We start from the raw sequence: 225,916 nt of genomic DNA, 5'->3' as shown, positions 1-225,916 counted from the left end.
CCTTCCCCGGCGCCGAGCAGGCGGCACAGCGGGCCGGCGCGGGATCCGCGGCGGGCAAGGGAGACGGAGCATGACCACGCAGACGGTGCTCGCCGCGGCGGGCCAGGTGCCCGGGGGTGAGGAGGTCACCTTCTGGATCCTCGCCCCGCTGGCGCTGATCGGCGCGATCGGCATGGTCTGGGCCCGCAACGCCGTGCACTCGGCGCTCTGGCTGGTGCTGACCATGCTCTGCCTGGGCGTGTTCTACGTCCTCCAGGCCGGCCCGTTCATCGGCATGGTGCAGATCATCGTCTACACCGGCGCGATCATGATGCTCTTCCTCTTCGTACTGATGCTGGTCGGCCGGGACGCCTCGGACTCCCTGATCGAGACGCTGCGCGGCCAGCGGGTCGCCGCGGTCGTCCTCGGGCTCGGCTTCGCCGGCCTGGTCGCCACCGGCCTGCGCCGGGCGCTCGCCGGGACCACCACGGTCGGCCTGGAGCAGGCCAACGCCGAAGGGAACGTGCAGGGCATCGCCCGGCTGCTCTTCACCAAGTACGTCTTCGCCTTCGAGCTGACCTCCGCGCTGCTGATCACCGCAGCCGTCGGCGCGATGGTGCTGGCGCACGTGGAGCGGCGCAAGGAGGACCGGATGGACCAGGTCGCCACCATGAAGGCCCGGTTCCGCCCCGGCAACTACCCCGGCCCGAAGCCCGGCCCGGGTGTCTTCGCCACCTCCTCCTCGGTCGCCACCCCGGCCCGCCTGCCCGACGGCCGGCTGACCGACCGCAGCACCCCGGCGATCCTTCCGCAGCGGGAGCTGACCACCGAGGAGACCACGTTGAAGGGGACGGACCGGTGAGCGCGAGGAGTGCAGCGAAGCGGAGCCCCGCAGTCGCGAACGAAAGGCTGGCTCCGGTGAGCGCGAGGAGTGCAGCGAAGCGGAGCCCCGCAGTCGCGAACGAAAGGCTGGCTCAGGCATGACGCCCGACTACTACCTGATCCTCGCCGCGGTGCTCTTCACCATCGGTGCGGTCGGCGTGCTCGTGCGGCGCAACGCGATCGTGCTGTTCATGTGCGTCGAGCTGATGCTCAACGCGGCCAACCTGACGCTGGTCACCTTCAGCCGGATCAACGGTGACCTCAACGGCCAGATCATGGCGTTCTTCGTGATGGTGGTGGCCGCGGCCGAGGTCGTGGTCGGGCTCGCGATCATCATGTCGATCTTCCGGACCCGGCGCTCCGCGAGCGTCGACGACGCCAACCTGCTGAAGTACTGAGGGGTCCTGCGGTGGGAGAGATTCTGACGAACGCCCCGGCTGAGCCGGTGGGAACCGTCGCCTACGCGACGGCGGGTGGGCTGCTGAGCGCCGTCTGGCTGCTGGTGGCGATCCCGCTGGTCAGTGCGGCGGTCCTGCTGCTGCTCGGCCGGCGGGCCGACCGCTGGGGGCACTGGCTGGGCGTGGCCGCCATCGGTGCCGCGTTCGTGCTCGGCCTCGGCTCCTTCTTCCAGCTCCGCGGCTTGGAGAACAAGTCCGTCGAGCTGAGTCTCTGGGACTTCATCGCGGTCGGCGGCCTGAGGGTGGACTTCGGTCTGCTCTTCGACCCGCTGGCCGCGGTCTTCGTCCTGCTGATCACCGGGGTGGGCTTCCTGATCCACCTCTACGCGGTCGAGTACATGGCGCACGACGAGGGCCGGCGACGGTTCTTCGCGTACTTCAACCTCTTCGTCGCCGCGATGCTGCTGCTGGTGCTCGGCAACAACTACGTGATGCTCTACTTCGGCTGGGAGGGCGTCGGTCTGGCGTCGTACCTGCTGATCTCCTTCTGGTACGGGCGGCCGAGCGCGGCCACCGCCGGCAAGAAGGCGTTCCTGATGAACCGGGTCGGCGACGCCGGCCTGGCGATCGGCATCTTCATCATGTTCGCCACCCTCGGCACCACCCAGTACGACGAGGTCTTCAACGGCGTCGGCGCGCTCCAGGCCGGCACCGTGCTGGTGCTGGGCCTGCTGCTGCTGCTCGGCGCGGCCGGCAAGTCCGGCCAGTTCCCGCTCCAGGCCTGGCTGCCGGACGCGATGGAGGGCCCGACCCCGGTGTCGGCGCTCATCCACGCCGCGACCATGGTCACCGCGGGCGTCTACCTGATCGCCCGGTCCAACCCGATCTTCTCGGCCAACGCGACGCTCCAGCTCGTCGTGGTGAGCGTCGGCGCGCTGACCCTGCTGATGGGCTGCGTCATCGGCGCCGCCAAGGACGACATCAAGCGGGTGCTGGCCTGGTCGACGGTGAGCCAGATCGGCTACATGTTCCTCGGCGTCGGCCTGGGCGGCGCGGCGTACGCGCTGGCCATCGTGCACCTGCTGGCGCACGGGTTCTTCAAGGCCAACATGTTCCTCGGCGCCGGCTCGGTCATGCACGGGATGAACGACCAGGTCGACATCCGCCGCTTCGGCGGGCTGTCGAAGTACATGAAGGTCACCTGGATCACCTTCATGATGGGTTGGCTCGCCATCATCGGCATGTTCCCGTTCTCCGGCTTCTTCTCCAAGGAGCCGATCATCGTGGCCGCCTTCGAGCGGGAGGGCTGGACGGCCTGGCTCTTCGGGGGTGCCGCGCTGCTCGGCGCCGGGCTCACCGCCTTCTACATGACCCGGCTCTTCGTGCTCACCTTCCACGGCCCGAAGCGGTGGACCGACGAGATCGAGCACCCGCACGAGTCGCCGAAGCTGATGACCATCCCGCTGATCCTGCTGGCGATCGGCTCGGTCGGGGCCGGCTTCCTGCTCGCCACCTCGGTCCCGGACTGGCTGACCGCCACCGCCGGCCTGGGCGTCGAGGAGGCGGCGCACGCGTCGGTCCTCCCGCACTGGCTGCTCACCGTGCTGTCGCTGGTGGTCACCGTGCTCGGCGCCGGGCTCGCCTGGGCGCTGTTCCGCAACGGCACGGCCACCGCGCCGCAGCCGGCCGGGGTGCTGGTGACCGCCGCCCGGCGCAACCTCTACACCGACGCCTTCAACGAGGCGGTCTTCGAGAAGCCGGGCATCTTCCTCACCCGGGCGCTCGTCTTCCTCGACAACCGGGGCGTCGACGGGCTGGTCAACGGCCTCGCCGCGGCGGTCGGCGGTGGCTCCGGCCGGCTCCGGCGGCTGCAGACCGGCTTCGTCCGGTCGTACGCGACCTCCATCCTCACCGGCGCGGTGCTCGTGGTGGCGGCGTTCCTGGCAGTGCAGGCGGGGTGGCTGGCGTGATCGACCTCAACACGCCCGCCCCCGCCGGCGGACCACGCAGTGACGACGGAGGTAAGGCCGAATAATGTCCAACTTCCCGTTCCTCTCGGTGCTGACCGTGGCGCCGCTGGTCGGCGCCCTGGTGGTGGCCCTCCTGCCGCGTCGCCGGCCCGAGCTGGCCAAGCAGTTCGCCTTCGGCTGGTCACTGCTGGTGCTGGTGCTCTCCGTCGTCATGTGGATGTCGTTCTCCGCGGGCGGCCACCGGCTCCAGTTCCATGAGTCGTACCCGTGGATCCCCACCTGGGGGGTCAACTTCACCTTCGCGGCCGACGGCATCGCGCTGGTCATGCTGATGCTGATCGCGGTGCTGGTGCCGCTGGTGATCCTGGCGTCCTGGCACGACGCCGAGTCGTCGAAGCGCTCGGTGCCGGTCTACTTCGCCCTGCTGCTCGTCCTCGAGAGCACGATGATCGGCGTCTTCGCCGCCGCCGACGTCTTCCTGTTCTACGTGTTCTTCGAGGTCATGCTGGTGCCGATGTACTTCCTGATCGGCAGCTACGGCGGCCACCAGCGGCAGTACGCGGCGGTGAAGTTCTTCCTCTACTCGCTCGTCGGCGGGCTCTTCATGCTCGCCGCGGTGATCGGCCTCTGGGTCGTCGGCGGCAAGACCTTCGACTGGCAGGCGCTGACCGAGGTGGACATCTCCAACGGGACCGAGCGCTGGCTCTTCCTCGGCTTCTTCCTCGCCTTCGCGATCAAGGCGCCGTTCTTCCCGTTCCACACCTGGCTGCCGGACGCCGGTGGGGCCGCCCCGGCCGGCGCGGCCGCCCTGCTGGTCGGCGTGCTGGACAAGGTCGGCACCTTCGGCATCCTGCGCTACTGCCTGCCGCTCTTCCCCGAGGCGTCGAGGTGGTTCGCCCCCTGGGCGCTGGCGCTCGGCCTGATCGGCATCATCTACGCGGCGCTGCTGGCGGTCGGCCAGTCCGATCTGAAGCGCCTGGTGTCGTACACCTCGATCGCCCACTTCGGGTTCATCGGGGTCGGCATCTTCGCGTTCACCACCCAGGCCGGCACCGGCGCGGTGCTCTACATGCTCAACCACGGCCTCGCCACCGGCCTGCTCTTCCTGGTGGTGGGCATGCTGATCGCCCGCCGCGGCTCCGCCCTGATCAAGGACTACGGCGGCGCCGGCAAGCTGGTGCCGCTCCTGGCCGGCGTGCTCTTCTTCGCCGGCCTGGCGTCGCTGGCGCTGCCCGGCACCGCGCCGTTCGTCTCGGAGTTCCTGGTGCTGATCGGCACCTTCACGGTGAACAAGCCGGTCGCGGTGATCGCCACCCTGGGCATCATCCTGGCCGCCGCGTACGTGCTCTGGATGGTGCAGCGCACCACGCAGGGCACCCTCAACCCGGAGCTGACCGAGGTGGAGGGCATGCGCCGCGACCTCAGCCTGCGCGAGAAGGTCGTGGTCGCCCCGCTGATCGCCCTGATCGTGCTGCTCGGCTTCTATCCCAAGCCGGTCACCGACGTCATCAACCCCGCCGTCCAGGCGACCATGAACGACGTCGGCCGGACCGATCCCGCCCCGACGGTCGGCAGCGTCCAGGAGGCTCAGCAGTGAGCGCGAGGAATGAACGAGCGCAGCGAGTGAGTCCCGCAGTCGCGAACGAAAGGCGGCATCTGCAATGACCGAGCTGAAGTTGCCGTCGATCGACTACGCGGCGCTCGCTCCGATCCTGATCATGCTCGGCGCCGCCCTGGTCGGCGTGCTGGTCGAGGCCTTCGTGCCGCGCCGGCGCCGTCACCTGGTGCAGCTGTCGATCGCGCTGCTGGCGGTGCTCGCCGCGCTGGTGATGGTGGTGCTGAACGCCGGCGACCGGCTGATCACCGTCGGTGGGGCGATCGCGGTGGACGGGCCGACGCTCTTCCTCCAGGGCGCGATCCTGGTGCTCGCCGCGATGGCGCTGCTGCTCATCGGTGAGCGTTCGGTGGAGCGTGGCGGCGCGTTCGTCGCCCAGGCCGCGGTCACCGCCGAGTCGGCCGACGACCGGCGACAGGCCGAGGGGAACAACGGCGCGACCGAGGTCTACCCGCTGACCACCTTCGCCATCGGCGGCATGCTGATCTTCGTGGCGGCGAACGACCTGCTGACCATGTTCATTGCGCTCGAGGTCTTCTCGCTGCCGCTGTACCTGCTCTGCGCGCTGGCCCGTCGCCGGCGGCTGCTCAGCCAGGAAGCGGCGATGAAGTACTTCCTGCTCGGGGCGTACGCGTCGGCGTTCTTCCTGTTCGGTGTGGCGCTGGTGTACGGCTTCACCGCCGGCATCCCGGGCCGGTCCGCCGGCGTCGACTTCGCCACCGTGCACGCGGCGGTCGGCGAGTCGCCCGCCAGCGAGGTGCTGCTCTTCGCCGGCATGGCGATGCTCGCCATCGGACTGCTCTTCAAGGCCGCCGCCGCGCCGTTCCACGTCTGGACGCCGGACGTCTACCAGGGCGCCCCGACGCCGGTCACCGGCTTCATGGCGGCCTGCACCAAGGTCGCCGCGTTCGGCGCCCTGCTGCGGGTGTTCCACGTGGCGTTCGCCGACGCGGCCTGGGACTTCACCCCGGTCCTCGGCGTGGTGGCGGTGCTGACCATGCTGGTCGGCGCCGTGCTCGCGGTCACCCAGACCGACATCAAGCGGCTGCTGGCCTACTCGTCCATCGCCAACGCCGGTTACCTGCTCGTCGGGGTGCTCGCCCCGAGCAGCGCGGGCATCTCCGGCACGATGTTCTACCTGGCCGCGTACGGCTTCACGGTGCTCGCCGCGTTCGCCGTGGTGACGCTGGTCCGGGACGCCGACGGGGAGGCCACCCACCTGTCCCGTTGGGCCGGGCTGGGCCGCCGCTCGCCGTTCTACGCGGCGGTCTTCACCTTCATCCTGCTGGCCTTCGCCGGTATCCCGCTGACCAGCGGCTTCACCAGCAAGTTCGCCGTCTTCGGGCCGGCGCTCGAGAGCGGGCACGCCTGGCTGGTGGTGGCCGGCGTGCTGACCAGCATGGTGCTGGCCTTCCCGTACCTGCGGGTCGTGGTGATGATGTGGCTCTCCGAGCCGGGCGAGGCCACCCCGACCGTCACGGTGCCGGGCGGGCTGACCGCGACGGCGCTCACGATCGGCGTGGCGGCCACCCTGGTGCTGGGTGTGGCGCCGGCGCCGCTGCTCGACCTGGCGAACGAGGCCGCCGCGTTCGTCCGATGATCCACTTGAGGTGGGCTGCGGGGCCGGTGCGCGGACGCGCGCCGGCCCCGCAGCCGTATCCCCGGCCCCGAGCAGGTCGAACGGGTGTGGCATGGTTGATGGCGTGGTGATTCCGGCGGACGAGCGTTCAGGTGCCGTCGGCTCCGGTGGTCGTCGGAGCCGGGCGGGCACGAGTCAGGTCGGCGCGCTCGGCGTCTACCTCGCCGACCCTCGGGTCGAGGCCTCCGTGCTGGGTCTGCTCGACACCGTCGAGGTCGAGTTGCGGGGCAGCGTGGCCAGCGCCGACCCGTTCGTGACCGAGGCGGCCCGGCACCTCGTCGAGGCCGGCGGCAAGCGGTTCCGGCCGCTGCTGGTGGCGCTCGGCGCCCAGTTCGGTGACCCGGCCGCCGCGCAGGTCGTCCCGGCGGCGGTGGTGATGGAGCTCACCCACTTGGCGACGCTGTACCACGACGACGTGATGGACGAGGCCGCCGTGCGGCGGGGCGCCCCCAGCGCCAACTCCCGCTGGACGAACTCGGTGGCGATCCTGGTCGGCGACTATCTCTTCGCCCGCGCCGCGGACATCGCCGCCGACCTGGGCACCGAGGCCGTACGGCTGCAGGCGCGCACCTTCGCCCGGCTGGTGCACGGCCAGATCGCGGAGACCGTCGGTCCCCGCGACGGCGAGGACCCGGTCGCCCACTACCTGCACGTGATCGCGGAGAAGACCGGCTCGCTGATCGCCACCTCGGCCCGCTTCGGCGGCATGTTCTCCGGCGCGTCCGCCGAGCACATCGAGGCCCTCGCCGGGTACGGCGAGACCATCGGCGTGGCGTTCCAGCTCTCCGACGATCTGCTCGACATCGCCAGCGAGTCGGTGCAGTCGGGCAAGACGCCCGGCACCGACCTGCGGGAGGGCGTGCCCACCCTGCCGGTGCTCTACGCCCAGGCCGCGGACGACTCCGACGCCGCCTCGGTGCGGTTGCGGGAGATCCTGGCCACCGGCCCGCTGGTGGACGACGCGCTGCACGCCGAGGCGCTCGGTCTGCTCCGCGAGTCCCCCGCGCTCAAGCGCGCCCGGGAGACCGTCCGCAGCCACGCCGAGGAGGCCCGGGCCCAGCTCGCCCCGCTCCCGCAGAGCCCGGCCCGCCGCGCCCTCGAATCCCTCTGCGACCACATCGCCGACCGCACCAGCTGACCCACGCCGCTGACGGCGTCCGGCGCGACCGGCCTCACCGGCGACCCGACGGTCAGCCGGCCGGAGCCCGGGTGAGCATGCGGCTGCCGGTGAGCATGAGGGCGGCGGCGGCCAGCATCGCCAGCGCGGCCGTCAGCCACATCGTCGGGTAGCCGACCGCGGCGGCGGTGGTGCCGAGACCGAGCGGGCCGAGACAGCCGCCGGCGTACACCCCGGTCTGCGTGATCGACGTGGCGGCGGCCGGGGCCTGCGGGTGCAGCCGGACCACCGCGAAGTTCATCAGCCCCGGCCAGGCCCAGCCCAGGCCGAAGCCGAGCACCACGCCCACGACCAGCGGCGCGGTCCCGGCGACGGCGAGCAGCGCCAGCCCGGCCGCGCCGACCACCAGCATCGCGGCGATCACCGCGACGTGCCCGTCGGCCCGCCGGTCGGCGAGCCAGCCCGCGCCGATCCGCGCGGTCACGCAGACCGCGCTGCCCAGGGTCAGGAACAACCCGGCCGGCCCCGGCGCGAGGCCGCGCGCCACCGACGAGTCGACCACGAAGGTGCCCAGGGCGTTCGCCGCCGCCGCGGCCAGGGTCGCCGCGACGCCGATCACCACCAGGGCCGCCGTGGCCCGCTCGCCGCGCGCCGCCGCGGCCCGACCGGCCGGTCCGGCCTGCCCCGGGGGTACGGCGGCCAGCGCGGCCAGCGCGGCCACCGCCGCGGCGACGAACGCCCACCGCCAGCCCACGGTCAGCGCGATCGCCGGCACGGCCGCGCCGGCCAGCAGCGTGGAGACCGGGATGGCCGCCTGCTTCACCCCGAAGGAGAGCCCCTGCCGGCGGGCCGGGACGTGCCGGGCCAGCGCCGCGTTGCTGGCGAGCTGGCCGAGCGCGTTGGCCGCGGCGCTCAACCCGAGCAGGACCACCAGCACCGGGTACGACCGGGCGAACGCCGCGATGGCGAGGAGGCAACCGGCGGCGAGCAGGATGCCGGCACGGGCCACCACCGCCGGGCCGTAGCGCTCCACCAGCCGGCCGGAGGGCACCGAGGCCAGTGCGCTGACGCCGAAGTAGACCGACACCGCCAGGCCCAGCCCGGCGGGGGAGAAGTCGAGGTCCTGGCCCATCTGCACGGCGAGCCCGCCGACCAGGAACACGGGCAGCACGCTGGCGATGGTGGTCACGATGGCGCCGACGCCGGCCCGCACCGGGGGGACGGGCGGCTGGCGGGGCGGGGAGGTGAGCGCGGTGTCGGTCATCGTCCGGCCAACCTACGTGAGTCCTCTTGCCGACACCGCGGCGTGTCTCACGGCGACCTGCCTGAACGGGGCTGATCTGGCATTCTCGACCCGAACGGGCGTTCCGCGTCCGGGTGGTTTTTCATATGGTGTAAGTCCCCCGGCGGCGGAGGTGGTTGTGCGCGACCCTCTGGCGGAGCCTTCGGATCTCATCCGGAGCGTTTCCCGCGCGCTACGCGTGCTCGAGTCGGTCGGTCGTGCCCCCAAGGGGCTGACCGTCAAGCAGATCGCCCGCCGGTGCGAGTTGACCGTGGCGACCACCTACCACCTGGTCCGCACCCTGGCCTACGAGGGCTACGTGATCCGTCGGGAGGACGGCACGTACATCGTCGGGCTGGAGGTCGCCGACCGGTACCGGGAACTGGTAACCGCCTTCCGGGGGCCGCCCGCGGTCGGTGAGACGCTGCGCCGGGCCGCCGCGGACACCGGCTGGAGCCACTACCTCGGCCGGTTCGTGGGCGGCCAGGTGGCGATCACCGCGGTCGCCGAGGGCCCCCGCTCGCCGTACCTGGAGGACCTGGTCCCCGGCTTCGACGAGGGGGCGCACGCGACCGCGCTCGGCAAGAGCCTGCTGGCGACCCTCACCGCCGAGCAGCGCTTCCGCTACCTGCGCGAGTACGGCATGCGCCCGTTCACCACCGCCACCCTGACCAGCGTTGAGGCGTTCGAGGCCGACCTGGCCGCCGGGGACCGGCGGGGCATGCAGTTGGAGCTGGGGCAGTTCCGCCAGGGCGTCGCCTGCGCGGCCGTGCTGGTCTCACCGGACAAGGACATGGAGCGCCGGGTGGTGCTGGCCTGCGCGCTGCCCGCGAGCGAGATGATGACCTCCGCCCGGGTGGTCCGGGCCAAGCTGCTCACCGCCGCCCGCGCGGTCGCCGACGGCATCGCCGCCGACGCCTGACCCCTCCGGCGGGCTCCGGCCGTGCCCGATCCGGTCCGGCCCACGCCCTGCCCCGGCCCTGCCTGGCCCCGGAAGCGGCTTGGGGCCTCGGCTTGGCACTCATGCGGCTCGGCACCCGTGCGCCTTCTGCGGAACGCGATGGTCCCGGGTGGCGGTGTCGAAGCGTGACCGTCGTCCGGGGTCGTTTCCTGATGAGCGTGATGCCTCTCAGGTATCAATATGCCTCTCAGGTATCACGCTCGAACACAACATGATCCCGAGCGGCCCGGGCGGCCCGAGCGGCCCGGGCGGCCCGAGCGGCCCGGGCGGCCCGGGCGGCCCGGGCGGCCCGGGCGGCCCGAGCGGCACGCCACGCCGAAGGGCCCCCTCCCTGGCCGGGAGCGGGGCCCTTCGGGGCGGTCCAGCGCCGGACCGCACGGGGTGACGTCAGCTGCCGATCGGGCCGCCGTCCAGTCGCCAGGTGACCACCACGCCCGGCTTGGCGTAGTCGCCGTCCGGCCAGGTCGACGCCGGCTTCTCCACGGTGGCGCCGGTGATCTCTCCCGGGTGCTGCACGGCGACGAAGACCGAGCGGTTGTCACCGGTGATGAACGGACCGCAGGCCTCCGCGCCGAGCGGCACGGTCAGGAACTGCTTCAGGTGCCCCCGCTCCGGCCCCTCGACGGCGGTGGCGAAGAGGCCGTCGTTGCTGCCGAGCGCGTTGCCGTCGGTGGAGATCCAGAGGTTGCCGGTGGCGTCGAAGGCGACGTTGTCCGGGCAGGAGACCGGCGAGACCTTGGTCTTGTCGTACCCGGCGAAGTAGGTCGACGGGTCGGCCGGGTCACCGGCGACGATCGGCAGCGACCAGGCGAAGGTCTCGGCGGTGTGGTCGCCCCGCTCCTCGACCAGCTCCAGGATCTGGCCGTGCTTGTTGAGGTTGCGCGGGTTGGCCTCGTCGGCCGGGGCCTTGCCGGGCTTGCCCCGGTCGGTGTTGTTGGTCAGCGCCACGTACACCTTGCCGGTGTGCAGGCTCGGCTCGACGTCCTCCGGGCGGTCCATCTTGGTCGCGCCGACCTGGTCCCCGGCGAGCCGGGTGAAGGTGAGCACGTCCGCGGCGGTCATCCCGTCGACGTACGAGCGGTTGCCGCTGACCAGTCTGATCCACCGGCCGGCGCCGTTGAACGCGCCGTCAACGGGGAGCTTGCCGGAGCCGTCGATCTCGGCGGCGCTGGTCTGCCCGAACTGGGCGACGTAGAGGGTGCCCGACTCCAGCAGGGTCAGGTTGTGCCGGCGGGCCACCCACGAGTCGCCCGGCATGAACTTCCGGTCCGAGACGAACTTGTAGAGGTAGTCGAAGCGCTCGTCGTCGCCCATGTACGCGACCACGTGCCCGCTGCGGGCCACGATGACGTTGGCGCCCTCGTGCTTGAACCGGCCCAGCGCGGTGTGCTTGCGCGGCCGGCTCTCCGGATCGAACGGGTCGATCTCCACGATCCACCCGAACCGGTGTGCCTCGTTCGGGTGCTTCGCCAGGTCGAAGCGCTCGTCGGCCCGCTCCCACTTCCGGCTTCCGCTCGGGTACCGGGCGGTGGTGGTGATGCCGTACCGGGCCAGCTTCGGCTTCAGCTCCTCCGGGGCGGCGTCGCCGCCGACGAAGTACTGGTTGAAGTTCTCCTCGCCGGAGAGGACCGTGCCCCAGGGGGTCACCCCGCCGGCGCAGTTGTTCAGCGTGCCGACCACCGTACGGCCCTTCGGGTCGGCGGCGGTGCGCAGCCAGGCCGAGCCGGCGGCGGGGCCGGTCAGCTCGAACTTCGTGCCCAGCGCGGTCACCCGCCGGTTGTACGGCCGGCGGCCGTGGCCGACCGGACGCCACCGCCCGGTGCCGTCGACGCGCTCCAGCTCCACCACCGACATGCCGTGCGCGGCCATCGCCGTGCGCACCTGCTCGACGGTCAGCGCGTCCAGCCCGGTGAAGCCCGGGAACATGAGGTCCTCGTTGGTGTACTCGTGGTTGACCACGAGCAGCGCCCGCCGGCCGCGCCGGTCCAGCGGCAGCACCCCGACGAAGTCGTTGTTGTAGCCGAACTGCTTCGACTGGGCGGCGGCGTTCTGCCCGTGCAGGTCGAACTCCGGCGCCCCCGGCACGACCGGGTCGCCCCAGCGGATGACCACCGCGTGGTCGTACCCGTTGGGGACGACCAGGGTGTCGAGCTGGTTCGGCGGGATCGGCCGGAAGGTCAGCGCGCCGGAACCGGCCGAGGGCCGCGGCCGGGCGGGGCCGGTCACCTCGGGTACGACCGGCGCGGCGGCGGCCGGGCCGGCGCCGGCCAGGGCGCCGGCGGCCGCCCCGCCGAAGCCGAGCACGAGCGCGCCGACCGCGCCGGCCCGGACCACCCCGCGTCGCGACACCTCGGTCTGCACCAGGTCGCCGAAGTACGTGTTGTCGGAGGTGTTGGGAACGGGGTGGTCACAGGCGTTGCCGCACCGGTACAGACAGGTCATCGCATCACGGCTGCCGTGCCGGGTGGCACCGAGCAGCGGGAGCAGCCGGGGACGGTCGCTCATGGAAGGAGCCTCCTGGAAAGCAGGTGGGGAGCACACCGGCACCGCCGACGTGCGTACCGGCCGGACGCTGCCAGGGCGGGGTGAGCGCCCGCCGGACGGGGCGTTACGTGAATGTGAACAGCTGCGGCCGCGGCGTCCGGCCCGACCACCGGTGAACCGAACCGGGTCACCGCGCGTATCCACGGGCGAACGCACTTCGCCGGACTCGCCCCGGAGAGCGAGGGGATCGCCATCAGCGACCACGACGCCCAACTGCTGCGCGCGCTGCACGACGAGCACGCGGAGGCGCTGTACGCGCACGCCCTCCGGCTGGTCAACGGTGACCGCACCCGGGCCGAGGACCTGGTGCAGGAGACCCTGCTGCGGGCCTGGCGGCACCCGGAGTCGCTGGACCCCCGGCGCGGCTCGGTCCGTGCCTGGCTCTTCACCACCGCGCGGAACCTGGCGATCGACGCCTGGCGACGCCGGTCGACCCGGGTCGGTGAGGTGTTCACCGACGAGCTGCCCGAGCCGCCGGAGGCGGTCGACGAAGCGGAGCGCGCGGTGGAGGCGTGGACCGTCGCGGAGGCGTTGAACCGGCTCACCCCGACCCACCGGGAGGTGCTGGTCGAGTGCTTCTACCAGGGCCGTTCGGTGGCCGAGGCCGCCGCGAGACTGGGCGTGCCGCCGGGCACCGTCAAGTCCCGCACCCACTACGCGTTGCGCTCACTACGTTTGGTCCTGGCCGAGATGGGGGTGACCGGATGACCCGCTGCGAGTTCGCGCACGACGACGGCGCGTACGTCCTGGGTGCCCTCGCCCCCGCCGACCGCGCCGCCTACGAGCGGCACCTGGCCGGCTGCGCCGGCTGCCGCGAGGCGGTTGCCGAGGTCGCCGTGCTGCCCGGGCTGCTCGGCCGGCTCGACCCGGCCGCCCTGGACGAGTTCCTTCCGCCGCCGCCCCAGCACAGCCCGGTGCCCGCGCTGCTCGACGCCGCCCGGCGGCGCCGCCGCCGCGAGCGGTCCGCCACCCGCGGGCGGTACGCCCTGACCGCGCTGGTCGCCGCCGCGTTCGCCCTGGTGGTGGGGGCCGGTGGGGCGTCCCTGCTGCGCCCCGCTGCGCCGCCGCCCGCGCCGACCGCGCAGGCGGTCCGCATGGTGGCCATGCAGCCGGTGGCGGCGAAGGTGCCGGTGCACGCCGACATCGGGCTGACCGGCACCGACTGGGGCACCGAGGTCACCATGCGCTGCGGGTACGACGCGACCGCCGGCTACGGCAAGGCGTACACGTTCCGGCTGGTGGCGCACGGGCCGGACGGGGCGACGGAGCAGATCGGCTCGTGGCTGGCGGCCCCCGGTGACGACGTACGGCTCAGTGGAGCGACCCGCTTCACCGACGCGGAGCTGGTCCGCCTGGAGCTGGTCCGCGCCGACGGCACCGCGCTGCTCGGCTACGACGTCCGCTGACCCCGGTCACCGAGGTGCGACGGTGACCGGGGCGGCGGCACGAGCGGCGACGCGGGTCCGCCGGCCGTGCCGCAGCGCGTCGGCGGTGAAGACCATCAGCGCCACCCAGACCAGGGCGAAGCCGGCCAGCCGGGCCGGCGGCATCGGTTCGTGGAAGATCAGCACGCCGCAGCCCAGCTGGAGGATCGGGGCGAGGTACTGGAGCATGCCGAGACTGGACAGGGGCAGCCGGTTGGCCGCTCCGGCGAAGAGCAGCAACGGGATCGCGGTGGCCGCTCCGGCCAGTACCAGCAGCGCGGTGTGTCCGGCCGAGACGTGCCCGAAGGTGGCCCGTCCCTGCCCCGCCAGCCACCCCAGGTACACCAGCGCGGGCAGCGCCAGCACCGCCGACTCGACGAAGAGCCCCTCCGCCGCGGGCAGCCCGAGGCGCTTCTTGACCAGCCCGTACCCGGCGAAGCTGAACGCCAGGGTGAGCGCGAGGTACGGCGGGCGGCCGTAGTCGACGGTGAGCACGGCGACGGCCGCCGCGCCGACGCCGAGCGCGGCCCACTGCGCCGGGCGGAGCCGCTCGCGCAGTACGAAGACGCCGAGCAGCACGACGACGAGGGGGTTGATGAAGTAGCCCAGGGCGGTCTCCACCACCCGGTCGGAGTTCACCCCGTGGATGTAGGTGCCCCAGTTGACGGCGATCAGCGCGGCGGCGGCGACGATCCCGGCCAGGGTGCGGGGCCGGCGGGCCAGCGCGTACAGAAAGCCGATGTTGCGTAGCGCGGCCAGCAGCAGGGCGACGAAGAGCACCGACCAGACGATCCGGTGGGCGAGGATCTCCACCGGCCCGGCCGGGCGCAGCAGCTTGAGGTAGATCGGGAAGAAGCCCCAGAGCAGGTAGGCGCCGAGGCCGTACAGGTAGCCGAGCCGGACCGGATTCACCCCTCCACCGTAAGGGGCGATTCCGGGCTCTGTTCCTTTCCGGTGAGCGGGCTCACCGGCGCCTGCCGCCGGTCCAGCTCCATCCAGAGCTCCGGCTTCACGGGGCCGAAGCCCAGCTTCGCGTACACGCCGTGCGCGTCGACGGTGGCCAGCAGGATCCGGTGTACGCCCAGCTCGGCCAGGTGGTCGCGGGCCGAAGCGGCGAGCCAGCTCCCCAGGCCCCGTCCCCGCTTCTGGTGGTGCTGAGCCGGTAGCCGTCGGCGCGGGTCACGGTGGACATCCCGCGACGCTAGCCCGACCGTCCCGCCGCCGCGCCAGCCAATTCCCGTCCGCCGGCCGGCGCGGGTGTTCGGATCCCGCCCGGCCGCCCGGCCCCCGGACCGGTGCCTTGCGGTCCGGGCGGCCGGGCAGCGGTCAGTCGCGGTCGAGTACGGCGCCGAGGATCCAGGTGACGATGCCGACGAAGAGCGCCCCGAGCACCGCCTCAGGCCAGAAGCTGTCGACGTGGAAGGGCAGCCCGGCCTGGTCCGCGATCCAGCTGGTGAGCAGGAAGAGCAGGCCGTTGACGACCAGGGCGATCAGCCCGAGGGTGAGCAGGTAGAAGCCGCACCCGACGCTCTTGATGATCGGCTGGAGCACCGCGTTGACCACTCCGAAGATCACCGCCACCAGGAGCAGCGTGGTGACCGTCTCGACGGCCGAGTCGGAGTCGAGCGTGATGCCCGGAATGAGCAGCGTCGCCAGCCAGAAGGCCACCGCCGTGGAGCCCAACCGGATCAGAAGGCCCTTCAGAAAACCCATGGCGGGGATCGTGCCACGGGAGATCCACCCGGGGAACCCTCCGCATGACCGGTTCAGCGCCGAGCGGGCCGACCGATCAGCTGCGACTCGATCGGGGTCGGGGAGAGCAGCGCCCAGCGCAGCGCCCGCCGGTTGACCACCGCCACCATGTCGTCGCGGATCCGGGTCAGCCACTCCGCCGAGCCGCCCAGCCCCAGGGTCGCCCCCGCCAGCGCGGCCTCCCGCGGGTCCAGCGGTTGCAGCACCGCCAGGTCGGCCCGGCCCAGGGTGTCCGCGTCGGCCGGGGTGAGCTCGTCGCGTACCACCAGGGTGGCCTGCCAGGCCGGCCCCGCCGTCGGCTCGGCGTCCCCCGCGCCCGCGTCGACGACCAGCAGCAGCGGGCACAGCGGCGAAGCCGGTGCCCCGCCCACCGGCCGCCCGGGCGGGATCACCGCGATGCCGCCCCCGACGCCGCCGATCCCGCGGACGAACGGTTCCCAGCCGCGCGGCCGGCCGGTCCGCACCACCACCCGGGCGCCCAGCGCCATCGCCCGCAGCACCAGCAACTGGGCCGCGCGCACCCCGCCGACCAGCACCAGCCGGGTGCCCTCGGCGCGGAACAGCCGGACGGTCACCGCGCCCCCGTGCCGGTTCGCGCCGACCATCAGCCCGGCGTCGCCCAGGCTCAGCTCCAGCGGCTCCGCGTCCCCCGCCGCCGGCGGGACGCCGGCCACCGCGAGCGGCAGCGTCTCGGCCAGCGCGTCCAACTGCTCTCCGTCGAGCCGGCGCAGCTCGGCGCCGGCGTCGGCCACCAGCCGGTACAGCGCCTGCGTCGCGGTGTCCAGCTCGGCCGGGGTGCGGGCGGTCAGTCGTACCGTCAGCTCGACCGGGACGGGCGCGGAGTCGGCGCCGGCTCGCGGCCCGGCGCCCAGTGCCACGCTGGTCGCGGTGGCGGGCAGGGCCAGCAGGCGGGGCACCAGGCGACGGCCCAGGTCGGTGCGCGGGTCCGGCCAGCGCCGCAACCGGAAGCCGACCTGGCGCAGGTCGCCGGAGCTGACCGACTGCCAGGTCTCCCGGGTCGGCCGCCCGCCGTCGTGGTGGGCCAGCTCCCCCAGTACGCGCAGCGCCGCGTGCTCGCCGAGCGGTCGGGCGGTGACCGGCCCGAGCCGGCGGACGATCCGCCGGACCGTGCCGGAGAGGGCCCGGCGCAGCTCCTCGTCGGACCAGCCGTCCACCCGCAGCACCCGGACCGCGAGCAGCGCCCGTTCCTGCCCGGGCAGCCGTCCCTCGGTCAGCTGCCGGTACGAGGTGCCCGCGGTGCCGCCCGCCGTGTCGGGGGCCGGCGCGGGCGCGGAGTGCAGCAGCAGCTGAAGCCGGACGGGAGGGTGCTCCGGCGCGCCGGCCGGCAGCAGCGCGGCGGGGGTCGGCAGCGGGCGCGGCCCGTCACCGAGCAGGTCACCCGGGTCGCCCAGTTCGAGCAGGGCGGTCAGCCCGTGGGCGTCGTCGATGACCCCGGCCGGGCCGCCGGCCAGCTCCACCGGGCGGATCGCGGCCCCGGGCAGCACCAGCGCGAGCAGCTCCGCCGGACCGGCCCCGGCGTCGAGGCCGTGCCGCCGGGTGGTGTACCCCGCGGCGGTGGCCAGCCACTCGAAGAGCCACCGGCCCCGCCAACGGCACCCGGCGGTGACGAGCAGCAGTGCGCTGCCGAGGAGGGCGAGCAGCATCGGCCCGGCGCCCCGGCCCAGCGCGGTGGCGGGCAGGGCGAGCGCGACCTGCGCCGCCACTACCTGACCGGCCCGGACGGCCCCCGACGGGCGGGCGGCGGCCGGCATCCACTGTGGCGGCAAAGGCTGGCGCGGGGCCGGCCGCTGCGCGCGCCCGGTCGTCATGACCGTCACCGGTTCTCCTCAGCTCGACACCTCGGGCCGCCCCGGCTGCCCGGCCACCCGCGACACGGACCGCTCCGCGACGGCGGCGTGACCCATCGTAGGGGTGCGGGCGGACGTCACGGATCCCACGGTTGTCCACAGGGGAGGCCGACGGGGTAGCAGAACCGCGATCGGGTCGCTACCGTCAGCGACGAGTTCCGCTGACCGTCGCCGTCGTGGGCCACCGACCCCGGCGACCGGCACGAGCGACGTCCACCCTGGGCGTCCCGACGGCCAGCCCGACCGAGGAGACGAGGTGACGTCCGGGTGTCCCAGACCCAGGCAGAAGCCGCGGTGATGCAGCAGACCGCCGCGAAGTTCGAGCAGGTGGACCAGTCGTTGCAGAGCATGCTCAGCGGCCTGATGGCCGAGCTGGAGGTGTTGCAGCAGGCCTGGCGCGGCGCCGGCGGGCGGTCGTTCGAGCAGGTCAAGCAGCAGTGGTCGCAGGATCAGGCCGCGTTGCAGCGAGCCCTGCGGGAGACCGCGTCGGCGATCCGCACCGCCGGCCAGCAGTACGACGTCTCGGACTCCGAGGCCGCCGGCCGGGTCGCCGGCACCAACCGCGGCATCCAGCTGCCGCTGTAACCAGAACCCGGGAGAGGGAGCATCCGATGGACCACGGTGTGCTGGTCGTCAATTTCGCCGCGCTGCAGCAGGCCGGCGCGGACATCCAGAAGGCGCTGAACACGCTCGACTCGCAGCTCGGCCAGTTGGAGCGGGACGCGGCTCCGCTGGTGGCCGGCTGGGCCGGTGACGCCCAGCAGGCGTACGAGCAGCGGCAGGCCCGGTGGCGGTCCGCCTCGCAGGACCTCCAGGCGATGCTGCGCGACATCAAGCTCGCGGTGGACGACTCCGCGTCCGACTACCTCAACACGGAGAAGCGGAACGTCGGCCTGTTCCAGTGAGCCTGCCCGGTGGCGGCGCCCGACGACCTCGTCGGCGCCGCCACCGTCGTTCCCGCCGCAGCGGCGGAGCCCCGGCTACGGGCGGCGGAATCCCGGTGTCGGGCGGGTCAGGCCGGCCCGGCGGGACGCCAGCCGCGGCGGGTGCCGCGGGGCAGCACCACGGCCAGCAGCACCGCCACCACCACCGCGGCTCCGGCGACCGTGGCCACCAGCACGGCGCGATCCCGCGCGGCCGCCCGGCGCGCCCGCTGGGCCAGCACCGCCGGGTCGGGCCGGTCCGCCGGCAGCGTCGCCGCGACGGACCGCCCCGCCGGGCCCGAGCCGGCGTCGGTGACCGCGCGGTACGGGTTCAGGACCCCGGCGCCGTATCCACCCCGGTCGTCGCCCGGCGCCGGGTCGGCGGTGCCCACGATCCGCTGCGCCACCTGGGCCGCGGTCAGGCTCGGCCGGTACTGGCGGACCAGCGCCGCGGTCGCCGCCACGAAGGGCGTGGCGTAGCTGGTGCCCTCGGCGCGCAGGTGCCCCTGCACCGGGGCGGCCATCAGCACGTCCCCACCCGGCGCCACGAGGTCGACGTACGGGCCGGTCTGGGAGAAGCCCGCCCGGGAACCGTCGGGGGCGATCGCCCCCACCCCGAGCACCCCGTCGTACGCGGCCGGGTAGGGGCGTGGGTCGCCGTTGTCGTGCAGGTTGCCGGCGGCGGCCACCACGACCACGTCCCGGCGTACCGCGTAGGCGACCGCCGCCCGGACGGCCGGGTCGTCGGCGTACAGCACGACGGAGAGGTTGAGCACGTCGGCGTCGTGGTCCACCGCCCACCGGATCGCCCGGGCGAAGTCGGCCGCGCTGACCGTACGTCCCGACTCGCGCCCCTCGACCACCTGCTGCTCGCTCACCCGTACCGGCAGGATGCGGGCGCGGGGGGCGAGCCCGTGGAAGGCGACCCCGGCGCCCGGGGCGGCGGCGATGATGCTGGCCACCCCGGTGCCGTGACCGGCGCAGTCCCGGGTGCCGTCCCCGCCCGGGTCGAGGAAGTCGGCGCCGTCGAGCACCCGGCCCCGCAGCTGCGGATGCCGGCTGTCGACGCCGGAGTCGACGACCGCGACGGTGATCCCCGCGCCGGTGGCCAGGGGGGCGAGCCGCTCCGGGGCGTACCGCTGCTGGGGCCAGGGGGCGGCGGCGACCGGCCGGACGGGGGCGAGTGGGGTGGCGCAGGCCGGCGCGGCGGCCCGCGCCGGGGTGGCCGACGACACGGCGAGGGCGGGCAGGGCGGCGAGCAGGACCGTCGCCACGCTCGTGAGGGCCGATCGCGCGCCGGGTCGGGACATCGACCGCCTCCGTATCGTGTCGACTCCGGAACCGGATGTTAGCGCCTCACGGGTATGGCCGGCGGGCCGCCGCCGTCCAGCCATTGTGATCGCGTTCCCACCTTGTAGGTTGTACGCGATGCCTATGGCCTGTTCGCGGGAGGAGAGGTGGCCGTGACCGACTGGGAGCCGGCTACCGAGGCCGAGGTGGCGCTGCGGGACGCGCTGCGGGCCAACGACCAGGAACTCTACTTCCGCGTCCTGGCCCGGACCGAGCTGTTCCTCCCGGTCTCCGCGCAGGCCCTCGCCGGCGAAGTGCCGATGGGCTGGGGCACCTGGACCACCGGCGGCCGGACCCACGTGCTGGCCTTCACCTCCCTGGCCGCGCTGCACGCCTGCCTGGGCGCCACCGCCGGCCCGAGCCGGCGCAGCCCCTTCGCCGACCTCGCCGCCGCCTGGCCCAACCACGAGTGGTGGCTGGCCGTCAACCCGGGCCTGCCGGTCGAGGGTTACCTACCGGCCTGGTTCGTCTCCCAGCTCTCCCGCGGGGACGTCCGCCTGCCCGGCCGCACCCTGGGTGCGCGAGCCCGGCTGGAGCGGGCGGAGTCGCTGGCCCGGGCCCGGGCCGACGGCGGGTCCGGTCGCGAGCCCACGGCGGGCCGGTCCGACACCGCCGACCGGACGGCGTCCGGCGGGGTACCTCGGACCGCCGCGCCATCGACCGCCGTCGGCGACCCGCCCGGCGGGTCCGCGCCGCCCACCGCGCCGCCGCGCGTACCGGTGGCGCCGCACCCGACCGACGTGCCGGCCCCCCGCTCGTCCGACGTGGACGCGGGCCGCCCGGCCGGCGCCGGCGGCCCGACGGGCGGCGATCCCGTCGACGCCGGCCAGCCGGCCGGCACCGACGTCGTCGTCGACGGTCGGCCGCCCCGCGACGGGGTCCCGGCGAGCGGCCGTCCCGCCGCCGCCCCGACCGAGCCGGCCTGGCTGGGCGCTTCCCGGCGGCGTCACCTCGGCGGCCTCGGCCAGCCCGCCTCCACGGGGGCCGACGCGACCGGGACCAACGGTCGTACCTCCTTCTTCGAGCCCGCCTCCACGCGTGCCGCGGCGGCCCGGGCAGTGCGGGACAACCCGCTGCGCTCCGGGGACCGGGCCGTCCCGCCCCGGCCCGGGCTCGGTGGGCAGCCCTTCCCGAGGCGCCGGCCCGCCACCGCCCCGGGCGACGAGGCGACCCGCGCGTTCCGGGTCGACACGGCGGACGAGCAGGCCACCCAGCCGATTCCGGCACCGGAACCACCGGTCGCGGCCCGCCGGCCCGACCCTCTGGCGGAGGAACCGACCCGGGCGTTCCGGGTTGCCCCGCCCGGCGTCGAGGCGACCCAGGCGCTACCGCGACGGCAGCCGACGCCGGCCGAGGAACCGACCCAGCCGCTCCCCGACCCGGCCGGGTGGTCCGCGCCGCCGCCCGGGCCGGACGTCACCGAGGAGCTTCCCCCGTCCATCGCCGAGCCGGTCTCCGGGCCCCCGGCGCCGCGCCGCGGCTTCACGCCCATCGTCATCGAGGGCACCGTCATCGAGTCCCGGGACCTCCCGGCGTCGTCGGCGGCCACCGTCGGGGACGGACCCGTACCGGGCGGCGGCACGGCGACCCGGAACGGACCGGCCGGCGGTGGGATCTTCGCCGAGTCCCCGCCGATCGCCCCGGCCTCCCCGGCTCCCACCTCCTCCGCCCCGGTCTCGCCAGCTCCTGCTCCCTCGGCCCCGGCGTCACCGGCCCCGGCCCCGGTCTTCCCGGCTCCGGTCTCGCCCGCCTTCGTGTCGCCGGCTCCGGTCTCCCCGGCTCCGGAGGCCGAGCCGGCCGCCCCCGCCGAGGCCGAGCCGTCGGCCGCTCCCACCTCCCAGGGCGTTGCGGGAACGCCGACCGGACCGACCGGTACGGCCGCCGAGCTGCTCGCGTTCCAGCCGGCCAACGACGTGGAGGAGAACCTGCTGAACGCCGCCGGTGCGGGCAGCACCGACACCTTCCTCTCCACCCTGCTGCTGGCCCGGGTGCTGCTCCCGGTCGCGCCCGACTCGGCGCCGGGCAGCCGCCCGGGCGATCCCGGCTTCGTGTGGCGCACCGACCAGCTGGACGGCGAGAAGTACGTGGTGGTGCACACCTCGCCGGAGCGGCTCGCCGACCACGGCGGTGAGCCGGTGGAGACGGTCGAGGTCCGCTTCGTGCAGCTGATCCGGCGCTGGCCGGACCCGGCCTGGTCGTTCGCGGTCAACCCGGGCAGCCCGATCGGGGCCAAGCTGCCCGGCGAGCAGATCGTCGGGCTGGCCAACTGGGCCGCCGAGGTGGGGCTGGGCGACGACGCCGACGTCGAGCCGGAGGCGACCGCCGCCGAGCAGCCGGTCGAGCGCCCCCGCTACGCCCCGCCGGTCACCGACCCGACCCGGCCGGTGGCGATGCAGAAGGCGGTGGCGCCGAGCCAGCTCGCCTACTACCTGGAGCGCGGGTACGACCGGGTCTCCGGCTTCGTGCACCGGGCCAACGAGCTGGCGCACCTGAACACCCCGGCCCAGCTGCACGACGCGCTCGGCCTGGGCTACCCGGGCTCCCCCTTCGCCCGCGACGCCGACCGGATCTACGTGCTGCGCTGGCCGGCGTACCGGCCGAGCCTCTACCGCATCCCGTACGGCGGGCAGAACGAGGCCGCCATGCGGGCGATGGAGGGCTGGGTCATCGAGCGGGCGCCGTTCCGGGGCAACGGCTTCGCCCCGGGCGAGAGCAGCGACGTGGTGGCCGAGTTCAAGGTGGACAGCGCCCGGCTGCCGCACGGCGCGCAGCTGTGGCGCATCGGCGCGGACGGCACCGAGCGGGTGATCGCCATCCTCGACACCGACGCGCTGCTCTGGCGACAGGTGGGTGAGCCCTGATGCGCGACGGTTACGTGGTCCGCTGGCGCGGCCGGGAATACCAGGCCAGTCCGGACGGCGACGACGTCCGGATCTACCAGTCGGAGCCCGCCGAGGGCTTCGAGGAGGTACGCCCCGGCCGGCACGTCCGGGTCCTGCCGGCCGCCGAGGTCGAGGGGTTGGCGTACGTGCGGACCACCTGCACCTGGCAGGGGCAGCCGTTCATCGTGCTCGGCGAGCACGACGGCTGGTTGCGGGTCGAGTACACCGGTGGCCGGTGGCCGGTGGCCCAGGCGATGGGCCTGGAGGTCTTCGACTTCGGCGTCTACCAGGGCTGGGCGCCGGCTGCCGAGGTCGCCGACCTGCGCGAGCAGCGGGTCTGAGCGGTCAGGACTTCGTCCAGCGCAGGATCTCGCCGAGCACCACGTCCCGCGCCTCCACGTGCGGGAAGTGCCCGACCCCGTCGAGCAGCCGCCACTCGTACGGGGCGACGACGTACCGGCCGGAGCCCTGGGCGGTGCGGGGCAGCGCGGCGACGTCGAGCGCGCCGTGCAGTTGCAGGGTCGGGGTGACCAGGGGTTTCTGCATCAGCCGGACGAACCGGTAGCCGTGCAGGCGCAGCACCGACCGGAACGCCCACCGGTAGCCCTCCATCGCGCAGAAGGCCGCCTGCGGGATCTGCATGGCCTCCCGGCAGTGGTCCGCGTACGCGCGGAACTCCGGCCCGGCCACCCAGTCCGGCCCGCCCCAGCGGCGCAGCATTTCCTCGACGCTGGCCGCGCCGTTGCGGGTGAGCACGTGCTCGTACCGGGGCAGCTGGAACTTCAGCGCCGGTGTGGAGGCGGCGAACTGCCCGCGCGGGTCGGCGAAGAGGGCGGCCCGCAGGCGCAGCGGGTGCGGCGCGCCGAGCACCACCAGTCGCCGTACCAGGGTCGGGTGGAACGAGGCGGCCGTCCAGGCGACCATGCCGCCCGCGCCCGCGCCGACCAGGGTGGCGGAGCGTTCGCCGAGGGCCCGGATCAGGCCGGCCACGTCGGCGGCGAGGGTGTAGCCGTCGTACCCCCGGGGTGGCTTGTCGCTGGCGCCGTAGCCGCGCAGGTCGACGGCGACCGCCCGGAATCCGGCGTCGGCGACCGCCGGGAGCATCTCGTGCCAGGCCCACCAGTACTCGGGGAAGCCGTGCAGGAAGAGCACCATCGGGCCGGTGCCCGCCTCGACCACGTGGAACCGGGTGCCGTTGGCTCCGACGAAGCGGTGTGTCCACGGCCCCTCGGTGAGGACACAGGACTCGTCGACGGGTCCGCCACGCTGCTCGGTCATGGGGCACAGCCTAGGACCCCGGCGCAGACTGACCGTCTCGGCGACCCGGTGGGTGGTCGCGGCGCCGGGTCGGGTCAGCCGACCCGGCTGATTTTGACGATGCTCGCGCGGGTGCCCGGCCCGCAGTCGTGGGCCGGGTCGGGGGGCGCGATGGTGACCAGCACCGTGGTGCCGGTGCCGAGGGTGCCCATCCCGCTGCCGTGCAGGGCGTACTCCCGGCCGTCGTCGGTGACCAGGCCGTAGCAGGGGCCGGAGCCGCCGCGGGTGATCCGGCCGGCGAGCACGTCGGTCACCCGGCTGTCGGTGGGCTTCTTCGGCGGCCCGGGGGGTCGCGGCAGGGTCGGCGGCTCGGTGGCGGAGAGCGGGGTGGGCCGGCCCGCGGACGGGACCGGGGAGCCGGCCGGTGGGCCGGACTGCGCGGTCGCGGGCGGGGACGGTGGGGGGGACGACGCGCCGGTCGAGGCGGGCGGGCGGGGCGGCGTCGGGTCGTCGGACACGGGGTCTCCGTTCCCGGCGCAGCTCGCCAGGGGTACGAGCAGCGCCAGCGCGAGAGCGGCCGGCAGGGCGGCGGTTCGTGGTGTCACCCGGATGGGACTCGCCGGGAGCCTGCGCGGTTCCGTCCCGCGTGCCGGTGGTCGGAAAGGGCGATGCCCGGGCAGGTGACCTGCCCGGGCATCGGTGGAACGCTGATCAGCGGATCAGGAGAAACGGACCTTCATCGAGGTGCCGTCCTGCTTCAGGACCCGGATCTTGGTGCCGGTGGCGGGGAGCTTGACACCGTGGTTCGGCAGCTCCTCGTACCAGTACTTCTGGGTGTCGTCGAACAGCGGCTGCGCGGCCTGGCCCCGGATGTAGGAGGGCTGGCTGTTGATGTGCAGCGTGAACGAGTCCGCCTTCTTGAGGCTGAACGGCGCGTCGTAGACCTGGACGCGGGCCCGCCAGGGGTTGCCGGTCAGGTTGTAGATCGGCCGCGGGTGCGCGTCGATGATCATGTTCCGACCCTCGCCCGGGTGGACGAAGGTGTCGTTGTCGGCCCACCGGAGGTTCCAGTAGGAGATCAGCAGACCCTCCTGGTACGCGTAGTGGTCCACGTAGTCCGGGCGGGTGTTCGCGTAGCCGAAGAAGTACGGGCCGGTCTTCAGGTACTGGTCGTACGAGACGTACGACCGGTTGCCGGCGATGTAGTAGTTGTCGAACTTGCGCTTGTAGGTCTCCTCAACGCTGGTCCAGCCATTGAAGGTCCAGCCGTTGGCGCCGGCCTCGGCACCGTCGCTGAGCACGGTCTGCCCGTCGGCGGTGATGGTGATCGCGTCACCGTAGAAGCCGCCCGAGGAGACACCACCGTCGGTCTGGTAGCGCAGCCGGAACTGCACGACCTTGCCGGCCGCGGCGTCCATCGGGATGTTGACGTCGACCCACTTGTCGCCGCTGGAGCCGTCCAGGGCGAAGCGCCCGGCCGAGATCTCCTTGAGCGCCTTGCCGTTGGCCGTACCCGGCAGCGTGGTCCAGCTCTGGCCACCGTCGGTCGAGGCCTCGAAGAAGAGGTAGTCGTAGTCCTCTTCGATGTTGTAGCGACCCTTCATCGTCAGCGCGGCGCTGGTCTTCCCGGTGAGGTCGATCGTCCGCGTCATCGTGGTGTTCAGGTCGTCGTCGTTGCCGGAGAAGTACTGCTTGGTCCCCTCGAACGGCTTGCCGTTCTGGAAGGTGTACTCCCGCTGCGGCAGCACCACCACGGCGGCCTGCGCCTTGGCGGAGTTGTACTCCTGCGGACCGAGATCCAGGGTGCGCTGCTGGCCGGCCTTGATGACCTCGTAGTCGAGCCAGCCGAGCTGGAGCTTGTTCCAGGCGCCGAGGTCGCCGCCGCGCTCGCCGATGCCACCGTCGTTCTTGGCGCCGAGCCGGCTCTGGGCCATCAGGGTCCAGTGCTCGTTGTTGTTGTCCCCACCACTGGTGACGTTGTAGTCGTCCGGCAGACCGAGGTCGTGGCCGTACTCGTGGTAGAAGACGCTCCGGCCGCCGTTCTCCGGCTGGATGGTGTAGTCACCGATCCAGACGCCGGTGGTGCCGATCTGGGTGCCGCCGGCCGGGAAGTTCTCCGGACCGGTGCTGCCCTGGTCGGAGGCGAAGGCGTACCAGCGGTGGCTCCAGATGGCGTCCTCACCCTGGTACGGGTCACCGTCGGCCTGGTCGCCGCCGGAGTGGACGATCTGGAAGTGGTCGATGTAGCCGTCCGACTCGTTGAAGTTGCCGTCGGCGTCGAAGTCGTAGCGGTCCCACTCGTCCATCGCCTTGACGTCGGCGGCGATCTGGGCGTCGGTGCGACCCTGAGCCTTCTGGTCCGCGACCCACTTGTTGGCGGCGTCGCGAACCAGCGCCCAGGTGTTGGTGCAGACGTTCGAGGCGCAGGGGTAGCCGTCGGATCGGCCGTACCGGGCCTCGTTGTACTGGACCTTGACCCAGTCGGTGACGGTGCCGTTGACGCTGTAGCGACCCGAGGACTGGGCCTCGTAGTACTGCTTCAGCGACTCGTCGCCCTGACCGGTTCCGAAGTAGAGCTTGCGGAAGTAGTCAGCGCTGTAGTCGGCCTGCCAGACGGTGGAGTTGTCCACCGCGCGGTTGGGAGCCGGGATCTCGTTGTGCAGCGGCCCGTCGAACCGGGTCGGGCCCGGGGTGTCCGGGTCGGTGTCCTGGTCCGGGTAGTTCGGGTGCCGCTCGTTACCGAACTCCGCGAGGATCACGAAGATCTTGTCGGTCCGCTTGCGGGCGAGCTCGACGTACTGGTCCTCCGTCTGGCCGGCGGCCGACGCCACCCGGGCGTTCGGGCCGTCAGCCTGGGTCTTGCCCACCTTGACGACCGTGCTGCCGTTGATCTTCTGCGCCTTCGCCTTGCCGGAGAGAACCTCGCTGAGGCCCTCCTGGCGCAGCGCCCGCCGCTTGTCCTCGAGCGGGTTGGGCAGATCGTGGTCCGTGTGGGCGGGTTCGGCGACCGACGGGGCGGCCGCCGGCAACTTCGGCGTCGGCGCGGCGCTGGCGGACGTGCCCGTCACCAGACCTGTCGCCGTCAGCGAAAGCCCGAGCAGACCCACTGCGACTTTGCGCACGTGGTACCTCCGGTGTGAGGGAACCGGCCCAACGGGGGTACAGGCCGGTGGATACGCCCCACCGGCGACACCGGTGGGACCAATGGTGAACATAGACACTGCCGGGACCACTGGGAAGACGTGCGCGTCGATTTGTTGCAAGATTTTGTTGGGGACGCTTTTCACCGTCACAATCGGACTTCCCATCCACGGCCATGAGCGGCGGGGATCTCGACGGCGGCAATTGCAGTGACAGTTTTCGATCAGTTTGCGGTGGCCTGCAAAGCAGGCGGGGCCGGTGGCATTCGCCACCGGCCCCGCCGTCCAACCGTTGATCAGTCAATCAGTTGGTGACCTTCACGACCATGTCGTCGGTCGGGTTGGTGCCCTGCTTCAGGATCTCGATCCGGGTGCCGGTGCCGGCCACCTTCACCGAGTTCCACGGGTTGCTGTTGTTCCAGTACTTGTTCGCCCCGCTGTCGGTGAAGACCGGGTTCGCCTCGAGCGCCGGGACCGTGACCGGAACACCGTTGCGGTGGAAGGTCTGGGCCGGCTTGGCGTACCGACTGAAGGTCGCGTCGTAGCCGTTACGGCGGTTGCTGATGGTGCCCACGCCGTCGACCTTGATCTGACCCGGGCGGACGTCCACCGGGAGGTTCAGGCCGTAGCCCGGGTGCTCCGAGGTGTTGTTGTCGCCGTAGGCGTAGTTCACGTACCAGACGAGCATGCCCTGGTGGTTGGAGAAGCGCTCCACCCAGTTCGGGCGGGTGGTGGCGAAGCCGTAGTTGTACCCACCGGTCCGCAGGGTGTCGTCGTACCCGAGGTAGGTCCGGTTCTCCGCGATGTAGAAGCGGGGGTACGTGGCGGTCACCGAGCCGGTCATCCGGGTGAAGCCCTTGGCCGTCCACGCCGCGTCCAGCGTCTCCGCGCCGTCGGTCCAGACGGCGGCGCCGTTCCTGACCAGCGACACGTTGTCCAGGAACGCGCCGGCGAGGTGCACGCCGCCGTCGGTCTGGTAGCGGTAGCGGAACTGCACGGTCTGCCCGGCGTACGCCGACAGGTCGTAGTTCAGGTCGACCCAGTTGCCGCTGGTGGAGCCGTCGACCCCGGTCTCACCGGAGTCGATGAGCGAGTTGCTGAGCGGAGCCCAGGTGGCGCCACCGTTGGTGGACACCTCGGCGTAGAGGTAGTCGTAGTCCTCTTCGATGTCGTACCAGGCCTTCGCGGTGATCGACGCGGAGGTCGCCCCGGTCAGGTCCAGCTGGCGGGTCAGGGTGGTGTTCAGGTCGTCCGCGCTGCCGCCCCACCACTCGTTCGCCCCGGCGAACGGGGTGTTGTAGGAGGTGGTCTGGGACTGCGCCGGCAGGTTGACCACGACCGCCTGGGCCTTCGGCCCGTCGCTGTCACCGGCCGGGCCGAGGGTCACCTGGGTGCTGCCCTTGCCGTACGCCACGGTCGAGTGGTTCAGCCAACCGAGGTACAGCTTCGACCACGGGTCCATGTAGCCCGGGGTCGACCCGATGTCGTCCTTGCCGCGGCTGAGCCACGAACCCGAGGCCATCAGGCTCCAGAAACCGACCCCGTTGTCGCCACCGGCGGTGTCGTACAGGTCCGGCAGGCCGAGGTCGTGGCCGTACTCGTGGGCGAAGACGCCCAGGCCGCCGTTCTCCGGCTCGGTGGTGTAGTCCCGGATCCACATGCCGGTGTCACCGATCTGGACACCACCGGCGAGGTTGCCCGCCGGACCCGCGGAGCCCGCGAGGTTCGGGAAGGCGGCCCACCGGTGCGACCAGATGGCGTCCTCGCCCTCGGCGCCGCCGCCGGCCTCCTCGCCCTCGCCGGCGTGCACCGCCTGGAAGTGGTCGATGTAGCCGTCGGCCTCGTTGAAGTCGCCGTCGCCGTCGAAGTCGTACCGGTCCCAGATGTCGAACTGGGCCAGGTACTCCTTGATCTGGGCCGGGGTCTTCCCCGCCGCGATCTGGGCGTCGTACCAGGAGGTGGCGCTGTCCTTGACGAAGTTCCAGTACCCGTCGGCCTCGGAGATGGCGTTGCTGCCGTACCGCGCCTCGTTGAAGGGAACCTTGACCCAGTCGCTCACGTCGCCGTTGACGGTGTAGCGCCCGCCGGACTGCTTGGCGTAGAAGTCCCGCATCGACTCGCCGGGACCGAACATCATGTCCTGGTAGTGGGCCCGGTTGAAGTCGGCCCGCCAGAGCGTGCTGTTGTCGTCGGTGGCGCCGCCGTCCCAGTCGCGGTCCGGCTCGGGGATCTCGTTGCGGACCGGGCCGGCAGCTCCACCGGTCCGGGCGTCGATCCGGTCACCGAACTCGACCAGCATCGTGAAGATCGGATCGGTCTTCGGCGGCTGCTGGTACTCGACGAACAGGTCGTCCTTGACCTGGATGACCTTGGAGCCGTTGCGCGTCTGGAGCTTGGCCTTGCCCTGGAGCAGGTCGGCGATGGCCTGCTTGCGCACCTCCCGCTGCTGATCCGCCTTCGGATCGGGGAGGTTGTCCCTGCCGTGCTTCGCCCGGTCGGCGCCGGGGGCGGGCTCCGCCGCCGGAGCGGCGGAGGCCGGGGCCGTGACGACGCCGGCCGCCAGCAGCGCGGCCGCAGCCGAAGCCAGGCCCGCCGTGACTCGTCTCCTCAAAGGTCCTCCTCCTTTGTGGAACTGTTACATGACGGTGCCTGCCGAAGCGGGTGGTGTCATGTGATGCGTCACTCACCATGGCAGAGGTTGCGACTCTTGTCACGGGTCAATTACTGCGGTAACCGGCCATCATTACCGGTCAAAACATCGCTAAACGCCGCGTGAATGCGCCGCATCTTCACGTCACGTTTCGGCCACGATCGCGGAGCGTGACGGTGATTATGGGGTCCCCATAAGGGAGCGCTGCGGCTTGCAGGCGTGTCACACCGAGCGGCTGGAAGCGCGGGCGAACGTAAGAGGGCGGGCTCGTTCGGAGCAGCGTGCCCCGGACGGGCCCCGCCCGGTGTGCCCGGTGGACTCTGGTCAGCCGGGCGACTCGGAGCGGGGGCTGTCGCTCAACCAGGGGTGGTGAAGGAGCGACCCTCGGTGTCGACGACAGCCACGGACCAACGGACCGAAGAGCCATGCGGCCGAATCGGCACCACGTCGCTCTTGGCGCGCGTGAAGACGTGCCACCGGTGGGTGAGGCCGTCGCATCGCACTGCCTTCGAGTCATCACCGCGGAGCGTGATCGTGCCACCGCCGGTGCACACCGAATAGATGGTGTACTCCATATCAGGGATTGTGAATCGCGGTGTGTCAGCGGCCCTGGTGCCCTGCATGAGGGAAACCAGGACACGAGCAGTCGCCGGCACGTCCAACTCGGGAAAATCGGAAGGGAGCGCCGCCCGGGGTGCGTCGGTGATGCGTGGCCCGGTCGGCTCGCCGGCCGCCGTGGGGGAGGGCGCGGGTCCGCCCCTCTCACGGCTCTCGGAGTCGCATGCTGCCCCGGCGAACATGACCGCCGCCCCGGCCAGCAATGAAGAGACGACGCGCGTGGCATGGCGGCTCATCCGAAGTCCCTTCCTCTGCGGGCGGCGGGCACCAATACCGCAACCTCGGTGGTGGTGCGACGATCATCGATGGTAATTACGTGATGCAACCAAGCCATTCCCGAAGCGTCCCGGTCGATCTCGTTCTGCTCCAGTGCCCAGCCGGGACCGGCACGCGGACGGGCGGGTGGCCTCGAACACGGACGGCCCGCCCGGAGCGGAGTGCTCCGGACGGGCCGCCGAACGTACGTCGGTGCGGGTGTGCTGCTCGGATCAGCTCGCCGGGGTCACGTGGACCGTGGCGTACGAGTTGTCCTTCGCCGTCTTCGTGATGGTGATGGTGACGCCGTAGGCGGCACCCTGGTCACCCGGGTTGCCGGAGCCCAGCACGGTGAACCCGAGGTTCGTGCCGTACAGGCCGGTGGCCGGGCTGCCGTCCGGGTTGGTGACCCGGGTGGTGTACGGCACGTTGCCCTTCGACGGGATCACCACGGACGCGTCGTTGTCCCGGGCGAAGAGCGAGCCACCGCGCACCTCGATGCCCGGGTACCAGCCCTTGGCGTCGGTGAAGCCCGGCACCGCCGGCTGCGCGCCGAAGGTGGTGCAGTACTCGCTGTACGGCTCGTTCGCCGCCTCCAGGCACTCCTTGAAGCCGTACGTGGGCTTGAGCGAGAAGGCCGCGTTGGCGGACTGCGGACGGCTGGGCAGGTTGTCCAGCGTCGACGGGTCCTTCACGGCCGCCTCACCCTGGCGGCGGTACGGGTCGAAGTGCGAGTCGACGATCAGCAGCCCACCCTTGGCGCCGTAGCTGGGCAGCGCGGTCATCTGCGCGGTGACGTGGTTGACGTCGCCCAGCGCGGTGTCCCGGTACCAGACCAGCATGCCCGGCGCGTTGTAGGAGAGCTTGTCGACCTTCCACGCGTCCCGCGAGTACACGGTGTCGTACGCGTACTTGAGGCCGTTGTCGAAGCCGTCGAAGTTGCGCCACTCGGCCAGGTAGTAGTGCGCCTGGTTGGTGGTGCCGCCGTCGATCCGCCAGCCCGGGCCGGTGGTGTCGACGAAGGTGCCGCCGGTCTGGGTCCAGCCGTTGGCCCCACCCTCGACGTTGTCACTCCAGGTGGTGGCGCCACCGGCGGTCACCGAGAAGTCGTCGACGAACCAGCCGCGCTCCACGAACGCCTCGTCGGTCGCCTGGCGCAGGCGCAGCTGCACCGTCTTCCCGGCGTACGCCGACAGGTCGACGTAGTCGTGCCGCCAGCCGTGGCTGTCCCCGGTCAGGCCGTACTTCTTGTTGCCGAAGTCCACCATCCGGCCGTTCGGGTCGGCGTAGCCGTCGTTGGTGCTGACCAGCTTGCCGGTCGAGTCGTAGACCTTCTGCTCGGCCCAGGTCGTGCCACCGTCGGTGGAGACCTCGACGAAGCCGTAGTCCCAGTCCTCCTCGATGACGTAGTTGTTCCACATCCAGAACTTCGCGTCGGCCGCCGCCGGCACCGCCACCGAACGGGTCAGCTTGATGTCGGCCCAGTCCTGGTCGGCGCCGGTGTACCACATGTTCGCGCCGCTGTGCGGCGTGGCCAGCGTGATCACCTTGTTCGGCAGGTTGACCTTGATGCCGTCCTTGGTGCCGACCGGGGTCCGCGAGGTCTGGCCCAGCTGCACGTCACGCGGGTCGGCACCCGGGTTGACGTTCAGCGGGTCCGCCCAGCCGAGCACCCACTTGTCCCAGAGGCCCATGTGCGTCGGCAGCGCCTGGAAGATCTCACCGGAGTGCGAGCCGGAGGCCATCAGGTCCCAGAAGTCGACGTCCGAGTCGGCGTTGCCGGAGGTGTCGTAGAGGTCCGGCAGGCCCAGGTCGTGACCGAACTCGTGGGCGAAGACGCCGACCCCGGCGTCCTCGGGCTGCACGATGTAGTTCGAGACCTGCAGGTCGGTGCCCGGAATTCGGTAGCCGCCCGGAACCGACGAGGAGTGCGCCCACACCGCGTACACGCCCTCGGCGCCGCCGCCGCGGGACTTGCCCTGGCCGGCGTGCACCAGCACCAGGTGGTCGATCACGCCGTCCGGCTCGTAGACGTTGCCGTCACCGTCGCGGTCGCCCTGGTCCTCGATGTCGTAGTCGGCCCACGGGAAGTTCGGGTCCATCTTCGCGAGCGTCGCGACCGCGTCGGTGGCGAGGCGGCCCGCGCCCTGCGGGTTGTCCGGGTGGCCGTTCATCGCCTGCTGGCGCCCGGCGACCCAGTTGCCGCTGGAGTCCTGGAAGCAGCGGGAGGCCGCGTACCAGCCCTCGGAGTGCGGCACGGTGATCCACGGGCTGGCCTGCCCGTCCACCGTGTACGCGCCCTTGGACATCTCCAGGTACATGTTGTGCATGGTGCGGCCGGCGAGGTCGACGCCCGGCTTGCCGTCCGGCCCGGTCAGGTCCTTGCGGACCCGCTCGGTGATCCCCTCCTTGGTGTAGAGCATCTTGTTGAAGTGCTCCGGGGAGAAGTCCGGCACCCACATCGAGTTGTTGTCCTCGTGCGGCAGGGAGCCCGGGTCCGGGATGTTGTTGTGCTTCGGCCCGTTCTGCACGGTGCCGAGGACACAGCTCCGGTCCTCGAAGACCGTCTTGGGGACCATGACGTCGGTGAAGTCGTCGTTGGCCTGGTCGTTGAACTCCACCAGCAGGGTCAGCAGCTTGGCGGTCTGGGTGCCCTTGGCCTGCTTGATCTGCCGCGGGTTCTTACCCGTCTTGATCGCCTCGGCCTCGGTCTTCGCCAGCTGCTTCGCCGTGACCGGGTTACCGCGGGCGAACTTGCGGTCGTACGTCCGCGCCTGCTCGACCGCCGGGGCGTGGATGCCACCCTTGCCCTTGACCTCGCGGCCGTCACTGTCCGGCTGGACGGCCGGCTCGGAGTAGTTGATGTAGAACTCGTCCGCCCCGATGGTGGCCCGGGCGGGGCCGGGCGTCTGGGCGGCCGCGCTGCCGGTCACGGTCAGTGACGTGGCGGCGAGGGCGATGGCGGGCAGCGCGACGAGTAGGCGTCTGCGTGACCCGGATTGCGGGAATGTGTTCATGCCGCTCCGTTTCTCGGGCATGGGGGAGGGGAGTCGGGCCGGCGCCTGTCATCGATGTGACCTCCATCGAACCGGTCCGACCTGCGTGAACATAAATCAGAAAGAAGATGAACGACAGGGCTGGGCGTCTCCTGTGACCGATCAGCTTCTCCCGGCTCCCCCGACCGACCGATGTGACGGCGCTCGCTCGCCCCGGTCAGCACCCGTCAGAAACGACGGTGGGTGACGGTCCACGCGGACCGTCACCCACCTCGATGTACGCCCTGGCGTCAGTCCTCGTCGGACTTCCCGCCACCCATCCCCGAGGAGATCATCTCCATCACCGAGGAGTCCTGGAGGGTGGTGACGTCGCCCAGCGAGCGGTTCTCCGCCACGTCCCGCAGCAGGCGGCGCATGATCTTGCCGGAGCGGGTCTTCGGCAGCTCCGGCACCAGCATGATCTGCCGGGGCTTGGCGATCGGGCCGAGCGTCTTCGCGACATGGTCGCGCAGCTCGGTGATGAGCTTCTCGCCCGCCTCACCCGCGGTGTCGGTGGTGCCGCGCGGGATGGCGAAGGCGACGATCGCCTGGCCGGTGGTGGGGTCGGTGGCGCCGACCACCGCCGCCTCAGCCACCGACGGGTGCGACACCAGCGCCGACTCCACCTCCGTGGTGGAGATGTTGTGCCCGGACACCAGCATCACGTCGTCCACCCGGCCCAGCAGCCAGATGTGCCCGTCGTCGTCCTTCTTCGCCCCGTCGCCGGCGAAGTACATTCCCGGGAACCGGGACCAGTACGTCTCGATGAACCGGTCGTCGTCACCCCAGATGGTGCGCAGCATCGACGGCCACGGCTCACGCAGCACCAGGTAGCCACCGCCGCCGTTCGGCACCGAGTTGCCCTGGTCGTCCACCACGTCGGCGCTGATGCCCGGCAGCGGGGTCATCGCGGAACCCGGCTTCGCCTCGGTCACGCCGGGCAGCGGCGAGATCATCATGGCGCCGGTCTCGGTCTGCCACCAGGTGTCCACGATCGGCAGCTCGCCCCCGCCGACGTGCTGCCTGTACCACATCCAGGCCTCCGGGTTGATCGGCTCACCGACGCTGCCCAGCAGCCGCAGCGAGGCCAGGTCGTACCCGGCGGGGATGTCATCGCCCCACTTCATCATGGTGCGGATCAGGGTGGGGGCGGTGTACAGGATGGTCACCCCGTACCGGTCGACGATCTCCCAGAACCGGCCCTTGTGCGGGGTGTCCGGGGTGCCCTCGTACATGACCTGGGTGGCGCCGTTGGCCAGCGGGCCGTACACGATGTAGGAGTGCCCGGTGACCCAGCCGATGTCGGCGGTGCACCAGTAGACGTCCGACTCCGGCTTGAGGTCGAACACGGCGTGCGTCGTCCACGCCGCCTGGGTCAGGTAACCGCCGGTGGTGTGCAGGATGCCCTTCGGCCGGGCCGTGGTGCCGCTGGTGTAGAGGATGAAGAGCGGGTGCTCGGCGTCGAACGGCTGCGCGGCGTGCTCGACCGCCGCGGTCTCCACCGTCTCGTGCCACCAGTGGTCCTTCGCCGACCAGGCGACGTCCTCACCGGTGCGGCGGACCACCAGCACGTGCTCGACGGACGGGCAGTTCGCCACCGCCTCGTCCACCGTCGGCTTCAGCGCCGACGGCTTGCCCCGCCGGTAGCCACCGTCGGCGGTGATCACCAACTTGGCGCTGGCGTCCTGGATCCGGTTGGTCAGCGCGTCGGCGGAGAAGCCGCCGAAGACCACGCTGTGGGTGGCGCCGATCCGGGCGCAGGCCAGCATCGCGACCGCGGCCTCCGGAATCATCGGCATATAGATCGCCACCCGGTCACCGGCGGTCACGCCCAGCTCGGTCAGCGCGTTCGCCGCCTGACAGGTCAGCCGGTGCAGGTCGGCGTAGGTGAGCGTGCGGGTGTCGCCCGGCTCGCCCTCCCAGTGGATCGCCACCTTGTCACCGCGGCCGGCCTCCACGTGCCGGTCCAGGCAGTTGTACGCCACGTTGAGCTGCCCGCCGACGAACCACTTCGCGAACGGCGGGTTCGACCAGTCGAGCACCTGGTCCCACTGCTTCGCCCAGGCCAACCGCCCGGCCTGCCGCTCCCAGAAGGCCAGCCGGTCCTCGGCGGCCTCGGCGTACGCGTCGGCGGTGACGTTGGCCTCCGCGGCGAGTGCGGCCGGGGGCGGGAACTGGCGCGTCTCGTTCAGCAGATTGGCCAATGCCTCGCTCATGCGGTGACTCCTTCTCGCGTGGCCTGCGTCTCCTACCGGGCTGAGGTTAGTCCCGGCTCCCGGCGCCCGCGAGAGCCCCCGCAGCCGGCGCGCGCCCAGCGGCCCACGCCACGCGCCCGACGGCTCCGCGCGCCCCGGAGTCGGTGGTCCGGGTCGCCTCGGGGGCGGGTGCGGGTCGGCGGGGACACCCGGGTCGCTAGCGTGACGGGGTGACCACCGATCCGCTCGCGCCGCTGCTCGCGCTCGCCGACATCGCCCCCGCCGTCGAACGGGCCCGCGAGCGGGTCGACGAGGCCATGCGGCACCGCGCGTTGCGCCGGCACGGCGGCCAGGTCGCGGCCGAGGTCAGCCTCCGCTCCGCGGTGGCCAGCGCCGCCCTCGAGGGGTACGACCACGAGCGCGAGGCGGTCCGCGCCGGCACGGTCACCGAACCCGTGGTGCAGGGGGCGCTGCGGGTCGCCGGGGCGCTGCCCGGCCTCACCGAGCTCTGGCCGAAGGCGCCCCGCCAGGCCCTCGCGAAGCTGCACGTGCTCGCCGCCCGCGACGCCGTGCCCGAGTCCGAGCTGGGCCGGCCGGTGACCGACCCGGTCGTCGCCGCCCGGCTGGACGGGCTGGCCGGGCTGGTCGCCGGCGGCACGAACGTCCCCCCGCTGGTGCTGGCCGCCGTCGTCCACGGGGAGCTGCTGAACCTGCGCCCGTTCGCCGGGCCGTCGGGCGTGGTGGCCCGGGCCGCCGCCCGGCTGGTGCTGATGTCGCGCGGCTTCGACCCGCGTGGCCTGGTCGCCGTCGACGTCGCCCACCGTGAGCGGGAACCGGAGTACGTCGGCTCGGCCGGCGCCTTCGCCACCGGCACCCCGGACGGGCTGCGCTCCTGGCTGCGGCACTACATGACGGCCGTCGAGGTCGGCGCCGACCAGCTCACCGTGATCGGCGACGAGGTGCTCGCCAGCTCCTGACGACGGTCCTGCCCCTCGGCGCGGCGGCGCGTCGGGGACGGGAGAGGGCGGGTCGGCCCGGCCCGCTCAGACCACCGGGGCGATCTTGGTGCGGCGGTGCCGGCCGTACCAGGCGATGCCGATGGCGACACCGACGCCGACGCCCAGCGCCGCCGCGGCGACCGGCACGGCCGGACGTTCGCGCAGCCGTCGGCCCAGCGGGATCGGGTGCCGGAACTCCAGCACCGGCCAGGCGTTCTCCGCCGCGAGCCTGCGCAGCGCCCGGTCCGGGTTGACCACGGTGGGATGCCCGACGCACTCCAGCAGCGGGCGGTCGCTGTACGAGTCGGAGTAGGCGTACGAGTCGGCGAGGTCGTACCCCCGGGCGGTGGCCAGCTCGCTCACCGCCTCCACCTTGCTCGAGCCGGCGGCGTAGAACTCCACCGCGCCGCTGTAGCGGCCGTCCTCCACCGCCATCCGGGTGGCGATCACGTCGGTCACGCCCAGCAGTTCGCCGATCGGGCGGACCATCTCCTCGCCGGAGGCGGAGACCAGCACGACGTCCCGCCCGGCCGCCTGGTGCTCCTCGATCAGGGCGGCGGCTTCGGCGTACACGTAGGGGTTGATCAGCTCGTGCAGGGTCTCCGCGACGATCTGGCGGACCTGTTCCACCTGCCAGCCCTTGCAGAGCGTGGCCAGGTAGTCCCGGGTCCGGGCCATGGTCTGCTCGTCGGTGCCGCCCAGCCGGAACATCAGCTGCGCGTACGCCGACTTGACGACGTCACGCCGTGTGATCAGCCCGTCCCGGTAGAACGGCCGACCGAACGCCAGGGCGCTCGACTTGGCGATGACGGTCTTGTCCAGATCGAAGAAAGCGGCACTTCGGCCCACGGCGCGAAAGTCTAGCCCGATGGTCTATCGTCGGCGGGTGCCCGGGGTCACCACCACCTCCGATCGGTCTCCCGGGCCAACGACACCCCTGAGCAACGTGACGGCCGTCACACGCTGCAATCACAAATTCGCGGTGAGTGGGCTCGGCACCACTCGACGTGAACACTCCGCTCGGGCATGCTTGTCCTTACGACGCGTGTTCATGTCTCGGACCGCTGACAGACCCTCGACGGTCGCACCCCCCGTGACCGCCGAGTTGGTTCGGCTCAACCCCCCCGGAGCCGAACCTCCCGACGACCCCCGTCTCCCCCCGACGGGGGTCGTCCCTTTGGGGCTGAGCGCTTCGACGCGGGTCTTGGCCTTGCCCTGCCGCGACGAATCCACAGAGCGCCAACGCCGTGACGCTGACCAGCTCAAGCACCGTTCCGACCAGCATCGGCGACATGGCCGCGACACGAACTGCCAAGGCGCCGCCAACCGGGAGCGTCCACAGGGCTCGCGCCCGGCTTCGAGCGACCAACGTCATTCAACCGGCGTAGCCGCCGCCGCGCACATCGAGTCTTGACCTATGCGTCGATCATCTGCTTATGTCGACGACATGACCAAGCCCTTCGCGTCGATGCGCGAACCCACCTACTTCATCTTGGCCGCGTTGCAGGACGAACCCTTGCACGGCTACGCGATCGTCAAGCGGGCGCAGGAGTTGTCCGACGGGCGGGTGCGCCTCACGACGGGCACCCTCTACGCCGCTCTGGACCGGCTCACCGGTGAAGAGATGGTGCGGGTGGCCGAGGAGGCGGTGGTCAACGGCCGTGCCCGCCGCACCTACGAGCTGACCCAGCGAGGTATGTCGGCGCTGCGTGCGGAAGCCGAGCGGATGGCTGCGGCGGCGAGCGTCGTTCGTGACCGTTCCGTCCGCTCGACGGCTGCGGCGGGTTGGGTGGTGCCGGCATGACCGAGCTGGAGCGCCGTTACCGGTGGCTACTGCGGGCCTACCCCCGCGCCTACCGGCAGTATCGCGCCGACGAGATGCTCGAAACCCTGCTCGCCACGGCTGACCAGCGGCGGCGGCCGGACCTTCGAGAAGCGGCGGCGCTCGTGGTCGGAGGGCTACGCGCCCGCACCGGTGTTGACCGTCTCGGCTCGCGATCGGCGCTGGGACACTCCGCGCTGCGACTGTCCGCGCTGTCCCTGCTCGTGTACGGCATGACGCTCTGGGCCGGAGGTCCGATCTCCTTCCTGGTGACCATGCTGTCGGAGGGCCCGTACAAGCCCGACACATGGTGGTTCATCGTCATTCCGGCGCTGCTGACCATCGCGCTTTTCGCTGCGGCGTGGGGCAGCTACCGGCTGGCATCCGCTGCGGCGATCTTGACCCTGGTCGCGCAACATTGGTCGGCAAATTGGTGGGACCAAACGTCCTGGTTCTGGTCGATTCATAGCCTCCAGCACGCGATTGTTCCCAAGTCCTGGCCGGCGCTGCTGGCTTCGCTGGCCTTGCTGCGACTGCTCCGCGCACCCCGAACGCGCGTGACCAAACCGTGGGCCTGGCCCGTCCTCGGGGCACTGGCAGTCGTCGCTCTGACGCCGAGCCCGATCAACGGCTGGTCGGACGCACCACTGATGTCCCTGTACGCGTTCGCCGCACTGGCCGTCATCACCGCGCCCATCGATGCACGGATGCCCATCGTCGCCACGGTGCTTCTCCTGGTGCCAGCTTTGGCGCAAGCCACCTACCAGCTCTACTTCAAACAAGCAGGGTGGGAACTAGGAACCTCCATCACCACGATCCTCATCCTCGCGGCGGTCATGGTGATCACGCTTGCAGCCGGCACAATCGCAGGCCGCCGCCAAGCCCGCATGTAGACATGGGAGCGCCCCGCCACCACTTCTCGCAGAGAACGGCGGGGCGCACCTGTCGCGCCGATAACTCGGATCGCCCCTCCTGCCACCTGCAGATTCATTGGTTCGTCGGAGATAGGGCCCGACGGCTATTGTCTTCCGCCTGGTCGCCACAAAACGAGCCGCCGTCAGGTCGGACCCAAAGATCGGACACCCCGATCTTGTCGTCCTGCCGACTGTTCGGAACTACCGCGACTTCTCGGCGACGCCAACCACAGGCCACCAGCCGCAGCCGTCAGCAACATCACGACCACGGCGGGTGCCAAGGAGCGCCAGACGGAGAACGCTGTACAGCTCGAATCGCCTCACCGTCCCACTTCCAATGCAGCGAGACTTCAACCAGCAACAGCTTCGAACCCTGGCGGTCTGCCAGCGGAGCCGGTCACCGTCAGGAAGCGAGGCAGCAAGAAGGCAGCGCGAACCTCGATGCAGGTCGGCCTCGGATGCCAATCGACGAGGTCCGGCGCCTGCTCGTCGGCGCGGGCCGTCGCCAGTTGGCAGCAGTCGACAACTAAGACCGCATCCCCCGGTGGGCCGTCCCCTTGTGGGTTGAGCGTTCCGACGCAGGTCACTGCCACTCTGCAGAGTGTGCGTACAGCGATTGAGCTTCCCACTCGGTGCGCCGGCCGCTGCCGCCACGACTGACGCCCGGCGGCTGGCGCGGGAAGCGGAAGCCCGAAGGGCCGTCGCAGAACAGCCGGACGTTGATCGGTTTTGTGGGCCGGCAGTCCGCCGCGGCGCGCGGCCAGAAGCCACGCGGCGCAGGGGAGGGACACACCGGCCGCGTCGGTGAGCTGCCGGCGGTCGCGGGGTTGCGGTTGGTGGGCCTTGGGGCGCTCCGGCCCCCAGGAGGGCCGGGGCTCCGTCGGCGGGTCACGGCCCGTGAGTGGTTGCGATAGGCCATCCCGCTGCCATCGATCCGGGGGAGCCGAGCACGCCACCGCCCGGCCCGCCGGCGTCCGAACCTGTATCAGGTCCGCTGACGTGGCGGGCCGGGCTGCGGCCTGCTCCCCAAGAGGGTGGGTTGACGGCGGCATCGGGATGGCAGGTTGCCGTTGCGTGGTGCTCACGGCAGTTCAACAGCCTTCGCCTTGCGCCGCTCGCTCCCCAGTCGCGCTCCCTTGGGGCCTCCGATCAGGACTGGTGTGCGCGACGACGCCGGGAGAGGAAGAACATGAGCCCGCCGAGGGCGACCATGACGCTTCCCGTCCCCGTCATCGCCGGGACCAGGCCGCTACCGGTCACCGGCAGGATTCCGGGTTTGTCGTCGGGACTTCCTGGGGCACCGGGCGCGCCGGGGCCGCCTGGGGCGCCGGGACTGCCGGGGGCTCCGGGGGCGCCGGGACTGCCTGGGGCCCCGGGAGCGCCTGGAGCGCCGGGACTGCCTGGGGCGCCGGGGCTGCCGGGGGCGCCGGGGCTGCCGGGGGCGCCGGGGCTGCCTGGGGCCCCGGGACTGCCGGGGGCGCCTGGGGCACCGGGACTGCCTGGAGCGCCGGGGGCACCGGGACTGCCTGGAGCGCCTGGAGCGCCGGGACTGCCTGGGGCGCCGGGACTGCCTGGGGCGCCGGGGCTGCCGGGGGCGCCGGGACTACCAGGGGGGCCAGTCGGCCCAGGGGGGCCGGTCGGGCCGGGCGGGCCGGTCGGCCCAGGGGGGCCGGTCGGGCCAGGCGGACCAGTCGGGCCGGCGCACACAGGTGCGGTGATGACGTTGGTGTCGAGGGTGACGGCGGCGGTTCGAGCCAGCGCACGGCCCTGGAGAGTCGCGCCCGTGGCCATCGTGATCGACGCCTGAGCCATGATGGTGCCCACGAAGGTGGTGTCAGTGCCGATCGTCGCCGAGCTGCCGATCTTCCAGAACACGTTGCAGGGCGAAGCGCCGTTGATGAGGACGACGCTGCTGTTCGACGCCGTGGTCAGCGCGGAGTCGACCTGGAAGATGAACACGGCCTGCGGATTGCCCTGGGCGTTGAGCGTCAACGGCCCGGTCAGCTGTGCTGCCCCGATCCGATAGACCCCGGGGTTGAGGGTGTTGCCGCCGAGTTCCGCGGGAAGAATGGTGAAAGGGGTCCGACCGGCGGCGTCGTTGAAGGCCGTGGTCAGGTCGCTCTGGGCCTGTAGAGCCACCGCGTCGCCCAGGTGGACCTCGCCGCCTATGGTTGCCGTTTCGAAGCCGGAAGCAGTGTTCCCCGGGTACCGCCCGAGGCTCTGGGCCAAGAAGCTTGGGCCGGTGTTGGTGGGCTCGGCCCCGGCGAGGACGGAGAAGTTACCGGCCGTTCCCAGGCCCACCGGGGCTTCCTGGGCATTGGCGGCCGTCGCGTTGAGGACCAGCAAGGTGGCGGCCACGGCGGCAGCCGCGGAAGCCGCGAGCGCCGGCAGGGCGGCCCGCCGAAGGCGATGAACGGATTTAACTTTCACAAAACACCCTCCGTGGGAACTGCTCGCAGGAGGCGTCGCACGTCGCGCCCTGCCCGAAGCGGTCTAAATGGCGCACATTGGCGCGGTGACCACAACACCACCTTTTGTTCGCCGAAGTACCACAAACGGGACAATTTGCAGGGCAAGGACCCCGCCTGTCGCCGTCAAGTGCCGCCGAACGCGAACCTCGCGCGGATCAAGGCGGCGTTGCTCCGTGATCAGCCGGGGGGGGGCACTTCGGAAGCGCTTGCGTAACTGGCAGCTGGCGGGCCGCTTGATGGCCGCGGCATGTCACACACACCGATCTGCCGCGCAAGAGGGCATGCCGCAATTTCGGACACGTCCATAGCAGATCAATCGTCTCCACGAGGGTTTTCCACAGCCGTGCCCGTTGTCCACAGGTACGGCGGTGGGGGCGGCGGACGGTTCCGTCTCCGGCGCAGGGTTTCGGTCAGCACCCCCGAGCCCGACTGCTGGAGGCCGTGATGCCACCCCGTACCACCCTCCCACCGCACCGGCGTCTGCCGTTGGTGGTGACCTCGGACGGTGACCTGCTCGATGAGCTGCTGCGACTGGCCGCAGCGGGCGGCACCGAGGTCGAGCTCGCGGCCGATCCCGTCGCCGCGCGGGCCCGCTGGCTACCCGCACCCCTGGTGCTGGTCGGTTGCGACCAGGCCGAGGCGTGCCTGCGGGCCCGGCTGCCCCGGCGACCGCGGATGGTGCTGGTGGGCCGCTCCGGCCAGCTGGACCCGCGTTGGGAGGTCGCCGAGCTGATCGGCGCCGAGCATGTCGCCACCCTGCCCGCCGCCGAGCCGTGGCTCGTCGACCGGTTCACCGAGTGCGGCCAGCCCGGCCCGCACGCCGGGCCGGGCCGGACCGTCGCGGTGCTCGGCGGCCGGGGCGGTGCCGGTGCCAGCGTCCTCGCCGGCGGGCTCGCGGTCACCGCCGCCCGGGCGCGGCTGCGCACCCTCCTGGTCGACGCCGACCCGCTCGGCGGCGGGCTCGACCTGGTGCTCGGCTGGGAGGAACTGGACGGACTCCGCTGGCCGGCGCTCACCGCCGCGGACGGGCGGGTGGACGCTCCGGCGCTGGTGCGCGCCCTGCCCAGCCGGGGTGACCTGGTGGTGCTCTCCTGGGACCGGGGCGACCTGCTGCCGCTGCCGGCCCAGGCGATGGCCGCCACGGTGGACGCCGCCCGCCGGGGCCGGGACTTCGTGGTGATCGACGTGCCCCGGCAGCTCGACGAGGCCGCCGTGGTCGCGTTGCAGGCCGCCGACCAGGCGTACGTCGTCGTGCCGGCCGAACTGCGGGCCACCGCGGCCGCGGCCCGGGTGGTTGCCGCCGCCGCGCCGCACTGCGCGGCGATGCAAGTGATCGTGCGCGGTCCCGCCCCCGGCCGGTTGAAGGCGACCGAGGTCGCCCGGGCCCTCGGGCTCCCGCTGGCCGGCACGCTGCGACCCGAGCCCGCGCTCTGCCGCGGGCTGGAGCGGGGCGAAGCGCCGGCGGGGGCGGGGCGGGGACCACTCGCCGCGCTGTGCCGGCGGATCGTCACCGAGCTGACCGGCCTGCCCCTGCCGGGTGCGGCGTGACCGCCCGCCCCGACCCGGAGGAGTTCTCCGCCCGGGTCCGGCAACGGATGGCCGGTGCCGACACGCCGGTCACCCCGGCGTCGATCGTCTCCGCGGTACGCGCCGAGCCCGCCGCCGCCGTCCTCGGCGACACCGCCCTGCTGCGGATCGCCGACCGGGTCCGCGACGACCTGGTCGGCGCCGGGCCGCTCGCCCCGCTGCTGGCCGACCCGCGCGTCACCGACGTGCTCGTCAACGGCACCCGGGTCTGGGTCGACCGGGGAGAGGGCCTGCGTCAGGTGGCGGTGCCCCTGGGCACCGTCGACGACGTCCGGCGATTGGCGCAGCGGCTCGCCGCCGGGGCGGGCCGCCGGCTCGACGACGGCTCCCCGTACGCCGACGCGCGGCTGCCGGACGGCACCCGCCTGCACGCCGTGCTGCCGCCGGTGGCGACCGACGGCCCGTACCTCTCCCTGCGCACCTTCCGGCAGCGCCCGTTCACCCTCGACGAGCTGGTACGCCACGGCACCGTCCCGCGTCCCGTGGCCCCGGTGCTGGCCGCGGTGGTGGCGGCCCGGTTGGCGTACCTGGTCACCGGGGGCACCGGGTCGGGCAAGACCACACTGCTCAACACCCTGCTCGGGCTGGTGCCGCCGACCGAGCGGATCGTGCTGGTGGAAGACGCCGCCGAGCTGCACCCGGTGCACCCGCACGTGGTGGGGTTGCAGGCCCGAACCGCCAACGTGGAGGGGGCGGGCGCGGTGGGGCTCAGCGAGCTGGTCCGCCAGGCGTTGCGGATGCGACCGGACCGGCTGGTGGTGGGGGAGTGCCGGGGCGGCGAGGTCGTCGACCTGCTGGCCGCGCTGAACACCGGCCACGACGGTGGCGCCGGCACGCTGCACGCCAACACGCCAGCGGATGTACCGGCCCGGCTGGAGGCGCTCGGCCTGCTCGGCGGGCTTCCCCGGGCCGCGCTGCACGCCCAGGTGACCGCGGCGCTCCAGGTGCTCCTCCAGGTACGCCGCGCACCGCGTGGCCGGGTCCTGGAGTCGATCTGCCTGCTGCTGCCCGAGGGTTCGGAACGGTTGGTCACCGTGGTGCCGGCGTGGATCCGGGGACGGGGCCTGGGACTGGCCGGGCGGGCGCTGGCCACCCTGCTGCGGGACCGTGGCGTGACGGTACCCCCGATTCTCTGTGAGCCCTGGCCCGGCTCGGCGGGGCCGGCATGACGCCCGCGCTGTGGTTCGTGGCGGCGCTCCTGGTCACCGCCGCTACCGTGGTGGCCTGGCCGGTCCGCGACATCCGACGCCGACGCCGCGCCCTCTTCGGAGCCCGCACCGCGGGTGTGCCGGCGCCTCGGACGGCCGACCGGTCCGGGCGGGACGCCACGGCGCCGGACCGGCCGTCCCGCGCCGGACACCGGCCCGGCTCCGGTCCACCGCTGGCCGGCCAACCGGCCCCACCGGCCGGGCACGCTCCGCCGATTCCGGCGACGGCCCGGGAAGGAGCGCGTTCCGCGAGCCGGCGGACGCCTCCCGGCCAGGTGGCAGGTGTCCCGGTGGGCGGCCGGGTCACCGGTCCGGCACCGGGTCGGGAACGGCCCTGCTCGCCTCGGCCGCCCGGCCGGCGGGACTCGCGCCGCCCGGTCGCAACCCTTGATCCGTTGGCCGGCGCCGTCCCGCTCGAGCTCTGGTCGTCCGACCGGCCCGGCGCTGTCCCGATCGAGGTCTCGTCGTCCGGCCGGGCCGACGTGCACCTGCTCGGCGCGCTCGGGCGTCGGCTACCGGCCGCCCTCCGGGCGTGGACGTCGTATTCGGCATTCGGGGCGGTGATGGCCGCACACCGGGTTCGCGCCCTGGTCCTCGTCGGGGTGGTCGCTGGGCTGCTCGGCGCCACCACCGCCGGGCCGGTCGGTGGGGCCGTGCTCGCCGGGTACGGCGTCCTCGGGGCGCGGGCCGCGCTCGGCCGGCGGGCCGGACGGCTCGCGCTGCGGGAGCGACGCCGTCGCCTGGACCAGCTCAGCGCGCTCGCCGCCGACCTGCGAGCCGGCCGGCCCATCCCGACGCTGTCGACCGGCGACGTCGGCGACGGGGACCGGTTCATCCGGTTGACCCGGGCCGCCGTGCGGCTCGCCGACCGGACCGGTGCGCCGCTGGCCGAGCTCCTGGAGCGGATCGAGGCCGATGCCCGATCGCTGGACCGCGGGCTCGCCGCCGCGTCCGCTCAAGCGGCCGGGGCACGAGCCACCGCGCTGCTGCTCGCCGCGTTGCCGCTGGGCGGGATCGGCCTGGGCTACGGCATCGGCGCGGACCCGCTCTCCGTACTGCTGCACACCCCGCTGGGGGCCGCCTGCGCCGTGACGGCGGTGGGGCTGCAGGTCGTCGGGCTGCTCTGGGCCGAGCGACTCGGCCGCCCACCGGTGGGTGGCGGCTGATGTCCCGGCAGGCACTGGCCGTCGGCTGCCTGGTCGCCGCGGCGTTACTGGTGATCCTGTTCCGTGGTTCGGGGAGCCGTCCGGTCGAGCGGTTGCGCGGGCTGGGCACCGGGCAGGTCGGCGTGCCGGTGGCCGGGCGTGCCCACCCACCCTGGTGGCCGGACCGGACCCGCCTCGGTGCGGGCCTGGCCGGGCTGGCGGTCGCGGTGCTGCTCGGCGGTGCGTCCGGATGCCTCGCCGGAGCGGTCACCGCCCTGGTCGCGGATCCGCTGCTCCGGCGGATCGAACCGAGGGCCGCCCGGGACCGCCGGCTCCGGGAGGCCGCCGACCTTCCGCTCGCCGCCGACCTGTTGGCGGCGGCACTACGCGCCGGTGCGCCGGTGGACCGCGCGGTGCTCGCGGTGACCGACGCGCTCGACGGGCCACTCGCCGAACGACTCGGGCGGATCGGTCGCACCCTGCTGCTCGGCGGAGGCCCGGAGGAGGCGTGGGCCCATCTCGGGTCGGTGCCCGGCGCGGACCGCATGATCACCGCCGCCGTGCGCTCCGCGAACAGTGGTGCCGCCCTCGCCGGGGCGCTGACCAGGGTCGCCGACGATCTGCGGGCCGACCGCTCCACCGCCGCCGAGGCGGCGGCCCGCCGGGCGGGGGTGCTCATCGTGCTGCCGCTGGGGCTCTGCTTCCTCCCGGCCTTCATTCTCGCCGGTCTCGTGCCGGTGATCGTCGCCGTCCTCGGCGGCGTGCTCTGACAACCAACCAGAAAGGAACGGCAATGCGCAGACTCATCGCCCGGCTCCGCGGGGACGCCGGGATGAACACCGCCGAGTACGCCGTCGGCACCCTCGCCGCGGTCGCCTTCGCGGGCATCCTGCTGAAGGTGCTCACCTCCGGCAACGTGCAGTCCGCGTTGACCGCGGTCATCGACCGGGCGCTGAAGTGACATCGCGCCGGCCGGCTGGCCGCGACCGGGGCTCCTTCACCGCCGAGCTGGCGGCCGGCCTGCCGGCGCTGCTCCTGCTCCTGCTCACCGGCCTCACCGCCGTTGACGCGGTCACCACGAAGGCGGCGTGCCTGGACGCCTCCCGGGAGGCGGCGCTCGCCGCCTCCCGGGGCGACAGTGGGACGGCCGCCGGGTCGCGGACCGCACCCACGGGGGCGACCGTCTCGGTCTCGGTGCACGGGGACCGGGTCACCGCGTCGGTGCGAGCACCCGTCCGGGCGCTCGGCGCCCGGCTGCCCCGGATCACGGTTGCGGCCACCGCGGTGGCCGCCGTCGAACCCGGTACGCCGGTGGCGCGGCCGTGACGGACCTGGAGGAGACGCGGGACGCCGGGCGGGCGCGACGGTCGTCCGGTCGCGACCGGGGTGGAGCCACCCTCTGCCTGCTGGCCGCCGGTCTGGTCCTCGTGACGGCCGGTGTCTCCGGCGCGGCGGTCGGCGCCGCCCGGGTCGCGCGGCAGCAGGCTCGGGTCGGCGCCGACTTCGGCGCGCTCGCCGGAGCGGGTCAGGCGTTGCGCGGCGACAGGGTGGCCTGCGCTGCGGCGGGGGCGTTGGCGCGGGCGAACGGCGCCCGCATGACCCGCTGCCGGTTGGACGGCCTCGACGTGCTCGTCACCGTGGAGGTGGCGGTCACCCCTCTGCCGGGACTCCGGCGGGTGGCCACCGCCACCGCCCGCGCCGGCCCCGTCCGCGGGTGAGGGACGTGGACGCCCGTCGTCCATGCGGCCCAGGTGGTGCGCCTCTTGTCTTGTCGCGCCCCCGCGGACGTGTCGGCCCCTGCGGCTGTGCCGCGCCCGGGGGGACGGGTTCGCCCCGTGCCCCCTGAGCGCGGCCCCACCCGGGTCGGCGGTGTGTCGACCCGGGTGCCACCTGTGGCGGCCGGCTGGAATCAGCGGGACTGGAGCGCGTCCAGGCCGATCGCCATGGCGATCACCAGGCGGCGGTCGATCTGAGGGTTCTGCACCTCGACGACGTACCGGTCGCGCAGGCCCCACTTCTTGACCACGGAGAAGAACGGCTGGCCGCCGCCGACGAAGTCGAAGTGGTACGGCAACCAGGACAGCGAGTCGACGAACCGGCGCAGCAGCGCCACCGGCAAGCTCCGCTCCTGCCCGGTGACCTGCGGCAGGCCGGGCTGCTCGACGTGCCAGGTGGAGCGCAGCAGCGACTGGGCGAAGTCCTTGCGGAACGACCCCAGCGAGTTGCCGGCGTGGTCGGTCACGTCGTACGTGGCGCCGAGGTCGAGCCGCTGCCGGGCCTTGAAGCCGAGCAGGGGCTGCTGCTTCGAGTCGTCTGTGTAGAGGGTGACCTGCTCCTTGAAGGCGAGCCGCTTCTGCTGCGCGAACGCGAGCAGCTCGCCTTCGGTGCCGTCCGGCGCCACGGCCCGGACCTCGTACTGGTTGACCATCATCCGGAGCCGCTGCCGGATGTGGAACTGGTGCTGGCTCTGCAAATTGTCGAGCTGCATGGGGATCTCCTCCGAAGGGTGCGCCGGAGTCTCGCACAACCGGCCGTTCAGCGCCCGCCCTCGATTGTCGCCTTGAGCGCCCATGCCTGGAGCACCTGATGGATTCCACGCAGCCGTTCGTTGATCTGCTCGAGGCGTTCGGCCTGGGCCAGGCCGGCCAACGCCGAAGCGAGCGCGATCTGCTGGTCGGGGGTGAGCTTCTCCTGGTCGATCGTGTAGAGCAGGTCGACGGTCTCGGCGATGGTGTCGGCCACGGCTTCCTCCTCCGGCAGGAAGAACGGCAGGGGTCGTTCCGGCGCCCCGGTATGGAAGCGCTCCCATGCATCAATGCCCACCAGCCGCGCCGGTCATGCACACATCCCGCAGAGCGACACCCCGGGAGAGCGACACCCCGGCGCGCGGCGCCGCCGGAGCGCGGCCTGGTCAACTCCGGTTGCGGCAAACGGCGGTGTCCGAGGCGCGGGGATACCGCGACTCCACGCGAACGGTGTGGATCATGAGGGCGTTGCGGGGGTCAGCCGGCGTCGGCGGCCGGGTGCGCCGTGGACCGGGCCGCCGTCCGGTCGTCCTGGCGCGGTAGCGCCGGCTCCGGCCCGCCGGACGCGTCGTCCGGTGTCAGCCCCGCCTCGGCCGGCTGCTCCGCGCGGGTGGACGCCGGCTCGTCCGTGGGCGTGGAGGAGGGCCCCGCCCGGACCACGCCGGACGGGGCGTCGGCGTCGGTTGCGGGCGGGAGGTTGGCCAGGACCACGTCGAGGACCCGGACCGCGTCCGGCTTCGACAGCGGGTTGTTGCCGTTGCCGCACTTGGGGGACTGGACGCAGGAGGGACAGCCCGACTCGCAGCCGCACTCGGCGATCGCGTCGCGGGTGGCGCGCAGCCAGGACGCCGCCGCTCCGTACGCCCGCTCGGCGAAGCCCGCCCCGCCGGGATGGCCGTCGTAGACGAAGACGGTGGGCGCCTCGGTGTCCGGGTGGAGGGCGGTCGACAGCCCACCGATGTCCCAGCGGTCGCAGGTGGCCATCAGGGGCAGCAGCCCGATCGCGGCGTGCTCGGCGGCGTGCAGCGCGCCGGGAATGTCGGCGGCTTCGACGCCGGCCAGCGCCAGTGACTGCGGAGACACGGTGAACCAGACCGCCACGGTGCGCAGCTCCCGCGCCGGCAGGTCCAGCGGCCGGGTGTCGATCACCTCGCCGGAGGCGATCCGCCGCCGCTGGTACGACACCACCTGGCTGGTCACGTCCACCTCGCCGAGGAACATGCCGACCGGCCCGGCGTCCACGTACGAGCGCACCGACACCACCGACAGCGAGGTGACGTCGCGGGCGTGGGTGGACCAGTCCGGCTCCTCGGCGTGCACCAGCGCGCACCCGTCGTCGAGGTCCAGCGAGTCGACCACGTACGAGACGCCCTGGTGCAGGTAGACCGCGCCGGCGTGGATGAGGAAGTGGGACGAGCCGCCGTCGACGGTGCCGAGCAGCCGCCCGGTGGACGCCTCGACCACGGCGACCGGCGCCCCGCCCTCGCCGCGCAGGTCCACCTCGGGCCGTTCCCGGTGCCGCCAGTACCAGCCGGTCGGCCGCTGCCGCAGCGCGCCCGCCTCGACCAGCGAGTCCACCGCCTCCTTCGCGCCCTCGCCGAACAGTTCCAGGTCGGCGGGGGTGAGCGGGGCCTCGGCGGCGGCGCACGCCAGCTGCGGGGCGAGCACGTACGGGTTGGCGGGGTCGAGCACGGTCGCCTCGACCGGCCGCCCGAACAGCGCCTCCGGGTGGTGCACCAGGTAGGTGTCGAGCGGGTCGTCCCGGGCCACCAGCACGGCCAGGGCCTCGTCGCCGGAGCGTCCGGCCCGCCCGGCCTGCTGCCAGAGCGACGCCCGGGTCCCCGGCCAGCCGCACATCAGCACCGCGTCCAGCCCGACCAGGTCGACGCCGAGCTCGAGGGCGTTGGTGGAGGCGAGCCCGAGCAGGTCGCCGTGGAGCAGCGCGCGTTCCAGCTCGCGCCGCTCCTCGCGCAGGTAGCCGGCGCGGTAGGCGGCGACCCGGTCGCCGAGCCCGGGCACCGCCTCGTCGAGGGACCGGCGGGCGTTCGCCGCGACCACCTCGGCGCCCTTGCGGGAGCGGACGAAGGCGAGCGTGCGTACCCCCTCGGCGACGGTGTCGGCGAGCAGGTCGGCGGTCTCGCGCAGCGCCGACCGGCGGACCTGGACGAGGTCGGCCTCGCCGGTGGCGGCGTCGGACGGGAGCAGCGGCGGCTCCCAGAGGGCGAAGGTCACCCCGCCGCGCGGGGAGGTGTCCTCGGTGACGGCCGCCACCGGCAGGCCGGTGAGCCGGCCGGCCGCCGTCGCCGGGTCACCCGACGTCGCCGAGGCCAGGACGAAGACCGGGGCCTTGCGCGAGCTCGCGAGCGCTGGGGAGGAGGGACGGCCCGGACTTCCGCTCAGTCTCCGGAGCCGGCGCAGCACGTGGGCGACGTGGGAGCCGAAGACGCCCCGGTAGGTGTGGCACTCGTCGATCACCACGTAGGTGAGCCGGCGCAGGAAGCCGGACCAGTTGGCGTGCCCGGGGAGGATGCCGTGGTGCAGCATGTCCGGGTTGGTCAGCACGAACCGGGAGTGCTTCCTGATCCACTCCCGTTCGGCGCGCGGGGTGTCCCCGTCGTAGCAGGCGGGGCGTACCCCGTCGAGTTCCAGCCCGGCGACGGCGCGGAGCTGGTCGGCGGCGAGCGCCTTGGTCGGGGCCAGGTAGAGCACGGTGGCCCGGGGGTCGGCGAGCAGGGTGGCCAGCGCGGGCAGCTGGTACGCCAGCGACTTGCCGGAGGCGGTGCCGGTGGCCACCACGACGTGCCTGCCCGCGTACGCCAGCTCGGCGGCCTCGGCCTGGTGCCGCCAGGGGGCGACGACCCCGCGCCCGGCGAGCGCCGCCCGCAGCTCCTGCGGCGCCCAGGTCGGCCAGGGCGCCGGCTCACCGGCGCGGGCCGGGACGCGCTCGACGTGGGTGACCGGGTCGGCGTCGTGGTGCCGTGCGCGCAGCCGGCCCAGCAGCTCGGCGGGCGACCGCCCGGAGCCGGGGCCTGCGGATACCGTGGCTGCGCGCTTCACGTCCTGCACTCTCGCACTGGTGTTCGGGTGGTGGAGAAACCGGGCCGGGGGGTAAGGGGAAGCCGCCGCCGGTGACCTGACGGGACGCTTCGGCGGGGATGGTTAGATGCCCAGGAGAGTTTACGGCTCTCGGAGGAGGGACTGATGGAGCTGTCGCTGGCGACCCGCACGGTGGGGGAGCACACGGTGCTCGAGGTCGGCGGTGAGGTGGACGTCTACACCGCGCCCCGGCTCCGCGAACGGCTCCTGGAGCTGATCGACGGTGGGGCCCGGCGGGTGATCGTCGATCTCGGTCGGGTGGACTTCCTCGACTCGACGGGCCTCGGCGTGCTGGTGGGCGCCCTGAAGCGGCTCCGCGCGGCCGGCGGCTCGTTCGCCCTGGCCTGCGACAAGGAGCCGCTGCTCAAGATCTTCCGGATCACCGCCCTGGACCAGGTGTTCCCGCTGCACCCGACGGTCGAGGCGGCGGTCGCCGCGGATCCCACCGGCTCCGACGCGTGATGGCGACGGTCCGGCTCTCCTTCTCGCCGGCTCCGGTGCACGTGCGTACCGCCCGCCTGGTCGGTGTCGCGGTGGCTCGCCGGGCCGGGGTCCGTGAGGACCTGCTCGACGAGGTGCGGCTGGCCATCGGTGAGGCGTGCACCCGGGCGGTCGCCCTGCACCGGCAGTACGGGGTGCCGGACCCGGTGCTGGTGGAGATGTCCGACTCGGGGTCGTACCAGGTGCGGGTGGTGGACCGGGCGCCGATCGAGGCGGGCATCGGTCTGGCCGCGCTGAACGCCGACGAGTTGGCCAACGAGTCGCTCACCGACGAGGCGCTGACCACCGGGGTCGGCTTCGCCCTGCTCGCCGGTTTCGTGGAGGACCTCCAGGTCCGCCCGGTCTCCGAGGGCGTCGGGACCGAGGTTCGGATGGTGTGGCCCGTCGGCCGCTGAGCCGCCCTGTTCGTACGTCGAGGCCGTGACCCCCGCCGGGGTCACGGCCTCGACGTGTTGATCATCGCCTATATCAGATTTTTCCTCATAACACAGTTATGAAGATCATCCGAACACGGTGTCCCCCGGGTGTGACCTCTGACACTCGGCGGGGCTACAGTACCGGGGTTGTCAGCAAGTGATCCTTCCCGCCACCAGCGGGTATTTGCGTTCATGCTGGTCTGCGTGGGGTGGGTTGGTGCGCTTGCGCAACCGCATCCAGGCGTCGGGTCAGTACGTCCGCTGGCCGGCGCGACAGTGTTCGGTACAGGAGGACATAGATGTCCGGGACCTTGGCCGCCGAAGGCGGCGCGCTGTCCCTCACCGGAGAGAACCTGACGTACGTCGTCATCGCCGCGGTCATCGCGATGGTGGCGCTCGTCTTCGCCGCCGCCTTGACCAAGGCCGTGCTGGCAGCCGGTAAGGGCACCACCAACATGCAGGAGATCTCCGGGGCGGTGCAGGAGGGCGCCTCCGCGTACCTGCTCCGCCAGTTCAGGACGTTGGCGATCTTCGTCGTCGTCGCTGTCGTACTGCTCTTCCTGCTGCCGGTGCACGACACCGACGGCAACGAGCTGGCGGTGAAGATCGGCCGATCCGCCTTCTTCGTGGTGGGGGCACTGTTCAGCGCGTTCATCGGTGGCGCCGGCATGTGGCTCGCCACCCGCGCCAACCTGCGGGTCGCCGCCGCCGCCCGGGAGCGCCAGGGCGGCCGCGAGGCCGCCATGAAGATCGCCTTCCGGACCGGCGGCGTGGTCGGCTTCCTCACCGTCGGGCTCGGCCTCTTCGGCGCCGCGCTGGTCGTCATCCTCTTCCGGGGGGACGCGCCCACCGTGCTGGAGGGCTTCGGCTTCGGCGCCGCGCTGCTGGCCATGTTCATGCGGGTCGGCGGCGGCATCTTCACCAAGGCCGCCGACGTCGGCGCCGACCTGGTCGGCAAGGTCGAGCAGGGCATTCCCGAGGACGACCCGCGCAACGCGGCGACCATCGCGGACAACGTGGGCGACAACGTCGGTGACTGCGCCGGCATGGCCGCCGACCTCTTCGAGTCGTACGCGGTGACCCTGGTCGCCGCCCTGATCCTCGGCCGGGCCGCGTTCGGCGAGGACGGCCTGGTCTTCCCGCTGATCATCTCCACCATCGGGGTGCTCGTCGCGATCATCGGCGTCTTCATCACCCGGCTGCGTGCCGCGGACCGCAACGCGCTGACCGCGATCAACCGGGCCTTCTACCTCTCCGCGGTCCTCTCCGCGGTGCTGGTGGCGATCGCCGCCTACGCCTACCTGCCGGCCACCTTCGCCGGCCTGGAGGGCGGGTTGACCGGCGTCGACCAGAACCCGCGGTTGGTGGCCATCGGCGCGGTCGTCATCGGCATCGTGCTGGCCGCGGCGATCCAGGCGCTCACCGGCTACTTCACCGAGACCAACCGGCGCCCGGTGCAGGACATCGGCAAGAGCTCGCAGACCGGCGCGGCCACCGTCATCCTCGCCGGCATCAGCGTCGGCCTGGAGTCGGCGGTCTACTCGGCGCTGCTGATCGGCGCCGGCGTCTTCGGCGCGTTCCTGCTCGGCGGCAGCTCCATCACGCTCTCGCTCTTCGCGGTGGCGCTGGCCGGCACCGGCCTGCTCACCACCGTCGGCGTGATCGTCGCGATGGACACCTTCGGCCCGATCTCCGACAACGCGCAGGGCATCGCGGAGATGTCCGGCGACATCGACGAGCACGGCGCCCGGACGCTCACCGAGCTGGACGCGGTCGGCAACACCACCAAGGCGATCACCAAGGGCATCGCGATCGCCACGGCCGTGCTCGCCGCCACCGCGCTCTTCGGCTCGTACACCGACAGCCTGCGCAGCGCCTACGCCACGGCGGGGGTGGGCAACGTCGGCGACGAGATCCTCAACGCGCTGAACGTGGCCAACCCGCGCAACCTGGTCGGCCTCATCATCGGCGCGTCGGTGGTCTTCCTCTTCTCCGGGCTGGCGATCAACGCGGTGTCCCGCTCGGCGGGCGCCGTGGTGATGGAGGTCCGCCGGCAGTTCCGGGAACTCCCCGGGATCATGGACCGCACCCAGCGGCCCGAGTACGGTAAGGTCGTCGACATCTGCACCCGGGACGCCCAGCGCGAGCTGATGACCCCCGGCCTGCTCGCCATCCTCGCGCCGATCGCGGTCGGCTTCGGCCTCGGGCCCGGCGCGCTGGCGTCGTACCTGGCCGGGGCGATCGGGGCCGGCACGCTGATGGCCGTCTTCCTGGCCAACTCCGGTGGCGCCTGGGACAACGCCAAGAAGCTGGTCGAGGACGGCGCCCACGGCGGCAAGGGCTCCGAGGCGCACGCCGCGACCGTGATCGGTGACACCGTCGGTGACCCGTTCAAGGACACCGCCGGGCCGGCGATCAACCCGCTGATCAAGGTGATGAACCTGGTTTCGCTGCTGATCGCGCCCGCCGTGGTGGCGTACAGCGTCGGCGACGACCGGAACGTCGCGCTGCGGGTGGGCATCGCCGTGCTGGCGACGGCGATCATCGTCGCGTCGGTGGTGTTCAGCAAGCGCAAGGGCATCGCGATGGACGATTCCGGTGGCGACGGCGGCACCGGCGCGGGCAGGCACGAGCGCGCGGAGCCGGTCAACGTCTGAGTGAGGGCACAGCGGGCCCCCGGTCGGCGCCACGCCGGCCGGGGGCCCGCCGGCCCTGCCGGGGGCGGACAAACCGCCCGGTGGCGCATTCATCCGAAGGCCGTACGCTGCTTCGCATGCGTACGTGCCGGGCGACTGCCGCCGGAAAGCTCACGGTGGTCCTGGCCACGTTCGTCCTCGTCGTCGCCGGCTGTGGGAGCGGGCCCACCCCCCGGGCCTGGGCGGCCTCAGTCTGTGAGGCGCTCACCCCCTGGCGTGCCGAGATCAACAAGCTGACCAGCAGCACCCACCAGCAGATGACCGCGCAGACCACCCCGGCGCAGGCGAAGGAGAACCTGGTCCGGCTCTTCGCCGGGGCGGAACAGGCCAGCGAGACCGCGCGACGCCGGGTCGCCGACGCCGGCGTGCCCGAGACCGACCGCGGCGACGAGATCTCCGAGGGCTTCCGGACCTCGCTGGAGAAGATCCGGGATGCCTACGGCCGGGCCGGGGACGCCATCGACGAGCTGAGCATCGACCGCCCCTCCGATTTCTACGACGGCGTCCAGGCCGTGGTGGACACCCTCAACCAGGAGTACGACTCGAGCGCGCTGGACACCAGCAAGCTCAACTCGAAAGAGCTCAAACAGGCCTTCGACGAGGTTCCGGAGTGTCGCTGACCCCTCCCGACTCACCCCCCGAACCGGTGCGCCAGCTGTCGCTGTTCGGCACCGAGGCGGCGGATCCGTCCGTCGCCGACCTGTCCGGTCTGCTCGCCGGTCCGGGCGAGGTGGTCCGGATGGGTCGCACCGCCCGGTTGTCGATCGCGGTCGACGCCGCCTGGCGGGTGCACGTGCTCGTCGCCGAGCTGAGCCGGCGCGGGCTGGCCGCCAGCTGGGAGGCGACCGAGGACCGGCGGTACACCGTGCGCACCTCGTACGCGAGCACCCTGGCCCCGCTGGCCACGGCCTGGCTGGCCGGCGGCCGGCGCAAGCGCCCACCCGCCGGCTTCCACCTCGACGGCCGGCGGCTGCGGCTCTGGCTGGCCGCCGCGGGCGGCGCCGACCCGGCGGGCTTCCTGCTGCGGCTCGGCCCCGACGACCGGGAGTGGTGGCCGACCGTCCGCGCGGCCCTCGCCGTGGTGGGCCTGCCGGCGGCCGTGCTGGAACCGGACGCGGGCGGCCCGGCGTTCCGGATCGCCGGCCGGCGCCGTCTGGCCCGGCTGGCCGAGCTGGTCGGCGACCGGCCGGCGACCGCACCCCCGCCCGACTGGCCGGCGTCCCCGGCCTGACCGCCCGGCGTCCCCTGACCCGTGGCCGGCGGCTGCCGCGGCCGGCCTGACCGGCGCTGCCCGAGGGTGTCCGATCGGGGACAGTCGGGGTGGCGGTTCGCCCGGGTGAACGGTCGGCTGCCGGTCGGCCGAGGGTCCGCCATCGTCACAGTGTCCCGCTCCGGGGCCTACTCACGGTGTACGGTGGCGCCGTCCGGCCCGTGAAGACCGCGCGATGCCGGGGGCACGCCGCGCGGCGGCTCTTTGCCGCCCGCGAAACCCGAAAGCCGGGCGGCGCGTTACGTTGGACATCCGGACCGCCGGAGGTCCACGGGGGCAAGCCGGCCCGAATCGGGCATGGAAGCAGGAGTGAGGTCGGGGAGAGACGTGCCGAGAAACGCTGGAACCACCCGTCTGGTCATCGTCGAGTCACCGGCGAAGGCCAAGACGATCTCGGGCTATCTCGGCCCGGGATACGTCGTGGAGGCCAGCTTCGGTCATGTCCGCGACCTGCCGCGCAACGCCGCCGACGTGCCGGCCAAGTACAAGGGCGAGCCCTGGGCCCGGCTCGGGGTGGACGTCGACAACGGCTTCCACGCCCTCTACGTGGTCTCCGCCGACCGCAAGCAGCAGATCAGCAAGCTGGTGAAGCTCGCCAAGGAGGTCGACGAGATCTTCCTGGCGACGGACGAGGACCGCGAGGGCGAGGCGATCGCCTGGCACCTGGTGGAGACCCTCAAGCCCAAGGTGCCGGTCAAGCGGATGGTCTTCCACGAGATCACCAAGCCGGCCATCCAGGCCGCGGTGGCCAACCCGCGCGAGATCGACCGGGACCTGGTCGACGCGCAGGAGGCCCGGCGCATCCTCGACCGCCTCTACGGCTACGAGGTCTCGCCGGTGCTGTGGAAGAAGGTCATGCCGAAGCTCTCGGCGGGCCGGGTGCAGTCCGTGGCGACCCGGATCGTGGTCGAGCGGGAGCGGCAGCGGATGGCCTTCCGCACCGCCGAGTACTGGGACATCCTCGCCACCCTGGCCGTGGCGAACGCCGGCGAGGGGCCGCGCAGCTTCAACGCCACCCTGGTCGCGTTGAACGGCGACCGGATCGCCACCGGCAAGGACTTCGAACCCACCACCGGTCGGGTCCGGGCCGGGGCCGGGGTCGTCCACCTCGACGAAAGTGGAGCGCGTGGGCTCGCCGCCCGGCTTCAGGGGCGGCCGTTCACGGTCACCCGGGTCGAGGAGAAGCCCTACCGCCGTCGCCCGTACGCGCCGTTCATCACCTCGACCCTCCAGCAGGAGGCGGCCCGCAAGCTGCGGTTCTCGTCGCAGCAGACGATGCGCACCGCGCAGCGCCTCTACGAGAACGGCTACATCACCTACATGCGTACCGACTCGGTCAACCTGTCGGAGACCGCCATCTCGGCGGCCCGCCGGCAGATCGTCGAGCTGTACGGCGAGCGCAGCGTGCCGCCGGAGCCGCGCCGCTACACCGGCAAGGTGAAGAACGCGCAGGAGGCGCACGAGGCGATCCGCCCGGCGGGGGACAACTTCCGCACCCCGGGCGAGGTGGCCAAGGAGCTGTCGGCCGAGGAGTTCAAGCTCTACGAGCTGATCTGGCGGCGCACCATCGCCTCCCAGATGACCGACGCGGTCGGCTCCAGCGTCTCGGTGCGCATCCGCGCGGTCTCCTCCGCCCAGGAGGAGGCCGACTTCGGCGCGACCGGCAAGACCATCACCGACCCGGGTTTCCTGCGGGCGTACGTCGAGTCGAGCGACGACGAGAACGCCGAGGCCGAGGACGCCGAGCGCCGGCTGCCCACCCTGGTCAAGGACCAGCCGCTGACCGCCGACGAGCTGGCCGCGCAGGGCCACCACACCCAGCCGCCGTCGCGCTACACCGAGGCCTCGCTGGTCAAGGCCCTGGAGGAGCTGGGCATCGGCCGCCCGTCGACCTATGCGTCGATCATGCAGACGATCCAGGACCGGGGGTACGTCTTCAAGCGCGGCCAGGCGATGATCCCCTCGTTCCTGGCGTTCGCGGTGATCGGGCTGCTGGAGCGGCACTACCCGCGCCTGATCGACTACGACTTCACCGCCACCATGGAGAACGAGCTGGACGAGATCGCCGGCGGCGACCACGCCTCCGTCGACTTCCTCACCTCCTTCTACTTCGGCAGCGCCAACGGCACCGGCGACCAGGCGATCGCCCACGCCGGTGGCCTGAAGAAGCTGGTCACCGAGAACATCACCGACATCGACGCGCGCAGCGTCAACTCGATCCCGCTGCACGTCGACGACGAGGGCCGCGAGGTCGTCGTCCGGGTGGGTCGGTTCGGGCCGTACCTGCAGCGGGCGCTCCCCGGCGAGCAGCCGGCGCCGAAGGTGGAGGGCGAGGAGGGCGGCACCCAGGGCGACCGGGCGCCGATCCCCGAGGGGCTGGCACCGGACGAGCTGACCCCGGAGAAGGTGCGCGAGCTGTTCCTGGGCGGCGGGGGCGAGCGCAAGCTCGGCGACGACCCGGCCACCGGCGAGCCGATCCTGCTCAAGTCCGGCCGGTTCGGCCCGTACGTGGCCAGCGGCGAGCGGAAGTCCTCGCTGCTGCGTTCGCAGTCGCCGGACTCGCTCACCCTCGACGAGGCGCTCAAGCTGCTCAGCCTGCCCCGGCTGGTCGGGGTCGCCCCGGACGGCGTCGAGGTCTTCGCCAACAACGGACGTTTCGGCCCGTACGTCAAGCAGGGTGACGAGTTCCGCTCGCTGGACTCCGAGGACAAGATGTTCACCGTCACGCTGGACGAGGCGCTGGCGCTGCTGGCCGCCCCGAAGACCCGCCAGCGTCGGGCCGCCGCGCCGCCGCTGCGGGAGATGGGTGTCGACCCGCTGACCGAGAAGCCGCTGGTGATCAAGGATGGCCGGTTCGGGCCGTACGTCACCGACGGCGAGTTCAACGCGTCGCTGCGCCGGGGTCAGACCCCGGAGGAGCTGACCATCGAGCAGGCGTCGGAGATGCTGGCCGAGAAGCGGGCGAAGGGTCCGGCCCCGAAGAAGGCGGCCAAGAAGGCCCCGGCGAAGAAGGCCGCCCCGGCCAAGAAGACGGCGGCGAAGAAGACCGCCGCCGCCAAGTCCACGGCCAAGAAGACGACCACCGCCAAGGCCACCCCGGCCAAGAAGGCCGCCCCGAAGAAGGCCACCAGCACCCCCGAGTGACCCCGCCCGGACCACAAGATCACGCTCGAACCTGGAAGTAGTGGCCTCCGCCTCGCCGCGAGGCCACTACTTCCACAATCGAGCACGATCTCTGGGTCGCCGCCGGCTCACGGGCCCAGGAGGCGGGCCAGGTGGGGGTTGGTGAGGACGCGGTCCGGGTCCAGGCGGGCGCGGAGCGCCAGGAAGTCGGCGAACCTCGGGTAGGCGGGGGCGAGCGACGCCGCGTCGCGGTAGTGCAGTTTGCCCCAGTGCGGACGGCCACCCAGTTCGGTGGCGACCTCCTCGAAGGCCCGCAGGTACGGCTCGTACGGCATGCCGACGTACTGGTGGATGGCGAGGTACGCGGAGTCCCGGCCGTACCCGTGCGACAGCCAGATGTCGTCGGCGGCGGTGAACCGCACCTCGACCGGGAAGAGCACCTTGAACGGCAGCCGGTCCACGATCCGCCGTAGCGCGTCGAGCGCCGTGGGCAGGGCGTCGCGCGGCAGCGCGTACTCCATCTCCACGAAGCGGACCCGGCGCGGGGTGCAGAAGACCCGGTCGGAGCGGCCGGTGTAGCGGCGTTCGGTGAGGGCCCGGGCGGAGACCGCGCTGATACCGGGGGCCAGCGCCGGCACGGCGCGGCCGAGTCGGCAGGCCCCGGCGAAGACGGTGTTGGACAGGAAGTTGTCGTCCAGCCAGCCGCGGAGCCGGGACAGCGGCCGGTCGTCGGCGGGTACCCGGTCGTTGGTCTTGACCTGCACCCGGTCGGTGTACGGGAACCAGTAGAACTCGACGTGGTCGTGCGCGTCGACCAGCGCGGGCAGGTCGTCGAGGACGGCGGGCAGCCGCGCCGGCCGTTCGTGGGCGAGCAGCACGAAGGCGTCGACGCAGCGCAGCGTCACCTCGACCAGCACACCGAGCGCCCCGAGGCCGACCCGGGCGGCGGCGAAGACGTCCGGGTGCTCCTCGGCCGAGCAGCGCAGCACCTCGCCGGCGCCGGTGACCAGGGTGAGCGCCTCCACGAAGGTCGACAGGCAGCCGTACGCGGCGCCGGTGCCGTGGGTGCCGGTGGAGATCGCGCCGGCGACGGTCTGCGCGTCGATGTCGCCGAGGTTGGGCAGGGCCAGTCCGTGCGCGGCGAGCAGGTCGTTGAGCGCGCGCAGCGTCATTCCGGCCGGTACGGTGACCAGTCGGCGCTCGGTGTCGACGTTGGTGCCGCCGTCCAGTTCGGTCAGTTCTATCCGCTGACCGTCGGTGACGGCGATGCCGGTGAAGGAGTGGCCGCTGCCGACCACCCGGATCCGGTCGCCGGTCGTCGCGGCGGCCCGGATCGCCTCGGCGACCTCGGCGACGGAGGTGGGACGCAGAACGGCGGTGGCGGTGCCGTGCTGATTGCCGGCCCAGTTGGACCAGACGGCGGTGGGCGGTGCGGTGCCGGCCATGCACGCTCCTCGAAGTGAATATGAACTGACTTCATATCAGGAACGTTGTACCTGGTAAATACCGCAATTGAGGTCTGCTCGTTGTACCGGTAGTCACGGTCTCGTGACGTGCAGATATGTTCATTTTTCGAAGGGGGGTGGCGTCGAGTGTCCACACCAGCCGCCACGACCGGGCCGCTGCGCCGGGTGCCGGTGCAGGGCCGAAGTGTCGCTCGGGTTCAACGGATGTTGGACGCCTGCGCTGAACTCGTCGACGAGGTGGGTTACGAGGGGTTGACCACGACGCTGCTCGCCGAGCGGGCCGAGGTGGCGATCGGGTCGGTCTACCAGTTCTTTCCGGACAAGCGGGCGATCGTGCAGGCGTTGACCCTGCGGACGATGGAGTCCTACCTCCAGCGACTCGACGAGCGGTTCGCCTCGGACGACATGACCCACTGGTGGGACGGGGTCGACGCGGGGATCGACGAGTACATCACGATGCACCGCACCGTTCCGGGGTTCCGGACCCTGCACTTCGGCGACGTCGTCGACCTGCACCTGCTCGACGAGCAGCGGGACAACAACGGCGTGATCGCGGACCAGCTGGCCCGGGTGCTCACCGAGCGTTTCGGCCTGACCGACGTGCCCGAACTCCGCTTCCACCTGGAGATCGCCGTGGAGGCGGCCGACGCGCTGATAAAGCTGGCGTTCCGTCGGCAGTCCGACGGCGACGAGCGGGTGCTGGTCGAGGCCAAGGCGCTGATCCGGGAGTACCTGCACCGGCAGGTCGACGCCCCGGCGGAGGCCACCCAGCCGGGCTGAGCGGGGCGTCGCCCGGCCGGGCGACGGCACGAGGAGCGGGAGCGCGAGCGAGGCCCGGGGGGGCGACCGGACGGCGGGGCAGCGCGGAGCCCGGAGGTGTGACCGGGCGGCACGACGGCACAGACCCTGGGTGCGACCGGGGGGAGCACGACGAAGACGTGAGCCCGGGGTGCGACCGGGGTGGCAGGAAGAGCGACGGGCCGAACGGGTGCGACCGGGCGGCCCGGTGCGAGACGGCCGAGGCGGGCCGGGCGTGCGTTCAGAGGAACGCCCGGCCCTCACCCCGGTACGTCGGCACGGTGGCGACGACCGTGTCGCCCTCCACCAGGTGCAGTTCGTTGACGTGTTCGGCGAGCTCTCCGGCCTTGGCGTGCCGGAACCAGACCCGGTCGCCGACCCGGAGCGTGGCGGCCGCCGCGCCGGCCAGCGGGGTCTGCACCTCGCCGGCCCCCTCGGTGCCGATCAGCCTCAGGCCGGTGGGCAGCCACGGTCGCGGCAGTCGGGTCGACTCGGCCGGGCCGGAGGCGATCCAGCCGCCGCCGAGCACGGTGGCCAACCCGGGTCCCGGTCGGCGGACCACCGCGCAGGCGAAGAACGCCGCCGGGGTCGGGCGCCAGGCGCGGTAGGCGTCGAAGAGCGTCGGCCCGTACAGGCCCGATCCCGCGGTGACCTCGGTGACCGCGGGATCGGCGCTGGTCGCGGCGATGCTGCCGGTGCCGCCGCCGTTGACGAACTCCAGGTCGGCGTGCTCGCGTACCGCGGCCACCGCCGCGCTCCGGCGGGCCAGCAGTTCCCGGTACGAGCCACGCTGGGCGATCCGGATCGCCGTGCCCAGTACGGCCCGGCCGGGTGGCGCGTCCCCGAGGCCGGCGATCTGCGCCTCGTACGACATCAGCCCGACCAGCCGGAAGCCCGGCCGTCGGGTGACGGCGGCGGCGAGTGCGCCGGCGGCCCGGGCGCTGTGCACCGGTGAGCGGCGCACCCCGACGTGCACCCGCCCGCGCAGGGGTCGCCAGGAGGCGTCCAGGTCGAGGCAGACCCGCAGCTCGGGGCGCGCCCCCGGGGGGGACACGGCGTCGATCAGGTCGAGCTGTTCGGCGCTGTCGACCATCAGGGTGACCGCGGCGGCGAGCGCCGGGTCGGCGGCCAGTTCGGCGAGCGCCCCGCGGTCGGCGGTGGGGTAGGCGACCAGCGCGTCGTCGGTGACACCGGCGCGGACCAGCCAGATCGCCTCGGGCAGGGTGAACGCCATCACCCCGGACCAGCCCGGCCGGCGCAGCGCGCGGGTGGTCAGCTCGCGGCAGCGGATCGACTTGCTGGCCGCCCGGACGGGCTTGCCACCGGAGCGGGTGGCCAGCTCGGCGGCGTTGGCGTCGAAGGCCGTGAGGTCCAGCACGGCGTACGGCGGGTCGAGGTGAGCGGTCGCCCGGTCGAGGCGCTCGCGCAGGATGTCGCTGTCGGTGGCCACGGGTGCACGCTAACTGTCCGGAGAGCAATACGAAACACCCTCACGTCCGCCGGGCTGCGGCCGTTGGTACCGGCGGCCTAGGCTCGGCGAGCAGGAGAATGTCGCGGCGGGGCTGCTCCCCACCGGGACTAGAGTGTTCCACCGGGACTGCCCAGCGTTGGGCCGGCACGTGGAGGTACGGCCATCGAAAGCCACAAGAACGGCGAGTCGTCCGGCGTGTCGTCGTCTGGTCAGTCCGGCGCCCAGGCCGACCCGTCCGGCTACGCCGCGATCCGGTCGGTGTTGCGCATCCGACCGTTCCGGCGGCTCTGGATCGTGCTCGGCGCGGCCTCCTTCGGCGACTGGTTCGGCCTGCTGGCCACCTCCGTCTTCGCCGCCTCCCAGGTAGAGGGGAGCACCGCCAAGGGCGCCGCCTTCGGCGTGGTGATCGCGATCCGGTTGCTGCCCGCGCTGGTGCTCGGCCCGGTGGCCGGCGTGCTCGCCGACCGCTTCGACCGGCGCTGGACGATGGTCATCTGCGACCTGCTGCGCTTCCTGCTCTTCGCCTCCATCCCGCTGGTCGCGCTCCTCGGCGCCAGCGGCGGGGTGGTGGTCGGCTGGGCGACGGTCGCCACCTTCCTGATCGAGTCGATCACCCTGCTCTGGATCCCGGCCAAGGAGGCCGCGGTTCCGAACCTGATCCCGCGGGCCCGGCTGGAGGCGGCCAACCAGCTCACGCTGATCACCACGTACGGCCTCACCCCGATCCTCGCGGCGCTCGTCGCCGCGGTGCTCGACCGCAGCGTCCGGGCGATCGTCGGCGGCGACATGCCCGGCTGGGCGGAGCCGGCCCAGCTCGCGCTCTGGGTCAACGCCTTCTCCCGACTCGCCACCGCCCTGGTGGTGGCGTTCGGCATCAAGGAGATCAGCCGGGCGCAGACCGGCGAGCGGGAGCGCACCGAGCAGAGCATGCGGCGGCAGTTCACCGAGGGCTGGCAGTACATCGGCCAGACCCCGCTGGTCCGTGGCCTGGTGCTCGGCATCTTCGGCGCGTTCGCCGGCGGTGGCATCGTGATCGGCACGGCCAAGTTCTTCGCCGCCTCGCTGGGCGCCGGTGACGCCGCGTTCTACCTGCTCTTCGGCGCGATCTTCATCGGTCTGGCGATCGGCATCGGGCTCGGCCCGATGATCGTTCGGGACATGTCCCGGCGCCGCTGGTTCGGCATGAGCATCGTGCTGGCCAGCGCCGCGGTGATGACCCTCGCCTTCGCCATCCACCTGTCGATGGCGATGCTCGGCGCGATCCTGGTCGGCGCCGGCGCCGGCATGGCCTTCCTCGCCGGGACCACGCTGCTCGGCGGCGAGGTCGCCGACGAGGTGCGCGGCCGGGTCTTCGCGGTGGTGCAGATCGGCACCCGGCTGGTGCTGATCCTCGCCATCGGGCTGAGCAGCCTCCTGGTCGGCGTCGGCGGCTCGCGCAAGCTGACCATCGCCGACCTCGGCATCTCGGTCTCCTCGACCCGCCTGCTGCTGCTCGCCGCGGGCGCCGCCGGCATCTTCGCCGGGATCAGCGCCTTCGGCCAGATGGACGACAAGAAGGGCGTGCCCGTCCTCGCCGACCTGTGGGGCTCGATCCGGGGCCGCCCGCTGATGCCGGCGGAGCCGTTCGTCTCCACCGGCCTCTTCGTGGTCTTCGAGGGCGGCGAGGGGGCCGGCAAGTCCACCCAGCTGGAGGCGCTCGCCGTCCGGCTGCGCGGGCACGGTCGTGACGTGGTGGTCACCCGCGAGCCGGGCGCCACCGCGGTGGGCGCACGGATCCGCTCCCTGCTGCTCGACCCGTCCCTCACGGAGGCGCTGTCCCCGCGCGCCGAGGCGCTGCTCTACGCCGCCGACCGGGCGCACCACGTCGCCTCCGTGGTCCGGCCGGCGCTGGCCCGGGGCGCGGTGGTGGTCAGCGACCGGTACGTCGACTCCTCGCTGGCCTACCAGGGCGCCGGCCGTACCCTGCCGGTGGAGGAGGTCTCCTGGCTCTCCTCCTGGGCCACCGGTGGGCTCAAGCCCGACCTGGTGGTGCTCCTCGACGTCGACCCGCACACCGGCCTGTCCCGGGTGGCCGCCCGCAGCCAGGGCGCCGACCGCCTGGAGGCCGAGTCCGTCGCCTTCCACGAGCGGGTCCGGTACGCCTTCCTGGACCTCGCCGCCAACGACCCGAAGCGCTACCTGGTGCTCGACGCCGCCCGCCCGGCGGAGGAGATCTCCGAGCTGGTCGCCGGCCGGGTGCAGGAACTCCTGACCGATCCGGCGGGCATCGTGCACCCGCGCCCCGCGCACGGCCCGGACACCTCGGTGCAGCCCGAGTTATCCGACGCGGAGCTCGTGACGATGGAGCACCGGACCTGATGCCGGACGTCTTCGCCGACCTGGTCGGTCAGGACGAGGCGGTGGCGACGCTGCGCCACGCCGCCGCGGCCGCCGCCGCCGTACTGCGCCGCACCGCGCGGGAGGACGAACCGGGCGACGGTGTCGACCCGTCGGCGGGCATGACGCACGCCTGGATCTTCACCGGACCGCCCGGTTCCGGCCGCTCGGTGGCCGCCCGCGCCTTCGCCGCCGCGCTGCAGTGCGTGCACGGCACCGGCTGCGGCGACTGCCCCGGCTGCCACACCACGCTGACCGGCACCCACGCCGACGTGCGGCTGGTGGTGCCCGAGGGGCTCTCCATCGGCGTGGGCGAGATGCGCGCCCTGGTGCTCCGGGCGGCCAGCACCCCGTCCGGTGGCCGGTGGCAGGTGGTGATCATCGAGGACGCCGACCGGCTCACCGAGGCGGCCGGCAACGCGCTGCTCAAGGCCATCGAGGAACCGCCGCCGCGAACCGTCTTCCTGCTCTGCGCCCCGTCCACCCACCCGGACGACATCTCGGTGACCATCCGGTCGCGCTGCCGGCTCGTACCGTTGCGGCAGCCGCCGGCCGCCGCGGTGGCCGAGGTGCTGGTGGATCGGGACGGCATCGCGCCCGACGTGGCGCAGTGGGCGGCGGCGGCCGCGCAGGGGCACGTGGGTCGGGCCCGGCGGCTGGCCCGCGACCCGGAGGCGCGCAAACGCCGGGACGCGGTGCTCGCGGTGCCCCGCCGGCTGACCGGGGTCGGCACCGCGTTGGACGCCGCGTCGGCCCTGATCGAGGCCGCCGAGGCGGAGGCCGAGGCGGCCGTGGCGGAGGCGGACGCGGCCGAGCGGGCCGCGTTGCAGACCGCGCTCGGCGCGGGCGGCACCGGCCGGGGCGCGGCCGGCGCCATGCGCGGCGCCGCCGGGCAGCTCAAGGACCTGGAGAAGCGGCAGAAGTCGCGGGCCACCCGGGCCCAGCGGGACGCGCTGGACCGGGCCCTGGTGGACCTGGCCGGCTTCTACCGGGACGCGCTCACCATGGCGCTGGGCGCGCCGGTCGAGCCGGTGCACACCGACACCGCCGCCGTGGCCCGGGCCGGCGCGCAGAAGTGGGACGCCGAGGGGGCGCTGCGGCGGCTGGAGGCCGTGCTGGCGTGCCGGGCGGCGATCGAGGCGAACGTCAAGCCGCGGATCGCGGTGGAGGCGATGATGCTCACCCTCTGGCGCGGCTGACCGTCGTCCACCGGGCATCGACACGTGTTGTTTGCGTGCGGTACGGTCCGGTGTGCCGCGGTGACCGTGGCGACACGCTGGGTGAAGCTGGCCGGGGGGGAGAACCGATGCCGCGCGGAGAGATCGACGAGGCGTGGATCGAGGAGGCGGTGCGGCGCTACCGCCGCATCGAATCTCTCCAGGCCGAGTTCGACCAGGCGGTGGCCACCGTCGAGGTCACCGTCCGCTCACCGGACGGGCTGGTCGAGGTCGTGGTGACCGCCGGGGGAAGGATCACCGACGTCCGGTTCCTCGGGCCGCTGCACACCCGGCCCGCCCGGGAGGTCGCCGGCTCGGTGCAGGCCGCCGTCACCGCCGCGGCGGACGCCGCGCAGTGGGCCCGGGAGAAGCTGCACAACGAGACCTTCGCGGCGTACCGGCCGTTGGCGGGGGCCTGAGATGGACGCGCTGCACACCCTCGCCGCCCGACTGGACGAGGCGAGCGACACCCTGGCCGTGCTCGCCCGCCGGGTGACCGCCGGCGACCCGGCCCACCCGGTGTTCGGAGCGCACGCCGCCGGCCGGCCCGGCGAGATCGGCCGCGCCCTGCACCGGCAGTGGACCACCGCCACCGGGGACCGGGCCCGCGAGGCCGCCGCGGCCGCCGCCCGGCTCGCCGCCACGGCCGCCGCCGTGCGCAGCGCCGCCGACCGCTACGCCGGCGCCGACGACGCCGCCCGCCGACGGCTGGCCGGGGAGGCGTGATGGACGCCCTGGACCGGCTCGCCGAACCCGGCCTCGACCTGCTCGGCCGGGTCGACATCCGGCTCGCCGCCGGCGCCCCCGACGGCCATCCCGTCTGGCCGCTGCTGCGCCGCATGCAGGTGCTGCCGGGCGAGGCGCTGCGCGGTTTCCTCGACCTCAGTCCCGCGCCGCTGGCGACCGCCGGGCACGCCGTGCGCCGGCTCGTCGGGGGGTACGACGACGCCTGCGCCGCCCTGACCGACCCGGGTGGCTGGACCGGGCCGGCCGCGTCGGCGTACGACGAGACCCGGGTGGCCCTGCTGCGCCACCTGGACGAGGGGCCGGAGAGCCTGGTCGGTCGCCTGGAGGCGACCGCCGGGTACGCCGACGCGCTCGCCCACTGGGTGGAGGGCAGCCGGCTAGCGGTGGCCCGGGTGCTCGCCGAGGTGCTCGGCTCGGCCGAGGCGGTGCGGGTGCTCGCGGCGACCAGCTCGGCCGCCGACGCCCTCGCGGCGGCCGAGATCGCCACCCGGGTGCTCTCGGTGCTCGGCGTCGCCTACGACGGCGCCGAGACGCTGCTGCGCCAGTGGTCGCCGAGCCTGGCCGAGTCGACGTGGCGGGGGCAGGTGGGCGGCGGCGTGTTCCGCCACGACGGCGTTGCCCGGGTGATCCGCTGACTGCGGGTGACCGTCCCGCGACGGGCGGACGGGCCGACACCGGCGGTCCGTCGTAGGGTGGAGGGCATGGGCATGCTCTGCGCGGTCAGCTTCAACCGGTACGGGCGGCTCTACTACCTGGACCCGGGGGAGCTGCGCCCGCAGGTCGGCGACCGGGTGCTGGTCCCCACCGACGACGGGCCCGAGGTGGCCGAGTGCGTCTGGGCCGCGCAGTGGGTCACCGAGGAGACCGACGGCTTCCCGAAGCTGGCCGGGCTGGCGCAGGAGGAGGACCTGCGCCGCGACGAGCTGCTGCGCCGGCGCAAGGCCGAGGCGAAGGTGGCCGCCAAGCGGCTGATCCGGGAGCACGGTCTGCCGATGAAGGTGGTCGCCGTCGACCACGTCTTCGCGACCGCCGACGGCGGCGGTGACCGGACCACGGTCTACTTCACCGCCCCGCACCGGGTGGACTTCCGCTCCCTGGTTCGCGACCTGGGCGCGACCCTGCACTGCCGGGTGGAGCTGCGACAGCTCTCCGCCCGCGACTCGGCCAAGGTGCAGGGCGGCATCGGCTCCTGCGGCCGCGACCTGTGCTGCGCGACCTTCCTCAACGACTTCGAGCCGGTGACCATCCGGATGGCGAAGGACCAGGACCTGCCGCTGAACCCGCTGCGCATCTCCGGCGCCTGCGGCCGGTTGATGTGTTGCCTGAAGTACGAGCATCCGCTCTACCAGCGCTTCCAGGAGTCCGCCCCGGCGATCGGCAGCCGGGTGACCACCCCCGAGGGCGACGGCAAGGTGGTCGGGCACAGCGTCCCCAGGGACGCCGTCACCGTACGCCTGGACGCCGACGGCTCCCGCTGCTCGTGCAGCCGCGCCTCCGTCTGCGCCCCGCGTCAGGCCCACGACCAGCACTACACTCCCTGAACCCGTTCCCTCCCGTGCGGTCGGCGCGTCACCTGAGGGTGATCGGAGGTTCGGCCAGGCGGGGGGTCAGCGGGCTCCTCGGGGTCAGCCAGGAGGCGGTGGGGGACTGGTCGGGGTTGAGCTGCCAGCTGCGGGGCACGCGGTCCACCGCGATCGGGTAGATCGTCAACGTGCCGTCGGGGTCGATGCGCATCCGGAGGAACGACTTCGCGTCCTCGATGCCCTGTCCGGCGAAGAGTTCGTTGAGGTTCACCCCGAACGCCCCGGCGACCAGCAGGTACGCCGCCACCAACTGGCTGGACAGCAGACCCGTCACCGGGCCGTAGACGACCGCGGCGGCGACCGCCGGCAGCGGCCACGGCCAGTCGTAGAAGGGCAGCGCCAACCAGGCCCAGGTGCCGGCGGCGGCCAGCCCGACGTGCCCGACCCCGTGGCCGACCCCGAGGATCCAGTGCCGGGCGTGCCGCTTGCCACCCGCGCTCGGCGGCTTGGCGAAGAAGGCCGCCGCGAGCAGCGTCACCGCCAGCATGACCGCCAGCGGCACGCTGAACAGCCGCTGCTCGGTGGTCCCCGGCCGGTTCGCCGCGACACCCGCCATGGCCAGCATCAGCAGTGTGTGCAGCGTCCCGAGCAGCGTGGTGAAGCCCGGGTTGCGCAACGGCAGCCGGGGGAAGATGCCCCAGCCGTACCGGCGGGAGCGGGCCGCGTCCGGGTAGCGGCCGACCAGGTCGTACGGGCGGGTGGCGCTGGCCCGGCGGGCCAGCGTGTCCTTCGGCGGCACCTCGATCCGCTCCGGGAGCTTGTGCGTCGGATAGAGGTACGCCCCGCCGCCCCCCGAGGTGATCAGCTGACGCTCCGGCCCGGCGTACCGGGCGTAGTGGTGCAGGTCGCCGGAGACCAGCAGCCGCACGTGCGCGCCCGTGGGCTTGATGATCGTACGGATGAAGTAGTCGATCGAGTCGAACGCGGTGGGATGGTCGACGGACTTCACCCACGTCGGGGCCGGCACCGCCAGGATGACCCGGGACTGCGGCCCCAGCCGGCGGGCCACCTCGTCGAAGTAGGCGAGCTGCGGGTCGTCGAGGTACGACCCCGACTGGTCGTCGATGCCGAGCAGCCACCAGTCGGCCGGCAACTCCACGGCGAAGTACGAGCGGGACTGGCCGGTGGCCCAGCCGCCGAAGTTCCGGTCCCGGGACCGGACGAAGAGCCGCAGGAAGGCGGTCAGGCCGTCGTACCAGTCGTGGTTGCCGGGGACGGCGAAGAGCGTCGGCCGCTCCGGCGGCGCCACCGGCAGCGCGGCCTGGTACGGCCCCTTGCACCGGTCCTCGTACGCCTCGTAGGCCGCCGACGGGTAGACCTGGTCGCCCCCCATCACCAGGGTCCGCGCCCGCGGCAGCCGGTGCCCGTCCACCTCCAGCTCCGGCTGGGCGAGCAGGTACGCCACCGAGTAGGTGGCGTTGAAGCCGTCGCCCAGGTCGGCCACGTAGTCCAACCAGAGCCCGCCGTCCGGCCCGACCTGCTTGGCGATCTTCGCGTCCAGGGCGTTCTGCAGCTCCCGCTTGTCCAGGTACGCCCCGAACAGCATCGCCAGCAGCGTACGGATGCCGGTGCTGACCAGCAGGAACGGCGCCAGCCAGGGCACCGGCTTGCGCGGCGTGAAACCCAGCTCGATCGGGTCGGTGCTCCGCGGCCGGCGAGCGGCCCGCTCGCCCGGCGCGTACTCGGCGTGATCGTCGCTCACCCGCCGCAGCGTAGTACCGACCCGCAGCGACCGCTCTCCCGCGAACGTGCCGATCGCGTCCGATGTCCGGATCCGGTCGGCGGGGAACCCCCTGGGGCGGTCGGCGGGACGTGGCGTACACTTGACGATCGTTGCCGCCTTAGCTCAGTCGGCTAGAGCGACGCACTCGTAATGCGTAGGTCGACGGTTCGATTCCGTCAGGCGGCTCCACAGAAAGGCCCAGGTCACCGGCTAGATCGCCGATCATGACCTGGGCCTTTTGCTTGCCGTCGAGTGGCCGAACAGCCAAGCGAGCAGCCAAACCTCACTCACCCGACCACAGCGCCCCCTCAAGAGGCGACGCGGCTTCACGCCGGATCTCAGGCGCGACATGGGCGTAGATGTTTAGGGTCACGCTGATCTGCGAATGGCCGAGGATCTCCATGACCACGCGCGCGGGCACGCCCTGGGCGAGGAGGACGCTGGCCGCTGTGTGCCGGAGGTCGTGCAGCCGCACATGCCGCAGGCAGCCTGCCGGATGATCGATCGGAACGAGCGGTAGTCGTTGCGTGGATGGATTGGGGTGCCGATACTCGCCGCGAAGACGGGCGGCCAACGCACGGATCTGCGATGAGCGGGGTACCTCGGGGCTGGTACGGAGTGCGGTGATCCGCCCGTGAGCAGCACCGTGGCCTTCGTCTGCGCGGCTCGATCAGCCGGGCTGAGTTGGTGTAGCCGTGGCCTCCCAGGTGGTCAGGCAGAACGGGTGGCCAGCCGGGTCGGCGTAGACGTAACACTGTTCGCTGTTGGGCTGGAAGTCGTACCTTGTTGCTCCGGCAGCGAGCACGCGGGCCTCGGCGGCGTCTCGGTCCACGACCATGAAGTCGAGATGCATCATGATCGACGAGGTGGGGTCGGGCCAGGCGGGTGGCGTGTATCCGGGCACAGTCTGGAAGTTGATCCGCCCGGCCGGGCTCAGCACGCATGCCCAGCCGTCCCCGGCGTGTGTCAGGGTTCCGCCGGTGATGCTGGCGTAGAACTCCGCCAAGCCGACGGCGTCCGGGCAGTCCAGGGTGACCGCGCTGAGCCTGATCTCGTCGGACATGTCGCCTCCTGTGGCCCGGGCCGGCCGGGTGCTAGGCGCCCGCACCGATACGACGACCAGCACGACGGCGCGCTCGACAAACTGATCGACGTAACCTAACGCACACGTCGGTCGAGCACGCTGATCTAGCCGCGACCCGCACTCTCGGCTGTCGCAGATCACCTGGCGGACGACTGTCGCACCTCACCCGACGGAGGACAGCCGGCTGCCGCCGAAGTTGGTTCAAACTTTCTGTACGTCTTCAAGGCGGCCCGCAACGGCCGCACGCGCCGCCGCCTGGGCGCGCGCCGGCCGCTGCCGCTATCGCTCTGCGGCCGTCACGCCTGGCGCCCGGCGGCTGGCGCGGACAGCGGGAAGCCCGGGGGCCGCCGCAGAACGACAGATCGTTGACGAGTGAGGGGTGGGCCGGCAGCCGGCCGGGCCGCGCGGCCACGTGCCCGCGCGGCGTAAGGGAGCGCACGCCGGCCGCGTCGGCGAGCTGGCGGCGGTCGCGGGGTTGCGGCTAGGGCGCCTCCGGCGGGGGCGTTCCGGCTCCAGGATGGCCGGGGCTCCGTCGGCGGGTCGCGGTCCGTGGGTGGTTGCGGTAGCGCCATCCCACCGCCGAAGAACCGAGGCGAGCCGAGCAGACCGCCGCCGGGACCGCCAGCGTCCGTCCGTGCGTCAAGGCCGTCTTGACGTGGCGGCCCCGACGGCGGCCCGCTCCCACAAGGGCGGGTCGACGGCGACGGGATGGCGAGGTTCCGCTGGCTGGGTCAATGCCTCACCGACACGCATGCGACACGGGGCGGGTCGAGCATCCACCCGGCCCCCCAGCTATTGATGGGGTCGCCAGATCTTGTCGGCGGCTGCGGGGTGGCGGCTGCGTCGATCGTTTTGAGCGAGGGCCGTCAGAGTGGGTCGAGGCGGCGCTTGAGCAGGCAGAACTCGTTGCCTTCTGGATCGGCGAGGACGTGCCAGGACGCATCCTCAGGCTGACCGATGTCGACGAGTTTGGCCCCGGCGGCCAGGAGGCGCTCGAGCTCGGCGTCCTGATCGCGGTCGGTGGGGTTGACGTCGATATGCAGCCGGGCATGCCCGTTCTTCGGCTCGTCGTTGCGGATGAGGAAGATCGTCGGCTGCGGGCCGCCGAACCCTTCGCGCGGGCCTACTTCGATGTAGACCCCCTCTTCGCGATCGAGCTCTATGAAGTCCAGGACCTCGCACCAGAACCGCGCCAGCACCTCGGGGTCGCGGCACTTGAGCACGAGCTCACTGATACGGCATGCCATTGACGAGCCCTACTCTCAGCATGGGAACTGCCGGGGCGGCCGCACGCGGATCTCATGGGCTCCCTGCAGTGCGAACAAGCTCGCGATCGTACCGGGCGAGGCGAGCGGGGCTGGACGAGGGCGCCCGTCGGGCTGAGCCCTGACGGTCGTCAGTCAGCAGGAAGTCAGCGAGACGCGCGACAACAGCCGTCAACCGTTGGTACGGGACAGCAGGCTCAGGAAGCTGGGTGGTCGGGGCTGCCGACCCGTCCCCGCCAGCCGGCGAGGTTGTTACGGGTGACGAGTGTGTGAGGGTGGTAGGTCCGAGCACCCGTACATAGTCGGCGAGGAGCTGCTCGTGCTCGGTGACGGCATTGGCGGGGTCGCCGGCTGCGCCTCGCCAGAGCGCGAGGTTGTGGCGAGTTGCAAGTGTGTGGGGATGGTCAGTTCCGAGCACTGGCCGCGACGATCCGCGCCAAGCACAGCGCCGATCGCGCCCAGCCCGACGAAGCGTCGAGCCGGGCGCGTCGAGCGGGCTATGCCACGAAGCGGGAACGGCGTCGGCGTCCGATCAGGTAGCCAGCGCCGCCGAGGAGCAGAAGAGCACCGCCGATGCCGGCCACGGTAGCGGTTTCGTCACCGGTGACGGGCAGCCCACCGCCCTCGCCGCCGCCGGGGGCGCCCAGGCTGGCGGAGGGAGCAGGAGTCGGTGCAATGGTCGTCGTGGGGCTGGGCGTGGTGCTCGGTGTAGGCGTGGGCTGAGACGTTGCTGTCGGTGCGGGCTGAGACGCGCAGTCGAGCGCACGTGCGGCGTACAGGCCGTTGTTCAGGTAAGCCAGGTAGGCATCGACGGTCCCCTCATCAAGCGCCTTCTGCGCGGCCGCCTTCACGTTGGCACCAGCGCCCGTCAACGTCCGGACCACCGTGACCCGTAGAGCCGTTGACCAAGCGTTCTGCACGTCCGCCTTGAGGAATGCGCGCAGATCATCCGCGGTGCCGTCCAGGCGCTCCTGAATGGCGTTAGGCAGAACGGGCAACGAGTCGGCGTTCGCCGCGGCCAGGATCTGGCTGGCCAACACGCGCACCTCTACATTGGTGGCGGTATCCAGGTCGATGGTGACAAGCTCGCGGATATCCTTGTACACCTTGCGCTCGACCGTTTGGCAGGCCTCGTTCAGCACGGGCGGTTCGGTTTGAGCCATCGCCGGCGCCGCCGGAACCAGGAAGGCCAGCGCCATTAGGACGCCGGCCGGTAGCTTCCATCGCATGTAGATTTTCCTCCCCGCTGCAGGCCAAACGTGGAGATATTAGCCGTCGCTCACCCCAAGTCGTTGCCCCATCCGTGACCGGCCTCGCGTCGAGGCTACGGATCAGGGGGGTCAGCGGTCCGCATCCAGTCCGCAAGAGGCCGGCGGACAGTGAGGGAGTGGTGTGACGTGTCGAGAGGCGTTTCCGCTGCTAGGCCCCCGATTGCCCAGGTCGTCGGAGCGGCAATTTGATCTCGTAATGCGTAGGTCGACGGTTCGCTTCCGTCCGGCGGCTCGGTACCGAAGCCCAGGTCATCGGCCTGAACTTCTGCTGTTTTCCGAGGTTGACAACGCCCGGGGCCCGACGAGGAGATCCGCTTTCGGGCGGTCAAGAGAGCGGTCGCGCAGTGGTTGATCGAGGAACACGGCGATGACAGCAACGGGTGACAGCAACGGCGCTGGACGGACTGACGCGGCGGCGGACGAGTAGAGAGCTGCGACCAGTAGTTGCCGACCCTTCTGCATCGAGCCGGACAGTACGGCCGAGGCGACGGATCACGAGGGTGAGCGGTCCGCAGCCAGGGCGCGTCGCAAAGTCCCGGCTGGTGGCCATGGTGAGCGGCTGACGAGGGTTCGGGTCAGCCTGGGGTGAGGAGGCAGAACTCGTTGCCTTCCGGGTCTGCGAGGACCGTCCACGGGACGTCGTTCTGGCCCAGGTCGATGGCGGTGGCGCCGAGAGTCCGGGTCCAGCACGCAGAACTCGTTGCCCTCCGGGTCGGCCATGACCGTCCATGGGACGTCGCCCTGGCCCACGTCGACGGGTGTTGCGCCGAGGTCCTTCAGGCGCGTGACCACCTCCGCCTGATGGGCCGTCGAGTTGGTGGCGAGGTCGACGTGCACGCGGTTCTTCACCGTCTTGGGTTCCGGGGAGACGACGAGGTCGAGGCAGACAGCGATGGGGTCGGGGTAGACGAAGCCCTCGGGTTCGAGGTTGGTCACGCCGGGTTCCTCGCTGGAGACTCCCCAGCCGAGCGCCTCCGCCCAGAAACCGCCCAGCGCGGAGTCGTCCCGAGCCTTCATGTTGATTTGAACGAGCCGCGCTGCCATGCCGACGATGCTAGGGCCCGTCGAGCCGGCGGTGGTGCCCGAACTGGAGTGATCGTTCGGCGTATCGGAGATCCGCAGGTGGCAGCGCGTTGGAACCTGGAAGCAGCTGCTCACCGCGTTGCAGACCCTTGCCGACGGGGCAGGCAGGATCACCTGGGACGTGTCGGTGGATTCGGCCCAACGCCCGCGCCCATCAGCACGCGGCCGGGGCACAGCAGTGCATTCGGAGCCGGCGCGCCGGACCGAGATCAGGAGCCGGGAGTCACCGTCATCTTCTGGAGAGACTTCCTCTAGTCGGTTCTGTACAGCCACCCGTGCAGCCAGGACGGCCAGCCGCCGCCGGCATTGGTCGACACGGTCAGTTGCCGGACCTGGTGACCGGTGCGACGGTGCAGGTCAAGGCAGGTCGTGGCCCGCCGAATGTTGCCCAGCCTTCCTACGCTTACGTGCCATGGAGGTCATCCTCGTCATCATCGTTCTCGTCATCGTCTCGATCGTCTGGGGCCGGGTCCACGACAGCTGGTGGGCGCGGAAGATCGGCGAGGAGGTCGGCGGGCAGCGCTCGCACGATGACCAGGTTGTCCTGTTGGAGAAGCTGCACCAGCTCAAGGAGGCCGGCGCGCTGACCGAAGCCGAGTACGAAGCCCAGAAGGCCCGCATCCTCGACAATTAGTGCCTTGGGAGGTGAGTCACCGGGCGTGCCCGTTCCCAATGGGACAGCGGGGAATGCGACAGCATCTGGTTCGCAGGATGATGATCCCGGGCCGCGACCGCACACGAATCGAGCGCCAGCTGTGAAGGGCGCCTACCCCTTCAGTCGGGCCAACAATTCCTTGCGGAGGGGCCAGGACTCATCATTGATGCACTCCGCCAGGCAGGCCAGCCCAAGTGCCAGGGGCCAGGAGACGGCGTCTCGATGCTTCCGCGGCAGCATCTCGAGTGGTCGGCTGGCATCCCAGAGCCGCAGAGGCGCGAGGCCGACCGGCATGACTTCGTGAACGTACGACCGCTCTACCCGCCGGGGTGACCGGTCGAGCACCTGGTCACCTGTAAGGCTGAGGAGGGTTACCGCGCAGAACTCGGGCATGGCTCCCCGGCTGATCCACCGACCGTGGCCAACGACAGAGCTGTCTGCTATTTCGCTTGCCTTCAGGTGGCACTCTTCCCGCAGCTCGCGCTCAGCCCCGTTGACAAGGATCCTCTGGATGGTCCAGTCGGCCATGTCGCGAGGCACATCCCTGGGTTCGAGCGCGCCCGAGCCGGAAGGGGCGAGCAGGCCCGGACTGCCGATGTTGTCGGAGGTTTGCGCCACCAGGAGCAACTGCCCGTCGGTGGTGAAGGCCAGCGTCGATACGCCGATCAGGTTCGCCAACCGACTGCGCTTGAATGAGATCAGCCGGCCTTCGACGTCGAGTATGAGATCTCGCCCACGGAGGACTGGTCCCTTCCGCCCCGCCTCCCAGATGTCCAAGGGGGCGAGCAGATTGCTGCACATGAAGTCGAAGTAGCGACCGGCCCTCAGCTTGACGACGTCGTCGCCGAGCAGGTCCGACGCCAGACAGAGGCCCCGGTCGTTGTAAATCTTTCCTGTCTTGGCTCGGCGAGTCAGGTAGTCGAGGGACCAGGTTCTCAGGTCACGGGGAAGCCGGTAATCAGGGGTTTGGACAATAGCCCGAATGGGACGCTTGCGCAGTTCGGCGTTCTCGCGGTCCAGCATTACCCCTACGTCACGGGCGCTTTCCACGCTCGGCCCGAGAAACCCCGTATGGCTGATTACATCCCGGTAGGTGTCGCCTTCCCGTGGCTGGAACCGCAATTCGCCTGAACGGCGGCGATTGGCCCGGGTCTCCATGAAGGAGAGAGTAGCGCCAGCGAGGCCCGCAATCACACTGACCGGCCGAGGCGGATCTACCAGCGCCGTGGCCAACCCGAAGGAGGCTAGAACCAGGCCGACGGTGGTGAGCCGGTATCGCCATAGTCTGTAGCGCCAGATGGCCGTCTTCGTCCTCACCGCTCTCTTGGATCCAAGCATCCGCGCCCTCCGTCGGTGCGACCTGCCTCGGCGGCTGCATCGTAGCGGCGACCTGAAAGCTCCTCGCACGCTCGAAGAGTTTGGGACCCGTAGAGATCTAGGACAATCCTGAACACGACCGGCGGCCAAGGTGAGATCCGCCGTGTTGATGGGTCGGAATTCTGACTTGCCAAAGTTGATCGTGCCGACGAGCAACGCAAACGGCAGACGAGCATTGACGGCGCAGCCTGCGCTTACGTGGTGCTACCGGCACACTCGGCAGATCAGCGCCTGCGCGCCTGACATTGTTGATCCACAGCAAGGCACGCGAGGACTGAGGTCGCATCAGCCGACAGGAAGAGCTGGAAATGGTACGGGGGCTCGAGCTGCCTGACGCCCCCGAGCCGTACCGGCTGATCGCCAAGCGCGTCGAGCGTCTCGACCGCCACGGCGAAGCCGAGCGTCGGGATGCCCCGTCCTCTGGTGATCGCCTCCCGCCGCCGATACGCGGGCGCGAGGGTGCTGGCAGGGATCGATCCGTCCCAGATGTGGAAGGACGCGCCCTGTTCGAGGGCCGCCCGGCACGCCGCGTTGGCCGGAGCGTCGCTGCCAAGGAGAGACGTCAGCTCCTCGCGCTTCACCCAGCGACGGTACAGCCATCCATGAGACCAGCGCCCCTGCTCGAAGCCAGCGCCACGCACACGGAAACCCCACAGGGCGCGGCCCCATGATCTTGCTCGATCCAGGAAGTAGTGGCCTCGAACTTGCGGGGAAGCCACTACTTCCTGAATCCAGCGCGATCATGGGGGCGGCAACGGGGACCCACGCGCGGCGCCGAACCGCACGGTCACCCGTCGGTCCGCCGGGCCGGCCGCGTGGTGGGGTTCGGGCGGTACTGCTCGGTCCGTTGTCGGTTGAGCTCGTCGGCCTGGCGCTGGTGCCGGCCACGATGGCGCGTCCCGTCGGCAGCTCCAGCCCGAGAAGGTCGAGGATGCCGAGCGTGGTGTCGACCGAATCAGGCCATCCGGCGGGTGTGGCGGCGGCTGGTACTGCGCGCCGGCCGACCACCGGCCGATCGGCCCGCTCACCCTGTCCGGTGACGGGCAGGGTGAGCGGGCCGGATCCGGTTCAGGCGAAGTTGAACACGAGCGGGAAGGCGAGGACGACTGTCCAGGCCCAGACGGCGTACACGATCAGGTAACGGGTCTGCCAGCGTTCCAGGCGGGCGAAGGGCATCCGGCCACGTACGAAGCCGATGAACAGCCACGCCGACCACGCCAGGTTGGTGAGCAGGATGAGGTTTTCGCCCAGGGCGGCGCTCTTGTTGGGGCTGAAGCCGAATTCGGTGATCCGGCCGGTGATGGCCAGCAGCACCAGGACGTCGATGATCAAGGCGCTGACGACGAGCGCGAGCTGCAGGCGGTCGAAGAGACCGGGCCGGGCCGTGAGGTCACGGGCGGAGATGGCGTACAACAGCAGGCCCAGCACGATGACGAGCAGCAGGTTGAAGAGGATCAGCGCGTCGCGTTCGACGTCGATGCCGTTGTTGGTCCAGATGAAGGCGACCAGGAAGGCCAGCAGGGCGGCCGCGAAGAGCGGGGTGAATACGCGGGTCAGCACCGGCGCCATGTTCTCGATGACGCTCTGCTTCGCCTCCACCAGCCAGGCCGCCACGATGACCGCGGCCACGGCGCCGCACGGCAGCAGCCACGATTCGACGAATCCCTCGGCGTCGAGGCCGATGGCACCGAAGGTGCCGACCGTGAAGGCCGTGAGCACGCCGCCGCCCAGTCCGATGAGGGCGAAGTAGATCAGCCACTCCCCGGTGAACCGGATGAAGTCCATCCGCCGCCGGCCCGAACGCCAGTCACCGCCCGTGTAGGCGACGCCGACCACCAGCCACAGCGCGAGCGGCAGGTGGATCGTCGTGAGCACGAGGCTCTGCGAGTCACCGTCCAGCGGATAGGCGTTCGCGGCGACCGCGCCGAGTACGAACAGCGCGGCGAGCACGCCGATGGTGCGGAGACCGACCCGGCGTTGCCAGGCGAAGTACGCGGCCAGTGGCGCCAGCGCGAAGAGGCTGAAGTTTCGCGCGTAGAAGCCGGCGTCGTCCTCGGAGAAGTCCAGCCCGAACCAGCTCGGCACCTTGATCGCGAGCGCCGCGACGGCCGCGCAGAGCACCATGACGGGCAGCTCGCGGCGGGACCGGGCGGCGACGGCCGAGTCCGGCTCTCCGGGCAGCACCAGCTGCTTCCACAGCCGCTCGGAATGCTCCCGTGCGAACTCCCGCGACAGCTCGTCGAGGCTGCCCATGCGCTTGACGGCGATGAGGAACGCCTCGTCGGCTCGGAGGCCGGCCTCGGTCAGCTCGGTGATCCGGCTGCGGAGGTGATCTTCCAGCTCCTCGGCATCGGTGTGGTGCAGCTCCCGGCGGCGCTGGGTGTAGGCCCGCCACTCGGCGATCTGACCCTCCAGGTCGCTGTCGGCGATCATCGTCCCACCTCCCACGCCGGTGCCATGATCGGCTTGATCGACTGGGTCGTGTTCCAGACGTTCCGCAGGGCGTCGACGACGGCGGCCCACTGGCGGCGCTGCTCGGCGAGCTCCGCCCGGCCCTGGTCGGTGATGCGGTAGTACTTGCGGCGGCGTCCCCCCGGCGGGGTCTCCCAGGCCGACTCGACGTGGCCGAACCGCTCCAGGCGGTGCAGCAGCGGATAGAGCAGGCCGTCGGTCCACTCCAGCTGCCCGCCCGACAGTTCGTTGACCTGCTTGAGGATCGCGTAGCCGTAGCTCTCGCCCTCGGCGAGGATCCCCAGCACGAGCGGCGTCGCCGACGCCGCGACGAGATCCTTGGTGATGTGCACGTGCCCCCCCTGACCCTAGAACTGCAATGCATAGTAGTTCTAGGTATGGCGACCGCGCAATCATGGTCACCATCAGCACAGGCGCGCAACGCTGAGGCGCCACCTCGGTCCCCGACGTGGCAGTCCGCGTCAGGAGTGGGCCCACGCCCAGGCGTACAGCGCGGTTGCCGTCGCCGCCAGCAGCCCGCCGATCGCCACCGCCACCCGAGCCCGCCACGGCGCGCGTCGCGGATCCGCGGCCGCCGCGGTGAAGAGCACGAGCGCGGCCGGAAGGTGCAGGTAGTACCCGAACCAGAAGCCGGGGACCGCCAGGACGATCAACAGCACCGCACTCGCCAGGCAGGCGACCCAGAACGGCTCAGGGTGCACAACGGCCAGCGGGAAGGCCGCGAGCAGTACCGGAAGCCACACCACCACCCACCAGACCGGACCGTCGAACCGGGTCAGGGTCAGATGAGCAGCAGCCATGATCGACGGCAGCAGGCCCGCACCGGCCAGGGCGCGCGGCCATACGTGCATCCTCTCCACCGTCAGGCCCTGCCGGACCACTGCTCGGCGAGCAGTCCGTAGATCAGGGTGTCCGTCCACTCGCCCTTGGTCCAGTGGTCCCGGCGCAGGTGCGCCTCCCTCACCATGCCCACCCGTTCGCACAGCCGCGCCGACGCCTCGTTCCGGGCATCGACGTGAGCGAAGACGCGGTGCATGCCGCAGTGCGTGAACGCCACGTCGATGAAGGCGCGCACGGCCTCGGTGGCGAACCCGCGACCCGACACCGACGGGTGGAAGGCCCAGCCCATCTCGCCGCGCGACAGCGTGTCGTCGGCCGGCCACAGGATCACGTCGCCGACGACCTCGCCCTCGTGCTCCGCCACCAGCGCCAGCCGGGACTCCGGCCCGGTGATGGCCGAGTTGTTCAGCCGCCTGGTGACCACCGTCGTCGCGAACTCGCGCGTCCACGGCTCCCACGGGATGTAGCGGGCGACGAGCGGGTTGCTGTAGTACCCGAGCAGGGCATCCACGTCATCGGCCCGGTACCGGCGCAGGAGCAGTCGTTCGGTACGGATCGGCAGTGCCAGCTCGGACATGCCGCCCAGTATCGGCTGTCCCGATCGACGGCACGGTCCCGGGCGCGGCCGCCCGAGCGGCCGTCGCGCCACGTCGTGGCCGGGGTCGGCTGATCCGTCCACGACATCAGCTCGAAAGGGGCCGCACGAGACACGTACGGCAGGCGACGGCCCGGCAGCCGCCCCTACCCCCGGTACAACGTGTCGAGGTAGGCCGGGCCGTAGCGCCGTTCCAGGTCGGCGAGGGTCTCCGCCGGCGCCTCGACCTCCTTGATCAGGCGGGGGCGGGGCGGCATCACCTCCGGCTGCCAGGTCTCCGGCCGCCACAGCTCGGAGCGGAGGAACGCCTTGGCGCAGTGGTAGAAGATCTGCTCGACGGCGACCTCCACGGCGAGGATCGGCCGGTGCCCCTTGACCACCATGTCGTCGAAGTACGCCGCCTCGCGGACCAGCCGGGCCCGCCCGTTGATCCGCAGCGTGTCGGTCCGGCCCGGGATCATGAAGAGCAGCCCGACGTGCGGGTTGTCCAGGATGTTGCGGTAGCCGTCGGCGCGCCGGTTGCCGGGCCGCTCCGGGATCGCGATGGTCGCCTCGTCCAGCACCACGGCGAAGCCGGGCGGGTCGCCCTTGGGGGAGACGTCGCAGCTGCCGTCCGACCCGGCGGTGGCGATCAGGCAGAACGGCGACGCGGCCAGCCACTGCCGGTCCCGCTCGTGCAGGACGGTGCGTTCCTTGGTGATCGCCCGGGGCATCGGCGCCCCCAGCAGTTCGCGCAGTTCCTCGTGGGAGGTGATCTCCACCGTCACGTCCGACTCCCCCGTCCGTTGACCCGGGTGGCGGCGGCCCGGGCGGGCGCCGCCAGCCGTCAGCCTAGGCGGACGCGGCGAGCATGAGGTTTGCCCACCGGCGCGGGGGGTACCGCTTCATCCACGGCGCGCCCGGATGCGAGCAGTGGAGGCCCGACATGGAGAGCCGACTGAAGGTCCTGGGCCACCCCGTACACCCGATGCTGGTGATGTTCCCGGTGGCGCTGCTGGTGACCGGCGCGCTCTTCGACATCGTGGACACGGTCGGCGGGCCCGATTTCCTGGCCGAGGTGGCGTACTGGAACATCACCATCGGTCTCGTCGGTGGCGTGCTGGCGGCGGCGGCCGGGACGTTCGACCTGCTCGCCATCCCGACCGGCACCCGCGCCAAGCGGGTGGCGCTCACCCACGCCGCCGCGAACCTGGCGGTCATCCTGCTCTTCGCCGCCGTCTGGGCGGTCCGCCTCAACGCCGAGTCCCGGGCGGCCGGCGGCGCGCTGATCGCCATCGAGGTGGTCGGCCTCGGCATCCTCGGCATCAGCGCCTGGCTCGGCGGGGAACTGGTCGACCGGCTCGGCGTCGGGGTGGACCGGGACGCCGGCCTGGACGCTCCCAGCTCACTGCGGCCCCCGGCGGCCCCCGAACGGATCGGAGAGATGCGATGACCGAACAGTCCGGCGGTTTCGGGCGGGGATGGCGCGGACGGCAGCAGGGCTGGGACCCGATGGGTGAACTCCAGTCGCTGCGCTCCGAGCTGAGCCGCCTGGTGGGCGGGGCCCGGGGCGGCTCGCCCGACGTCGAGCTGACCGAGACCGCCGACGGCTGGCAGGTGATCGTCCGGCTGCCCGGTGTGGCGCCGGAGGAGGTCGCCGTCGAGCTGGACGACCGGGAGCTCTGCGTCCGGGCCCGCTCCGAGGCCGAGGTCAACGCCGACCACGGCATCCCCGGCGGTTTCGAGACCCGGGGCTTCGAGTACCGGGTGGACCTGCCGTCGCGGGTGGATCCGGACGCCATCGACGCGGTGATGGACCACGGCCTGCTCCGGGTCCACCTGCCCCGGGCGAAGCGGGCCGCGCCGCGCACCATCACCGTCGGACGCGCCGGTCGACGCGACACGGCGGCCGCCCTGCCGGCCGACCCGGCGGCGGACCGGGAGCTGCACCACCCGGACACCACCGCCGGCGAAGTCGACCGGCTGTAGGGGTCGGGTGGCCACCCCGGCCCTGCTCGGCCCGGTGGGCGAGCGGGTACCTGACGTCGAGCGGATCGCCGTGCTGCGCGCCAACGCGCTCGGCGACTTCATCTTCCTGCTGCCGGCGCTGGAGTCGCTGCGCGCCGCGTACCCGGGGGCGGAGATCGTGCTGCTCGGCGCGCCCTGGCACGCGAAGCTCTGGCGCGACCGGCCCGGCCCGGTGGACCGGGTCCTGGTGGTACCGCCGGCGCCCGGCATCCGCGAGCCCGGCCCGGACGAGACCCCGTCCCGCATCGACGACTTCCTGGAGCGGGCCGGCAAGGAACGCTTCGACCTGGCGTTGCAGCTGCACGGCGGCGGAGCGAACTCCAACCCGGTCGTCAGCCGGCTGGGCGCCCGGGTCACCGCCGGGCTGCGGGCTGAGGACGCGCCCCCGCTGGACCGCTGGATCCGGTACGTCTACTACCAGCACGAGGTGATCCGCTACCTGGAGGCGGTGGCCCTGGTCGGCGCGCCCGCCGTCACGATCATCCCGGCGCTGGCGGTCACCGATACCGACCGGGCGGAGGCCCGCGAGGTGCTCGGCGAGCCGGACCGGCCCCGGGTCGCGCTGCATCCGGGGGCCACCGACACCCGCCGGCGCTGGCCGGCGGAACGCTTCGCCGAGGTGGCCCGCGAGCTGCACGGCGACGGGTACGAGGTGCTGGTCACCGGCACTCCCGCCGAGCGGGAGCTGGTCGACGCGGTGGTCGCGGCGGCCGGCGTGCCGGTACGCCCGCAGGTCGGCACGCTCAGCCTGGGCGGTCTGGCCGCCGCCTACGCCGGCTGCGAGCTGGTCGTCTCCAACGACACCGGCCCGCTGCACCTGGCCGGCGCGGTCGGCACCGCGACGGTGGGCGTCTACTGGCTGGGCAACCTGATCAACGGGGCGACGCCGCTGCGCGCCCGGCACCGCCCGATCGCCTCCTGGACGACGCGCTGCCCGGTGTGCGGGGTGGACTGCACGCCCGGGATCTACCCCCACCGGCCGGGCGACGGCGACTGCCCGCACCGCGACTCGTTCGTCGCGGACGTCCCCACCGTGGAGGTGCTGGAGGCCGCCACCGAGCTGCTCGGGAGGTAGGGAACGCGCCGCGTCTCACGCCGGCTGCGGGGTGTCGGACTCGGCGAGCACGACCTCCCACGCCTCCACGTCCCGCTCGGTGACGGTGGTCGGCGACTCCAGGTGGTAGGCCCCGCTGGGCAGCACGCCGGCGCCGCCGTGGCGGGCCATCACCGCGAGCTGCGCGGCCACGTCCTCGCCCTGGTGCTTCTCCTGCACCCGGCGCCAGAAGTCGAACCCGCCCGAGTCGACCAGCGCCGCCCGGTCGTAGAGCACGCACCCGCCGACCCAGGAGACCTTGTACGCCCGCCACGCCCCCGGCGGCAGGTCGGCCTGCTGCGTGACGTGCAGCAGGTTCGCCGCCGAGTGGATGGCGGCCCGCTGCCACTGGGGGGTGCCCGGGCGGATCCGCTCGGGGGTGGGCGATGCGGTCCACTCCTCGTAGTGCCCGTGCGTCTCCGGGCGCACGTCGTCGGCGTACGACAACCCGTGCACCGCGTTGCCGACGAAGCCGCAGCCCAGCTCGCCGATCGCGGTGACCAGTCGGCGCAGGGTGGCAGGCTCCAACCAGACGTCGTCGTCGAGGCAGAGCACGTACCGGGCCACGGACCTCTCGAGCAGGTACGCCCGGTGCTCGGCGAGCCCCCGCCGCGGCAACCGGCGGGTCAGCAGCACCGGATGCCCCCGGTGGCGCAGCACCCGCACCATGGTGGCCGCCGCCGGGTGCGCGTACGCCGGGTCACCGTCGGACTGGTCGCTGACCACCACCCCGAACCCGGGCACGTCCTCCTGGGCGGCCAGCCCGGAGAGGGTGACGGCCAGCTCGGCGGGGCGGTTCCGGGTCGGGATCAGCACGTCCAGTTGCCGGGCCCGGCGGAACTCCGTGGGTGAGCCGAGGTCGAGGGGACGGTTCACGGCCGTCCGCCGGTGACCCGGTCACCCGGCGGCGAGGCGGCCGGGTGGCCGTCGGGCTGCGCGGCCCGGGTAGGGCCGTCGGGCTGCGGGGAGTGGGCCCGGATCCGCTCGATGATGGCCGAGGTGGACCGGTCCGGTACGTACCCGAGGGTGCGGACCTGACCGCCGAGCCGGCGTACCAGCGGCGCCTCGGGGACCATCTCCGGCGGGTAGTCGCCGCCCTTGACGTACACGTCGGGCCGGACGCTCTCGATCAGCGTGGCCGGGGAGTCCTCCTCGAAGACCACCACATGGTCCACACAGGAGAGCGCGGCGAGCAGGGTGACCCGGTCCTCGACCGGGTTGACCGGCCGGTCCGGGCCCTTCAGCCGGCGTACGCTGCCGTCGGAGTTGACCGCCACGACCAGCAGGTCGCCGAGCGCCCGGGCCTGTTCCAGGTAGCGGACGTGGCCGGGGTGCAGCACGTCGAAGCAGCCGTTGGTGAAGACGACCGAGCGGCCGGCGTGCCGGTGGGCCGCCACGAGCTCGTCCAGCTCGTCCTTGCCCACCAGCGTGGGATGGGCGGTGCCGTCGGAGCCCAGCGCGGCGAGCAGGTCGTCCCGGTGGCAGACGCAGGTGCCGGTGTCGGTGACGGTGACGGTGGCGGCGAGCTGGGCCAGTTGGGCCGCGGTCGGCAGCGGCGCGTCGGCCGCCAGCGCGAGGGTCATCGCCGCCAGGTACGCGTCCCCGGCGCCGACCGCGTGGCTGGCCGGTACCGGGGTGCTGTGGCTGCGCCGGGGCTCGCCGTCGGCGCCGCCGACGACCGCCCCCTCGGTGTCGAGGGTCACCGCGACCACGTCGGCGCCGGTGTGCTCCCGCAGCTCGGCCAGGCGCGACTCGGCCAGCTCGGCCCGGTCGACGCCCGCTCCGGCGGTGGCCTGCACGGTGACGCCGGTGCCGGTGACGCTCAGCCCGTCGCCGGTCATCGCCACCCGGTCCTCGCCGGGCGTCGGCTCCCCGGTCGGGCCGCAGGCCGCGGCGCCCGGCGTCCGGCCGTCCCGGTCGAGGCCGCCGGCCGCGCCGCGACCGGTGCCGGTGGGGCGCTCGCCGACGCCGCCGGGGGCCGCGCCGACGACGAGTTCGGACGGGCCGTCGGCCAGGTCGACCGGCGGGTGGTCCAGGTGCAGGCCGGCGCCGTTGTGCCCGGCGGGGCGCGGCGCGGCCCCGAAGCCGGCGGCGGCGCGGGCCAGCAACCGGGTCGCCTCGGCGAAGCTGGGGGTCACCACGGTCGGGTTGAGGCCCCGCCAGTCGGCCAGGTCGTGGGCGTCGAGCGCGAGGGTGGCGTACCGCTCGCGGTTGGCGGCCAGCCACGCGCGGACCGGCGCGGGCAGCGCGCCCAGGCCGTAGTCGCAGACCACCAGGGTGGGCGGGCCGCCGCCGGCGGCGGCCCGCAGCTCCTCGGTCGCGCACTCCAGCGCGGTGAGCAGCCCACCCACGCCGTCGTCGTCGAGCGGGTCGTCGGGGTCGCCGGAGTCCTCCCGGAGCAGGATCTGGTTGCCGGCCAGCATCCGCCGCTTCACCGGGGTGTGCCGGTGGGGCTGGCTGACCGTCCGGTCCCAGACGCCGGCCCGGTCCAGGCAGTCGTGCAGTTCGTCGCCGGCCACGTCGGCGCCGACCGGGGCGACCAGCACCGCCCGGCCGCCGAGGGTGGCGATGTTGACCGCCGTGTTGGCCGCGCCGCCGGCCGCGGAGATGCGCCGGCGCAGGGTGAGGACGGGGGCGGGCGCCTCGCGGCAGAGCCGGTCGGATTCGGCGAACCGCCACTCGTCGAGCATGGCGTCGCCGACGACCAGTACGGGACGCCCGAGCCAGCTCTCCACGACCGTGGCCAGCCGGCGCTGCTCCGCTGCTGCTGCTGCTGCTGCCATGCCTTGCGGGATCCCCCGAGTGCCCCGGGCGAAACCTGCGTGCCGGCCAGCATCGTTCCGGGGGTGGGCCACCCTCGCCGGGGAGCCGCCCCTCAGGCGCCGACCGCTTTCCGCCGTCGGCGACGCATGTTCGGCGCGGTGCGGGAATGAAGGCGGGATGACCACGGAAGCCCCGAGCGGGCCGGTGCTGAACCGCCGCCAGATCCGCCTGCTGATGTTCGGCCTGATGACCGGGATGCTGCTGGCCGCGCTGGATCAGACCATCGTCGGTACGGCGCTGCCCACCATCGTCGGCGAGCTGGGCGGGATCAACCACTACTCCTGGGTGGTGACGGCGTACCTGCTCGCCTCCACCGCCTCGACCCCGCTGTACGGCAAGATGGCCGACCTGTACGGGCGCCGTCCGGTCTTCCTCTTCTCGATCGGCACGTTCCTGCTGGGCTCGCTGCTGGCCGGCCTGTCGCAGGACATGACCCAGCTGATCGTCACCCGGGGCATCCAGGGTGTCGGCGCGGGTGGTCTGCTGACGCTGGCGTTCACCATCATCTCGGACGTGGTGTCACCCCGGGATCGAGGCCGCTACCAGGGGATATTCGGCGCGGTCTTCGGGGTGTCGTCGGTGGCCGGCCCGCTGGTCGGCGGCTACTTCGCCGAGACGAACTGGCGCTGGATCTTCTACATCAACGTGCCGCTGGCGATCCTGGCGATCGTGGTGTGCTACCACGTCCTGCGGCTGATCCCGTTCACCCGACGCGAACACGCGATCGACTGGCTGGGGGCGGCGCTGCTGGTGGCCGGGGTGAGCTGCCTGCTGCTGGCGCTGAGCTGGGGCGGCACCGAGTACGACTGGGGTTCCCCGGTGATCGTCGGGCTCTTCGTGGCCGGCGCGGTGCTCGGGGTGGCGTTCGTGCTCCAGGAGGCCCGGGTCGCCGAGCCCATCCTGCCGCTGCGGTTGTTCCGTAGCGCCACCTTCGCGCTGGCCAACTCGGCCGGCTTCGTGCTCGGTCTGGTGATGTTCGGGTCGATCATCTTCATCCCGCTCTACCTGCAGATCGTCAAGGGCGCCTCGCCGACCCGCAGCGGCCTGCTGATGCTGCCGATGATGGCCGGCATCATCGTCACCTCGGTCCTCACCGGCCGGGCGATGAGCCGGATCGGCCGGTACAAGTGGTTCCCGGTCGCCGGCTCGGTGGTGCTGCTCGTCGGGACGCTGCTCTTCACCCGCCTGGAGGTGGAGACCTCGCTCTGGGTGGCCTTCGGCTTCATGGTGGTGATCGGTGTCGGGCTGGGGCTCTGCATGCAGTCGCTCATCCTCGGCGTGCAGAACGCCGTGGACGTCCGGGACCTGGGCGCGGGGACCTCGTCGGCGACCTTCTTCCGGTCGTTGGGCGGGTCGTTCGGGGTGGCCATCCTCGGCGCGGTGCTCTCGTCCCGCCTGGCCGGCCAGCTCGCCGACCGGCTGCCCGCCGCCATCGCGCAGTTGCCGCCGCAGCAGCGCGCCGAGGTCGCCGCGAGCGGCGGGGCGGACATCTCGATCAACGACCCGGCGACCATCCTGGCCCTGCCCAGCCCGGTCCGCGCCGCTATCCAGGCCGCGTTCGTGGAATCGCTCCAGCTGGTCTTCCTGACCGCCGGGCTGATCGCCATCGTGGCCGTGCTGGTCACCCTGGCGCTCCCCGACGACCAGCTGCGCGGCGCCGGTCCGCAGGGCGCCACCGGCGGCGCCGACCCGCTCGGCGGGAAGGCCCCCGCCCCGGGCGGCAAGCCGCTGACGAAGGAGTCGAAGGAGGAGGCCGCCGCCGACATGGAGGCCAAGTCGCAGACCATGCTCTGACGCCGGCGGCTATGCGGGTACGGCCGCGAGCAGGTCGAGGACCAGGGCCAGCGGAGGCCAGGCGGCACGGCCCCGGCGGGTGACCGCGTACGACCGCAGCCGGGCCTCCGGGCCGGCGAGCGGGAGCAGTCGTACGCCGGGGAGGGTCGGTTGGTCGGCGGGGAGCAGCCCGACGCCGAGGCCGGCGACGATCAGGTCCTGGACGAGGTCCAGGCTGTCCGCCCGGTGCGCGATGCGGGGTTCGAACTCGGCCGTCGCCGCGATCGCCCGGACGACCACCTCGTCGGCGATGTTGCGGGAGTTCACGATCCAGTCGTGCGCCCGGAACCGGGTGAAGACCGCTGCGGCGGTGGCCGGCACCGGTTCCTCCCCGACGGCGTCGGCCGGTACGCCGAGGCTCCACGGCGCCGACCAGAGCGGCGTCGCCTCCAGCGTCCGGTCGATGGGCGCCGGCGCGAGGTTGTAGTCGTAGGTCAGGGCGAGGTCGACGTCGTCGGTCGCCAGCAGCGCGAACGCCTCGGCCGGTTCGTGCTCGTGGATGCGCAGCCGGACCTGCGGGTGGCGGGCGGCGAGGTGAGCGGTGATCGGCAGCAGCGACCGGCGGACGGCGGTGGCGAAGCCGGCGACCCGGACGGTGCCGACCGGCTCGGCGCGTGGGTCGAGGTCGAGCCGGGCCGCGTCGACGGCGGCGAGGATGGTCACCGCGTGCTCGGCCAGCCGCCGCCCGGCGGGAGTGAGCCGGACCCGGCGGCCCTGCGGCTCGATGAGCGTCGCGCCGGCCTCGCGGGAGAGCGCGGCGAGCTGCTGCGACACCGTGGACGTGGTGACGCCCAGCTCGTCGGCGACCTCGCGCATCGACCCGAGTCGGGCCAGCTCGCGCAGCAGTCGCAGCCGGCGCAGGTCCACGCTCCGATTGTTCAGCATCATCGAACGGCTCGTCCAGCAATGACACGTGGACATGAACGGTGGGTGGCGGCTCTACTGAGGGCATGGCTCCCACCCGTACCGGCGCGGCGATGGCGCTCGCGGCGATGTTGTTCGTGCAGCTCGGCCTGGCCGCCTCGGTCTCCCTCTTCGACGACGTGGGGCCCGAGGGTGCCGCCTGGCTGCGGCTGGCCTGGGCCGGCCTGCTGCTGGTGGTCCTGGTCCGCCCCCGCCCGTCGGGCTTCACCCGGCGTGCCCTGCTGGCCTGTGTCGCGCTCGGCGTGGTGACCGCCGGGGTCACCATCCTGTTCATGGCCGCGGTGGCCCGCCTGCCGCTGGGCACGGCGAGCGCGCTGGAGTTCCTGGGCCCGCTCGGGGTGGCGGTGGCCCGGGGTCGGGGTGGGACGAAGCTCTGGCCGGCGCTCGCCGCCGTGGGCGTGCTGCTGCTCACCGAGCCGTGGCGCGACGGTGTGGATCCGGTGGGCGTCGCTCTCGCCCTGGCCGCGGGTGCCTGCTGGGCGGCGTACATCCTGCTCACCCAGCGGGTCGGCGACGAGGTCTCCGGCATCCGGGGGCTGGCGGTGTCGATGCCGGTGGCCGCCGTGGTCGCCACCGTGGTGGTCGGGCCGGGCGTTCTCGGCGACCTCACCTGGCCGGTGCTGCTGGCCGGGCTGGGGCTGGCCGTGCTCCTGCCGGTGCTGCCGTTCGTACTGGAACTGCTCGCCCTGCGCCGGCTGACCACCGCCGCGTTCGGCACGCTGATGAGCCTGGAACCGGCGATCGCGCTGGTCATCGGCCTGGTGGCGCTGCACCAGGTGCCGGGAGTCGGGGCGGTGGTCGGGATCGCCTTCGTGGTGGCCGCCGGCATCGGCGCCGAACGCACCGGCGCGCGGGCCGAGGCGGTCGCGCCGACCCGACCCGAGCCGGCCGTGGCCGGGACTACTTGAGGATCAGGCGGTTGGTCTGCTCGAAGACGTCCAGGTCGGCGAGGGTCTCCGGCACCGAGGCCGACAGCGGCGAGGGGAACGCGTCGCGCGGGAAGAAGCCGGCGTCGGTGGTCTCGTCGGTCACCCGGGCCAGGTCGCCGTCCCAGTCCTCCACCCGGAACGCGGCGGTGAAGATCTGGTAGGTGTGGCCGTACATGTTGGTGTGGGTGCGGTCCGGGCCGGTGTAGAGGGCGAACGCGCTCACCCGCAGCGCCCGCAGGCCGGTCTCCTCCCGGACCTCGCGGACCGCGCAGTCGGCGATCGACTCGCCCAGCTCCATGGCGCCCGCCGGCAGCGCCCAGTGACCGTTGTCCGAGCGCTGGATCAGCAGCACCCGTCCGGCGTTGTCGCGCACCACGGCACGGGCGCCGACGAACATCAGCGTCCGGTCACCGGCCAGGGCGCGCAGCTGCCCCACGTACGATTCGGCCCAGGAGATGCTCACCCGGACGAATTTACGGGGGCCCGCCGAGGCCGACCCGGTTTCCGGGGTTCCCATGGTGTGACCGGCGACACTAGCTTGTTACCCATGCGTAGCACGATGATGGACGCCCCCCTTCAGGTATCCCGGATCCTCGAACACGGCTCCACCGTGCACAGCACGGCCGAGGTCGTCACCTGGACCGGGGCCGAGCCCCGCCGGATGTCGTACGCGGAGGTCGGCCGGGCCGCGGCGCGGCTCGCCCACGCCCTGCGCGACGAGTGCGGGGTGACCGGTGACGAGCGGGTCGCCACGTTCATGTGGAACAACAACGAGCACCTGGTGGCCTACTTCGCCGTGCCGAGCATGGGCGCGGTGCTGCACACGCTGAACATCCGGCTCTTTCCCGACCAGGTCGCCTACATCGCCAACCACGCCGAGGACCGGGTGGTGCTGGTCGACTCGACGCTGATCCCGCTGCTGGCCCGGGTGATCGGCGAGATGACCACGGTCCGGCACCTGGTGGTGGTCGGCGGGGGCGACCCGGCGCCGCTGGTCGCGGCGGCCGGCGACCGGCTCACCGTGCACCACTGGGACGAGCTGCTGGCCGGCCGCCCCGACAGCTACGACTGGCCGGAGGTGGACGAGCGGGACGCCGCCGCGCTCTGCTACACCTCCGGGACCACCGGCAACCCGAAGGGCGTGGCCTACTCGCACCGCTCGATCTACCTGCACTCGTTGCAGGTCTGCATGCCGGAGGGCTTCGGCCTCGGGCCGGTCGACCGGGAGCTGGCGATCGTGCCGATGTTCCACGCGATGTCGTGGGGGCTGCCGTACGCGGCGTTCCTCTCCGGCGCGTCGCTGATCATGCCGGACCGGTTCCTCCAGGCCGCGCCGATCGCCGAGATGATCGCCGCCGAGCGGCCCACCCTGGCCGGCGCGGTGCCGACCATCTGGAACGACCTGCTGACCTATCTGGACGGTCGCGACGTGGACACCTCCTCGCTCAAGGAGGTGATCGTCGGCGGTTCGGCCTGCCCGCCGGCGCTGATGCACGCGTTCGCCGAGCGACACGACATCGAGGTGATCCACGCCTGGGGGATGACCGAGATGTCCCCGCTCGGCTCGGTCTCCCGGCCGCCGGCCGGGGCGAGCGGGGACGAGGCCTGGCGCTACCGCTACACCCAGGGCCGGGTGCCGGCCGGCGTCGAGGCGCGGATCGTCGGCCCGCTGGGCGAGCCGCTGCCCGCCGACGGGACGTCCGTCGGCGAGCTGGAGGTCCGCGGGCCGTGGGTGACCGCCCGGTACGTCGGGGACGAGGCCCCGGACGAGGAGAAGTTCCGCGACGGCTGGCTGCGCACGGGGGATGTCGGCACGCTCTCGCCGGACGGCTACATCACGCTCACCGACCGGGCCAAGGACGTGATCAAGTCCGGCGGGGAGTGGATCTCCTCGGTGGAGCTGGAGAACGCCCTGATGGCCCACCCGGACGTGCAGGAGGCGTGCGTGGTGGGGGTGCCCGACCCGCGGTGGGACGAGCGTCCGCTGGCCACGGTGGTGATCCGCGAGGGCGCCTCGGTGACCGTGGAGGAGCTGCGGGCGTTCCTGGCGAAGTCGGTGGCGCACTGGCAGCTGCCGGAGCGGTGGGCCTTCATCGACGCGGTGCCGAAGACCAGCGTCGGCAAGTTCGACAAGAAGGTGGTCCGGTCGCGGTACGCCGAGGGCGGCCTCGAGGTGCGGGAGCTGAGCGGGCCGTAACGTTTTTCGGGGGCCCGTCGCCGTTGGGGATAGGGACGTACTCCTGAAGCATCCCTCCCCAGGGGCGGCCCCGGCGTTCGCACCGCGCCGGGGCCGCCCGCTCCTTTGCGGGGCGACCCGCGCATTCATTGTTGCGAAACATGTTCGCTTCTGTCCCGATGACGGGGAAATCCGGCCTGCTCAGCGGGCCCCCGCACCGTCACTGCTCGCCGGTGATGAGGAGCGCCTTGCCCACCAGGGAGTCCTCCACCGCCTGATGGGCCACGGCCGTCTCGGCCAGCGGATGGTGGTGCAGCGGCAGGCCGGCGTCCGCGCCCACCCGCACGGCACCCTGCGCCACCGCCGCCGACACGTCCCGGACCGCCCGCGCCTTCGCCACCGCCGGCTCGGTGTAGACGAGCACGAACTGCCAGCGGGCGTTCGGCACCATCAGCGGCCGGATCGGCAGGGTCACCTCGTCGCCGCCGTCGTCGGCGTACACGCAGACCGCACCGCCCGGCCGGAGCAGCTGCACGTCGATCGCGGCGTTGTGCGCCGGGGAGACCTCCACGATCGTGTGCACCCCGTCGGGGGCGATCTTGCGAACCTCCTCGACCACGTCCTGCTCGCGGTAGTCGACCACGAAGGACGCGCCGGCCGCCGCCGCGAGCTGCGCCTTCTGCGGGCTGCTCACCGTGGCGATCACGCGCGCGTCGGCCCAGCGGGCGAGCTGGATCGCCGCGTTGCCGACCGCGCCCGCCCCGCCCTGCACCAGCACCACGTGGTCGCTCAGCGCGCCCGCGTGCAGCTTCTCCGGCATGTACTCGCCGGCGGTGAGGCAGCGGTGCGCGGTGAGGAACGGGATGCCCAGGCAGGCGCCCAGGTCGAAGGGGGCGGCGCCGAGGCGTACCGCCTGCCGGACCGGGACCACCGTGTACTCGGCGGCGGTGCCCCAGGGCCGCTGCCAGGCGGCCTCCCAGACCCAGACCCGTTCGCCGATCAGGCCCTGGTCGACGCCCTCGCCGACGGCCTCGACCACGCCGGCGCCGTCCTGCCCGGGGGTCTGCCAGCCGGCCGGCAGCGGCCACTGCCGCCGCGCCTTGAAGTCGGTCGGGTTCACTCCGGCGACCGCCAGCCGAACCAGCACCTCGCCCGCCCCCGGCTCCGGCACCGGCCGGTCCACCAGCTTCAGCACCGAGGGGTCGCCGGTCTGCTCGTACACGATCGCCTTCATCCCCGTCTCCCTCCGAGAGTCGCGTTCCCCATCTTCGCCGATCCCGCCCGGGTCGGTGGGGCGTCGCCGGTCCCGGCGGTGATCACCTACTGTGGTGGCCAGCGCACCTTGGGTCGACCGTGCGGCCGACCCACCGCGATCGATGAGATGAACAGGACCGTGTTGGCCGGTCGCCCGCTACGGGCCGGTGCCGGGTCCGCTGGCGCCGACCGATCCCGCCGGGCCCGCCGTCCGTATCACCGGGTAGCCGGTCGAGGAGGGGTCATGCGGGACGTACCAGAGGTGGCGCCGACGTCGCTCGTGACGCTCCGTGCCGGTGCCGAGGTCGTGCCGCCGGCCCCGCCGGAGCCCGCCGGCGAGCCGGTCGAGGCCCCGGCCGCCGGTGAGCGCCCCGAGGTGCCGTTCCTGCCCGCGTCCAGCCGCAGCCGCCGGATCTGACGCCGCGGCTCAGCCGAGCCCGTCCACCACCTCCGGGGTCAGCTCCCGCACCGAGGTCAGCACCACGGCGGCGAGCGCCTGGGCGTCCGGGTCCAGCGGGTACGACCCGTGCGGGATCGCCACCACCGGCATGCCGGCGGCGGCCGCCGAGCGCACGCCGTTGGAGGAGTCCTCGATCGCGACGCAGCGGGCCGGATCCACGCCGAGCCGCTCGGCGACGGTCAGGTAGACGTCCGGCGCCGGCTTGCCCCGCGCGGTCTCCTCGGTGGAGAGGGTGACCCGGAAGGCGTCGGCGAGGTCGGTGGCGGCCAGCGCCGCGGCGATCAGCCGGGTCGGCGAGGAGCTGGCCAGCCCGAGCGGCCACCGCCCGGCGAGCCGGCGCACGACCCGGTCGGCGTCGTCGATCAGGGGTACGTGCCGCGCGTACCGGTCGGTCATCTCGTCGACCACCTCGGTGGCGACCTGCCCGGCGGCGCGGTCGACGCCCAGCTCGCCGCTGAGGTATTCGGCCCACTCGCCGGTGCTCATCCCCATCAGCCGGCGTTGGGTGTCCGACTGCCAGGTGCCGCCGTGTGCCGCCACGTACGCCCGCCGGACCTCCTCCCACACCGGCTCGGAGTCCACGATCACGCCGTCCAGGTCGAAAACCACCGCATCCACCGTCACCCGCCCATCCTGCCCGACCGGGCGGGCCGGCGCGGCCGTCCCGCTCAGCCCTGGAGGGCGGGCAGGCCGATCGGGCTGTTCTCCGGGATCACGGTGTGGCAGGCGCGGGCCATCGGTTCGAGCAGTTCCCGCAGCCGGTCGGTGCGGTCCGGGCCGAGTGTCAGCCAGGGGCGGGCGGCGGCGCGGTCGGTGGCGTCCTCGATCGCCTGGAAGCCGGCCCGGCCGACGTCGGTCGCGGTGCCGTCACCGGTGAGCCAGCCCCGCTCGGCCAGCCGGCCGCGGGCCCGCGCCCACTGCTCCTCCGACCAGCCGCGACCGAGCAGGTTCTGCGGGTGGGTGTCGACCGCGACCCGCCAGGCCAGCGTCTCGACCGGGTCGAGACCGGCGGCGACCAGGGCCGCGACGTGCCCGTCGCCGCGGTGCTCGCGCAGCGTGGTGGCGGCCTGCCAGAGCCGGGCCAGCGGGTACTCGCCGCGCGGCAGGGCGGCGTTGGCCGCGCCGAGCACCCGGCCCGCGGTGTCGGCCGCGGCGGCGGCGCTCTCCAGCAGGTCGGCCGCCTCGACCAGGTGCTCCTCGGGCAGCTCGTAGGTCAGCTCGGCGAGCGCCTGCACGGCACCGGTGAGCCGGGCCCGCAGCGACTCCTCCGGGGTGGCCAGCCGCCACACGGCCGGCAGCGCCCGGGACACCATCGGCGGGGCGAAGGTGAAGAACGCCGCGATCACCGGCGGGGCGTCGGTCGGGCCGAGCGGGGCGGCCCGACCGGCGAAGTAGCCGCGCCAGTAGCCGCGCAGCCCGACCGCCTCGTACGCGGCGCGGGCGCGGGGATGGAAGTAGGTGACGGCGTGCAGGGGTTCGACGTGCGTCCACATCAGTCGGGCGGTCCGCCCGGGATCGTCCAGCGCCGGCACGTGCACCTCCGCAGGGGTGAGGGGTCACCGTGGTGCGGCGGACCGCCCACGGTGACCTTGAACCTACTGCCGGTGTACAAGGTGCGGGAAGCCCCTTGTGGGCTACCGCACGGAGAGCACGTCGACGACGAAGCGCAGCGGGCCGGCCGGCGCGCCCGGGCGCTGCGGCTTCTCGCCGTACGCCAGGTCGGCCGCGATGTCGAGCTGCACCCGGCTGCCGACGGTCTGACCCTGCAGGCCCTGGTCCCAGCCCGGGATGACGTTGCCCTGGCCGAGCATGAACGAGAACGGCTCCGACCGCTTCCAGGAGGCGTCGAACTCCTCGCCGGTCCGGTACGACACGCCCACGTAGTTCACCGTGATCTCCTGGCCGGACTGGGCGGCCGGGCCGGTGCCCTTGATCAGCGGGGTGGCGTTCACGCCGCTCAGGTCCCCCTCGCCCTTGCCGACGGTCGGCTTGGTGCAGAGCGCCCGGTCGGCGCCCTCGGGCAGCGTCGGGAAGCCGCCCGAGCAGCCGGCGGGTGCGGCGGCCGGCTCCGGGTCGCCGCTGCGGGTCACCACGAACACGCCGACGATCACCGCGATGACCGCCAGGCCGGCGACCGCGCCCAGCCACGCCTGCCGGCGCTTCTTCGCCTCGGCGGCCTTCTGCGCGGCCAGTTGGGCGGCCAGCCGTCGCTGCGCCTTCGTCTCGCCCTGGCCCGCCGGCCGGTTCTCCGTACGCTCGCTCACGTCCTCGACTCCCTGCTGGTGTGGGTGACCGGCCCGACGACCCGCTGCCGTGGCCAGCGCACACGGTACCCGGATCGATGCCCGGGGTGTCCGCTCGCCCGCCCCCGGTGTCCCGTCGCCGCACGTTGCTCCCGTTCGTCCGAGTGCGGGCGGTCCGACAGCGGTAGGTTCCATTCATGGCGATCCTCACCGACGAAGACCTGGCCCTGCTCTCCGAACCGCAGCTGGCCCACGTGGCCACCGTCGAGGCCGACGGCACCCCGCACGTCACCCCGGTCTGGGTGGACACCGACGGCGAGCACATCGTGTTCAACACCGCGAAGGGGCGGCAGAAGTACCTCAACATCGAGCGGAACCCGGTGGTCGCGGTCTCCGTGGTCGACAAGGCGGACGACTTCCGCACCCTCTGGGTCAAGGGCACCGCCGAGCTGGTCACCGAGGGCGCGGACGAGCACATCGACCGGATGGCGAAGAAGTACCTCGGGCAGGACACCTACCCGTTCCGCCAGCCCGCCGAGCAGCGCGTCATCGTCCGCATCACCCCGACCCAGAAGCTCGGCCGCGGCTGAGGGAGTGCGGCGCGGCCAGCTCAGGCGGTCTTGCGGGGGGCCGCCTTCTTCGCTGCCTTCTTCGCGGGCGCCTTGGCGGCCTTCTTCTCCGCGGTCTTCTTGGCCGGCTCCGCCTTCTTCCCGGCGGCCTTCTTCTCCGCCTTCTTCGCCGGGGCCTTGGCGGCCTTCTTCTCCGCCGCCTTCTGCGCCGAGCGGGCCGAGGAGATCGGGGTCGGCTCGCCCGCGCCGCCGGCCGCCGCCGGCTGCTCGCCCCGGGCCACCCGGGCCCGCTCGACGGACGCCTTCAGCGCGGCCATCAGGTCGACCGCGGCGGCCGGCGCGGCCTCCTCCACCTCCGGCTGCACCACCTCACGCCCCTCGACCTTGGCGTCGATGACCTCCTGCAACGCCGCCCGGTAGTCGTCGGTGAAGGCGTCCGCCTGGAAGTCGCCGGCCATCGAGTCGATCAGCGAGCTGGCCATCGCCAGCTCCGGGGGACGGACCTTGAGGTCCTCGTCCAGGAAACCGAAGTCGGCGGTACGCACCTCGTCCGGCCAGAGCATCGTGTTGAGCAGCAGCACCCCCTCGCGGACCCGCAGGGTGGCCAACTGCTCGCGCTGCCGCAGCGCCACCTTGACGATCGCCACCCGCTCGGAGTCGGCGAGCGCGTCCCGCAGCAGCACGTACGGCTTGGCGGCGGTGCCCTCCGGCTCCAGGAAGTACGCCTTGTTGTAGAGGATCGGGTCGACCTGCTCGGCCGGGACGAACTCCAGCACGTCGATCGCGCGCGAGCTGGTCAGCGGCAGGTCCGCGAAGTCCTCGTCGGTGAGGATCACCATCTCCCCGCCGCCGATGTCGTACCCCTTGGCGATGTCGTCGTAGGTGACCTCCTCGCCGCAGACCTGGCAGGTGCGCTTGTAGCGGATCCGGCCGCCGTCGTCCCGGTGCACCTGGTGGAAGCGGATGTCCTTCTCCTCGGTGGCCGAGTAGAGCTTCACCCCGATCGACACCAGCCCGAACGACACGGCACCTTTCCAGATCGCCCGCATGCCGCGCTCCTCTCCCGGTTCTGCCCAGGATCGCAAATGATCGAAGGGGACGCACGCGCTTCCGTGCGCAACTACAGTCAGGAGGTGCCCGGCGCGCCGCTGAAGCCGATGCTCGCGATCACCGGGCAGCTCCCGGTGGGTGACGGCTGGGCGTACGAGTTCAAGTGGGACGGGGTCCGCGCGCTCGCCGACCTCACCGGCGGCCGCCAGCACCTGTACGCCCGCAGCGGCGTGCAGATCACCGCCGCGTACCCGGAGCTGATCACCCTGGCCGAGCAGGTCGACGACGCGCTGCTCGACGGCGAGGTGGTGCTCTTCAACGCCGCCGGCCAGCCCTCCTTCACCGCGCTGGCGGAGCGGATGCACGTGCGGGACCCGGCGAAGGCGGCCCGGCTGGCGGCGACCGTCCCGGTGACGTACATGATCTTCGACCTGCTGCGGCTGGGCGGCGAGGACCTGACCGGCTGGTCGTACACCCGGCGGCGGGCGGCGTTGGACGGCCTGGAGCTGGGCGCGGCCCGATGGGCGGTGCCGCCGACCTTCACCGACGGCCCGGCCACCTACGAGGCGGCCGGCGAGCACGGCTTGGAGGGGGTGATGGCCAAGCGGGTCGAGTCCGTCTACCGAGCCGGAGTGCGGTCACCCGACTGGGTCAAGGTCAAGCTGGAGGTGACCGGCGACTTCGTGGTCGGTGGCTGGCGGCCCGGCGCGCGCAAGATCGGCGGGCTGCTGGTGGGGGTGCCCCGACCGGACGGGCGGCTCACCTACCGGGGGCGGGTCGGCGGCGGGATCGGCGCGGCCCTGGAACGGGAACTGCTGCGCGAGCTGGAACCGCTGCGCTCCGGCGAGTCACCGTTCGCCGCCGACGTGCCGCGCGAGGATGCCCGGGGGGCGATCTGGGTAACACCGCAGGTCGTGGTGGAGGTCAAGTACGGCCAGCGCACCCCGGACGGGCGACTGCGGTTCCCCCGGGTGCTCCGGCTGCGGCCCGACAAGCCCGCCGAGGAGGTCGAGGATGCCGGCTGAGCGACTCAAGGTGGAGGTCGAGGGGCGGGCGCTGGAGTTGTCCAACCTGGACAAGGTGCTCTACCCGGACGCCGGGTTCACCAAGGGCGAGGTGATCGACTACTACACCCGGATCGCGCCGGTGCTGCTGCCGCACCTGACCGACCGGGCGCTGACCCGGATCCGCTTCCCCAACGGGGTCACCGGCGGCTCGTTCTTCGAGAAGAACGCCCCGGCCGCGACCCCCGCCTGGGTACGCACCGAGACGCTGCCCGCACCCGGGTCGAGCAAGGGGCGGGAGACCATCGACTATGTGGTCGCCGACGACCTGCCCACCCTGGTCTGGCTGGCCAACCTGGCCGCCCTGGAGCTGCACACGCCGCAGTGGAAGGTCGGCGAGCATCCGGACATGATGGTGGTCGACCTGGATCCGGGGGCGCCGGCGGCGCTGCGGCAGTGCTGCCAGGTGGCGCTGCTGATGCGGGACCGGCTGGCCGCCGACGGGATTTCCTCGTTCCCCAAGACCTCGGGGAAGAAGGGCATGCAGCTCTGCTGCCCGATCGCCGGAACGCAGTCCTCCGACGACGTCTCCGCCTACGCGAAGCGGATCGCCCAGGAGCTGGAGCGGGACCAGCCGAAGCTGATCGTGTCGAAGATGGCGAAGAACCTGCGGCCGGGGAAGATCTTCATCGACTGGAGCCAGAACAACGCGGCGAAGACCACGGTGGCGCCGTACTCGTTGCGCGCCCAGTCGGTGCCGTCGGCGTCGACGCCGCTGACCTGGGACGAGGTTTCCGCCGGGGCGGCGGGCAAGCGGCCGGCGACGAAGCCGTACACCGCGACGGAGGTGCTCAAGCGGGTGGAGAAGCACGGCGACCTGCTGGCCCCCCTGCTGGACGGCGGCCCGGAACTGCCGCTGCGCTGACCCTCCCCAAGATCACGCTGTCACCTGTTCAAGATCGCCCTGTTCCCTCCGCAAGATGGCGCTGCTTCCTGGAAGTAGTGGCCTCGCCGTCGAACAATGACCACTACTTCCGGGATCGAGCGCGATCGTGAAGCGCCGGACGGTCCAGGGCGGCCTCCGTCGCCTCGTCCGTCGGAGGCCGTCGGCGCAGCCGGTGGAAGGCGCCGACCGTCAGGGCGAGCGCCACCACGGTCACCACCACGTCGCCGACCAGCGCCTCCGTCGGGGACGCGGGGGCGTAGTTCGGCACGACGTACGTGAAGGCAGCGGCGAGGAGCAGGCCGGCGGCCCAGGCGGCGAGGACGTGCCGCTGGCCCCAGCCGGCACGCCGGGACCAGCGCACCACCAGCACCGCCACCGCGGCGGCGGCCAGCAGGTGCCAGCCCACCCGGACCCAGCCGCTCAGCGGCACGGTGCTCAGGTGGGCGCCGAGCACCACGAGGCCGACCCACCCGGGGTGCGGGGCGGGGACGGCCACCCGCCGGGGCGTACGCCGCCACCGGGGCAGCAGGGCCGCTCCGACGAGCAGGAGCACGGTCAGCACCGCGACGGTCGCCTGCACCGGGCTGAGGAGGAAATTCTTCCGGCCGGAGTCATCGCTGAAGATCGTCAGGCTGCCGAGGGCGAAGAGCACCGCGACCACCAGCAGTCCCCACCGGCCCAGCCACGGCCGGTGCCGCCGCCGCGGTCCGACGAAGGACTCCACCAGCGCGACCGGCGCGCAGATGCTCAGCGCGACGTGGTTGCCGACGAAGTCGACCGCCTGCTCGGCGCTGAACCCCAGCCCCGGCACCCGCGTCCCGGTGGCCTGCGCGCCGGCCTCGGCGAACTCGGTGTCGGCCAGGAACTCCGGGTTGAACAGCGACTGGTCGACCAGGCCGGCCTGGTACACGCCGAACGCCGCGGCGAGCAGGACGATCGCCGGCCAGCCACCGCCGGTCCGCCGGGCGGCCTCCCGGACCAGCACCGCCGCGCCCCCGTACAGCGGGGCCAGCACCACCACGACGGCGAGCGAGTCGACGGCGGTGAAACCACCCCACGAGCACTCGGCGGCCCAGGGGGCGAGCGCCAGCAGCGCCAGGACGGGCCCGAGCCGCCGCCAGCGGCCCGGCGCCGGCGGTGGATGGGCGGTGCCGACGTGCGGACCAGCGTTTGTGGACATCGGTGACCTCCCGCTGCGCGGTCGGGGGACCCCGCTCCACCCACTGTGTGACCTCCGCCGGTCCCGGCGATACGGCCGAGGGTCGATGCCGGGTCGACGAAGGTCGACGTCCCCGATGCCGCCAGGTGGCCGGTGGCAGCCTCCGGGCGTCCCGGCACGGCGGCGTCGCGCCGGGGCGGGCCGGTCGCCGGGGCGGTGGTTAGGGTGAGGCGACCCGACCGAAGGAGTGCCGTCGATGACCGGCCTGCCCGCCAGCACCACCGCGCCGGACTCACCGCTGCTCACCTGGTGCGACGACGCGACCGGCGACCGGGTCGACCTGACCGCGCAGCAGCTCGGCGCCTGGGCGGCGCGCAGTGCCGGCCTGCTGCGCGACGGCTGCGGCCTGGCCCCGGGCAGCCGCGTCGCGGTGCTGCTGCCACCGCACTGGCGTACCGCCGCGGTGCTGCTCGGCGCCTGGTCGGTCGGGATGGCGGTGTCGTTCCGGCCGCGCGCCACCGCCGGGTTGCCGGTGCTGGAGCCGGGCGGCGACCTGCCGTACGACGCGGTGTTCGTGACCCCGGAACGCCTCGACGACTGGCTGGAGGACGTACCCGAGGGGACGCACCGCTACCTCGTCGGCACCGGGCCGGGGCGGCTGGACGAGGTGCCCGGCGGCTGGCTGGACTGGTCGGCCGAGGTGCTCCGGCACACCGACACGCCACCCGACCACGCCTCGATCCGCCCGTCGGACCCGGCCAGCCCGGACGGCACCAGCTACGACGAGTGGGGGAGCATCGCCCGGGAGTTGGCGGGCCAGCTCGACCTGCGGGCCGGCGACCGGCTGCTGGTGGACGTGGCCGAACACGAGCAGCCGCTGAAGTGGCTGCTCGCCCCGCTGTCGGTCGGCGTCCCGGTGGTGCTCTGCGCCAACCTGGACCGGTCGCGCCTCGACGCCCGCCTCGCCGCCGAGGAGATCACCCGGGTCCTCTGACCTGCCCGCCGGAACCGGCCCGGGCCAGGGGCGCACACCCTAGGGGCTCCCCTGGGGACGGACGCCGGCCTCAGGGTCGTACGAACCGGGTTTTCTCCGGTGGTCGACGGTTCGGGGCGGTGAAAGCCTTGCCCCCATGGCCACCCGACCCGTACGCCGCTGGCGCCAGCTCGCGGTCTGGCTGCACGTCGTCACCTCGGTGGGCTGGATGGCGCAGGCCCTGGCGATCTTCGTGCTGCTGGTGACCAGTTTGACCACGGAGAGCCGGGCGGTGGCCGTGAGCGCCACCTCAATGGCCGAACTGCTCGACGGCAGGCTGCTCGCCCCGCTCGCCAACGCCTCGGCGTTCACCGGGATCATGCTCGCCGCGGCGACCCCGTGGGGGTTCGTCCGGCACTGGTGGGTGCTGGTGAAGTTCGCGATCACGCTGGTCCAGCTCCACCTCGGCATCTTCGTGCTCAGCGGAGCTCTCCAGGAGAGCGCCTCGGCGGCGGCCATGGGCGCTTCCGGACCGGCCGTCCCGCTGGCCGTCGGCTCGGCGCTGATGGCCGGGGCGATCGCCTTTCAGGCCTGGGTGTCGGTCGCCAAGCCCTGGTCCACGACCCGCTGGATGCCGGTGGACCGTCGACGGGTCTCCGGCGAGACGGTACCCCGCTGGGTGTTCGTGGCCACCGTCGTCGGCGTCGTGGCGGACCTCGCCGTCGCCGCGGTGCTCGGCAATCCGGCTCCGCTGGTCTCCCTGACGATCCTGGTGACCTGGCTGGTGCGCCGCCGCCGGGTGGCGGTGGCGGCTGCCGGCGCGACCGCCTGAGCCGCGACCGGTACGTCTCGCGACGCCTGTCCTCCTTCCGGGCCTGTCGTCGGCGCCCCTCGACGTGGTCTGATGCCGGAAGACGACGTCATCGACCCTGGTCATGGCAACCCCGCGTCGATTCCGCACCGCTTCCATCTCTGAAAGGTGCACCGATGCACAGGAGACCGATCTTCCGACTGGCAGTCCTCACCGCCACCGCCGCCACGTTCCTGGCGTCCGGTGGCGCCTACGGCGCGGTGGCAGCAGCGCCCGTTACCGGCTCCCCCGGCGTCGAGGCGTGTGAGCCGCACGCCGACGACCACAGCGTCGCCCGGGTCGCCGAGGGCGCCACCGCCAAGGAGCCGGAGCTCTACTCCAAGAACGAGGCGAACGCCTACGGCGTGATCAAGGATGCGCCGCGCCTGGCCAACGGCAGCGTCACCGTGCCGACGGTCTTCCACATGGTCTCCGATCACCCGCTCACCCCGGCCGAGACGACCAGGTGGAAGACGCTGATCGCGGCGCAGATGGAGGTGCTCAACGACTCGTTCGCCGGCCGCACCGCGGCGAACGCGTCCGACACGCCGTTCCGCTTCGACCTGGTCGACACCACGTGGACGGTGAACAGCGACTGGTACACGGTCGTGCCCGGCAAGAACGAGCGCGACATGAAGAAGGCGCTGTACACCGGCGACTCCCGCACGCTGAACGTGTACGCGGCGAACATCGGCGGCGGGCTGCTCGGCTGGGCGTACTTCCCGAAGGGTTACAACAACGGCCGGGACTACATCGACGGCGTGGTGCTGCTCGACGAGTCGATGCCGGGCGGCACGGCCGGCAAGTACGCCCTCGGTGACACGCTGACGCACGAGGTGGGGCACTGGCTGATGCTGGAGCACACCTTCGCGCACGGCTGCTCCGCCTCCGGCGACTTCGTCGCGGACACCCCGCGCGAGGCGCACCCGCAGTTCAACTGCCCGGTGGGCGCGGACACCTGTACCGCACCCGGGCTGGACCCGATCCACAACTTCATGGACTACACGCAGGACTCCTGCATGAACATGTTCACCGCCGGGCAGGCGGACCGGATGAGCGACGCCTGGGTGGCGTTCCGGGCCGGCGGCGCCGGCTGACGCAAGCCTCGCCGGGGGTCGGCGGGCCGCACTCAGCGGCCCGCCGACCCCGATGTCGAACGGGCAGCGTCCCAGGCGGGGCTGCTGCGGAAGTACGTGTCGTACAGCTCCTGCACCTCCAGCAGGCTCTGCGGCGGCACCTTGCCGTACGAGATCCGCTCCAGGTGCCGGAAGTACTCGAAGCGCTCAATGCCGGGTGTGATGACGATGAGGATGTCGGCGTCCTCGCCGGGGGCGGCGGCGAACGCGTGCGCGAGACCGGGCGGCACGATGACCAGATCGCCGCGTTCGGCGGTGACCACCTGGTCGCCGGAGAGCAGCTGCGCGGCACCGTCCAACAGGTAGAAGAGCTCGGCCGAGTTGGCGTGGTGGTGCGGCTGGGCGCCGTCGGCCCCGCCGGTGAGGGTGACCCGCTGGGTCGAAAGGGCGCCGCCGGTGGCGCTGCTGTCGGCGAGCAGCCGGATCGTGGTGGGTGCCCGGCCGACGACCTCCGCGTCGGCGGCACGGACGATGACGGACTCGGTGAAGTCGGGCGCGATCAGGGACATCGGATGCACCTCGGCGGGGGTCGGTCAGCGGGCGGAGAGCATGGCGGCGCGCTGCGACGCCACGTCCAGCCTCGCGGTCGACCTGCCCTTCGCCAGCCAGGACGCGCCGGTCGATCCGCCCGAGCCGTCGGCCGCGCCCGGCAGCCGGATCGGACATGGTCGCGGGCAGCACGTCGTGGCGGCTGGCGCAGGTCAACGGCCACCCGGCGCTGACCGTCCAACTCGACGGCGAGCTGGACACGGTCCCGGCGCTGTGGCTCGACGACGGCCTCATCACCGGGACCTACGCCGTGCGCAATCCCGAGAAGCTGTCGCACTTGGCAGAGGAGAACGTCCTGAGCCCCTGAGCGCCCCCTTCCCCGGCCTTGGGGGCGGTCGAGGTCCGCGGGCTGCCTCCATGTGCGCCCGCTTTAGAGCTGATGACGTAAACGACTCAGCGCCGCCTGAGCCACGGCGGACGCCGCGAACAGGCCGAGGTGTGATCCACCGGCAGCGCACACCGCCCGCCGCCGTCCGGCAGCGGCCGATCGCAGAAAACCCAGTGGCGTACGCCCTGCTGGTCCTCGGCCGAGACCGTCACCCCGCCCGGCTCGACGCGGGCGCTGAGCCGGGCCAGCACCCGGGCGGCGGTCCGGGCGAAGATCCGGGCCCGGAGCAGGTCGGGTGCGGTGACCGGCAGGTGGATCACCCAGCGGTCGGTCATCGGTAGCGGTGGTGCGCCGACTGGGCGCTCTGCCAGGCGCGCAGCGCGTTCTTGATCCGTACGTTCTCCTCCTGCACCGCGACCAGGGCGGTCTGCGCGGCGGTGAGTTCGTCGGCCACGCGGTGCAGGAAGGCGCGGATCTCGACGGGGTCCAAGCCGCGCCGGCGGACGTTGAAGCACCGCTCGCGGATCTGCCAGGGCCGCAGGGGCTGCTTGTGGTGGGCTTCCGCCATCGGTGGTCTTTCCTCGCGCCGGCTCACCAGCCGGCGGAACAGGGTGCGCACGGGGGGACCGCCCTTCGTCGGGTCGCGTCGAAGTGGAGGGGGCGGTCTCCGCCGGTTGCGGTCGGCGGAGACCGCCCCGCCTGCGGCCTTGTTCGGGCACAAGGCCGCAGGCCGCGCCGGGGGAGCGCGGAGGGTGGGGTCTCGGCGGCGATGCGAGACCGGTACGAGAGGCGCCAACCGACCGCAGCAGCACCGCATCACCGAGAGCGACGCTACCGATACCTCTCACCTCTGTCAACACTCTCTTATCTGTCGAATCTCGCTGTCGCTCCTGCCTGCTTCTCCTGCGTCAGTTATTGCCGCTCTTTCACCTGTTGCTCGATACTGGGAGCGCCAACCGACTGCAAGGGGCCTCCACGTGCCGATTCCGCCGACCATGGACGAGTTGATCAAGGATCTGCTGAGGCGGATCGAGGTGGGCGAGTTCCCGCCGGGGTCACAAATTCCATCCACCCAGGAGCTGTCCGACCACTACGACCTGTCGCTGTCGACGATCCACCGCGCAGTCGCCACGTTGCGAAAGCAGGGTGTGTTGGTCGGCCGCCCGGGCCGCGGTGTCTTTGTCGCGGACTCCACCCGCCGCTGACCTGTGCTGGCCCGCCGTCAGCTGGCCCCCAATCCAGTCGGCACCCAGCCGATTCTCCACATGGGCCTGCCGGGATTCATCGTCCGGAAAGCGGCGCCTACACCACGGCCCGGGTTGTTGTCGGCCCCGACCTCGCCGCCCAGACTCTTACCACCGCCGGCGAGAACCTCGACCGGCTTGGCTCCAAAGCAGCTCTGGCCCACCTCTGTCGCGCACCCTTCCCTCGAGCTTTGACCGGGTGCACCGCCACCGCCTCCACCGAGGGAGGCGACTGCGGCGCCAATCACCCCCTACACATCGTGCTCTGCCGCATGCGCTACGACCAGCGCACCCGAGCCTATGTCCACCGCCGTATCACCGAAGGCCCCCGCAAGCAGGAAATCTATCGCCGCCATCGCCCCCTGACCTCCATAAAAGCATCGGGATGGAGGTCGACGGGCGTTCGAGTTGTCACGCACAGCCCATGGCACCCGGCCCCACTTCTTGAGTACTGGCGGGAGGCGCTGCCTGACTGGGAATCTCGGGCGCTGAGGAATCACCAACCTCTTCGGTAACATCCGAATCGCTTCCCGGCACGTCAGGAAACCGGAACTTCTTCCGAATCTCCCCGAGCTGGTAGAGCGTCGTCAGCTCACTTGAGTCGACAATTGTGAAGTCATGCAAATTGCCTGGCGTGTCTGGCCGCGCGGCGAGTGAAAGGACATATTGAAATAATGTGCCGCTGAAGGGAACGGTTGCAGGGATCGAGCTACGCAGTTCAGTGTCCGCCAGTCGCAACAAGCTCTGAATCGCCTTGGCTCGTTGCTTCGGACGCTGCTCAAAGCTGTTTACCAGGCTGAAGACGTTATCCGCAAACCTGCGCCAACTGGAAGGGCGCAGCGTTTCAGGTAAATGGCCATCATTCATTAAACCTGAAAAAGTTGCGATGATGTCTTGCTTGATTTTTGTCTCGGGCCAGGGGGATTCGAGAACGGCCGAGGAGGTGACCTCGAAGGCAGCAATAATCATCTCAATTTGTTCGACGGCTGCCTTCAGTTGCGCAGCAAGTCGCAACCGCTTCCAGTCGACGTCATCCGCCTTATAGACTAAATCGTGGGTTACGGCCGCCCAAGCTCGCTCGAACGAAGTCAAGACCTGGGCTTCGAATGTCACGTAACCCATTCCGGGTTGACGCTCTGAAGCCGCGTCATCCCTCATTCGTCCATACCAGCGTAGTCCGTCGAACCGGAAGACGTCGGGCGCTTTCATTGCCGCAGTCCTGTCTCGGACCTTCAGTCGGTAAAAGCTCTGATCAAGCTTTGACCGAACGGCTTCTTCGTGCTGGGGCGACGGCACAACGATGGTGAATGCGTAGAGGTCGTCGATGTCGTTCCAACTTGAGTACCGCCCGCCTTCGAGCTTCTCGCTAAGGGATTCGAGATCCTTGATGCGATCAAAGAACGTGTATCCCCTTGGTTCGCAGAAGGGGTGAAGCGTTGAGCGAACGTAGAGCCGAAGCTCTCGCAGCACTGGCTCGATTCGGGCGTATTGTCGACGCAGCGCCTCAGGGGCGGGCATCTTTAATCTCGCCTTCGAGAACGGCTCGAATAATGCTGATCCGGTCTCTTCGCTGAGCAAGGTCGTTCGACGCAGAACGGGCTGCTTCGTAGTATCGCTTAGCGTTTTCATCGGCGCTTCGGCGGGCGTCATCGGCTACAACAGACATGAAGGACGTGAGTCGCGAGACTGCCGTTTCGTTGTTAGGGAGACGTCGCTCCCTTAGCAGTTCCAGTGTCGCACCGAAGAGCGAATAGAAATCGGCCTGATTCCTCAGTCGCTTGGCCTCAGTGACGAGCAGCCCCTCAGACCAGGCCGACAAAGTGGTAGTCGTGACGAGAAACTCGGTCTCGACGCGGCTCTCGTTCTCCCATTCCTCGTCACGTTCTGCGTATACGGTATCGAAGTCAGTCTGAGACTGGGTTCCTACGCCGTTCTCAATCAACAGCATGAGCTGGACCGTGAATTCAACGTCTTTCATTTGTCGCTTCGAGGAGGCTGCGATACGGGGGAATCCGCTAGGCAGCAGCTCTTGCATCTGCTCCGCAAGCTTTTCTGCCGATGTGGCGAATACTCCGGAGTACTTCGCATGTCGCAGTTCCTGCGGTGTTAGCTTGGCGACATTCCTGTTGATTCGGTCGAAGATGTTATTGAGAGTACTCTCGTCCGTTGACGGCAAGAATTCTATTGAGAACTGATACGAGTAGACCGCCCGCTTGATTTCGGGGGGCAAGTCCGAGAAGTACTTGCCTTGTAAGCGGTTCATGGAGGCGCTATCGCTGACCGGAAACTCTCCCTTTAGAAAGTCCACAACCGCGGTAAGTCGTTGTTTTCCGTCAACTACCGCATACTTGCCGATGCCCTCCTCGCTAATATCCTCGAACAGGAAAATCGCCGGAACGGGATAATTCAGCAAAATTGTGTCGATAAAATAGTCTTTGTATTGCTGATTCCAGACGCTCCTGCGCTGATAGGGCGGATCTAGTTCAAGGAGTTCCCGGCGGTACAGGTCCCAGAACCACGCAATTGGTTGGGACGTCTGTCTCCGTTGCTGCGTCAACGCTGTCTCCGCTCGGTGATGTTTCTGCCCTAACGCGGGAGACTACCGTCCTCGAGGCTTGATAGGAAGATCAGCAGTTGGCGTTTCCGCACAAGCGCGTGGCTGCATGACAATGCGGGCGCGATCCCGAAAAGCCGGTCAGCAAGCCCCGGGTGGGGCTACATGGATCGACAGCGGGTGAGCAGTTGCGCCGCCGGGTATGCGCTTGGCCGGGGGCAGCGATGAGGCAGCAAGCCCTTTGATCCAGTGGGTACGAGGCAGCAAAGGACGCCTAGCGTCAGCTGGTCGAGCGCCCTGATCGGTGATGATCGGCACGAGCTGACAAGGTGGGCCCGGCTCCTCCCGGCGGGGTCGGGTCCGGCTCAAAGTTATTTGGGAGGTCGTTACACGTCAGTCGACGCGCGGGAGCTTCGGCCCCAGCACGTCATCTGCGTCCACGATCGTGTACGCGTACCCCTGCTCGGCCAGGAACCGCTGCCGGTGCGCCGCGTACTCGGTGTCGATGGTGTCCCGGGACACCACCGTGTAGAAGTGCGCCTGCCGACCATCAGCCTTCGGCCGCAGCACCCGCCCGAGCCGCTGCGCCTCTTCCTGCCGCGACCCGAACGTCCCCGACACCTGGATCGCCACCGCCGCCTCCGGCAGGTCGATCGAAAAGTTCCCCACCTTGGAGATGACCAGCGTGCGGATCTCGCCGGTGCGGAACGCGTCGAACAACCGCTCCCGCTCCTTGTTGGTGGTCGACCCCTGCACGATCGGCGCGTCCAGGTACTCCCCGAGCTGGTGGAGCTGGTCGATGTACCCGCCGATGACGAGCACCTGGTCGTTGGGGTGCCGGTCCACCAGGGCGCGGACCACCGGCAGCTTTGTCCGGGCGGTCGCCGCCATCCGGTAGCGCTCCTCGGCCTCCGCCGTCGCGTAGGACATCCGCTCGGCGTCGGTCAGGGTCACGCGTACCTCGGTGCACTCGGCCGGGGCGATCCAGCCCTGCTGCTCGATGTCCTTCCACGGCGCGTCGTACCGCTTGGGGCCGATCAGGCTGAACACGTCGCCTTCCCGGCCGTCCTCGCGGACCAGAGTCGCCGTGAGGCCGAGCCGGCGGCGGGCCTGGAGGTCCGCGGTGAACCGGAAGATCGGCGCGGGCAGCAGGTGCACCTCGTCGTAGACGACCAGGCCCCAGTCGCGGGCGCCGAACAGGTCCAGGTGGGTGAACGCGCCGCCGCGCCGCGAGGTGAGCACCTGGTACGTCGCGATGGTGACCGGGCGGATCTCCTTGCGCTCGCCGGAGTACTCGCCGATCTCCTCCTCGGTCAGCGAGGTGCGGGCGATCAGCTCCCGCTTCCACTGCCGGCCGGCGACGGTGTTCGTCACCAGGATCAGGGTGGTGGCCTTCGCCTCGGCCATCGCCGCCGCCCCGACCAGCGTCTTACCGGCACCGCAGGGGAGCACCACCACGCCGGAGCCGCCGGCCCAGAACGCCTCCACCGCCTCCCGCTGGTACGACCGCAGCGTCCACGGCTTGCGGCCCTCCTTGCCGGCCTCGGCCAGGTCGATCTGGTGCGCCTCGCCGTCGACGTACCCGGCCAGGTCCTCCGCCGGCCAGCCGAGCTTCAGCAGCGCCTGCTTGAGTCGGCCCCGCTCGGAGGGGTGTACCTGGATGGTGTCGTCGTCGATCTTGTTGCCGAGCATGCCGGCGAGCTTCTTGCTCTTGGCGACCTCGATCAGCACCAGCCGGTCCAGGGCGCGCAGCACCAGCCCGTGCGCGGGGTCGTTGGCGAGCTGGAGCCGGCCGTACCGGTCCATCGTCTCCGCCACGTCCACCAGCAGCCCGTGCGGCACCGGGTAGCGCGAGTACTTGATCAGCGCGTCCACCACGGCCTCGGCGTCGTGGCCGGCGGCCCGGGCGTTCCACAACCCCAGCGGCGTCAACCGGTAGGTGTGCACGTGCTCCGGGGAGCGCTCCAACTCGGCGAAGGGGGCGATCGCCATCCGGCAGGCCTGCGCGTCGGGGTGGTCGATCTCCAGCAGCAGGGTCTTGTCCGACTGCACGATCAGCGGTCCACCACTCACGCCAGCGTCCTCTCGTCGACCGGGATCGTCGGCAGCTCACAGGCGATTTCCGCCGCCCGGCCGACCCGTAAGTGTTGCACGCGCCCGGGTGAGGCCCGAAAAAATCGGACACGCGGTGCAACGTTTCGCGGAGGTGATACGTCTACAAAGAGGACGGCAGACTCGGGAGGACACACATGACGCAGGTTCGTACGCACCTCCGGGTCGCCGCCCTGGCCGTGGTCGCGCTGGTCGGTGTCGCCGGATGCGCGCTCGACCCGCAGGCCGACCCGGGTGGCGTTGGAGGAGGGCTCGCCCCGGTCGGCTCGGCGGGACAAGGATCGGGGGCGAGCGCCGTCGCCGCGCCCGACCAGCCGACCCGGTCGGAGCCCACCCCGATTCGGACGAAGGCGACCACCGCCCCGAAACCGGTGCGCGGCACCCCCGCGCCGCCGAACCCGGGCACCAGCCAACCCGGGCCGAAGAAGGCCCCGGCCGGCTGGTGCCCGCAGGGCGAACACCAGCGTGAGGTCGAGGGGTACCTGGCGAAGCTCGGTGGGTTCGGCGAGGTCACCGTCGACGGCCGGCAGTCGCCCGCCGACTGCAAAGCGATCAAGAAGTTCCAGAAGCGGTACGACATCCGGCCCGTCGCCGGCCGCGCCGGCCCCCTCACGTACGACGTGGCGAAGCGGCTCGCCACCACCGACGTCAAGCGGTGCAAGGCCGGCTCCGGCACCACCTTCTGCATCGACCTGACCCGGCAGACCACCTGGGTGATGCGCGGCGGGGAGGTCGTCGCCGGCCCGACCGTCACCCGCACCGGAATGGCCGGCTTCGCCACCCCCGCCGGCACCTACAAGATCTTCAATCGGGACCTGAAGGAATGGTCCGACCCGTACGAGGTCTGGCTGCCCTACTGGCAGCAGTTCAACGGCGGGATCGGCTTCCACGAGACGACCACCTGGCTGCACAACGGCGCGATCGGCTCACACGGCTGCATCAACCTGCTCCCCGCCGACGCGGTGCGCTGGTGGGAACTGGGCAAGGTCGGCCACCGGGTGTCGCTCGTCGGCCGCCGCCCCGGCACCTGACCGGCACCGGGGCGGGGCTCACTCCTCCCGCACCGCCGCGGTGATCCGGTGCAGGGCGAAGGTGTGCAGCATCTCCGTCCGGTCGTCCTCGGCGCGCAGGTAACCGGCGCCGATCGACACCGGGCGGAGCAGCCGCGACGCGGTCGCCCCGTGCGCGTCGACATATCCGACCCAGACCAGCGCCTTGTCCCGGACCGCCTGCTGGAGCACCGCCAGGGCGTCGCTGTGACTGTGCGCCGGCATCGGGCCCGCCGCAGTGCGCACCGCGCCGCCGCGCACCACCGCCGGCGCCCGCCGGGCCGCCCGCGCCGCCGCCTCACCCCGCCGGATCTGCTCCACCACGCCCAGCAGGCGAGGCGTCGACAGCTTCGGCGTGGCCAGCGGGTCGAGGCTCCGGGTGGTCACCGGGACCCGGGCGGGAGCCCGCCGGGTCTTCGGCCGGGACAGCACCGCCGCGCCGGACGCGTCCTCCGGCACCGGGGCGTACCCGGCGTCGCGGAGCGCCGTCAACATCCGCCCCACCTGGTACGGGGTGACCAGCACCGTCGGGGCGAGCCGGCGGAACGCCAACGACTCCAACCGCCGGTCGGCGAGCACCTCCGCCAGCAGCGCCTCGTCGTCGCTGCGCACGTACCCGCCGGCCGAGCCGACCCGCAGCCCGCCGTGCTTGCGCGCCACGTCGTCCACCATGTAGGTCAGCCCCTGCGGCACCGGGGTACGGGACCGGCGGCGGAAGAGCGCGTGCAGGTCCTCGGCGGTGTAGCCGGCGTCCAGGGCGCGGCGGACACTCGCCGTGGTGACCCGGTGCACGCTCGCCCCGCCCGCCGACTCGTGCTCGGCCACCACGTCCAGCTCGGCGGCGAGCGCCGGGTCGGGCGGGCCCGGCACCACCACGCTCAGGTCGGCCTGCACGAGGAAATGGTCGACCGGGGCGGGGAGCAGGGCGTCCAGCGCCCGCACCGTGCTCGACGGGTCGCCGCTCTCCACGTCCGCGTGCAGCCCCAGCGGGTCGGCGGCCCGCTCGTCGGCCTCGGTGACGTCGGCCAGCAGCAACCGCCCGTACGAGGTGAGCGCGCCGAGCCCGGTCACGCCGAGCTGGGCCGCCTCGGCGAGCACCTCCCGGTGCGCGGTCTCCCGCCCCCGGCTGCGCCGCGGCGCTCGCCAGTCGAGCAGCTCCAGCACCTCCTCCGGGGTCGGCGCGGTGGCCGGCTCCAGGTCGGCCAGCACCCCGAGCACCGCCCGGCGGGCGGCCGGCGCGCCGGCCCGTTCCGCCTCGGCGGAGAGCACGCTGATCGGCCGGTCCCGCTCGTCGCGCTGCCCGACCAGGCCGGCCTGCCGGCTCATCGTCAGCCACGCCCGGGCGAGCTGCTCCCAGCGGTGCGCCAGCGACACCGCCCGCCACACCTCGTACCCGCCGGTGGGCAGCACCTGCTGGTCGGCGCCGTGGCGGGTGGTGGTGGCACCGGGCAGGTCCAGCTCGCCGACCAGCCCGCCCGCGTACGCCACCTCGAAGAGCAGCGCGGTGGTGGACTCGTCCAGCCCGACGATTCGGGCCAGCCGGCGCAGGTCCCGCACCCCGACGCCACCGGAGCGCAGCACCGGCGCCGGCTCGGCGGCCAGCGCCTCCAGCAGCGCCTCGGTGTGGCGCACCACCTCCATGGCCTGCCCGGCGCCGGCCGAGTCGACGACCTTGGCCTCGCGGGGCGCGGCGGCCACCGGCGGGGGGCTGGTGCGCAGCGGGCCGAGCGGGCCGCTGTCCCGGCGCAGCAGCAGCCCCACCTCGCGGGGCAGCTCCACGGTGCCGGCGGAGACCGGCACCAGCAGCCCCGCGTCGACCAGCCAGCGCACCGGCGAGCCGGTCGGCGCGCCGCCGTTGGTGAGGTCCGGGGGCAGGTCGTCCTCGGCGCCGAGGGCCGGCGCGCGCAGCGCGCCCGGGGGCACGCTGCCCACCGGCGGGCCGGCGGCGAGCCGGTCCAGGATCGCCCGGGCCGACGGGGGAGCGGAGAGCAGCGTCCGCCGCAGCTTCGCCGGGTCCGCGCAGAGCGCCGCCGTCCGCGGGTCCAGCTCCGCCGCCGGCCGCCCCAGACCCGCCGGGTACGACGAGACCTCGTCCACGCTGGCGGCCACGCGGAGCGCGTGCTCCGGGCCGTACAGCAGGAAGAGCGCGCGCAGCTTGTCCACCGCGCGCCGGACGGCGGCCGGCGCGGGCGGGTGCGGCCCGGCGGTGGCCGTGGCGAGCACCGCCTCGGTGGAGGTGGTGGCGTCGGCCGGGTCGCGGGTCAGCCGGGCGGCGTCGAGGATCTGGAGGGTGAACTGGTCCAGCCCGTCCAGGGCGCGGGCCACGGAGACCCGCGACTCGGCCCGGGTGGCGAGGGCGGAGACGTCGGCCGGCACCGGCACGACGAGGTCGGGCCGCAGTTGGAGCAGGGCGGCGAGCGACTCGTCGGGCAGCGCGCGCAGGTGATCGGCGAGTGAGGTGGTCATCGTCGTTCCACGCTAGCCCGCCGGAGCGGCTTCCCGCCCCTCGGACGACCGGCTCGGCCGGCGCACCAGCGGTCGGGCCGGGCCGGTCCGCCCGGCGGTGCCGGTAGGTTCGTCGCATGCCCGCGCTGATGGTCGGATTCGACCTGGACATGACCCTCGTCGACTCCCGTCCCGGCATCGCCGCCTGCTACCGGGCGCTGACCGCCCGGACCGGGGTGCACGTGGACGCCGAACTGGCCGTGTCCCGGCTCGGCCCGCCGCTGCGCACCGAGATCGCGCACTGGTTCCCGCCGGAGCAGGTCGAGGAGGCGGTGACGATCTACCGCGAGCTCTACCCGGCGTACGCGATCACGCCGACGGTGCCGCTGCCCGGGGCGCGGGAGGCGGTGGACGCGGTGCACGCCCGCGGCGGGCGGGTGATGGTGGTGACCTCGAAGATCGGCCGGTTGGCGCGGCTGCACCTGGACCACCTCGGGCTGGACGTGGACGAGCTGGCCGGGGACCTCTTCGCCGAGGAGAAGGCGACCTCGCTGCGCGAGCACGGGGCCGGACTCTACGTGGGGGATCACGTCGCGGACATGGTCGCCGCGGCGGCGGCGGGCATCCCCGGACTCGGGGTGGCCACCGGCCCGTGCACCCCGGACGAGCTGCGGGCCGCCGGGGCGCACCTGGTGCTGGACGACCTCTGCGGATTCCCGGCGGCGCTGGACCGGATCATCGGGCTAGCCTTGGAGCAGCAGACGTCTCAAGTGAAGCAGGGGTTCTCAGGTGCCGACGGGTCGAGTGAAGTGGTATGACGCGGCCAAGGGATACGGGTTCGTCACCAGTGACGAGGGTGGCGACGTGTTCCTGCCCAAGGGCGCGCTACCGGCGGGTGTCACCGACCTCAAGGGCGGGCAGCGCGTCGACTTCAGCGTGGTGGACAGCCGCCGGGGCGCCCAGGCGATGGGGGTGAAGCTGCTGGAGGCTCCGCCGTCGATGGCGGAGCTGCGCCGGCGGCCCGCTGAGGAGCTGCACGGCCTGGTCGAAGACATGATCAAGGTGTTGGAGGCGAAGGTGCAGCCGGACCTGCGCCGGGGCCGCTTCCCCGACAAGAAGACCGCGCAGAAGATCGCTCAGCTGGTCCACGCGGTGGCGCGCGAGCTGGAGGTCTGAGGGACCAGCCCGGCGGCGGCGGCCCGGCCCAGCAGCGCCTCCACGGCGGCGAAACCCGCGTCCCCCAGGTCCGCGGTGAACTCGTTGACGTAGAGGCCGATGTGCCGGTCCACCACGTCGGGCTCCATCTCCTGCGCGTGGCGGAGCACGTAGTCACGGCTCACGGCCGGGTCCGCCCACGCCTGCCGGACCGATTCCCGGATCCAGCCGGCGGCCTCGACCGGGTCGACGGCGCCCTTGCGGGCCAGGATGGCGCCGAGCGGGATCGGGAGGCCGGTGTCGGCCTCCCACCACTCGCCCAGGTCGACCAGGGCGGTCAGCCCGTGCCGGTGGTAGGTGAAGCGGGCCTCGTGGATGACCAGGCCGGCGTCGTACCGGCCGGCGGCGACCGCGGGCATGATCTCGTGGAACGGCACCACCTCGATCCGGGCCGGCGGCCGCTCCGCCGCCCAGAGCCGGAAGAGCAGGTACGCCGTAGTCCGGTCGCCGGGCACCGCCACGGTGGCCCCGGACAGGTCGACCGGCTCCGCCCGCCGACCCGCCCCGGCCCCACCGGCGGGCGCACTGGCCCGACCGCCGCCGTCGTCGGTGCCGCCGTCGTCGGTGCCGCCGTCGTCGGTGGCGCCGGTGGCGCCGGTCTGATCGTCGCTGTCGCCGGTCTGGTCACCGGGGGTGCCGCGGGTCAGCACCAGCGGGCCGCAGCCCCGCCCGAGCGCTCCGCCGCAGGGCAGCAGGTGGTAGTCGTCCAGCAGCCACGGCAGCGCCGCGTAGCTCACCTTGACCAGGTCGAACGCGCCCCGCTCGGCGGCGGTGTTGGTGACGTCGACGTCGGCGTAGGTCACCTCGACCGGCGGCGCGCCGGGCACCCGCCCGTGCACCAGGGCGTCGAAGACGAACGTGTCGTTGGGGCAGGGCGAGATCGCCAGGGTGAGCGCCACGCCCCCACGGTAGCCCTGCCTCCGCCCCCGCCCGCCCACCGCGCCCCGCCCACTGTGATCTCCGCCGGTGCCGGTGCCGGTGCCGGTGCCGGATGGCTGGTGCCGCTGCCGGCGTCGCGCGCCCTCGCCCTCGCCCTCGCCCTCGCCGGAGGCTAGGACTTCGGTCGCGTGCTTTAGAGCTGATGACGCAAACGAGTCACCGCACTGCTACCACCGAACCGCCACAACCAAGCCACAGCCACGCCGCGACCGCCACCGCGACCGCCGCTGCCACCGCGACCGCTGCCACCGCGACCGCTGCCACCGCGACCTCCGCCGACCGCCGCCGCCGACCGCCGCCGCCGCCACCGCCGGCGCTGTGGCGGCCTCGCCGGGACGGTCTGGGAGTGCATGGTCGTGACGACCCTCCCGAGGCCACCGCCCGGAAGCAGCTTTACCCGAAGGCGCCCTTGCCAGTTCGCACCCTGCCAGGCGCGCCTGTTCGACATGAAGCTCCCGACGAGCCGGGGTCGAGCTTGACTCGTTTGCGACATCAGCTCTAAAGCATCGGTACCCACATCACTGTCCCCAGGCCGGCCACTTGTCCACAGCTTTGTCCACAGGTGGACGGAGGTGGTTGAAGAGGGTGGGCCGCTCGCCGGAGCATGGGTCCGTGACCGAGACAATGCCACCTCTGGTCGACCTCGCCGCCACGCTGCGGGCGCTGCGTCGCGCCGCCGACCTGAGTCAGCGGGAACTCGCCGAGCGGTCCGGGGTGCCGCAGGCCACCCTGGCGCGGATCGAGTCGGGGGCACGTGAGCCCAGGTTCGGCACCGTGGAGCGCCTGGTGCGGGCCGTCGGAGGGCGGATCGTGATCTCGGTGGCTCCGCCGGGCGTCGGCCTGGTCGCCGTGCCGCCGGTCTCCGGGCCGCTGGACGAGGACGACGGCACCGGTTCCGGGGAGGCCGAGGCGACGTGCTCCTTGCCGGCGGTGCCGCACGACGAGCTTCGGGATCGGGCCGGGCGACGCTACCCGGCCCACCTGGACGTGTGGCCGGTGCGGGAGCCCCGGGACTGGCCGGGGGCGTGGTGGGCGGACTGGTACAACCTGCCGCCCGAGCGACACCCGTTGCGCCTGCCGCCCGCCACCTACGAGCGGGACCGGGGGTACCGGGACCGGCGGCGTCGGGCCGAACAGGTCCGTCGGGAGTTCCGTGTGCGGTGGGTCACCGACGACGGCCGGCCCGACACGGCCTGGCGGTTCGTCGCGGAGTTGCCGGGCGGGGAGCTGATCGGTGAGCTACGGGCCCACGAGCGCAGCCCGCACCTGCTGTACGGGTTCGACGAGGAGAGGTGGCCCCGCGAGCTGGTGCTCGACGGTGTGCTGGTCGACGGTGAGCATCGGCGGCTCGGCGTGGGGCGGCGCCTGGTCGAGGCGCTCCTGGGGCGGATGGAGCAGGTCGACGTCGCCCGCGTCGCCGCGGTGGCAGACGGGGGTGGTGTCGCTTTCCTCGCCGCCTGTGGGTTCCGCGGGGAGGCGCGGCGGACCGTCGCGCTGGCCCTCGACCGTCCGGTCAGCGCAGCGTCCGGGCGGCCTCGGTCAGGGCGGTGAATGCCTCCCGCATCCGCCACGACCCCCGGTCGCGGGGCCCGATCGGGTTGGAGACGGTACGCAGCTCGACGAAGGGCACGGCCGCCTGCGCGGCGGCCACCGCCACTCCGTACCCCTCCATGGCCTCGGCCAGGGCGTCCGGGTGCCGGTCGGCCAGGGCCCGGGTGCTCGCCGCCGTGCCGGTCACGGTGCTGACCGTGAGGATCGCGCCGACGACCGCCCCGGGCAGCGCCGCCCGCAGGTTTGCCAGCAGCTCCGGGTCGGCGTCGACCGTGGGGCCGCCGCCGAGCAGCTCCGGTGGCATGCCCAGCTCGTCGACCGGGATGAACCCCTCCGGGGACTCGGCGCCCAGGTCGGCGGCGACACTGCGGGTACCCAGCACGGTCCCGCCGACCGGCACCCGACCGGCGAAGCCGCCGGCGATCCCGGCGCTGACCACCGCACGGTACGGACGACCCGCCGCCTCGGCCAACGCCAGCAGCCGGGCCGTCGCCGCGCCCGCCACGGCGGGCCCCACCCCGACCGGTCGTACCGTCACCGTCGGGTCGGTGAGGCCGGCTCGGACGGCCTCCGCCTCGGCCGGTACGGCCGTCAGCACCAGCAGCCCCGTCACGCCACCGGCCCCTGGGACTCCCGGCGCTGCTCGTCGTCCGCGCCTCCTCCTCCGCCGACGGCGGAGGAGGGCCGGTAGATGTGGTAGCCGGGTGGGGCGAGCCCGGCGTCGTCGGCCGGGCCGGGGGACGTTCCGGTGGGTGCCGGCGAGGTCGGCGCGGCCTCCGGGGCGGGCTCGACCCGGGCGGGCTGGTCCCGGGCGGGCTCGTCCGGCCCGGGGCTCCGGTCGGCCAGCTCCTCGTCGCCGAGGGGTCGGCCCGCCAGCCGCTCGGCGCGGAGCCGGCCCGCCACGATGACGCCCCGTACCGCGGCGAGGGTGCCCACCCCGGCGGCCACGGCGATGCCGACCCGCCCGTCGAACGGGACCAGGCCCAGCGCGCCGCCGGCCACGAACGCCAGCATCAGCGCCGTCTCCGAGTGGGCGAAGGAACTGGCCCGCAGCCGTTCCGGGATGCGTTCCTGGATCGAGGCGTCGACGGCCAGCTTGGCGATTCCGCTGGCCAGGGCGGCGACCAGACAGAGCGCCACCACCATCGGCAGGGAGAACTTGATCGTGGCCAGGACCGCCACCCCCGCCACGATGACCAGGCTGCTGGACTGGATCGCCGCGGGCCGGTGGATGCGCAGCCGGGTGCCCACCGCGGTGGCCAGGAAACCGCCCACCGCCAGCGCGCCGCCGACCAGACCCAGCGCGACCTCCGCGCTCAGGTCCCGGCCGAAGAACTCGGTGGTGAGGTCCCCCTTCTTCAACGCGAACGCGAGGAAGAGCAGCAGGAAGCCGTAGAGCGCGCGCGGCGCCGCCGCGCCGATCAGGGTGGCGATGACCAGCCGGCCCGCCGGCCGCCCCCGACCCAACGGCCGGTCGCCGTCGCGGCGCAGCGCCCGCAGCGGACGCGGCACCCGCTCGGGCGGCTCGGAGTCCGCCTTCGGCGGCAGGCGCAGGGCGATCACCATGCCGACCAGGAAGATCACCGAGGCGACCCGCAGCGGCCACTGCGGCCCGAACCAGAACGCGGCCAACCCGATCGGGGCCACCAACGCGCCGGCCACCGTGCCGTAGACGCTGGCCCGGGCACCCACCTGGGACAACCCCAGCCCCTCGGGCAGCAGCCGGGGCACGGCCGCCGAGCGGGCCACCCCGTACGCCCGGGAGAGCGCCAGCACGCCGAACGCCGCCGGGTACAGGCCGAAACCGTGGATGTAGTCCGAGATCAACCAGGCGAGGAAGGCCCGGCCGAGCATGGTCGTGGCGAGAGCGTACCGGCGGCCGTGCCGGAAGTGGTCGAGCAGCGGACCGACCACCGGGGCGAGCATCGCGAACGGCACCATCGTGACCAGGAGGTAGAGCGCCACCTTGCTGCGCGCCTCGCCCAGCGGAACGTCGAAGAAGATCGTCCCGGCCAGGCCGATGGCGATCAGCGTGTCGCCCGCGCAGGAGACCGCGTGCAGGTCGAAGAGGCGGACCATGCCGACCTCGCCGCCCGCGCCCTTCGCCCGCGCCGACCCGGCCCGCCGGGTCATCCAACGCCCGCCGCGGGCCGAACCACGGAGCAGCAGACGGGTGGCGCGGATGCCCGTGCCGACGGTCCTACCGAGTACGGACCGCCCGGAGCGGGAGAACAGCGGCATGTGCACCATCCTCACCCATCTGATCCACGCGCGTCGCGCCACCGGGACAAGACGCACATCGGGGAGTCGGTGTCAGGCGGCCACGCGCATGGGGAACAATGGACGGGTGACCAGGCCCGCCTCCACCCGTGCCGCCCGCCTCGACCAGGTCTGCGCCGCCGCCGTCGAGGTGGCCCGCGACGCGATCACCGAGGTGGAGCCCGCCGACGTCGGCGACCACCTGCGCGCCGTCGCCGAGGGCGACCGGGTCGTCACCCACTACTTCGAATGCAAGCTGGCCGGCTACCGGGGCTGGCGCTGGGCGGTCACCGTCACCCGGGTGCCGCGCAGCAAGCACGTCACGGTCTGCGAGACCGTGCTGCTGCCCGGCTCCGACGCCCTGCTCGCCCCGGGCTGGCTGCCGTGGCAGGAGCGGCTCAAGCCCGGCGACCTGGGCCCCGGTGACCTGCTCCCCACCGCGCCCGACGACGAGCGGCTCGCCCCCGGCTACCTGCTCTCCGACGACCCGGCGGTCGAGGAGGTCTCCTGGGAGCTCGGCCTCGGCCGGCCCCGGGTGCTGTCCCGGGAGGGGCGCACCGACACGGCCCAGCGCTGGTACGACGGGGACCACGGTCCGTCCGCGCCGATCTCGGTCGCCGCGCCGGCCTCCGCCCGCTGCGGCACCTGCGGCTTCTACCTGCCGCTGGCCGGTGCGCTGCGACAGTCCTTCGGCGCCTGCGGCAACTTCTACGCCCCCGACGACGGTCGGGTGGTCAGCGCCGACCACGGCTGCGGCGCCCACTCGGAGGCGCTGGTGGAGACCGGGGAGCCCGCGGTCGAGGAGCTGCCGACGATCTACGACGACAGCGCGGTCGAGGCGATGTCGGTCAGCCGGGCGCCCGGCTCGGTGGGGACGGCCGAGCCGGCGGAGCCGTACGGCCACTCCTGACGGTCAGCCCCGACGGGCCGACTCCCGACGGCGGCGCCGGTTGGCGTCGTGTCGCATCATCACGGCCAGACCGGGAAAGCCCCACAGGAAACCGGCCAGGCAGGTCCAGAGCCAGTCCTGGTGCCCGTGCTCGGTGAGCCAGCCGCGGAAGACCAGCAGCACGAGACCGGCCACGGCCCAGGCGACCAGCCCGGCCACCGCGAACGGGACCATCGGCGGGTCGAGCGGCTCGGGCCGCGGCGGCTGCTCCTGTGGCACGGGCAAAGCGTACGCGATCAACTTTTGCTGCCGGGTCCTGATCTGGGACGATGCGCGCGACAACGGAAGATCACCTGCGAGGACCTGATGGCCATTGCGCCGCCGCCGGACAACGGCACTCCACCTGATCCCGCCCACCCTCGGAACGGTTTCGACCGGTTCTTCGAGATCTCCGCCCGCGGCTCGACGATGAGCCGTGAGGTCCGGGGTGGACTCGCGACCTTCTTCACGATGGCGTACATCGTGGTGCTGAACCCCCTGATCCTGGGCGGGGCCGTCGACGGCGACGGCCAGAAGCTCGCCATCCCCGCGATCGCCGCCGCTACCGCGCTGGTGGCCGGCGTGATGACGATCCTGATGGGTGTCGTCGGGCGCTTCCCGATGGCCCTGGCCGCCGGCCTCGGCGTGAACGCGCTGGTGGCGTACGAGATCGCCCCGCAGATGACCTGGGCCGACGCGATGGGCCTGGTGGTGATCGAGGGTGTCATCATCGCGATCCTCGTGCTCACCGGCCTGCGCACCGCGGTGTTCCGCTCGGTGCCGACCCAGCTGAAGACGGCGATCGGCGTCGGCATCGGCCTCTTCCTGACGATCATCGGTCTGGTCGACGCCGGCTTCGTCCGGCGGGTGCCGGACGTCGCGAACACCACCGTGCCGGTCGGCCTCGGCATCGGCGGCAAGCTGATCAGCTGGCCGCTGCTGGTCTTCGTGGTGGGCCTGCTGATCACGCTGGTGCTCGTGGTACGCCGGGTGCGCGGCGCGATCCTGATCGGCATCCTGGCCTCCACCGTGCTCGCGATCATCGTGGAGGCGGTCGCCAACGTCGGCCCGTCCTTCGTCAACGGCAAGCCCAACCCCGAGGGCTGGGCGCTGAACGTGCCGGAGCTGCCCGGCACGGTCGTGGCCTTGCCGGACCTGTCGCTGCTGGGCAACTTCAACGTGCTGGACTCGTGGACCCGGGCCGGCTGGCTGGTGCCGCTGATGTTCGTCTTCACCCTGCTGATCACGGACTTCTTCGACACCATGGGGACCATGGTCGCGATCGGCCAGGAGGGGGACATGCTCGACGAGCGGGGCACCCCGCCGCGGGCGAAGGAGATCCTGCTGGTCGACTCGATCGCCGCGGCGGCGGGTGGCGCGGCGAGCGTCTCCAGCAACACGTCGTACATCGAGAGCGCCGCCGGTGTCGCGGAGGGTGCCCGGACCGGCGTGGCCAACCTGGTCACGGGTGGCCTGTTCCTGCTGGCGATGTTCCTCGCGCCGCTGGCGGTGGTGGTGCCGTTCGAGGCCGCGTCGACGGCGCTGGTGGTGGTCGGCTTCCTGATGATGACCGCGGTGCGGACCATCGACTGGACCGACTACGAGATCGCCATCCCGGCGTTCCTCACCATCACCCTGATGCCGTTCACCTACTCGATCTCCAACGGCATCGGCGCCGGCGTCATCACCTACGTGGTGCTCAAGCTGGCCAAGGGCAAGGCGCGGGAGGTCCACCCGCTGCTCTACGCGGTGGCCGTGCTCTTCGTGCTGTACTTCCTGCGCGGGCCGATCGAGTCCGTGGTGCTGTAGCTCCACCGCCGCTCCGGGCCGGGGCCGAAACCGGATACCCGGCCCGGAGCAGCACAAACGCCCCCGTGAGCCTGGTCATATCGCGTGTCGTTAGCCAGGCTCATTAGTTAGGCTAACGACTGTGACGGAGCGGACGGTGACGGCGAACCGCGTGCCACCGGCGCAGCTGGCCCCCCAGTTGCGTGATGCGATCACCCGACTCAACCGACGGGTCCGACAGGCCCGCCCGGTCGGCGACCTGACGGTCACCCAGCTCTCCGCGCTCACCAGCCTCAAGCTGGCGGGCGCGCTGACGCCCCGGGAACTGGCCGACGTCGAGCGGGTGCAACCGCCGACGATGACCAAGATCGTCGCGAAGTTGGAGGAGCGCGGCCTCGTGCGGCGCACCCCCCACCCGACCGACGGCCGGCAGGTCATCCTCTCGGCCACCGAGGGGGGACGGGCCGTGCTCGACCAGTTCGAGCGGGTTCGCGACGAGTGGCTGGCCGACCGGCTGGCCGCGCTCCCGGAGGACGACCGCGACACGCTACGGCGGGCCGCCGAGATTCTCCAGCAGCTCGCCCGCGCCTGACCGCGTCGCGCGGTCCGCTTCGTCCGTTGTGGATGAGGCGTACCTGACGCGAGGAGGCGCACCAAGAGTGCAGGCGAAGCTGAGCACGATGTTCCAGTCCCTACGAGTCCGTAACTACCGACTCTTCGCCACCGGGCAGCTGATCAAACTGATCGGCGTCTGGATGATGTTCATCGCCCAGGACTGGCTCGTCCTCGAGCTCTCCGGCAACTCCGCCACCGCGCTCGGCGTGGTCACCGCGCTCCAGTTCACCCCGGTGCTGCTGCTCACCCTGCTCTCCGGCCGCCTCGCCGACCGGTACGACAAGCGCCTCCTGCTCTTCGCCGCCAACGCGTTCTGGACCGTGCTGGCGCTGGTGATGGCGGTGCTGGTGCTCACCGGCCTGGTCCAGCTCTGGCACGTGTTCGCCTTCGCCGCCCTGCTCGGCGTCGCCAACGCGGTGGAGACCCCGGTCCGGCAGGCGTTCGTCTCCGAACTGGTCGGCATGTCGCTGCTGCCCAACGCCCTCTCGCTCAACGCGGCCGTGTTCAACTCCGCCCGGATCGTCGGCCCGGCCGTCGCCGGCCTCGCCATCGCCGCCTTCGACGTCGGCCCGGTCTTCCTCTTCAGCGCGCTCAGCTCCATCGCCCCGCTGGCCACCGTGGTCCGGATGCGCCCCGCCGAGCTGCACCGCAAGGATCTCCCGCCGGCCGGCGAACGCGACGCGGCGAAGGTGATCGACGGACTGCGGTACGTGTGGCGCCGCCCCGACCTGCTGCTGCCGATGGCGGTGATGTCGGTGATCGGGATGACGCTGTTCAACTTCCAGCTCACCCTCGCCGCGCTGGCCAAGACCGTCTTCCACACCGGCGCCGCCTCGTTCGGCCTGTTCAGCACCGCGCTGGCGATCGGCGCGCTGGCCGGGGCGCTCGCCGGCACCGGGCGGCGCAGCCGCCCCTCGGTCTGGGTGGTGCTCGGCGCGGCGGTCGGTTGCGCCAGCTTCGGCACCCTGGTCGGCTTCGCCCCGGCGTACTGGCTGGTGGTGACGCTGCTCCTGCCCACCGGCTTCTTCATGGTCTTCTTCGCCCAGGCCGCCAACCAGCGGGTGCAGCTCGGCACCGACGCCGCGTTCCGCGGCCGGGTGATGGCGCTGTGGGTGCTGGTCTTCCTCGGCACCAACCCGGTCGGCGCGCCGCTGATCGGCTGGGTCGCGGAGAGCTACGGCGCCGGGGCGAGCATCTGGATGGGCGGGCTCATCTCGCTGGCCACCGCCCTGCTCGCGCTCACCTGGCAGCTGCGCCGGGCCGGCGCCCGGCTCCGGTTCCGGGTGCTGCCCCTGCCCCGCTTCTACGTCGTCTCCTCGCCCGACTGCTGACCGGTCTGGCCGGTGCGGGCCCGGCACCGCCACGCCGGCGGGCCGCCCGCGTGGCGGCGTCAGCCCCCGACACCGGCCGGTCCGCGTGGCGGCCCTGTGCGGCACCGTCACGACGCCGCTTTGCGGCGTGTCGGGTCCTCACGTCGGTCGGACACACCGACACGCCGCAAACCGTCGCGGGGCCGTCCCGGACGAGGGACCGGATGCGCCCGGATACCGGCAATCCGGTGGCGGCCGGTGGGTCGGGGCCTTAGCGTCGATTCGTGGGTGGCGGCAGCGCACTGGCGCTCGTACTGGCGGTCCTCGCCGTGGCAGGCCTGCCGGCGGTCTTCGCCCTGCTCTTCTGCCTCGACGAGATCCTCGACCGGGTGGTCTGCGGCTGGAGCGAGTGGCGCGAGCGACGACGCGAGCGGCGCGCCATCGCCCGGCTGGACCGGGCGATCGAGGCGGACGCCCTCACCCGCGACGTCGACCTCACCCAGCTCGACCGGGCCGACCGGCAGCCGCTCGAACTCATCGCCGCCGACCTGCGCCGCCTCGGCGGGCACCGGCTCGCCGCCGGCGGCCGCTCGGTGGTGTGGCACGCCTCGGTCATCGAGGCGTACGACGACAAGCTCCGGGCCGCCTGCCGCGCGCTGGGCGCCACCGAGCACCTCGCCGAGCTGGAGGGCGTCGACCGGGAGATCGAACGGGTCCGGGTCGAGGGTGTGCTCGCCGCGGCGGGGCTCACCCTGCCGGCCGCCCGCGCCGGCGGTCGACCCCGTAACCGGCGGGCGTGAGACTCTTCGTCGCGGTCTACCCGCCGCCCGCCGCGGTCGTGGACCTCACCGACCGGATCGTCGGGCTGCGGGTCGGGGCCGCCGCCGCCGCAGGGATCAACGTACGCCTCGCCGACCCGGCGAACCTGCACGTCACGCTGGCCTTCCTCGGCGAGGTGGAGGCCCACCGGCTGGTCGACGTGGAGAGCACCCTGGGCCTCGCCGCGGAGACCGCCCGCGCCGGCCGGGGCAGCTCACCCCGGCTGCGGCTGGGCGGCGGCGGGCGGTTCGGCCGGGGCCGGTTCACCGTGCTCTGGGTGGACCTGCTCGGCGAGGTCGAGGCCCTGCACGTGCTGGGCCGGCTGATCCGCATCGGCCTGCGCCGCAACCACCTCCCGCACGACGACCGGCCGTTCCGCCCGCACCTGACCATCGCCCGCCCCGGCGACCGGATCGACCGCGCCGACGTGGAGGCGGACCGGGTCGCGCTGGCGGACTACGCCGGCCCGGAGTGGCCGGCCACGGAGATGGTGCTGGTCCGCAGCCACCCGGGCCCCCGGCCGACGTACGACCGCCTCGCCGCCTGGCCGCTCTAATCCCTCCGCCCCGGCACGACCCAGCCGCGTTTGCGGCGTGTCGCGGCCATCCCGAACGGGGACACCGCGACACGCCGCAAACCGGCCGGCCCAAGGGCGGCTACCAGGCCCAGGCCTCCGGGCCGGGGCCGCCGTTGCCGATCGGGGGGAAGAGTTCGTCGAGCCGCTGCTCCGTCGCCTCGTCGATCTCGACGGTCAGCGCGCCGAGGCTCCGGTCGAGCTGGTCGACGGTGCGCGGGCCGATGATCGGGGCGGTCACGCCGGGCCGGGAGAGCAGCCAGCCGAGCGCCACGTCCGCCGGGTCGTGCCCAAGATCCGCGCAGAGCTTCTCGTACGCCTCGATGGTGCTCCGGTGCTCGGCCAGCGCGTCGGCGGCCCGGCCGCTGGTGCCGCGCGCCGCCCCGCCCTCGGCGATCTTGCGCAGCACCCCGCTGAGCAGGCCGCCGTGCAGCGGCGACCAGGGGATGACACCCAGCCCGTAGTGCTGCGCGGCCGGGATCACCTCCAGCTCGACGTGCCGGGTGAGCAGGTTGTAGATGGACTGTTCGGCGACGAGCCCGAGGAAGTTGCGCCGGCCCGCCGCGGCCTGCGCCTGGGCGATGTGCCAGCCGGCGAAGTTGGACGATCCGACGTAGATGACCTTGCCCTGGGCGACCAGGGTCTCCATCGCCTGCCAGATCTCCTCCCACGGCGTGGAGCGGGAGACGTGGTGCATCTGGTAGAGGTCGATGACGTCGGTCTGGAGCCGGCGCAGCGAGCCCTCGCAGGCCCGGATGATGTGCCGGGCGCTCAGGCCCTGCTCGTTGGGCCAGTCGCCCATCTTGCCGTAGACCTTGGTGGCCAGCACGACCTTGTCCCGCCGCCCGCCGCCCTGGGCGAACCAGCGGCCGATGATCTGCTCGGTGATTCCCTCACCGGTCTGCCACCCGTAGACGTCGGCCGTGTCGAAGAAGTTGATGCCGTGGTCGAGCGCCCGGTCCATGATGGCGAAGCTGTCCGGCTCACTGGTCTGCGGCCCGAAGTTCATCGTGCCGAGGCAGAGCCGGCTCACCGAGAGACCGGTGCGTCCCAGATTCGTGTACTCCATGGAGCAACCCTGGCACGCGGGCACGTCGAGTGCCTCACGGCGCCAGGGTTGCCGCAGGTCCGATCAGGAGGATTCGCGCGCCGCCGGGCCGCTGCCGAAGAGCACGTCGTCCCAGCTCGGCAGGCGCTTGCGCGGCTTGCCCGAGGCGTCGGTGGACTCGCCCCCGGCGGCCGCCGCCGCGGCACCCGTACGGCGCGGCCGGAGCACGGCCAGCGACGGTACGGCGGGGACCTCCTTCGGCGCGTCCGAGTCGTCGTCGAAGGCCGAACCCTGGCCACCGCCGAGCAGCGCCGCCGCTCCGCCACCGACCGCCCGCTGTCTGGGCGCGTCGGAACCGGCCATCGCGGCCGGGGAGCGCGGGTCGAGCCCGCGCCCGGAGGTGCCGCCGAGCGGCCGGTCGAGGGAGGCGAGCAGGGCGTCCCGCCCGGCGCGGATCGGGTCCCGCCCGGCGCGGCTGTGCTCGCCGGCCGCCGGCAGGCCGTGCCCGCCCCGGCTCGGCTCGCCGCGGGACGGGCCGGGCAGCGCGTGCCCACGCTCCGGCGCCGGCTCCTGGCCGAGGATCGGCGTGGGGCGCTCGGCGCAGAGGTACTGCGCCATGTCGTCGTGCGGGGTGACGTTCTGCCGGAGCTTGTCGAGATCCCAGACCGCCTGCGCGGTGGCCTTGCCGGACGGCCAGGTGGCGACGATGCGCCAGGTGCCGTCGTCGCGCCGGTAGGCGTCCCACGAGATCTTCTCGGTGTCGATCCCGTGCTGGGCCAGCCGGCCGTTGACCACCTCGGCGAGCGGGGTGGGCTTCTCGGCGCCCTTGAGCCGGGTACGCCGGGCGTGCTGGGCGAGCATCGCCCGCTCCTGGAGCACCGGGCCGGCGTAGCGCAGGACCCGGTCGACCGGGACGCCGGCGATGCGGGCGACGTCCTCGGCGGACTCGCCGGAGCGGATCCGGGCCTGGATGTCGCGCGGGGAGAGCGACGGCGTCGGGTCGACTGTCGTCGACACCACCGCGAGCGGCGGTGCGCCGGGCTCGGCGTGCAGCGCCGAAGCGATGCGCTCGTCGATGGGGAGGGCGAGCAGGCGCCCGACCTCGTCGGCGAGCACCAGAGCCTGGCCGTCCTCGGAGAGGGCGACGAAGCGTACTGGGCGCATGGCGTAGCCTCCGTCCCGCTTCGCTGGCCGTCACGCCACGAGCCGGCCACCCGGGCGTCTCAACCACCGTACGCGCATCTACCCGAAGGTGGGGGATGCGACACCCGCATGTCGTGACTGAGCTGCGGCGATGATCACGGTGGGTGGCCGCCGGGAGCTCCGTGGCCACCCACCGTGACGACGTGTCAGAGTCGTTCCACCACGTAGTCGATGGCGGCGGTCAGCGCCTCCACGTCCGCCGGCTCGACCGCCGGGTAGAGCGCGACCCGCAGCTGGTTGCGGCCCAGCTTCCGGTACGGCTCGGTGTCCACGATGCCGTTGGCGCGCAACGCCTTCGCGATGGCGGTGGCGTCCACCCCGTCGGCGAAGTCGATGGTGGCGACCACGTTGGAGCGCAGCGCCGGGTCGGCCACGAACGGCGTGGCGAACTCGGACCGCTCGGCCCAGCCGTACACGATGCCCGCGCTCTCGGCGGTGCGCTTGGCCGCCCAGGCCAGCCCGCCCTGCGAGTTCATCCAGTCGGTCTGCTCGGCGGCGAGGAAGATGGTGGCCAGCGCCGGCGTGTTGTACGTCTGCTCCAGCCGCGAGTTGTCGATCGCGGTGACCAGGTCGAGGAAGGCCGGGATGTAGCGGCCCGACGCCTTGATCTCGGCAGCCCGCTCCAGCGCGGCCGGCGACATCAGGGCCAGCCAGAGGCCGCCGTCGGAGGCGAAGCACTTCTGCGGGGCGAAGTAGTAGACGTCGGTCTCGCCGACGTTGACGTCCAGGCCGCCCGCGCCGGAGGTGGCGTCGACCAGCAGCAGCGAACCCTCGTCGGCGCCCGCCACCCGGCTGATCGGCACCGCCACGCCGGTGGAGGTCTCGTTCTGCGGGGTCGCGTAGACGTCCACGCCGGCCTCGGCGACCAGCGTCGGCGCGCTGCCCGGCTCGGCCTTGCGGACCGTCGGCTCACCCAGGAACGGAGCGTCGGAGACCGCCTTGGCGAACTTGGCGCCGAACTCGCCGAAGCTGGCGAACTGGGCCCGGTCGCGGACCAGGCCGAAGGTGGCGACGTCCCAGAACGCGGTGGTCCCGCCGTTGCTCAGGATCACCTCGTAGCCCTCGGGGAGGGAGAAGAACTCGGCGATGCCCCGGCGCAGCCGGGCCACCTCGTCGCGGACCGTCTTCTGCCGGTGCGAGGTGCCCAGGTAGCTGCCGGCCGCCTCGGCGAGGGCGGAGACGGCCGCCGGACGGATCTTGGACGGCCCGCAGCCGAACCTTCCGTCGGCGGGCTTGATGTCGTCGGGAATCCGGATGGTCGGTGCGTCAGCCACGGTGGTCGAGATCCTTCCGCAAGGGCGAGGGCGGGCCCGTTCAGCGGGCACGGATCGACGGCGGACTTGTGCGCGGGCGCACGAGCGGCCGGGATCCGGGCCAGGTCCGGCGACACTGCCGGCCTTCATCCTCGCACCCGCCCCGGCCGTCGTACCGGTCAGTCCCGCCCTCGCCGGTGAGGCGTGCCCCACACCCGGCGCCGCGGCGTGCCGGCCCGGTGAAGCGGACCGGGGCCCGGCCCCGTCCGTGAGCGGACGGGACCGGGCCCCGGTCGACGTGGCGTGGCGCCGGCGGGTCAGACGCCGTGCGGGATGGCGTCCCAGCCCTCGACCTCGCTGGGCTTGCGGCTGCCCGGCCCGACGTAGCGGGCGGAGGGCCGGACCAGGCGCTGGAGCTTCTTCTGCTCCAGGATGTGCGCGCTCCAGCCGCCCATCCGGGCGCAGGTGAACATCGAGGTGAACATGTGCGCGGGCACCTCGGCGAAGTCCAGCACCACGGCCGACCAGAACTCGACGTTGGTGGCGAGCACCCGGTCCGGGCGACGGGCCTGGAGCTCGGCCAGCGCGGCCTTCTCCAGCGCCTCGGCGATCTCGAAGCGCGGCGCGCCCAGCTCCTTGGCGGTGCGGCGCAGCACGCGGGCGCGCGGGTCCTCGGCCCGGTAGACCCGGTGGCCGAAGCCCATCAGCCGCTCGCCGCGGTCGAGGACGCCCTTGACGTACCCCTCGGCGTCGCCGCTGCGCTCGACGGCCTCCAGCATGCTCAGCACCCGGCTGGGAGCGCCGCCGTGCAGCGGGCCGGAGAGCGCGCCGATGCCGGAGGAGATACAGGCCGCGGCGTCGGCGCCGGTGGAGGCGACGATCCGGGTGGTGAAGGTGGAGGCGTTCAGGCCGTGCTCGGCGGCCGAGATGAAGTACGCGTCGACGGCCTTGACGTGCCGCGGGTCCGGCTCGCCCCGCCAGCGCTTCATGAACCGCTCGACGATCGTCTCCGCCTTGTCGATCTCCTTCTGCGGCACCGCCGGCAGGCCCAGGCCACGGGCGGACTGGGCGACGAAGGAGAGCGCGGTGACCGACACCCGGGCGAGGTCCTCGCGGGCCTGCTCGTCGGAGATGTCCAGCAGCTGGTCCAGCCCCCAGTACGGGGCCAGCATGGCGACCGCGGACTGCACGTCGACGCGGATGTCGCCGGAGTGCACCGGCACCGGGAACGGCTCGGCCGGCGGCAGGCCGGGGCCGAACCGCCCGTCGACCAGCAGCGCCCAGACGTTGCCGAAGGAGACCTGACCGATCAGATCCTCGATGTCGACGCCGCGATAGCGCAGCGCGCCACCCTCGCGGTCCGGTTCGGCGATCTCGGTCTCGAAGGCTACGACGCCTTCCAGGCCCGGTTTGAAGTCGGACATGTCGTCTCCTGGATCAGGCTCGGTGCGCCTGCCGCGGGCTCGATCCGGGCCCAGACCTTAGGCGACCCTCAGGGATGTGTTCGGAACATCTTGCCTGCTGGGTAACCAAGTGCGCGACCCAGTGCGACTGTGCCGCACGCGACATCCCCGAAGGTGGACGGTGACCCGGCCTCGGCGAGACTGGGTGTCGGGGCCTGGCCAGCGTCGGGGGACGTGAGCGGTCCGACGAGGGGAAAGAGAAACGTGACGGGCGACACATCGGTGCCGGCGGCGATGCGTAACGAGTACGCCGCCGACCTGGGCCTTTCCGAGGCCGACCTGGCCGCCGACTGGTACACCCAGTTCGACCGCTGGTTCGCCGACGCGGTGGCCGCCGGCCTGCCCGAGCCGAACGCGATGATCGTCGGCACCGCCGACGCCGCCGGCCGCCCCAGCGGCCGCACCGTGCTGCTCAAGGGGTACGACCCGGAGGGCTTCGTCTTCTACACCAACCACGGCTCGCGCAAGGGCGCCGAGGCGCTGGCCAACCCGTACGCCAGCCTGGTCTTCCCCTGGTTTCCGATGCAGCGGCAGGTGGTGGTGGCGGGGCGGGTCGAGCAGGTCGACCGGGCCGAGACCGAGGCGTACTTCGCCAGCCGGCCGCGCGGCTCGCAGCTGGGCGCCTGGGCCAGCATCCAGTCCCGGGTGATCCCGGACCGGGCGGCGCTGGACGAGGCGTACCGCGCGGCGGCGGAGCGCTTCGCCGACGTCGCGCAGATCCCCGCGCCGCCGCACTGGGGCGGGTTCCGGGTCCGGCCGGAGTCGGTGGAGTTCTGGCAGGGCCGGGCCGGCCGGCTGCACGACCGGCTGCGGTTCCGGCGTACCGGCGCCGGGGAGTGGACCACCGAGCGGCTCGCCCCGTGACCGGTGTCCAGGAGGCCCGGGCGCGCGGGGCGCGCCGCTGGGCGATCGACCTGCGCCCGCTGCGGGTGCCCGCGTACCGGCGGATGTGGCTCGGCAACACGCTGGCCATGGTCGGCTTCCAGTTCACCGCCGTCGCCGTCCCGGTGGAGATGTACGCGCTGACCCGGGAGTCGTTCTGGGTGGGCCTGCTCGGCGTCGCCGGCTTCGTACCCCTGTTGATCTTTGGTCTCTGGGGTGGCGCGGTGGCCGACGCCGGCGACCGGCGGCGGGTCCTGCTCGCCGGTTCGGCGCTGCTCTGGGCCTCGATGCTCGGCCTGCTGGCGCACTCGCTGCTGGGGGGCAGCCCGGTGGTGCTGCTGGCCCTGGTGACCGTGCACTCGATCGCCTTCGCGATCAGCTCACCGGCCCGCACCGCGATCCTGCCCCGGTTGCTGCCGGCGGAGCTGGTGCCGGCCGGCAGCACGCTGAACTACACCACCTTCACCGCCGCGTCGGTCGTCGGGCCGCTCGCCGCCGGCCTGATCTTCGCGGCCTTCGGCACCGGACCGGGCCTGCCGATCGCCTACGCGCTCGACGTGGTGCTCTTCACCGGGCTGGTCGTGGCCACCCTGCGGCTGCCCGCGATGCCTCCGGAGCCGCCCGCCGAGGGCGAGGCGCGGCGCGGCGGGCTCGCCGGCATCCTCGACGGGTTCCGCTACCTCGCCACCACGCCGGTGCTGCTGTCGTCGTTCGCCATCGACCTGATCGCGATGATCCTCGCCATGCCCCGGGCCCTCTTCCCGGAGATCGCCGACAGCCGGTTCGGCGGTGGTGCGGCGGTGGGCTGGCTCTACAGCGCCATCGCGATCGGGGCCATGGTGGGCGGTCTCACCTCCGGTTGGATCGGCCGGATCCGCCGGCAGGGGCTCGCCCTCGTGGTGGCGGTGGTCGGCTGGGGGCTGGCGATCGCCGCAGCCGGGCTGGCCCGGCAGCTCTGGCTGATGGTGCTGCTGCTCGCCCTCGCCGGGGCCGCCGACCTGGTCAGCGCCGTGCTGCGGCAGTCGATGCTGCTGATCTACGCGCCGGACCGGATGCGGGGCCGGCTCCAGGGGGTGAACACGGTGGTGGTCGCCGGTGGACCCCGCCTCGGTGACCTGCGGGCCGGCGCGATGGCCGCCGGTTTCGGCACCGGCGTCGCCTGGGTGGGCGGCGGCCTGGTCTCCGCCGCCCTGGCGGTCGCCCTGGTGGCGGCCTTCCCGGCGCTGCTGCGCTACCGGGCCGGCGCGGCCCGTGACTGAGGGTCGCCGCGCGGGATCACATCCGCCACGGCCGGCGTCAACCGGTGCCCGCCCCGCACAGTAAGGTCGCCGGCATGGACAACGTCGGGCAGCGCCCACCTTCCAGGGCACAGTGGACAATTGCCGCAGACGGCCACGAAGCCGTCATCGTGGAGGTCGGCGGGGGCGTGCGGTCGTACCGGCACGACGGCGTCGACCTGCTCGACGGGTACGCCGAGGACGAGATCTGCCCCGGCTGCGCCGGTCAGGTGCTCGCCCCCTGGCCCAACCGGATCCGGGACGGGAAGTACACCTTCGGTGACCGGTCGTTGCAGCTCGCGCTCAGCGAGCCGGAGCGCGGGGTGGCCATCCACGGGCTGGTCAACTGGGTGTCGTGGTACCTGGTCGAGCGGTCGGACGACGCGGTGACGGTCGGCTACGACCTGCCGCCCACCCCCGGCTATCCGTGGCCGCTGCGGCTGCGCACCCGGTGGAGCGTGGGGGCGGGCGGGCTGCGCGCCGAGCACGAGGTGACCAACACCGGCGCCGAGCCGGCGCCGTTCGGCTTCGCCGTCCACCCGTACCTGCGCCTGGCCGGGGTGGCGGTGGACGACCTGGTGCTGCGGCTGCCGACCCGCGCCCGGGTCGAGGTCGACTCCCGGCTGCTGCCGATCGGGGTCACCCCGGTCGCCGGCACCGAGTACGACTGGACCAGCCCCCGCCGGATCGGCGACGCCCGGCTCGACACCTGCTTCGGCGACGTGGTCCGCGACGACGACGGCGGCACGTCGGTCAGTCTCACCGCCCCCGACGGCGACCGCGGCGTGCACATCTGGGCGGACCGGGAGTTCGGCTGGTGGCAGGTGTTCACCGGCGACGCGCTCACCGGCGAGCGGTACCGCCGCTCGGTGGCGATCGAGCCGATGACCTGCCCACCGGACGCGTTCCGCTCCGGCAAGGACCTGATCACCCTGAAGCCGGACGTGACCTGGCGGGGCGCCTGGGGCGTCCGACCCGGCGTCTGAGCCGGCGACCGGCATGGAGTTCAGCGAGGTCGTCCGGCGACGCCGGATGGTGCGCAACTACGACCCGGACCGTCCCGTCCCGCCCGACGTGGTGGACCGGCTGCTCGACCACGCCGTCCGGGCGCCGTCGGCCGGGTTCGCCCAGGGCTGGGGCTTCCTGGTGCTGGAGGCCCCGGACGACCGGGAGCGGTTCTGGACGGCGGCCACCCCCGGCGGGGGCGGGCGGGAGCGCTGGCTGGCCGGGATGCGCCGGGCGCCGCTGATCATCGTTCCGCACGCGAACCGCTCCGCCTACCTGGAGCGGTACGCCGAGTCCGACAAGGGGTGGGCGGACCGGTCGACCGACCGTTGGCCGGTGCCGTACTGGTACGTGGACACCGGCTTCGCCGCGCTGCTGATGCTGCTCACCGCCGTGGACGAGGGGCTGGGCGCCTGCTTCTTCGGCATCCCCCCGCAGCGCCTGGACGCCTACCGGGCGGCGTTCGACGTGCCCGGGGAGTACCAGCCGATCGGCGCGATCACGGTGGGTTACCGAGCACCCGACCACCGGTCACCGTCGCTGCGCCGGGGCCGGCGGCCGGTCGGCGAGGTGGTCCGGCGCGGCCGGTGGAGTTGAGCGTGGTTCGTACGGTCCGGGGTGGGTACCGGCGGTAGCGAAACCGACATGAGGGAGCAAAACGCGGTGTGGCGCGGACGGTTAGGCTGGCACGGTCATCGGCGCCGCACGGCGCGGCCCCACGGCGTGGCCCAACTCCACGCCCTGGATCGGCCCGGATGCGGGGAGGGGAGGGTGCCGTGATCTTCAGAGCGGTTCGGGACGGTCGTCCCTACCCGGAGCACAACTACACGCTCAAGCAGTGGGCGGAGATCCCGCCGCGTCCGCTGCGGCTGGACCAGCTCATCACCACCAAGCGGGAACTGGCGCTCGACAAGCTCCTCGCCGAGGACTCGACCTTCTACGGCGATCTCTTCCCGCACGTCGTGCAGTGGAACGGCGGCCTCTACCTCGAGGACGGCCTGCACCGCGCGCTGCGCGCGGCGTTGCAGCAGCGCAACCAGATCCACGCCCGGGTGCTGGTGCTGGGCGGTCAGCCCGAGTGACGCCCGCCTGACGAATCGTTAAGGTGGCCCCCATGAGCCCTCTGGACCTGCTCGACATCGACGCGTCGCTCAGCGAGGAGGAGCGGCAGATCCGCGCCGTCGTGCGCCAGGTCGTCGACGACCGGGTCCGCCCGCAGGTGGCCGGCTGGTACGAGGACGGTCAGGTCCCCGCCCGCGAGCTGGCCCGCGAGTTCGGCAAGCTCGGCCTGCTCGGCATGCACCTGACCGGGTACGGCTGCGCCGGCGCCTCCGCCGTCGCGTACGGGCTGGCCTGCCTGGAGCTGGAGGCCGGCGACTCCGGCGTCCGCTCCCTGGTCTCCGTGCAGGGCTCACTGGCCATGTACGCCATCTGGCGCTACGGCAGCGAGGAGCAGAAGCAGCGCTGGCTGCCGGACATGGCGGCCGGCGAGGCGATCGGCTGCTTCGGGCTGACCGAGCCCGACCACGGCTCCGACCCGGCGTCGATGGCCACCCGGGCCCGCCGCGACGGCGACGACTGGATCCTCAGCGGCGCCAAGATGTGGATCACCAACGCGCCGATCGCCGACGTCGCGGTGATCTGGGCGCGCACCGACGAAGGGGTACGGGGCTTCGCCGTACCCATGGACACGCCCGGGGTGACGGCGCGGGAGATCCGGCGCAAGATGTCGCTGCGGGCCTCGGTGACCGGCGAGATCGCCCTCGACGACGTCCGGCTCCCGGCCGACGCCCGGCTGCCCGGGGCGACCGGGCTGAAGGCCCCGCTGAGCTGCCTGACCGAGGCCCGGCACGGCATCGTCTGGGGCGCGCTCGGCGCGGCCCGCGACTGCCTGGAGACCGCCCTGGGGTACGCGACCACCCGCACCCAGTTCGGCCGGCCGCTGGCCGGCTTCCAGCTCACCCAGGCCAAGCTCGCCGACATGGCGGTCGAGTGGAACAAGGGCTACCTGCTGGCGCTGCAGCTGGGCCGGCTCGCCGAGGCCGGGAAGCTCCGCCCCGAGCAGGTCAGCGTGGGCAAGCTGAACAACGTCCGGGAGGCGCTGGCCATCGCCCGGCAGTGCCGGACGATCCTCGGCGCGAACGGCGTCTCGGGGGAGTACCCGGTGATGCGGCACGCCAACAACCTGGAGAGCGTGCTGACCTACGAGGGCACCTCGGAGATCCACCAGCTGGTCATCGGGCAGAAGTTGACCGGGCTCTCGGCCTTCGCCTGAGCAGGGTCTTCACCCGTCCGGGTCGCTCGCCGCGCGGGTGTCGTACGGGGCACGTAACGTCATTGTCAGACGACGTGTCTGAAGAGGGCGGTGAGGGCGATGGCCCGCGACGGTGAGATCCCCACGAGCGAGTTCCCCGGCTACCCGACCGCCGACACGCTCCCGACCCGCTCCGGCGAGGCGTCCGAGCCGTCGGCGGGCGGGGCCGGATCCGGCGGGGCCAGGTCGGGTGCGCCGACCCGCGGCCTCCTCGCGGTGCTCGGCGCGGCGGCGCTGGCCGTGGTGGTGCTGCTCGGCGCACAGGCGACCGGGCTCTTCCCCGACTTCCGCAACCCGTTCGCCCAGGAGCAGACCGACCGCAGCCAGCCCCCGCTGCTCAAGTCGATCCAGGACCTCAGCCGGTACGTGGCCGCCGAGGGCAACTTCCAGGTCGTGGTCGACCTGCAGAACGACCGGCGCAACGTGCCGGACTTCCTGCTCAATCAGCGGACCCTCTTCGTCGGGGCGGGCAGCGTGGAGGCGTACGTCGACTTCGGCAAGATCTCCGAGGGGGCGGTGGTCGAGTCCGCCGACGGGAAGTCCGTCGAGATCAAACTGCCGGCGCCGCAGCTCGGCAAGACCAACCTCGACCTGGAGAAGAGCTACGTCTTCGCCGAGGAGCGCGGCCTGCTCAACCGGCTCGGCGAGCTGGTCGGCGGCGACCCCAACCGGCAGCAGCAGGTCTACCAGCTCGCCGAGGAGCGGATCACCGGCGCGGCGCGGGACAGCGGGCTGACCCAGCGGGCCGAGGAGAACACCCGCAAGATGCTGGAGGGCCTGCTCCGCTCCCTCGGCTACGAGAAGGTCACCGTCACGTACACGGCCCCCTGAGCCGCGCGGGCCCCCGCCCCGACGAACGCCGCAGCGCCCGCCCCGGTGGTCCCGGGACGGGCGCTGCTTCCGAGCGGGCCGCGGTGCTCCGGAGTGGGCCGCGGCGGAGGGGTCAGTAGCGAGGGGTGCGGGCGTAGCGGTCCTCGTTGGGCATCAGGGCCCAGAGGACCAGGTAGACGATCACCTGGGTGCCGGGCAGGAACAGGGACAGCAGGAACAGCAGCCGGATCATGCCGGCCGAGGTGTTGAACCGGCGGGCCAGGCCGGCGCAGACACCGGCGATCATGCGCCCCTCGCGGGGCCGGACCAGTTTGCGACTCATCGTCGTACTCCCACTCTGCGGCGATCCGCCGCTCTGCATTCCACGGTAGAAAGGGGCGGCCAGCGCGCCCTCCGTCCCGAGAGGGATCCGGCGACCCCGTACCCGTAGGTGGTTACCCGCGTCGGCCCCGCCTGACGCGCCATCCCGCCGGAGCGTCCCGCCGTCCCCGCCCCCGAGCCCTCCCCGCCCTCCGCGCGGCCGGGGGCCGGCCCGCCGCCCGCCTCACAGTTTGCGGTGTGTCGGGGTGTCCGGGCCGGCGGTTACCGCGACACACCGCAAACGGTGGCGGGGCAGCTCGCCCGGCCCCGGCCCGCAGCCCGTCTCCCCCGTTTGCGGTGTGTCGCGGTGTCCGGGCCGGCGGTCACCGCGACACGCTGCAATCTGCGGCGGACCCGGAGGCCGGAGCGGCGTGCCGGGCGGCGGGCGCGCGGGGCGGGGCATGATTGTGGGAGACGTGCCGTCACCAGGGGCGGGAGGTGCGGTGGGCGGGGTAGGCTCGCCGGTCGGACACCGCCCACCACCCCGGGCGGTGCCGACGCCCCGCCGGAGACCCTGGCGGGCGGAACCCGGGTCGGAGCCGGCACCACCGGGGACGACGGCGAGGAAGTGCAGCCATGATCAGTGTTTTCGACCTTTTCAGCGTCGGCATCGGGCCGTCCAGCTCGCACACCGTGGGCCCGATGCGGGCCGCCCGGACCTTCGTCGCCGGGTTGAAGGCCGACGGGCTGCTCACCGACGTCGCCCGGGTCCAGGCCGAGCTGTTCGGCTCGCTCGGCGCCACCGGGCACGGCCACGGCAGCGACCGGGCCGTGCTGCTCGGGCTGGAGGGCGAAGCCCCGGAGACGGTCGACACCGACGTGGTGGGCCCCCGGGTGGCCGCGATCCGCGCCGAGCGGCGGCTCGCCCTGCTCGGCACCCAGGAGATTGACTTCGATCCGGACCGCGACCTGGTGCTGCACCGGCGGCGGTCGCTGCCGTACCACCCGAACGGGATGACCTTCGCGGCGTACGACGCCGCGGGCGGCGAGGTCAGGACGCGCACCTACTACTCCGTCGGCGGCGGGTTCGTGGTGGACGAGGCCGCCGCCGGGGCGGACCGGATCAAGCCGGACACCACCCGGGTGCGGTACCCCTTCTCCACCGGCGCCGAGCTGCTCGACGTCACCGCCGCGACCGGCCTGTCGATCAGCGAGGTGATGCTCGCCAACGAGTGTTCCTGGCGCAGCGAGGCCGACGTGCGGGCGGGCCTGCTGGAGATCTGGCGGGTGATGCGGGAGTGCGTCGAGGCCGGCTGCGAGCGCGACGGTGTGCTGCCCGGCGGGCTGAAGGTACGCCGCCGCGCCGCCGAGCTGCGCAGGAGCCTGGAGGCGGAGACCGACTCGGTCGACCCGCTGCGCGCGATGGACTGGGTGACGCTCTTCGCGCTCGCGGTCAACGAGGAGAACGCGGCCGGCGGCCGGGTGGTCACCGCCCCGACCAACGGGGCGGCCGGGATCATCCCGGCGGTGCTGCACTACTACACCCGGTTCGTGCCGGACGCCTCCGACGAGGGGGTGGTCCGGTTCCTGCTGGCCGCCGGGGCGATCGGCGTGCTGTTCAAGGAGAACGCCTCGATCTCCGGCGCCGAGGTGGGCTGCCAGGGCGAGGTCGGCTCGGCCTGCTCGATGGCGGCAGGCGGGCTCGCCGAGGCCCTCGGCGGCACCCCGGCGCAGGTGGAGAACGCCGCCGAGATCGGCATGGAACACAACCTGGGGCTGACCTGCGACCCGGTCGGGGGGCTGGTGCAGATCCCGTGCATCGAGCGGAACGCGGTGGCTAGCATCAAGGCGATCACGGCCACCCGGCTGGCGCTGCGCGGCGACGGTGTGCACGCCGTCTCGCTGGACAAGGTCATCAAGACCATGCGGGAGACGGGCGCCGACATGAAGATCAAGTACAAGGAGACGGCGCGGGGCGGCCTGGCCGTCAACGTGATCGAGTGCTGAGGGGCATTCCTTCACCGACTGCTAACCTGTCGTCCGTTCAGCGAGGCGGGAGGCGGCGGTGACCTCTGGCGTGGCGGCGTTGTGGTCGCACCGCAACTCGCTGCGGATCCTCGTCAAGCGTGACCTCGCGGTGAAGTACCAGCAGTCCGTGCTCGGCTACTTCTGGTCACTGATCGAGCCGCTCGGCATGGGCGCCATCTACTTCTTCGTCTTCGGGGTGCTCTACTCCGGCGCCACCAGCCGGCACCTCGGCGAGGCCGCCGGGTCGTACCCGCTCTTCCTGATCACCGGCATCTTCGCCTGGATGTGGACCAGCTCCGCGCTGAGCGAGGCGACCAACGCGCTGACCGGGCAGTCCCGCCTGATCACCACGATGAACGTGCCCCGGCAGGTCTTCCCGATCGGCCGGGTCACCGGCCGCTTCGCCGAGTACCTCGCCGGCCTGCCCATCCTGGTCGCGGTCGCCGCCGGCTACGCCGCGCACGGCCGGATCAGCCCCGGCTGGTCGCTGCTGGCCCTGCCGCTCGCCGTCGCGGTGCAGGGCACCCTGCTGGTCGGGCTCGCCCTGCTGCTCTCCGCGGTCAACGTGCTGATGCGCGACGTGGAGCGGTTCATGCGGCTGGTCATCCGGGTGCTCTTCTACGCCACGCCGATCATCTACCCGCTGAGCCTGGTCCGGGACTCCAACCTCCCCGGCTGGGTGAAGGTCGCCTACGAACTCAACCCGCTGGTCGGGATCTTCCAGCTCCAGCACGCCATCTGGTATCCGGCGGAGTTCCCCGACGCCCGGCTGCTGGCCACCACGATCGGCGGCAGCCTGCTGGTGCTGGCCGCCGGCTGGTGGTCGTTCCGCCGGCTCGAACCCGCCGTGCTGAAGGAACTGTAGGAGTGGCGCCCATCATCGAGGCCGAGGGCCTCGGCATCCGCTTCGTCCGCAACCGGCGGCGCCAGCTGCGGCTGCGCGAGCTGCTCATCGGGCGAGGCGGGCGCAACGCCCCGGCCGGGCAGTTCTGGCCGCTGCGCGACGTCTCCTTCACCGTCGCGGCCGGGGACACGCTCGGGGTGATCGGGCGCAACGGCACCGGCAAGAGCACCCTGCTGCGGCTGATCGCCGGGGTGCTCATCCCCGACGAGGGGCGGATCCGGGTCCGCGGCGACGTCGCGCCGCTGCTGGAGCTCTCGGCCGGGTTCTCCAACGACCTCAGCGGGCGGGAGAACCTCTACCTGGTCGGCGGCCTGCACGGGCTGTCGTCGGCGTACCTGAAGCGGCACTTCGACGACATCGTGTCGTTCGCCGGCGAGCAGGTGGAGCGGGCCATCGACACCTCGGTGCGGCACTACTCGTCCGGGATGAAGGTCCGCCTCGGGTTCGCCATCATCTCCCACCTGCCGCATCCGATCCTGCTGATGGACGAGGTGACCGCGGTGGGTGACGCGGAGTTCCGTAAGAAGTGCTATTCGACGATCGACCGACTGCTCGCGGAGGGGCGCACCTTGGTGCTGGTGTCACACAACGAGAAGGACCTGACCCGGTTCTGCCGCCGGGGTCTCTACCTCGACGGCGGCCGGTTGACCGTCGACGGGACGGTCGCCGAGGCGCTCGACGCGTACCACGCCGCGGTCCCGCGGTGACCCTCGCGATCGTGCTCGCCGCCGGTGCGCCGGCCGCGGGACTGCCCACCACGACCGGCGAGACGCTCGGCGACCGGCTGGCCGACCAGTGGCGCCGGGCCGGGGCCGACACCGTCCGGACGGTGACCGACCTGGACGAGCTGGCCGCCCTGGTCGACACCGTCACCGAACCGGTCATCGTCAGCGGTGCCGACCTGGTCGCGCACACCGCCGTACTCAAGCACCTGCGGACCAGCCCGGTGGGACCGACGGTGGCCCTGGTGCTGACCGACCCGCCCGAGGGCGGCCGGACCGGGGTGCGCGAGGAGCGCGGCCAGGTGGTCGAGGCCGGCCCGGAGCTGGCCGACGCCACCGGCGTCTTCGGCGGCGCGTTGCGGGTCGGCGCGGACGACCTGCCGGCGCTGGCCGCGGCCGCCCGGGCCGCCGCCGGCCGGCCCGCGACCGGGCCCGCCGTGGACCGGCTCTTCGCCGCGCTCACCGACCTCGGCACCCTGACCTTCGCCCACCGGGTACGCCTGCTCGTGGCGCGCCGGGTCGGCGACGCCGCCGGGCTGCACGCCGCCGAGGCGGCGCTGTCGCAGGTGGACGAGGACAAGGCCGAGCTGCGGCTCTCGGTGAAGGAGCGGGACGACTTCTTCACCACCTACTTCGTCAGCACCTGGTCGCCGTACGTGACGAAGGCGGCCGCCCGGGTCGGCCTCGGCCCGACCGGGGTCACCATGCTCTCGGTGCTCTTCGCGGTCGCCGCGGCGGTGCTCTTCGGCGTCGGCGGCCGGCCCGCGCTGGTCACCGGCGCGGTCCTGCTCTACCTGGGCTTCGTGCTGGACTGTGTGGACGGCCAGTTGGCCCGCTACACCCGGCACTTCAGCGCCTGGGGCGGCTGGCTGGACACGATGGCCGACCGGGCCAAGGAGTACCTGGTCTACGCCGGTCTCGGCTACGGCGCGACGCAGGCCGGGTTCCGCTACGGCTGGGCCCTCGCCATCGCCGCGATGACGTTGCAGACCGTCCGGCACATGACCGACACCTGGTACGGCGTGCTGCACGACGAGGCGGCCCGGCGACCCCGCCCGGCGGCGGGCGCCGGCAGCGGGATCGGCGGGATGCTCAACGCCGCCTCGACCAAGGTGCAGGCGGACACCGGCTCGGTGTCGTACTGGCTGAAGCGGACGGTGGTCTTCCCGATCGGTGAGCGGTGGGCGTTGATCGCGCTGGCCGTGGCGCTGTTCGACCCGACGGTCGCCCTGGTGGCGGTGCTGGTCTGGGGGACGCTGGCGTTCGCCTACACCGGGGCGTTGCGCACGTTGCGGGCCCGCTGGATGTGGGTGCCGGTGCTGGACACGGTCGACGCCACCCTGCACCGCGACGACGGCCCGCTGGCGGGCCGGCTGCCGGTGGTCCGCCCGATGGGCCCGCTGACGCTGGCGGTGATCGCCGTGCTCGGTCCGCTGGCGCTGCTGGTCGTGGCGCTGCTGGGGGCCGACGGGCTGCGCTGGTGGGTGCCGGGGGCGTTGCTGGTGCTGCTGGTGGCGGGGCTGGGGGCCGGTGCGGCGCACAACGGGCCGCTGGACTGGCTGGTGCCGGCGGCGCTGCGGGCCGGGGAGTACCTCTTCGCGATCGCGGTCGGGGTGGTCGGCGGGGCTCCGGCCTGGCTGATCTTCGGGTACGTCTTCGTGCTCACCCTGCACCACTACGACCTGACCGCCCGGCTGGAGAAGCGGCAGGCGGCCCCGCCGCTGCATCCAGCCACGCTGGGCTGGGACGGGCGGTCGGTGCTGCTGGGCCTGACCGGGATCGCCGGAATCGCGAGTATCGGTCTGGTTACACTCGGTACGTACCTCCTCGTGGCGTTCGCGGCGAGCGTCGTCCTGGCCTGGGTCGTGCTGCCGGCCCGCGCCACGCGGGCGGCGGCCGTCCCGGTCGGAGGAGGCGTGCGGGGCTGACGGAGGGCGGTGCGATGACGCTGGTCAGCTTCGTCGTACCGGCCCACCGGGTGCAGGGCTGGCTGCGCGAATGCCTGGACTCGATCCTCGGCCAACCGTTCGGCGCCGTCGAGGTGATCGGCGTGGACGACGCCTCCCCGGACGCCAGCGGGGACATCCTCGACTCCTACGCCGCCCGGGACCCCCGGGTCCGGGTGGTGCATCTCGCCGAGAACGTCGGGCTCGGTCCGGCCCGCAACGTCGGGCTGGACCGGGCCGTCGGCGAGTACGTCTGGTTCGTCGACGCCGACGACTGGCTGGCGCCGGACTGCCTGCCGGAGGTAGCCGAGCGGCTGCGCGCCACCCGCCCGGACGTGCTGGTCGTGGACCACGTCCGGGTCGGGTGGAACGACGTCCCCGGCCGCAGCGCCATGCCGGGGGTGTTCCCCGAGCCGCCCGGGGAGGAGACCTTCCGGCTCCGCGACCGCCCGGCGGCCCTGCACCTGCTGCACACCGCCTGGAACCGGCTGGTCCGCCGGGAGTTCCTGGTCGACCTCGGGCTCCGCTTCGCCCCCGGCTGGTACGAGGACGTCTCCTTCACCTACCCGGTGATGCTGGCCGCGGGGCGGATCGGCGTGCTCGACCGGGTCTGCGTCAACTACCGGCAGCGGCGGGCCGGAGCGATCACCCGCACCCGGGGCGAGCGGCACTTCGAGGTCTTCGAGCAGTGGCACCGGGTGTTCCGGTTCCTCGACGAGCACCCGGACCTGGCCGAGCTGCGGCCCGCCGTCTTCGAGCGGATGATCTGGCACCAGCTGACCGTGCTCGGCAACGGGGAGCGGATCGCCCCCGAGCTGCGACCGGCCTTCTTCGGCCGGATCACCGCCGACTACCGGCGTCTCCTGCCGCCGGGAGGCTACCGGCCCCCGGACGGGGTGGAGGGGCTCAAGCACCGGCTCGTCGCGGCGGGTCGCTGGCGTACCTTCAGCGCGCTGCGCGCGGCGAACCAGGCCCGCGCGACGGCCCGGACCACCACCCGCCGGGCCCTGCCGGTGGCCCGGCGCACCGCCCGGCTGACCCGGGACGTGCTGCTGCGCGAGTACTACCGGACGGAGCTGCGCCGGCCGATCGACCCGACGCTGGCCGTCTACGCCGCCTACTGGTACCGGGGCTACGCGTGCAACCCGGCCGCCGTCGACGCCGCCGCCCGCCGGATGGCGCCGCACGTCCGCGGCGTGTGGATCGTCCGCCGGGACCGGGTCGGCACGCTGCCGCCCGGCACCGAGTACGTCGTCGCCGGCACCCGGGCGTACTACCGGGCGCTGGCCCGAGCGCGGTGGCTGGTGAACAACGTCAACTTCCCCGACTTCGTCCGTAAGCGATCCGGGTCGGTGCACGTCCAGACCCACCACGGCACCCCGGTCAAGGTGATGGGGCTGGACCAGCAGCGCTACCCGCTCGGCGCGGGCGGGATGGACTTCGCCGGGCTGTTGCGCCGGGTGGACCGCTGGGACTACAGCATCACCGCGAACAGCTTCTCGACGCAGATGTGGGACCGGGCGTACCCGGCGGACTACACCACCCTGGAGGTCGGCTACCCGCGCAACGACCGGCTGGTCCGCGCCACCGCCGAGGAGGTACGCGAGCTGCGCGACCGGTTCGGCGTCGGCCCGCACGAGCGGGTGGTGCTCTACGCGCCGACCCACCGGGAGCACCTGCCGCGTTACCGCCCGCCGTTCGACCCGCAGCGGCTGCTCGACACCCTCGGACCGGCCGGGCGGCTGCTGATCCGCAGCCACTACTTCCACGACCGGGACGGCCGGGCCCGCCGGCGCAGCCACGGTCGGGCGGCCGACGTCAGCGACCACGGCTGCGTGGAGGACCTGTACCTCGTCGCCGACGTGCTGGTCACCGACTACTCGTCGGCGATGTTCGACTACGCCGTCCTGGACCGGCCGATCGTCGTCTACGCGCCGGACCGGGACGCGTACCAGTTGGCCCGGGGGGTCTACTTCGACGTCACCGCCGACCCGCCCGGCGCGGTCGCGCTCACCTTCACCGAGCTGCTGGAACTCTTCCGCTCCGGCGCGGTCGACGGCCCGGAGGCGACGGCGGCCCGGCGAGGGTTCCGGGAGCGGTTCTGCGCCCTGGAGGACGGGCACGCGGCGGAGCGGGTGGTCCGGCGGGTCTTCCTCGCCGACCCGAGCTGAGCACGCCGCCGGGCAATGACCCTGTCACAAGTCGAACATGGCACGTTTACCCGATGTGCGGATCCGATGATCCTGGTCACAGTCAAGCGTGGTTCGGCCGAGCTGGGGGAGGAGACGGTGACAACCGTCGCGCTCAAGGACGTCACCAAGGTGTTCCCGGACGGGACGCTCGCGGTCGACAGCGTCAATCTGGACGTCAACGACGGCGAGTTCATGGTGCTGCTCGGGCCTTCCGGTTGCGGGAAGTCCACTGTGCTGCGCATGGTCGCCGGCCTGGAGGACCCGAGTTCCGGCGCGGTGATGCTCGACGGCCAGGTGGCCAACGACCTGCCGCCGCGCGAGCGGAGGATCGCCATGGTCTTCCAGGACTTCGCGCTCTACCCGCACATGAGCGTCGGGGACAACATCGCCTTCCCGCTGAAGCTGGCCGGCGTCGAGCCGAGCCCGCGCGGCGAGCGGGTCGGGGACGTGGCCAGCGCGCTCGGGATCGGCGACGTGCTGGGCCGCAAGCCGAGCCAGCTCTCCGGCGGGCAGCGGCAGCGGGTGGCCATGGGCCGGGCGATAGTGCGTCGGCCGGGGCTGTTCCTGATGGACGAGCCACTCTCCAACCTCGACAGCGGCCTCCGGGCCGAGCTGCGCGCCGAGATCTCCGGGCTGACCCGGGAACTCGGCGTCACCACCATCTACGTCACGCACGACCAGGCCGAGGCGCTGACCATGGCCGACCGCGTGGCGATCATGCGCCGGGGCGTGCTCCAGGACGTCGGCACCCCCACCCAGGTGTACGGCCGGCCGGCCACGCTCTACGTGGCCGCCTTCCTGGGCAGCCCCCGGATGAACCTGCTGGAGGCGTCGGTCTACGTCCACCTCGACCGGTACGTCACGCTGACCCTCGGCGAGCAGGCGCTCCACCTGCCCTGGGACGACATCCGCAGCCGGGCGGTGGCGCACTACCACGGTGAGCGGATCGTGGTCGGGATGCGGGCGGAGGCGCTGACGCCGGTGGCGCCGGACACCCCCGGGGACGTGCTCCGGGGTCGGGTCCGGTACCTGGAGCACCACGGGCACGAGTCGCTGGCCTTCCTCGACATCGGCGCGACGGCGATCATGGTGGACGAGATGGGCACCCCGGTGGACGGGGGTTCCAACAGCCAGCGGGGTCGGCGCCGGTTCGGTCAGGTCATGCAGCGGCTCACCGGCCGGAGCGGGGAGCCCGAAGCTACCCGGGTCAGCTCCGGCGGCAACCGGACGAGCGTCCTCAACGATCCGGGGCGGCACCACCGCCGTCCGGCCGAGCTGGCGGTACGGCTCGCCCCGTACCCGGCGATCGCCGCCGGGCACCCGATGTCGGTCGCGGTGCGGATGGACGCGCTGCACTTCTTCGACGAGCGGGGCGACCGGATCGACGTGGGGTGGCGCTGAGCCCGCCGACCCCGGCGGGTCGGGGAGTGGCCGCGCCGGACGGGGTCGCGGCGGGCCGGGCCGGTGCCCTACCGTCAGCGCACCTGGATGTCCATCGAGCACCGTTACCAGAGAGGGGCCCGCCGTGTCGGGTGATCGTCCGAGTCCGCTCGTGATCGAGCGGATTCTGCGTGACCGGGAGGGGATCTGGCAGCAGATCGTCGCCGATCAGGATCTCCACCAACTCACCGGCCGGATGCTGTCCAGCTCGGCCATCGCGCTGGCCTGCTACGGTGCCGTGCTCGGCGCGTTCCACGGTGTGCTGATGGCGTTGACCTCGGCGGTCAAGCTGCCGTTGCTCTTCCTGATCACGTTGGCGATCTGCCTGCCCACGCTCTACCTGTTCAACCTGGTCTTCGGGGCCCGGCTCTCGGTGCGGCAGTCGCTGGCCCTGGTGATGGTGGCGATCACCGTGACCTCGATGCTGGCGGTGGCGTTCGCGCCGATCAGCCTCTTCTTCCTGATCACCGCGCCGGACTACGGCTTCTTCAAGCTGCTGAACGTCGCGATTCTCACCCTGTCGGCGGTGGTCGGGCTGCGCTTCCTCACCGGCGGGATGCAGGTGCTCAACGCGCACGGCCTGCTCTCCCCGGCGACCGCCGGAGCCCCGGCCGTCCCGGCGCAGGCCCCCGCCCCGGCCGTCGCCGCCCCGGCGGTCCAGGTGGCGCCCGCGCCGGCCGCCGGGGAGGCGGCACCCGCCGTCGCGGAGCCGGTCGCCGTCGGGGCGAACGCGAACGGCGCGAGCCCCGCGGCCGGGGAGGCGGTCCCCGCCGCCGGGCAGACCGTCGCCGCCCCGCCGGCGCCGGGCGCGACCGTCCCGCAGCAGCCGGTCGCCGTGGCGGCGGCCGGGCAGCCGGCCGCGTTTCCGCCCGGCATGCTGCCGCCCGGCTACCCGGCGGGCCACCGGCCGTGGGCCAACCCGCCGGTGCACCGCCCGCAGCCGGAGCAGCGGCCGGCCAGCATGACCCTGCTCCACGTCTGGATCCTGCTCTTCGGCTTCGTCGGCACCCAGCTGGCCTGGACCCTGCGTCCGTTCGTCGGCAGCCCGGGCGAGGACTTCGCGCTGTTCCGCAGCATCGAGGGCAACTTCTACGCGGAGATCCTGCGCACCATCGGCAACCTCTTCTGAGGCAATGCCCGCGCCGGGCGGGGCGCCGGGGAGGCGGACGAATGCCTTCCCGGTGTCCCGCCCGTCCGTTTCCCCAGGGTGCCTCGCCCGGCCTGCGCCTCCATCGGCGCCGCTGACGGCAGCGGTCAGTGCCTTCACGCGCCGAGGAGATTCCGCCGTTCCCTCCCGGCCGGGGCGGTCGCGGTGGGGCAGGGGAGGGTGTGTGTTCGTCGGATCCTTTAGAGCTGATGACGCAAACGGGTCAAGGTTCACCCGTCCCGATGACTCGTCTACGTCATCAGCTCCAAAGCGTCCACACCGCAGGTCGCCCCGAGGTCGAGCCAGCGCTGCCGCCCGCTTGTCGGTCGCCTGGCCACACCGCCATGTTGCCGCGCAAGTTACCGACTAGTAACATCAGGGCATGTCCATCGACTCTCGCCAGATCGCGGCCGGAATGCTCCAGGCCGTGCCGTTCGCCCGTACTCTCGGTTTCGAGTTCGTCGAGGTCGCGCCGGAGGCGGCGGGCGGGGTCCGCGCCGTCGTCCGGCTGCCCGACACGCCCGCGACGCACAACCACGTCGGCGGCCCGCACGCCGGGGCCATGTTCACCCTCGGCGAGACCGCGTCCGGCACCGTGGTGATGGCCGCCTTCGGTCACCTGCTCGACCGCGCCGTGCCGCTGGCCGTACGGGCCGACATCGGGTACCGGAAGCTGGCCATGGGGCCGGTGCTGGCCACCGCCCGGCTCGGCCGTCCAGCCGCCGAGGTGATCGCCGAACTGGACGCCGGCCGGCGCCCGGAGTTCCCCGTCGAGGTGGAGATCAGCACCGAGGACGGCACCCCCACCTCGGCGATGACTGTGGTCTGGACGCTGCGCCCGAACCGCTGACGGGCGGCGAGCCTGCCGAAACGGGTTTCTCCGGCCGGTGTGATGGATAGATTCGTACCGTGCTGGGTCTACCCGCTCACGTGACCGCCTGTCTCTTCGATCTGGACGGTGTGCTGACGCAGACCGCCAAGGTGCACAACGCCGCCTGGAAGCAGACCTTCGACGACTTCCTGCGCCGCCGGGCGGCGGCGACCGGGGAGCAGTTCCGGCCGTTCGACCCGGGGCCGGACTACAACCGGTACGTCGACGGGAAGCCCCGGGCCGACGGGGTCCGCTCCTTCCTGGCTTCGCGCGGTGTCGTCCTCCCCGAGGGCGACCCGGACGACCCGCCGGAGGCGGACACCGTCAACGGCGTCGGCAACCGCAAGAACGTCGTCCTGCTGGAGCGGATCCATCAGGACGGCGTCGAGGTCTACCCGGGCTCGGTGACGTACCTGAAGGCGGCGGTCGAGGCCGGACTGCGCCGGGCGGTGGTCTCGGCGAGCGCCAACTGCGGCCCGGTCGTCGCCGCCGCCGGCCTCGAGCCGCTGCTGGAGGCCCGGGTCGACGGCCTGGTCGCCCGGGCTGAGGGGCTGCGCGGCAAGCCGCACCCGGACACCTTCCTCGCCGGCGCGGCGCGGCTCGGCGTCGAACCGGCCCACGCCGCCGTCTTCGAGGACGCGCAGGCCGGGGTGGCCGCGGGCCGGGCCGGCGGGTTCGGCTACGTGATCGGAGTGGACCGGGTCGGTCAGGCCGACGAACTGCGGGCCCACGGCGCCGACATCGTCGTCACCGACCTGGGGGAACTGCTCGACGGGGGGTCGACGACATGATTCGGGAACGCGCCTATCCGGTGGAGCCCTGGCACGTCCGGGAGACCGTGCTCGACATGGACGTCCTCGCCCAGTCCGAGTCGGTGTTCGCGCTCTCCAACGGCCACGTCGGCCTGCGCGGCAACCTCGACGAGGGGGAGCCGCACGGCCTGCCCGGCACCTACCTCAACTCCTTCTACGAGCTGCGCCCGCTGCCGTACGCGGAGGCCGGCTTCGGCTTCCCCGAATCGGGCCAGACCGTCGTCAACGTCACCAACGGCAAGCTGATCCGGCTGCTGGTCGACGACGAGCCGCTCGACGTCCGGTACGGCGAACTCCTCGCCCACGAGCGGATCCTCGACCTGCGCGCCGGCACCCTGCACCGGGAGATGCACTGGCGCTCCCCGGCCGGGCGCGAGGTCAAGGTGCGCAGCACCCGGCTGGTGTCCTTCACCCAGCGGTCGGTCGCCGCGATCCACTACGAGGTGGAGCCGGTAGGCGGCCCGCTGCGACTCATCCTCCAGTCGGAGCTGGTCGCCAACGAGAACCTCCCGGCGCAGAGCCGGGACCCCCGGGTGGCCGCTGTGCTGGAGTCGCCGCTGCAGGCGGAGGAGGAGCTGACCACCGACGACGGCGGGCTGCTGATCCACCGCACCAAGGTCAGCGGGCTGCTGGTGGGCGCGGAGATGGGCCACGACATCGAGGCGCCGGCGAAGTTCACCCTGGAGTCCGAGGGATACCAGGACTGGGTGCGTACCACTCTCGCCTGCGTGCTCCAACCCGGCGAGACCCTCCGGGTCGTCAAGTACCTCGCGTACGGCTGGTCCAGCCGGCGGTCGCTGCCGGCCCTGCGCGACCAGGTGGGCGCGGCCCTCGCCGGCGCGCGGCTCGACGGCTGGGAAGGGCTGCGCCAGGAGCAGCGGAAGTACCTCGACGAGTTCTGGGACGCGGCCGACGTGCGGGTCGAGGGTGACCCGGAGGTGCAGCAGGCCGTGCGGTTCGGGCTGTTCCACGTGCTCCAGGCCGGGGCCCGGGCCGAACGGCGGCCGATCTCGGCGAAGGGCCTGACCGGCCCCGGCTACGACGGCCACGCCTTCTGGGACACCGAGATGTTCGTGCTGCCGGTGCTCACGTACACCCAGCCGAACGCGGTGCGGGACGCGCTGCACTGGCGGCACTCCACCCTCGAGCAGGCGCAGGAACGGGCCCGGACGCTGAACCTGCGGGGGGCGGCCTTCCCGTGGCGGACCATCGAGGGCTCCGAGTCGTCGGCGTACTGGCCGGCGGGCACCGCGGCCTTCCACATCGCCGCCGACGTCGCCGACGCGCTGCGCCGGTACGTGCTGGTCACCGGGGACGTCGAGCTGGAACGGGAGATCGGCCTGGAGTTGCTGGTGGAGACGGCCCGGCTCTGGCGCTCGCTGGGCCACCACGACCGGCAGGGCCGCTTCCACATCGACGGGGTGACCGGGCCGGACGAGTACACCGCGGTCAAGGACGACAACATCTACACCAACCTGATGGCGCAGCGAAACCTGATCGCCGCCGCCGAGTCCGCGATGCGGTTCCGCGACGAGGCCATCCACCTCGGGGTGACCGAGGAGGAGGCCGCGGCGTGGCGGGACGCGGCGCACGCCATGCACGTCCCGTACGACGAGGGGCTCGACGTGCACGAGCAGGTCGAGGGCTTCACCCGCCTCCAGGAGTGGGAGTTCGGCGAGACCCCGGCCGAGAAGTACCCGCTGCTGCTGCACTACCCGTACTTCGACCTGTACCGCAAACAGGTGATCAAACAGGCCGACCTGGTGCTCGCCATGCACTGGCGGGGCGACGCGTTCACCGGTGCGGAGAAGCTGCGCAACTTCCTCTACTACGAGCGGCGCACCGTGCGCGACTCGTCGCTGTCGGCCTGCACCCAGGCGGTGATGGCGGTCGAGGTGGGGCATCCCGAACTGGCCCACCGCTACCTGCGCGAGGCCGCGCTGATGGACCTGCACGACCTGAACGAGAACACCCGCGACGGCGTGCACATGGCCTCGCTGGCCGGGGCGTGGATCGCGCTGGTCTCGGGCTTCGGCGGGCTGCGCGACCACGACGGCCAGCTGTCGTTCTCGCCGCGGCTCTCCAGCCGGCTGAGTCGACTGGAGTTCTCCCTGCAGTGGCGGGGGTTGCGGCTGCGGGTGGACGTCCGCCCGCACCAGACCACGTACTCGCTGCGTGACGGCGGGCCGGAAACGGTCATCGAGCTGCGGCACCACGGGGAGAAGCTGCAGGTGACCGCCGCGTCCCCGGTCACCGTTCCGGTGCCGACCCCGCCCCCGCCCGGCCCCGTCCCGGAGCAGCCACCCGGGCGCGCGCCCCTGCTGCACCTGCCGGAGGAGGACAGCCGCTGACCGTGCCCGCGGTCATGAGGTCGACGGTCGGGTGACCGCCAACCTCATGACCGGCCGGTTCAGAACTGGGGACCGTTGGAGGGTCGGCCACCCGCGTCCCGGGGAGCGACCGCTCGCGGGTCGTCCGGGAGGCGCGCGTGCGACGCCTCGTCCGCCCAGTCCCGGTTGCGCTCGACGTCCTGCTCGCTACGTTCCTGCTCGGCGGTCCGGGTCTCCTGTCGGGCCTTCCGCTTGGCCATGGCGATCCTCGCGATCCGTCGGGGCGCGGCTGCGCCGGCTCTGCGATCACCCTGCGGCTTCCCGATCGGCCCGGGCACAAACGACGGGCCCGCTCCCCGCGCTCCCGGTTCGCCGGAGGTGACGGTGGCGGGTGAACCCGGCGCGGGCGCGGGTATCCGACGCCCACTCGAGGCGTGGGAGGTGGGCGACATGGCCACACGGGGACAGGTGAACATTCCGGTCGGCGAGGTGGGGCTGCCGGCCGACGTCGACGGGCCGGCCGACGCGGCCGGCGTGGTGCTCTTCGCGCACGGCAGCGGCAGCTCCCGGCACAGTCCCCGCAACGTGGCGGTGGCCCAGGTGCTCCAGCGCGCCGGTCTGGCCACCGTCCTGGTCGACCTGCTCACGCCCGAGGAGGACCGGGTCGACGCCGTGACGGCCGAGCTGCGCTTCGACATCGGGATGCTCGCCGACCGGCTGGCCGGGATCGTGGACTGGCTGGGCGACGAGCCGTCGCTCGGTCGGCTGCCGGTGGGCCTCTTCGGCGCGAGCACCGGCGCGGCGGCGGCGCTGGTCGCCGCGGCGGCCCGGCCGGAGCGGGTGGCGGCGGTGGTGTCCCGAGGTGGCCGGCCGGACCTGGCCGGGGCCGCGCTGTCCGGGGTACGCGCGCCGACCCTGATGCTCGTCGGCGGCCGGGACGAGCAGGTGATCACCCTCAACGAGCAGGCCGCCGCCGCGCTCGCCGCCCCGCACGAGCTGCGGATCGTGCCCGGCGCGACCCACCTGTTCGAGGAACCGGGCGCGCTCGACCAGGTGGCCGACGCGGCCGCCGGCTGGTTCGCCGCCCGCTTCCGCGTGCCCGCCTGAGCGCCGGCCCGCCGACTCCCGCCGCCGGTCGGCGCTCCGGCGCGACCGGCGGGGGGAGCCGGGCGGGTGTGCTCCGGCGGGGTCGCGGGTCAGGCCGGGGCGGGAGGCGGGGGTGGCGCGCCGGTCTTCTCCGCGGCGAGGCGTTCGCGGTGCCGCTGGACGGTGTCGACCACGCGGTACGTGACCGCGGCGATCGGCACCGAGACGAACGCGCCGGGAATGCCGGCGATCAGCGTGCCGGCGGTGACCACCACCAGGATCACCGCGGGGTGCAGCTGCACCTGCCGCTTCATGATCAGCGGCTCCAGCAGGTTGCCCTCGACCTGCTGCACCACGATCACCGCGGCCAGCACCAACAGCGCCGTGGTCGGGCCCTTGGCGGCCAACGCCACCAGCACGGCGACCGCGCCGGCCACCGTCGCCCCGACGATCGGGATGAAGCCGCCGAGGAAGGTGATCAGCGCCAACGGCAGGGCCAGCGGCACGCCGAGCAGCACCAGCGCCAGCCCGATGCCGAGCGCGTCGATCGCCGCGATGATCATCGTGCCCCGGCTGTACGCGCTGAGCGTCCGCCAGCCGGCCCGGCCGGCCTCGGCGGTGACCTGCTGGTTCGGGCCGGTCAGCCGGCGCAGCACCCAGTGCCACATCGACCGTCCGTCCTTGAGCAGGAAGAAGAGCAGCACCAGGGCGAGCAGCGAGGAACCGACCACCTCGGCGGCGGTCCGCGCCCCACCGATCAGGTCGAAGCCGCCACCGATGCCGCTGCGTACCTGGCCGATGATCTTGTCCAGTTGCGCGTCGCTGATCGGCAGGGCGGTGGTGACGAAGTCCCGGCTGCGCTGGAGACCCTCGCCCAACTCCCGGCTCAGCTCGTCGAACTCGGCGGCGGTCAGGTTCCACACCACCGCGCCCACCCCGACCAGGATGCCGAGCAGCAGCAGCAGGCTCAGCAGCGCCGCCAGCGCCCGCGGCACCCGCAGCCGCCGCAGGAGCAGCAGCACCGGGTCGAGCAGCGCGGCGAGGAAGAGGGTGACCGCCAGCGCGATCGCCAGCGGCGCGAGCAGCACCGCGACCTTCCCCAGCAGGTACAGCCCGATGATCACCACCACCAGGCAGGCGCTCCACACCACGGCGGCGCGCACGAGCCACGGCAGCGCTCCCCACGCCTGCTTCGGCTCCGGGCGGGCGCCCGCCGCCGTCAACCCGGGCGTACGCCCGTCATCGTCCTCGACCACGTCGGTCCTCCTCGATCTCAGCGTGGTCGATACCCGACCTGTGTCTCCCCGACACCCACCACATGGTGCAACGGCGAACCCCCGTCGCCGCACGTTTCCCGTGCTGTTCAGGGTCACCCGCGGGGTCTAACATCCCGGGTCATGCGTGGGTTCTTCGCGGTGGGGGATCGGAGGCTCTCGTATCTGGACTTCGGTGGTTCGGGTTCTCCGCTCCTGGCTCTGCACGGGCACTACAACGAAGCGTCGGCATTCGCGCCGCTGGCTGAGGCGTTGGCACCGCGGTGGCGGGTGATCGCGCTCGATCAGCGTGGGCATGGCGCGTCCGACCGTGCGGAGAGCTATGAGCGGGACGACTATGTCGCCGACGTCGCCGCCTTCCACCGGCACCTGGGAGTCGGCCCGGTGGCGGTGCTGGGCCACTCGCTCGGCGGAGTGAACGCCTACCAGTACGCCGGCCGGCACCCGGACCGGGTCACCGCGCTGGTCGTCGAGGACATCGGCGCGGTCGTGGACTGCGACTGGTCGTTCACCACCAGCCTCCCCCGCCAGGCGCCATCCCGCGATGCGCTGGCCTCGGCGCTGGGCGCGGCGGCTCCCTATCTGGAGTGTTCCTTCCGCCGGTCGCAGGACGGCTGGGGTTTCTCGTTCGACATCGATGACACGGTGGCGTCCCAGAAGGCACTCAACGGTGACCACTGGAGGGACTGGGTATCGGTAAGCTGCGCCACCCTCCTGATCCGTGGCACGCGCAGCGACGAACTGACAGCCGCCCACGCTCGCGAGATGATCGCCCGGCGCGCCGGCCAGGCCCGTCTTGCCGAGCTGCCGGCCGGTCACGTGGTGCATCACGATGCTCGAGCGCAGTTCGCCGCCGCCGTCAGTGCCTTCCTGGCCGGATCCGACTGAACCAGGGGAGCTGCGGAGGTATCCCCCTGGTTCACGAGTTCGACGGTGGGACTCGTCGGCGAGGTGCTGACAGGGACCTGGAGTGGTTCGGCCGGTGGTTCTGCTCAGGACAGACCGGGCCACGCCGCGAGGTAGCCGCCACCGGTACCGGGCCCCGCGTCCCGGGTCCGGTAGAACGGCCCCTTGTCCACCCGGGCCGCCACCGCCGCCACCCCGGACCCGGCGGTCACGCCGCGGACCGCGCCGGCGCCGCCGTCGGTGAAGACCACCCAGGTGAGCCGCCGCTTCAGGTCCGCCGAGAGCACCAGCACCCAGGCGTCCCCACCGGCGTACGGGGCGAGCCGCCGCCCGCCCAGGGCGACCCGGGACCGGTCGGCGATCTGGTACGCGGACACCCCGCCCGCGTACACCCGGCCGCGCTCGTCGGCGGTCACCGCGTACGGGGTGACGGTGTTGCCCCGGTCGCCCTTGGAGTCGATCCGGGCGAGCAGGTGCTGACCGGCGAGCTGCCGTCCCGAGGAGGGGTCGAGGCGGGCCAGGTAGGTCTGGTGGGCGTTGCCGGTGTTGAACGGCTGGGTGAACTTGTCAACGACGACGTTCGGCGCCGGCCGGGTCACGTCGGCGGCGGAGCGCCCGAAGATGCTGTTCCCGCCGTCGGTCACGCCGGCCAGATAGAGCTTGCCGTCCCGGCCCATCGAGACCCGCTCGGCCCGGCTGTCGGCGCAGAGGTCGCCGAGCTTCTCCGCCGGGTGGTCGTAGGCGCGCCAGCGCAGCGCGCCCCGCCGGTCGTACGCGTGCACGTAGGCGATCTGCACGGGTACGCAGGTGCCGGCGTTCACCTGCCGGTAACCGCTGACGAAGACCAGGCCGCTGCGGTCGTCGACCGCCACGTCGCTGACGGTCCGCCCGTCGGGGCGGATGGTGGCCAGGGCGGCGCCGCGCAGGTCGTACACCCGCACCGCACCGCCGACGACGGCGGCGACGGTGCCGGCGGCACCCACCGCTACGCGGCTGGCCGCCCCGGCGCGCTGCCACCGCGCGGTGGTGGCGCGCGGGTCGAGCAGGGCGACCCCCCGGTCGGTGGCGACGGCGATCTCCCCGCCCTCGCGGTGCACCTCCAGGTCCTCGACCACCCCGGCGAGGCGGGTGACGCCGAGCAGCCGGCGCCCGGTGCCGTCGAGGCGCAGCACCGCGCCGGGGCCCTTGCCGAGCGTGGTGCGGGTGCCGCCCCGCACGTCGGTGAAGCGGCCGCCGACGACGATCTCGCAGTTCGGGGCGGTGTCCACCGCGTTGGCGCTGTCGGTGGCGGTCCGTCCCGGGTGGAACGCCGCGGTCGGGTCGAGGGTGCTGCTGGAGCGGGCGGCCGGAGCGGGGCGGGGACAGCTGGCCGGGGCGGCGCCGAAGCCGGTGACCGCGGCGGGGGTGCCGCCGGGCGTGGGCTCCGCTCCGGCAGAAGCGGGGGTGCTCGGGCCGGTCCAGCGTGCCGGGGTGTCCGCCGGGTCGGCGCCGCACCCGGCGGTGAGTGCCAGGGTGACGGCGACGGCGGCGAGGAGTGGCCTGCCATGGCGTCGGTGCACGGCTCCGCCCCTTCCAGGAGGTCGCCGCGATCCTACGGCGCGGCGGGCCCGGTGTTTGCCCTTCCGGCGTGGGGGAACGCAGAGGACAACGAGTGAGGAGGACCGACATGAGTGACTTCACGGACAAGGCGCAGGACTTCGCCGACAAGCATGACAAGCAGGTCGACCAGGGCCTCGACAAGGCCGGCGACTTCGCCGACCAGCGCACCGGCGGCAAGTACGACGAGCAGACCGACAAGGCCGTCGACATGGCGCAGCAGCGCACCGGTGAGGGCGACCAGGGTCGCTGACCTCGTGTTTTCCGTTGCCGGGCCATCTGGGGGTGGCCCGGCAACGCTGCGTTCGTGCTCGCGCACCCCTGGTCACCATCGACCACTCTCGCTACGATCCGCAGTCGGGGCATGACTCCGGGTGGAGTTGTGCGGAGCGGACCGGCCCGCGCCCGGAGGCGGCGGCCGTCGACGAGAGGGAGCCACCCCCGGTGACCGAGACATCGCACGCGACGATCCCGCAGCGTTACCCGTTCAGTGACCCGCACCGGCTCGACCTGGACCCCCGCTACGCGCGCCTGCGCCGGGAGGAGCCGCTGACCCGGATCAGGATGCCCTTCGGTGAGCCGGCGTGGCTGGCCACCCGGCACGCCGACGTCCGTTTCGTACTCGGCGACGCCCGGTTCAGTCGGGCCGCCGCCGTCGGCCGCGACGAGCCCCGCACCACGCCCCACCAGCAGGACAGCGGCATCCTCACGATGGACCCGCCCCAGCACACCCGGCTGCGCCGGCTGGTCGCGAAGGCGTTCACCGCCCGGCGGGTGGAGCAGCTACGGCCGCGCACCCGGGCGCTCGCCGACGAGCTGGTCAGCGGCATGGTCTCGGCCGGTCCCCCGGCCGACCTGGTCGCCCACCTGGCCACCCCGCTGCCGATCCGGGTCATCTGCGACCTCCTCGGGGTGCCGGTCGCCGACCAGGACCGCTTCCACACCTGGTCGGAGGCGATCGTCTCGACCACCTCGCTCAGCCCGGAGCAGACGCAGAGCTACCTCGACCAGCTGCTGGCGTACATGGGGGAGCTGATCGCGCGGCGGCGGGCCGCACCGACCGACGACCTGCTCGGCGCGATGGTCCGGGCCCGCGACGAGCACGCCGACCGGCTGGCCGAGGAGGAGGTCGTCCAGCTGGCCGCCGGGCTGCTCGCCGCCGGGCACGAGACCACCGTGACCCAGGTCCCCAACATGGTGTACGTCCTGCTCACCGAACCCGGCGCCTGGGACCGGCTGCGCGGTGACCCCGCTCTGGTGCCGACGGCGGTCGAGGAGCTGATGCGGTTCATCCCGCTCGGCAGCTCCGCCGCCTTCGCCCGGTACGCCCTCACCGACGTCGAGATCGGCGGTGTGCTGGTCCGCGCCGGTGAGCCGGTGGTGGTCGCCATCGCCTCGGCGAACCGGGACGAGACCGTCTTTCCCGACGCCGACCGGCTGGACCTGGCCCGGGCGGAGAACCCGCACGTCGGCTTCGGCCACGGGGTGCACCACTGCATCGGCGCGCAGCTCGCCCGGATGGAGCTCCAGGTGGTGTTGGAGACGCTCGTGGCCCGCCTGCCGCGGCTGCGCCTGGCGGTGCCGGAGTCCGAGCTGACCTGGAAGAGCGGCCTGCTGGTCCGGGGCCTGACCGCGATGCCGGTGTCCTGGTGAGCGCGGGGAGCGCGACGCGACGGGATCTCGCGGCCGGGCTCGGAGGGCGGGACCGGTGAGCGGTTGGCGGGTGCACGTCGACCCGACCCGGTGCATCGGGTCGGGGATCTGCGCGGGCACCGCCCCGGCCCACTTCGTGCTGGTGGACGGGCTCGCCCGCCCGCTGGCCGAACGGATCGACCCGGCGGACCCGGTGCTGGACGCCGCCGAGTCCTGCCCGATGGAGGCGATCATCGTCTCGGACCGGGAGGGTGGCCGGCTCGCGCCCGAGCTCTGAGCCCGGGGCCGCACCGACGGCCGCGCCCGGCACAGTCGGGCGTGGCCGTCGGTGCGGCGGTCGTCAGCGCTGCTTCTCGTGCAGCTCCTCCATGGTGGTGACGCGCCCGCTGAGCGCGTCGCGCATCCGGTCGACCAGGCCGGCGCCCGGGGCGAGCAGCTTGTTCGCCGGCGGGCGGTCCGGGGCGGCCGGGTGCGGGCGGGTCGGCGCGGTCTTCTTGACCGCCTCCACCTTCCCGGCCAGCTCGACCAGCTCCTCGGCGGCGCACGCGGCCCGCAGCCGGGGGAACAGGTCGGCCTCCTCGTCCTGCACGTGGTGCCGGATGGTGCTGGCCAGGTGGCCGAGCAGTTCGTCGAAGCGGGGGTCGGAGGGGTCGAGGGACTCCAGCTCCTTCATGGTGCGCTCGGCGTCCGCGTGCTCGGAGATCTCGTGCTCGGCGACCTGGTCGCCGTCCGGCAGCGTCTTGCGCGCGGTCGGGTAGACGTACGCCTCCTCGGCGACGGAGTGGCGGACCAGCCCGGCGATCACCACGTCGGCCAGCTGGCGGCGGTGCTCCGGGGTGCCCTGCCGGCTCTCCAGCTCGACGAAGATCGCCTCGAACTCGCGGTGGTCGGCGGTGAGGACGTCGACGACGTCCTGGTGCGCGGTGGCCTCGTGATGGCTCATAGGATCCCCTTACCGGTGCGGACGGTCGGTTGAGGCCCACGTACCCCTTTGTCGCCGACCGAACCCACGGCGGCCGACTGATTCGGCGAACCAGTCGATGCGACGCATCTGGGCGTTGTCGCGACTGTCGACGGCGCGTACGCTTCTCCTCGGCCCGCCCTCACGGTCTCCAGTGAGGAGCAGTCATGCCCTTGAACCGCCTGCTGGCCATCGGGGTCAGCGCGGGCGCGGCATTCGCGCTGAGCGTGCCGGCGGTCGCCGCACCGGCCTCGGCCGCCCCGTCCCACCACCGCTCCAGCGGCAGCCTGGTGCTGGTCGGTGGAGGTCTCGCCGACGACAACGCGACCATCTACGGCGACATCGTCCGGCTCGCCGGTGGCCCCGGCAAGGCCCGGATCGGCATCTTCACCGCGGCGGCCCCGGTGCCGTCGGAGGACCCCGACGCCGGCACCCCGGACTGCAACAACAGCGTCTGCAATGGTGACTACTACGCCAACCTGTTCAAGTCCTACGGCGCGTTGGACGCCCAGTGGATCCCGATCGACGTGGACCGCCCGGAGGCCGCCGACGACCCGGCCGTGGTCAAGCAGATCAACTCGATGACCGGGTTCTTCTTCGGCGGCGGCGACCAGTACCGGTACGTCACCACGATGACCCGCGGCACGGCGCAGCGTGACTCCGCCGCGCTGGCCGCCGTCCGGCGCAAGCTGCGCGGCGGCGCGGTGGTCTCCGGCACCAGCGCCGGCGCCCAGATCATGGCCGGCCGCGACATGATCACCGGTGGTTCGGCGGAGCCGGGCCTGCGCGACGGCGCCAAGCCGGGCTACTTCGACGACCCGGGGGTGCTGGGCTACCTGCCGAAGGGGGGCTTCGGCTTCTTCACCGAGGGGTTGCTGGACACCCACTTCTCCCGGCGGGGCCGGGAGGCGCGGTCGATCCGGCTCGCCTCGGACACCGGTAACGACCGGGTCTTCGGGCTGGACGAGAACACCGCGCTCGAGGTGACCGGAGTCGGTTCGCGGCACCCTTCGCTGCGGGTCATCGGTCAGCGTGGGGTCAGCGTGCTGGACCTGCGCCGGGCCGAGGTGACCAGCACCGGTGGGGTGTGGGGCATCGAGAACGTGCGATGGAGCCGGCTGACCGAGGGCGACCGCTACCGGGCCGGGCGCTGGCAGCCGGTGATCGCCCCGGGCAAGCAGCGGGTCAGCCCCGCCGCCGGCCCGTGCACCGTGCCGCCGTCGGACGACGTCTTCTACGACTACGCGCTGGTCGGGCTCGCCGAGGGCCTGGTCGACCAGGCGGGCTGCGAGTCGACGTCGGGCACCTCGTACGAGAAGGACCCGCAGTTCGCCGCCGAGGTGACCCGGGGTCGCGGCTTCGCCGGCTACCGGGCCGGTGAGTCGACCTCCTTCGTCAACGCGGTGATCGCCATCCGTCCCGCCTGACGCCGGAGCACGGCCGGGTGAGCCCAGCCGTGCGGTGGCAACGATCGTGATGACCCTGGGGCAGACGTCTGCCCCAGGGTCATCACGGCTTTGTGGATGGTGTGGGACCGGGGCGGACATCGGAAATCGTCACCACGCTGTAACAGAAGTTACGTATTGAGCAGTGAACGTAATGGATGTAACTTCTGTTTCATCGATTCGTGGCCCCTCGGAGGTGCCCATGTTCCTGTCCCGTAACCCCCGCCGACTGTCCCTCGTGGCCGCGGCCGCGGCCCTCATCACCGTGGCCCCGGTGGGGGTGACCGCCGCCCAGGCTCAGGTCACCCGGAACCGCCAGGGCAGCAGCGCCGACGTCAGCCGGACCGCCTGGTCCGGCCCGGCGTACACGATGAACGGCTCGGGCGGCATCATCACCGCCACCATGAACCAGGCGATCAACGCCATCCGCGGCGGCACCGGCTCGATCGACGTGGTGGTGATCGCCGGCTCGGGCACCACCACCCCGGAGTGCGACGTCATCACGCCGCTGACCGGCGTCAACTCCTGCACCACGCTGACCCTCACCGCCGCCCGTGACGGCGACAACGCGCAGGTCAACACCGACGTCCGCAACGCGGAGTTCGTCTACTTCGCCGGCGGCGACCAGTGCCGCTACGTGGCCTGGAAGGGCACCGCGCTGGAGGCGTCCGTCGAGTCCGTGGTCGCCAAGGGTGGCGGCGTCGGCGGCGGCAGCGCCGGCCACCACGTCAACAGCGACATCGTGTACGACGCCTGCACGGCCAGCACCACCTCGGCGATCGCTCTCGACGACCCGTACGACCGGTCGCTGACCTTCACCACCGGCATGTTCCGCTGGCCCAACTACGCCAACACCGTCAACGACTCGCACTTCGTCACCCGGGACCGGATGGGCCGCCTGATGGCCTTCGTGGCCCGGGCGGTGAAGGACGGCCGGACCAGCGGCGGCAAGGCCTGGGGAGTCGGTGTCGAGGAGGGCGCCTCGCTCTTCATCGACAAGTTTGGTCTGGCCACGCTGAGCGGCCCGAGCGCGTACGTCGTGCTCGGCGACCACCAGCCGGAGGCGGCCGTCTCCGGGGAGCCGCTGACCTACTCCAACTTCAAGATCTGGAAGCTGACCAGCGGCCAGACCTACGACTTCGCCAACCGGCCGACCTGCGGCTACTACCTGAAGAGTGTGAACGCTGGCGTGCCGAGCAGCAGCCTCTACAGTGGCACCCCGGTCACCGACTGCTCGACGCCCACGCCGCCCACGACGCCCCCGTCGGGCGGGAACAGCTTCACCGAGGTGGAGCCGAACGACACGCGCACCGCCGCCAACGACGTCTCCGGCAACACCTACCCGCTGACCGTCACCGGTGACATGAAGAGCTCCTCCGACCGGGACTACTTCGCGCTCACCGTGGCCAGCGGTCAGAAGCTGACGGCGAGCTGCGCGGTGCCGACCGCGTACGACGCCGACATCTACCTGCTCGACTCGGGCGGGAGCACGGTGACCCGCTCGGTCAACGACGGCGCCGGCACCGACGAGTCGGCCAGCCTGACCCGCAGCGCCTCCGGCACCGCCACCTACTACCTCGACGTGGAGGCGTACTCCGGCTCGGGCACCGCCGACTACACCTGCACCCTCACCAAGGCCTGACCCGCACCCCCAGGGCCGGGCGCGGAGCGGGATCGGTCCCGCTCCGCGCCCGGTTACGCTCAGCGCGTGTCGAACCACGATCTTGTCGAAGAGCCGCACGGCGTCGGCGTCGCGGCGCTGATCCGCCAGCGGCTCGGCGAGTGCAGCCCCGCCGAGCGCCGGGTGGCCCGTACGCTGCTCGCCTCCTACCCGTCCGCCGGGCTGGGCACCGTCGCCTCGCTCGCCGAGCGGGCCGAGGTGAGCGCGCCGACCGTGCTGCGCTTCCTGGCCCGCCTCGGCTTCGGCGGCTACCCGGAGTTCCAGCGGGCGCTGCGCGAGGAGCTGGCCGAGCGGGAGACCTCGCCGCTGTCGGCGTACCGGGCTGCGGAGCTTACCGGCACGCCGCCGGCGGGCGCGCTGCCCCGGGCCGTGGCCAGCCTGCCGGACGCGGTGGCCGGCACCCTCGCCGAGCTGCCGCAGGGCGAGCTGGACGCGGCGGTACGCCTCTTCGCCGACCAGCAGTTGCGGGTCACCGCGGCCGGGGGACGGTTCTCCGGGCTGCTCGCGCAGTACCTGGTGCTGCACCTGATGCAGGTGCGTGGGGGCAGCCGGCTGCTGCCGCGCACCCCGGTGGAGCGGACCGACATGCTGGTCGACGTCGGCCGGCGGGACCTCTTCGCCCTCTTCGACTTCCGCCGGTACGAGGAGCCGACCCTCGCGCTGGCCCGGGAGGTGACCGCGCGGGGCGCCAAGGTCGTGCTCTTCACCGACCGGTGGCTGTCGCCGGTGGCCGGCCTGGCCGAGGTGGTGCTCCCCAGCCGGGTCGAGTCGCCGTCGCCGTACGACAGCTTCGTGCCCGCGTTGGCCCTGGTGGAGACCCTCGTCGCGGCGGTGATCGACCGGCTGGGGCCGGTGGCGGGCACCCGGCTCAAGGCGATGGAGGCGGCCCAGCAGACGTTCGGTGGCGCCTGAGCGGCGTTACAGAAAATTGTAACCCCACCGAAATCGTAACGTGCGTTACAGTCCGGAGGCTGGTTCGTTCTGGCCCCCGGAAGGACACCTCATGCGCATCCGTCAGTTCGCCCTGGTCGGCGCGACCACGGCCCTCCTCGCCTCCACCGCCGCCTGCGGCGGCGCCTCCACCACCGCCGCCGGCTCCGGCGACGAGGTCAAGCAGGTCTCCGTCACCATCGACGGGGTCGGCGCCGTCACCACCGACTCCGCCCTGGCCAAGAAGGTTCCCGCCGACCTGCGCGGCCGGGGCACCCTGACCGTCGCCACCAACGCGCCCTACCAGCCCTTCATCGACTTCAAGGTCGAAGGCAAGAACGACGAGTTCAAGGGCCTCGACCACGACCTCTTCCAGGCCGCCTCGGCCCGGCTCGGCCTGAAGGCCACCTTCAGCCAGCAGCCCTTCGACGGTCTCGTCCCCGGCCTCCAGGCCGGCAAGTACGATGCCATCGCCGGCGGCATCACCGACAAGAAGGAGCGCCAGCAGGTCGCCACCTTCGTCGACTACTCCGCCTCCGGCACCGGCTTCCTGGTCAAGACCGGCAACCCGCTGGCCGTCAAGACCGTCGCCGACCTCTGCGGCCGCAAGGTCGCCGTGCAGAAGGCCAGCAACCAGGCCAAGAACCTCGCCGACTACAGCAAGGCCAGCTGCGCCGGCAAGGCGATCGACGTCAAGGAGTACCCGGAGAACCCGCAGGCCGTGCAGGCGCTGCTCGCCGGCAACGTCGAGGTGGTCGCCGCCACCAAGGTGAACCTGGTGGACACCGCCGCCACGCTGGCCGGCAAGGCGGACCTGGTCGAGGACCCGTCCGCCCCCAACGGCTGGCTGGCCAGCCCGAACGGCTTCGGTTTCCTCAAGGCCAACAAGGAGCTCGCGCAGGCGTACCAGGCCGCCGTGCAGTCCCTGATCGACGACGGCACCTACGGCAAGATCCTCGGCCAGTGGAAGCAGACCCCGATCGCGATCAAGCAGGCCACCATCGACCAGGCCATCGACTGACCCGGCGGACCACCGCCCCATGGACCGCGGTCGCCGGGTGCCCTCCGAATCCGTGAGGGCGGGCCCGGAGGCGCCCGGCGACCGCCGCACCGCACCCTCTTCCGCTCGCGACCGCGGGCTCCGCTGCGCTGCCCACCGGACCCCGCCGCAGGAGGCACCACAATGACAAGCGACACCGAGACCGTACGGGTGGTGCCCGTACGTCGCTACGGACGCTGGCTGACCGCGCTGCTCGTGGTCGGCCTGACCGCCCTGTTCCTCCGGGCGCTGTTCGACAGCCCGAACCTGGAACCCGGCACCATCGCCAACTACCTGTTCAAGGACTACGTCCTCGACGGCGTGGTCACCACGCTCTGGTTGACCCTGCTGGCGATGGTGCTCGGCACCGTCGGCGGCGTCCTGCTGGCCGTCATGCGGCTGTCGGAGAACCCGGTGCTGCGCGGCGTCTCCTGGGTCTTCATCTGGGTCTTCCGGGGCACCCCGCTGCTGGTGCAGATCATCTTCTTCGGGTTCCTCGGGGCGCTCTTCCCCCGACTCACCCTGACCGTGCCGTTCACCGGCACCATCCTCTTCGACAAGCCCACCAGCGTCGTGGTGACCGGGACCGTCGCCGCCGTGCTGGCCCTGTCGCTCAACGAGATGGCGTACGCGGCCGAGGTCATCCGCGGCGGCATCCTCGCCGTGGACCAGGGGCAGGCGGAGGCCGCCGCCGCGCTCGGCATGAGCCCGACGCTGACCCTGCGCCGGGTGGTGCTGCCGCAGGCCATGCGGGTGATCATCCCGCCGATGGGGAACGAGACCATCACCATGCTCAAGTCCACCGCGCTGGTGTCGGTGATCGCCGGGCGGGACCTGATGACCGCCGTGCAGACCGTCTACCAGAACAACTACAAGGTCATCCCGCTCCTGGTGGTGGCCGCCATCTGGTACCTCGCCCTGGTCAGCCTGCTCTCGGCCGGCCAGTGGCTGATCGAGCGGCGGTTCGGCCGCGGCTTCGCCCGGGGAGGCGTCCGATGACCGTGACCGAACAGGCGGCCGTGCCGGCCGCCCGCGACGAGACGACCACCCCGATGGTGCGCGCCGAGGGCGTCACCAAACGGTTCGGCGCGGTCGAGGTGCTCAAGGGCATCGACCTGGCCGTGGCCCCCGGCGAGGTGAGCTGCCTGCTCGGCCCCTCCGGCTCCGGCAAGTCCACCTTCCTGCGCTGCATCAACCACCTGGAGCGGATCGACGGTGGACAGCTCTGGGTGGACGGCGACCTGGTCGGCTACCGCCGCCAGGGCGACAAGCTGTACGAGTTGAAGGCCCGCGAGGTGGCCCGCCGCCGCCGCGACATCGGCATGGTGTTCCAGCGGTTCAACCTCTTCCCGCACCTCACCGCCCTCGGCAACATCGTCGAGGCCCCGGTACGGGTGCTCGGCACCTCGCGCGAGAAGGCCCGCGCCGAGGCGGTGCGGCTGCTGGAGCGGGTCGGGCTGGCCGAGAAGGCCAACAACTACCCCGGCCAGCTCTCCGGCGGCCAGCAGCAGCGGGTCGCGATCGCCCGCGCGCTGGCCATGCACCCGAAGCTGATGCTCTTCGACGAGCCCACCTCGGCGCTCGACCCGGAACTCGTCGGCGACGTGCTCGACGTGATGAAGGGGCTGGCCGCCGACGGGATGACCATGGTGGTGGTGACCCACGAGATGGGCTTCGCCCGCGAGGTCGCCGACAGCGTCGCGTTCCTCGACGGGGGCGTCGTCGTCGAGCAGGGCACCCCGGACCAGGTGCTCGGCAACCCCCGCCACGAGCGCACCCGCGCCTTCCTGGACAAGGTGCTCTGATGGACCCTCTGCTCACCGCGGCCGGTGACCGGCTCGGGGCGTACCACGACCGGCTGGCCCGGCTGGTCGCCGTCGACTCCGGCTCCGGGCAGGTGGACGGCCTGCGCGAGGCCGCCGACCTGGTGCAGACCTGGTGCCTGGCCGCCGGGCTGGCGGTGGAACGGGAAGCGGTCGCCGACCCGTCGGGCGCCCCGCTCGGCGACGTGCTGATCGCCCGCCGGCGGGGCCGGGGGGAGCGGCGCATCCTGCTCGCCGGTCACCTCGACACGGTCTTCCCGCCCGGCACGGCCGCCAACCGGCCGTTCCGGGTGCAGGAGGGCCGGGCGTACGGGCCGGGGGTCAGCGACGACAAGGGGGGCCTGCTCGCCGGGCTCGCCGCCGTGGAGGTGCTGGGCGCGCTGGGCCGGGAGGAGTACGGCGAGCTGGTGCTGGTCTGCACCCCGGACGAGGAGATCGGCTCGCCGGGCAGCCGCCCGCTGCTGCGTACCCTCGGCGCGGAGGCCGACGTGGCGCTCTGCCTGGAGTGCGCCCGCGACAACGGTGACCTGGTGTCGGCGCGCAAGGGCGTCGCGGACCTGGAGATCGTGCTGCGCGGTCGGGCCGCGCACGCCGGCATCGAGCCGGAGCGGGGGGCGAACGCGCTGCTCGCCGCGGCCCGGCTGACCGTGGCCCTGGACGCGCTCAACGGGCGCTGGCCCGGGGTCACCGTCAACGTCGGGGTGCTGGAGTCCGGTGGGCGGCCCAACGTGGTCGCCGACCGGGCCCGGATGCTGGTCGACCTGCGGGCCTGGCGCACCGGGGAGTACGCGGCGGCGCTGGCCGAGATCCGCCGGCTGGTCGCCGAGCCGATCGTCGCCGGGGTGCGCGGCGAGCTCTCCGTGCACGCGCCCACCCCGCCCTGGGAGCCGGGCCCGGAGGGGCGCTGGCTCACCGAACTGGCGGCGAAGGTCGGCGCCGGGCTCGGTCTGCCGGTGTCGCACACCGCCACCGGCGGCTGCGCCGACGCCAACCTGCTGGCCGAGGCGGGCGCGACGGTGCTGGACGGGCTGGGTCCGGTCGGCGGCGACGACCACAGTCCGGCCGAGTGGCTGGACCTCGACTCGGTGGTGCCCCGGGTGGCCCTGCTCGCCGGCCTGATCGACGAGGTGGCCCGGCGCTGAGACGACGAAAGGGCCGGTCCCCCTGTCGGGGAGACCGGCCCTCGTCGGTGTGCGTGGATCAGGAGCTGTAACCGCGGCCCGCGATCCAGTTGGCCAGCTCGGCGGTCTCCATCCAGTACTCCTGGACGTCCGGGGCCGCCGGGTCGGCGATCTTCACGGTGTTGCCGTTGTCCTTGTACTCCACCACGGTCACGTAGTGGCCCGGGAAGCCACGCACGTTGCCGTCGACGTCGTAGGCGTTGCCGAGGACGTTGGCGACGATCGGCTCACCCGCGGCCAGCGCGGCCTTGACGTCCGCCCGGAGCCGCTCGATCTGCTCCTTCGAGGCGACGTCCGTGCTCAGCTCGGTGGTCTTGTACTTGCCGTCGGTGTACTCGTTCAGCACCCGGGTGATGTCGAACGCCGAGTCGGTGCCGTTCTCGGTGGTGCCCAGCTTCTCGGCCAGCTCGTCCAGGCTGACGGTCTTGCCCGCGGCAGCGGACAGGGCCATCCCGGTCGACGTCGGGCCGCAGTAGTAGAAGTTCGGCTGGGCCTGGTACTCGTAGCCGGCGCGGCTCTTGTCCTTGCTCGGGGCCGCGCCCTTGCTCTTCTCCGACACGACCGGGGCGGCGGCCGCCTTCTCGGCCGGCGTGGCCTGCGCCGCGATGGCGGGCCCGGCGATGGCGCCACCGGTGAGGATCAGGCCGGCGACGGAGAGCATGCTGTTGCGGAAGATCGGGTTCACGTCGAAGCTCCGTTCGGGGGTTTGACGTCCACGTCAGGGGACACGGACGCAAGCACCGGGAAAGGCGCTCGATTGCCAAGGGATCGGTGTGCCGGGCATCCGGCCACTCGCACACCGGTGATGTAACGACCGCCGGCCGGGGCTCATTCCGCCCCCAGCCGCCGTGCTTGCTCGCCGCTGTTCGGCCGTACGCAGAATGTAACCACCGCCGGCTCCCGTCGATTCCGCCGCCCGGTGGCCGGCGGCCACCGCGGAAACGGACAACCGACCCGTAACGGCGCAGACTTTACGTGGTGGTGGCCTCCGGACGCGGACGCGGACCGGACATCAGGGTCCGTACCGCCGACGGCGCGGGGCGCGTCAGGGGGTGGGCGGCAGGCTGCCCAGGAGGCGGGTCACGGCGATCTCGATGACCACCCGCTCCGGATTGGGGCGGGGTTGGCGGTAGCGCTCGGCGTAGCGGCGCTCGGCCTCGGCCACCGACGCCGGGTCGGTGCGGACCACGGCCCGTCCCTCGATGGTGAGCCACCAGCGGCCGTCGACGTGGCAGACCGCGACGGGAGTGCCACCGGCGCCGGCGGCGGCGACGTGCCGGGCCTTGGCGGAGCCCTTCGAGGTGATCACCCGGGCCAGGCCGCCGTCCGGGTCGAAGGTGACCCCGACGGGTACCACGTGCGGGGTGCCGTCGGCGCGCAGTGTGGTCAGGGTGGCGAGGTGCCGTTCCCGGCAGAAGAGGGCGACCCGCTCGTCGTGCGGGTCCAGCCGATGGTCGCCCGACATGTCCGTCTCCTGTCCGCCGGTCCGGTGCCGCTCTCGCCCCGTCCGGTACCGATCATGGCACGGGGCGTACCCGCTCCTGACCAGGGGGAGTGTCGGGCTGCCCGGGCAGCTCGCGGGCCGCGGCGCGGCGCCGGGCGGCCAACCGGCCCAGATAGAGCAGCGCCCCGGCGAGGACGCCCATGTCGTCCAGGTAGATCGGATCGGGCAGCACGTCCACCGGGAGGACCGTGTAGATCAGCGCCCCGTAGAAGGCCACCTTGCCGCCGGCGCCGAGCGAGCCGAGCAGCCGTCGGGTCCGGACCACCCGGACGGCCAGCAGCACCGCGCCGACCAGCGTGCCCAGCGCCAGGATCCCGCCGACCACCACGAGGAGCCACGCTTCCCGGGACATACCCGCAACGCTAACCCACCCGCGCCGCGATCATGCGATTCGGTTCCCCGCGGACGGGATGGGGCGCGGGTGGGCCGTCACCGCGGCATCGCGGGAGGCGGGTGGGTGGGTCAGGCGGGGGCGATGGTGCGCTGGCGGGCCGCGGTGACGGGTTCGCGGATGGGCTCGGTGGAGGCGCCGGTGGTCGGCATGGGGAGCAGGGAGGCGGCCTCGTCGGGGCGGCGGTCGATGGCGGCGAACGCCTCCTCCCGCAGGCTCCGGGCCGCGGCGGCGGCGAGGTCCGCCGCCCGCCACGACTCCCGCTCCCGCTCCACGGTGGCGCGGTGCCGGGCGGCCAGGTTGTCCCGCACGGCGCGGCGCAGCACCAGCTCCTGCTCCACCGGGTGCCGGCGCGGATCCCAGCCACCCCGGTTCGCGAGGACGTCGCTGAGCTGCTCCGCCGAGAGCTCCTTGCGCCCGTGCGCCTCGAGCGCGGCCCGGTGCAGGTACCGCTCCCGGTCGGCGTACTCGGCCGGCGTCCGGACCGTCTGCGGCAGCGGCATGGCCGCGGCGGCGGAGAGTCGCCGGACGTCCGCCTCGGCGTCCTCGTAGGCCTGCCACGCCGACTCGACCTCCTCCTGGACGGCCAGCCACTCGGCGCGCCGGCGCTCGGCCGTCGCCGCCGCCCGCCGGGCCGCCACCGCGATCTCCTGGGCGTACCGGGCGCGTTCCCGCTCCTCCTCGGCCAGTTCCAGGTGCGCGGGGAGCGCGGCCTCGTGGAACCGGCCGGTGACGGCGGACCGGAGCCGGCCCGGACGGACGACCAGGGCCGCGACGGCCACGGCCGCGACCGCGAGCAGCGCCAGCCAGATCACGGCGGCGGCGGGGACATCGAGCAGGACGGAGGAGAGCACGGTCTGCATCACCAGCACCTAACGGTGGGAACGGTGTGGACGGAGGAGGTCACGCCCGGCAGGCGGGCGCGGGAAGCGGCGGGGAACTACCCCGCGGTGCCGGAGCTGCGCGGCCGGGACGACACCCGGCGGCGGTCCGACACCCGGACGGGTGTCGCGAGGCTCAGCGCCGGGGTGGGCCGCGAAGGCCGGTGGCGTCCCGGACCGGGTCGCCGGGGGCCGCGGGCATCGCGGACGGCACGGAGGCCGGCGCGGCGGGAACGGTGGCGGGCCGGACGGGCAGCGGCCGCTCGGCCGGCGCCTCGGCGACCGGCCGGGAGGTGGGCGACAGCTCGGCCACCCGGGAGACCACCACGCCGGGGCGGGCCGCCGCGACGGCGGCGGTCGCGCGCACGTCGGCGGCGTCCACCTCGACCGCGCCCACGCCCAGGGCGAGCACCAGGGCGGTCAGCGCCAGCCGGGCCAGGTCGCGCAGCGCGCGCAGCGTCACCGGCCAGAACGGGCGGGCGGTCGCTGCGGCAGGCACGGTTCCAACCTAGCGTCCCCGGCCGGCACCCGCAGCGCTCGACGGCGGTGGGGCGAGTGAACCGGGCCACCACGTGCGGTGTGGACGGACGGCTCCCGACCGGGATGCGACCGTCCCGCCGTGGGAGCCGGTCAGGTGCGTCCAGCGTCAGGTCGTACGCTTCCCCCTGCGGTTGTTCCAGGCGTAGTACGCCGGCACACCCACCACTCCTCGGACGAGGGCGAACCCGGTCCCGATGATCAGGAGCAGGACCGTGGCCACCCTGAGGAGGCCCAGGATCGCCACCGCAAGGGCCCAGATGCGCGGCGCCGGGCGCCCGTACCGGCAGTCGGAGTTGCCCTCCTCGTCGCACACTTCACGGAACTCGACCGACCTACCCCGGTCCTTCGGGGTGACGACGGAATGCCCGACCACGGTGTCGACCTCGCGGCCATCCCAGGTCCGGACCGTCACCGCGCAGTGCCACCAGTAGCCGAGTCCGTCACCGCTCACCGGCCCGACCCGCCGGCACTCCCGTACGTCGGCCTCAGCCGGCTGCTCGGCCGGAGTGGACTTCACCGCACCGGTGCCGGGGTAGAGGCTCGCCAGGGTGCTGAAGACCAGGAGCGAGACGACGATCCCAGCGATGAGCGCGCCGGCCGTCGCGAACTGCGTGACGCGTCCCCAGAACGGCCCGCGCCGCTCGTACGCGGCGATCTGCTCGCGTTGGATCTGCGCCATCCGGTCCGAGCCCTGGTCGTTCAGCTGGATCCGCCTCCCACCATCGAGCCCATCGCGATCACCGCCGACACCTCGCCGCGCATCGTCAGTCGGGGTCAGGCGAAGGCGAGCACCGCACAGAGGCCCAGGACGACGACCGCGGCGACGACGTTGGCGATCATCACGGCGGAGTAGCCGGTGGACTTCTGCTCGCCCGGTGCGCCGAGCGCACCGCGACCGAAGGTGATCGTGGGCGCCATGTACTCCAGGCTGACCTCACTCCCCTCGTCGACACTCACTTCCCGGGTCACCCGTCCCACCCGCCGTGGGAGGGCGTACGGCACCCACACCTCCAGCCGGTGCTGCCCCGGGTCGACGGGAATGCTGTGCCTGCCCCAACCGGGGACCGTCACGTCGACGCCGTCCAGCCGTACCCGGGGCGTCGTGGCCGCGTAGAGGAAGGCCGCCGGCGGGTGGCGCAGCGTGAGAGTCAGCGCCGTTCGTCGATCCGGATCAGTCACCCGACACCCCCATGATTTCGACAGTGCTGGATCGTCGTCGACCGCACTCGGACGGAACCGTAGCGCAACCGTCCGGTCCGGAACATCCACCGCGAAGCTCGGCGGAAGGGCTGCGCTGCGCCTCCCGCCGCCGGTCACCTAGGCCCGACCACGGCCGGCGGCCTGCCCGGCGGAACCCCTCCGGACGGGCCGACGATCGTCGGTCAGTGGTCTGCGCCGAGCACCGGCGGCGCGGCCCGGTCGCCGTCGTGCCAGACCATCTCGTCCTCGGTGAGCCAGGTCAGCCGCGCGTCGTCGTCCTCCTCGGCGTGCTGGCCCCGGCCGCCGAGCACGCCGTTGCGGTTGGCCGCGCCGGGTGCCGTCGCGGGCCGGTTGGCCGGCGCGCCCCCCGCACCCGGCCGGCCCGTGCCGCCGGCGTTGCCGCCCGCCTGACCCGCAGCCAGCCGGCCGGTGCCGGCCGCGGCCCGGTTCTCCATGCCCGGGGCTCCGGCGGCCGGACGGGCCGACGGCGCGGGAGCCCCCCGGCCCGAGGAGGCCAGCGAGCCGGTGCCCACCACTCCACCCGCCGGTACGGAGCCCGGCGCGCCGAACGTCAGGCCGGGCCCGACGCCCGGGGTGCCCGGCGTGGTCGGGGTCGCCCCCGCCAGACCGGCCGCCCCCACCGCCGCCCCGCCGACCAGCGCGCCGCCGAGCAGCGGGTCCGCGCCGGCGAGCTGCGTGCCGGCGCCGGGATCGAGCGGAGTCGCGGTGCCGCCGGGGACCGCGCCACCCGCGCCCGGGCCACCCGCGCCGGCGCCCACGGTGCCCGCCTCCGGGGTGCCGGAACCGCCCGTCGGGCCGGGCGACACACTGCCCGGGGTGTCCACCGACGCGTCGCCGCGCCTCCCGGCGAGCCCGGTCGTCGGCGCGGCGGACGGGGTGCTCGACCCCGGGCCGCTCCGCGCCGTCGAACTGGGCCCGTCGGCGCCGCCGGGCAGCCGCGGGTCGGGGACCGGGGCGTCGACCACCCGTCCGTACGCGGAGACCTCGTAGCTTTCGGCCAGTCTGGACACCACCTGGACCATCCGCTGGTGGGCCTTCTCCTGCTCGGCCTTGTCCTGCTGGTGGCCGATCAACCCGCCGATGATCGCCCCACCGACGCCGAAGATCGCGCCGTCCTTGGCCTTGGAGATCATCTTGTCGTGGTCGTCGGTCTCCTCCGGGCTCTCGGCGTCCCGCTGGGCGACGCGCAGCGCGTCGGCCATGTCGGTGAGCGCCTGCCGGACCTGGGCCGTGCCCTCGGCCAGCTCACCGGAGAAGCGCACCACCAGGGAGAGCCGGTCGACGAACTCGCGCGCGGCGTCGCCGGACCAGGTGCCGGCGAGCTTGTCCAGGTCGGCGTCGAGATCCCGGGCCAGGTCGTCGAGGGTGTCCTTGAGCGTGCTCCACTGGCTGGCCAGGCCGTCGACCTGGCCCGGGTCGCCCGCCTGCACGACCGCGTCGTAGAGCTCCTTGTGGCTGACGTGCTGGTAATGGTGGGTGTAGTCAGTCACGCCCGTCCTCCCGCTCGTTCAGCACCTCGTTGACGCCGTTGAGCGCGGCCTCGATGTCGGCGGCGGCAGCCGCGTTGCGGGCCTCGGTGGTGCGGTAGTTCGTCATGATCGTCTGAGTGGCGGTCCGGGCCGCCGCCACCGCCCGACGCAGCTGGGCGACCCGTTCGGCGTAGCTCGCCTGCACGTCGCTGTAGCGGCGGGCGTTGCCGGTGCCGTCGGTGAAGGTGCCGAGCGCCGGCGGGCGGCAGGCCAGCTCGGTGTTCAGCTTCCTGAGCGCCGTCTCGGCCTGGGCCAGACGATCCGCCAACCGCTGGTGGAAGTCCTCAAGGGACAGTACGTCGACTGTCGTGCGCCCGGTCATGGCAGCATCCCCGTTGTCCATAGTCGAAGCCGTGGGCACATTCAGGTTAGTCGACACCCGCGAACCCGGGCGACCCGCCGACCGGCCCCGGTCAGCCGCCCCGCGTCGATCCCTGGGCGGCCGGGCCGGACGGGGCCGGTGCGCCACCGGCCTCCTCGTCGTCCGCTGCGTAGTGGGCCAGCGCGTCTTCCCGCTGGAGGGTGGGGCCGGTCGGCACCAGCGCGAGCAGTGCCGACGGCACCACCAGCGGCGGCACGCCGCCGTACCCGAGGGCGGCGACGGCGTCACCGGAGGCCCGGCCCAGCGGGTGCCGCACCCCCTGCCCACCGATCAGGTAGACCGTGGCGCCGGCCGCCGCCTCCGCACTCTCGCCGGCCCCCGGCGCGGCCTGGACCAGGACACCCTTGCCGTGCGGCAGCAGCACCTCCTCGGCGGTGCGGACCGCGTCCCGGGCGCCCTGCCGCACCGACGTCCCGCCGGGCGCCGACAGCTCGGCCGGTGCCCGGTCGAAGACCTCCAGCGCGGTGGTGGGCGGGCCGCCGGCCGGGCCCGCCCGGTACGTCGCGCAGACCACCGTCTGCCCGGCCCGGACCGGGTACAGCGCGGGCAGCTTCGTCGGCATCCCGTCGGCCTCCAGCCGCCGGCCGTCGAACAGCTCGCCCGCCTGGTCCGGGCTGATGTCGCGAATCTGACCGTCGTCGCTGCTCAACAGCAGCGCGGTGATCTCGCCGATGTTGGCCAGTCCCTCGCGGGTCAGCACGTAGTGAGCCCCGGCGGCCCGGAACACCTCGCCCACCCGGGCCGGCCGGTCGCCGACCGTACGGCCGCTCGGGCTGCCGTCACCCTCGATCGCCGGGCGGCGCAGCGGCGGCCCCGCCGGCACCGCGTTGAGCAGTTGCTGGCCGACCCCCAGGGTGGGAGCGCCGGTCATCCGCAGCGCGGCCAGCGTCCCCTCGTCGCCGACGACCTGGAGCCGAGACCCGCCGGTGAGCAGGAAACGCTGCCCGTCCGACTCGACCAGGACCGCCCGGCCCGCCAGCGGCGCGCCGCCGGTGAGCGGCCGGCCGACCACCATCCGGGTACGCGACCGGCGGGAGTCGGCCGGATCCGGCACGTCGCAGACCGACCAGGGCAGCTCGACCAGCGAGCCACGGTCCGGCAGCGCGTCCGGGGCGCCGACGATGCCCACCGTGCGACCCCGCGGACGGTCGCCGATGGCCTTGCGCGACATGGTGCGGACCTGCGGGTCCGGCTCGTTGAGGATCAGTCGCGCGGAGGCGTAGTTCAACGTCGGGTGCAGCGTCCCCTCGAGGAAGACGTACGTCGCGCCGGTCTCCCGCTCGATGACGAGCGTCTTCTCCTCCAGCGGAGCCGTGTTCCCGGTGAGCTGCCCGTACGCCCCGGCCACGCCGAGCACGACGGCGGCGGCGAGCACGCTGCCGGCCACGGCCATGCCGAGCCGCCGCATCGGGAGGTTGGTGGTCTCCGGGTCGCCGGCGAGCAGCGCCGAGACGATGCGGCGGGTGACGAAGCGGTACGCCTGCACCTGGTCGCGGCGGGTCCGCATGGTTGACCTCCGGCGGGGGTGGTTCCGCGACGATCAGGTCAGAACGTCGCCGCGGGCTTCCCTACGATAAGGGGCCGTCGGCGGTTCACCGGGGCCCCCGCCCACGCGCCGCCGGCCACGCCGCCGGCGGCGGACGCCCGTGGAGTCCAGAAGGGACGCTCACCGATGACGCAGGTTCAGGTGCCACCCGGTCGTACGCCCACCGTGCCCGCCGTACCGGCCGACCGTCCGGTCGTGCCGGCCGACCGGCGCGGGCGCGGCCGGATCGGGGCGGTGGCCGTCGGCCAGCTGGTCGTGGTGGAACTCTGCGCGGTCGCCGTCTGGGCGGTGCTCGACGGGCCGGGTTGGCTGGTCGGCACGGTGGCGGGACTGGCCGTGCTGCTCACGGTGGCGACCTTCGCCCGACGCGGCGGACGCTGGTGGTACGAGGACCTGCTGCTGCGCCGCCGGTTGCGCCGCCGGGGGGAGGACGCCCGGGCGGCCGTCGCGGCCGGTGACGTGGTGGACCCACGGTTGGCCGCGCTCACCCCCGAGCTGAGCGTGATCGAGCTGACCGAGCGGGGCACCCGGCTGGGCATCGGCCAGGACGGCCGGGGCTGGTTCGCGGCGGTCGCGCTGACCGGGGCGGCGGGCGCGCCGGCCGGCACGGTCGAGTCCGCCACGGTGGACCGGGCGCTGCGGGTGCTCGCCGACTTCACCGCCCCGGTGACCCTCACCCAGGTCGTCTCGCACACCCTGGTCTGGTACCCGGCCCCGGGCGCCCCGCCGGCCGCCCACCGGACCGTCTGGGTGGCGCTGCGGCTCTCCGTGCCGGACGCGCGGGCCGAGGCGGTGACCCGGGGCGGCGGGATGCGCGGCGTGCACCGGACGGTGGCCGCCGGGGTCGGCCGGCTGGGCAAGGCGCTCAACGCCGCCGGCCTGCCCCACCGGGTGCTCGGCCGGGACGAGCTGCGCGCGGCGGTGGTCTCCGCGGCGGGGCTGGACCTGGCGCCGGAGCCGCCCGCGGAGACCTGGACCGGCCTGCGCGGTGGCGGCTGGACCCAGCGCTGCCTGACCCTGCGCCGGCGTCCGGAGGCGTCCCTGGGGACGCTGGTGGACGCCGTCACGGCGACCTCCGCGCCGTCGCACACGGTGGCGGCCGTGGTGGTGCCGGGCGACCCGTGGGTGCCGCCGCTGCTGCGGGTGGCCGGCCGGGACGACCACGTCGACGCCCTGGTCGAGGCGGTACGCGAGGTGGCCCGGCGGTGCGGCGTGTCGGCCCGGCCGCTCGACGGGCAGCACGGGCCGGGGGTCTACGCCACCACCCCGGTGGCGACCGCCGCCGGGACGATCAGGGTCGGAGGTTGACGATCCAGCCGTAGGCGCCGCAGACCCAGACGGCCAGCGGCACCAGCGCGACGATCAGCAGGATCTCGACGATGTCCAGGACCCGGCCCCACACCGGCGAGATCCGCTTGCCGGCCACGGTCAACCCGTAGATGAGGCTGACCACGGTGGTCAGCAGCAGGCCGCCGAGGACCACGCCGAGCCGTACCGCCGGTGAGCCGGCGGCGAAGACGGCCGCCGCGGTCAGGAGCAGCCCGGCGGTCCCGGCGACCAGCACCGGGGTGCGCTGGGCGCGCCCGATGAACGGCCGGGCCCGCAGCAGCGACAGCAGCGCCAGCACCAGGCAGAGCAGCACCGCCGGTAGCCGGCCGTCGACGGCCAGGACGACCTGGCTGCCCAGCACCAGCAGGGACACCGTCCAGAGCAGACCGGTGAGGAACTCGTCGGCCCGTTCGCTCTGCCGCAGCACCCGCCGGCCGTCGACGGTCTCGGTGTCGGTCTTCAGGTCGTCCGGGCCGGTGGGGATGGAGGGCACCGGCAGCCGGGCCAGCCGGTACGCGGTCATCGGCAGCATCGGCACGGTCGCGAACGCGACGGTGGCGACCACGGCGGCGGCCGCCGCCGCGTCGATGCCGAGGGCGAGGCAGAGCAGCGCGCCGAAGCCGGCCGCGGCGCCGACCGCCACCGCCCCGAGGAAGAGCGGCATCCGGTCGCCGACGGCCAGCGCGGCGACCGCACCGAACAGCACCACCGCGGTGCCGGCGAGCAGCACGTGCGGGCTGGCCAGCTCGGTCAGCCCGCGGTCACCGCCGAGGACGAGCAGGCCGCTGACGGCCGCGTACCCGATCCCGGCGACGGCCAGGATCGCGCCGGTGCGGCTGTCGCCGGCGGCCCGGGACAGCACCGCCGCGGTGACCACCAGGGCGACCGCCACCAGCAGCGCGGCCAGCGCGCCGGGCAGCTGGGGCGGTCCGGCGAGGAGCGTCACGGCCGCTCCGGCGGCCAGCGTCAGGCCGGCCAGCAGCACCGAGAAGGCGCGGGTGGTGCCGACCTGCCAGGTGCCGGCCCGCTGGTTGGTCGCGGTCGCCACCGCGTCCACCACGTCGTCGAAGACGATCTCCGGGGTGGCTGCCGCGCGGGGGTTGAAATAGAGCACCTCGCCGTCCCGGATGCCGAGCTGGGCGGCGGTGCGACCACCGTCGAGCGGTTGGCCGCCGAGCCGGGCGAGGGCCCAGCCGCCGTGCCGGACGCCCTCGTCGGCGAGGTCCTCGCCGGCGTAGCGCAGCAGGGTGGGCAGCAGGTCGGCCAGGGGTACGTCGGACGGCAGCGCCAGGTCCATCCTGGTCCGCGGCGCCACGATGGTGATCCGGCTCAGTCCACCGGTCGCCGTCTTCGTCGCCACTGTGGCCTCCTCGCGCTCTGTCAGCTCCACCTCGACCGGCGGCCTCGCCCCCAGCGGGTCCACGACGCTCACGGGAGATTACCTACGATGGCGGCACGTACGATGCCCACCCGAGAACTCCGGTCGGCTCGAGGGCCGCTTCTGGGGAGGAGACAGCCGTGAGCACCGTGGTGTTCCGCCGGCTTCCGCGTCAACCCGGGCCCGCCCTGCCGCGCGGCGAGGTGCTGCTGGAATCCCCACCGGAGCTGCCCGAACCGACTCCCCGCAGCATGGCCCAGCTGCTGATGATCCTGCCGATGCTCTGCGGCGTCGGCGCGATGGCCTTCCTCTACGCCGGTCGGGGCGGCTCGACCATGACCTACGTGGCGGGTGGCCTCTTCGGAGTGTCCATGCTGGGCATGGCGCTCGGCACGCTGACCACCGGCAGCGGCAACGACAAGGCGGAGCTGAACGCCGAGCGCCGCGACTACATGCGGTACCTGGCCCAGATGCGCAAGCGCACCCGGCGCGCCGCCGAGCAGCAGCGGGCCGCGATGACCTGGCGCCACCCGGAGCCGGACACCCTCTGGTCGATCGCCGCGTCCCGCCGGATGTGGGAGCGGCGGATCACCGAGGACGACTTCGGCGAGCTGCGGATCGCCACCGGGCCGCAGCGGCTCGCCGTGGAGATCGTCCCGCCGGAGACCAAGCCGGTGGAGGATCTGGAGCCGATGAGCGCGATCGCGCTGCGCCGGTTCGTCCGGGCCCACTCCACGGTGCCCGACCTGCCCACCGCGCTGTCGCTGCGGGCGTTCAGCCGGATCGCGCTGCGCGGTGACCGGGAGCCGGTGCTCGACCTGACCCGGGCGGCCCTGGCCCAGCTGGTCACCTTCCACGCCCCGGACGACCTGCTCCTCGCGGTGGTCGCCGCACCGGACCGGCAGCAGGTGTGGGACTGGGTGAAGTGGTTGCCGCACGCCCACCACAGCGCGCGGACCGACGCGGCCGGCGCCCGCCGGCTGGTCTTCGCCAGCCTCGCCGAGGCCGAGGAGGCGCTCGCCGCGGAGCTGGCCGGGCGGCCCCGCTTCGCCCCGGAGGCCAAGCCGCTGACCTCCGCCCCGCACCTGGTGGTGGTGATCGACGGCGGCGAGGTCTCGGCGACCTGCCAGCTGATGGGGCCGGGCCTGCTCGGCGCCACCACCATCGACCTCTCCGGGACCGTGCCCCGCGACGCCGGCCGCTGGCTGCTCTGCCTGGACGCCGGTGACGGCAGCTCGCTGGAGCTGGTCCGGGGCACCTCCACCTCGCGGCTGGGCCGCCCGGACCGGCTCGACGCCGCCGCCGCCGAGGGGCTGGCCCGGCAGATCGCGCCGTACCGGCTCTCCCAGCAGCAGGCCACGGCGGAGGAGCCGCTGGCCCGCAGCATGGAACTGCCCGACCTGCTCGGGGTGGGCGACGCCGCGACCGTCGACGTGCAGCAGACCTGGCGGCCGCGCGGGCACCGGGACCGGCTGCGCATCCCGCTCGGGGTGGGCCCGGACGGCAACGTCGTCGAGCTGGACTTCAAGGAGTCCGCGCACGAGGGCATGGGCCCGCACGGGCTGGTCATCGGCGCCACCGGCTCCGGCAAGAGCGAGCTGCTGCGCACTGTCGTCGGCGCGCTCGCCGTGACCCACTCGTCGGAGGAGCTCAACTTCGTCCTGGTCGACTTCAAGGGCGGCGCCACCTTCGCCTCGCTGGAGGCGCTGCCGCACACCAGCGCCGTGATCACCAACCTGGCCGACGAGCTGCCGCTGGTCGACCGGATGCGGGACGCGCTCGCCGGTGAGATGACCCGCCGGCAGGAGGTGCTGCGGGCCGCCGGCAACTACGTCTCCCGGTTCGACTACGAGAAGGCCCGGGCGGCCGGCGAGCCGCTCGCCCCGATGCCGAGCCTGCTCATCATCTGCGACGAGTTCAGCGAGCTGCTCGCCGCGAAGCCGGACTTCATCGACCTCTTCGTGATGATCGGCCGGCTCGGCCGGTCGCTCGGCGTGCACCTGCTGCTGGCCAGCCAGCGGTTGGAGGAGGGAAAGCTGCGCGGCCTCGACACCCACCTGTCGTACCGGATCGGTCTGCGCACCTTCTCGGCGGTGGAGAGCCGGATCGTGCTGGGCGTGCCCGACGCGTACGAGCTGCCCAACGCGCCCGGGCACGGCTACCTCAAGACCGACACCAGCACCATGCTGCGGTTCCGGGCCGCGTACGTCTCGGGGCCGTACCGGGCGCCGGGGCAGGCGGCGCAGTCGTCCCGGGCACTGGTGCAGCGACGGATCGTGCCGTACGGGGTGAACTTCGTGCCGGTGCGGGTGCCGCAGGCGCCGGTCGAGGTCGCGCCGGCGCCCGAGCAGCCGGCCGACGGCAAGGCCGTGGCGATGCTGGACGTGCTCATCGACCGCCTCAAGGGCAAGGGCACCCCGGCGCACCAGGTGTGGCTCCCGCCGCTGGCGGAACCGCCGAGCCTCGGTGAGCTGCTCGGCCCGCTGGCCGCCCACCCGACCTTCGGGCTGACCACCGCCAACTGGCCCGGCCGGGGCCGGCTCACCGTCCCGGTCGGTGTCGTCGACCGCCCGTACGAGCAGCGGCGGGACCCGATGATGGTCGAGCTGGCCGGCGCGGGCGGCAACGTGGTGATCGTGGGTGCCGCCCTGAGCGGCAAGAGCACCCTGCTCCGTTCGATGATCGCGTCGCTGGCGCTCACCCACACCCCGCGCGAGGCGCAGTTCTACTGCCTCGACTTCGGCGGTGGCGCGCTGCGCAGCCTGGAGGGGCTGCCGCACGTGGCCGGGGTGGCCGGTCGCCGCGACACCGAGGCGGTCCGCCGCACGGTGGCCGAGGTGCTGGCGATCCTCGACGACCGGGAGAACCGGTTCGCCCAGCACGGCATCGACTCGGTCGCCGGCTACCGACGCCGCCGGGCGGCCGGCGAGTTCGCCGACGACCCGTTCGGCGACGTCTTCCTCGTGGTGGACGGCTGGAACACGCTGCGCCAGGAGTACGAGGAGCTGGAGCAGACCATCACCAACCTGGCCAACCGGGGCCTGGGCTTCGGCGTGCACGTGGTGCTGACCGCGGTGCGCTGGGCGGAGATCCGGATCAACATGCGGGACCTGCTCGGCACCAAGCTGGAGCTGCGGCTGGGTGACGCCAACGAGTCGGAGATCGACCGCCGGGCCGCGGCGAACGTGCCGACCGGCGCCCCGGGCCGGGGGCTCACCCGGGACAAGCTGCACTTCCTCACTGCGGTATCCCGGATCGACGGCAAGCGCGACATCGAGGACCTGACCGAGGCGTCGGTGGCGCTGGCCCGGCACGTCGCGGACGCGTGGCCGGGCCGCCCGGCTCCGAAGGTGCGGCTGCTGCCGCGCCGGCTGCCGCTGCACGAGCTGGTCCAGGTCGCCGACCGGTCGGTGCCGGGCCTGCCGATCGGGGTCAACGAGTCGGCGCTCGCGCCGGTCCACCTGGACCTGGCGAACGAGCCGCACCTGACCGTCTTCGGCGACGCGGAGTGCGGCAAGACCAACGTGTTGCGGGTGATCGCGCGGGGGATCGTCGACCGGTACACCCCGGCCCAGGCCCGGATCGTCATCGCCGACTACCGGCGCGGCCTGCTCGGCGCGGTCGAGGGTGACCACCTGCTCGACTACGCCCCGTCCAACCAGGTGTTCAGCCAGGGGCTCGGCTCGATCCGCAGCGCCCTGCAGAACCGGCTGCCCGGCCCGGACGTCACCACCGCCCAGTTGCGCGACCGCAGCTGGTGGAAGGGGCCGGACCTCTACATCCTGGTGGACGACTACGACCTGGTTGCCTCGGGCGGCAGCAACCCGCTCAGCGCCCTGCACGAGCTGCTGCCCCAGGCCCGGGACATCGGCCTGCACCTGATCGTCACCCGCCGGGTGGGCGGTGTGGCCCGGGCCCTCTACGAACCGGTGCTGCAACGCCTGCGGGAACTGGACTCGCCGGGCCTGCTGATGTCCGGCAACCGGGAGGAGGGTGCCGTGTTCGGCACGCTGCGGCCCACCCCGCAGCCGCCGGGCCGGGGCACCCTGGTGCGCCGCCGGGACGGCCAGCAACTCGTCCAGATCGCCTGGGCCGACCCGGCGTGAGCCGGTCGGACGGGCGGCGGATTGGAAACGGGGAGAGATGATGTGGCAGACCTGGTTCTTCCTGACCGCCCTGCTGGCGGTCGTCCTGGGAGTGCTGTGCAGCCTGTACGAGCGGCTGCGCCCGTCGCGGGCGCTGCGGCTCGCGGTCGCCGTGCTGGCGCTGGCGGCAGTGGCGCTCATGCTCCCGGTGCTGGTGGATCGGGCGCTCGACAAGCCGGTCATGTGGCTCGCGGTCGCGCTGCTGGCCGGCCTGCTCGCGACCGGTCCGGCGATGGTCCGGCAGGCTCGCAGGCCGCCGGCTGATCCTGCCGGGCGGAAGCTGACCCTGCCGAGCGGTAAGGACCGGTGAGGAATCGGTGACTCGCCCTGCTCTTCGCGGAGCGTCCTGATCGTCCTCGGCCGGGGAAGCCCGTCGATGGGTCGCGGCATTTTCGACCTGACCAGGGGCTCCCTCCACAGGGCCCCGAGCCTCGACCGGAACTCGCGTGAACAGGGCTGCGCGCGCTGGACGCGGTGGGCTACCGTCTCCTGAGGAGTGTCCGTCGGTGGGGTGTTGGCCTTGCCGCGGGGGAGGGGCGCGGCAGTTCCGCCGCCACAACATGACGGAAGGGTGTGAAGCATGGCGTTCGAGGTCGAAGCAGCGACTCTGCATACCGCCGCGAGTGACGTGCGGTCCACGCGCAGCGAGGTCGACGGCGAGCTGAAGAAGCTGTGGAACGTGGTCGACGACCTGGCCATCGCCTGGAAGGGCCAGGCGTCCACTGGCTTCCAGTCGCTGATGACGCGTTGGAACGAGGACACGGTCAAGCTGCTGACGGCGATGGACAACATCGCCGACCTGCTCGACAAGTCGGGTACGACGCACCAGGTCAACGACGAGGAGCAGCAGCAGATGCTGGACAAGTTCCACTCTGCGCTCAACCCGTGATCCGCCGAGACGAGCAGGGGAGGAACTCATGAGCATCAAGGTTGACTACGCCGTCCTCGAGAGCGCCAACCAGCAGATGCAGAGCATCTCGAAGACCATCGACGAGAAGCTCGACACGCTGCGGTCGATGCTGGCCAAGCTGGAGTGGGACGGCCAGGACCGGGCCGCCTACGAGCAGCACCAGGCGCAGTGGGACACCGCTGTCCGGGACATCAACCGGATCCTGAACGAGATCGGTGGCGCGGTCGGCGTCGCCCGCGAGAACTACGTCTCCACCGAGATGAGCAACGCCAAGGTGTGGAGCTGACGTTGTCGCCCGCGCGGCTCCGGTCCGGTTCTTCCGGGTCGGAGCCGCTTCGCGTCACCGGGCCCTCCGTCGAGCCGCCGACCCGGGCGGCGCGTCGCTAACCGATCGGCCCGGCTGCGGCTCAGGCGTCCACCGGCTCGGTGCGACGGCCGGGACGCCAGCCGCGACGCCGCCCCCGGTCCAGGATCGGCCGGGCGGCCAGCAGCAGCCCGGCGACGACCGCCCCGACCCCCGCCGCCCAGAGCGCCACGGTGCGCTGCCCGGCCAGCGGGTCACGGGTGGGCGCGGGGGGTGGCAGCGCGCCGGCCGGCGGGTCGCTGCGGGTGCCGAGCAGGCTGGTCAGCGCCCGGTACGGGTTCACCACCCCGTAACCGACCTCGGGGTTGTGACCGTCGGGCGGGTTGTCGGCCGTCCGGGTGATCCGGTGGGCCACCTGCTCCGGGGTGAGGTCGGGCTCGGCGGAGAGCAGCAACGCGGCCACCCCGGAGACGTACGCGGCGGCGAAGCTGGTGCCGCCCTGCGGTTCGGTGAGGTAGCCGGCCCCCGACGGCGCGGGTCCGATGATGTCCAGGCCCGGGGCGGCGACGTCGACGTAGTCGCCGCTGACCGAACTGCCGACGTGACCGCCCTGCGGGTCCACCCCGGCCACCGCGATCACCCCCGGGTACGCGGCCGGGTAGGCGGGCCGGTCCTGCTGTTCCTCCTGGCGGTTGCCGGCGGCGGCCACCACCACGACGTTCTTCGACAGGGCGTACTCGACGGCGGCGGCCAGCTCCGGCCGGTCGAACGTGGCCAGCGACAAGTTGATCACCTGGACGTCCTGTTCGACCGCCCAGCGGATCGCCTGGCCGATCTCCACGGGCAGGCCGGTGTCGCTGGACTGCCGGGTGTCGGGCAGGACCCGGATCGGCAGGATCCGGGCCGCGGGCGCGATGCCGCTGTAGGGGGCGCCGGTGCCCTCCCGGCCGGCGATGATGCCGGCCACGATGGTGCCGTGCCCGGCCTGGTCGCACTGGCCCCGCGCCGCCGGTAGCCCGTTGTAGTCCCGGCCCTCGCGCACCTGGCCCTTGAGCAGCGGGTGGGCCGGGGAGACCCCGGAGTCGATGACGGCGACGGTGGCGCCCTCGCCGCGGGTGATCCGCCACGCCGACGTCGGGTCCAGCCGGCGCAGCGCCCACGGCGTCTCGGTGGGGGCGGGTTGGCTGCGTGGGCCGGCGCAGCCGGGCGCGGCCACGGCCGGCGCCGGCGGTACGACGAGGGTGGCGAGCAGGGCCGCCGTGACCCCGCTGAGGACGGCCCGGGACGTGCCTCCGGCGGGCCGGGTTACCGGCGTGCCGTCGGGCCGGATGGTCTCGCGCACCCGGTGAGATTACCGCCGTTGGAGCGTCCGTGCGGTGACGGGCGGGGCCGCGCGGGCCGGGCGCTCAGGAGCGGGGCTCGGCCGGTGCGGCGGTGAAGAGGGCGAGCAGGTCGCCGACCTGGCGGTCCGCCTCGGCGGGGTGCCGGAAGTGGCCGGTCGGGTTGACCGTGTACTCGTTGCGCCGCCCCACCCGGGTGCGCCGCAGGTAGCCGCCGGCCTCGAGGTCGGCGACGATCGCCTGGGCGGCCCGCTCGGTCACCCCGACCTCGGCGGCGACGTCCCGCAGCCGCGCGGTGGGGTTGCGCGCGATGGCGAGCAGCACGTGCGCGTGGTTGGTGAGGAAGGTCCAGTGCCGGGTGCTCCCGTTCCCGCCCGCTGTCGTCGCCATGCCCGCCATCGTATGGCCCGGCGTTCGGATTTTCGGCCCTGCCCTGGTCAGGGGGTGGCCGGCCCGGCCCGGCGCGGCCGGGCCAAAGCATGAAATCTGTATCACGTGATTCTTGACGTATCTTCGGGTGCGTGTGACGGTGGGCGGCGAGGCCGCCTCCGTCGCCGGCCGGTTGACCAACCCGACCACGGACCGAGGTGAGGGAATGGCCCCGACCACTCCGACCCAGGCGCTCGCCGAGCTGCACGCGGGCAACCGGCGGTTCGTCACCGGCACGCCGCGCCACCCCAACCAGGACGCCGGCCACCGGGCCGCCGTCGCCGACGGGCAGAACCCCTTCGCGGTGATCGTCGGCTGCTCCGACTCCCGCCTCGCCGCCGAGATCATCTTCGACCGGGGGCTGGGCGACCTCTTCGTGGTCCGCACCGCCGGGCACACCGTCGGCCCCGAGGTGCTCGGCAGCGTCGAGTACGGCGTCACCGTCCTCGGCACCCCGCTGGTGGTGGTGCTGGGCCACGACTCCTGTGGAGCCGTGCAGGCCGCCCGGGACGCCGCCCGGACCGGCACGCCGCCGACCGGGCACCTCCGGGCCGTGGTGGACGCGGTCGGGCCGAGCCTGCGCCGGGCGGCCGAGGAGGGCGTGGACGACGTCGACGGCATCGTCGACATCCACATCGCCCAGACCGTGGAGGCCATGCTCGGCTCCTCCGCCGCGCTCGCCGCCGAGGTGGCCGCCGGGCGGTGCGCGGTGGTCGGGATGTCGTACCGGCTCGCCGCCGGTGAGGTCCGGACGGTGGCGGCGGTCCCCGCCGCTGCCGCCGTCGTTTCGCCGCCGGCCCAGGGCGGGCGCCCGGCCGTGGTCGCCGGCTGATCCGGCCCGGACGACGAGGGCCGCCCCGCACGCGGCGGGACGGCCCTCGGGCTGCGCGGTGTCGCTAGAGCATCGACATGTGCACGTGGTCGGTGTGGTCCGACGGGCCGCTGTACGACTTCCACCCGGTCGCCGGGAACCAGATCTGCCGGTTCCAGATGACGTAGTAGATGCCGAGCCGGTCGGCGTTGCGGACCAGGAACGCGGTGAGGTCGTTGCCGTACCGGCGGGTGTCGTTGTTGTACCAGGGGGCGAAGCCGCTGTTCTGCAACGACCAGTCGCAGGCCTTGCCCTTCGGGTGCTCCCACGGCCCGCCCGGCCGGTAGCAGCCGACGAAGCGCTTGAAACCGGCCCGCCGCACCTCCTTGTACGCGTGCAGCGTGCGGGGGGTGATCAGGCCGGAGGTGGTGGGGTCGTCCTCGGTACGTCCCTCGGGGCGCCAGCCGCCGTCCGCCGTCCGGCCCGGCGCGATCCGGGCCACCGGGGATTCGGCCGACACCAGGCCGCCGGTGAAGCCCTTGCCGCCGACCAGCGCGAGAGCCTTCTCCGCCTCCCGGCTCTCCCGGGCCATGTCGTTGGTGAGCTTCTGCTGCTCGCGCACCTCGCCGTCGAGCTCCAGCTTGGCCCGCTCGGCGCGGGTCTTGGCGGAGGTGACCTCGCTCAGCTTCTGCGCGTTGACCATGTTCAGCTCGTCCAGCGCGGAGGCCCGCTTGAGGAACGTGTCCGGCGCCTTGCTGTCCAGCAGGATCGCGGCCGCGCCGATCCGCCCGGTGCGGTAGGACTGTGCGGCGATCTGGCTGACCTGGGGCCGCAGCGCCTCCAGATCCTCCTCGGCGCGGCGGATCTCCAGCGCGAATTCCCGCTGGCGCTTCTTGGACTTCTCCAGCTGCGACTTCGCCTTGGCGTACTGGCGGTTGCGCAGCTCGATGACGTCGGTGAGCAGTTCGGGCTCTTCGTCCTCCTCGTGCCCGGAGGGGGTGGGCGTCGAGGGGGCGGCGATCGCCGGGGTCGGCCCGGCGAGGATGGCCAGAGCGGTGAGCACGGCCACCGCCGGTGTCAACCAGCGGCGCAGGGGTGCCGTCACAGTGTTCCCTTCCGTCGACCGCCGACCGGGTTAGCTGACGGGTTCGGGACGGAAGTGGTCCCTACCGCTCGCGCGGATTCACCCCATGTACCTGGTTCCCCGGCTCGCCGTGCGGCGATTGGGCGGCGGCACCGCAGGCGCCGCTGCGCGCCTTCGGCGGTGACCGGCAGCGAGGTTACCCGAGAGGAGTACCGGGGATCTACGTCCAGAACCCGACTAAAAGCGTTATTTCGCAATAACGATGCGTGACCAGTGACGCGGTCGACAACCGCCGCACCGGCGGCGGTTGCGCTGAGGAGTGTCACCATGCGGTGTCCGTGTTCCTTTCCGGTTCGGGCCACCCCGCGGGGGTCGGGGTGGACGGTGGGCCGTGGCGTGGCGCGCTGAGCGCCTCCAGTGCCGCGTCCCGGTCGGCCGGGGGCCGGGGCGTGGGCGTCGGGCGGTCGGCCGGCGGGGCGTCGCCGGCCGGGCCGCGTCCGGCGGTGGTGACCAGCGCGGCCAGCCCGGTGGTCAGGGGTACGGCGGCCACCAGGCCGAGGGTCGCCACCGCGCTCCGGACGATCTCCTGGGCCAGGAACTCGCTGGTGAGGATCTCGCCGACCGCCCGGCTGTCGGCGGTCAGCAGGAGCAGCAGCGGCAGCGAGGCGCCCGCGTACGCCAGCACGATGGTGTTGACCGTGGAGGCGATGTGCGCCCGGCCGACCCGGGTAGCGGCCCGGTAGAGCTGCAACCGGGACAGGCTCGGGTTGGCGTGGGCGAGTTCGGTGACGGTGGCCGCCTGGGTGACGGTGACGTCGTCCAGCACGCCGAGCGAGCCGATGATGATCCCGGCGAGCAGCAGGCCGTGCAGGTCGACGTCGCGTTGGTACAGCGACAGCGTGGTGGCCTCCTCGCTGCCGAAGCCCGTCAGGTGGGTGGCGGCGGTGGCCAGGCTGCCGAGGAGACCGGTCAGCACCAGGCTGCCCAGGGTGCCGAGCACCGCCACCGACGTCTGCGCGGTGATCCCGTGGGTCAGGTACAGCACCACGAACATGATCAGGGCGGCGCCGGTGATCGCGATCAGCAGCGGTGAGCCGCCCGCCGAGATGCCGGGCACCACGAAGGTGAGCAGGATGGCGAAGCTCGCGCCCAGCCCGGCCAGCGCCGCCAGGCCCCGCCAGCGTCCGAAGGCCACGATCGCCGCCGCGAAGAGGGCGACCAGCCAGACGAGCGGCTTGCCGCGCTGGTGCTCGGCGATGTTGTAGCTGCTGGACGTCGGGTCCGCCGGGTCGGTGAGCTTCACCAGCACGATCTCGTCGTCCACCGCCACCGTCGGGGCGCCCGGGCCGGACGGCACCGGCGTCTGGACCTCCCGGCCGGTGTCCGGGCCCTGCTCCACCCGGACGGTCACCGTGCCGCACGGGCCGTCGGCCGCCCCCGGTGTGCCCTCCGGCAGTTCCGGCGTCGGTGGGCAGGGCTCGGTCAGCACCCGGGTCACCGTGCCGTGGTAACGCGGCACGTCACCCCCGCTGTTCGCCTCCCGGCCGTCCCGGGGCCAGAGCACCAGCGCGGCGAGCACGGTCACGACGAAGAGCGGGACCACCGTCACGACGAGGAGCCGTCGCACTCCCGGTGGAGTGGACGGAGCGGGACGGGTGTGGTCGGCGCCCATTGCTGTTCTCCCAACGATCCAGAGTGGGGTACGGGTCAGCGGGCCGGCGGGTTCACCGGCGGGACACGCCGACCGGAAGACTGCCCCCGGGGTCACCCCGGGCGAGCGCCGCCGTCACCCACGGCGAGCAGGCGCCCCGGCGGCGTCGCGGCGCCGGGAGGGACGACCACGCTCCCGCCCACCGCGCCCGGCCCCGACGCGGTGCGCGGGGCGGTGTCGGCTCGGTGCGGACGGTCATCGCCGGAGAATGGTAGCGAGAGACCAGGTCCGCCCGCCCGGCTCGCCGTCCGCGCCCGGCTCCGAGACCGCAGGGCGAGCCGACCGTCACGAAGTGTGGCGGCATCCGTGGCGTACGGGGCTGGCGCGGACCGGCCGGGTTAGCGTGGTGGCGTGCGGACGGCGAGCGCGGTTCCGACCGGGTGGTGGCCCCGGCTCCTGCTGCTCACCTGCACCCTGCTCGGCCTGGCCGCCATGCACACGATCGGCCACGGCGCGCACGTCGGCCCCGGTCATCCGATCGGCTCCGGCGTCGCCGGTACGCCGTCCGGCCCCCTCCACCACGACGAGCCCGCCCGGGCCGCCCCGAGCCGCCCGGGTGGACACGGAGCCGCCGCCCCGGACCGGCCGGGTGGACACGGAGCCGCAGCCGCGGAGCCGGCCGTCGCGACCCGCGACCACGCCGCCGTGCTGCCCGTCACGCCTCCGGACGGGGGAACGCCGCTCTGGAGCGTCTGCCTGGCGGTGCTCGGCGCGCTCGGGACGGCCGTGCTGCTGGCGCTGCGCCGGCAGCGGGGGACCCGGCCCGCGACCGCATCCGGTCGACCGGTCCGGCCGTCGTCCGGGTCACGGGGACCGCCCCGGCGCGCGCTCGGGCTCCGCCTCGCCACGGTGTCGGTGCTGCGCAGATAGGTCGGCCCGGCGCGGTTTCCGCCGCGCCTGCCGGTCCGCTGCCCGTCCACCGCACACCGAAAGGTCTGACCGTGTCCACTCGTACCATCGCGCGCCGTGCCGCCCTGGCCGGCGCCACCCTCACCGCCGCTCTCGCCCTGGCCGCCTGCGGCGGCGGCCACTCGGCCGGCTCCGGCCACGACATGCCGGGCACGGGCGCCCCGGCCTCCGCCAGCCCGGGCGCGTCCGCCTCCTTCGGCGACGCGGACGTGATGTTCGCCCAGATGATGATCCCGCACCACCAGCAGGCGGTACGGATGTCCGAGCTGGCGGAGAGCCGGGCCGGCGACGCCGAGGTCCGGAAGCTGGCGACGCAGATCAAGGCCGCCCAGGCCCCGGAGATCGCCACCATGACCGGCTGGCTCACCGCCTGGGGTCGGCCCGTCCCGTCGGGCGGCCCGTCCGGCGGGCACCTGCCCGGGATGGACCACGGCATGCCGGGCATGATGTCCGACGCCGACATGGCGAAGCTCGCGGCGGCCTCCGGCAGGGAGTTCGACCGGCAGTTCCTGACCATGATGATCGCCCATCACGAGGGCGCGATCACCATGGCGAAGCAGGAGATCGCCGGCGGCGCCAACGCCGACGCCAAGGCCATGGCGCAGCAGATCGTCACCGCTCAGCGGAGCGAGATCGACACCATGAGGAAGATCCTCGGGCGGCTCTGAGCGGCCCGGGGTCCGCAGGGGGTGTCCGGTGTGCCGGGCACCCCCGCTCGGCCCAGCGGCGCGGAGGCCGGCCCGGCCGCCGGCTGCGGACGGGTCAGCCGCGCTTCATCAGGCGGCCGACGGCGGCCATCATCTCGTCGGCCACCTCGTCGGCGCGACCCTCGGCCGCGCCCTCGTGCATGCAGTGCCGGGCGTGGCCGTCGAGCAGGCCGAGGGCGACCTTGTCCAGGGCGGCCTGGATGGCCGAGATCTGGGTGAGCACGTCGATGCAGTACCGGTCGTCGTCGACCATCTTCTCCACGCCGCGGACCTGGCCCTCGACGCGGCGCAGCCGCGCGAGCAGTTGGTCCTTGCTGGCGGTGTAGCCCCGGATCGGGGTGCCCGGTGTGGTCATGACGGCAAGGATAGCGTACCCCTGGGGGGTATGCTACGGTCCCAGGGCGACCTACCCCAGGGGGGTATAGGATGGACGGGAGAGGAGAACTGCCATGGTCACCACCACGTACCAGGTGCAGGGCATGACCTGCGGGCACTGCGTCAACTCGGTCAGCACCGAGGTGAGCGCGATCGAGGGCGTCCGCGACGTCCAGGTGGACCTGGCCACCGGCCGGGTCACCGTCACCAGCGAAGGCCCGTTGGACACCGGATCCGTGCGCGCCGCGGTCGACGAGGCCGGCTACGACCTCGTCGAGGCGTGACGGGTCACCCACCCGGAAATCGAGGTAGCACCATGAACACGGCGACGAAGCTGAGCGGTTTCGCCCTCGGCCTCGCGGCGGTGTTCGGCGCGGCGTACGGGGTCGGCCACCTGACCGACCCCGTCACCCCCGCCGCCGAGAGCCGCCACGACTCCACCGGTACCGACCACGGCGCCACCGACGACGGGCACGGCGGCGCAGCCGACGCGGCCACCCACCTGCCCGGCGGGCTGCTCGTCTCCGACCGCGGCTACACGATGCAACCGGTGGACGCGCCCGCCGGGCAGTTCGCCTTCCGGATCAGCGGCCCCGACGGCGCGCCGGTGACCCGCTACGACGTGGCACACGACAAGCGGATGCACCTGATCGTCGCCCGGCGCGACCTCTCCGGCTTCCGCCACGTCCACCCCGAGCTGGACGCCGACGGCACCTGGCGGGTCGAGTCGCCGCTGGGCGGGCCCGGCCTCTGGCGCGCCTTCGCCGACTTCACCCCCACCGGGGGTCAGCCGCTCACCCTCGGCGTCGACGTGGCCGTCCCCGGCCGGCTCGACCCCCGGCCGCTGCCGGCGCCGGCCACCAGCACCACGGTCGACGGCTACACGGTCACCCTCACCGGCACGCCCGAGCCGGGACGCACCAGCCGGCTGACCCTGACCGTCAGCCGGGACGGGAAGCCGGTCACCGACCTCCAGCCCTACCTCGGGGCGTACGGGCACCTGGTGGCGCTGCGCCAGGGCGACCTGGCGTACCTGCACGTGCACCCGGAGGGCACGCCCGGCGACGGGCGGACCTCGGCCGGGCCGGCGGTGACCTTCGCCGCCGAGGTGCCCTCGGCCGGCGCCTACCGGCTCTACCTGGACTTCCGGCACGGCGGGGCGGTGCACACGGCGGAGTTCACCGTCTTCGCCGGCACCCCCGGGCCGACCACCGGGGCGGCTCCGGCGGCCCCGACGGTCGCCCCGGCCGCCCCCACCCCGACCGGCGACGCCGGACACGGCGCGCCCGGTCACGGGCACAACTGACAGGAGGTGCCGCGATGACATCGACCACGGAGTCCCTGCCGGTCGCCCCGAACCGGATCGAACTCGCGATCGGCGGCATGACCTGCGCGTCCTGCGCCGCCCGGATCGAGAAGAAGCTCAACCGGATGGAGGGCGTGCAGGCCACCGTCAACTACGCCACGGAGAAGGCCACCGTCCGGTACGCCGACGAGGTCAGCCCGGACGACCTGATCGCCACCGTGGAGAAGACCGGCTACACCGCCGTCCTGCCGCCCCCGCCCAACCCGGCGGGCGCGTCGGAGCCGGCCGGTGAGCCGGTCGACGAGCTGCGCGGACTGCGTACCCGGTTGTGGGTGTCGGTGGCGCTGACCGTCCCGGTGATCCTGCTCGCCATGGTGCCGGCCTGGCAGTTCACCTACTGGCAGTGGCTGTCGCTGACCCTGGCCGCCCCGGTCGTCGTCTACGGCGGCCTGCCGTTCCACCGGGCCGCCTGGATCAACCTGCGGCACGGCGCGGCGACCATGGACACCCTGGTCTCGCTGGGCACCCTGGCCGCGTTCGGCTGGTCGCTCTGGGCCCTCTTCCTCGGTGACGCCGGGGTGCCCGGGATGACCCACCCGTTCCGCCTCGACATCACCCGCACCGACGGCGCCGGCAACATCTACCTGGAGGCGGCCGCCGGAGTGACCGTCTTCATCCTCGCCGGCCGATACTTCGAGGCCCGCTCCAAGCGGACCGCCGGCGCGGCCCTGCGCGCCCTGCTGGAGCTGGGCGCCCGGGACGTCGCGGTGCTGCGCGGCGGGGCCGAGACCCGGATCCCGGTCGACCAGCTCGCGGTGGGGGACCGGTTCGTGGTCCGCCCGGGCGAGAAGATCGCCACCGACGGGGTGGTCGACGAGGGCACCTCGGCGGTCGACGCCAGCATGCTCACCGGCGAGTCCGTGCCGGTCGAGGTCACCCCGGGCGACCCGGTGGTCGGCGCGACGGTCAACGCCGGCGGCCGGCTGGTGGTCACCGCCACCCGGATCGGCGCGGACACCCAGCTCGCCCAGATGGCGAAGCTGGTCGAGGAGGCGCAGACCGGCAAGGCGGCCGTGCAGCGGCTCGCCGACCGGATCTCCGGCGTCTTCGTCCCGATCGTGATCGCGCTCGCCGTCGGCACGCTGGGCTGGTGGCTCGGCGTCGGGGCCGGCCCGACCGCCGCCTTCACCGCCGCGGTCGCCGTGCTGATCATCGCGTGCCCGTGCGCGCTCGGCCTGGCCACCCCGACGGCGCTGCTCGTCGGCACCGGGCGGGGCGCCCAGCTCGGCATCCTGATCAAGGGCCCGGAGGTGCTGGAGTCCACCCGCCAGGTCGACACCGTCGTGCTCGACAAGACCGGCACCGTCACCACCGGCCGGATGACCCTGGTCGACGTGCTCCCCGCCGAGGGTGGCGACGCCGCCGAGCTGCTCCGGTTCGCCGGGGCGCTGGAGGCCGGCTCCGAGCACCCGATCGCCCGCACGGTCGCGGCCGGCGCCGCCGAGGCCGGGGAGGTCCTCCCGGTCACCGGCTTCGCCAACGTCGAGGGACTGGGCGTCACCGGCGTGGTCGACGGCCGCGAGGTGGTGGTCGGCCGGCTGCGGCTGCTGCGCGAGCGGGGTCTCGACGTACCTGACGGGGTCGTGCGGGCGGTGACCGACGCGGAGGCCGCCGGCCGGACGGCGGTGGTGGCCGGCTGGGACGGCCGGGCCCGGGGGGTCCTCGCGGTCGCCGACGTGGTCCGGCCGACCAGCCGGGCGGCCGTCGCCGGCCTGCGCGGGCTGGGCCTGTCCCCGGTGCTGCTCACCGGGGACAACGCCACGGTCGCCCGCGCGGTCGCCGCCGAGGTGGGCATCGACGAGGTGATCGCCGAGGTGCTGCCCACCGAAAAGGTCGACGTGGTCCGGCGGCTCCAGGCCGAGGGGAGGACCGTGGCGATGGTCGGTGACGGGGTCAACGACGCCGCCGCCCTCGCCCGGGCCGACCTGGGCCTGGCCATGGGCACCGGTACGGACGCGGCGATCGAGGCGTCCGACCTGACCCTGGTCCGGGGCGACCTGACCGCCGCGGTGGACGCCATCCGGCTCTCCCGCCGCACCCTCGCCGTCATCAAGGGCAACCTGTTCTGGGCCTTCGCCTACAACGTCGCCGCCCTGCCACTGGCCGCCGGCGGGCTGCTCAACCCGATGATCGCCGGGGCCGCGATGGCGTTCTCGTCGGTCTTCGTGGTCGCCAACAGTCTCCGGCTGCGCCGCTTCCGTCCGGTCGCCGAACAGCCTCGGTGATCACTTTCAGTGATCCTGCGCCGAGGGTCGGGTTTCCCCCGTTCGACGCGGGGGTACATCGGAGGCGTCGGAGGAACTGCAATCTGGAGGTTCGCATGGGTATCGACGACAAGATCAACAACGCGTCCGAGAACACCGCCGGCAAGGTCAAGGAAGGGCTCGGCCGGGCGACCGACGACGAGCGCCTCGAGGCCGAGGGCCGCAACGACCAGGCCAAGTCGAACCTCAAGCAGGCCGGCGAGAAGATCAAGGACGCCTTCAAGAGCTGACTCGCGCAGCCGCGACGCCGGGCCGACGACACGTCGGCCCGGCGCGCTGCGTACGGGCCGGGTGCCGGTCGCGGAGGGGACGGCGTGGCGGCCCACCGCCCCACCCGCGATACCGCAGAGTCATGATGGTGCCGCCGAGGTGTCGGGGCGCGAGGAGACCACGTCGCCACGGACCATGACCGCGCCGTCCCACCCGGACGGCCCACCACCGAACGGGGAAGTCGATGTACCGCAGGACCGCCGGCCCGCTCACCCTGCTGGCCGTCGCCGCGCTCACGGCCGGATGCCAGAGCTCCGGGGGCGACCGGGCGCCGACCGCCCCGGCCACCGCCGGCGCCACCGCCCCGGCCGGCGGCACGCCGACCGCCGCCGCCGAGCCCACCGCGGCCGCCACCCCGACCACCGCCAGCGCCGCCAACACCCTCGCCGTCTGCCAGGCCGTCGACAAGCTCATCGTCGACGCCAGCCGGGACATCGCCCGCGACTCGGCATCGGCCACCCAGCGGGAGCTGACCCCGGAGCAGCTCAACGGTCAGCTCAAGGGCAACCTGGCCGAGCTCGCCGACGACGTGCGCGACCAGGCCGCCCGGGCCGAGGACCCGCGGGTCAGGGCGGTGGTGACCGACGTCGCCGAGCAGATCGACGGCGGCGTCGCGGCGAAGAGCCCGGCGACGTGGATGACGACCAACTTCGTCGACATCCCCCCGCGGCTCACCCGCGACTGCCACGTCTGATCCGCCGCCCGGTCAGCCGGTCGTGGTCGTCGGGCCGCCACCGCTGCCCCGGTCGTCGAGCACGAGCGGGGCGCGACCGCGCACCACGTAACGGATGTGGGTGACCTGCGGCGTGTGGATGACCCGGGTCGGTTCCAGCTCGACGGCCTCCTTCTCACCCAGCTCGAGGTCCGCGTCGAACAGTCGTAGGCCGGTGCCGAGCACCACCGGCACGACGTGCAGCTCCAACTCGTCGAGCAGACCGGCCTTCAGCACCTGCCGCACCAGGCTGCCGCCCCCGGCCACGGCGACGTCCCGGCCGCCCGCCGCGGCGCGCGCCTGCTCGACGGCGCTGGCCACCCCCGCGGTGACGTAGGTGAAGCTGGTGCCGCCCCCGCGCACCAGGGTCGGGCGGGGACGGTTCGTGACGACGAAGACCGGCGCCCGGAAGGGCGGCTCCTCGCCCCAGGGCACCTCACCTCCGTCGGCCATCCGCCGTCCCATCACGTACGCGCCGGCCGCCCCGAACGACTCGGCGACCACGTCGGAGTTCACGTCCTGTTCCCCGCCGGTGAAGCCCTGCCGCTCGCGCCACGCCATCGCGTCGGTCACCCAGCGGGTGACCCGGAAGAATCCCGCGCTCTCGGCCGACTCCATCCAGTCGCCGTCGCCGGTGTGCCGCGGGCCGGCGTAGAAGCCGTCCAACGACACCGACAGCTGTGCGGTCACCTTCGTCATCTCGCGTCGTCCCCTCCGTCGGGCGGCACCCCGCGTGCCGCTCACCGGTGGATCGGCGCCGACCCGGGTACGCCGACAAGGCGATGCTGTGACGCCAGTCACATCAGGCGGTTGGGCGTCGCACCCGGTAGGTCACGTGGGTGACGGTCGGACCGGCCACCACCGACACCTGCTCCAGCGACAGGTCGGCCACCCCGTCGAAGAGCCGTTCGCCGCCCCCCAGCAGGATCGGCACGATGTGCAGCTGGAGGGTGTCCAGCAGCCCGGCCGCCAGGAACTGCCGGACGGTGCTCGCCCCACCGGCCACCGCGACCGCCCGGTCGCCGGCCACCTCCCGGGCCCGCCGCAGCGCCGCCTCCACCCCGTCGGTGACGAAGTGGAACTCCGTGCCGCCCCGCATCAGCAGCGGCTCACGCGGGTGGTGGCTGAGCACGAAGACCGGGGTGCGCCACGGCGGCTCCTCACCCCACCAGCCCTGCCAGTCCGGATCCCACGGCCCCGCGTAATTGCCGAACATGCGGCGCCCCATGACGTACGCGCCGACGCCCTCGGTCATCCGCTCGACCACCTCGGCGTCGACGTCGCGTCCACCGCCGGGCGGCCCGGGCCGTTCCCGCCCGGCGTCCAGCGCGAAGAACCACTCGTGCAGGCGCAGCCCACCCCGGCCCAGCGGATCCTGCCGGCTCTGCTCCGGCCCCGCCACGTACCCGTCCAACGACATCGAGATCTGACACGTCACCGTACCCATGCGGGGTCGACTTCCCGCACGGCCGGAACTCATCGGCGGGCGGCGAGCCGCGCGGCCCGGAGTTCGAGGTACCGCTGCTCGGGCCGGCTGGTGGTGCGCCGGGCGGCCAGCAGGTACGCCTCCCGCGCCGCCGCCGGCTCCCCGGCCAGCTCCAGCAGGTGGGCGCGGACGGCGGCCAGCCGGTGATGGCCGGCGACCCGCTCGTCGGCGTCGAGCGGGGCGAGCAGGTCGAGCCCGGCGCGCGGTCCGTCCACCATGGCCACCGCCGCGGCCTGGTTCAGGGCGACCATCGGGTTCGGGGCGACCACCGCCAGCACCCGGTACAGGGCGACGATCTGCCGCCAGTCGGTCTCCTCCGCCGAGGGCGCCTCCGCGTGCACCGCGGCGATCGCCGCCTGGAGCTGGTACGGCCCCGGCGGCGACCAGGTCAGCGCCTCGGTCACCAGCGCCACCCCCTCGGCGGTCGCCGCCCGGTCCCACCGGCTCCGGTCCTGCTCGGCGAGGGGGACCAGCTCCCCACCGGGGCCGGTACGCGCCGCCCGGTGCGCGTCGGTGAGCAGCATCAGCGCGAGCAGCCCGGTCACCTCGCCGTCGTCCGGCAGCAGCCGGCGCAGCTGGCGGGTCAGCCGGATCGCCTCCGCGGTCAGCTCGGTCCGGTGCAGGTCGCCGCCGCTGCTGGCGGTGTAACCCTCGTTGAAGATCAGGTAGAGCACCTGGCACACGGCGCGCAGCCGGTCGTCCCGCTCGCCCGACGCCGGCAGGACGAACCGCGCCCCGGCCGCTTCGATCCGCTGCTTGGCGCGGCGGATGCGCTGGCTCATCGTCGGCTCCGGGATCAGGAACGCGGCGGCGATCTGCGCCGTGCTCAGCCCGCCGACCGCGCGCAGGGTCAGCGCGACCTGCGCCGAGCGGGACAGCGCCGGGTGGCAGCAGAGGAAGAGCAGGGTGAGGCTGTCGTCCGTGGCGCGCGGCTCCTCGTCGGCGGGCGGGGCGGCGCCCGCGTACGCCGGTTCCCGGAGCGCGACCGCGACCTCGCGGTCCCGGCGGGCCCGCTCGCTGCGCCACTCGTCGGTCAGCCGCCGGCCGGCGACGGTGAGCAGCCACGCCTTCGGGTGCTCCGGCACGCCCCGCTCCGGCCAGCCGGTGGCGGCGGCGAGCAACGCCTCCTGCACGGCGTCCTCGCAGGCGGAGAAGTTCCCGTGGCGGCGGACCAGGACGCCGAGGACCTGCGGCGCGAGGTCGCGCAGCAGGTCCTCCACCTGGCGGTCGGTCACATCTCCGTCCCGGCCTCGCCCATCACCGGCCGCACCTCCAGCACGCCGAAGCCCCGCCGTACGTCCGGCCAGCGGGCGGCGATCTCCACGGCCCGCTCCGGGCTGTCGCAGTCAACCGTCAGGTAGCCGGCGAACTGCTCCTTGCTCTCCAGGAACGGCCCGTCGGTGACCTCCGGCCGCTCCCCGGCGGACCGCACCGTGCGGGTCTGCGACGGGTCGGCCAGCGCCTCCCCGCCGACCAGCTCACCGGACGCGGTCAGCTCCCGCATGATGTCGTCGACCTCGCCGAAGAGCGCGGTGCGCTCCTGCTCGGAGAGCTCCTCGACGAAGCCGGGGCGGTTCCAGATCAGCAGCATGTACTTCACGATCGCTCCTCGGGTACGGGCCACGGCGTGGCCGCTCGGGTGGGGATCGGAGCCGGCGCGGCCGATCCGACACCCGAACCCGAGGATTTTCCCGCGCGGTCAGCGCCGGCCGGGCAGTGGACGCGCCGGGGAAGCGCCGCCGTGCAGCGCCGCCCGGTCGGCGGCGGAGGTGCCGGAGTGCCAGCCCTCGGCGTCCCGGACGGTCAGCCGCGCCCGGGTGATCCCGGGGAAGAGGGTGTCCATCCGTTCGCGGACCGCGTCGGAGCGGGCGGCGAGCACCGGCAGCAGCCGCTCCGGGCCGGCGGACTCGGCCGCCTGCCGGTCCGCCTCGTCGGTGGCGGCCCGCAGCCGTTCCCCGATCCGCAGCGCGAACGCGTTGAGGAACGACTCGTCGTACGTCCTGGTCCGCCGGCTGCTGCTCCGCTTCCGCTCGGTGCGGCCGCGCAGCATCGCGGCGGTGGCCTGCAGCAGCAGCGACGTGTAGAGCAGCTCGACCGCCTCCAGGTCGGCGGGGAAGCCGAGCACGGTGGCGAAGCCGAGGTCGTCGTTCCAGACCGACTCGCACCGGTTGGCCGCCGCCACCTCCTGCACCAGCAGCGCCTTCGCCCCCGCGTAGGGGGCCTCGGTGTCGAGCCGGACCCCGCCGGGCAGGTCCGGCCGTTCGGCGGTGGCCTCGACCAGCGCCCGGTCCAGGCTGTGCCGGGCCATCAGCTCCTGGGCCTTGCCGGTCAGCGCCTCGGCCTCCGCCGGGAAGGTGGTCGACTCCGCCTTGGCCAGCAGCGCCCGGACCCGGTCGAGCATCCGGGAGCCGGCCGGCGCGGGGCCGCCGCGCCGGGGCGTGGCCTGCGCCCCGCCACCGGGTGGCGGACGCAGCACGGCGATCGGCGGCAGGCCGTCCAGCAGGGCCAGCAACTCGACCGCCACCCGCAGCGCGGCGATCCGGTCCTCGCCGTCCCGTCCCGCCCGCCGGCTCAGCCAGCTGGCGTCGTCGTCCCACCAGATCCGGGCGTCGAGGCCGTCGAGCTGGTCGTCCCACCACTGCGGGACCGCGCCCGCCTGCGCGCGCCGCTGGGCGGCGAGCGCGTCCACCAGCATCCGGCCCGGCTGCGCGCCGAGACGGCGGGTGACGATCCGGGTCACGTCCACCGGCTGCCAGCCGCGCGGCCAGAGCCGGGCGAGGGCGCCGGCCAGGCGGTCGAGCAGGGCGGCGTCCACCACCGCCGCGCCGTCCGTGGCGCCGGTGCCGACGACGAGCCGGTCCAGCTTCCGCTCCGCGTCGCGTACGTCGGTGCCGCGCACCGCCGCGACCGCGTCGGCGATGAGGGCGTCGGCGTCCGGCACGGGGGGTCCTTCCTCGAAGATGACGCCCCGGTGGTGTCCGGATCGTCGGGAGTGTCGCCCGGCAACGGTACCTGGGTGCGGATCGGCGGTCGCGGCACTCAACCATGCGGCCGTCGTCCGCGTACTCCTGTCCGAACACGGATCGACCGGGACGGAGGCCGAGGTTGGGAAGCCTGACGGTGAGCGGGGTGGCCGAGGGCGGCCGGCACCGCGGGCGTCGCGGGGCGGCGCGCCGCGGCGCGTTGACGGTGACGCTGGTGCTGGCCGTCGGCGTGGCCGGCCTCTGGGCGGCCCGACCCGGCGGCGTCGACCTCGCCGACCTGGTCGGTGACGTGCGTCGTGGGCCCGGCGCGGCCCGCCCGGCGGTGGCCGCCGCCCCGGTCCCCGCGACCGCGGCTCCCGCGACGTCGGCCCGGCCTCAGAACTCCCCGGCGGCTCCGGCGCTGCGCTATCCCGAGCGGGGCACCGGCACCTGGCGCACCGCCACCGCCCGGGGCGCCGTCGCCGGGCGCGGCGGTGAGCTGCTGCGGTACCAGGTGGCGGTGGAGGGCGGCATCGACGAGGTGGACGAGGAGCGCTTCGGCCGGGAGGTGGCGGTGGTGCTCGCCGACCCCCGGGGCTGGACCGGCGACGGCCGGTGGCGGCTGCAACGCGTCGGCCCGGACACCCCGGCCGACTTCACCGTGCTGCTGGCCACCCCGGTCACCCGGGGACAGCTCTGCGGCGACGTCGGCGACCGCTACACCTCCTGCCGCAACGGCGACCGGGTGGTGGTCAACGTGGCCCGCTGGGCGCGGGGCGCGCCCGGCTTCCAGGGTGATCTGGTGACCTACCGGGCGTACGTGCTCAACCACGAGGTGGGGCACCGGCTGGGCCAGGGCCACGAGCTCTGCCCCGCACCCGGCGGTCCGGCGCCGGTGATGCAGCAGCAGACGCTCGGCCTGCACGGCTGCACCCCGAACGCCTGGCCCCGCGTCGACGGCGCCCCGCTCAGTGGTCCACCCGGCGAGTACGACGACCCGGTCCCCGCCGAGGACTGACCCTCAGTCCGGTGCGCCGTGCCAGCGCACCAGCAGCACGGTGGCGTCGTCGCGGAGCTGCTCGTCCTGGTACGCGAGGATCGCGTGCACCAGGCGCCGGGCGGTCTCCGGCAGCGGCAGCTCGTCGGCGATCGCCCGCACGGTGTGGTCGACCAGCCGGTCGAGGCCGAACGGGACGCCGTCGGCGGAGCGCGCCTCGGTGATGCCGTCGGTGTGGAAGAGCACGTAGTCGTCGGGCTCCAGGGACTCCTCGACGATCAGCGGCGGCCGGTGCTCACCGAGGGTGACGGGGAGCGCGGTCGGCGTCGGCAGCACCTTCGCGACCCGGCCCCGGCGCAGCACCAGCCCGCTCGGGTGCCCGGCGGAGATCACCCGCAGCCGGCCGGTGCGCTGGTCGAGTTCGGCCAGCACCCCGGTGATGAGGCCGCGCCGGTCGTGGTCGCGGACGGCGGTGTCGATGTGGTGGTAGGTGGCGATCAGGTCGAAGCCGGCCCGGCGGGCGTTGCGGTAGGCGGCCAGCGCGAGGCTGGCCAGCATCACCGCCCGCATCCCACCCTCCGACCCGTGCCCCACCGCGTCGAAGAGCGCGAGGTGGGCGATGTCGCCGTTGACCGCGTAGTCGAAGGCGTCGCCGCCGACGTCGTAGCTGGGCTCCAGGATGCCGCTGATGGTCATCGCGCCGGTGGAGAAGGTCAGCGGTGGCAGTTGGGCGCGGAGCATCTCGGCGGCCAGCCGCATCGGGGCCCGGCGGCGCACCCGCTCGACGGAGTCGCTGTAGCTGGCCCGGGTGACCACCAGCTCGGCCAGGAGTGAGCAGGCGGTCGCGAAGCTGGACACCCGGTCGGCGGGGACGGGCCCGGTGGAGACCACCTCGACCACGCCGAGCCGTTCCAGCCCGTCCAGCAGCGGCACCCAGAGCCGGGTCCCGCCCTCGGCGGCGTACGGACGCATCAGCCCGTACGCCCGGCCGGCCAGGGTGCCCTCGATGGTCAGCGACTCGCGCTCGGGTGACCCGTCGTCGCGCATCGGCAGCAGCTCGTGCTGCTCGTGGTCGACCAGGTAGAGGATCATGTCGGTCGCGCCCAGCTCGCCGGCCATCCGCCGGGCCATGCGGGGCAGGTCCTCGGGGCGGGCGTGGTGGGCCTCGTGCAGCACCCCGTGCAGCGCCTGCCACTCGCTCATCCGTACCTCCGTCACCGCCGGGCGAACGACGCCCAGATGTTCTTGGTGGTCGCGGTGGCGTACCAGCCCACGTCGAGGGAGACCGCCATGGCGATCTGCAACCCCCGGCCGCCGGCACCCATCGGCCGCATGTCGGCCAACTCCGGGACGCTGTCCAGGTTATGGTCGGCGACGTCGAGGATGAGCGAGTTCTCGGCGGCGAGCAGCCGGACGATGGTCGGCGGCCGGCCGTGCTTCAGCGCGTTCGTCGCCAGCTCGGTGGCGACCAGGACGATCAGCTCGGGGACCTCGTCCAGCCGCCCGCCGTCGCTGAGCTGCTCGCCGGTCAACTCCCGGTGCAGGGAGGCGCGCAGGCCACGTAGGTCGGTCGCCTCGGCCAGGGTCCATCGCCGCAGCTCCACGGCCTGGGGCGGAGGTGGCGAGGTACGCAGCTGTCCCATGATCCTGACGTACCCTCGGTAGCGGCTTCTTAAGCGGATCCCGGGATCGCCCGCGCCTCGTGCGGATTCTCCACCTCAGCCCGGCGCCCCTCCGCACGGTCCGCCGCCGGGCGCGGACGGACGTCCGGACCGATGATCGTGGCCGTTCCGGGGTCTCGCAGACACCGGCGGTCGCGTAAAGTCCGCAACCGGTACGGGCCATGTCGGTGACGGCAGCGCCCGGGTCGTCGCCGCCCCGGGCGGTGGGCACCCGGCGCCGGCTCGCGAGTCCACCCCGCAGGAAGAGCCGATGCCTACCAGCACCGAAGCACCCAGGATCAGCGTCGTGGTCCCGGCCTACAACTCCGGCCCGCACATCGAGAAGCTGGTCTCCTCGCTACTGGGCCAGTCGATGCCGGCCGACGAGTTCGAGGTGGTCTTCGTCGACGACGGCTCCACCGACTCCACCGGCCCCCGGCTGGACGAGCTGGCGGCGGCCCACCCGCACATCCGGGTGCTGCACACCCCCAACTCCGGTTGGCCGTCCCGGCCCCGCAACCTCGGCGTCCAGCACGCCCGCGGGGAGTACGTCTTCTTCGCCGACGACGACGACTGGTTCGGCGAGGAGGCCCTGGAGCGGCTCTACGCCTGCGCGGCCGAGCACGACGCGGACGTGGTGGTCGGCCGGATGGCCGGGCACGGCCGGTCCGTGCCCCGCGAGCTGTTCCGCCGGAACCGGTTCGACGCGACGCTGGCCAACTCGCCGCTGATCGACAGCCTCACCTCGCACAAGCTGTTCCGGCGCTCCTTCCTCAACGAGCACGAGCTGCGGTTCCCCGAGGGCAAGCGCCGCCTGGAGGACCACGTGCTGGTGGTCCGGGCGTACTTCCTGTCCCGGCGTACCTGCGTGCTGGCGGACTACGTCTGCTACCACCACCAGCGCCGTACGGACGCCGGCAACGTGACCGCCGAGCGTCTCGACCCGGCCGGCTACTTCGTCAACCTGCGCGAGGCGTTGGACATCGTCGACGCGCACACCGGCCCGGGCGAGCTGCGGGATCGGCTGCACCGGCGGTGGCTGCGCAACGAGATCGTCGCCCGGCTGCGGGGGAAGCGGCTGCTCAAGGCGCCCCCGGAGTGGGTCGAGCTGGTCGCCGGGGAGGCGCAGCGGGTGATCCGGGAGCGCTTCGCGCCGGGCGTCGCCGCCGGGCTGCCGCCGGTACAGCGGGTCGTGACCTGGCTCACCGAGCAGGGCCGGACGGCCGACCTGAGGCAGCTGGCCGGATGGGAGGCGGCCGTGCGCGCCACGGCCACCGCCGACCGGGTACGCCGCAACTCGGCGACCGTGACCGTCACCTTCTCCGGCGGGCTGCGGTCGGGCGAGCAGCCGGTCACCTTCGCCGCCGACGGCGACCGGCGTCTGCTGTCGCTGCCGGTGGCGGACGTTCCCGCCGAGCTGCGCGACTCGACGGAGCGGCTCACCCAGTCCAAGCTGGACCTGATCGCCCGCCGGCGGGAGACCGGCGAGGAGTTCTTCGTGCCCGTGGAGGGCACCGTCGAACTGGTCCCCGTCGAGGGTGGGCAACTGCGGGCCGTGCTGCGCGGCACCGCCCGGCTCGACTTCGGCGCCCTCAACCGGGGCCGGACCAAGGGAACGTGGGACCTGAAGGCCCGGATCACCAGCTGCGGCTGGGCCGAGGACGCCGGGTTGTCGCTGGCCTTCCGGTGCGCCGCCGACGGCGCTCGTCCGGTGCGGCTGCCGCACCCGAAGAGCCTGCGCTCCCGGCTCCGCCGGGCGGTGGCCCGCCGCCTGCCGGAGTCGGTCCGCCGCCAGCTGCGCCGCTGACCCGGCGGCGGCGCGCGGCAGCACGCCGGGCGCCGCCACCGGGGTGCGGCGGTGGGCTGTCGCCGGCCGGTCGGTCGCGGTCACCACGCCAGCCCGGCCGCCGGGAGCAGCCCGGCCAGGGCGAGAAAAGGGCGGGAAGTCCGGTACGACCGCCGGCCTCGCCGCGCCGTCCGGTGGCCGGACATCGTGACGGTCGTCACGGAAGGTGATCGCAAACCGCCGATGGCCTCCGATCTGGCTGCTGGGCACTGTCGGCGAGTGCGCACGGTGCTATACGGTCGCGAGGTGATGGTCGAAGAGCACTGGTGGAACGGGGACGCGTCGGTACGCGGTCGCCGTGACGTGTACATCCGCACCGATGGGCGGCGTTGGGAAGTGCAGGCCCAGATCGGTGGCGCGTGTGGCCGCTCGAAGGTGCAGGAATGCCCCAGTCGTAGCTCGGCGAGCATCCTCGCCGGAGCGTGGCGCGGAGGCGACCCGTCCTGGCGCGAGCTGTCCCGCTGACCGCGGCCGTGCCCCGGGTGTCGCCGACCCCCGGGGCGCGGCCCCACCAACACCCCCGAACGGCCTGCCCCCCGACCCGGTAGCGCGCCCGCGATCCCGCCCGACGCCCGTCGTCGTCCCTCCGGCAGGAGGTCACTCCACCCACCCCGGCGCCCTCGCTGTCCGCGCCACACCGCGGCCAGCGGCGCGTACCCCAGGTCGACCGTCGCGGTGTCGTCCCCCCGGCCCCGGCGCGTCACCGGACCGGCCATCTGCCGGCCGCCATGATCGTGCTCGATCCAGGAAACAGTGGCCTCGGAGCCGCCGGAAGCCACTACTTCCCGGATTGAGCGCGATCATGGGAGCGGGCGCCGGAAACGGCCGATCGGCGCCCACCGCCGGCACCTCGCCGGTGAGCTGCGGATAGTTGCCTATTCGCAATGGTCGCGGATACACCGGAACTCGGTAACCTGCCACCGTGACCGACGAATCCGCGACATCGGAGCCGGACCGCCCGGTGCCGGGGCCGGTGTCTCCGCACGTCGTCACCCCCGCCGTGCCGCTGATGTCGCAGGAGTTCACCGCCACCACGGTCACCGCCCTCCGGCACGCCCTGCGGACGCAGGTGGCGATGGCCGGACTGACCGGGGACCTCGCCTACGACTTCGTCCTGGCCGTGCATGAGCTGGTCACCAACGCCGTGCGGCACGGTGGAGGTCGCGGCCAGATCGACCTGCGCCGCCACGACGACGTACTCATCTGCGAGATCACCGACCGAGGCGCGGCCGTCGGTGAGCTGCCGGTCCGACTTCCGACGGTCGACACCGCCGGTGGCCGCGGCCTCTGGCTGGCGCAGCAGCTGACCGACGGACTGATCCTGACCCGGCACCTCGAAGGGGTGTCCGCCACCGTCACGGTCTGCGTGCGGCCGGCCGACGACCCGGCGGTCCGGCCGACCGTCGTCGGCGGGCACGGCGCCGCCGACGACGACCAGAAGCAACGGTGACGCGGGGGCGGTGAGGGCCGCCGAGCTGGTCGCCCAGGATCTCCGGCGTCGTCGGCTTCCGTGAGGTGTTCCCCGTTCGCTTCTCGGCTCCGCTCCACGGAACTGGCATGTCGGCGCGGCACACCTGGCTACGCTCGGGGTGGTGGTTGTGGTCGGCCCAGGCGGCCGACGGGCCTCACCACCGCGACGGAGGGGACGAATCATGGCCAACGCCTCTTCGGTGAAGAGCGCTCCGACCGTGGTCCTGGTGCACGGGGCCTTCGCCGACAGTTCCGGCTGGAACGGGGTCGTCGAGCGCCTGCACGCGGCCGGCATCACGGTCCAGGCGGTGCCGAACCCGCTGCGTGGGCTCACCGAGGACGCCGCGTACGTCGCCAGCGCCTTCCAGCAGATCGAGGGCCCGGTGCTGGCCGTCGGTCACTCGTACGGCGGGGCGGTGATCACCAACGCCGCGACCCGTGCCGACAACGTCGTCGGCCTCGTCTACGTCGCCGCCTTCGCCCCGGACGAGGGCGAGACGCTGATGGGCATCGAGAGCGACTCCAAGGACAGCGTCCTCACCACGGCCCTGCTCCAGCGGCAGTACCCGACCGCGGAGGGCACCGAGACGGAGTTCCTGATCGACCCGGCGAAGTTCCACGACGCCTTCGCCGCCGACGTCCCGGAGAAGGACGCGGCCATCATGGCCGCCACCCAACGTCCGGTCTCCTCGCTGGCCTTCGCCACGCCCACCACGAACCCGGCCTGGAAGAAGCTTCCCTCCTGGGCCGCCGTCAGCAACGCCGACAAGGCCGCCGGAAGCGACGTCCTGCGGACCATGGCCCAACGCGCCGGCGCTACCACGACCGAGATCGACGGTTCCCACGTCGTCATGGTCTCCCAGCCGCAGGCCGTCACCGACGTGATCATGCAGGCGATCGACGCGGTGTCGCGGTAGGCCGGCCCGGTCCCACCCGCCGGCCGCGCTGCGGCACCCTCAGGTCCGGGCCGGGGATCCGCTCCGCCGGTGGGCCCGGGAGTGGTGGCGGCTGCCGTCAGGTGCTGATCGCGGCGGGTGGGTCACCCGCCGTACCGGAAGGATGGGACTCCCATGGACGTGTCGGAGAGCACTGCCCTGGTCACCGGCGCCAACCGTGGTTTCGGCCGCGCCATCGCCGGAGAGCTGCTCTCCCGTGGCGCCACCGTCTGGGCCGCAGCTCGGGAGACCGCGCAGATCGACCTGCCGGGCGTGCGTCCGCTGCGGCTGGACATCACCGACCCGGCGTCCGTGGCCGCCGCTGCCGAGATCGCCGCCGATGTGACCATGCTGGTGAACAACGCGGGCTCGTCGACCGGCGCGGATCTGCTCACCGGTGACATGGACCAGATCCGGCTGGACATGGAGACGCACTACTTCGGCACCCTCGCCGTCACCCGGGCCTTCGCCCCGGTGATCGAGTCCAACGGTGGGGGAGCGGTCCTCAACGTGATGTCGGTGCTCTCCTGGTTCGCCCTGCCCAGCGGCGGTGCCTACGCCGGCGCGAAGGCCGCCGAATGGGGTCTGACGAACGCGCTGCGGGTCACGCTCGCGCCGGCCGGCATCCGCGTGGTCGGACTGCACGTCGGCTTCATGGACACCGACATGGCCCGGGAGGTCGCCGCCGCCAAGCTCGCACCCGCCGAGGTGGCCCGCTACGCGGTCGACCAACTCGCCACCGGCGCCTACGAGATCCTCGCCGACGACCTCAGCCGGGACGTGCAGCGCAAGCTCTCCGGCGGCGTGGCCGCCCTCTACCCGCAGCTTCCGTAGGGGCGGCTCCATCCGCCGAAGGGGCGGATGGAGCCGCTGGTCCCGCGATCAGATCTGCTCGGTGCCGCCGTCGACGAAGAGCTCGCCGCCGGTCATATAGCTGCTCTGGTCGGAGGCGAGGAAGAGCGCGGCGTTCGCGATCTCCTCGGGGGTGCCCATGCGCTTCATGGGTACGCCGGAGGCGATGGCCTGAATCAGGCCGGTCGCCTCCTCGGGGCTGGCTGCCAGACCCGTGATGCCCGGAGTCTCGGTGGGGCCGGGGATCACCGTGTTGACCCGGATCTTGCGGTCGACCAGCTCGGCGGCCCAGGTGCGGGCGAACGAGCGGATGGCGGCCTTGGAGGCGGCGTAGACGCTGAAGGCGGGCGTGCCGTTGCTGGCCGCGGTGGAGCCGGTCAGCACGACCGACGCGCCACTGTTGAGCAGCGGCAGCGCCTTCTGCACCGTGAACAGGGTGCCGCGGACGTTGTTGTCGAACGTGGTGGTGTAGTGCTCGACGGTGATCGAGCCCAGCGGGAGGAACTCCCCACCGCCGGCGTTGGCGAACAGGACGTCCAGTCCCTTGCCGTGGGCCTGGATGGTCTCCATCACCCGGTCGAGATCGTCGAGGTTGCCCACGTCGCTGGCGATGCCGGTGGCGTTGGCGCCAATGCTGGCCACGGCCTCGTCGAGCGGACCCTGGCGGCGTCCGGTGACGAAGACGTACGCGCCTTCCGCGGCGAAGCGGCGGGCAGCGGCGAGGCCGATGCCGGTGGTGCCGCCGGTGACGAGGGCGGTCTTGCCGTCAAGCTGTCCCATGGTGGGCTGCTCCTTCTTGAGATGATCCATTGGTTCGGTCCCCGGTGCGCCCCTCGGGCGGTCGGGTTGGTCAGTTGGCCGGTGCGGCGCGGCGGAGCCCCGGCAGGAGGCCGGCGAGTTCCCGCCACTGCGGCAGCGGGAGCCCCGGACGGGCTGTCTCCGGCCGGAGGACGTGCAGCGCGACCTGGTCGGCCCCGGCGTCGAGGTGCTCCCGCACCCGCTGGCCGACGACGTCCAGGTCGCCCCAGGCGACCAGGGCGTCGATCAGCCGGTCGCTCCCGCCGGGCACCAGGTCCTCCTCCGTGAAGCCGAGCCGGGCCAGGTTGGCCCGGTAGGCCGGGAAGCCGATGAACATGCCGATGCCCGCGCGGGCGGCTGCGCGCGCCCGGTCCGCGTCCCGGTCGAGGACCACGGCCAGGTGCGGGGCGATCATGGGCTGCGGCCCCACACGTTCCCGGTGGATGGCGGTGTACTCGGGTGTGACCAGGAAGGGGTGCCATCCGGCGGTCCGGGACACGGCGAGGTCGGCCATCTTCGGCCCCACTGCCCCGAGGAAGCGGCGCTCGGGCCGGACGGGCGCGGGCGCGCCGTCCAGGGCGTCGAGGTAGCGGGCCATCGACTCGACCGGGCGGCCGTAGTCCTGCCCGACCTGCGCGGCGGAGTGGGCGTTGCTCACCCCGAAGCCGAGCAGCGTGCGGGCGCCATGGACGGCGTCGAGCGAGGCCAGCCGATCGCCGAGCGCGACCGGCTCCTGTCCCCAGATCCCCAGCACGCCCAGCGCGACGGTGGCGTGTGGTGCCGCCGTCAGCAGGTGGTCCAGGTCGTCGACGGCGCCGTTGCCGTCCAGCCCCGGGGTCCAGAGCGCCCGAAAGCCGAGTTCGTCCAGTTCGGCGGCCGCCTCCCGCACCTCCGGGCGGGCGGCGCCACGCAGCTCCATGCTCCACACGCCGACGGCCGGCAGTGAGGTACGCAGATCTTCCATCGGTCCCCCCGTGAATTACGTACCGCTCGGTACACAGCGAACGTAGCAACCGCAGGGGCCTCGCAGCAATTCCATACCGATCGGTTGTGCAGCACCTCACCTTCTGTACCAGTTGGTACGCAAGCGTGGTATGGCCCGCGGGGAGGTAAGGCTGGATCCGTGCCACCTCGCCGCTGGTGCCCCCCGACCGGCGATTACTCGGGCTGTGGCCGGGTAACCCGCCGTCCCGCCCTCGTCCGGGCGGGACGGAGGGGGGACAGACGGATGACTTTGAGTAGGGAACCAGGATCTCCGCCGTCCACGTCAGGCGGTGGTACTGCCCAGCACGCCCGTGAAGAGGCCGGACGAGTGGGCCAGGAGGCGGCGCACGCCGGTGGCCGGATCGCCCACGAGGGTGTGGAGCAGGGCCGGCACGTCGCGTCGGAGGCCCGGCAGCAGGCGTACAACCTGGTCGGGAAGACCTCCGCTCAGGCCCGGTCGCAGGCCCAGCAGCAGCAGAAACGGGCCGCCGACAGCCTGCGGGCGTTGGGCACCGAGCTGCGGTCGATGGCCGAGGGGGACGGTCAGCGTGGTCCGGGTGCGCTGGTCGTCCGTCGCGGCGCCGACGCCGTCGACCAGGCCGCCAGCTGGCTCGATGCCCGCCAGCCCGGCGACCTGGTCCGCGAGGCGCGTGAGTACGCGAGTCGGCACCCCGCCGCGTTCCTCGCCGGCGCGACGATCGCCGGTCTGCTCGCCGGCCGGCTCACGCGCGCCCTCACCGGCGGCCAGGGCGGCGGGACCGAACAGCAGTCCCGGGAGGCGCCGCCGAGCCCGGAGGACGTGGCGGGCGTCAGACCACTGCACGCACCGCCGTCTCCGACCGCCGGCGCACCGGTCCGCCACGGCCCGAGCGGCACCGAGGTGGGCCCGTGAGTACGTCATTCCCCAGCGGCACCGGTGGCCCCGACAAGAGTCAGGCCTCGGTCGGCGAGCTGCTCGCCGATGCCAGTCGGAACTTCTCCCTGCTGATGCGGCAGGAGGTCGACCTGGCCAAGGCCGAGCTGCGGGAGGAGGCGCGCACCGTCGGCACCACGGCGGGCATGTTCGCCGCCGCGGCGATCGCGGCCCTGCTGACCCTGCTGTTCGTGTCGCACGCGCTGTGGTGGGGTCTGTCCAACGTGATGGACCAGGGTTGGGCGGCGCTGATCGTGGCCGTGCTGTGGGCCGTGATCGGGGGAGTACTCGCCTCGCGGGCGCGCACGCAGCTCCGCACCATACGCACGCTGGCGCGCACCAAGGAGACGGCACGAGAAGTACCGGATGCGGTCAGGGGCCGCTGAGACGGGGGGAGAGCCATCATGTCGAACGACCCGGACAGGATCCGGCAGAACATCGAGATGACCAGAGCCGAGCTGAGCAGCGACGTCGACGCCCTGGCCCACCGAGCCAGTCCCCGCCGGATCGCCTCGGCTCAGGCGACGCGTGCTCGCGGCCGGCTCAGCCGGGCCGTCGACAGCGTCATGGGAACCGCGAGGCACACCAGGGCAGGTGCGACCCGGCGAGGCTCGGCGGCCGGTCAACACGTCTCCGACGTGGCCCACCACGGTGCTGAGGCAGCGTCGGGCGCGGCCCACCAGGCATCAGACACCGCGTCCGCCGTGGGGCAACGGGCCCACGAGTTCACCGACGCGACGCGTGAGCGTGCCCACGAGCTCACCGACGCGACGCGTGAACGTGCCCACGAGCTCACCGAGGCGACGCGTGAACGTGCCCACGCACTCACCGAGGCGACGCGTGAGCGGGCCCAGGGCAATCCGCTCGCCGCGGGCCTCATCGCCTTCGGCGTCGGTCTGCTCGCCGCGTCCCTCGTCCCGCCCAGCAGGAACGAACACGACCTCGCCGAGCGGGCGAAACAGAAGGTCATGGAACACTCGGGCCAGGTCAAGCAGGGGGCCGGCGCGATGATGCACCAGGTCCAGGAGAACCTCCGGGAACCCGCCCAGCAGGCGTCGGAAGCCGTCCGGTCCACCGCCGCGCAGGGCGTGGCCGCGGTCCGCGACACCGGTCGGGACCAGGCCACGCACGTACGGGACGACGCCCGGGACGCACCCCGGAGGGTGTAGCCACCGCCATCTCGGCCGCCCACGCCGGTGGCAGCTGCCTGGGGAGTGCCGCCTCCCACGGGCAGCTGTCTCCGTTGCCCTCGTACCACCGCAGTGGCACCTGCGAATTCACGCACCCGAGGAACCGCCGCCGCCGACACTGGAGGAATGAGAGCGCGACGACGGGTCCCCAAGAAGCGGTGGTTGCTCCTCCTGGCTCGCCGTGGCCCCTGGCCGCTGACGGCTGCGCTGGCCATCGCCGGAGCCGCCGGGGCCGCCGGGGCCGCCGCGGTGCGGCGACGCCGAGCCGCCACCGCCGGCGCCCCCGAGGCGGGCGGTCGGGGCTCCGAGTCCGACGGCACCCGCCCCTCCCCGCCGGACCACATCCCGATCCCCGACAACCTCCCGTAGGCGGGTCGGGAACACGCTGGGCTGAAGCCACCGGCGGCCCGGGCAACCCGCGGGTTGGCCGGAACCGCCGCTCGCGCCTCCCCCGAGCGGCTAGCGTCCGGAAGAGTGAGAGCTTCCGGTCCAGCCGTCGCGGTGATCGCCGCGCTCATGGCGTCGCCGATGGTCCCCACCACCACCGTCGGCACTCCCGTCGTGCCACCCGCATCCTGCCGTCCGGCACCACCCGACCCCGGGCCACCGGCGGCAGCGCTCGCCGCCTGCGCCGGGCCCGCGCCGGCCACGACGGCGTCCGCCAGGCCGCTCGCCGCGGCCTCCGGCCAGCCGCACGCCCCGGACGACTTCGTCGTGCTCTCCGACGTCGATTCCCGCATCCTGACCGACATCCGGTACGCCACCGCCCACAACTTCGTCGGCCGGCCGATCGCCGGCTACGCCGAACCGCTCTGCCTGCTCACCCGGGCGGCGGCCGACGCGCTGCGCCGGGTGCAGACCGCCGCGCTCGCCCAGGGCCGCTCCCTCAAGGTGTACGACTGCTACCGCCCGCAGCGGGCCGTCGACGACTTCGTCCGCTGGGCGAAGCAGCCCGGCGAAGAGCAGACGAAGGCGGAGTTCTACCCGCGGGTGAAGAAGTCCGCGCTGTTCGACGAGGGCTACGTCGGCGCCCCGACCGCGCACAGCAGCGGCAGCACCTTCGACCTGACCCTGGTCGCCGTGCCGCCGGCCGCCCAGCCCGCGTACACCCCGGGGCAGCCCCTCGTCGCCTGTACCGAGCCGGCGGGGCGACGCTTCGCGGACAACAGCATCGACATGGGCACCGGGTTCGACTGCTTCGACCCGTCCTCCGCCACCGACAGTCCCCGCGTCGGTGACGCCGCGCGGTCGAACCGGGCGCTGCTGCGACAGCTCATGACCGAGGCCGGTTTCACGAACTATCCCACCGAGTGGTGGCACTACCGGCTCTCCGCCGAGCCCTACCCGAAGAGGTACTTCGACTTTCCGGTGGCCCGTTCCTCGATCTGACCGGGAGGTCACGGGCGTCGCCGGCCCGACGAGAAGTTGGCAGGGCGAGGGGTGTGGCGCGCGTATGAGGGGAAACCCCATGGCCCGGCCTCCCGATGACCGGCCCAGGACCTGGCGAGGGAGGCGTCCCGGAGTTGGGTTCCGCGGCGCCCGCCGACAGTCGGGAAGGTCGATCGGCAGGTGGGCGGACCGCAGCGGATTCCTTGATGTCGCATGACGTGTCCGCTCCTGCGGAAAGTCCGAAAGGGTGCTACATGTCGGCACGTAGATTTCGCTCCTCGCTCATGACGCTGGTGTTGCTGCTCGGGGTGACGGCCGTGGTCGGGCCGGTCGGGGAGAATGCCGCCGCCCTGCCCGACACCTGCGCGAATCCGACGAGCGGCCGGGAGTCGGACGCGGTCGGCGCGGAATTCATGGTGGCGACGGCTCACCCGCTCGCGACTGAGGCCGGATGCCGGATTCTCGCCCGGGGCGGCCGCGCGGCGGATGCCGCGGTGGCCGTGCAGGCCGTGCTCGCCGTGGTGGAGCCACACGCGTCCGGGCTCGCCGGTGGCACGCTCATCAACCACTGGGACGCCGACGACGAGAAGGTCAGGTTCTTCGACGGCATGTCCCGAGCGCCGAAGGTCGTGACCGAGAACCTTCGGACCCCCACCGGGCAGGAGCGGGCGGCGCTGCGGGCGGATCGTTTCCCGTACGCCGCCTCGGCCACCGGAAGGGCGTTCGGCGTTCCGGGGACGGTGCGGGTGCTCGCCGACGTGCACGAGCTGTACGGCACCCTGCCGTGGGACGAACTGTTCGACGACGCCATCCGGCTGGCGTCGGAGGGCTTCCCGATGTCTCCCAATCTGCACGAGGGTTTCGAGGAGCGCTTCAACGGACGGAAGCGCTGCAACTACCCCGACCTGCGTCCCCGATACTGCAACGGCGACGAGCCGAAGGCGGCGGGGACGACGCTGTACAACCACGAGATCGCCGAGGTGCTGCGGGAGATCCGCAGCGGCGGCGCGGAGGCCTTCTACGACCCGAAGGGCCGGATCGCCCCGGCGATCGCGCAACATGCCGCCAAGGGCCCGATCAAGCTGAAGGGCAACACGGCGGGCCCGGTGGTGATTCCCAGTCTGATGACGGCTGATGATTTCGCCGACTACACCACGGTCGAGCGCACCGAGATCTGCCGGGACGCCTTCGGCGCGTCGGTCTGCACGTCGTCGCCACCGGCGTTCGGCGGAATCGCGGTCCTCCAGATGCTGGGTGTGCTCGAACGGGGCGAGGTGGGGAAGACCGAACCGGGCTCGCCGAACCGCATCCACCTCTCGATCGAGGCCAGCCGGCTGGCGAACATCGACCGCCGCGCCTACGTGGGTGACCCGGACTACAACGGTGTGCCGGTGGAGGGGATGCTCGAGCGGGGCTATCTCGACCAGCGCTTCTCGCTCTTCTCGCAGGACCGGGCGATCCACCCGGTGGAGCCCGGGAACCCCGTGGGAGTCACCCCGCCGCCCCCGCCGGTCGGCGACGAGCCCGCAACGGTGGACGTCGGTGACCCCACGAGCAGTGTGAGCATCGTCGACGGCGACGGCAACGCCGTTTCCATGACGACGACCAACAACAGTCATTTCGGGTCCCACCTGGAGGCCCGCGGAATGATGCTCAACAATGCCATGAACAATTTCACGGACACCGAGTCGGTCTCGCCCGGCAAGCCGGTGAACGTCATGGAGTCGCGGAAGCGACCGACGGCCTCGATGGCCCCGACGATCGTGCTGGACGCTGAGGGCAAGAAGCTGCGGATGGTGGTGGGCGCCGCGGGCGGCTCCCACATCCCCGACTACGTGGCCCAGGCGCTGGTGGGGATGCTCGTCGACGGCATGACACCGGCCCGGGCGCTGGACGAGGGTCATTTCAGCGGACAGGACCTGACCCGCAGGTGCGAGGGGCGGCGGGACGCGCCGTCGGAGGTCGAGGCGAACCGGCGGGTCGCCCTTCGCCTGGCCACTCTCATGCAGCGGGATCACCCGTGTCCCAGAGCCGTGGCGCTGGACAGCGGTTCCACCGCCATCGAGCGGAGAGGCGACCAGCTTCTCGGCGCGGCCGACAAGCGCAGGGACGGTGTCGCGGCCGGCCGTTGAGCCGGACTCCACCCCTCTGCTCGGCACGCGGGAAGCCGCCCGTGGAATGCCGCACGCTCAGGTTCATCTCCGCAGGGTGACGTCGCCTCACCCTGCGGAGACCGATGATCGGAAATGACCGTGCGGCTTCCGATGTTCGCGGAAGGAAAGGGTCGCCATGAAGGCAAATGGCAGAGGGGACAACCCTGCGCCTGGCCGGCGAATTCATGAACGGTTCAGTGGACGCGCTCCGGTCGTGACGAGGCAGGCGAACGCGCTGTCCCAGGAGCAATTGGTCACCTGGCGCCAACGGGCGCTCGACCAGCAGCTGCCGGCTGCGGGATTCCCCGCGGGCTCCGGCAAGCCGTCGCTGGTGTACCTCTGGGCGACGATGGTCCTGGCGGCGGCCATCGTGCTCGGCTTCGCCCTGAACCACCAGACGGGCGTTCCTCCGGCGGTGGTCGATTCGCAGCGGGACAACGTGGCGAAGGTCGCCGCCAGCACGCGCCTGACCATCCAGCACTCCATCGAGGACCTGGACCGGCGGGTGGCAACCCGGAATCCGGCCACGCCCGACCCCGAACTTCTCAAACAGGTGATGGGTGACGGCGCGATCTGGAACGGCGCGGCGGTCGTGGAGAACGCCACCCGTCGTCCGCTGGCGACGGCCGGTGCCGCGGTGCCGTTCGAACTCCTCCCGCCGGCGCTGCCCGGCGGCAGCACCTTCCCGATCACCACCGCCGACGGCCCCGCCCTGGTCCGCACCGTCACGCTGGACGGCGCGCGGACCCTGCTGGCGGTCCAGCCGCTGAGCGTGGACGAGATGCGGCTCAACCCCACCGCTCGGCACGGCGTCTTCGCGCTCACCCCGGACGGCAAGAGCACCCTGATGCAGGGGGTCAGCGCCGTCGACGACACCCACCTGCCGGTCGTCTTCCGCGACCTGGCCACGTCCGATTCCACCGAGGGCCACGCCATCAGGGTGACCGAATGGACGGACCGGCAACTGGTCGTCTCCTCCGCTCCCGTCGGCGAGACGGGCGTGACGCTGGCCACCATGATCGTCGCGGACGAGACCGGCGGTACCTCCACGTTTCGGGGGTTCCTGCTCGGCCTGTCCCTGCTGGCACTGGCGGTGCCGAGTTTCCTGCTGATGCGGCTGGCGCTGGTCGGTCCCGTGCGGTCGTTGCTCCGGCAGGCCAAGGCCAACGCGTGTGGAACCGTGCCGGCCAGGCGGCCGTGGTTGGGCGTCGCGGAGGCGCACCGCATCGCCCGTGCGTTGGCCCCCGCGGCCGGTGACCCTTCGTCGGCGGCCGGTTCGCGCCGCAGGTGGCGGTGGCGGTGGCGACCGACGGCGACCCAGGGCCTCGCGGTGGCCACCGTGGTGGCGCTGCTCTGGCCGGCCGCGGCCGCGGCGGCCACGCTCCGCGCGCCCGAGGCGCCGCTTCCCCAGCAGCTCGTACGCGACGAGGAGAGCCGGGCCGAAGCGGCGAGCACGCTGCTGGGCAAGGCGTTGAACAACGGTCTGCAGACGGTCATCCGGATCTCCCAGGCGGCCGAGGCCGGCGACCCGGCCCAGATGTCACCGATGCTCGACCAGGAGCTCGCGGACAAGCAGCGGTTCCGCAGCCTCTACCTGATGGACCCGAACGGGTCGGCGGTGAGTTCCGCCGGGCGTGAGCCGCTGCGGAACGAGCCGGTGAAGGGTGAGGTCGGGATCGAGCTGGACGACCGGACGGACCGTCTGCCGGTGGTCTACGCCTTCCGGGTCAGCCCCGACGGCGTCGCGACCGTCGGCGAGTTCAACATCGACTATCTGCTGGAGATCCTGCGCGCGGTCGACGGCCAGGTACGGGTCGTCGACGAGGACCTGCGGACGGTCTTCGACTCGGAGGGGTTCCGCGCCTTCCAGGAGCTGGAGGGCAGCGCGCGGGGCGCCGCGGCCGCGGCGCTCAAGGGTGGCACCGTCGGTCAGGCGGAGACGCCCGACGGGGAGCCGGCGCTGATCGCGGCGGCGGGCCTGACCAAGCCGAGCACCGTCACGTCCCTGAAGTGGTCGCTCGTGGTGGAGCAGGACCTGGCCGGGCTGCGGTTGCCGCAGAGCGACGGGCGGCGGTGGACGCTGCTGGTCGCCGGCGCGGCGACCGGTGTCGTGCTGCTCACCCAGGTCTGGCAGTACTTCGTCTTCGCCCGCCCGCTGCGGCGGCTGGCCGGCGAGGCCGACCGGATCAGCAGCGGCGCGCTCGACGTGCCCATCCCGCCGCAGCGGCACGACGACATCGGCGCGCTGGCGGTGTGCCTGGAGGTCTGCCGTCAGGTCCGGCACACCGGCTCCTCGCGGTTGGGCGGCGCGACCCGGCTACGTGGCACGGAGGACGACCCCACAGCCGTGCTCCCGCAGGTCCCCGCACGGGGTGCCGCCGACGATCCCGTCGATCGGGACGGAAGGAGCTGACATGGCGTACCTCTACATCGTCTTCGTGCTCTGCTGCCTGGCACTGCTCGTGGCCGGGATCGTCGAGCAGCGCAACCACTACCGCAATCTGGACAAGATTCCGGACCGGGTGCTGGTCAACGGGATCCGGGGCAAGAGCTCGATCACCCGGCTCTGCGCCGGTGCGCTGCGCGGCGGTGGCCGTACGGTGGTCGCCAAGACCACCGGGACCGCCGCGCGGTTCATCTTCCCGGACGCCAGCGAGGAGCCGGTGCACCGCAAGTTCGGCATCGCGAACGTGGTGGAGCAGATCGGGATCGTGCGGCGGGCCGCCGTGTACCACCCGGACGCTCTGGTCATCGAGTGCATGGCGGTGATGCCGCCGCTGCAGGAGACCAATCAGAGCAAGCTGATCCGGTCCAACATCGGCGTGCTGTGCAACGTCCGCGAGGACCATCTGACCGAGATGGGCCCCACCCTGGACGACGTCGCTCGTTCCCTGAGCAGGTCCATGCCGGTGGGAGGGGTCTGCATCACCGCCGAGCGGGACCGGCTGGCCATCATCCAGGAGGAGGCCGACCGACGGGACTGCCGGCTGATCGCGGTGGATCCCGAGTCGGTCACCGACCGGGAGATGGACGGCTTCGGCTGGATCACGTTCAAGGAGAACGTCGCCATCGCGCTGGCCGTCGCCGAGCAGCTGGGCGTCGACCGCCAGAGCGCGCTGCGGGGCATGCAGGAGGCGCCGCCCGACCCGGGTGTGCTCTCCGTGGCCCGGGTCATGCACGGCGAGAAGCGCATCCGGTTCGCCAACATCTTCGCCGCCAACGACCCGGAGTCCACCTTCATGAACATCCGGCAACTGGAGGATCAGCAGCTCATCACCCGCCCGCTGACCATGGTCATCAACTGCCGGCCGGACCGGGTCGAGCGCAACGGCCAGATGGGCGAGATGAGCGGGCAGGTGCAACCGGAGCAGATAGTCCTGATCGGTGAGCTGACCAAGAGCGCCCGGACGACGGTGCCGGCCGAACTTCAGGACCGGGTCGTCGACCTCGGCGGCAAGCTCACCCCGGATCGCCTGCTGGAAGAGGTGACGGCGGCGACGCCGGACGACTCCTCGATCATCGCCGTGGGCAACATCCACGGTCAGGGTGAGGTGTTGGTCCACGAGTTGGCGGCGCTGCCGGGCTGGAGCTGCGAGGACGGTTCCAAGTCCGCCTCGATGCTGCAAACGCCGACCGGAGAAAGGATCCAATGAGATGAACTTCGGCGGAGAACTGAGTGCACAGCTCGCCACCGCGAGCCTCGGTATCGGGCTGGTGTTCGCCCTGCTGTGCTACCTGACCACCAACCTGTCGCCCGGCGGCATGATCACGCCCGGCTGGATCGCGCTGACGCTGATCGAGGACCAGCTCCAGGCCGTGATCATCTTCGGGATGACGATTCTGACCTATCTCCTCACCCGCGTGATGCAGCGGGTGGTGATCCTTTACGGAAAGCGCCTGTTCGCGGCGATCGTGCTGCTCAGTGTGCTGCTCCAACTGACGCTCTTCGTCCTCGTCCAGCGGGACCTGCCACTGCTGTTCGCGCACCAGACGTTGGGCTTCGTCATTCCAGGACTCATCGCCTACCAGCTCGTACGTCAGCCGCCGAAGGCCACCATCCTGGCGACCGTCGTGGTCACCGGAATCACCTTCGGTCTCGCCTACAGCGGCGTCGTCGCCGGCTTCGTGCCGGTGACCTGACCGACGGCCGGGATCAAGTGGTGAGAGGAGGAACCGGCATGAACTTCCGTGCCTACTTCCGCAGATCAACCGTCCTGCTGACGATCATCGGATTCGCTCTGCTGCTGGTGGCGAGCACCATCACCTACGTCGTGGCCCGTCCGACGCCGAAGGACCAGCCGGAGCTGACCCTGGGCGTGACGACGGCGGCGGGCCAGCCGGCCCGCGGCCCGTCGGGATACAGCTACCAACGGTCGACCTCGCCCGATCGCACGGAGATCATCGACTCGTCGGGGCAACCGGTCGCGACCATGACCGACGGCGCTCGGACCGCGCACATCCACGGTCCTCCCCGCACCTTCGAGGAGCCGCACTACACCGCGGCGAAGGTCGAGACGACGTACTGGGTGCGGTTGGCGCCGCAGGCGTGGCGCGCCGGCGCCGAGCACGAGCAGTGGTTCATCGACTGGCTCGCCGCCGCCCGCAACGACCGCTCACCCGACGTGCTGGCGATCGCCATGGAATACATCTACGAAGCTCCTCCGAAGAAGGACAACCGGGGACAGCAGTACTCGGGTGACGCCTCCTTCGGGCCGCCGGATCCGCTCGACCCCGACGGTCGCTCGGAACGCTCCGATTTCTACGACTACCTGGGCATCCCGTGGATGTTCCCGGAGGGCAAGAGCGTGGAGCCCGAGCCGGCCCGCATCCTGGCCCTGGACTGCTCCGGCTACCTGCGGATGGTCTACGGCCACCGGCTGGGCTTTCCGCTGCGGGGTACCAACACCCCGGGTGAGGGTCTGCCGCGCCGGGCGTACGCCATGGCCGAGTTCGGCCCCGGCGCCCAGCTGATGCCCAACTCCGGTCAGAAGGCGCGCGGACTGGACCGCCTGCTCCCCGGCGACCTGCTGTTCTTCAACGCGGGGCCGGTGGTCGACGGTCACATCGAGCACTCCGGTATCTACCTGGGCCTCGACGACAGTGGCCACCACCGGTTCGTCTCCAGCCGGTCGCAGGCGGACGGCCCCACGATGGGTGACCTCGCCGGTGAGTCCATCCTCGACGGCGCCGGCTACTGGGCCGAGCGGTGGCGCACCGCCCGGCGGGTCTGATCCGCCATCGGAAAGGTGAGGACCTCCCGGGCGGGTGCCGAGCCACCTGGCCCGAGGGAGGTCCTCGTTGCGTCGTCGCGCTGCCCCGCGCGGACGGGGACAGGCAGTCCGTGTCCGGCCGCCGTACGTGCGAAGGCCGCTGGCCGGGACCCCTTTCGGGGTGCCCGGCCAGCGGCTTCGCCGCACCGGCGTCAGCTGGCGCAACGCGATCCGGGGCTCTCGGTCGTCGTTTACCCCTCGCCCACCCGGGCACCCGCGGAGGGGACTCCACCGGTCGCGCCGTACCTCGATCTCGTTTCTGTGACACGTGCGCCACTGTGAGTAACTTTCGTATAGCGTGGACGTGCGGGTCGCTGACCGCCGCCGCGCGGTGACGACCGCCATCGTTCGATCGGGTCCCAGGTGTTCGTGGGCGGGCCGTCCGTGCCGTCCGACCGGCTCCACGCACCCCCTGAGGAGGGATCGTGCAGGATCAGTTCGACGTACCGGGTGGTACCCGCTGGCGGCGCTTCGCCGCGATGCTGATTCCCGCCACGGCCCTCGCCGGCCTGATCGTCCTGGGGATGGCCAACGGCGCGGTCGCGGCCTCGTTCGCGGTCTCCGGCCAGACCTTCAAGGTCTCCGCCTCCGAGCTGCGCGGTCAGGGCTTCGTCCAGTACGGCGGCGTCGCCGAGGAGATCGACGGCACCCAGCACCCGGTGGCGGTGACGGGCATCCGCGAAGCGGAGCTCTTCGACCTCTGCCAGTCGGCGAAGGTCCCCGGTGCTCCCGTGGTGCTCACCATCACCGCCGGTGGGGGCGGCCGGCCCGCCACCGCGAGGGATCTCTTGATCGACGTGGAGTCGCTCGAGGGCGATGTGGTGTTCCGGAACATCAACATCGGGCAGGACGCCTCGACGCTCGAGGGCGGTCCCCCGGGCGCGCGGGGTGAGCCGAAGGGCTTCGGCCAGCAGGCGGAGGCCGTCACCATCACGAACCTCCGCCAGGTTGCCCGCTCCACCCAGGCGGGGCGGTTCAGCCTGACCGACCTGAGGCTGAAGGTGAATGTCGGTGCGGCCGCCAAGGAGTGCTTCTGACGTGGTCAGCGGCGCCGCCGTGACGGCAAGTCTCCGGTGATCGGCCTGCCCTGGGACCCCTACCCCGCAGGAGGCGTACGTGGCAACTGTCGCACCGCGGCGGGCGCAGGCGGTCCGGTTTCGCGACGGGTGGAGTGGATTCCGCCGCTGGCGGCGCACCCGGCCGTTCTGGGGCGGCCTGCTGACCGCGACGGCCGGCCTGGAGATCTTCGGCACCACCCAGATGTCGCTCCAGGGGCTGACCTTCCAGCTGGGACCGACGGGCTTCCTCTCCTGGTTGATCCCCACCATCCTGGTGACCTGCGGGCTGCTGATGTGGTTCAAGCCGCAGCAGCGGGTCTTCTACGCCGTGGTCGCCGCCGTGACCGCCCTCTTCTCCCTGGTCGGGGTGAACCTCGGCGGCTTCTTCTTCGGCGTGCTGCTCGGCACGGTGGGCGGTGCTCTCGGCTTCGCCTGGGTGCCGGGCGCTCCCTCGACCGGCGGGTCGGTGGGCGAGGTGCACGACGACGAGACGACGCCGGACAGCTCCACTGAGCCGGAGTCGGCCGCCGACGACCCGCAGCCGCACGAGCCGGCCGACGACGCGACGGTGCGGGGCGAGCAGGAGGGCCGGGAGATCGACCTGGGGTCCCCCGATCCGGGCCGCCGGGGGCCGATCGCCAAGACTCCGCCCTCGTCGACGAGCTGATGTCGCGCGGGGACGCCATCAGGCCGGACCGGGCGGCCCCGCCGGCGTTCCTCGCGTACCAGGTCGCCGATCCACCCGCCGGGTCCGGCGCACGTGAGCCGCGGCTCGTCGCCGTGCTTTTCGGGCTGCTCGGTCTCTCCGCCGCCGCGGTGCTGGCCGCCCCGGCCTCGGCGCGCGCCTGCGTGCCGGCCCCCGCGCCGCCCGAGCCGGCACCCGTCACGGCCGCGACGCCCCCGCCGACGCCTCCCGCGACCGGTTGCGCCACCCCGAGGCCCACGCCGCCTTCCACCGGCGGCAGACAGGGGACGCTGCCGCTGCTCGCCGCCGACCCGGGTCAGCCGATGGCGGCGGCGGCCCGGTCGAGGCTGACCGGGTCGAAGGTGACCATGACGGGTCTACGCCTGGAGGGCATCGTCGACCTGCCGACCACCGGGGGCACCGTGAAGGTGCTGAAGTTCAGCATGGCGGAGGCCGTGGCCGACGATCCCCTGCTCCGCGCGCCGGGGCCGGTCCGCTATTCGGCCGGCCGGTTGACGCTGCGGGGCGAGGTCACCCTGTACGCCACCCAGTTCGTCGGCCGGCTGCTCGGCATCGAGATCAGGCTGACGCCGGACCGCCCGCTGCCCGACGTCATTCCGACCGCGTCGGCCGACTCGATCACCTTCACCGACGTCGCTGTCGACCTGGCCTTCCTGGCCGGCGACCTGGTGACCGCTCGGCCGCAGCTGAGGCTGACCCTCGGCTGACGCGAGGATGCCGGCTCGCCGACGTACCGGCCGCCGCGTGGTCCGTCCGGGCATCCGGTCAGGGCTGCGCGCCCGGCCGCTCAGCCGGCGATGGTCTGGTCGGTCAGGTGGTTCAGCACGGCCCGGACGTCACCGTCGGTACGGGCCATGATCCGGCGCTGCCGGGTCGCTCCGGTGCCCTCGCGGCGTACCCGGTCGATCTCCCGCCGTGTCAGGTCGAGATCACCGTGCCGGGTCAGCGCGGGCGTGAGGGTGACCAGCAGTTCATCGACGAGATCCCAGGCGGGCCGGGCGCCTCCGCGGCGAAGGTCGATGAGGTCGCCGTCGAGACCGTCGTGGGCGGCCCGCCAGTGCGCCGCGGCGACCAGGCAGTCCCGGATCCGGGGTGCGGGTGCCCCGGCGTGGACGTGGTCGACCATGGTGGCGACCAGTGCCCGGACCAGCCCGGCGACCAGCACGGTGTCGTCCACGGTGGGGCAGACGTCGCCGACCCGGACCTCGACGGTGGGGTACGTGGCGGACGGGCGGGCGTACCAGTAGACCATCGCGCCGTCGAGCATGATCCCGGCGGCGATCAGCTCCGCGACGGTGGCGTCGTAGTCGGCGGCCGACTCGAAATGCGGGGTGGGTCCGATGCTGGGCCACCGTTCCAGCTGCATCGAGCGCCAGCTCGCGTGCCCGGTGTCGCGGCCGTCGTGCAGGGGCGAGTTCGCGGTCAGCGCCTGCACCACCGGCAGCCACGGGCGCAGGTGGTTGCAGACCTGCACGGCCAGCTCCCGGTCCGGCAAGCCGACGTGCACGTGGCAGCCACACACCGCCGGGTCGTGCGCCACCGGCCCGAACCGGCGGGACATGGCGTGGTACCGCTGCTCGTCCGGCACCGTGCGGTGCGCCTCGCACACCGGTGTGGCCCCCACCGCCACCAGCCGCGCCCCGGCGGCCTCCGCCGCGCCGGCGGCGGCGCGGCGCAGGGCGACCAGGTGCGTACGCAGCTGCGCCAGGTCGGTGCAGACGGGGGTGACCATCTCCACCATGCTGTGCCGGAACTCCTGCCGGCTCTGCTCGCGGGCGGTGCCCGACAGGGCGTTGCGCACCGGCTCGGCGACCGGCAGACTCTCCCCGGTCTCCGGGTCCAGGAGCAGGAACTCCTCCTCGACCCCGAGCGTGAGGGTGGCGGGCGCGGGTCTCGCGGGGGCGGTCACGTCTTGCCGCTTCATGGTCGAATCCGATCGTGCGGGCGGTGGTGGCCGCCGCCGGAGCTGGCCTGACGCCCGGCCTGGGCAGCGTTGCTCAGAGCAGGTCGTGGACGGCCCGCAGGGCGGCTCCCACGGCGTCCGTCGAGTTGGCGACGCGGCGGTGCAGCTCGAACGCCGTGGCTCGGCTGCGCCATGTCTCGACGGTACGAGGCCCGCCGCTCTCGGGGCGCCGTTTCCGCCGACCGGAGGCAGGCAGACCCGACTCGGTACGGCAGCGTCAGCAGTCGAAGTAGAGCGAGAACTCGTGTGGGGTCGGGCGTAGCACCATGGGCTCGACCTCGTTGGCCCGCTTCCACTCGACCCAGGTGGAGATCAGGTCGGGGGTGAAGACGCCGCCGTCGAGCAGGTAGTCGTGGTCGGCCTCGAGGAAGTCCAACGCCTGTCCGAGGGAGTTCGGGGCCTGCTTGACGTCGCCCCACTCCTCCGGGGGCAGGTCGTAGAGGTCCTTGTCGATCGGGGCCG

Annotated in this window: 211 protein-coding genes, 1 tRNA gene, 4 pseudogenes and 1 riboswitch (1 of these 217 cut by a window edge); of the genes and pseudogenes, 125 read left to right on the top strand and 91 right to left on the bottom strand. The window is 72.9% G+C overall.

Annotated elements, in window-relative coordinates; genetic code table 11:
• The 7 genes from nuoI to V6U79_RS07180 form a co-directional block, all read left to right on the top strand.
• On the top strand, nt 1–74 hold the end of the coding sequence (gene nuoI / locus V6U79_RS07210; protein WP_334531104.1) for an NADH-quinone oxidoreductase subunit NuoI. The gene continues 580 nt to the left of window position 1, outside the view; the window shows 74 of its 654 coding nt (coding positions 581–654); its start codon lies beyond the left edge, outside the window; its stop codon occupies nt 72–74.
• Nucleotides 71–841, top strand: a complete 771-nt coding sequence (locus V6U79_RS07205; RefSeq protein WP_334531107.1) for an NADH-quinone oxidoreductase subunit J — start codon at nt 71–73, stop codon at nt 839–841. The genes nuoI and V6U79_RS07205 overlap by 4 nt, the downstream gene beginning before the upstream one ends.
• Before the next feature lie 118 nt (nt 842–959).
• Nucleotides 960–1,259, top strand: a complete 300-nt coding sequence (gene nuoK / locus V6U79_RS07200; protein ID WP_088959269.1) for an NADH-quinone oxidoreductase subunit NuoK — start codon at nt 960–962, stop codon at nt 1,257–1,259.
• A gap of 11 nt (nt 1,260–1,270) precedes the next feature.
• The gene (gene nuoL / locus V6U79_RS07195; RefSeq protein WP_334531109.1) at nt 1,271–3,229 is read left to right on the top strand and encodes an NADH-quinone oxidoreductase subunit L; all 1,959 of its coding nucleotides are present in this window, start codon (nt 1,271–1,273) and stop codon (nt 3,227–3,229) included.
• A gap of 64 nt (nt 3,230–3,293) precedes the next feature.
• Nucleotides 3,294–4,826, top strand: coding sequence for an NADH-quinone oxidoreductase subunit M (locus tag V6U79_RS07190; RefSeq protein WP_334531112.1), 1,533 nt, complete (start codon nt 3,294–3,296; stop codon nt 4,824–4,826).
• A gap of 64 nt (nt 4,827–4,890) precedes the next feature.
• On the top strand, nt 4,891–6,444 hold the full coding sequence (nuoN, locus tag V6U79_RS07185) for an NADH-quinone oxidoreductase subunit NuoN (RefSeq protein ID WP_334614002.1): 1,554 nt from the start codon (nt 4,891–4,893) through the stop codon (nt 6,442–6,444).
• A 91-nt stretch (nt 6,445–6,535) separates the two neighbouring features.
• Nucleotides 6,536–7,621: a polyprenyl synthetase family protein gene (locus V6U79_RS07180; protein ID WP_334614000.1), complete on the top strand. Its 1,086-nt coding sequence runs from the start codon at nt 6,536–6,538 to the stop codon at nt 7,619–7,621.
• A gap of 52 nt (nt 7,622–7,673) precedes the next feature.
• Here V6U79_RS07180 and V6U79_RS07175 read toward each other — a convergent pair whose 3' ends face one another.
• Nucleotides 7,674–8,864 carry an MFS transporter gene (locus tag V6U79_RS07175; RefSeq protein ID WP_334613998.1) on the bottom strand — a complete coding sequence of 397 codons (1,191 nt, stop codon included), beginning with the start codon at nt 8,862–8,864 and terminating at the stop codon, nt 7,674–7,676.
• A gap of 157 nt (nt 8,865–9,021) precedes the next feature.
• Here V6U79_RS07175 and V6U79_RS07170 point away from each other — a divergent pair, with 157 nt between their 5' ends.
• Entirely contained in the window at nt 9,022–9,804 is a 783-nt protein-coding gene (locus V6U79_RS07170) for an IclR family transcriptional regulator (protein ID WP_334531123.1), read from the top strand.
• A 426-nt stretch (nt 9,805–10,230) separates the two neighbouring features.
• On the opposite strand, the gene V6U79_RS07165 is transcribed toward V6U79_RS07170, so the two are convergent.
• Complete coding sequence (locus tag V6U79_RS07165; RefSeq protein WP_334613997.1) at nt 10,231–12,348, bottom strand: PhoX family protein; 2,118 nt, start codon at nt 12,346–12,348, stop codon at nt 10,231–10,233.
• Nucleotides 12,349–12,573: 225 nt separating this feature from the next.
• Between V6U79_RS07165 and V6U79_RS07160 the strand changes: the two genes are divergently transcribed.
• Together V6U79_RS07160 and V6U79_RS07155 are read left to right on the top strand one after the other, a co-directional pair.
• Nucleotides 12,574–13,095: a sigma-70 family RNA polymerase sigma factor gene (locus V6U79_RS07160; protein ID WP_334530765.1), complete on the top strand. Its 522-nt coding sequence runs from the start codon at nt 12,574–12,576 to the stop codon at nt 13,093–13,095.
• Entirely contained in the window at nt 13,092–13,793 is a 702-nt protein-coding gene (locus tag V6U79_RS07155) for an anti-sigma factor family protein (RefSeq protein WP_334613996.1), read from the top strand. Before V6U79_RS07160 ends, V6U79_RS07155 begins: the two co-directional genes overlap by 4 nt.
• A 6-nt stretch (nt 13,794–13,799) precedes the next feature.
• Here the strand turns inward: V6U79_RS07155 and rarD are convergent, their stop codons facing one another.
• The 4 genes and pseudogenes from rarD to eccE all read right to left on the bottom strand — a co-directional run bounded on the left by rarD (nt 13,800) and on the right by eccE (nt 17,392).
• A complete protein-coding gene (gene rarD / locus V6U79_RS07150; RefSeq protein WP_334613995.1) occupies nt 13,800–14,723 on the bottom strand; it encodes an EamA family transporter RarD in 924 nt (307 codons plus the stop codon).
• Nucleotides 14,720–14,953, bottom strand: a pseudogene (locus V6U79_RS07145) (GNAT family N-acetyltransferase); the annotation flags it as partial. The gene rarD and the pseudogene V6U79_RS07145, both read right to left, overlap by 4 nt.
• A 184-nt stretch (nt 14,954–15,137) precedes the next feature.
• Nucleotides 15,138–15,524, bottom strand: coding sequence for a phage holin family protein (locus V6U79_RS07140; protein WP_334530741.1), 387 nt, complete (start codon nt 15,522–15,524; stop codon nt 15,138–15,140).
• A gap of 53 nt (nt 15,525–15,577) precedes the next feature.
• Nucleotides 15,578–17,392 (bottom strand): type VII secretion protein EccE, encoded by a 1,815-nt coding sequence (gene eccE / locus V6U79_RS07135; RefSeq protein ID WP_442933751.1) that lies wholly within the window; start codon nt 17,390–17,392, stop codon nt 15,578–15,580.
• 306 nt (nt 17,393–17,698) lie between these two features.
• Between eccE and V6U79_RS07130 the strand changes: the two genes are divergently transcribed.
• Together V6U79_RS07130 and V6U79_RS07125 are read left to right on the top strand one after the other, a co-directional pair.
• Nucleotides 17,699–18,016: a WXG100 family type VII secretion target gene (locus tag V6U79_RS07130; protein WP_334613994.1), complete on the top strand. Its 318-nt coding sequence runs from the start codon at nt 17,699–17,701 to the stop codon at nt 18,014–18,016.
• A 26-nt stretch (nt 18,017–18,042) separates the two neighbouring features.
• Nucleotides 18,043–18,336 carry a WXG100 family type VII secretion target gene (locus V6U79_RS07125; protein ID WP_334530747.1) on the top strand — a complete coding sequence of 98 codons (294 nt, stop codon included), beginning with the start codon at nt 18,043–18,045 and terminating at the stop codon, nt 18,334–18,336.
• Between the two features lie 107 nt (nt 18,337–18,443).
• Here the strand turns inward: V6U79_RS07125 and mycP (V6U79_RS07120) are convergent, their stop codons facing one another.
• Nucleotides 18,444–19,664, bottom strand: coding sequence for a type VII secretion-associated serine protease mycosin (gene mycP / locus V6U79_RS07120; RefSeq protein WP_334530749.1), 1,221 nt, complete (start codon nt 19,662–19,664; stop codon nt 18,444–18,446).
• 153 nt (nt 19,665–19,817) lie between these two features.
• Here mycP (V6U79_RS07120) and V6U79_RS07115 point away from each other — a divergent pair, with 153 nt between their 5' ends.
• Together V6U79_RS07115 and V6U79_RS07110 are read left to right on the top strand one after the other, a co-directional pair.
• Nucleotides 19,818–22,565 carry an SseB family protein gene (locus V6U79_RS07115; RefSeq protein ID WP_334613993.1) on the top strand — a complete coding sequence of 916 codons (2,748 nt, stop codon included), beginning with the start codon at nt 19,818–19,820 and terminating at the stop codon, nt 22,563–22,565.
• On the top strand, nt 22,562–22,927 hold the full coding sequence (locus V6U79_RS07110) for a UCP033725 family protein (RefSeq protein ID WP_334530771.1): 366 nt from the start codon (nt 22,562–22,564) through the stop codon (nt 22,925–22,927). The genes V6U79_RS07115 and V6U79_RS07110 overlap by 4 nt, the downstream gene beginning before the upstream one ends.
• A gap of 4 nt (nt 22,928–22,931) precedes the next feature.
• Here the strand turns inward: V6U79_RS07110 and V6U79_RS07105 are convergent, their stop codons facing one another.
• The 7 genes from V6U79_RS07105 to acs all read right to left on the bottom strand — a co-directional run bounded on the left by V6U79_RS07105 (nt 22,932) and on the right by acs (nt 35,757).
• Nucleotides 22,932–23,864, bottom strand: a complete 933-nt coding sequence (locus V6U79_RS07105; protein ID WP_334530755.1) for an alpha/beta fold hydrolase — start codon at nt 23,862–23,864, stop codon at nt 22,932–22,934.
• A gap of 74 nt (nt 23,865–23,938) precedes the next feature.
• The gene (locus V6U79_RS07100; protein WP_334530758.1) at nt 23,939–24,361 is read right to left on the bottom strand and encodes a hypothetical protein; all 423 of its coding nucleotides are present in this window, start codon (nt 24,359–24,361) and stop codon (nt 23,939–23,941) included.
• Between the two features lie 201 nt (nt 24,362–24,562).
• Nucleotides 24,563–26,950, bottom strand: coding sequence for an immune inhibitor A domain-containing protein (locus V6U79_RS07095; protein ID WP_334614162.1), 2,388 nt, complete (start codon nt 26,948–26,950; stop codon nt 24,563–24,565).
• 337 nt (nt 26,951–27,287) lie between these two features.
• The gene (locus V6U79_RS07090) at nt 27,288–29,594 is read right to left on the bottom strand and encodes an immune inhibitor A domain-containing protein (RefSeq protein ID WP_334530760.1); all 2,307 of its coding nucleotides are present in this window, start codon (nt 29,592–29,594) and stop codon (nt 27,288–27,290) included.
• A gap of 395 nt (nt 29,595–29,989) precedes the next feature.
• On the bottom strand, nt 29,990–30,208 hold the full coding sequence (locus V6U79_RS07085) for a hypothetical protein (protein ID WP_334530762.1): 219 nt from the start codon (nt 30,206–30,208) through the stop codon (nt 29,990–29,992).
• Nucleotides 30,209–30,739: 531 nt separating this feature from the next.
• Nucleotides 30,740–33,523: an immune inhibitor A domain-containing protein gene (locus V6U79_RS07080; protein ID WP_334613992.1), complete on the bottom strand. Its 2,784-nt coding sequence runs from the start codon at nt 33,521–33,523 to the stop codon at nt 30,740–30,742.
• 269 nt (nt 33,524–33,792) lie between these two features.
• On the bottom strand, nt 33,793–35,757 hold the full coding sequence (gene acs, locus V6U79_RS07075) for an acetate--CoA ligase (RefSeq protein WP_334530779.1): 1,965 nt from the start codon (nt 35,755–35,757) through the stop codon (nt 33,793–33,795).
• A 209-nt stretch (nt 35,758–35,966) separates the two neighbouring features.
• Here acs and V6U79_RS07070 point away from each other — a divergent pair, with 209 nt between their 5' ends.
• The gene (locus V6U79_RS07070; RefSeq protein WP_334613991.1) at nt 35,967–36,713 is read left to right on the top strand and encodes a Fic family protein; all 747 of its coding nucleotides are present in this window, start codon (nt 35,967–35,969) and stop codon (nt 36,711–36,713) included.
• A gap of 66 nt (nt 36,714–36,779) precedes the next feature.
• On the opposite strand, the gene V6U79_RS07065 is transcribed toward V6U79_RS07070, so the two are convergent.
• Nucleotides 36,780–37,583, bottom strand: coding sequence for an HAD family hydrolase (locus tag V6U79_RS07065; RefSeq protein ID WP_334530785.1), 804 nt, complete (start codon nt 37,581–37,583; stop codon nt 36,780–36,782).
• A 598-nt stretch (nt 37,584–38,181) separates the two neighbouring features.
• On the opposite strand from V6U79_RS07065, the gene V6U79_RS07060 reads away from it, so the two are divergent.
• Both V6U79_RS07060 and V6U79_RS07055 read left to right on the top strand, forming a co-directional pair.
• Entirely contained in the window at nt 38,182–38,538 is a 357-nt protein-coding gene (locus V6U79_RS07060) for a PadR family transcriptional regulator (protein ID WP_334530787.1), read from the top strand.
• Nucleotides 38,535–39,449 carry a hypothetical protein gene (locus V6U79_RS07055; RefSeq protein WP_334613990.1) on the top strand — a complete coding sequence of 305 codons (915 nt, stop codon included), beginning with the start codon at nt 38,535–38,537 and terminating at the stop codon, nt 39,447–39,449. The genes V6U79_RS07060 and V6U79_RS07055 overlap by 4 nt, the downstream gene beginning before the upstream one ends.
• A 1,170-nt stretch (nt 39,450–40,619) precedes the next feature.
• Here V6U79_RS07055 and V6U79_RS07050 read toward each other — a convergent pair.
• Nucleotides 40,620–41,771, bottom strand: coding sequence for an ice-binding family protein (locus tag V6U79_RS07050; RefSeq protein ID WP_334614161.1), 1,152 nt, complete (start codon nt 41,769–41,771; stop codon nt 40,620–40,622).
• 662 nt (nt 41,772–42,433) lie between these two features.
• On the opposite strand from V6U79_RS07050, the gene ssd reads away from it, so the two are divergent.
• The 7 genes from ssd to V6U79_RS07015 all read left to right on the top strand — a co-directional run bounded on the left by ssd (nt 42,434) and on the right by V6U79_RS07015 (nt 47,599).
• Nucleotides 42,434–43,489: a septum site-determining protein Ssd gene (gene ssd / locus V6U79_RS07045; RefSeq protein ID WP_334614159.1), complete on the top strand. Its 1,056-nt coding sequence runs from the start codon at nt 42,434–42,436 to the stop codon at nt 43,487–43,489.
• Nucleotides 43,486–44,697 (top strand): TadA family conjugal transfer-associated ATPase, encoded by a 1,212-nt coding sequence (locus V6U79_RS07040; protein ID WP_334613989.1) that lies wholly within the window; start codon nt 43,486–43,488, stop codon nt 44,695–44,697. The genes ssd and V6U79_RS07040 overlap by 4 nt, the downstream gene beginning before the upstream one ends.
• Before the next feature lie 434 nt (nt 44,698–45,131).
• Entirely contained in the window at nt 45,132–45,902 is a 771-nt protein-coding gene (locus tag V6U79_RS07035) for a hypothetical protein (protein WP_334613988.1), read from the top strand.
• Complete coding sequence (locus V6U79_RS07030; RefSeq protein ID WP_334613987.1) at nt 45,902–46,651, top strand: type II secretion system F family protein; 750 nt, start codon at nt 45,902–45,904, stop codon at nt 46,649–46,651. The genes V6U79_RS07035 and V6U79_RS07030 overlap by 1 nt, the downstream gene beginning before the upstream one ends.
• A gap of 23 nt (nt 46,652–46,674) precedes the next feature.
• Nucleotides 46,675–46,842 carry a DUF4244 domain-containing protein gene (locus tag V6U79_RS07025; RefSeq protein ID WP_120727603.1) on the top strand — a complete coding sequence of 56 codons (168 nt, stop codon included), beginning with the start codon at nt 46,675–46,677 and terminating at the stop codon, nt 46,840–46,842.
• The gene (locus V6U79_RS07020; protein WP_334530804.1) at nt 46,839–47,207 is read left to right on the top strand and encodes a TadE family type IV pilus minor pilin; all 369 of its coding nucleotides are present in this window, start codon (nt 46,839–46,841) and stop codon (nt 47,205–47,207) included. Before V6U79_RS07025 ends, V6U79_RS07020 begins: the two co-directional genes overlap by 4 nt.
• Nucleotides 47,204–47,599: an Rv3654c family TadE-like protein gene (locus V6U79_RS07015; RefSeq protein ID WP_334613986.1), complete on the top strand. Its 396-nt coding sequence runs from the start codon at nt 47,204–47,206 to the stop codon at nt 47,597–47,599. Before V6U79_RS07020 ends, V6U79_RS07015 begins: the two co-directional genes overlap by 4 nt.
• 191 nt (nt 47,600–47,790) lie before the next feature.
• On the opposite strand, the gene V6U79_RS07010 is transcribed toward V6U79_RS07015, so the two are convergent.
• The 3 genes from V6U79_RS07010 to V6U79_RS07000 all read right to left on the bottom strand — a co-directional run bounded on the left by V6U79_RS07010 (nt 47,791) and on the right by V6U79_RS07000 (nt 51,463).
• Nucleotides 47,791–48,369 (bottom strand): LURP-one-related family protein, encoded by a 579-nt coding sequence (locus tag V6U79_RS07010; RefSeq protein WP_334530809.1) that lies wholly within the window; start codon nt 48,367–48,369, stop codon nt 47,791–47,793.
• Between the two features lie 47 nt (nt 48,370–48,416).
• Entirely contained in the window at nt 48,417–48,623 is a 207-nt protein-coding gene (locus V6U79_RS07005) for a hypothetical protein (RefSeq protein WP_334613985.1), read from the bottom strand.
• A 260-nt stretch (nt 48,624–48,883) separates the two neighbouring features.
• Nucleotides 48,884–51,463: a DEAD/DEAH box helicase gene (locus tag V6U79_RS07000; protein ID WP_334613983.1), complete on the bottom strand. Its 2,580-nt coding sequence runs from the start codon at nt 51,461–51,463 to the stop codon at nt 48,884–48,886.
• Nucleotides 51,464–51,607: 144 nt separating this feature from the next.
• On the opposite strand from V6U79_RS07000, the gene V6U79_RS06995 reads away from it, so the two are divergent.
• The 6 genes from V6U79_RS06995 (at nt 51,608) to topA (ending at nt 59,529) form a co-directional block, all read left to right on the top strand.
• Entirely contained in the window at nt 51,608–51,964 is a 357-nt protein-coding gene (locus V6U79_RS06995; RefSeq protein WP_334530817.1) for an STAS domain-containing protein, read from the top strand.
• On the top strand, nt 51,961–52,398 hold the full coding sequence (locus tag V6U79_RS06990) for an ATP-binding protein (RefSeq protein WP_334530820.1): 438 nt from the start codon (nt 51,961–51,963) through the stop codon (nt 52,396–52,398). The genes V6U79_RS06995 and V6U79_RS06990 overlap by 4 nt, the downstream gene beginning before the upstream one ends.
• Nucleotides 52,399–52,718: 320 nt before the next feature.
• Nucleotides 52,719–55,076 (top strand): sodium-translocating pyrophosphatase, encoded by a 2,358-nt coding sequence (locus V6U79_RS06985; protein WP_334530823.1) that lies wholly within the window; start codon nt 52,719–52,721, stop codon nt 55,074–55,076.
• Nucleotides 55,077–55,192: 116 nt separating this feature from the next.
• Nucleotides 55,193–55,735: a hypothetical protein gene (locus tag V6U79_RS06980; protein WP_334530826.1), complete on the top strand. Its 543-nt coding sequence runs from the start codon at nt 55,193–55,195 to the stop codon at nt 55,733–55,735.
• Entirely contained in the window at nt 55,726–56,346 is a 621-nt protein-coding gene (locus tag V6U79_RS06975) for a hypothetical protein (protein ID WP_334530829.1), read from the top strand. Before V6U79_RS06980 ends, V6U79_RS06975 begins: the two co-directional genes overlap by 10 nt.
• Nucleotides 56,347–56,712: 366 nt before the next feature.
• A complete protein-coding gene (gene topA / locus V6U79_RS06970) occupies nt 56,713–59,529 on the top strand; it encodes a type I DNA topoisomerase (protein WP_334613981.1) in 2,817 nt (938 codons plus the stop codon).
• Nucleotides 59,530–59,636: 107 nt separating this feature from the next.
• Here topA and V6U79_RS06965 read toward each other — a convergent pair whose 3' ends face one another.
• Complete coding sequence (locus V6U79_RS06965) at nt 59,637–60,953, bottom strand: D-arabinono-1,4-lactone oxidase (protein ID WP_334613980.1); 1,317 nt, start codon at nt 60,951–60,953, stop codon at nt 59,637–59,639.
• 225 nt (nt 60,954–61,178) lie between these two features.
• Here V6U79_RS06965 and V6U79_RS06960 point away from each other — a divergent pair, with 225 nt between their 5' ends.
• Nucleotides 61,179–61,754: a TetR/AcrR family transcriptional regulator gene (locus V6U79_RS06960; protein ID WP_334530838.1), complete on the top strand. Its 576-nt coding sequence runs from the start codon at nt 61,179–61,181 to the stop codon at nt 61,752–61,754.
• 259 nt (nt 61,755–62,013) lie between these two features.
• On the opposite strand, the gene V6U79_RS06955 is transcribed toward V6U79_RS06960, so the two are convergent.
• Complete coding sequence (locus V6U79_RS06955) at nt 62,014–63,222, bottom strand: amino acid deaminase/aldolase (RefSeq protein WP_334613979.1); 1,209 nt, start codon at nt 63,220–63,222, stop codon at nt 62,014–62,016.
• 279 nt (nt 63,223–63,501) lie between these two features.
• Here V6U79_RS06955 and tmk point away from each other — a divergent pair, with 279 nt between their 5' ends.
• The 6 genes from tmk to V6U79_RS06925 all read left to right on the top strand — a co-directional run bounded on the left by tmk (nt 63,502) and on the right by V6U79_RS06925 (nt 69,124).
• A complete protein-coding gene (gene tmk, locus V6U79_RS06950) occupies nt 63,502–65,601 on the top strand; it encodes a dTMP kinase (RefSeq protein ID WP_334530857.1) in 2,100 nt (699 codons plus the stop codon).
• Nucleotides 65,601–66,818, top strand: coding sequence for a DNA polymerase III subunit delta' (locus V6U79_RS06945; RefSeq protein ID WP_334530844.1), 1,218 nt, complete (start codon nt 65,601–65,603; stop codon nt 66,816–66,818). Before tmk ends, V6U79_RS06945 begins: the two co-directional genes overlap by 1 nt.
• A 107-nt stretch (nt 66,819–66,925) precedes the next feature.
• On the top strand, nt 66,926–67,255 hold the full coding sequence (locus V6U79_RS06940) for a YbaB/EbfC family nucleoid-associated protein (protein ID WP_334530847.1): 330 nt from the start codon (nt 66,926–66,928) through the stop codon (nt 67,253–67,255).
• A gap of 1 nt (nt 67,256) precedes the next feature.
• Nucleotides 67,257–67,562 (top strand): hypothetical protein, encoded by a 306-nt coding sequence (locus tag V6U79_RS06935; protein WP_334613978.1) that lies wholly within the window; start codon nt 67,257–67,259, stop codon nt 67,560–67,562.
• Nucleotides 67,562–68,218 carry a hypothetical protein gene (locus V6U79_RS06930; protein ID WP_334534539.1) on the top strand — a complete coding sequence of 219 codons (657 nt, stop codon included), beginning with the start codon at nt 67,562–67,564 and terminating at the stop codon, nt 68,216–68,218. Before V6U79_RS06935 ends, V6U79_RS06930 begins: the two co-directional genes overlap by 1 nt.
• Nucleotides 68,219–68,284: 66 nt before the next feature.
• A complete protein-coding gene (locus V6U79_RS06925) occupies nt 68,285–69,124 on the top strand; it encodes a PSP1 domain-containing protein (protein WP_334534540.1) in 840 nt (279 codons plus the stop codon).
• 28 nt (nt 69,125–69,152) lie between these two features.
• On the opposite strand, the gene V6U79_RS06920 is transcribed toward V6U79_RS06925, so the two are convergent.
• The gene (locus V6U79_RS06920) at nt 69,153–70,868 is read right to left on the bottom strand and encodes a metallophosphoesterase family protein (RefSeq protein WP_334534541.1); all 1,716 of its coding nucleotides are present in this window, start codon (nt 70,866–70,868) and stop codon (nt 69,153–69,155) included.
• A gap of 133 nt (nt 70,869–71,001) precedes the next feature.
• Between V6U79_RS06920 and V6U79_RS06915 the strand changes: the two genes are divergently transcribed.
• Nucleotides 71,002–71,078 (top strand) — tRNA-Thr (locus tag V6U79_RS06915).
• 94 nt (nt 71,079–71,172) lie between these two features.
• Here V6U79_RS06915 and V6U79_RS06910 read toward each other — a convergent pair.
• From V6U79_RS06910 to V6U79_RS06890, 5 genes are all read right to left on the bottom strand, one after another.
• A complete protein-coding gene (locus V6U79_RS06910; RefSeq protein WP_334613977.1) occupies nt 71,173–71,463 on the bottom strand; it encodes a tyrosine-type recombinase/integrase in 291 nt (96 codons plus the stop codon).
• A 96-nt stretch (nt 71,464–71,559) separates the two neighbouring features.
• On the bottom strand, nt 71,560–71,952 hold the full coding sequence (locus tag V6U79_RS06905; RefSeq protein ID WP_334613976.1) for a VOC family protein: 393 nt from the start codon (nt 71,950–71,952) through the stop codon (nt 71,560–71,562).
• Between the two features lie 887 nt (nt 71,953–72,839).
• The gene (locus tag V6U79_RS06900) at nt 72,840–73,220 is read right to left on the bottom strand and encodes a VOC family protein (protein ID WP_334532079.1); all 381 of its coding nucleotides are present in this window, start codon (nt 73,218–73,220) and stop codon (nt 72,840–72,842) included.
• Nucleotides 73,221–73,735: 515 nt separating this feature from the next.
• Nucleotides 73,736–74,467, bottom strand: coding sequence for an ALF repeat-containing protein (locus tag V6U79_RS06895; protein ID WP_334613975.1), 732 nt, complete (start codon nt 74,465–74,467; stop codon nt 73,736–73,738).
• Between the two features lie 534 nt (nt 74,468–75,001).
• Nucleotides 75,002–75,553, bottom strand: a complete 552-nt coding sequence (locus V6U79_RS06890; RefSeq protein ID WP_442933749.1) for a VOC family protein — start codon at nt 75,551–75,553, stop codon at nt 75,002–75,004.
• Between the two features lie 73 nt (nt 75,554–75,626).
• Between V6U79_RS06890 and V6U79_RS06885 the strand changes: the two are divergent.
• Together V6U79_RS06885 and V6U79_RS06880 are read left to right on the top strand one after the other, a co-directional pair.
• Nucleotides 75,627–75,771 (top strand): annotated as a pseudogene (locus V6U79_RS06885) (IS5 family transposase); the annotation flags it as partial.
• A gap of 233 nt (nt 75,772–76,004) precedes the next feature.
• The gene (locus tag V6U79_RS06880; RefSeq protein ID WP_334613972.1) at nt 76,005–76,226 is read left to right on the top strand and encodes an SHOCT domain-containing protein; all 222 of its coding nucleotides are present in this window, start codon (nt 76,005–76,007) and stop codon (nt 76,224–76,226) included.
• 132 nt (nt 76,227–76,358) lie between these two features.
• On the opposite strand, the gene V6U79_RS06875 is transcribed toward V6U79_RS06880, so the two are convergent.
• The 7 genes from V6U79_RS06875 to V6U79_RS06845 form a co-directional block, all read right to left on the bottom strand.
• Nucleotides 76,359–77,405: a hypothetical protein gene (locus V6U79_RS06875; RefSeq protein WP_334613970.1), complete on the bottom strand. Its 1,047-nt coding sequence runs from the start codon at nt 77,403–77,405 to the stop codon at nt 76,359–76,361.
• 443 nt (nt 77,406–77,848) lie between these two features.
• A complete protein-coding gene (locus V6U79_RS06870) occupies nt 77,849–78,205 on the bottom strand; it encodes a hypothetical protein (RefSeq protein WP_334613969.1) in 357 nt (118 codons plus the stop codon).
• A 487-nt stretch (nt 78,206–78,692) separates the two neighbouring features.
• Nucleotides 78,693–80,057, bottom strand: a complete 1,365-nt coding sequence (locus V6U79_RS06865; RefSeq protein WP_334613967.1) for a permease prefix domain 1-containing protein — start codon at nt 80,055–80,057, stop codon at nt 78,693–78,695.
• Complete coding sequence (locus tag V6U79_RS06860) at nt 80,054–80,428, bottom strand: PadR family transcriptional regulator (protein ID WP_334532062.1); 375 nt, start codon at nt 80,426–80,428, stop codon at nt 80,054–80,056. Before V6U79_RS06860 ends, V6U79_RS06865 begins: the two co-directional genes overlap by 4 nt.
• A 129-nt stretch (nt 80,429–80,557) precedes the next feature.
• Complete coding sequence (locus V6U79_RS06855; protein ID WP_334613966.1) at nt 80,558–80,947, bottom strand: hypothetical protein; 390 nt, start codon at nt 80,945–80,947, stop codon at nt 80,558–80,560.
• Between the two features lie 11 nt (nt 80,948–80,958).
• Nucleotides 80,959–81,513, bottom strand: a complete 555-nt coding sequence (locus V6U79_RS06850; protein ID WP_334613965.1) for a GNAT family N-acetyltransferase — start codon at nt 81,511–81,513, stop codon at nt 80,959–80,961.
• 164 nt (nt 81,514–81,677) lie between these two features.
• Nucleotides 81,678–82,298 carry a pyridoxamine 5'-phosphate oxidase family protein gene (locus V6U79_RS06845; RefSeq protein WP_334613964.1) on the bottom strand — a complete coding sequence of 207 codons (621 nt, stop codon included), beginning with the start codon at nt 82,296–82,298 and terminating at the stop codon, nt 81,678–81,680.
• 158 nt (nt 82,299–82,456) lie between these two features.
• Between V6U79_RS06845 and V6U79_RS06840 the strand changes: the two genes are divergently transcribed.
• The 3 genes from V6U79_RS06840 to V6U79_RS06830 are packed head-to-tail and all read left to right on the top strand — an operon-like array spanning nt 82,457 to nt 84,613.
• Entirely contained in the window at nt 82,457–82,963 is a 507-nt protein-coding gene (locus tag V6U79_RS06840; RefSeq protein ID WP_334613963.1) for a DUF2231 domain-containing protein, read from the top strand.
• The gene (locus tag V6U79_RS06835; protein ID WP_334532049.1) at nt 82,960–83,499 is read left to right on the top strand and encodes an Hsp20/alpha crystallin family protein; all 540 of its coding nucleotides are present in this window, start codon (nt 82,960–82,962) and stop codon (nt 83,497–83,499) included. The genes V6U79_RS06840 and V6U79_RS06835 overlap by 4 nt, the downstream gene beginning before the upstream one ends.
• Nucleotides 83,500–83,506: 7 nt before the next feature.
• Nucleotides 83,507–84,613, top strand: a complete 1,107-nt coding sequence (locus V6U79_RS06830) for a glycosyltransferase family 9 protein (protein ID WP_334532046.1) — start codon at nt 83,507–83,509, stop codon at nt 84,611–84,613.
• A gap of 15 nt (nt 84,614–84,628) precedes the next feature.
• Here V6U79_RS06830 and V6U79_RS06825 read toward each other — a convergent pair whose 3' ends face one another.
• Nucleotides 84,629–85,507 (bottom strand): glycosyltransferase family 2 protein, encoded by an 879-nt coding sequence (locus V6U79_RS06825; protein ID WP_334613962.1) that lies wholly within the window; start codon nt 85,505–85,507, stop codon nt 84,629–84,631.
• On the bottom strand, nt 85,504–87,414 hold the full coding sequence (rfaE2, locus tag V6U79_RS06820) for a D-glycero-beta-D-manno-heptose 1-phosphate adenylyltransferase (protein WP_334613961.1): 1,911 nt from the start codon (nt 87,412–87,414) through the stop codon (nt 85,504–85,506). The genes V6U79_RS06825 and rfaE2 overlap by 4 nt, the downstream gene beginning before the upstream one ends.
• A 157-nt stretch (nt 87,415–87,571) precedes the next feature.
• Here rfaE2 and V6U79_RS06815 point away from each other — a divergent pair, with 157 nt between their 5' ends.
• Entirely contained in the window at nt 87,572–89,248 is a 1,677-nt protein-coding gene (locus V6U79_RS06815) for an MDR family MFS transporter (protein ID WP_334613960.1), read from the top strand.
• A 9-nt stretch (nt 89,249–89,257) separates the two neighbouring features.
• Here V6U79_RS06815 and V6U79_RS06810 read toward each other — a convergent pair whose 3' ends face one another.
• Nucleotides 89,258–90,175, bottom strand: coding sequence for a LysR family transcriptional regulator (locus tag V6U79_RS06810; RefSeq protein ID WP_334613958.1), 918 nt, complete (start codon nt 90,173–90,175; stop codon nt 89,258–89,260).
• A 62-nt stretch (nt 90,176–90,237) separates the two neighbouring features.
• On the opposite strand from V6U79_RS06810, the gene V6U79_RS06805 reads away from it, so the two are divergent.
• On the top strand, nt 90,238–91,119 hold the full coding sequence (locus V6U79_RS06805) for an EamA family transporter (protein WP_334613957.1): 882 nt from the start codon (nt 90,238–90,240) through the stop codon (nt 91,117–91,119).
• Here V6U79_RS06805 and V6U79_RS06800 read toward each other — a convergent pair.
• On the bottom strand, nt 91,112–91,603 hold the full coding sequence (locus V6U79_RS06800) for an NUDIX domain-containing protein (protein ID WP_334532028.1): 492 nt from the start codon (nt 91,601–91,603) through the stop codon (nt 91,112–91,114). The genes V6U79_RS06805 and V6U79_RS06800 overlap by 8 nt on opposite strands.
• A gap of 99 nt (nt 91,604–91,702) precedes the next feature.
• On the opposite strand from V6U79_RS06800, the gene V6U79_RS06795 reads away from it, so the two are divergent.
• Nucleotides 91,703–93,337, top strand: a complete 1,635-nt coding sequence (locus tag V6U79_RS06795) for a fatty acid--CoA ligase (RefSeq protein ID WP_334614156.1) — start codon at nt 91,703–91,705, stop codon at nt 93,335–93,337.
• Between the two features lie 199 nt (nt 93,338–93,536).
• Here V6U79_RS06795 and V6U79_RS06790 read toward each other — a convergent pair whose 3' ends face one another.
• Complete coding sequence (locus tag V6U79_RS06790; protein ID WP_334613956.1) at nt 93,537–94,550, bottom strand: NADPH:quinone reductase; 1,014 nt, start codon at nt 94,548–94,550, stop codon at nt 93,537–93,539.
• Nucleotides 94,551–94,814: 264 nt separating this feature from the next.
• Between V6U79_RS06790 and V6U79_RS06785 the strand changes: the two genes are divergently transcribed.
• Entirely contained in the window at nt 94,815–94,988 is a 174-nt protein-coding gene (locus V6U79_RS06785; protein WP_334532022.1) for a hypothetical protein, read from the top strand.
• A gap of 9 nt (nt 94,989–94,997) precedes the next feature.
• On the opposite strand, the gene V6U79_RS06780 is transcribed toward V6U79_RS06785, so the two are convergent.
• The 3 genes from V6U79_RS06780 to V6U79_RS06770 form a co-directional block, all read right to left on the bottom strand.
• Complete coding sequence (locus V6U79_RS06780; protein ID WP_334613954.1) at nt 94,998–95,654, bottom strand: HAD family hydrolase; 657 nt, start codon at nt 95,652–95,654, stop codon at nt 94,998–95,000.
• 44 nt (nt 95,655–95,698) lie between these two features.
• Complete coding sequence (locus tag V6U79_RS06775) at nt 95,699–96,523, bottom strand: SCO6745 family protein (protein ID WP_334614155.1); 825 nt, start codon at nt 96,521–96,523, stop codon at nt 95,699–95,701.
• A gap of 141 nt (nt 96,524–96,664) precedes the next feature.
• Nucleotides 96,665–97,294 (bottom strand): FKBP-type peptidyl-prolyl cis-trans isomerase, encoded by a 630-nt coding sequence (locus tag V6U79_RS06770; protein WP_334532016.1) that lies wholly within the window; start codon nt 97,292–97,294, stop codon nt 96,665–96,667.
• A 176-nt stretch (nt 97,295–97,470) separates the two neighbouring features.
• On the opposite strand from V6U79_RS06770, the gene V6U79_RS06765 reads away from it, so the two are divergent.
• Nucleotides 97,471–97,863, top strand: a complete 393-nt coding sequence (locus V6U79_RS06765; protein ID WP_334532013.1) for a PPOX class F420-dependent oxidoreductase — start codon at nt 97,471–97,473, stop codon at nt 97,861–97,863.
• Between the two features lie 20 nt (nt 97,864–97,883).
• On the opposite strand, the gene ku is transcribed toward V6U79_RS06765, so the two are convergent.
• On the bottom strand, nt 97,884–98,891 hold the full coding sequence (gene ku, locus V6U79_RS06760; RefSeq protein WP_334613952.1) for a non-homologous end joining protein Ku: 1,008 nt from the start codon (nt 98,889–98,891) through the stop codon (nt 97,884–97,886).
• 84 nt (nt 98,892–98,975) lie between these two features.
• On the opposite strand from ku, the gene ligD (V6U79_RS06755) reads away from it, so the two are divergent.
• Together ligD (V6U79_RS06755) and ligD (V6U79_RS06750) are read left to right on the top strand one after the other, a co-directional pair.
• A complete protein-coding gene (ligD, locus tag V6U79_RS06755; RefSeq protein ID WP_334532085.1) occupies nt 98,976–99,917 on the top strand; it encodes a non-homologous end-joining DNA ligase in 942 nt (313 codons plus the stop codon).
• Nucleotides 99,907–100,821: a non-homologous end-joining DNA ligase gene (gene ligD, locus V6U79_RS06750; RefSeq protein WP_334613951.1), complete on the top strand. Its 915-nt coding sequence runs from the start codon at nt 99,907–99,909 to the stop codon at nt 100,819–100,821. The genes ligD (V6U79_RS06755) and ligD (V6U79_RS06750) overlap by 11 nt, the downstream gene beginning before the upstream one ends.
• Before the next feature lie 103 nt (nt 100,822–100,924).
• Here ligD (V6U79_RS06750) and V6U79_RS06745 read toward each other — a convergent pair whose 3' ends face one another.
• A complete protein-coding gene (locus V6U79_RS06745; RefSeq protein WP_334613950.1) occupies nt 100,925–102,022 on the bottom strand; it encodes a hypothetical protein in 1,098 nt (365 codons plus the stop codon).
• 235 nt (nt 102,023–102,257) lie between these two features.
• Between V6U79_RS06745 and V6U79_RS06740 the strand changes: the two genes are divergently transcribed.
• The 3 genes from V6U79_RS06740 (at nt 102,258) to V6U79_RS06730 (ending at nt 104,921) form a co-directional block, all read left to right on the top strand.
• Nucleotides 102,258–102,995, top strand: coding sequence for a TIGR03089 family protein (locus tag V6U79_RS06740; RefSeq protein ID WP_334613949.1), 738 nt, complete (start codon nt 102,258–102,260; stop codon nt 102,993–102,995).
• 136 nt (nt 102,996–103,131) lie between these two features.
• Complete coding sequence (locus V6U79_RS06735; RefSeq protein ID WP_334613947.1) at nt 103,132–103,806, top strand: hypothetical protein; 675 nt, start codon at nt 103,132–103,134, stop codon at nt 103,804–103,806.
• Between the two features lie 155 nt (nt 103,807–103,961).
• Nucleotides 103,962–104,921 carry a zinc metalloprotease gene (locus V6U79_RS06730; RefSeq protein ID WP_334613946.1) on the top strand — a complete coding sequence of 320 codons (960 nt, stop codon included), beginning with the start codon at nt 103,962–103,964 and terminating at the stop codon, nt 104,919–104,921.
• Between the two features lie 32 nt (nt 104,922–104,953).
• On the opposite strand, the gene V6U79_RS06725 is transcribed toward V6U79_RS06730, so the two are convergent.
• Nucleotides 104,954–105,469, bottom strand: coding sequence for a cupin domain-containing protein (locus tag V6U79_RS06725; RefSeq protein WP_334613945.1), 516 nt, complete (start codon nt 105,467–105,469; stop codon nt 104,954–104,956).
• 155 nt (nt 105,470–105,624) lie between these two features.
• Between V6U79_RS06725 and V6U79_RS06720 the strand changes: the two genes are divergently transcribed.
• On the top strand, nt 105,625–105,816 hold the full coding sequence (locus tag V6U79_RS06720; protein WP_334613944.1) for a hypothetical protein: 192 nt from the start codon (nt 105,625–105,627) through the stop codon (nt 105,814–105,816).
• A gap of 86 nt (nt 105,817–105,902) precedes the next feature.
• Here the strand turns inward: V6U79_RS06720 and V6U79_RS06715 are convergent, their stop codons facing one another.
• Complete coding sequence (locus tag V6U79_RS06715; protein ID WP_334613943.1) at nt 105,903–106,172, bottom strand: hypothetical protein; 270 nt, start codon at nt 106,170–106,172, stop codon at nt 105,903–105,905.
• Entirely contained in the window at nt 106,169–106,405 is a 237-nt protein-coding gene (locus tag V6U79_RS06710) for a DivIVA domain-containing protein (RefSeq protein ID WP_442933750.1), read from the bottom strand. The genes V6U79_RS06715 and V6U79_RS06710 overlap by 4 nt, the downstream gene beginning before the upstream one ends.
• A 409-nt stretch (nt 106,406–106,814) precedes the next feature.
• Here V6U79_RS06710 and V6U79_RS06705 point away from each other — a divergent pair, with 409 nt between their 5' ends.
• On the top strand, nt 106,815–107,042 hold the full coding sequence (locus tag V6U79_RS06705; RefSeq protein ID WP_334613942.1) for a winged helix-turn-helix domain-containing protein: 228 nt from the start codon (nt 106,815–106,817) through the stop codon (nt 107,040–107,042).
• Between the two features lie 450 nt (nt 107,043–107,492).
• On the opposite strand, the gene V6U79_RS06700 is transcribed toward V6U79_RS06705, so the two are convergent.
• The 3 genes from V6U79_RS06700 to V6U79_RS06690 all read right to left on the bottom strand — a co-directional run bounded on the left by V6U79_RS06700 (nt 107,493) and on the right by V6U79_RS06690 (nt 111,708).
• Nucleotides 107,493–108,599, bottom strand: a complete 1,107-nt coding sequence (locus tag V6U79_RS06700; RefSeq protein WP_334613940.1) for a RelA/SpoT-related domain-containing protein — start codon at nt 108,597–108,599, stop codon at nt 107,493–107,495.
• Complete coding sequence (locus tag V6U79_RS06695; RefSeq protein WP_334613939.1) at nt 108,586–109,638, bottom strand: GmrSD restriction endonuclease domain-containing protein; 1,053 nt, start codon at nt 109,636–109,638, stop codon at nt 108,586–108,588. The genes V6U79_RS06700 and V6U79_RS06695 overlap by 14 nt, the downstream gene beginning before the upstream one ends.
• Nucleotides 109,639–110,028: 390 nt before the next feature.
• The gene (locus V6U79_RS06690) at nt 110,029–111,708 is read right to left on the bottom strand and encodes a DNA repair helicase XPB (protein ID WP_334613937.1); all 1,680 of its coding nucleotides are present in this window, start codon (nt 111,706–111,708) and stop codon (nt 110,029–110,031) included.
• A 176-nt stretch (nt 111,709–111,884) separates the two neighbouring features.
• Between V6U79_RS06690 and V6U79_RS06685 the strand changes: the two genes are divergently transcribed.
• Nucleotides 111,885–112,778: a L,D-transpeptidase family protein gene (locus V6U79_RS06685; RefSeq protein WP_334613936.1), complete on the top strand. Its 894-nt coding sequence runs from the start codon at nt 111,885–111,887 to the stop codon at nt 112,776–112,778.
• Between the two features lie 18 nt (nt 112,779–112,796).
• Here the strand turns inward: V6U79_RS06685 and V6U79_RS06680 are convergent, their stop codons facing one another.
• Nucleotides 112,797–115,262 carry a helicase-associated domain-containing protein gene (locus tag V6U79_RS06680; protein ID WP_334613935.1) on the bottom strand — a complete coding sequence of 822 codons (2,466 nt, stop codon included), beginning with the start codon at nt 115,260–115,262 and terminating at the stop codon, nt 112,797–112,799.
• A gap of 116 nt (nt 115,263–115,378) precedes the next feature.
• Between V6U79_RS06680 and V6U79_RS06675 the strand changes: the two genes are divergently transcribed.
• On the top strand, nt 115,379–116,059 hold the full coding sequence (locus V6U79_RS06675; RefSeq protein ID WP_334613933.1) for an HAD family hydrolase: 681 nt from the start codon (nt 115,379–115,381) through the stop codon (nt 116,057–116,059).
• Nucleotides 116,031–116,417, top strand: coding sequence for a cold-shock protein (locus tag V6U79_RS06670; protein WP_334531951.1), 387 nt, complete (start codon nt 116,031–116,033; stop codon nt 116,415–116,417). The genes V6U79_RS06675 and V6U79_RS06670 overlap by 29 nt, the downstream gene beginning before the upstream one ends.
• Here the strand turns inward: V6U79_RS06670 and V6U79_RS06665 are convergent.
• Nucleotides 116,378–117,355, bottom strand: a complete 978-nt coding sequence (locus V6U79_RS06665) for a 1,4-dihydroxy-6-naphtoate synthase (protein ID WP_334613932.1) — start codon at nt 117,353–117,355, stop codon at nt 116,378–116,380. The genes V6U79_RS06670 and V6U79_RS06665 overlap by 40 nt on opposite strands.
• Nucleotides 117,356–118,007: 652 nt before the next feature.
• On the opposite strand from V6U79_RS06665, the gene V6U79_RS06660 reads away from it, so the two are divergent.
• Nucleotides 118,008–118,946, top strand: a complete 939-nt coding sequence (locus V6U79_RS06660; protein ID WP_334613930.1) for a GNAT family N-acetyltransferase — start codon at nt 118,008–118,010, stop codon at nt 118,944–118,946.
• Here V6U79_RS06660 and V6U79_RS06655 read toward each other — a convergent pair.
• Together V6U79_RS06655 and V6U79_RS06650 are read right to left on the bottom strand one after the other, a co-directional pair.
• Nucleotides 118,909–119,559 (bottom strand): futalosine hydrolase, encoded by a 651-nt coding sequence (locus tag V6U79_RS06655; protein ID WP_334530719.1) that lies wholly within the window; start codon nt 119,557–119,559, stop codon nt 118,909–118,911. The two genes, V6U79_RS06660 and V6U79_RS06655, sit on opposite strands and share 38 nt — an antisense overlap.
• Nucleotides 119,556–121,187, bottom strand: coding sequence for an MFS transporter (locus tag V6U79_RS06650; protein ID WP_334530716.1), 1,632 nt, complete (start codon nt 121,185–121,187; stop codon nt 119,556–119,558). Before V6U79_RS06650 ends, V6U79_RS06655 begins: the two co-directional genes overlap by 4 nt.
• Before the next feature lie 88 nt (nt 121,188–121,275).
• Here V6U79_RS06650 and V6U79_RS06645 point away from each other — a divergent pair, with 88 nt between their 5' ends.
• Complete coding sequence (locus V6U79_RS06645; RefSeq protein WP_334530713.1) at nt 121,276–122,115, top strand: DUF3027 domain-containing protein; 840 nt, start codon at nt 121,276–121,278, stop codon at nt 122,113–122,115.
• 3 nt (nt 122,116–122,118) lie between these two features.
• Here V6U79_RS06645 and V6U79_RS06640 read toward each other — a convergent pair whose 3' ends face one another.
• Nucleotides 122,119–122,373, bottom strand: coding sequence for a DUF2530 domain-containing protein (locus tag V6U79_RS06640; protein ID WP_334530710.1), 255 nt, complete (start codon nt 122,371–122,373; stop codon nt 122,119–122,121).
• A gap of 87 nt (nt 122,374–122,460) precedes the next feature.
• Between V6U79_RS06640 and V6U79_RS06635 the strand changes: the two genes are divergently transcribed.
• The 5 genes from V6U79_RS06635 to thpR all read left to right on the top strand — a co-directional run bounded on the left by V6U79_RS06635 (nt 122,461) and on the right by thpR (nt 127,221).
• A complete protein-coding gene (locus V6U79_RS06635) occupies nt 122,461–123,942 on the top strand; it encodes an NCS2 family permease (protein ID WP_334530707.1) in 1,482 nt (493 codons plus the stop codon).
• 121 nt (nt 123,943–124,063) lie between these two features.
• Nucleotides 124,064–124,513, top strand: coding sequence for a MarR family winged helix-turn-helix transcriptional regulator (locus tag V6U79_RS06630; protein WP_334530704.1), 450 nt, complete (start codon nt 124,064–124,066; stop codon nt 124,511–124,513).
• Between the two features lie 67 nt (nt 124,514–124,580).
• A complete protein-coding gene (locus V6U79_RS06625; protein WP_334530702.1) occupies nt 124,581–125,867 on the top strand; it encodes an MFS transporter in 1,287 nt (428 codons plus the stop codon).
• A 263-nt stretch (nt 125,868–126,130) separates the two neighbouring features.
• Nucleotides 126,131–126,646 carry a hypothetical protein gene (locus tag V6U79_RS06620; protein ID WP_334530700.1) on the top strand — a complete coding sequence of 172 codons (516 nt, stop codon included), beginning with the start codon at nt 126,131–126,133 and terminating at the stop codon, nt 126,644–126,646.
• On the top strand, nt 126,643–127,221 hold the full coding sequence (gene thpR / locus V6U79_RS06615) for an RNA 2',3'-cyclic phosphodiesterase (protein ID WP_334613928.1): 579 nt from the start codon (nt 126,643–126,645) through the stop codon (nt 127,219–127,221). The genes V6U79_RS06620 and thpR overlap by 4 nt, the downstream gene beginning before the upstream one ends.
• Nucleotides 127,222–127,321: 100 nt before the next feature.
• Here thpR and V6U79_RS06610 read toward each other — a convergent pair whose 3' ends face one another.
• From V6U79_RS06610 to V6U79_RS06595, 4 genes are all read right to left on the bottom strand, one after another.
• Nucleotides 127,322–128,308 (bottom strand): aldo/keto reductase, encoded by a 987-nt coding sequence (locus tag V6U79_RS06610; RefSeq protein ID WP_334613927.1) that lies wholly within the window; start codon nt 128,306–128,308, stop codon nt 127,322–127,324.
• 63 nt (nt 128,309–128,371) lie between these two features.
• Nucleotides 128,372–129,451 carry a septation protein SepH gene (gene sepH, locus V6U79_RS06605; RefSeq protein ID WP_334613925.1) on the bottom strand — a complete coding sequence of 360 codons (1,080 nt, stop codon included), beginning with the start codon at nt 129,449–129,451 and terminating at the stop codon, nt 128,372–128,374.
• Nucleotides 129,452–129,636: 185 nt separating this feature from the next.
• Nucleotides 129,637–130,764, bottom strand: coding sequence for a phosphoserine transaminase (gene serC, locus V6U79_RS06600; RefSeq protein ID WP_334613923.1), 1,128 nt, complete (start codon nt 130,762–130,764; stop codon nt 129,637–129,639).
• Nucleotides 130,765–131,060: 296 nt separating this feature from the next.
• Nucleotides 131,061–132,167 carry a citrate synthase 2 gene (locus V6U79_RS06595; RefSeq protein WP_280839119.1) on the bottom strand — a complete coding sequence of 369 codons (1,107 nt, stop codon included), beginning with the start codon at nt 132,165–132,167 and terminating at the stop codon, nt 131,061–131,063.
• A 273-nt stretch (nt 132,168–132,440) separates the two neighbouring features.
• Here V6U79_RS06595 and pdxH point away from each other — a divergent pair, with 273 nt between their 5' ends.
• The 7 genes from pdxH to V6U79_RS06560 all read left to right on the top strand — a co-directional run bounded on the left by pdxH (nt 132,441) and on the right by V6U79_RS06560 (nt 138,515).
• The gene (gene pdxH / locus V6U79_RS06590; RefSeq protein WP_334614153.1) at nt 132,441–133,070 is read left to right on the top strand and encodes a pyridoxamine 5'-phosphate oxidase; all 630 of its coding nucleotides are present in this window, start codon (nt 132,441–132,443) and stop codon (nt 133,068–133,070) included.
• Nucleotides 133,067–134,347: an MFS transporter gene (locus tag V6U79_RS06585; protein WP_334613922.1), complete on the top strand. Its 1,281-nt coding sequence runs from the start codon at nt 133,067–133,069 to the stop codon at nt 134,345–134,347. The genes pdxH and V6U79_RS06585 overlap by 4 nt, the downstream gene beginning before the upstream one ends.
• A 74-nt stretch (nt 134,348–134,421) precedes the next feature.
• Nucleotides 134,422–135,351, top strand: a complete 930-nt coding sequence (locus V6U79_RS06580; RefSeq protein WP_334613921.1) for an aldose 1-epimerase family protein — start codon at nt 134,422–134,424, stop codon at nt 135,349–135,351.
• Nucleotides 135,352–135,364: 13 nt separating this feature from the next.
• Entirely contained in the window at nt 135,365–135,967 is a 603-nt protein-coding gene (locus V6U79_RS06575) for a nitroreductase family protein (RefSeq protein WP_334613920.1), read from the top strand.
• Between the two features lie 179 nt (nt 135,968–136,146).
• Entirely contained in the window at nt 136,147–136,452 is a 306-nt protein-coding gene (locus V6U79_RS06570) for a type II toxin-antitoxin system VapB family antitoxin (protein WP_334530675.1), read from the top strand.
• Nucleotides 136,453–136,484: 32 nt separating this feature from the next.
• Entirely contained in the window at nt 136,485–137,645 is a 1,161-nt protein-coding gene (locus V6U79_RS06565) for an acyl-CoA dehydrogenase family protein (protein WP_334530672.1), read from the top strand.
• 99 nt (nt 137,646–137,744) lie between these two features.
• On the top strand, nt 137,745–138,515 hold the full coding sequence (locus V6U79_RS06560; RefSeq protein WP_334530670.1) for a DUF4230 domain-containing protein: 771 nt from the start codon (nt 137,745–137,747) through the stop codon (nt 138,513–138,515).
• A gap of 112 nt (nt 138,516–138,627) precedes the next feature.
• Here V6U79_RS06560 and V6U79_RS06555 read toward each other — a convergent pair whose 3' ends face one another.
• Nucleotides 138,628–138,837: a PspC domain-containing protein gene (locus V6U79_RS06555; protein WP_334530667.1), complete on the bottom strand. Its 210-nt coding sequence runs from the start codon at nt 138,835–138,837 to the stop codon at nt 138,628–138,630.
• A 614-nt stretch (nt 138,838–139,451) separates the two neighbouring features.
• On the opposite strand from V6U79_RS06555, the gene V6U79_RS06550 reads away from it, so the two are divergent.
• The 10 genes from V6U79_RS06550 to V6U79_RS06505 all read left to right on the top strand — a co-directional run bounded on the left by V6U79_RS06550 (nt 139,452) and on the right by V6U79_RS06505 (nt 153,228).
• Nucleotides 139,452–140,822, top strand: coding sequence for an L-serine ammonia-lyase (locus tag V6U79_RS06550; protein ID WP_334613919.1), 1,371 nt, complete (start codon nt 139,452–139,454; stop codon nt 140,820–140,822).
• A 58-nt stretch (nt 140,823–140,880) separates the two neighbouring features.
• Complete coding sequence (locus V6U79_RS06545; RefSeq protein ID WP_334530661.1) at nt 140,881–141,708, top strand: ABC transporter permease; 828 nt, start codon at nt 140,881–140,883, stop codon at nt 141,706–141,708.
• Nucleotides 141,709–141,710: 2 nt separating this feature from the next.
• Entirely contained in the window at nt 141,711–142,454 is a 744-nt protein-coding gene (locus V6U79_RS06540) for an ABC transporter ATP-binding protein (protein ID WP_334530658.1), read from the top strand.
• Nucleotides 142,451–144,397: a DUF5941 domain-containing protein gene (locus V6U79_RS06535; protein WP_442933748.1), complete on the top strand. Its 1,947-nt coding sequence runs from the start codon at nt 142,451–142,453 to the stop codon at nt 144,395–144,397. Before V6U79_RS06540 ends, V6U79_RS06535 begins: the two co-directional genes overlap by 4 nt.
• Before the next feature lie 14 nt (nt 144,398–144,411).
• Nucleotides 144,412–146,586: a bifunctional glycosyltransferase/CDP-glycerol:glycerophosphate glycerophosphotransferase gene (locus V6U79_RS06530; RefSeq protein WP_334613918.1), complete on the top strand. Its 2,175-nt coding sequence runs from the start codon at nt 144,412–144,414 to the stop codon at nt 146,584–146,586.
• 66 nt (nt 146,587–146,652) lie between these two features.
• Complete coding sequence (locus V6U79_RS06525; RefSeq protein WP_442933367.1) at nt 146,653–148,008, top strand: ABC transporter ATP-binding protein; 1,356 nt, start codon at nt 146,653–146,655, stop codon at nt 148,006–148,008.
• 151 nt (nt 148,009–148,159) lie between these two features.
• Entirely contained in the window at nt 148,160–149,176 is a 1,017-nt protein-coding gene (locus V6U79_RS06520; protein WP_334613917.1) for a hypothetical protein, read from the top strand.
• 400 nt (nt 149,177–149,576) lie between these two features.
• A complete protein-coding gene (locus V6U79_RS06515; protein WP_334530650.1) occupies nt 149,577–150,044 on the top strand; it encodes a DUF4442 domain-containing protein in 468 nt (155 codons plus the stop codon).
• Between the two features lie 59 nt (nt 150,045–150,103).
• Nucleotides 150,104–150,856: a beta-phosphoglucomutase family hydrolase gene (locus V6U79_RS06510; RefSeq protein WP_334613916.1), complete on the top strand. Its 753-nt coding sequence runs from the start codon at nt 150,104–150,106 to the stop codon at nt 150,854–150,856.
• Nucleotides 150,853–153,228 (top strand): glycoside hydrolase family 65 protein, encoded by a 2,376-nt coding sequence (locus V6U79_RS06505; protein ID WP_334530645.1) that lies wholly within the window; start codon nt 150,853–150,855, stop codon nt 153,226–153,228. Before V6U79_RS06510 ends, V6U79_RS06505 begins: the two co-directional genes overlap by 4 nt.
• Nucleotides 153,229–153,287: 59 nt before the next feature.
• Here V6U79_RS06505 and V6U79_RS06500 read toward each other — a convergent pair whose 3' ends face one another.
• A complete protein-coding gene (locus V6U79_RS06500; RefSeq protein WP_334530642.1) occupies nt 153,288–153,467 on the bottom strand; it encodes a hypothetical protein in 180 nt (59 codons plus the stop codon).
• Nucleotides 153,468–153,657: 190 nt separating this feature from the next.
• Here V6U79_RS06500 and V6U79_RS06495 point away from each other — a divergent pair, with 190 nt between their 5' ends.
• Nucleotides 153,658–154,314 carry a dienelactone hydrolase family protein gene (locus V6U79_RS06495; protein ID WP_334530639.1) on the top strand — a complete coding sequence of 219 codons (657 nt, stop codon included), beginning with the start codon at nt 153,658–153,660 and terminating at the stop codon, nt 154,312–154,314.
• An 89-nt stretch (nt 154,315–154,403) separates the two neighbouring features.
• Here V6U79_RS06495 and V6U79_RS06490 read toward each other — a convergent pair whose 3' ends face one another.
• A complete protein-coding gene (locus V6U79_RS06490; RefSeq protein WP_334530636.1) occupies nt 154,404–155,549 on the bottom strand; it encodes an AI-2E family transporter in 1,146 nt (381 codons plus the stop codon).
• A 141-nt stretch (nt 155,550–155,690) separates the two neighbouring features.
• On the opposite strand from V6U79_RS06490, the gene V6U79_RS06485 reads away from it, so the two are divergent.
• On the top strand, nt 155,691–156,455 hold the full coding sequence (locus V6U79_RS06485; RefSeq protein WP_334613915.1) for an alpha/beta fold hydrolase: 765 nt from the start codon (nt 155,691–155,693) through the stop codon (nt 156,453–156,455).
• 104 nt (nt 156,456–156,559) lie between these two features.
• Here V6U79_RS06485 and V6U79_RS06480 read toward each other — a convergent pair whose 3' ends face one another.
• Nucleotides 156,560–158,032, bottom strand: a complete 1,473-nt coding sequence (locus V6U79_RS06480) for a hypothetical protein (protein WP_334613914.1) — start codon at nt 158,030–158,032, stop codon at nt 156,560–156,562.
• Nucleotides 158,033–158,139: 107 nt separating this feature from the next.
• Here V6U79_RS06480 and V6U79_RS06475 point away from each other — a divergent pair, with 107 nt between their 5' ends.
• The 3 genes from V6U79_RS06475 to V6U79_RS06465 all read left to right on the top strand — a co-directional run bounded on the left by V6U79_RS06475 (nt 158,140) and on the right by V6U79_RS06465 (nt 159,999).
• Nucleotides 158,140–158,322 (top strand): antitoxin, encoded by a 183-nt coding sequence (locus V6U79_RS06475; protein WP_334530627.1) that lies wholly within the window; start codon nt 158,140–158,142, stop codon nt 158,320–158,322.
• A gap of 191 nt (nt 158,323–158,513) precedes the next feature.
• Nucleotides 158,514–159,722 (top strand): cytochrome P450, encoded by a 1,209-nt coding sequence (locus V6U79_RS06470; RefSeq protein ID WP_334613913.1) that lies wholly within the window; start codon nt 158,514–158,516, stop codon nt 159,720–159,722.
• 55 nt (nt 159,723–159,777) lie between these two features.
• Nucleotides 159,778–159,999 (top strand): ferredoxin, encoded by a 222-nt coding sequence (locus tag V6U79_RS06465; protein WP_334613911.1) that lies wholly within the window; start codon nt 159,778–159,780, stop codon nt 159,997–159,999.
• 63 nt (nt 160,000–160,062) lie between these two features.
• On the opposite strand, the gene V6U79_RS06460 is transcribed toward V6U79_RS06465, so the two are convergent.
• Nucleotides 160,063–160,665 carry a hemerythrin domain-containing protein gene (locus V6U79_RS06460; protein WP_334530621.1) on the bottom strand — a complete coding sequence of 201 codons (603 nt, stop codon included), beginning with the start codon at nt 160,663–160,665 and terminating at the stop codon, nt 160,063–160,065.
• A 185-nt stretch (nt 160,666–160,850) separates the two neighbouring features.
• On the opposite strand from V6U79_RS06460, the gene V6U79_RS06455 reads away from it, so the two are divergent.
• The 7 genes from V6U79_RS06455 to V6U79_RS06425 all read left to right on the top strand — a co-directional run bounded on the left by V6U79_RS06455 (nt 160,851) and on the right by V6U79_RS06425 (nt 168,743).
• A complete protein-coding gene (locus V6U79_RS06455) occupies nt 160,851–162,110 on the top strand; it encodes a cyanophycinase (RefSeq protein ID WP_334613909.1) in 1,260 nt (419 codons plus the stop codon).
• Between the two features lie 220 nt (nt 162,111–162,330).
• Complete coding sequence (locus V6U79_RS06450; RefSeq protein ID WP_334613908.1) at nt 162,331–163,770, top strand: hypothetical protein; 1,440 nt, start codon at nt 162,331–162,333, stop codon at nt 163,768–163,770.
• Nucleotides 163,771–163,836: 66 nt separating this feature from the next.
• Entirely contained in the window at nt 163,837–164,721 is an 885-nt protein-coding gene (locus V6U79_RS06445) for a MurR/RpiR family transcriptional regulator (RefSeq protein WP_334530612.1), read from the top strand.
• A gap of 91 nt (nt 164,722–164,812) precedes the next feature.
• Nucleotides 164,813–165,760, top strand: a complete 948-nt coding sequence (locus V6U79_RS06440) for a transporter substrate-binding domain-containing protein (protein WP_334613906.1) — start codon at nt 164,813–164,815, stop codon at nt 165,758–165,760.
• A gap of 162 nt (nt 165,761–165,922) precedes the next feature.
• Nucleotides 165,923–166,777 carry an amino acid ABC transporter permease gene (locus V6U79_RS06435; RefSeq protein ID WP_334613905.1) on the top strand — a complete coding sequence of 285 codons (855 nt, stop codon included), beginning with the start codon at nt 165,923–165,925 and terminating at the stop codon, nt 166,775–166,777.
• On the top strand, nt 166,774–167,583 hold the full coding sequence (locus V6U79_RS06430) for an amino acid ABC transporter ATP-binding protein (protein ID WP_334613904.1): 810 nt from the start codon (nt 166,774–166,776) through the stop codon (nt 167,581–167,583). The genes V6U79_RS06435 and V6U79_RS06430 overlap by 4 nt, the downstream gene beginning before the upstream one ends.
• Nucleotides 167,583–168,743, top strand: a complete 1,161-nt coding sequence (locus V6U79_RS06425; RefSeq protein WP_334613903.1) for a M20 family metallopeptidase — start codon at nt 167,583–167,585, stop codon at nt 168,741–168,743. Before V6U79_RS06430 ends, V6U79_RS06425 begins: the two co-directional genes overlap by 1 nt.
• A 58-nt stretch (nt 168,744–168,801) precedes the next feature.
• On the opposite strand, the gene V6U79_RS06420 is transcribed toward V6U79_RS06425, so the two are convergent.
• From V6U79_RS06420 to eccB, 10 genes are all read right to left on the bottom strand, one after another.
• Entirely contained in the window at nt 168,802–169,467 is a 666-nt protein-coding gene (locus V6U79_RS06420; RefSeq protein ID WP_334613901.1) for a C39 family peptidase, read from the bottom strand.
• Between the two features lie 360 nt (nt 169,468–169,827).
• Nucleotides 169,828–170,247 (bottom strand): pyridoxamine 5'-phosphate oxidase family protein, encoded by a 420-nt coding sequence (locus V6U79_RS06415; RefSeq protein WP_334613900.1) that lies wholly within the window; start codon nt 170,245–170,247, stop codon nt 169,828–169,830.
• A 52-nt stretch (nt 170,248–170,299) separates the two neighbouring features.
• Nucleotides 170,300–170,638: a YkvA family protein gene (locus V6U79_RS06410; protein ID WP_334613899.1), complete on the bottom strand. Its 339-nt coding sequence runs from the start codon at nt 170,636–170,638 to the stop codon at nt 170,300–170,302.
• 110 nt (nt 170,639–170,748) lie between these two features.
• Nucleotides 170,749–171,540 carry a hypothetical protein gene (locus V6U79_RS06405; RefSeq protein ID WP_334613897.1) on the bottom strand — a complete coding sequence of 264 codons (792 nt, stop codon included), beginning with the start codon at nt 171,538–171,540 and terminating at the stop codon, nt 170,749–170,751.
• A gap of 154 nt (nt 171,541–171,694) precedes the next feature.
• Entirely contained in the window at nt 171,695–172,057 is a 363-nt protein-coding gene (locus V6U79_RS06400; RefSeq protein WP_334613896.1) for a hypothetical protein, read from the bottom strand.
• Nucleotides 172,058–172,204: 147 nt separating this feature from the next.
• Nucleotides 172,205–172,777 (bottom strand): DUF6346 domain-containing protein, encoded by a 573-nt coding sequence (locus V6U79_RS06395; RefSeq protein WP_334530583.1) that lies wholly within the window; start codon nt 172,775–172,777, stop codon nt 172,205–172,207.
• A 95-nt stretch (nt 172,778–172,872) separates the two neighbouring features.
• On the bottom strand, nt 172,873–173,277 hold the full coding sequence (locus tag V6U79_RS06390) for a hypothetical protein (RefSeq protein ID WP_334613895.1): 405 nt from the start codon (nt 173,275–173,277) through the stop codon (nt 172,873–172,875).
• A gap of 203 nt (nt 173,278–173,480) precedes the next feature.
• The gene (locus V6U79_RS06385; RefSeq protein WP_334613894.1) at nt 173,481–174,809 is read right to left on the bottom strand and encodes a WXG100 family type VII secretion target; all 1,329 of its coding nucleotides are present in this window, start codon (nt 174,807–174,809) and stop codon (nt 173,481–173,483) included.
• Nucleotides 174,802–175,170: a hypothetical protein gene (locus V6U79_RS06380; RefSeq protein WP_334531548.1), complete on the bottom strand. Its 369-nt coding sequence runs from the start codon at nt 175,168–175,170 to the stop codon at nt 174,802–174,804. Before V6U79_RS06380 ends, V6U79_RS06385 begins: the two co-directional genes overlap by 8 nt.
• Before the next feature lie 91 nt (nt 175,171–175,261).
• The gene (eccB, locus tag V6U79_RS06375; RefSeq protein ID WP_334613893.1) at nt 175,262–176,737 is read right to left on the bottom strand and encodes a type VII secretion protein EccB; all 1,476 of its coding nucleotides are present in this window, start codon (nt 176,735–176,737) and stop codon (nt 175,262–175,264) included.
• A gap of 165 nt (nt 176,738–176,902) precedes the next feature.
• Between eccB and V6U79_RS06370 the strand changes: the two genes are divergently transcribed.
• Nucleotides 176,903–178,084 carry a type VII secretion protein EccE gene (locus tag V6U79_RS06370; protein WP_334531542.1) on the top strand — a complete coding sequence of 394 codons (1,182 nt, stop codon included), beginning with the start codon at nt 176,903–176,905 and terminating at the stop codon, nt 178,082–178,084.
• On the opposite strand, the gene eccD is transcribed toward V6U79_RS06370, so the two are convergent.
• The gene (gene eccD, locus V6U79_RS06365) at nt 178,068–179,537 is read right to left on the bottom strand and encodes a type VII secretion integral membrane protein EccD (protein WP_334613892.1); all 1,470 of its coding nucleotides are present in this window, start codon (nt 179,535–179,537) and stop codon (nt 178,068–178,070) included. The genes V6U79_RS06370 and eccD overlap by 17 nt on opposite strands.
• 86 nt (nt 179,538–179,623) lie before the next feature.
• Between eccD and eccCa the strand changes: the two genes are divergently transcribed.
• The 4 genes from eccCa (at nt 179,624) to V6U79_RS06345 (ending at nt 184,824) form a co-directional block, all read left to right on the top strand.
• Nucleotides 179,624–183,589, top strand: a complete 3,966-nt coding sequence (gene eccCa, locus V6U79_RS06360) for a type VII secretion protein EccCa (protein WP_334613891.1) — start codon at nt 179,624–179,626, stop codon at nt 183,587–183,589.
• Nucleotides 183,590–183,629: 40 nt separating this feature from the next.
• On the top strand, nt 183,630–183,938 hold the full coding sequence (locus tag V6U79_RS06355; RefSeq protein ID WP_334531535.1) for a hypothetical protein: 309 nt from the start codon (nt 183,630–183,632) through the stop codon (nt 183,936–183,938).
• A 270-nt stretch (nt 183,939–184,208) separates the two neighbouring features.
• Entirely contained in the window at nt 184,209–184,517 is a 309-nt protein-coding gene (locus V6U79_RS06350) for a WXG100 family type VII secretion target (protein ID WP_088977186.1), read from the top strand.
• A gap of 28 nt (nt 184,518–184,545) precedes the next feature.
• Complete coding sequence (locus V6U79_RS06345) at nt 184,546–184,824, top strand: WXG100 family type VII secretion target (protein WP_334531533.1); 279 nt, start codon at nt 184,546–184,548, stop codon at nt 184,822–184,824.
• Between the two features lie 121 nt (nt 184,825–184,945).
• Here the strand turns inward: V6U79_RS06345 and mycP (V6U79_RS06340) are convergent, their stop codons facing one another.
• Both mycP (V6U79_RS06340) and V6U79_RS06335 read right to left on the bottom strand, forming a co-directional pair.
• Entirely contained in the window at nt 184,946–186,184 is a 1,239-nt protein-coding gene (gene mycP / locus V6U79_RS06340; protein WP_334531530.1) for a type VII secretion-associated serine protease mycosin, read from the bottom strand.
• Nucleotides 186,185–186,248: 64 nt separating this feature from the next.
• Nucleotides 186,249–186,581 (bottom strand): helix-turn-helix transcriptional regulator, encoded by a 333-nt coding sequence (locus tag V6U79_RS06335; protein WP_334531528.1) that lies wholly within the window; start codon nt 186,579–186,581, stop codon nt 186,249–186,251.
• Nucleotides 186,582–186,777: 196 nt separating this feature from the next.
• Between V6U79_RS06335 and V6U79_RS06330 the strand changes: the two genes are divergently transcribed.
• Complete coding sequence (locus V6U79_RS06330; protein ID WP_334531525.1) at nt 186,778–187,443, top strand: carbonic anhydrase; 666 nt, start codon at nt 186,778–186,780, stop codon at nt 187,441–187,443.
• Nucleotides 187,444–187,507: 64 nt separating this feature from the next.
• Here V6U79_RS06330 and V6U79_RS06325 read toward each other — a convergent pair whose 3' ends face one another.
• The gene (locus V6U79_RS06325) at nt 187,508–188,527 is read right to left on the bottom strand and encodes a coiled-coil domain-containing protein (RefSeq protein WP_334613889.1); all 1,020 of its coding nucleotides are present in this window, start codon (nt 188,525–188,527) and stop codon (nt 187,508–187,510) included.
• A gap of 4 nt (nt 188,528–188,531) precedes the next feature.
• Nucleotides 188,532–188,662: riboswitch (cyclic di-AMP (ydaO/yuaA leader) on the bottom strand.
• A 166-nt stretch (nt 188,663–188,828) separates the two neighbouring features.
• Nucleotides 188,829–190,178, bottom strand: coding sequence for a YibE/F family protein (locus V6U79_RS06320; protein WP_334613888.1), 1,350 nt, complete (start codon nt 190,176–190,178; stop codon nt 188,829–188,831).
• 390 nt (nt 190,179–190,568) lie between these two features.
• Between V6U79_RS06320 and V6U79_RS06315 the strand changes: the two genes are divergently transcribed.
• Nucleotides 190,569–191,087, top strand: coding sequence for a hypothetical protein (locus V6U79_RS06315; RefSeq protein WP_334613887.1), 519 nt, complete (start codon nt 190,569–190,571; stop codon nt 191,085–191,087).
• A gap of 71 nt (nt 191,088–191,158) precedes the next feature.
• Complete coding sequence (locus V6U79_RS06310; protein ID WP_334613886.1) at nt 191,159–191,794, top strand: DUF305 domain-containing protein; 636 nt, start codon at nt 191,159–191,161, stop codon at nt 191,792–191,794.
• Between the two features lie 94 nt (nt 191,795–191,888).
• Here the strand turns inward: V6U79_RS06310 and V6U79_RS06305 are convergent, their stop codons facing one another.
• Nucleotides 191,889–192,188 carry a metal-sensitive transcriptional regulator gene (locus V6U79_RS06305; RefSeq protein WP_334531511.1) on the bottom strand — a complete coding sequence of 100 codons (300 nt, stop codon included), beginning with the start codon at nt 192,186–192,188 and terminating at the stop codon, nt 191,889–191,891.
• A gap of 94 nt (nt 192,189–192,282) precedes the next feature.
• On the opposite strand from V6U79_RS06305, the gene V6U79_RS06300 reads away from it, so the two are divergent.
• The 5 genes from V6U79_RS06300 to V6U79_RS06280 all read left to right on the top strand — a co-directional run bounded on the left by V6U79_RS06300 (nt 192,283) and on the right by V6U79_RS06280 (nt 196,802).
• Entirely contained in the window at nt 192,283–192,492 is a 210-nt protein-coding gene (locus V6U79_RS06300; protein WP_334613885.1) for a heavy-metal-associated domain-containing protein, read from the top strand.
• A gap of 32 nt (nt 192,493–192,524) precedes the next feature.
• On the top strand, nt 192,525–193,514 hold the full coding sequence (locus V6U79_RS06295; RefSeq protein WP_334613883.1) for a DUF8832 domain-containing protein: 990 nt from the start codon (nt 192,525–192,527) through the stop codon (nt 193,512–193,514).
• 14 nt (nt 193,515–193,528) lie between these two features.
• Nucleotides 193,529–195,799, top strand: coding sequence for a heavy metal translocating P-type ATPase (locus tag V6U79_RS06290; RefSeq protein ID WP_334613882.1), 2,271 nt, complete (start codon nt 193,529–193,531; stop codon nt 195,797–195,799).
• Between the two features lie 95 nt (nt 195,800–195,894).
• A complete protein-coding gene (locus V6U79_RS06285; protein ID WP_334531499.1) occupies nt 195,895–196,068 on the top strand; it encodes a CsbD family protein in 174 nt (57 codons plus the stop codon).
• A 224-nt stretch (nt 196,069–196,292) separates the two neighbouring features.
• Nucleotides 196,293–196,802, top strand: coding sequence for a hypothetical protein (locus V6U79_RS06280; RefSeq protein WP_334613881.1), 510 nt, complete (start codon nt 196,293–196,295; stop codon nt 196,800–196,802).
• Nucleotides 196,803–196,814: 12 nt separating this feature from the next.
• Here the strand turns inward: V6U79_RS06280 and V6U79_RS06275 are convergent, their stop codons facing one another.
• The 5 genes from V6U79_RS06275 to V6U79_RS06255 form a co-directional block, all read right to left on the bottom strand.
• A complete protein-coding gene (locus V6U79_RS06275; protein WP_334613880.1) occupies nt 196,815–197,519 on the bottom strand; it encodes a dihydrofolate reductase family protein in 705 nt (234 codons plus the stop codon).
• A gap of 103 nt (nt 197,520–197,622) precedes the next feature.
• Nucleotides 197,623–198,267 carry a dihydrofolate reductase family protein gene (locus tag V6U79_RS06270; RefSeq protein WP_334613879.1) on the bottom strand — a complete coding sequence of 215 codons (645 nt, stop codon included), beginning with the start codon at nt 198,265–198,267 and terminating at the stop codon, nt 197,623–197,625.
• A 29-nt stretch (nt 198,268–198,296) separates the two neighbouring features.
• Nucleotides 198,297–199,541: an RNA polymerase sigma factor gene (locus V6U79_RS06265; RefSeq protein ID WP_334613877.1), complete on the bottom strand. Its 1,245-nt coding sequence runs from the start codon at nt 199,539–199,541 to the stop codon at nt 198,297–198,299.
• Nucleotides 199,538–199,897: a YciI family protein gene (locus V6U79_RS06260; RefSeq protein WP_334614150.1), complete on the bottom strand. Its 360-nt coding sequence runs from the start codon at nt 199,895–199,897 to the stop codon at nt 199,538–199,540. Before V6U79_RS06260 ends, V6U79_RS06265 begins: the two co-directional genes overlap by 4 nt.
• A 108-nt stretch (nt 199,898–200,005) precedes the next feature.
• The gene (locus tag V6U79_RS06255; protein ID WP_334613876.1) at nt 200,006–201,247 is read right to left on the bottom strand and encodes a DUF2786 domain-containing protein; all 1,242 of its coding nucleotides are present in this window, start codon (nt 201,245–201,247) and stop codon (nt 200,006–200,008) included.
• Between the two features lie 164 nt (nt 201,248–201,411).
• Between V6U79_RS06255 and V6U79_RS06250 the strand changes: the two genes are divergently transcribed.
• The gene (locus V6U79_RS06250; protein WP_334613875.1) at nt 201,412–202,287 is read left to right on the top strand and encodes a DUF3152 domain-containing protein; all 876 of its coding nucleotides are present in this window, start codon (nt 201,412–201,414) and stop codon (nt 202,285–202,287) included.
• 3 nt (nt 202,288–202,290) lie between these two features.
• Here V6U79_RS06250 and V6U79_RS06245 read toward each other — a convergent pair whose 3' ends face one another.
• Nucleotides 202,291–203,469: a PP2C family protein-serine/threonine phosphatase gene (locus V6U79_RS06245; RefSeq protein WP_334613874.1), complete on the bottom strand. Its 1,179-nt coding sequence runs from the start codon at nt 203,467–203,469 to the stop codon at nt 202,291–202,293.
• An 11-nt stretch (nt 203,470–203,480) separates the two neighbouring features.
• A complete protein-coding gene (locus V6U79_RS06240) occupies nt 203,481–203,909 on the bottom strand; it encodes an ATP-binding protein (protein ID WP_334531478.1) in 429 nt (142 codons plus the stop codon).
• Between the two features lie 289 nt (nt 203,910–204,198).
• On the opposite strand from V6U79_RS06240, the gene V6U79_RS06235 reads away from it, so the two are divergent.
• The 4 genes from V6U79_RS06235 to V6U79_RS06220 all read left to right on the top strand — a co-directional run bounded on the left by V6U79_RS06235 (nt 204,199) and on the right by V6U79_RS06220 (nt 209,012).
• Nucleotides 204,199–205,734: a glycosyltransferase family 2 protein gene (locus tag V6U79_RS06235; RefSeq protein ID WP_334531477.1), complete on the top strand. Its 1,536-nt coding sequence runs from the start codon at nt 204,199–204,201 to the stop codon at nt 205,732–205,734.
• 961 nt (nt 205,735–206,695) lie between these two features.
• Nucleotides 206,696–207,223 (top strand): ATP-binding protein, encoded by a 528-nt coding sequence (locus V6U79_RS06230; protein WP_334531475.1) that lies wholly within the window; start codon nt 206,696–206,698, stop codon nt 207,221–207,223.
• Nucleotides 207,224–207,425: 202 nt separating this feature from the next.
• Nucleotides 207,426–208,160, top strand: a complete 735-nt coding sequence (locus V6U79_RS06225) for an alpha/beta fold hydrolase (protein ID WP_334613873.1) — start codon at nt 207,426–207,428, stop codon at nt 208,158–208,160.
• Nucleotides 208,161–208,313: 153 nt separating this feature from the next.
• A complete protein-coding gene (locus V6U79_RS06220) occupies nt 208,314–209,012 on the top strand; it encodes an SDR family oxidoreductase (RefSeq protein WP_334613872.1) in 699 nt (232 codons plus the stop codon).
• 48 nt (nt 209,013–209,060) lie between these two features.
• Here V6U79_RS06220 and V6U79_RS06215 read toward each other — a convergent pair whose 3' ends face one another.
• On the bottom strand, nt 209,061–209,810 hold the full coding sequence (locus tag V6U79_RS06215) for an SDR family oxidoreductase (protein WP_334531466.1): 750 nt from the start codon (nt 209,808–209,810) through the stop codon (nt 209,061–209,063).
• 70 nt (nt 209,811–209,880) lie between these two features.
• Nucleotides 209,881–210,792, bottom strand: a complete 912-nt coding sequence (locus tag V6U79_RS06210; protein WP_334613870.1) for a TIGR03620 family F420-dependent LLM class oxidoreductase — start codon at nt 210,790–210,792, stop codon at nt 209,881–209,883.
• A gap of 348 nt (nt 210,793–211,140) precedes the next feature.
• On the opposite strand from V6U79_RS06210, the gene V6U79_RS06205 reads away from it, so the two are divergent.
• From V6U79_RS06205 to V6U79_RS06145, 13 genes and pseudogenes are all read left to right on the top strand, one after another.
• Nucleotides 211,141–211,704 carry a hypothetical protein gene (locus V6U79_RS06205; protein ID WP_334613868.1) on the top strand — a complete coding sequence of 188 codons (564 nt, stop codon included), beginning with the start codon at nt 211,141–211,143 and terminating at the stop codon, nt 211,702–211,704.
• On the top strand, nt 211,701–212,111 hold the full coding sequence (locus V6U79_RS06200) for a phage holin family protein (protein ID WP_334531459.1): 411 nt from the start codon (nt 211,701–211,703) through the stop codon (nt 212,109–212,111). The genes V6U79_RS06205 and V6U79_RS06200 overlap by 4 nt, the downstream gene beginning before the upstream one ends.
• Before the next feature lie 18 nt (nt 212,112–212,129).
• On the top strand, nt 212,130–212,894 hold the full coding sequence (locus V6U79_RS06195; RefSeq protein ID WP_334613867.1) for a DUF3618 domain-containing protein: 765 nt from the start codon (nt 212,130–212,132) through the stop codon (nt 212,892–212,894).
• A 147-nt stretch (nt 212,895–213,041) separates the two neighbouring features.
• Nucleotides 213,042–213,284 carry a hypothetical protein gene (locus V6U79_RS06190; RefSeq protein WP_334613866.1) on the top strand — a complete coding sequence of 81 codons (243 nt, stop codon included), beginning with the start codon at nt 213,042–213,044 and terminating at the stop codon, nt 213,282–213,284.
• A 105-nt stretch (nt 213,285–213,389) separates the two neighbouring features.
• Nucleotides 213,390–214,304, top strand: a complete 915-nt coding sequence (locus V6U79_RS06185) for a M15 family metallopeptidase (RefSeq protein WP_334613865.1) — start codon at nt 213,390–213,392, stop codon at nt 214,302–214,304.
• Nucleotides 214,305–214,438: 134 nt separating this feature from the next.
• The gene (locus tag V6U79_RS06180; RefSeq protein WP_334613864.1) at nt 214,439–216,436 is read left to right on the top strand and encodes a gamma-glutamyltransferase family protein; all 1,998 of its coding nucleotides are present in this window, start codon (nt 214,439–214,441) and stop codon (nt 216,434–216,436) included.
• Nucleotides 216,437–216,671: 235 nt separating this feature from the next.
• Nucleotides 216,672–218,870, top strand: a complete 2,199-nt coding sequence (locus V6U79_RS06175; protein ID WP_334613862.1) for a HAMP domain-containing protein — start codon at nt 216,672–216,674, stop codon at nt 218,868–218,870.
• 1 nt (nt 218,871) lies between these two features.
• A complete protein-coding gene (pgsB, locus tag V6U79_RS06170; protein ID WP_334531441.1) occupies nt 218,872–220,110 on the top strand; it encodes a poly-gamma-glutamate synthase PgsB in 1,239 nt (412 codons plus the stop codon).
• Nucleotide 220,111: 1 nt separating this feature from the next.
• Entirely contained in the window at nt 220,112–220,597 is a 486-nt protein-coding gene (locus tag V6U79_RS06165) for a poly-gamma-glutamate biosynthesis protein PgsC/CapC (RefSeq protein WP_334531438.1), read from the top strand.
• Between the two features lie 38 nt (nt 220,598–220,635).
• The gene (locus tag V6U79_RS06160; RefSeq protein WP_334531435.1) at nt 220,636–221,688 is read left to right on the top strand and encodes an NlpC/P60 family protein; all 1,053 of its coding nucleotides are present in this window, start codon (nt 220,636–220,638) and stop codon (nt 221,686–221,688) included.
• 464 nt (nt 221,689–222,152) lie between these two features.
• Complete coding sequence (locus V6U79_RS06155) at nt 222,153–222,764, top strand: DUF6230 family protein (protein ID WP_334531432.1); 612 nt, start codon at nt 222,153–222,155, stop codon at nt 222,762–222,764.
• 79 nt (nt 222,765–222,843) lie between these two features.
• A pseudogene (locus V6U79_RS06150) lies at nt 222,844–223,404 on the top strand (DUF6114 domain-containing protein); the annotation flags it as partial.
• 47 nt (nt 223,405–223,451) lie between these two features.
• Nucleotides 223,452–224,198 carry a hypothetical protein gene (locus V6U79_RS06145; RefSeq protein WP_334613861.1) on the top strand — a complete coding sequence of 249 codons (747 nt, stop codon included), beginning with the start codon at nt 223,452–223,454 and terminating at the stop codon, nt 224,196–224,198.
• An 80-nt stretch (nt 224,199–224,278) separates the two neighbouring features.
• On the opposite strand, the gene V6U79_RS06140 is transcribed toward V6U79_RS06145, so the two are convergent.
• Entirely contained in the window at nt 224,279–225,415 is a 1,137-nt protein-coding gene (locus V6U79_RS06140) for a carboxylate-amine ligase (RefSeq protein WP_334613860.1), read from the bottom strand.
• A 256-nt stretch (nt 225,416–225,671) separates the two neighbouring features.
• A pseudogene (locus V6U79_RS06135) lies at nt 225,672–225,916 on the bottom strand (type I glutamate--ammonia ligase); the annotation flags it as partial.

The organism is Micromonospora psammae (assembly GCF_036902725.1).
Taxonomy (GTDB): Bacteria; Actinomycetota; Actinomycetes; order Mycobacteriales; family Micromonosporaceae; genus Micromonospora.
The sequence above is the reverse complement of the archived record's forward strand: the minus strand, read 5'-3'. Positions and strand labels throughout refer to the sequence as shown.

Excerpts from the sequence above, each read along its gene's own strand:
- V6U79_RS07205 (WP_334531107.1), top strand. The coding sequence starts at position 71 with ATGACCACGCAGACGGTGCTCGCCGCGGCGGGCCAGGTGCCCGGGGGT.
- nuoK (WP_088959269.1), top strand. The coding sequence starts at position 960 with ATGACGCCCGACTACTACCTGATCCTCGCCGCGGTGCTCTTCACCATC.
- V6U79_RS07190 (WP_334531112.1), top strand. The coding sequence starts at position 3,294 with ATGTCCAACTTCCCGTTCCTCTCGGTGCTGACCGTGGCGCCGCTGGTC.
- nuoN (WP_334614002.1), top strand. The coding sequence starts at position 4,891 with ATGACCGAGCTGAAGTTGCCGTCGATCGACTACGCGGCGCTCGCTCCG.
- V6U79_RS07180 (WP_334614000.1), top strand. The coding sequence starts at position 6,536 with ATGGTTGATGGCGTGGTGATTCCGGCGGACGAGCGTTCAGGTGCCGTC.
- V6U79_RS07175 (WP_334613998.1), bottom strand. The coding sequence starts at position 8,864 with ATGACCGACACCGCGCTCACCTCCCCGCCCCGCCAGCCGCCCGTCCCC.
- V6U79_RS07165 (WP_334613997.1), bottom strand. The coding sequence starts at position 12,348 with ATGAGCGACCGTCCCCGGCTGCTCCCGCTGCTCGGTGCCACCCGGCAC.
- V6U79_RS07155 (WP_334613996.1), top strand. The coding sequence starts at position 13,092 with ATGACCCGCTGCGAGTTCGCGCACGACGACGGCGCGTACGTCCTGGGT.
- V6U79_RS07140 (WP_334530741.1), bottom strand. The coding sequence starts at position 15,524 with ATGGGTTTTCTGAAGGGCCTTCTGATCCGGTTGGGCTCCACGGCGGTG.
- eccE (WP_442933751.1), bottom strand. The coding sequence starts at position 17,392 with ATGACGACCGGGCGCGCGCAGCGGCCGGCCCCGCGCCAGCCTTTGCCG.
- V6U79_RS07125 (WP_334530747.1), top strand. The coding sequence starts at position 18,043 with ATGGACCACGGTGTGCTGGTCGTCAATTTCGCCGCGCTGCAGCAGGCC.
- mycP (WP_334530749.1), bottom strand. The coding sequence starts at position 19,664 with ATGTCCCGACCCGGCGCGCGATCGGCCCTCACGAGCGTGGCGACGGTC.
- V6U79_RS07105 (WP_334530755.1), bottom strand. The coding sequence starts at position 23,864 with ATGACCGAGCAGCGTGGCGGACCCGTCGACGAGTCCTGTGTCCTCACC.
- V6U79_RS07085 (WP_334530762.1), bottom strand. The coding sequence starts at position 30,208 with ATGGAGTACACCATCTATTCGGTGTGCACCGGCGGTGGCACGATCACG.
- V6U79_RS07080 (WP_334613992.1), bottom strand. The coding sequence starts at position 33,523 with ATGAACACATTCCCGCAATCCGGGTCACGCAGACGCCTACTCGTCGCG.
- acs (WP_334530779.1), bottom strand. The coding sequence starts at position 35,757 with ATGAGCGAGGCATTGGCCAATCTGCTGAACGAGACGCGCCAGTTCCCG.
- V6U79_RS07060 (WP_334530787.1), top strand. The coding sequence starts at position 38,182 with ATGACCAAGCCCTTCGCGTCGATGCGCGAACCCACCTACTTCATCTTG.
- V6U79_RS07055 (WP_334613990.1), top strand. The coding sequence starts at position 38,535 with ATGACCGAGCTGGAGCGCCGTTACCGGTGGCTACTGCGGGCCTACCCC.
- V6U79_RS07030 (WP_334613987.1), top strand. The coding sequence starts at position 45,902 with ATGTCCCGGCAGGCACTGGCCGTCGGCTGCCTGGTCGCCGCGGCGTTA.
- V6U79_RS07025 (WP_120727603.1), top strand. The coding sequence starts at position 46,675 with ATGCGCAGACTCATCGCCCGGCTCCGCGGGGACGCCGGGATGAACACC.
- V6U79_RS07010 (WP_334530809.1), bottom strand. The coding sequence starts at position 48,369 with ATGCAGCTCGACAATTTGCAGAGCCAGCACCAGTTCCACATCCGGCAG.
- V6U79_RS06995 (WP_334530817.1), top strand. The coding sequence starts at position 51,608 with ATGGAGCTGTCGCTGGCGACCCGCACGGTGGGGGAGCACACGGTGCTC.
- V6U79_RS06985 (WP_334530823.1), top strand. The coding sequence starts at position 52,719 with ATGTCCGGGACCTTGGCCGCCGAAGGCGGCGCGCTGTCCCTCACCGGA.
- V6U79_RS06980 (WP_334530826.1), top strand. The coding sequence starts at position 55,193 with ATGCGTACGTGCCGGGCGACTGCCGCCGGAAAGCTCACGGTGGTCCTG.
- V6U79_RS06965 (WP_334613980.1), bottom strand. The coding sequence starts at position 60,953 with ATGGCCGGCACCGCACCGCCCACCGCCGTCTGGTCCAACTGGGCCGGC.
- V6U79_RS06960 (WP_334530838.1), top strand. The coding sequence starts at position 61,179 with ATGTTGGACGCCTGCGCTGAACTCGTCGACGAGGTGGGTTACGAGGGG.
- V6U79_RS06945 (WP_334530844.1), top strand. The coding sequence starts at position 65,601 with ATGCCGGACGTCTTCGCCGACCTGGTCGGTCAGGACGAGGCGGTGGCG.
- V6U79_RS06940 (WP_334530847.1), top strand. The coding sequence starts at position 66,926 with ATGCCGCGCGGAGAGATCGACGAGGCGTGGATCGAGGAGGCGGTGCGG.
- V6U79_RS06935 (WP_334613978.1), top strand. The coding sequence starts at position 67,257 with ATGGACGCGCTGCACACCCTCGCCGCCCGACTGGACGAGGCGAGCGAC.
- V6U79_RS06930 (WP_334534539.1), top strand. The coding sequence starts at position 67,562 with ATGGACGCCCTGGACCGGCTCGCCGAACCCGGCCTCGACCTGCTCGGC.
- V6U79_RS06925 (WP_334534540.1), top strand. The coding sequence starts at position 68,285 with ATGGGCATGCTCTGCGCGGTCAGCTTCAACCGGTACGGGCGGCTCTAC.
- V6U79_RS06905 (WP_334613976.1), bottom strand. The coding sequence starts at position 71,952 with ATGTCCGACGAGATCAGGCTCAGCGCGGTCACCCTGGACTGCCCGGAC.
- V6U79_RS06900 (WP_334532079.1), bottom strand. The coding sequence starts at position 73,220 with ATGGCATGCCGTATCAGTGAGCTCGTGCTCAAGTGCCGCGACCCCGAG.
- V6U79_RS06895 (WP_334613975.1), bottom strand. The coding sequence starts at position 74,467 with ATGCGATGGAAGCTACCGGCCGGCGTCCTAATGGCGCTGGCCTTCCTG.
- V6U79_RS06890 (WP_442933749.1), bottom strand. The coding sequence starts at position 75,553 with ATGGCAGCGCGGCTCGTTCAAATCAACATGAAGGCTCGGGACGACTCC.
- V6U79_RS06880 (WP_334613972.1), top strand. The coding sequence starts at position 76,005 with ATGGAGGTCATCCTCGTCATCATCGTTCTCGTCATCGTCTCGATCGTC.
- V6U79_RS06875 (WP_334613970.1), bottom strand. The coding sequence starts at position 77,405 with ATGGAGACCCGGGCCAATCGCCGCCGTTCAGGCGAATTGCGGTTCCAG.
- V6U79_RS06865 (WP_334613967.1), bottom strand. The coding sequence starts at position 80,057 with ATGATCGCCGACAGCGACCTGGAGGGTCAGATCGCCGAGTGGCGGGCC.
- V6U79_RS06855 (WP_334613966.1), bottom strand. The coding sequence starts at position 80,947 with ATGCACGTATGGCCGCGCGCCCTGGCCGGTGCGGGCCTGCTGCCGTCG.
- V6U79_RS06850 (WP_334613965.1), bottom strand. The coding sequence starts at position 81,513 with ATGTCCGAGCTGGCACTGCCGATCCGTACCGAACGACTGCTCCTGCGC.
- V6U79_RS06840 (WP_334613963.1), top strand. The coding sequence starts at position 82,457 with ATGGAGAGCCGACTGAAGGTCCTGGGCCACCCCGTACACCCGATGCTG.
- V6U79_RS06835 (WP_334532049.1), top strand. The coding sequence starts at position 82,960 with ATGACCGAACAGTCCGGCGGTTTCGGGCGGGGATGGCGCGGACGGCAG.
- rfaE2 (WP_334613961.1), bottom strand. The coding sequence starts at position 87,414 with ATGGCAGCAGCAGCAGCAGCAGCGGAGCAGCGCCGGCTGGCCACGGTC.
- V6U79_RS06815 (WP_334613960.1), top strand. The coding sequence starts at position 87,572 with ATGACCACGGAAGCCCCGAGCGGGCCGGTGCTGAACCGCCGCCAGATC.
- V6U79_RS06810 (WP_334613958.1), bottom strand. The coding sequence starts at position 90,175 with ATGATGCTGAACAATCGGAGCGTGGACCTGCGCCGGCTGCGACTGCTG.
- V6U79_RS06805 (WP_334613957.1), top strand. The coding sequence starts at position 90,238 with ATGGCTCCCACCCGTACCGGCGCGGCGATGGCGCTCGCGGCGATGTTG.
- V6U79_RS06795 (WP_334614156.1), top strand. The coding sequence starts at position 91,703 with ATGGACGCCCCCCTTCAGGTATCCCGGATCCTCGAACACGGCTCCACC.
- V6U79_RS06790 (WP_334613956.1), bottom strand. The coding sequence starts at position 94,550 with ATGAAGGCGATCGTGTACGAGCAGACCGGCGACCCCTCGGTGCTGAAG.
- V6U79_RS06785 (WP_334532022.1), top strand. The coding sequence starts at position 94,815 with ATGCGGGACGTACCAGAGGTGGCGCCGACGTCGCTCGTGACGCTCCGT.
- V6U79_RS06775 (WP_334614155.1), bottom strand. The coding sequence starts at position 96,523 with ATGTGGACGCACGTCGAACCCCTGCACGCCGTCACCTACTTCCATCCC.
- V6U79_RS06765 (WP_334532013.1), top strand. The coding sequence starts at position 97,471 with ATGGCGATCCTCACCGACGAAGACCTGGCCCTGCTCTCCGAACCGCAG.
- ku (WP_334613952.1), bottom strand. The coding sequence starts at position 98,891 with ATGCGGGCGATCTGGAAAGGTGCCGTGTCGTTCGGGCTGGTGTCGATC.
- ligD (WP_334613951.1), top strand. The coding sequence starts at position 99,907 with ATGCCGGCTGAGCGACTCAAGGTGGAGGTCGAGGGGCGGGCGCTGGAG.
- V6U79_RS06745 (WP_334613950.1), bottom strand. The coding sequence starts at position 102,022 with ATGTCCACAAACGCTGGTCCGCACGTCGGCACCGCCCATCCACCGCCG.
- V6U79_RS06740 (WP_334613949.1), top strand. The coding sequence starts at position 102,258 with ATGACCGGCCTGCCCGCCAGCACCACCGCGCCGGACTCACCGCTGCTC.
- V6U79_RS06735 (WP_334613947.1), top strand. The coding sequence starts at position 103,132 with ATGGCCACCCGACCCGTACGCCGCTGGCGCCAGCTCGCGGTCTGGCTG.
- V6U79_RS06730 (WP_334613946.1), top strand. The coding sequence starts at position 103,962 with ATGCACAGGAGACCGATCTTCCGACTGGCAGTCCTCACCGCCACCGCC.
- V6U79_RS06725 (WP_334613945.1), bottom strand. The coding sequence starts at position 105,469 with ATGTCCCTGATCGCGCCCGACTTCACCGAGTCCGTCATCGTCCGTGCC.
- V6U79_RS06720 (WP_334613944.1), top strand. The coding sequence starts at position 105,625 with ATGGTCGCGGGCAGCACGTCGTGGCGGCTGGCGCAGGTCAACGGCCAC.
- V6U79_RS06715 (WP_334613943.1), bottom strand. The coding sequence starts at position 106,172 with ATGACCGACCGCTGGGTGATCCACCTGCCGGTCACCGCACCCGACCTG.
- V6U79_RS06710 (WP_442933750.1), bottom strand. The coding sequence starts at position 106,405 with ATGGCGGAAGCCCACCACAAGCAGCCCCTGCGGCCCTGGCAGATCCGC.
- V6U79_RS06700 (WP_334613940.1), bottom strand. The coding sequence starts at position 108,599 with ATGCCCGCCCCTGAGGCGCTGCGTCGACAATACGCCCGAATCGAGCCA.
- V6U79_RS06685 (WP_334613936.1), top strand. The coding sequence starts at position 111,885 with ATGACGCAGGTTCGTACGCACCTCCGGGTCGCCGCCCTGGCCGTGGTC.
- V6U79_RS06680 (WP_334613935.1), bottom strand. The coding sequence starts at position 115,262 with ATGACCACCTCACTCGCCGATCACCTGCGCGCGCTGCCCGACGAGTCG.
- V6U79_RS06675 (WP_334613933.1), top strand. The coding sequence starts at position 115,379 with ATGCCCGCGCTGATGGTCGGATTCGACCTGGACATGACCCTCGTCGAC.
- V6U79_RS06650 (WP_334530716.1), bottom strand. The coding sequence starts at position 121,187 with ATGCCGCTGTTCTCCCGCTCCGGGCGGTCCGTACTCGGTAGGACCGTC.
- V6U79_RS06645 (WP_334530713.1), top strand. The coding sequence starts at position 121,276 with ATGGGGAACAATGGACGGGTGACCAGGCCCGCCTCCACCCGTGCCGCC.
- V6U79_RS06635 (WP_334530707.1), top strand. The coding sequence starts at position 122,461 with ATGGCCATTGCGCCGCCGCCGGACAACGGCACTCCACCTGATCCCGCC.
- V6U79_RS06610 (WP_334613927.1), bottom strand. The coding sequence starts at position 128,308 with ATGGAGTACACGAATCTGGGACGCACCGGTCTCTCGGTGAGCCGGCTC.
- sepH (WP_334613925.1), bottom strand. The coding sequence starts at position 129,451 with ATGCGCCCAGTACGCTTCGTCGCCCTCTCCGAGGACGGCCAGGCTCTG.
- V6U79_RS06595 (WP_280839119.1), bottom strand. The coding sequence starts at position 132,167 with ATGTCCGACTTCAAACCGGGCCTGGAAGGCGTCGTAGCCTTCGAGACC.
- pdxH (WP_334614153.1), top strand. The coding sequence starts at position 132,441 with ATGCGTAACGAGTACGCCGCCGACCTGGGCCTTTCCGAGGCCGACCTG.
- V6U79_RS06580 (WP_334613921.1), top strand. The coding sequence starts at position 134,422 with ATGGACAACGTCGGGCAGCGCCCACCTTCCAGGGCACAGTGGACAATT.
- V6U79_RS06575 (WP_334613920.1), top strand. The coding sequence starts at position 135,365 with ATGGAGTTCAGCGAGGTCGTCCGGCGACGCCGGATGGTGCGCAACTAC.
- V6U79_RS06565 (WP_334530672.1), top strand. The coding sequence starts at position 136,485 with ATGAGCCCTCTGGACCTGCTCGACATCGACGCGTCGCTCAGCGAGGAG.
- V6U79_RS06560 (WP_334530670.1), top strand. The coding sequence starts at position 137,745 with ATGGCCCGCGACGGTGAGATCCCCACGAGCGAGTTCCCCGGCTACCCG.
- V6U79_RS06555 (WP_334530667.1), bottom strand. The coding sequence starts at position 138,837 with ATGAGTCGCAAACTGGTCCGGCCCCGCGAGGGGCGCATGATCGCCGGT.
- V6U79_RS06550 (WP_334613919.1), top strand. The coding sequence starts at position 139,452 with ATGATCAGTGTTTTCGACCTTTTCAGCGTCGGCATCGGGCCGTCCAGC.
- V6U79_RS06530 (WP_334613918.1), top strand. The coding sequence starts at position 144,412 with ATGACGCTGGTCAGCTTCGTCGTACCGGCCCACCGGGTGCAGGGCTGG.
- V6U79_RS06525 (WP_442933367.1), top strand. The coding sequence starts at position 146,653 with ATGATCCTGGTCACAGTCAAGCGTGGTTCGGCCGAGCTGGGGGAGGAG.
- V6U79_RS06515 (WP_334530650.1), top strand. The coding sequence starts at position 149,577 with ATGTCCATCGACTCTCGCCAGATCGCGGCCGGAATGCTCCAGGCCGTG.
- V6U79_RS06505 (WP_334530645.1), top strand. The coding sequence starts at position 150,853 with ATGATTCGGGAACGCGCCTATCCGGTGGAGCCCTGGCACGTCCGGGAG.
- V6U79_RS06500 (WP_334530642.1), bottom strand. The coding sequence starts at position 153,467 with ATGGCCAAGCGGAAGGCCCGACAGGAGACCCGGACCGCCGAGCAGGAA.
- V6U79_RS06495 (WP_334530639.1), top strand. The coding sequence starts at position 153,658 with ATGGCCACACGGGGACAGGTGAACATTCCGGTCGGCGAGGTGGGGCTG.
- V6U79_RS06485 (WP_334613915.1), top strand. The coding sequence starts at position 155,691 with ATGCGTGGGTTCTTCGCGGTGGGGGATCGGAGGCTCTCGTATCTGGAC.
- V6U79_RS06475 (WP_334530627.1), top strand. The coding sequence starts at position 158,140 with ATGAGTGACTTCACGGACAAGGCGCAGGACTTCGCCGACAAGCATGAC.
- V6U79_RS06460 (WP_334530621.1), bottom strand. The coding sequence starts at position 160,665 with ATGAGCCATCACGAGGCCACCGCGCACCAGGACGTCGTCGACGTCCTC.
- V6U79_RS06455 (WP_334613909.1), top strand. The coding sequence starts at position 160,851 with ATGCCCTTGAACCGCCTGCTGGCCATCGGGGTCAGCGCGGGCGCGGCA.
- V6U79_RS06450 (WP_334613908.1), top strand. The coding sequence starts at position 162,331 with ATGTTCCTGTCCCGTAACCCCCGCCGACTGTCCCTCGTGGCCGCGGCC.
- V6U79_RS06440 (WP_334613906.1), top strand. The coding sequence starts at position 164,813 with ATGCGCATCCGTCAGTTCGCCCTGGTCGGCGCGACCACGGCCCTCCTC.
- V6U79_RS06435 (WP_334613905.1), top strand. The coding sequence starts at position 165,923 with ATGACAAGCGACACCGAGACCGTACGGGTGGTGCCCGTACGTCGCTAC.
- V6U79_RS06430 (WP_334613904.1), top strand. The coding sequence starts at position 166,774 with ATGACCGTGACCGAACAGGCGGCCGTGCCGGCCGCCCGCGACGAGACG.
- V6U79_RS06425 (WP_334613903.1), top strand. The coding sequence starts at position 167,583 with ATGGACCCTCTGCTCACCGCGGCCGGTGACCGGCTCGGGGCGTACCAC.
- V6U79_RS06415 (WP_334613900.1), bottom strand. The coding sequence starts at position 170,247 with ATGTCGGGCGACCATCGGCTGGACCCGCACGACGAGCGGGTCGCCCTC.
- V6U79_RS06410 (WP_334613899.1), bottom strand. The coding sequence starts at position 170,638 with ATGTCCCGGGAAGCGTGGCTCCTCGTGGTGGTCGGCGGGATCCTGGCG.
- V6U79_RS06405 (WP_334613897.1), bottom strand. The coding sequence starts at position 171,540 with ATGCAGACCGTGCTCTCCTCCGTCCTGCTCGATGTCCCCGCCGCCGCC.
- V6U79_RS06395 (WP_334530583.1), bottom strand. The coding sequence starts at position 172,777 with ATGGCGCAGATCCAACGCGAGCAGATCGCCGCGTACGAGCGGCGCGGG.
- V6U79_RS06380 (WP_334531548.1), bottom strand. The coding sequence starts at position 175,170 with ATGACCGGGCGCACGACAGTCGACGTACTGTCCCTTGAGGACTTCCAC.
- eccB (WP_334613893.1), bottom strand. The coding sequence starts at position 176,737 with ATGCGGACCCGCCGCGACCAGGTGCAGGCGTACCGCTTCGTCACCCGC.
- V6U79_RS06370 (WP_334531542.1), top strand. The coding sequence starts at position 176,903 with ATGACGCAGGTTCAGGTGCCACCCGGTCGTACGCCCACCGTGCCCGCC.
- V6U79_RS06355 (WP_334531535.1), top strand. The coding sequence starts at position 183,630 with ATGTGGCAGACCTGGTTCTTCCTGACCGCCCTGCTGGCGGTCGTCCTG.
- V6U79_RS06350 (WP_088977186.1), top strand. The coding sequence starts at position 184,209 with ATGGCGTTCGAGGTCGAAGCAGCGACTCTGCATACCGCCGCGAGTGAC.
- V6U79_RS06345 (WP_334531533.1), top strand. The coding sequence starts at position 184,546 with ATGAGCATCAAGGTTGACTACGCCGTCCTCGAGAGCGCCAACCAGCAG.
- V6U79_RS06335 (WP_334531528.1), bottom strand. The coding sequence starts at position 186,581 with ATGGCGGGCATGGCGACGACAGCGGGCGGGAACGGGAGCACCCGGCAC.
- V6U79_RS06330 (WP_334531525.1), top strand. The coding sequence starts at position 186,778 with ATGGCCCCGACCACTCCGACCCAGGCGCTCGCCGAGCTGCACGCGGGC.
- V6U79_RS06320 (WP_334613888.1), bottom strand. The coding sequence starts at position 190,178 with ATGGGCGCCGACCACACCCGTCCCGCTCCGTCCACTCCACCGGGAGTG.
- V6U79_RS06305 (WP_334531511.1), bottom strand. The coding sequence starts at position 192,188 with ATGACCACACCGGGCACCCCGATCCGGGGCTACACCGCCAGCAAGGAC.
- V6U79_RS06300 (WP_334613885.1), top strand. The coding sequence starts at position 192,283 with ATGGTCACCACCACGTACCAGGTGCAGGGCATGACCTGCGGGCACTGC.
- V6U79_RS06295 (WP_334613883.1), top strand. The coding sequence starts at position 192,525 with ATGAACACGGCGACGAAGCTGAGCGGTTTCGCCCTCGGCCTCGCGGCG.
- V6U79_RS06290 (WP_334613882.1), top strand. The coding sequence starts at position 193,529 with ATGACATCGACCACGGAGTCCCTGCCGGTCGCCCCGAACCGGATCGAA.
- V6U79_RS06285 (WP_334531499.1), top strand. The coding sequence starts at position 195,895 with ATGGGTATCGACGACAAGATCAACAACGCGTCCGAGAACACCGCCGGC.
- V6U79_RS06280 (WP_334613881.1), top strand. The coding sequence starts at position 196,293 with ATGTACCGCAGGACCGCCGGCCCGCTCACCCTGCTGGCCGTCGCCGCG.
- V6U79_RS06275 (WP_334613880.1), bottom strand. The coding sequence starts at position 197,519 with ATGACGAAGGTGACCGCACAGCTGTCGGTGTCGTTGGACGGCTTCTAC.
- V6U79_RS06270 (WP_334613879.1), bottom strand. The coding sequence starts at position 198,267 with ATGGGTACGGTGACGTGTCAGATCTCGATGTCGTTGGACGGGTACGTG.
- V6U79_RS06260 (WP_334614150.1), bottom strand. The coding sequence starts at position 199,897 with ATGCTGCTGATCTGGAACCGCCCCGGCTTCGTCGAGGAGCTCTCCGAG.
- V6U79_RS06245 (WP_334613874.1), bottom strand. The coding sequence starts at position 203,469 with ATGAGCGAGTGGCAGGCGCTGCACGGGGTGCTGCACGAGGCCCACCAC.
- V6U79_RS06240 (WP_334531478.1), bottom strand. The coding sequence starts at position 203,909 with ATGGGACAGCTGCGTACCTCGCCACCTCCGCCCCAGGCCGTGGAGCTG.
- V6U79_RS06235 (WP_334531477.1), top strand. The coding sequence starts at position 204,199 with ATGCCTACCAGCACCGAAGCACCCAGGATCAGCGTCGTGGTCCCGGCC.
- V6U79_RS06225 (WP_334613873.1), top strand. The coding sequence starts at position 207,426 with ATGGCCAACGCCTCTTCGGTGAAGAGCGCTCCGACCGTGGTCCTGGTG.
- V6U79_RS06220 (WP_334613872.1), top strand. The coding sequence starts at position 208,314 with ATGGACGTGTCGGAGAGCACTGCCCTGGTCACCGGCGCCAACCGTGGT.
- V6U79_RS06215 (WP_334531466.1), bottom strand. The coding sequence starts at position 209,810 with ATGGGACAGCTTGACGGCAAGACCGCCCTCGTCACCGGCGGCACCACC.
- V6U79_RS06210 (WP_334613870.1), bottom strand. The coding sequence starts at position 210,792 with ATGGAAGATCTGCGTACCTCACTGCCGGCCGTCGGCGTGTGGAGCATG.
- V6U79_RS06195 (WP_334613867.1), top strand. The coding sequence starts at position 212,130 with ATGTCGAACGACCCGGACAGGATCCGGCAGAACATCGAGATGACCAGA.
- V6U79_RS06190 (WP_334613866.1), top strand. The coding sequence starts at position 213,042 with ATGAGAGCGCGACGACGGGTCCCCAAGAAGCGGTGGTTGCTCCTCCTG.
- pgsB (WP_334531441.1), top strand. The coding sequence starts at position 218,872 with ATGGCGTACCTCTACATCGTCTTCGTGCTCTGCTGCCTGGCACTGCTC.
- V6U79_RS06165 (WP_334531438.1), top strand. The coding sequence starts at position 220,112 with ATGAACTTCGGCGGAGAACTGAGTGCACAGCTCGCCACCGCGAGCCTC.
- V6U79_RS06160 (WP_334531435.1), top strand. The coding sequence starts at position 220,636 with ATGAACTTCCGTGCCTACTTCCGCAGATCAACCGTCCTGCTGACGATC.
- V6U79_RS06145 (WP_334613861.1), top strand. The coding sequence starts at position 223,452 with ATGTCGCGCGGGGACGCCATCAGGCCGGACCGGGCGGCCCCGCCGGCG.
- V6U79_RS06140 (WP_334613860.1), bottom strand. The coding sequence starts at position 225,415 with ATGAAGCGGCAAGACGTGACCGCCCCCGCGAGACCCGCGCCCGCCACC.